The organism is Streptomyces lasalocidi (assembly GCF_005280215.1).
In the GTDB taxonomy this organism is placed as follows: Bacteria; Actinomycetota; Actinomycetes; order Streptomycetales; family Streptomycetaceae; genus Streptomyces; species Streptomyces longwoodensis.
This window is the reverse complement of the sequence record NZ_SZNQ01000001.1, coordinates 288,133-512,054: the sequence shown is the minus strand read 5'-3', so window position 1 is coordinate 512,054 and position 223,922 is coordinate 288,133. Positions and strand designations below refer to the sequence as shown.

Annotated in this window: 210 protein-coding genes and 1 pseudogene (2 of these 211 only partly in view); 108 read left to right on the top strand and 103 right to left on the bottom strand. The window is 72.9% G+C overall.

The genetic code is table 11. The features are described 5' to 3' along the window. On the bottom strand, positions 1-2,189 hold the 5' portion of the coding sequence (locus E4U91_RS02025) for a SpoIIE family protein phosphatase (RefSeq protein WP_241678475.1). The gene continues 262 nt to the left of window position 1, outside the view; 2,189 of the gene's 2,451 nt are visible here — the first part of the coding sequence; it begins with the start codon at positions 2,187-2,189; its stop codon lies off the left edge, out of view. A gap of 278 nt (positions 2,190-2,467) precedes the next feature. On the opposite strand from E4U91_RS02025, the gene E4U91_RS02020 reads away from it, so the two are divergent. The 7 genes from E4U91_RS02020 (at position 2,468) to E4U91_RS01990 (ending at position 7,383) form a co-directional block, all read left to right on the top strand. Beyond that, complete coding sequence (locus tag E4U91_RS02020; RefSeq protein WP_137304919.1) at positions 2,468-3,313, top strand: class I SAM-dependent methyltransferase; 846 nt, start codon at positions 2,468-2,470, stop codon at positions 3,311-3,313. Between the two features lie 69 nt (positions 3,314-3,382). Beyond that, positions 3,383-4,009 (top strand): TOPRIM nucleotidyl transferase/hydrolase domain-containing protein, encoded by a 627-nt coding sequence (locus tag E4U91_RS02015; protein ID WP_137304918.1) that lies wholly within the window; start codon positions 3,383-3,385, stop codon positions 4,007-4,009. A 114-nt stretch (positions 4,010-4,123) separates the two neighbouring features. Further along, positions 4,124-4,927, top strand: a complete 804-nt coding sequence (locus tag E4U91_RS02010; RefSeq protein ID WP_137304917.1) for an alpha/beta fold hydrolase — start codon at positions 4,124-4,126, stop codon at positions 4,925-4,927. Then, positions 4,927-6,213, top strand: a complete 1,287-nt coding sequence (locus tag E4U91_RS02005) for a PP2C family protein-serine/threonine phosphatase (protein WP_137310618.1) — start codon at positions 4,927-4,929, stop codon at positions 6,211-6,213. The genes E4U91_RS02010 and E4U91_RS02005 overlap by 1 nt, the downstream gene beginning before the upstream one ends. Next, the gene (locus E4U91_RS02000; RefSeq protein ID WP_137304916.1) at positions 6,210-6,548 is read left to right on the top strand and encodes an STAS domain-containing protein; all 339 of its coding nucleotides are present in this window, start codon (positions 6,210-6,212) and stop codon (positions 6,546-6,548) included. The genes E4U91_RS02005 and E4U91_RS02000 overlap by 4 nt, the downstream gene beginning before the upstream one ends. Positions 6,549-6,626: 78 nt before the next feature. Beyond that, positions 6,627-6,797, top strand: coding sequence for a hydrophobic protein (locus E4U91_RS01995; RefSeq protein ID WP_067228451.1), 171 nt, complete (start codon positions 6,627-6,629; stop codon positions 6,795-6,797). A 337-nt stretch (positions 6,798-7,134) separates the two neighbouring features. Beyond that, entirely contained in the window at positions 7,135-7,383 is a 249-nt protein-coding gene (locus E4U91_RS01990) for a DUF5133 domain-containing protein (RefSeq protein ID WP_371557723.1), read from the top strand. Between the two features lie 54 nt (positions 7,384-7,437). On the opposite strand, the gene E4U91_RS01985 is transcribed toward E4U91_RS01990, so the two are convergent. Continuing rightward, positions 7,438-7,644: a hypothetical protein gene (locus tag E4U91_RS01985; RefSeq protein ID WP_137304915.1), complete on the bottom strand. Its 207-nt coding sequence runs from the start codon at positions 7,642-7,644 to the stop codon at positions 7,438-7,440. A 357-nt stretch (positions 7,645-8,001) separates the two neighbouring features. Between E4U91_RS01985 and E4U91_RS01980 the strand changes: the two genes are divergently transcribed. The 5 genes from E4U91_RS01980 (at position 8,002) to E4U91_RS01960 (ending at position 10,657) form a co-directional block, all read left to right on the top strand. Further along, positions 8,002-8,373, top strand: a complete 372-nt coding sequence (locus E4U91_RS01980; protein WP_067229004.1) for a phage holin family protein — start codon at positions 8,002-8,004, stop codon at positions 8,371-8,373. Further along, complete coding sequence (locus E4U91_RS01975; protein WP_137304914.1) at positions 8,370-8,948, top strand: DUF3618 domain-containing protein; 579 nt, start codon at positions 8,370-8,372, stop codon at positions 8,946-8,948. The genes E4U91_RS01980 and E4U91_RS01975 overlap by 4 nt, the downstream gene beginning before the upstream one ends. Before the next feature lie 105 nt (positions 8,949-9,053). Continuing rightward, on the top strand, positions 9,054-9,317 hold the full coding sequence (locus tag E4U91_RS01970) for a hypothetical protein (RefSeq protein ID WP_137304913.1): 264 nt from the start codon (positions 9,054-9,056) through the stop codon (positions 9,315-9,317). Positions 9,318-9,513: 196 nt separating this feature from the next. Beyond that, complete coding sequence (locus E4U91_RS01965; protein ID WP_371557727.1) at positions 9,514-10,008, top strand: ATP-binding protein; 495 nt, start codon at positions 9,514-9,516, stop codon at positions 10,006-10,008. A gap of 109 nt (positions 10,009-10,117) precedes the next feature. Beyond that, complete coding sequence (locus tag E4U91_RS01960; RefSeq protein WP_137304912.1) at positions 10,118-10,657, top strand: GNAT family N-acetyltransferase; 540 nt, start codon at positions 10,118-10,120, stop codon at positions 10,655-10,657. Between the two features lie 136 nt (positions 10,658-10,793). Here the strand turns inward: E4U91_RS01960 and E4U91_RS01955 are convergent, their stop codons facing one another. Both E4U91_RS01955 and E4U91_RS37985 read right to left on the bottom strand, forming a co-directional pair. Continuing rightward, on the bottom strand, positions 10,794-11,072 hold the full coding sequence (locus E4U91_RS01955; protein WP_067228461.1) for a GlsB/YeaQ/YmgE family stress response membrane protein: 279 nt from the start codon (positions 11,070-11,072) through the stop codon (positions 10,794-10,796). 136 nt (positions 11,073-11,208) lie between these two features. After that, the gene (locus E4U91_RS37985; RefSeq protein WP_168218055.1) at positions 11,209-11,544 is read right to left on the bottom strand and encodes an STAS domain-containing protein; all 336 of its coding nucleotides are present in this window, start codon (positions 11,542-11,544) and stop codon (positions 11,209-11,211) included. 271 nt (positions 11,545-11,815) lie between these two features. Here E4U91_RS37985 and E4U91_RS01945 point away from each other — a divergent pair, with 271 nt between their 5' ends. Genes E4U91_RS01945 through E4U91_RS01935 form a run of 3 tightly spaced genes read left to right on the top strand, consistent with a single transcriptional unit; the run spans position 11,816 to position 14,963 of the window. Next, positions 11,816-13,483 (top strand): PP2C family protein-serine/threonine phosphatase, encoded by a 1,668-nt coding sequence (locus tag E4U91_RS01945; RefSeq protein ID WP_422070884.1) that lies wholly within the window; start codon positions 11,816-11,818, stop codon positions 13,481-13,483. Continuing rightward, complete coding sequence (locus E4U91_RS01940) at positions 13,480-14,571, top strand: cobalamin B12-binding domain-containing protein (RefSeq protein ID WP_137304909.1); 1,092 nt, start codon at positions 13,480-13,482, stop codon at positions 14,569-14,571. The genes E4U91_RS01945 and E4U91_RS01940 overlap by 4 nt, the downstream gene beginning before the upstream one ends. Further along, on the top strand, positions 14,568-14,963 hold the full coding sequence (locus E4U91_RS01935; RefSeq protein WP_137304908.1) for an STAS domain-containing protein: 396 nt from the start codon (positions 14,568-14,570) through the stop codon (positions 14,961-14,963). The genes E4U91_RS01940 and E4U91_RS01935 overlap by 4 nt, the downstream gene beginning before the upstream one ends. Before the next feature lie 36 nt (positions 14,964-14,999). Here E4U91_RS01935 and E4U91_RS01930 read toward each other — a convergent pair whose 3' ends face one another. Together E4U91_RS01930 and E4U91_RS01925 are read right to left on the bottom strand one after the other, a co-directional pair. Next, positions 15,000-15,431: an ATP-binding protein gene (locus tag E4U91_RS01930; RefSeq protein ID WP_241678474.1), complete on the bottom strand. Its 432-nt coding sequence runs from the start codon at positions 15,429-15,431 to the stop codon at positions 15,000-15,002. An 84-nt stretch (positions 15,432-15,515) separates the two neighbouring features. Then, positions 15,516-15,908 carry an STAS domain-containing protein gene (locus E4U91_RS01925; RefSeq protein ID WP_137310614.1) on the bottom strand — a complete coding sequence of 131 codons (393 nt, stop codon included), beginning with the start codon at positions 15,906-15,908 and terminating at the stop codon, positions 15,516-15,518. A gap of 282 nt (positions 15,909-16,190) precedes the next feature. On the opposite strand from E4U91_RS01925, the gene E4U91_RS01920 reads away from it, so the two are divergent. Further along, positions 16,191-20,363 carry a SpoIIE family protein phosphatase gene (locus tag E4U91_RS01920; RefSeq protein ID WP_137304907.1) on the top strand — a complete coding sequence of 1,391 codons (4,173 nt, stop codon included), beginning with the start codon at positions 16,191-16,193 and terminating at the stop codon, positions 20,361-20,363. Continuing rightward, positions 20,363-20,653: an STAS domain-containing protein gene (locus E4U91_RS01915; RefSeq protein WP_137304906.1), complete on the top strand. Its 291-nt coding sequence runs from the start codon at positions 20,363-20,365 to the stop codon at positions 20,651-20,653. The genes E4U91_RS01920 and E4U91_RS01915 overlap by 1 nt, the downstream gene beginning before the upstream one ends. Positions 20,654-20,842: 189 nt before the next feature. Here E4U91_RS01915 and E4U91_RS01910 read toward each other — a convergent pair whose 3' ends face one another. Then, positions 20,843-21,400 carry a Dps family protein gene (locus E4U91_RS01910; protein WP_137304905.1) on the bottom strand — a complete coding sequence of 186 codons (558 nt, stop codon included), beginning with the start codon at positions 21,398-21,400 and terminating at the stop codon, positions 20,843-20,845. Between the two features lie 263 nt (positions 21,401-21,663). On the opposite strand from E4U91_RS01910, the gene E4U91_RS01905 reads away from it, so the two are divergent. Further along, positions 21,664-23,343 (top strand): SDR family oxidoreductase, encoded by a 1,680-nt coding sequence (locus E4U91_RS01905; protein WP_137304904.1) that lies wholly within the window; start codon positions 21,664-21,666, stop codon positions 23,341-23,343. 43 nt (positions 23,344-23,386) lie between these two features. Here the strand turns inward: E4U91_RS01905 and E4U91_RS01900 are convergent, their stop codons facing one another. Both E4U91_RS01900 and E4U91_RS01895 read right to left on the bottom strand, forming a co-directional pair. After that, the gene (locus E4U91_RS01900; RefSeq protein ID WP_137304903.1) at positions 23,387-24,307 is read right to left on the bottom strand and encodes an NADP-dependent oxidoreductase; all 921 of its coding nucleotides are present in this window, start codon (positions 24,305-24,307) and stop codon (positions 23,387-23,389) included. A gap of 42 nt (positions 24,308-24,349) precedes the next feature. Next, a complete protein-coding gene (locus E4U91_RS01895) occupies positions 24,350-24,988 on the bottom strand; it encodes an HD domain-containing protein (RefSeq protein ID WP_168218054.1) in 639 nt (212 codons plus the stop codon). A 223-nt stretch (positions 24,989-25,211) separates the two neighbouring features. Between E4U91_RS01895 and E4U91_RS01890 the strand changes: the two genes are divergently transcribed. After that, positions 25,212-25,751 carry a hypothetical protein gene (locus E4U91_RS01890; protein ID WP_137304902.1) on the top strand — a complete coding sequence of 180 codons (540 nt, stop codon included), beginning with the start codon at positions 25,212-25,214 and terminating at the stop codon, positions 25,749-25,751. A gap of 156 nt (positions 25,752-25,907) precedes the next feature. On the opposite strand, the gene E4U91_RS01885 is transcribed toward E4U91_RS01890, so the two are convergent. Beyond that, on the bottom strand, positions 25,908-26,315 hold the full coding sequence (locus E4U91_RS01885) for an STAS domain-containing protein (protein WP_137304901.1): 408 nt from the start codon (positions 26,313-26,315) through the stop codon (positions 25,908-25,910). A 252-nt stretch (positions 26,316-26,567) separates the two neighbouring features. On the opposite strand from E4U91_RS01885, the gene E4U91_RS01880 reads away from it, so the two are divergent. The 6 genes from E4U91_RS01880 to E4U91_RS01855 all read left to right on the top strand — a co-directional run bounded on the left by E4U91_RS01880 (position 26,568) and on the right by E4U91_RS01855 (position 31,854). Then, positions 26,568-26,861, top strand: coding sequence for a hypothetical protein (locus E4U91_RS01880; protein ID WP_137304900.1), 294 nt, complete (start codon positions 26,568-26,570; stop codon positions 26,859-26,861). 96 nt (positions 26,862-26,957) lie between these two features. After that, positions 26,958-27,704, top strand: a complete 747-nt coding sequence (locus E4U91_RS01875) for an SOS response-associated peptidase (protein WP_137304899.1) — start codon at positions 26,958-26,960, stop codon at positions 27,702-27,704. 202 nt (positions 27,705-27,906) lie between these two features. Beyond that, entirely contained in the window at positions 27,907-29,079 is a 1,173-nt protein-coding gene (locus tag E4U91_RS01870; protein ID WP_241678811.1) for a PP2C family protein-serine/threonine phosphatase, read from the top strand. Between the two features lie 110 nt (positions 29,080-29,189). Continuing rightward, a complete protein-coding gene (locus tag E4U91_RS01865; RefSeq protein WP_137310612.1) occupies positions 29,190-30,755 on the top strand; it encodes a sensor histidine kinase in 1,566 nt (521 codons plus the stop codon). After that, a complete protein-coding gene (locus tag E4U91_RS01860; protein WP_137304897.1) occupies positions 30,752-31,198 on the top strand; it encodes a response regulator in 447 nt (148 codons plus the stop codon). Before E4U91_RS01865 ends, E4U91_RS01860 begins: the two co-directional genes overlap by 4 nt. A gap of 173 nt (positions 31,199-31,371) precedes the next feature. After that, complete coding sequence (locus tag E4U91_RS01855) at positions 31,372-31,854, top strand: MarR family winged helix-turn-helix transcriptional regulator (protein ID WP_137304896.1); 483 nt, start codon at positions 31,372-31,374, stop codon at positions 31,852-31,854. Between the two features lie 79 nt (positions 31,855-31,933). On the opposite strand, the gene E4U91_RS01850 is transcribed toward E4U91_RS01855, so the two are convergent. Next, complete coding sequence (locus E4U91_RS01850; protein WP_137304895.1) at positions 31,934-33,127, bottom strand: PP2C family protein-serine/threonine phosphatase; 1,194 nt, start codon at positions 33,125-33,127, stop codon at positions 31,934-31,936. A 94-nt stretch (positions 33,128-33,221) separates the two neighbouring features. Continuing rightward, a complete protein-coding gene (locus E4U91_RS01845; RefSeq protein ID WP_137304894.1) occupies positions 33,222-34,370 on the bottom strand; it encodes a PP2C family protein-serine/threonine phosphatase in 1,149 nt (382 codons plus the stop codon). A gap of 176 nt (positions 34,371-34,546) precedes the next feature. Between E4U91_RS01845 and E4U91_RS01840 the strand changes: the two genes are divergently transcribed. Both E4U91_RS01840 and E4U91_RS01835 read left to right on the top strand, forming a co-directional pair. Then, a complete protein-coding gene (locus E4U91_RS01840; RefSeq protein WP_137304893.1) occupies positions 34,547-35,032 on the top strand; it encodes a MarR family transcriptional regulator in 486 nt (161 codons plus the stop codon). Positions 35,033-35,341: 309 nt separating this feature from the next. After that, positions 35,342-36,925 (top strand): FMN-binding glutamate synthase family protein, encoded by a 1,584-nt coding sequence (locus tag E4U91_RS01835; RefSeq protein WP_137304892.1) that lies wholly within the window; start codon positions 35,342-35,344, stop codon positions 36,923-36,925. 50 nt (positions 36,926-36,975) lie between these two features. On the opposite strand, the gene E4U91_RS01830 is transcribed toward E4U91_RS01835, so the two are convergent. Together E4U91_RS01830 and E4U91_RS01825 are read right to left on the bottom strand one after the other, a co-directional pair. Further along, a complete protein-coding gene (locus tag E4U91_RS01830; RefSeq protein ID WP_137304891.1) occupies positions 36,976-37,662 on the bottom strand; it encodes an NUDIX domain-containing protein in 687 nt (228 codons plus the stop codon). Next, positions 37,659-38,042 carry a DUF4406 domain-containing protein gene (locus E4U91_RS01825; protein WP_168218053.1) on the bottom strand — a complete coding sequence of 128 codons (384 nt, stop codon included), beginning with the start codon at positions 38,040-38,042 and terminating at the stop codon, positions 37,659-37,661. Before E4U91_RS01825 ends, E4U91_RS01830 begins: the two co-directional genes overlap by 4 nt. A 49-nt stretch (positions 38,043-38,091) precedes the next feature. On the opposite strand from E4U91_RS01825, the gene E4U91_RS01820 reads away from it, so the two are divergent. From E4U91_RS01820 to E4U91_RS01810, 3 genes are all read left to right on the top strand, one after another. Beyond that, on the top strand, positions 38,092-38,850 hold the full coding sequence (locus E4U91_RS01820) for a DeoR/GlpR family DNA-binding transcription regulator (RefSeq protein WP_137304890.1): 759 nt from the start codon (positions 38,092-38,094) through the stop codon (positions 38,848-38,850). Between the two features lie 767 nt (positions 38,851-39,617). Then, entirely contained in the window at positions 39,618-42,050 is a 2,433-nt protein-coding gene (locus tag E4U91_RS01815) for a molybdopterin-dependent oxidoreductase (protein WP_241678473.1), read from the top strand. A gap of 125 nt (positions 42,051-42,175) precedes the next feature. After that, complete coding sequence (locus tag E4U91_RS01810; protein ID WP_137304889.1) at positions 42,176-42,727, top strand: EF-hand domain-containing protein; 552 nt, start codon at positions 42,176-42,178, stop codon at positions 42,725-42,727. Here the strand turns inward: E4U91_RS01810 and E4U91_RS01805 are convergent. From E4U91_RS01805 to E4U91_RS38830, 6 genes and pseudogenes are all read right to left on the bottom strand, one after another. Next, positions 42,717-43,607 (bottom strand): urease accessory protein UreD, encoded by an 891-nt coding sequence (locus E4U91_RS01805; protein WP_241678472.1) that lies wholly within the window; start codon positions 43,605-43,607, stop codon positions 42,717-42,719. The genes E4U91_RS01810 and E4U91_RS01805 overlap by 11 nt on opposite strands. A gap of 71 nt (positions 43,608-43,678) precedes the next feature. Next, positions 43,679-44,368, bottom strand: coding sequence for an urease accessory protein UreG (gene ureG / locus E4U91_RS01800; RefSeq protein ID WP_137304887.1), 690 nt, complete (start codon positions 44,366-44,368; stop codon positions 43,679-43,681). Between the two features lie 39 nt (positions 44,369-44,407). Further along, positions 44,408-45,082, bottom strand: coding sequence for an urease accessory protein UreF (locus E4U91_RS01795; protein ID WP_137304886.1), 675 nt, complete (start codon positions 45,080-45,082; stop codon positions 44,408-44,410). A gap of 94 nt (positions 45,083-45,176) precedes the next feature. Next, positions 45,177-47,150 (bottom strand): urease subunit alpha, encoded by a 1,974-nt coding sequence (ureC, locus tag E4U91_RS01790; RefSeq protein ID WP_137304885.1) that lies wholly within the window; start codon positions 47,148-47,150, stop codon positions 45,177-45,179. Next, positions 47,147-47,668, bottom strand: coding sequence for an urease subunit beta (locus E4U91_RS38835; protein WP_404767432.1), 522 nt, complete (start codon positions 47,666-47,668; stop codon positions 47,147-47,149). The genes ureC and E4U91_RS38835 overlap by 4 nt, the downstream gene beginning before the upstream one ends. Then, positions 47,645-47,941: pseudogene (locus E4U91_RS38830) on the bottom strand (urease subunit gamma); the annotation flags it as partial. The gene E4U91_RS38835 and the pseudogene E4U91_RS38830, both read right to left, overlap by 24 nt. Positions 47,942-48,413: 472 nt before the next feature. On the opposite strand from E4U91_RS38830, the gene E4U91_RS01780 reads away from it, so the two are divergent. Together E4U91_RS01780 and E4U91_RS37980 are read left to right on the top strand one after the other, a co-directional pair. Then, the gene (locus E4U91_RS01780; RefSeq protein ID WP_137304883.1) at positions 48,414-49,001 is read left to right on the top strand and encodes an isochorismatase family protein; all 588 of its coding nucleotides are present in this window, start codon (positions 48,414-48,416) and stop codon (positions 48,999-49,001) included. A 474-nt stretch (positions 49,002-49,475) separates the two neighbouring features. After that, positions 49,476-49,640 carry a VOC family protein gene (locus E4U91_RS37980; RefSeq protein WP_168218052.1) on the top strand — a complete coding sequence of 55 codons (165 nt, stop codon included), beginning with the start codon at positions 49,476-49,478 and terminating at the stop codon, positions 49,638-49,640. 87 nt (positions 49,641-49,727) lie between these two features. Here E4U91_RS37980 and E4U91_RS01775 read toward each other — a convergent pair whose 3' ends face one another. Further along, positions 49,728-50,792 carry a sodium:calcium antiporter gene (locus E4U91_RS01775; protein WP_137304882.1) on the bottom strand — a complete coding sequence of 355 codons (1,065 nt, stop codon included), beginning with the start codon at positions 50,790-50,792 and terminating at the stop codon, positions 49,728-49,730. Positions 50,793-50,897: 105 nt separating this feature from the next. Continuing rightward, a complete protein-coding gene (locus tag E4U91_RS01770) occupies positions 50,898-51,638 on the bottom strand; it encodes a VOC family protein (RefSeq protein WP_137304881.1) in 741 nt (246 codons plus the stop codon). 160 nt (positions 51,639-51,798) lie between these two features. On the opposite strand from E4U91_RS01770, the gene E4U91_RS01765 reads away from it, so the two are divergent. Beyond that, positions 51,799-52,782 (top strand): alpha/beta hydrolase, encoded by a 984-nt coding sequence (locus E4U91_RS01765; protein WP_137304880.1) that lies wholly within the window; start codon positions 51,799-51,801, stop codon positions 52,780-52,782. A 12-nt stretch (positions 52,783-52,794) separates the two neighbouring features. Here E4U91_RS01765 and E4U91_RS01760 read toward each other — a convergent pair whose 3' ends face one another. The 3 genes from E4U91_RS01760 to E4U91_RS01750 form a co-directional block, all read right to left on the bottom strand. Beyond that, positions 52,795-54,969: an FG-GAP-like repeat-containing protein gene (locus E4U91_RS01760; protein ID WP_137304879.1), complete on the bottom strand. Its 2,175-nt coding sequence runs from the start codon at positions 54,967-54,969 to the stop codon at positions 52,795-52,797. A gap of 117 nt (positions 54,970-55,086) precedes the next feature. Then, positions 55,087-55,617, bottom strand: coding sequence for a hypothetical protein (locus tag E4U91_RS01755; protein WP_241678471.1), 531 nt, complete (start codon positions 55,615-55,617; stop codon positions 55,087-55,089). Between the two features lie 160 nt (positions 55,618-55,777). Further along, on the bottom strand, positions 55,778-56,314 hold the full coding sequence (locus E4U91_RS01750) for a cysteine hydrolase family protein (RefSeq protein ID WP_137304878.1): 537 nt from the start codon (positions 56,312-56,314) through the stop codon (positions 55,778-55,780). A 409-nt stretch (positions 56,315-56,723) separates the two neighbouring features. Between E4U91_RS01750 and E4U91_RS01745 the strand changes: the two genes are divergently transcribed. Beyond that, positions 56,724-58,298, top strand: a complete 1,575-nt coding sequence (locus E4U91_RS01745) for a sodium/solute symporter (protein ID WP_241678470.1) — start codon at positions 56,724-56,726, stop codon at positions 58,296-58,298. Between the two features lie 115 nt (positions 58,299-58,413). Next, positions 58,414-58,797 carry a hypothetical protein gene (locus tag E4U91_RS01740; RefSeq protein ID WP_137304877.1) on the top strand — a complete coding sequence of 128 codons (384 nt, stop codon included), beginning with the start codon at positions 58,414-58,416 and terminating at the stop codon, positions 58,795-58,797. Between the two features lie 34 nt (positions 58,798-58,831). On the opposite strand, the gene E4U91_RS01735 is transcribed toward E4U91_RS01740, so the two are convergent. Continuing rightward, a complete protein-coding gene (locus E4U91_RS01735; protein ID WP_137304876.1) occupies positions 58,832-59,770 on the bottom strand; it encodes an NAD-dependent protein deacetylase in 939 nt (312 codons plus the stop codon). Positions 59,771-59,840: 70 nt separating this feature from the next. Between E4U91_RS01735 and E4U91_RS01730 the strand changes: the two genes are divergently transcribed. Both E4U91_RS01730 and E4U91_RS01725 read left to right on the top strand, forming a co-directional pair. Continuing rightward, positions 59,841-60,407 (top strand): TetR/AcrR family transcriptional regulator, encoded by a 567-nt coding sequence (locus tag E4U91_RS01730; protein ID WP_174867733.1) that lies wholly within the window; start codon positions 59,841-59,843, stop codon positions 60,405-60,407. Between the two features lie 183 nt (positions 60,408-60,590). Next, positions 60,591-62,039 (top strand): DHA2 family efflux MFS transporter permease subunit, encoded by a 1,449-nt coding sequence (locus E4U91_RS01725; protein WP_422070930.1) that lies wholly within the window; start codon positions 60,591-60,593, stop codon positions 62,037-62,039. Between the two features lie 487 nt (positions 62,040-62,526). Here E4U91_RS01725 and E4U91_RS01720 read toward each other — a convergent pair whose 3' ends face one another. Together E4U91_RS01720 and E4U91_RS01715 are read right to left on the bottom strand one after the other, a co-directional pair. Continuing rightward, complete coding sequence (locus E4U91_RS01720; RefSeq protein ID WP_137304874.1) at positions 62,527-64,836, bottom strand: beta-L-arabinofuranosidase domain-containing protein; 2,310 nt, start codon at positions 64,834-64,836, stop codon at positions 62,527-62,529. Positions 64,837-65,247: 411 nt separating this feature from the next. Continuing rightward, entirely contained in the window at positions 65,248-65,652 is a 405-nt protein-coding gene (locus tag E4U91_RS01715) for a winged helix-turn-helix transcriptional regulator (RefSeq protein WP_137304873.1), read from the bottom strand. 144 nt (positions 65,653-65,796) lie between these two features. On the opposite strand from E4U91_RS01715, the gene E4U91_RS01710 reads away from it, so the two are divergent. After that, complete coding sequence (locus tag E4U91_RS01710) at positions 65,797-66,669, top strand: SDR family oxidoreductase (protein WP_137304872.1); 873 nt, start codon at positions 65,797-65,799, stop codon at positions 66,667-66,669. Between the two features lie 93 nt (positions 66,670-66,762). Here E4U91_RS01710 and E4U91_RS01705 read toward each other — a convergent pair whose 3' ends face one another. Continuing rightward, positions 66,763-67,755: a LacI family DNA-binding transcriptional regulator gene (locus tag E4U91_RS01705; RefSeq protein ID WP_137304871.1), complete on the bottom strand. Its 993-nt coding sequence runs from the start codon at positions 67,753-67,755 to the stop codon at positions 66,763-66,765. A gap of 322 nt (positions 67,756-68,077) precedes the next feature. Here E4U91_RS01705 and E4U91_RS01700 point away from each other — a divergent pair, with 322 nt between their 5' ends. From E4U91_RS01700 to E4U91_RS01690, 3 genes are all read left to right on the top strand, one after another. Continuing rightward, complete coding sequence (locus tag E4U91_RS01700) at positions 68,078-69,808, top strand: discoidin domain-containing protein (RefSeq protein ID WP_137304870.1); 1,731 nt, start codon at positions 68,078-68,080, stop codon at positions 69,806-69,808. A gap of 103 nt (positions 69,809-69,911) precedes the next feature. Beyond that, positions 69,912-71,282, top strand: a complete 1,371-nt coding sequence (locus E4U91_RS01695) for a DUF1996 domain-containing protein (protein ID WP_137304869.1) — start codon at positions 69,912-69,914, stop codon at positions 71,280-71,282. Further along, entirely contained in the window at positions 71,258-71,812 is a 555-nt protein-coding gene (locus E4U91_RS01690) for a DUF305 domain-containing protein (protein ID WP_137304868.1), read from the top strand. Before E4U91_RS01695 ends, E4U91_RS01690 begins: the two co-directional genes overlap by 25 nt. Before the next feature lie 44 nt (positions 71,813-71,856). Here E4U91_RS01690 and E4U91_RS01685 read toward each other — a convergent pair whose 3' ends face one another. Beyond that, entirely contained in the window at positions 71,857-72,999 is a 1,143-nt protein-coding gene (locus tag E4U91_RS01685; protein ID WP_137304867.1) for an FAD-dependent oxidoreductase, read from the bottom strand. Positions 73,000-73,132: 133 nt separating this feature from the next. After that, positions 73,133-73,828, bottom strand: coding sequence for a TetR/AcrR family transcriptional regulator (locus tag E4U91_RS01680; RefSeq protein ID WP_137304866.1), 696 nt, complete (start codon positions 73,826-73,828; stop codon positions 73,133-73,135). Positions 73,829-73,971: 143 nt separating this feature from the next. Between E4U91_RS01680 and E4U91_RS01675 the strand changes: the two genes are divergently transcribed. The 6 genes from E4U91_RS01675 to E4U91_RS01650 all read left to right on the top strand — a co-directional run bounded on the left by E4U91_RS01675 (position 73,972) and on the right by E4U91_RS01650 (position 78,347). Continuing rightward, on the top strand, positions 73,972-74,466 hold the full coding sequence (locus E4U91_RS01675; RefSeq protein WP_137304865.1) for an SRPBCC family protein: 495 nt from the start codon (positions 73,972-73,974) through the stop codon (positions 74,464-74,466). Then, positions 74,459-76,078: a phytoene desaturase family protein gene (locus E4U91_RS01670; RefSeq protein ID WP_137304864.1), complete on the top strand. Its 1,620-nt coding sequence runs from the start codon at positions 74,459-74,461 to the stop codon at positions 76,076-76,078. Before E4U91_RS01675 ends, E4U91_RS01670 begins: the two co-directional genes overlap by 8 nt. A gap of 138 nt (positions 76,079-76,216) precedes the next feature. Next, positions 76,217-76,669, top strand: a complete 453-nt coding sequence (locus E4U91_RS01665) for a hypothetical protein (protein WP_137304863.1) — start codon at positions 76,217-76,219, stop codon at positions 76,667-76,669. Between the two features lie 19 nt (positions 76,670-76,688). Beyond that, positions 76,689-77,570 (top strand): SDR family oxidoreductase, encoded by an 882-nt coding sequence (locus tag E4U91_RS01660; RefSeq protein WP_137304862.1) that lies wholly within the window; start codon positions 76,689-76,691, stop codon positions 77,568-77,570. A gap of 44 nt (positions 77,571-77,614) precedes the next feature. Then, positions 77,615-77,851 (top strand): hypervirulence associated TUDOR domain-containing protein, encoded by a 237-nt coding sequence (locus tag E4U91_RS01655; protein WP_137304861.1) that lies wholly within the window; start codon positions 77,615-77,617, stop codon positions 77,849-77,851. A 19-nt stretch (positions 77,852-77,870) separates the two neighbouring features. Further along, positions 77,871-78,347: an MSMEG_6728 family protein gene (locus tag E4U91_RS01650; protein ID WP_067228642.1), complete on the top strand. Its 477-nt coding sequence runs from the start codon at positions 77,871-77,873 to the stop codon at positions 78,345-78,347. Positions 78,348-78,501: 154 nt separating this feature from the next. Here E4U91_RS01650 and E4U91_RS01640 read toward each other — a convergent pair whose 3' ends face one another. The 6 genes from E4U91_RS01640 to E4U91_RS01615 form a co-directional block, all read right to left on the bottom strand. Continuing rightward, positions 78,502-79,215, bottom strand: coding sequence for a GAF domain-containing protein (locus tag E4U91_RS01640; RefSeq protein ID WP_137304860.1), 714 nt, complete (start codon positions 79,213-79,215; stop codon positions 78,502-78,504). 172 nt (positions 79,216-79,387) lie between these two features. Next, positions 79,388-80,473 (bottom strand): sensor histidine kinase, encoded by a 1,086-nt coding sequence (locus tag E4U91_RS01635; RefSeq protein WP_137304859.1) that lies wholly within the window; start codon positions 80,471-80,473, stop codon positions 79,388-79,390. Continuing rightward, on the bottom strand, positions 80,466-81,239 hold the full coding sequence (locus tag E4U91_RS01630) for a response regulator transcription factor (protein WP_241678469.1): 774 nt from the start codon (positions 81,237-81,239) through the stop codon (positions 80,466-80,468). Before E4U91_RS01630 ends, E4U91_RS01635 begins: the two co-directional genes overlap by 8 nt. Before the next feature lie 172 nt (positions 81,240-81,411). Then, complete coding sequence (locus tag E4U91_RS01625; RefSeq protein ID WP_137304858.1) at positions 81,412-82,128, bottom strand: VanZ family protein; 717 nt, start codon at positions 82,126-82,128, stop codon at positions 81,412-81,414. Between the two features lie 94 nt (positions 82,129-82,222). Continuing rightward, positions 82,223-83,164: a M48 family metalloprotease gene (locus tag E4U91_RS01620; RefSeq protein WP_241678468.1), complete on the bottom strand. Its 942-nt coding sequence runs from the start codon at positions 83,162-83,164 to the stop codon at positions 82,223-82,225. Next, a complete protein-coding gene (locus tag E4U91_RS01615; protein WP_137304857.1) occupies positions 83,161-83,529 on the bottom strand; it encodes a BlaI/MecI/CopY family transcriptional regulator in 369 nt (122 codons plus the stop codon). The genes E4U91_RS01620 and E4U91_RS01615 overlap by 4 nt, the downstream gene beginning before the upstream one ends. A gap of 126 nt (positions 83,530-83,655) precedes the next feature. Between E4U91_RS01615 and E4U91_RS01610 the strand changes: the two genes are divergently transcribed. Genes E4U91_RS01610 through E4U91_RS01595 form a run of 4 tightly spaced genes read left to right on the top strand, consistent with a single transcriptional unit; the run spans position 83,656 to position 86,335 of the window. Further along, positions 83,656-84,324 (top strand): DedA family protein, encoded by a 669-nt coding sequence (locus E4U91_RS01610; protein ID WP_137304856.1) that lies wholly within the window; start codon positions 83,656-83,658, stop codon positions 84,322-84,324. Further along, the gene (locus E4U91_RS01605; protein ID WP_137304855.1) at positions 84,321-84,929 is read left to right on the top strand and encodes a phosphatase PAP2 family protein; all 609 of its coding nucleotides are present in this window, start codon (positions 84,321-84,323) and stop codon (positions 84,927-84,929) included. The genes E4U91_RS01610 and E4U91_RS01605 overlap by 4 nt, the downstream gene beginning before the upstream one ends. Before the next feature lie 8 nt (positions 84,930-84,937). After that, the gene (locus E4U91_RS01600; protein WP_137304854.1) at positions 84,938-85,633 is read left to right on the top strand and encodes a phosphatase PAP2 family protein; all 696 of its coding nucleotides are present in this window, start codon (positions 84,938-84,940) and stop codon (positions 85,631-85,633) included. A 45-nt stretch (positions 85,634-85,678) separates the two neighbouring features. After that, positions 85,679-86,335 carry a hypothetical protein gene (locus E4U91_RS01595; protein ID WP_137304853.1) on the top strand — a complete coding sequence of 219 codons (657 nt, stop codon included), beginning with the start codon at positions 85,679-85,681 and terminating at the stop codon, positions 86,333-86,335. A 17-nt stretch (positions 86,336-86,352) separates the two neighbouring features. Here the strand turns inward: E4U91_RS01595 and E4U91_RS01590 are convergent, their stop codons facing one another. The 6 genes from E4U91_RS01590 to E4U91_RS01565 form a co-directional block, all read right to left on the bottom strand. Then, entirely contained in the window at positions 86,353-86,739 is a 387-nt protein-coding gene (locus E4U91_RS01590; RefSeq protein WP_137304852.1) for a VOC family protein, read from the bottom strand. Between the two features lie 156 nt (positions 86,740-86,895). Then, positions 86,896-87,873: an intradiol ring-cleavage dioxygenase gene (locus E4U91_RS01585; RefSeq protein WP_241678467.1), complete on the bottom strand. Its 978-nt coding sequence runs from the start codon at positions 87,871-87,873 to the stop codon at positions 86,896-86,898. Positions 87,874-87,951: 78 nt separating this feature from the next. Then, complete coding sequence (locus E4U91_RS01580) at positions 87,952-89,307, bottom strand: histidine-type phosphatase (protein ID WP_137304851.1); 1,356 nt, start codon at positions 89,305-89,307, stop codon at positions 87,952-87,954. Between the two features lie 157 nt (positions 89,308-89,464). Continuing rightward, positions 89,465-90,073 carry a dihydrofolate reductase family protein gene (locus E4U91_RS01575; RefSeq protein WP_137304850.1) on the bottom strand — a complete coding sequence of 203 codons (609 nt, stop codon included), beginning with the start codon at positions 90,071-90,073 and terminating at the stop codon, positions 89,465-89,467. Then, positions 90,070-90,924 (bottom strand): metalloregulator ArsR/SmtB family transcription factor, encoded by an 855-nt coding sequence (locus tag E4U91_RS01570; protein ID WP_137304849.1) that lies wholly within the window; start codon positions 90,922-90,924, stop codon positions 90,070-90,072. The genes E4U91_RS01575 and E4U91_RS01570 overlap by 4 nt, the downstream gene beginning before the upstream one ends. Positions 90,925-90,956: 32 nt before the next feature. Next, a complete protein-coding gene (locus E4U91_RS01565; protein ID WP_137304848.1) occupies positions 90,957-91,322 on the bottom strand; it encodes a cupin domain-containing protein in 366 nt (121 codons plus the stop codon). A gap of 178 nt (positions 91,323-91,500) precedes the next feature. Here E4U91_RS01565 and E4U91_RS01560 point away from each other — a divergent pair, with 178 nt between their 5' ends. Continuing rightward, a complete protein-coding gene (locus tag E4U91_RS01560) occupies positions 91,501-92,097 on the top strand; it encodes a DUF4383 domain-containing protein (RefSeq protein WP_137304847.1) in 597 nt (198 codons plus the stop codon). Between the two features lie 47 nt (positions 92,098-92,144). Here E4U91_RS01560 and E4U91_RS01555 read toward each other — a convergent pair whose 3' ends face one another. Further along, positions 92,145-92,651 carry a TspO/MBR family protein gene (locus E4U91_RS01555; protein WP_137304846.1) on the bottom strand — a complete coding sequence of 169 codons (507 nt, stop codon included), beginning with the start codon at positions 92,649-92,651 and terminating at the stop codon, positions 92,145-92,147. A 218-nt stretch (positions 92,652-92,869) separates the two neighbouring features. Here E4U91_RS01555 and E4U91_RS01550 point away from each other — a divergent pair, with 218 nt between their 5' ends. The 3 genes from E4U91_RS01550 (at position 92,870) to E4U91_RS01540 (ending at position 94,909) form a co-directional block, all read left to right on the top strand. After that, the gene (locus tag E4U91_RS01550; RefSeq protein ID WP_137304845.1) at positions 92,870-93,193 is read left to right on the top strand and encodes a WhiB family transcriptional regulator; all 324 of its coding nucleotides are present in this window, start codon (positions 92,870-92,872) and stop codon (positions 93,191-93,193) included. 60 nt (positions 93,194-93,253) lie between these two features. Further along, positions 93,254-94,459 (top strand): PP2C family protein-serine/threonine phosphatase, encoded by a 1,206-nt coding sequence (locus tag E4U91_RS01545; RefSeq protein ID WP_137304844.1) that lies wholly within the window; start codon positions 93,254-93,256, stop codon positions 94,457-94,459. A gap of 117 nt (positions 94,460-94,576) precedes the next feature. Next, complete coding sequence (locus E4U91_RS01540) at positions 94,577-94,909, top strand: DUF3140 domain-containing protein (protein WP_137304843.1); 333 nt, start codon at positions 94,577-94,579, stop codon at positions 94,907-94,909. A 42-nt stretch (positions 94,910-94,951) separates the two neighbouring features. On the opposite strand, the gene E4U91_RS01535 is transcribed toward E4U91_RS01540, so the two are convergent. Beyond that, positions 94,952-95,755: an SDR family NAD(P)-dependent oxidoreductase gene (locus E4U91_RS01535; protein WP_137304842.1), complete on the bottom strand. Its 804-nt coding sequence runs from the start codon at positions 95,753-95,755 to the stop codon at positions 94,952-94,954. A gap of 193 nt (positions 95,756-95,948) precedes the next feature. On the opposite strand from E4U91_RS01535, the gene E4U91_RS01530 reads away from it, so the two are divergent. After that, positions 95,949-96,527 carry a dihydrofolate reductase family protein gene (locus E4U91_RS01530; protein ID WP_137304841.1) on the top strand — a complete coding sequence of 193 codons (579 nt, stop codon included), beginning with the start codon at positions 95,949-95,951 and terminating at the stop codon, positions 96,525-96,527. A gap of 39 nt (positions 96,528-96,566) precedes the next feature. On the opposite strand, the gene E4U91_RS01525 is transcribed toward E4U91_RS01530, so the two are convergent. The 5 genes from E4U91_RS01525 to E4U91_RS01505 form a co-directional block, all read right to left on the bottom strand. Next, positions 96,567-97,232: a hypothetical protein gene (locus tag E4U91_RS01525; protein ID WP_137304840.1), complete on the bottom strand. Its 666-nt coding sequence runs from the start codon at positions 97,230-97,232 to the stop codon at positions 96,567-96,569. A 160-nt stretch (positions 97,233-97,392) separates the two neighbouring features. After that, a complete protein-coding gene (locus E4U91_RS01520) occupies positions 97,393-98,250 on the bottom strand; it encodes an alpha/beta fold hydrolase (RefSeq protein WP_137304839.1) in 858 nt (285 codons plus the stop codon). A 27-nt stretch (positions 98,251-98,277) separates the two neighbouring features. Beyond that, positions 98,278-98,856, bottom strand: a complete 579-nt coding sequence (locus E4U91_RS01515; RefSeq protein ID WP_137304838.1) for a DinB family protein — start codon at positions 98,854-98,856, stop codon at positions 98,278-98,280. After that, complete coding sequence (locus E4U91_RS01510; RefSeq protein WP_137304837.1) at positions 98,853-99,818, bottom strand: RNA polymerase subunit sigma-70; 966 nt, start codon at positions 99,816-99,818, stop codon at positions 98,853-98,855. The genes E4U91_RS01515 and E4U91_RS01510 overlap by 4 nt, the downstream gene beginning before the upstream one ends. Next, positions 99,808-101,262 carry an MFS transporter gene (locus E4U91_RS01505; RefSeq protein ID WP_137304836.1) on the bottom strand — a complete coding sequence of 485 codons (1,455 nt, stop codon included), beginning with the start codon at positions 101,260-101,262 and terminating at the stop codon, positions 99,808-99,810. The genes E4U91_RS01510 and E4U91_RS01505 overlap by 11 nt, the downstream gene beginning before the upstream one ends. A gap of 205 nt (positions 101,263-101,467) precedes the next feature. Between E4U91_RS01505 and E4U91_RS01500 the strand changes: the two genes are divergently transcribed. The 3 genes from E4U91_RS01500 (at position 101,468) to E4U91_RS01490 (ending at position 103,134) form a co-directional block, all read left to right on the top strand. Further along, positions 101,468-102,043 carry a dihydrofolate reductase family protein gene (locus E4U91_RS01500; protein ID WP_168218051.1) on the top strand — a complete coding sequence of 192 codons (576 nt, stop codon included), beginning with the start codon at positions 101,468-101,470 and terminating at the stop codon, positions 102,041-102,043. Positions 102,044-102,236: 193 nt separating this feature from the next. Continuing rightward, positions 102,237-102,851 (top strand): ParA family protein, encoded by a 615-nt coding sequence (locus tag E4U91_RS01495; protein ID WP_241678466.1) that lies wholly within the window; start codon positions 102,237-102,239, stop codon positions 102,849-102,851. Positions 102,852-102,873: 22 nt separating this feature from the next. Continuing rightward, a complete protein-coding gene (locus tag E4U91_RS01490; RefSeq protein WP_137304834.1) occupies positions 102,874-103,134 on the top strand; it encodes a hypothetical protein in 261 nt (86 codons plus the stop codon). A 43-nt stretch (positions 103,135-103,177) separates the two neighbouring features. Here E4U91_RS01490 and E4U91_RS01485 read toward each other — a convergent pair whose 3' ends face one another. Further along, a complete protein-coding gene (locus E4U91_RS01485; RefSeq protein WP_137304833.1) occupies positions 103,178-103,723 on the bottom strand; it encodes a CGNR zinc finger domain-containing protein in 546 nt (181 codons plus the stop codon). Between the two features lie 106 nt (positions 103,724-103,829). Here E4U91_RS01485 and E4U91_RS01480 point away from each other — a divergent pair, with 106 nt between their 5' ends. After that, positions 103,830-104,273, top strand: a complete 444-nt coding sequence (locus E4U91_RS01480) for a VOC family protein (protein ID WP_137304832.1) — start codon at positions 103,830-103,832, stop codon at positions 104,271-104,273. A gap of 2 nt (positions 104,274-104,275) precedes the next feature. Further along, positions 104,276-105,172 (top strand): pyridoxamine 5'-phosphate oxidase family protein, encoded by an 897-nt coding sequence (locus tag E4U91_RS01475; protein ID WP_137304831.1) that lies wholly within the window; start codon positions 104,276-104,278, stop codon positions 105,170-105,172. A 33-nt stretch (positions 105,173-105,205) separates the two neighbouring features. On the opposite strand, the gene E4U91_RS01470 is transcribed toward E4U91_RS01475, so the two are convergent. Continuing rightward, positions 105,206-106,399, bottom strand: a complete 1,194-nt coding sequence (locus E4U91_RS01470) for a phospholipase D-like domain-containing protein (RefSeq protein ID WP_137310603.1) — start codon at positions 106,397-106,399, stop codon at positions 105,206-105,208. Positions 106,400-106,643: 244 nt separating this feature from the next. Here E4U91_RS01470 and E4U91_RS01465 point away from each other — a divergent pair, with 244 nt between their 5' ends. Next, positions 106,644-106,967 (top strand): hypothetical protein, encoded by a 324-nt coding sequence (locus E4U91_RS01465; RefSeq protein WP_241678465.1) that lies wholly within the window; start codon positions 106,644-106,646, stop codon positions 106,965-106,967. Between the two features lie 305 nt (positions 106,968-107,272). Continuing rightward, positions 107,273-107,704: a universal stress protein gene (locus E4U91_RS01460; protein ID WP_137304830.1), complete on the top strand. Its 432-nt coding sequence runs from the start codon at positions 107,273-107,275 to the stop codon at positions 107,702-107,704. Between the two features lie 74 nt (positions 107,705-107,778). Here the strand turns inward: E4U91_RS01460 and E4U91_RS01455 are convergent, their stop codons facing one another. Then, on the bottom strand, positions 107,779-109,035 hold the full coding sequence (locus E4U91_RS01455; RefSeq protein ID WP_137304829.1) for an MFS transporter: 1,257 nt from the start codon (positions 109,033-109,035) through the stop codon (positions 107,779-107,781). A 139-nt stretch (positions 109,036-109,174) separates the two neighbouring features. On the opposite strand from E4U91_RS01455, the gene E4U91_RS01450 reads away from it, so the two are divergent. Next, complete coding sequence (locus E4U91_RS01450; RefSeq protein WP_137304828.1) at positions 109,175-110,059, top strand: LysR family transcriptional regulator; 885 nt, start codon at positions 109,175-109,177, stop codon at positions 110,057-110,059. 43 nt (positions 110,060-110,102) lie between these two features. On the opposite strand, the gene E4U91_RS01445 is transcribed toward E4U91_RS01450, so the two are convergent. Beyond that, a complete protein-coding gene (locus E4U91_RS01445; RefSeq protein WP_137304827.1) occupies positions 110,103-112,085 on the bottom strand; it encodes an APC family permease in 1,983 nt (660 codons plus the stop codon). 430 nt (positions 112,086-112,515) lie between these two features. On the opposite strand from E4U91_RS01445, the gene E4U91_RS01440 reads away from it, so the two are divergent. After that, positions 112,516-113,505, top strand: a complete 990-nt coding sequence (locus E4U91_RS01440; RefSeq protein ID WP_137304826.1) for an aldo/keto reductase — start codon at positions 112,516-112,518, stop codon at positions 113,503-113,505. Positions 113,506-113,752: 247 nt separating this feature from the next. Next, positions 113,753-114,226, top strand: a complete 474-nt coding sequence (locus E4U91_RS01430; RefSeq protein WP_137304824.1) for a GNAT family N-acetyltransferase — start codon at positions 113,753-113,755, stop codon at positions 114,224-114,226. Between the two features lie 10 nt (positions 114,227-114,236). Here the strand turns inward: E4U91_RS01430 and E4U91_RS01425 are convergent, their stop codons facing one another. Then, positions 114,237-114,776, bottom strand: coding sequence for a GNAT family N-acetyltransferase (locus E4U91_RS01425; RefSeq protein ID WP_137304823.1), 540 nt, complete (start codon positions 114,774-114,776; stop codon positions 114,237-114,239). A 4-nt stretch (positions 114,777-114,780) separates the two neighbouring features. Further along, entirely contained in the window at positions 114,781-115,719 is a 939-nt protein-coding gene (locus tag E4U91_RS01420) for a LysR family transcriptional regulator (protein ID WP_137304822.1), read from the bottom strand. A 100-nt stretch (positions 115,720-115,819) separates the two neighbouring features. Between E4U91_RS01420 and E4U91_RS01415 the strand changes: the two genes are divergently transcribed. Both E4U91_RS01415 and E4U91_RS01410 read left to right on the top strand, forming a co-directional pair. After that, on the top strand, positions 115,820-116,821 hold the full coding sequence (locus tag E4U91_RS01415; RefSeq protein WP_137304821.1) for an MDR family NADP-dependent oxidoreductase: 1,002 nt from the start codon (positions 115,820-115,822) through the stop codon (positions 116,819-116,821). Between the two features lie 121 nt (positions 116,822-116,942). After that, entirely contained in the window at positions 116,943-117,332 is a 390-nt protein-coding gene (locus E4U91_RS01410; RefSeq protein ID WP_137304820.1) for an STAS domain-containing protein, read from the top strand. Positions 117,333-117,453: 121 nt separating this feature from the next. Here E4U91_RS01410 and E4U91_RS01405 read toward each other — a convergent pair whose 3' ends face one another. Continuing rightward, positions 117,454-118,320 (bottom strand): NAD(P)H-binding protein, encoded by an 867-nt coding sequence (locus E4U91_RS01405; protein WP_137304819.1) that lies wholly within the window; start codon positions 118,318-118,320, stop codon positions 117,454-117,456. 109 nt (positions 118,321-118,429) lie between these two features. On the opposite strand from E4U91_RS01405, the gene E4U91_RS01400 reads away from it, so the two are divergent. Beyond that, the gene (locus E4U91_RS01400) at positions 118,430-119,137 is read left to right on the top strand and encodes a TetR/AcrR family transcriptional regulator (RefSeq protein ID WP_241678464.1); all 708 of its coding nucleotides are present in this window, start codon (positions 118,430-118,432) and stop codon (positions 119,135-119,137) included. Positions 119,138-119,571: 434 nt separating this feature from the next. Next, positions 119,572-120,318, top strand: coding sequence for an SDR family oxidoreductase (locus E4U91_RS01395; RefSeq protein WP_137304817.1), 747 nt, complete (start codon positions 119,572-119,574; stop codon positions 120,316-120,318). A 202-nt stretch (positions 120,319-120,520) separates the two neighbouring features. On the opposite strand, the gene E4U91_RS01390 is transcribed toward E4U91_RS01395, so the two are convergent. Continuing rightward, positions 120,521-121,387, bottom strand: a complete 867-nt coding sequence (locus tag E4U91_RS01390; protein ID WP_137304816.1) for a helix-turn-helix transcriptional regulator — start codon at positions 121,385-121,387, stop codon at positions 120,521-120,523. Positions 121,388-121,502: 115 nt separating this feature from the next. Between E4U91_RS01390 and E4U91_RS01385 the strand changes: the two genes are divergently transcribed. The 3 genes from E4U91_RS01385 to E4U91_RS01375 all read left to right on the top strand — a co-directional run bounded on the left by E4U91_RS01385 (position 121,503) and on the right by E4U91_RS01375 (position 123,899). Further along, on the top strand, positions 121,503-122,201 hold the full coding sequence (locus E4U91_RS01385) for an SDR family NAD(P)-dependent oxidoreductase (RefSeq protein ID WP_137304815.1): 699 nt from the start codon (positions 121,503-121,505) through the stop codon (positions 122,199-122,201). A 179-nt stretch (positions 122,202-122,380) separates the two neighbouring features. Then, positions 122,381-123,292 (top strand): short-chain dehydrogenase/reductase, encoded by a 912-nt coding sequence (locus tag E4U91_RS01380; protein ID WP_137304814.1) that lies wholly within the window; start codon positions 122,381-122,383, stop codon positions 123,290-123,292. Between the two features lie 127 nt (positions 123,293-123,419). Next, positions 123,420-123,899 carry an HIT family protein gene (locus tag E4U91_RS01375; RefSeq protein ID WP_137304813.1) on the top strand — a complete coding sequence of 160 codons (480 nt, stop codon included), beginning with the start codon at positions 123,420-123,422 and terminating at the stop codon, positions 123,897-123,899. A 173-nt stretch (positions 123,900-124,072) separates the two neighbouring features. Here the strand turns inward: E4U91_RS01375 and E4U91_RS01370 are convergent, their stop codons facing one another. From E4U91_RS01370 to E4U91_RS01345, 6 genes are all read right to left on the bottom strand, one after another. Further along, positions 124,073-124,561, bottom strand: coding sequence for a beta-class carbonic anhydrase (locus E4U91_RS01370; RefSeq protein WP_137304812.1), 489 nt, complete (start codon positions 124,559-124,561; stop codon positions 124,073-124,075). A gap of 233 nt (positions 124,562-124,794) precedes the next feature. Beyond that, positions 124,795-125,502, bottom strand: coding sequence for an ABC transporter ATP-binding protein (locus E4U91_RS01365; RefSeq protein WP_137304811.1), 708 nt, complete (start codon positions 125,500-125,502; stop codon positions 124,795-124,797). Further along, positions 125,495-126,406, bottom strand: coding sequence for an ABC transporter ATP-binding protein (locus tag E4U91_RS01360; protein ID WP_404767429.1), 912 nt, complete (start codon positions 126,404-126,406; stop codon positions 125,495-125,497). The genes E4U91_RS01365 and E4U91_RS01360 overlap by 8 nt, the downstream gene beginning before the upstream one ends. Positions 126,407-126,456: 50 nt before the next feature. Beyond that, a complete protein-coding gene (locus tag E4U91_RS01355; protein ID WP_137304809.1) occupies positions 126,457-127,344 on the bottom strand; it encodes an ABC transporter permease in 888 nt (295 codons plus the stop codon). Next, complete coding sequence (locus E4U91_RS01350; RefSeq protein WP_137304808.1) at positions 127,334-128,302, bottom strand: ABC transporter permease; 969 nt, start codon at positions 128,300-128,302, stop codon at positions 127,334-127,336. The genes E4U91_RS01355 and E4U91_RS01350 overlap by 11 nt, the downstream gene beginning before the upstream one ends. A 23-nt stretch (positions 128,303-128,325) precedes the next feature. Next, on the bottom strand, positions 128,326-129,912 hold the full coding sequence (locus E4U91_RS01345) for an ABC transporter substrate-binding protein (RefSeq protein WP_137304807.1): 1,587 nt from the start codon (positions 129,910-129,912) through the stop codon (positions 128,326-128,328). Positions 129,913-130,096: 184 nt separating this feature from the next. On the opposite strand from E4U91_RS01345, the gene E4U91_RS01340 reads away from it, so the two are divergent. The 3 genes from E4U91_RS01340 to E4U91_RS01330 all read left to right on the top strand — a co-directional run bounded on the left by E4U91_RS01340 (position 130,097) and on the right by E4U91_RS01330 (position 134,046). Next, a complete protein-coding gene (locus E4U91_RS01340; RefSeq protein WP_137304806.1) occupies positions 130,097-130,762 on the top strand; it encodes an HAD family hydrolase in 666 nt (221 codons plus the stop codon). A 90-nt stretch (positions 130,763-130,852) separates the two neighbouring features. Beyond that, positions 130,853-133,090 (top strand): transketolase, encoded by a 2,238-nt coding sequence (tkt, locus tag E4U91_RS01335; protein WP_137304805.1) that lies wholly within the window; start codon positions 130,853-130,855, stop codon positions 133,088-133,090. A gap of 161 nt (positions 133,091-133,251) precedes the next feature. Beyond that, positions 133,252-134,046 carry an SDR family NAD(P)-dependent oxidoreductase gene (locus E4U91_RS01330; RefSeq protein WP_137304804.1) on the top strand — a complete coding sequence of 265 codons (795 nt, stop codon included), beginning with the start codon at positions 133,252-133,254 and terminating at the stop codon, positions 134,044-134,046. Positions 134,047-134,139: 93 nt separating this feature from the next. Here E4U91_RS01330 and E4U91_RS01325 read toward each other — a convergent pair whose 3' ends face one another. After that, positions 134,140-134,757, bottom strand: a complete 618-nt coding sequence (locus tag E4U91_RS01325; RefSeq protein WP_137304803.1) for a TetR/AcrR family transcriptional regulator — start codon at positions 134,755-134,757, stop codon at positions 134,140-134,142. Between the two features lie 113 nt (positions 134,758-134,870). Between E4U91_RS01325 and E4U91_RS01320 the strand changes: the two genes are divergently transcribed. Then, the gene (locus tag E4U91_RS01320; RefSeq protein WP_137304802.1) at positions 134,871-135,914 is read left to right on the top strand and encodes an aldo/keto reductase; all 1,044 of its coding nucleotides are present in this window, start codon (positions 134,871-134,873) and stop codon (positions 135,912-135,914) included. A gap of 18 nt (positions 135,915-135,932) precedes the next feature. On the opposite strand, the gene E4U91_RS01315 is transcribed toward E4U91_RS01320, so the two are convergent. From E4U91_RS01315 to E4U91_RS01305, 3 genes are all read right to left on the bottom strand, one after another. Further along, positions 135,933-136,142 carry a hypothetical protein gene (locus E4U91_RS01315; RefSeq protein ID WP_137304801.1) on the bottom strand — a complete coding sequence of 70 codons (210 nt, stop codon included), beginning with the start codon at positions 136,140-136,142 and terminating at the stop codon, positions 135,933-135,935. A gap of 70 nt (positions 136,143-136,212) precedes the next feature. Next, complete coding sequence (locus tag E4U91_RS01310) at positions 136,213-136,542, bottom strand: nuclear transport factor 2 family protein (RefSeq protein WP_137304800.1); 330 nt, start codon at positions 136,540-136,542, stop codon at positions 136,213-136,215. Positions 136,543-136,591: 49 nt separating this feature from the next. Next, entirely contained in the window at positions 136,592-137,602 is a 1,011-nt protein-coding gene (locus E4U91_RS01305; protein WP_137304799.1) for an alcohol dehydrogenase catalytic domain-containing protein, read from the bottom strand. A gap of 300 nt (positions 137,603-137,902) precedes the next feature. Between E4U91_RS01305 and E4U91_RS01300 the strand changes: the two genes are divergently transcribed. The 4 genes from E4U91_RS01300 (at position 137,903) to E4U91_RS01285 (ending at position 141,075) form a co-directional block, all read left to right on the top strand. Continuing rightward, entirely contained in the window at positions 137,903-138,736 is an 834-nt protein-coding gene (locus E4U91_RS01300; protein WP_137304798.1) for a DUF4397 domain-containing protein, read from the top strand. A gap of 197 nt (positions 138,737-138,933) precedes the next feature. Next, positions 138,934-139,704 (top strand): class F sortase, encoded by a 771-nt coding sequence (locus E4U91_RS38825; protein ID WP_241678463.1) that lies wholly within the window; start codon positions 138,934-138,936, stop codon positions 139,702-139,704. 47 nt (positions 139,705-139,751) lie between these two features. Continuing rightward, a complete protein-coding gene (locus E4U91_RS01290) occupies positions 139,752-140,312 on the top strand; it encodes a sigma-70 family RNA polymerase sigma factor (protein WP_241678462.1) in 561 nt (186 codons plus the stop codon). Beyond that, on the top strand, positions 140,299-141,075 hold the full coding sequence (locus E4U91_RS01285) for an anti-sigma factor (protein ID WP_137304796.1): 777 nt from the start codon (positions 140,299-140,301) through the stop codon (positions 141,073-141,075). The genes E4U91_RS01290 and E4U91_RS01285 overlap by 14 nt, the downstream gene beginning before the upstream one ends. A gap of 70 nt (positions 141,076-141,145) precedes the next feature. On the opposite strand, the gene E4U91_RS01280 is transcribed toward E4U91_RS01285, so the two are convergent. Beyond that, the gene (locus E4U91_RS01280) at positions 141,146-142,483 is read right to left on the bottom strand and encodes a glycosyltransferase (RefSeq protein WP_137304795.1); all 1,338 of its coding nucleotides are present in this window, start codon (positions 142,481-142,483) and stop codon (positions 141,146-141,148) included. A gap of 172 nt (positions 142,484-142,655) precedes the next feature. Here E4U91_RS01280 and E4U91_RS01275 point away from each other — a divergent pair, with 172 nt between their 5' ends. Beyond that, positions 142,656-143,777, top strand: coding sequence for a ferrochelatase (locus tag E4U91_RS01275; protein WP_137304794.1), 1,122 nt, complete (start codon positions 142,656-142,658; stop codon positions 143,775-143,777). A 99-nt stretch (positions 143,778-143,876) separates the two neighbouring features. Here the strand turns inward: E4U91_RS01275 and E4U91_RS01270 are convergent, their stop codons facing one another. Then, complete coding sequence (locus E4U91_RS01270; protein ID WP_137304793.1) at positions 143,877-144,917, bottom strand: MerR family transcriptional regulator; 1,041 nt, start codon at positions 144,915-144,917, stop codon at positions 143,877-143,879. Positions 144,918-145,123: 206 nt separating this feature from the next. Beyond that, a complete protein-coding gene (locus E4U91_RS01265) occupies positions 145,124-145,714 on the bottom strand; it encodes an RNA polymerase sigma factor (protein ID WP_137304792.1) in 591 nt (196 codons plus the stop codon). 274 nt (positions 145,715-145,988) lie between these two features. Here E4U91_RS01265 and E4U91_RS01260 point away from each other — a divergent pair, with 274 nt between their 5' ends. Together E4U91_RS01260 and E4U91_RS01255 are read left to right on the top strand one after the other, a co-directional pair. After that, positions 145,989-146,348 carry a MarR family transcriptional regulator gene (locus E4U91_RS01260; protein WP_137304791.1) on the top strand — a complete coding sequence of 120 codons (360 nt, stop codon included), beginning with the start codon at positions 145,989-145,991 and terminating at the stop codon, positions 146,346-146,348. Between the two features lie 408 nt (positions 146,349-146,756). Next, complete coding sequence (locus tag E4U91_RS01255) at positions 146,757-148,568, top strand: glycosyltransferase family 4 protein (protein WP_137304790.1); 1,812 nt, start codon at positions 146,757-146,759, stop codon at positions 148,566-148,568. On the opposite strand, the gene E4U91_RS01250 is transcribed toward E4U91_RS01255, so the two are convergent. Further along, positions 148,555-149,643, bottom strand: coding sequence for an epoxide hydrolase family protein (locus tag E4U91_RS01250; protein ID WP_137304789.1), 1,089 nt, complete (start codon positions 149,641-149,643; stop codon positions 148,555-148,557). The genes E4U91_RS01255 and E4U91_RS01250 overlap by 14 nt on opposite strands. A 120-nt stretch (positions 149,644-149,763) precedes the next feature. Between E4U91_RS01250 and E4U91_RS01245 the strand changes: the two genes are divergently transcribed. Next, the gene (locus E4U91_RS01245; RefSeq protein ID WP_137304788.1) at positions 149,764-150,264 is read left to right on the top strand and encodes a MarR family winged helix-turn-helix transcriptional regulator; all 501 of its coding nucleotides are present in this window, start codon (positions 149,764-149,766) and stop codon (positions 150,262-150,264) included. A 44-nt stretch (positions 150,265-150,308) separates the two neighbouring features. Here the strand turns inward: E4U91_RS01245 and E4U91_RS01240 are convergent, their stop codons facing one another. Further along, positions 150,309-151,172, bottom strand: coding sequence for a LysR family transcriptional regulator (locus tag E4U91_RS01240; protein ID WP_137304787.1), 864 nt, complete (start codon positions 151,170-151,172; stop codon positions 150,309-150,311). A gap of 309 nt (positions 151,173-151,481) precedes the next feature. On the opposite strand from E4U91_RS01240, the gene E4U91_RS01235 reads away from it, so the two are divergent. Then, positions 151,482-152,354: an aldo/keto reductase family oxidoreductase gene (locus E4U91_RS01235; RefSeq protein WP_137304786.1), complete on the top strand. Its 873-nt coding sequence runs from the start codon at positions 151,482-151,484 to the stop codon at positions 152,352-152,354. A 72-nt stretch (positions 152,355-152,426) separates the two neighbouring features. On the opposite strand, the gene E4U91_RS01230 is transcribed toward E4U91_RS01235, so the two are convergent. The 4 genes from E4U91_RS01230 to E4U91_RS01215 all read right to left on the bottom strand — a co-directional run bounded on the left by E4U91_RS01230 (position 152,427) and on the right by E4U91_RS01215 (position 155,162). Beyond that, a complete protein-coding gene (locus E4U91_RS01230; RefSeq protein ID WP_241678461.1) occupies positions 152,427-152,789 on the bottom strand; it encodes a hypothetical protein in 363 nt (120 codons plus the stop codon). Between the two features lie 43 nt (positions 152,790-152,832). Further along, positions 152,833-153,264: an ATP-binding protein gene (locus E4U91_RS01225; RefSeq protein WP_137304785.1), complete on the bottom strand. Its 432-nt coding sequence runs from the start codon at positions 153,262-153,264 to the stop codon at positions 152,833-152,835. A 163-nt stretch (positions 153,265-153,427) separates the two neighbouring features. After that, positions 153,428-154,207, bottom strand: coding sequence for a class I SAM-dependent methyltransferase (locus E4U91_RS01220; protein ID WP_137310600.1), 780 nt, complete (start codon positions 154,205-154,207; stop codon positions 153,428-153,430). A 49-nt stretch (positions 154,208-154,256) separates the two neighbouring features. After that, positions 154,257-155,162, bottom strand: coding sequence for a helix-turn-helix transcriptional regulator (locus tag E4U91_RS01215; RefSeq protein ID WP_137304784.1), 906 nt, complete (start codon positions 155,160-155,162; stop codon positions 154,257-154,259). A gap of 86 nt (positions 155,163-155,248) precedes the next feature. Here E4U91_RS01215 and E4U91_RS01210 point away from each other — a divergent pair, with 86 nt between their 5' ends. After that, positions 155,249-156,031 (top strand): SDR family NAD(P)-dependent oxidoreductase, encoded by a 783-nt coding sequence (locus E4U91_RS01210; RefSeq protein WP_137304783.1) that lies wholly within the window; start codon positions 155,249-155,251, stop codon positions 156,029-156,031. Between the two features lie 52 nt (positions 156,032-156,083). Here E4U91_RS01210 and E4U91_RS01205 read toward each other — a convergent pair whose 3' ends face one another. After that, positions 156,084-156,356, bottom strand: coding sequence for a hypothetical protein (locus E4U91_RS01205; protein ID WP_241678808.1), 273 nt, complete (start codon positions 156,354-156,356; stop codon positions 156,084-156,086). Positions 156,357-156,519: 163 nt separating this feature from the next. On the opposite strand from E4U91_RS01205, the gene E4U91_RS39880 reads away from it, so the two are divergent. From E4U91_RS39880 to E4U91_RS01185, 5 genes are all read left to right on the top strand, one after another. After that, positions 156,520-156,603, top strand: coding sequence for a putative leader peptide (locus E4U91_RS39880; RefSeq protein ID WP_354006245.1), 84 nt, complete (start codon positions 156,520-156,522; stop codon positions 156,601-156,603). 131 nt (positions 156,604-156,734) lie between these two features. Then, positions 156,735-158,120: a sulfite oxidase gene (locus tag E4U91_RS01200; RefSeq protein ID WP_137304781.1), complete on the top strand. Its 1,386-nt coding sequence runs from the start codon at positions 156,735-156,737 to the stop codon at positions 158,118-158,120. Between the two features lie 174 nt (positions 158,121-158,294). Beyond that, entirely contained in the window at positions 158,295-158,648 is a 354-nt protein-coding gene (locus E4U91_RS01195) for a hypothetical protein (protein ID WP_137304780.1), read from the top strand. 264 nt (positions 158,649-158,912) lie between these two features. Further along, entirely contained in the window at positions 158,913-161,897 is a 2,985-nt protein-coding gene (locus E4U91_RS01190) for a carbohydrate binding domain-containing protein (RefSeq protein WP_137304779.1), read from the top strand. Positions 161,898-162,000: 103 nt separating this feature from the next. After that, a complete protein-coding gene (locus E4U91_RS01185; protein ID WP_137304778.1) occupies positions 162,001-162,663 on the top strand; it encodes an alpha/beta fold hydrolase in 663 nt (220 codons plus the stop codon). 16 nt (positions 162,664-162,679) lie between these two features. Here the strand turns inward: E4U91_RS01185 and E4U91_RS01180 are convergent, their stop codons facing one another. Both E4U91_RS01180 and E4U91_RS01175 read right to left on the bottom strand, forming a co-directional pair. Beyond that, positions 162,680-164,326 carry a peptidoglycan-binding protein gene (locus tag E4U91_RS01180; RefSeq protein WP_137304777.1) on the bottom strand — a complete coding sequence of 549 codons (1,647 nt, stop codon included), beginning with the start codon at positions 164,324-164,326 and terminating at the stop codon, positions 162,680-162,682. A gap of 95 nt (positions 164,327-164,421) precedes the next feature. After that, positions 164,422-164,877, bottom strand: a complete 456-nt coding sequence (locus E4U91_RS01175) for a peptidoglycan-binding domain-containing protein (RefSeq protein ID WP_137304776.1) — start codon at positions 164,875-164,877, stop codon at positions 164,422-164,424. A 289-nt stretch (positions 164,878-165,166) separates the two neighbouring features. Between E4U91_RS01175 and E4U91_RS01170 the strand changes: the two genes are divergently transcribed. From E4U91_RS01170 to E4U91_RS01160, 3 genes are all read left to right on the top strand, one after another. Beyond that, positions 165,167-166,006, top strand: a complete 840-nt coding sequence (locus tag E4U91_RS01170) for a peptidoglycan-binding protein (protein ID WP_137304775.1) — start codon at positions 165,167-165,169, stop codon at positions 166,004-166,006. Then, positions 166,003-166,968: a helix-turn-helix domain-containing protein gene (locus E4U91_RS01165; protein WP_137304774.1), complete on the top strand. Its 966-nt coding sequence runs from the start codon at positions 166,003-166,005 to the stop codon at positions 166,966-166,968. The genes E4U91_RS01170 and E4U91_RS01165 overlap by 4 nt, the downstream gene beginning before the upstream one ends. 270 nt (positions 166,969-167,238) lie before the next feature. Continuing rightward, on the top strand, positions 167,239-170,388 hold the full coding sequence (locus E4U91_RS01160) for a TIM-barrel domain-containing protein (protein WP_241678807.1): 3,150 nt from the start codon (positions 167,239-167,241) through the stop codon (positions 170,386-170,388). 77 nt (positions 170,389-170,465) lie between these two features. Here the strand turns inward: E4U91_RS01160 and E4U91_RS01155 are convergent, their stop codons facing one another. Further along, positions 170,466-171,509 carry a saccharopine dehydrogenase family protein gene (locus tag E4U91_RS01155; protein ID WP_137304772.1) on the bottom strand — a complete coding sequence of 348 codons (1,044 nt, stop codon included), beginning with the start codon at positions 171,507-171,509 and terminating at the stop codon, positions 170,466-170,468. A 101-nt stretch (positions 171,510-171,610) separates the two neighbouring features. Here E4U91_RS01155 and E4U91_RS01150 point away from each other — a divergent pair, with 101 nt between their 5' ends. Then, entirely contained in the window at positions 171,611-172,585 is a 975-nt protein-coding gene (locus E4U91_RS01150) for a helix-turn-helix domain-containing protein (protein ID WP_137304771.1), read from the top strand. A 21-nt stretch (positions 172,586-172,606) separates the two neighbouring features. On the opposite strand, the gene E4U91_RS01145 is transcribed toward E4U91_RS01150, so the two are convergent. From E4U91_RS01145 to E4U91_RS01120, 6 genes are all read right to left on the bottom strand, one after another. Further along, a complete protein-coding gene (locus E4U91_RS01145) occupies positions 172,607-173,623 on the bottom strand; it encodes a LacI family DNA-binding transcriptional regulator (RefSeq protein ID WP_137304770.1) in 1,017 nt (338 codons plus the stop codon). Positions 173,624-173,687: 64 nt separating this feature from the next. Then, a complete protein-coding gene (locus tag E4U91_RS01140) occupies positions 173,688-174,713 on the bottom strand; it encodes an ABC transporter permease (RefSeq protein WP_137304769.1) in 1,026 nt (341 codons plus the stop codon). After that, positions 174,710-175,678 (bottom strand): ABC transporter permease, encoded by a 969-nt coding sequence (locus E4U91_RS01135; protein ID WP_137304768.1) that lies wholly within the window; start codon positions 175,676-175,678, stop codon positions 174,710-174,712. The genes E4U91_RS01140 and E4U91_RS01135 overlap by 4 nt, the downstream gene beginning before the upstream one ends. Beyond that, positions 175,675-177,363 (bottom strand): sugar ABC transporter ATP-binding protein, encoded by a 1,689-nt coding sequence (locus tag E4U91_RS01130; RefSeq protein WP_137304767.1) that lies wholly within the window; start codon positions 177,361-177,363, stop codon positions 175,675-175,677. Before E4U91_RS01130 ends, E4U91_RS01135 begins: the two co-directional genes overlap by 4 nt. Positions 177,364-177,441: 78 nt before the next feature. Then, a complete protein-coding gene (locus E4U91_RS01125) occupies positions 177,442-178,521 on the bottom strand; it encodes an ABC transporter substrate-binding protein (RefSeq protein WP_137304766.1) in 1,080 nt (359 codons plus the stop codon). Positions 178,522-178,708: 187 nt separating this feature from the next. Then, entirely contained in the window at positions 178,709-182,014 is a 3,306-nt protein-coding gene (locus tag E4U91_RS01120; RefSeq protein WP_137304765.1) for a LamG-like jellyroll fold domain-containing protein, read from the bottom strand. Between the two features lie 559 nt (positions 182,015-182,573). Here E4U91_RS01120 and E4U91_RS01115 point away from each other — a divergent pair. Continuing rightward, on the top strand, positions 182,574-183,467 hold the full coding sequence (locus E4U91_RS01115) for an AraC family transcriptional regulator (protein ID WP_137304764.1): 894 nt from the start codon (positions 182,574-182,576) through the stop codon (positions 183,465-183,467). A 292-nt stretch (positions 183,468-183,759) separates the two neighbouring features. Here E4U91_RS01115 and E4U91_RS01110 read toward each other — a convergent pair whose 3' ends face one another. After that, on the bottom strand, positions 183,760-184,704 hold the full coding sequence (locus E4U91_RS01110) for an NADP-dependent oxidoreductase (protein ID WP_137304763.1): 945 nt from the start codon (positions 184,702-184,704) through the stop codon (positions 183,760-183,762). Between the two features lie 327 nt (positions 184,705-185,031). On the opposite strand from E4U91_RS01110, the gene E4U91_RS01105 reads away from it, so the two are divergent. From E4U91_RS01105 to E4U91_RS38400, 3 genes are all read left to right on the top strand, one after another. Then, positions 185,032-185,535 (top strand): MarR family winged helix-turn-helix transcriptional regulator, encoded by a 504-nt coding sequence (locus E4U91_RS01105; protein WP_137304762.1) that lies wholly within the window; start codon positions 185,032-185,034, stop codon positions 185,533-185,535. Between the two features lie 328 nt (positions 185,536-185,863). Beyond that, positions 185,864-186,364 (top strand): cupin domain-containing protein, encoded by a 501-nt coding sequence (locus E4U91_RS01100; protein ID WP_137304761.1) that lies wholly within the window; start codon positions 185,864-185,866, stop codon positions 186,362-186,364. Between the two features lie 359 nt (positions 186,365-186,723). Next, positions 186,724-187,038, top strand: a complete 315-nt coding sequence (locus tag E4U91_RS38400) for a hypothetical protein (protein ID WP_174867731.1) — start codon at positions 186,724-186,726, stop codon at positions 187,036-187,038. 280 nt (positions 187,039-187,318) lie between these two features. Here the strand turns inward: E4U91_RS38400 and E4U91_RS01090 are convergent, their stop codons facing one another. Beyond that, a complete protein-coding gene (locus tag E4U91_RS01090; RefSeq protein ID WP_137304760.1) occupies positions 187,319-187,687 on the bottom strand; it encodes a hypothetical protein in 369 nt (122 codons plus the stop codon). A gap of 131 nt (positions 187,688-187,818) precedes the next feature. Next, positions 187,819-188,289 carry a hypothetical protein gene (locus tag E4U91_RS37975; protein WP_168218049.1) on the bottom strand — a complete coding sequence of 157 codons (471 nt, stop codon included), beginning with the start codon at positions 188,287-188,289 and terminating at the stop codon, positions 187,819-187,821. Positions 188,290-188,740: 451 nt separating this feature from the next. Between E4U91_RS37975 and E4U91_RS01080 the strand changes: the two genes are divergently transcribed. From E4U91_RS01080 to E4U91_RS38820, 3 genes are all read left to right on the top strand, one after another. Continuing rightward, complete coding sequence (locus E4U91_RS01080; RefSeq protein WP_137304758.1) at positions 188,741-189,577, top strand: alpha/beta fold hydrolase; 837 nt, start codon at positions 188,741-188,743, stop codon at positions 189,575-189,577. Then, positions 189,570-190,133 (top strand): TetR/AcrR family transcriptional regulator, encoded by a 564-nt coding sequence (locus E4U91_RS01075; RefSeq protein WP_137304757.1) that lies wholly within the window; start codon positions 189,570-189,572, stop codon positions 190,131-190,133. The genes E4U91_RS01080 and E4U91_RS01075 overlap by 8 nt, the downstream gene beginning before the upstream one ends. A gap of 663 nt (positions 190,134-190,796) precedes the next feature. Then, positions 190,797-190,952 (top strand): DUF6131 family protein, encoded by a 156-nt coding sequence (locus E4U91_RS38820; RefSeq protein WP_099054574.1) that lies wholly within the window; start codon positions 190,797-190,799, stop codon positions 190,950-190,952. Positions 190,953-191,107: 155 nt separating this feature from the next. Here the strand turns inward: E4U91_RS38820 and E4U91_RS37970 are convergent, their stop codons facing one another. Continuing rightward, the gene (locus E4U91_RS37970; protein WP_206666900.1) at positions 191,108-191,323 is read right to left on the bottom strand and encodes a hypothetical protein; all 216 of its coding nucleotides are present in this window, start codon (positions 191,321-191,323) and stop codon (positions 191,108-191,110) included. A 457-nt stretch (positions 191,324-191,780) separates the two neighbouring features. On the opposite strand from E4U91_RS37970, the gene E4U91_RS01060 reads away from it, so the two are divergent. Continuing rightward, positions 191,781-192,770 (top strand): S66 peptidase family protein, encoded by a 990-nt coding sequence (locus E4U91_RS01060; RefSeq protein ID WP_137304755.1) that lies wholly within the window; start codon positions 191,781-191,783, stop codon positions 192,768-192,770. Positions 192,771-192,804: 34 nt separating this feature from the next. On the opposite strand, the gene E4U91_RS01055 is transcribed toward E4U91_RS01060, so the two are convergent. The 3 genes from E4U91_RS01055 to E4U91_RS01045 form a co-directional block, all read right to left on the bottom strand. Continuing rightward, positions 192,805-193,263, bottom strand: a complete 459-nt coding sequence (locus tag E4U91_RS01055; RefSeq protein WP_137304754.1) for a DUF4383 domain-containing protein — start codon at positions 193,261-193,263, stop codon at positions 192,805-192,807. 145 nt (positions 193,264-193,408) lie between these two features. Beyond that, positions 193,409-193,978, bottom strand: coding sequence for a hypothetical protein (locus tag E4U91_RS01050; protein ID WP_137304753.1), 570 nt, complete (start codon positions 193,976-193,978; stop codon positions 193,409-193,411). 150 nt (positions 193,979-194,128) lie between these two features. Beyond that, on the bottom strand, positions 194,129-194,875 hold the full coding sequence (locus tag E4U91_RS01045) for an SDR family NAD(P)-dependent oxidoreductase (RefSeq protein ID WP_137304752.1): 747 nt from the start codon (positions 194,873-194,875) through the stop codon (positions 194,129-194,131). Between the two features lie 126 nt (positions 194,876-195,001). On the opposite strand from E4U91_RS01045, the gene E4U91_RS01040 reads away from it, so the two are divergent. Next, positions 195,002-195,634, top strand: a complete 633-nt coding sequence (locus E4U91_RS01040; RefSeq protein WP_241678460.1) for a TetR/AcrR family transcriptional regulator — start codon at positions 195,002-195,004, stop codon at positions 195,632-195,634. Positions 195,635-195,710: 76 nt separating this feature from the next. Here the strand turns inward: E4U91_RS01040 and E4U91_RS01035 are convergent, their stop codons facing one another. Continuing rightward, the gene (locus E4U91_RS01035; RefSeq protein ID WP_137304751.1) at positions 195,711-196,544 is read right to left on the bottom strand and encodes a hypothetical protein; all 834 of its coding nucleotides are present in this window, start codon (positions 196,542-196,544) and stop codon (positions 195,711-195,713) included. A 242-nt stretch (positions 196,545-196,786) separates the two neighbouring features. Between E4U91_RS01035 and E4U91_RS01030 the strand changes: the two genes are divergently transcribed. Further along, entirely contained in the window at positions 196,787-197,002 is a 216-nt protein-coding gene (locus E4U91_RS01030) for a DUF6199 family natural product biosynthesis protein (RefSeq protein WP_137304750.1), read from the top strand. Between the two features lie 77 nt (positions 197,003-197,079). On the opposite strand, the gene E4U91_RS01025 is transcribed toward E4U91_RS01030, so the two are convergent. Beyond that, complete coding sequence (locus E4U91_RS01025; RefSeq protein WP_032492362.1) at positions 197,080-197,805, bottom strand: DUF6193 family natural product biosynthesis protein; 726 nt, start codon at positions 197,803-197,805, stop codon at positions 197,080-197,082. Between the two features lie 79 nt (positions 197,806-197,884). Between E4U91_RS01025 and E4U91_RS01020 the strand changes: the two genes are divergently transcribed. Then, on the top strand, positions 197,885-198,646 hold the full coding sequence (locus E4U91_RS01020; protein WP_137304749.1) for a DUF4097 family beta strand repeat-containing protein: 762 nt from the start codon (positions 197,885-197,887) through the stop codon (positions 198,644-198,646). A gap of 55 nt (positions 198,647-198,701) precedes the next feature. Here E4U91_RS01020 and E4U91_RS01015 read toward each other — a convergent pair whose 3' ends face one another. The 3 genes from E4U91_RS01015 to E4U91_RS01005 all read right to left on the bottom strand — a co-directional run bounded on the left by E4U91_RS01015 (position 198,702) and on the right by E4U91_RS01005 (position 202,260). Beyond that, positions 198,702-199,619, bottom strand: coding sequence for a serine hydrolase domain-containing protein (locus tag E4U91_RS01015; protein ID WP_338326660.1), 918 nt, complete (start codon positions 199,617-199,619; stop codon positions 198,702-198,704). Positions 199,620-199,980: 361 nt separating this feature from the next. Further along, the gene (locus E4U91_RS01010; RefSeq protein WP_137304748.1) at positions 199,981-200,829 is read right to left on the bottom strand and encodes a nuclear transport factor 2 family protein; all 849 of its coding nucleotides are present in this window, start codon (positions 200,827-200,829) and stop codon (positions 199,981-199,983) included. 12 nt (positions 200,830-200,841) lie between these two features. Further along, on the bottom strand, positions 200,842-202,260 hold the full coding sequence (locus E4U91_RS01005) for an FAD-dependent oxidoreductase (protein ID WP_032492358.1): 1,419 nt from the start codon (positions 202,258-202,260) through the stop codon (positions 200,842-200,844). A gap of 194 nt (positions 202,261-202,454) precedes the next feature. Here E4U91_RS01005 and E4U91_RS01000 point away from each other — a divergent pair, with 194 nt between their 5' ends. Further along, positions 202,455-202,823 (top strand): SRPBCC domain-containing protein, encoded by a 369-nt coding sequence (locus tag E4U91_RS01000; RefSeq protein ID WP_137304747.1) that lies wholly within the window; start codon positions 202,455-202,457, stop codon positions 202,821-202,823. 122 nt (positions 202,824-202,945) lie between these two features. Here E4U91_RS01000 and E4U91_RS00995 read toward each other — a convergent pair whose 3' ends face one another. The 4 genes from E4U91_RS00995 to E4U91_RS38810 all read right to left on the bottom strand — a co-directional run. Continuing rightward, positions 202,946-206,836, bottom strand: a complete 3,891-nt coding sequence (locus E4U91_RS00995; protein WP_479681758.1) for a type I polyketide synthase — start codon at positions 206,834-206,836, stop codon at positions 202,946-202,948. Positions 206,837-206,877: 41 nt separating this feature from the next. Beyond that, positions 206,878-212,568 (bottom strand): type I polyketide synthase, encoded by a 5,691-nt coding sequence (locus tag E4U91_RS00990; protein WP_137304745.1) that lies wholly within the window; start codon positions 212,566-212,568, stop codon positions 206,878-206,880. 54 nt (positions 212,569-212,622) lie between these two features. Further along, positions 212,623-223,662, bottom strand: coding sequence for a type I polyketide synthase (locus E4U91_RS38815; RefSeq protein ID WP_241678459.1), 11,040 nt, complete (start codon positions 223,660-223,662; stop codon positions 212,623-212,625). 124 nt (positions 223,663-223,786) lie between these two features. After that, positions 223,787-223,922, bottom strand: the 3' portion of a protein-coding gene (locus E4U91_RS38810; RefSeq protein ID WP_174867730.1) for a hypothetical protein. Its footprint extends 14 nt past the window's final position; the window shows 136 of its 150 coding nt (coding positions 15-150); the start codon falls outside the window, past its right edge — the gene reads right to left on this strand; it ends in the stop codon at positions 223,787-223,789.

The following is a 223,922-nucleotide window of genomic DNA, read 5'->3' as shown; positions in this document are numbered from 1 at the left end:
GTGGCGCCGAGCAGGATGCCCGCCGGGCGCTCGACGGTACGGGCCAGGCCGTCCCGGACCAGCAGGGGCGGCAGGTGGCCCGCCTGGGCCCAGGCGAGGACGCGGTCGGTGGGGCGGTAGCGGGCCACGATCAGGGTGGCCGTGGTGTGCTTGCCGGACGGCGAGTTCAGGTGCATCAGCAGCGCGTTGAGACGGGTGAGCGCGTCCGTGAGGGAGGACCCGGTGACGATCATGCCCTTGGCGGTGAAGCGGAGCTGCGCCATCGTGGCCACCGCGCTGATGCCGTGCCCCATCACGTCACCGATGACGAACAGCGCGTCGCCGTTGGGCAGTTCGATGGCGCTGTACCAGTCGCCGCCCACGCTGATCCCGCGTTCGGCCGGGTGGTACAGGGCGTTGGACCACAGGCCGGCGAGCCGCACCGGACCGGTCGGCAGGGGGAGCAGCGCCTGCTGCAGCCGGGCGGCCACCCGGCGCTCCGCCTGGAGCAGGTCGCGCTGCGCGGAGACCGCGCGTTCGCTGCTGACCAGGGCCAGTTCGGCGTCGCGCAGGCCGGACAGGTCCTGGAAGAAGCCGTGCACCTCCAGCGGTGTGCCGTCCGCGTCGGTCACGGCCTCGGCGACGATCCGCAGGTGACGGACCCCGCCGCTGGTCGTGATGCGGAAGGGCTGGTCGATCGCGGCGCCGTCGCGCAGCAGTCGCTGCGCCGCCGCCGTCAGTTGCGGCAGGTCCTCGGGCAGGACGGACTCGGGCAGGTCCTCCAGCCGCATCGGGCCGAGGGCCTCGTCCCGGTCGAAGATGGTGAACACGTGCGGGGACCAGGTGATGGTGTCGGTCACCAGGTTCCAGTCGGCCCAGCCCAGGTTGCCCAGGCGCTGCACGGCGGCCAGTCGGCGCTCCTGCCGGTCGGCGACGTCGTGGCGGATCCAGGACACCACCAGGTGGTGGCCCAGCCGGGACACCCGCAGCGAGTAGCTGGAGTGGTGCGGGATGCCGGCCACGACCTCCTCGTAGGTGAACGGCCCGCTCGCGAACGGCTTGCCGGTGGCGAGGACCTCCCGGTAGCCCTCCCACAACTCCGTCCCGGCGAAGGTCGGATAGCACTCGAGCACGCGCAGCCCGACCAGCCCGCGCCCCCGGCGGCCCGCGACGTCCACCGACTCGGGCGCCGCCGCCTCGATGCGGAAGTCCTCCAGGGTGCCGTCCGGCCCGTGCAGCGGAGCGAGCAGGATCACCGACCCGGACAGGGCGTCCAGGATCTGCTGCACGCTCTCGACGGACGGGTCGCGGCGCGACGGGGCCGAGTCGAGCGTCGCCATCCGGCCGGCGCACAACTGCACCGCTCCCACGAGCAGTTCGCGCTCCACGGGGGTGAACGGCCGGTCCGTGCCGCGCAGGACGGCGACGACCTCGTCGACCTCGCCCCCTGATTCCACCGGCAGCCAGGCCCGCGCGGGCCAGCGACGTGCGGCGCCGTCGGGCACGTCGTACGCCTCGCGCCCCTCGGGCCCCTCCACCCAGACCGGCTTGTGGCCCCGCCCGGGAGCGCCGGCGGTCCGCCCGCCCACGGCCGGCCCGTCCCAACGGGCCGGTGCGGTCGGCCCGTCCCACCGGGCCGCCTCGACGGCGTCGATCCCGGCGTGGCCGGTCAGCCGCATCCCGTCGTCGCTCGCGGTCCAGACGAGGACGGCCTCGATCCCGGCCCCGCCCCCCAGGTGGTCCAGCAGACAGTGGGCGAGCGCCGGCCGGTCCCGCACCGTCGCCAGCCCCAGGCCCAACCGCCCCAGCAGCAGGGCGGCCTCGCGGGCGGAGCCGGGGGCGGCGGCCGGATCGGCGGGAACCAGGTACTGCTCGGACGCGAACGCCGACCCACCGCTCACCGGCTGCGTACGCCGCCGCCTGCGACCGCGCCGGCCCCGCAGCGGGCGGATGGCCCCCAGGGTCAGCCAGCACTCCTCGACGAGGGTGCGGTCGGCGGTGACGGACCGGTCGAGGAGGAGGTCGTAGGCCTCCTCCGCGGAACAGCCCTCCTGCACCATCACGGCGCCCTTGGCGCGCTCCAGCACCGGCAGCAGCGCGGCGACCCGTTGCAGGTCGACGATCTCGGCCCGCTGGCGGGCCACCACCTTGGCCAGGGCGGGGGACTCGGACCCCGCCTGCGACCGGAGCGGCTCTTCCCGTGGCGTCACGCCTAGAGCATGGCACAGCGAAAGGCGCGGGTCAGCAGGATGTGGACGGGGGAGGGGAGCACCGTGTAAAGGGACATCCGCACGTCCGCGCGCCGGTGCGCCCCGGGGCCGGACCTGCGCGGACCCGGGGATGATCAACGAAGGCCGACGGTGATCGAAGACGATCACCCACGGTCGGGGACCGCTCACAACGGTGCACGACTGGGGAACCCCGCACACCCCTCCTACGCTCGAAGGGTCGGCGACGAACCGCCGCCGGGAACGCCAAGGAGCGTGTCATGACGAACACGACCGACCCCGAAGAGGCCGACCGCGCGCTGAAGGCCCGGCACCGCGCGATGTGGGCCCAGGGCGACTACCCCACCGTGGCCGCCGAGCTCATCCCGGAGCTGGGCGGTGTCCTGGTCGAGGCCTGTGGTGTGCGTCCCGGTGACCGGGTCCTCGACGTGGCCGCCGGCACCGGCAACGTCGCCGTACCGGCCGCGCTGGCCGGCGCCGACGTGGTCGCCTGCGACCTCACCCCCGAGCTGCTGGAGACCGGGCGGGCCCTGGCCGAGCGGCTCGGCGCACGGGTGCGCTGGCAGGAGGCCGACGCCGAGGCCCTGCCCTTCGACGACGCGACGTTCGACACCGTGCTGTCCTGCGTCGGGGTCATGTTCGCCCCGCACCACCAGCGGGCGGCCGACGAACTCGTCCGGGTCTGCCGCCCCGGCGGCACCGTCGGCCTGCTGAGCTGGACGCCCGAGGGCTTCCTCGGCCGGATGCTCGCCACCATGAAGCCCTACGCGCCCCCGCCCCCGCCGGGCGCCCAGCCGCCCCCGCTGTGGGGGGACCCGCAGCACGTAGGGGAGCTGCTCGGGGACCGGGTCACCGCTGTCAGGGCCGAGCGGCGCACGGTCGTGGTGGACCGGTTCGCGACCCCCGAGGAGTTCCGCGGCTACTTCAAGGAGCGCTACGGCCCCACCATCGCGGTCTACCGGTCCCTCGCCGACGACCCCGCACGCGTCGCCGCGCTCGACCGTGACCTGGCGGACCTGGCCCGCGGCCACGGACTGGGGGCGGAGGACGGCCGTACCGCGATGGAGTGGGAGTACCTCCTGTTCACCGCCCGCAGGGCGGAATGAACCGTGCGGCGGCAGCCGGGCGGCGAAAATGCCTGGCGCGGCCGGGGGAGGAGGACGAAGACTCTCCCCATGGCGGACATGGGGGCGTTTCGCGAGGCGGTCACCGCATGGGCGGCCACCGGCTCCGGGGACCGGGGTGACCGGGCGCGGGACCTGGCCGCGCGGCTGCCCGTCCGGTCGGCCGTCCTGCTCGAAGGGCTGAGCGACGCCGCCGCCGTCGACGCGCTCGCGGCGCGCCGCGGCCGGGACCTGGCCGGCGAGGGCGTCTGCGTCCTGCCCATGGGCGGCGCGACGAACGTCGGCCGCTTCGCCCGCCTGCTCGGTCCGGCGGGCCTCGGCCTGCGCCTCACCGGCCTGTGCGACGCGGGGGAGCGCCGGTACTACGACCGTGCCCTGGAGCACGCCGGGCAGACGGGCGGCGGCGTCTTCGTGTGCGCCGCGGACCTGGAGGACGAACTGATCCGCGCCCTCGGCGTGCCCCGGGTGTGCGCCCTCGTCCGGGCCCAGGGCGAGGAACGCCCCCTGCAGACCTTCCTGCACCAGCCCGCCCAGCAGGGCCGCCCCGCCCCGGAGCAGCTGCGGCGCTTCCTGGGCACGAAGTCGGGCCGCAAGATCCACTACGGCCGGGTCCTGGTCGAGGCCCTGGACCCGGACCGCACGCCCGCCCCGCTCGACCACCTCCTCGCCCACGTCTGACGGCGGCCCGGTCAGGGTCGCGCGCCGGCGCCCTCGGACGCGTTACCCTCCGTGAGACCCGTCCTCCCGGACCGGGTGATCGGCACGGAACCTGGTAGCTGAGAGACTGGTGGCATGGACATAGCCCGCAGGAACAACGTCACCATCACCGGCAACCCCGAGGGCCGGACGGTCGTGTTGGCCCACGGCTTCGGATGTGACCAGAACATGTGGCGGCTGACCGTCCCGGCCCTGTCGGACGACTACCGCGTCGTCCTGTTCGACTACGTCGGCTCGGGCCGCGCCGAGCCCTCCGCCTTCTCCGAGCAGCGCTACGCCTCCTTGGACGGCTACGCGCAGGACGTCGTCGACGTCTTCGAGGCACTGGACCTCACCGACGCGGTGTTCGTGGGGCACTCGGTCAGCGCGATGATCGGCGTGCTCGCCGCCGCCCAGGTCCCCGAGCGGATCGGCGCGCTGGTGATGGTCGGCCCCTCCCCGCGGTACATCGACGACCAGGGCTACCGGGGCGGGTTCAGCGCGGCGGACATCGACGAGCTGCTGGACTCCCTGGAGTCGAACTACCTGGGCTGGTCCGCCGTCATGGCCCCGGTGATCATGGGCAACCCGGAGCGGCCGGAACTCGGTGACGAGCTGAAGAACAGCTTCTGCGCCACCGACCCCGACATGGCGCGCGTCTTCGCGCGCACCACCTTCCTGTCGGACTCCCGCGACGACCTCAAGACCGTGTCCGTGCCGACGCTGGTGCTGGAGTGCACCCAGGACGTCATCGCGCCCCGCGAGGTCGGCGCCTTCGTGCACCGCTCGATCCCCGGTTCGACCCTGGTCACCCTGGAGGCGACCGGGCACTGCCCGCACCTGTCCGCGCCCGAGGCCACCAACGCGGCCATCAGGTCCTTCCTGGCGGACCTACGATGATGTGCTCCGCCGGCGAACAACCGGACCCGTACGAGGCCGAGGACGGAGCGGTCTCGCACGCGGCGTTCGCCTCCCTGCTCGAGGACAGCGCCGAGGAACTCTACGAGAGCGCGCCGTGCGGCTACCTGTCCACGCTCATGGACGGCACCGTCGCCAAGGTCAACACCACCCTGCTGACCTGGCTCGACCTGCGGCGCGAGGAGGTCGTGGGCCGGATGCGGTTCAGCGACCTGCTGTCCGTGGGCGGCAAGCTCTACCACGAGACCCACTTCGCGCCGCTGCTGCGGATGCAGGGGGAGATCAGCGGCATCGCCCTGGAGATGCGGCGGTCGGACGGCAGCCGCATCCCCGTCCTGGTGTCGTCGGCGGTCAAGCGCGGCACCACCGGCGAACCCCTGCTGATCCGCACCACCGTCTTCGACGCCCGGGACCGGCGCGCCTACGAGGAGGAGCTCCTGCGGGGCCGCAAGGTCGCCGAGGAGGCCCGCCGCCAGGCCGAGGCCGACCGGGCCCGACTGCAGCACGCGCTCGCCGTGCTCCAGCAGTCGCTGCTGCCGGACACCCTGCCGGCCATCCCCGGCATGGAGGCGGCCACGCACTACCACACGGCGTCGTCCGACCAGCTCGGCGGCGACTTCTACGACGTCTTCCCCGTCGACGGCAAACGGTTCGGCTTCTTCCTCGGTGACGTCTGCGGCAAGGGGCCCGAGGCGGCCGCGGTCACCTCCCTGACCCGCTACACGCTGCGCGCCGCCGCCGTGCACGACCCCGACCCCGTCGCCACCCTCGCCACCCTCAACAAGGTGCTGCACCAGCGCTACACGGGCAGCGGCGACCCCCGCTTCTGCACGGCGGTGTTCGGCACGCTGGAACCCGACGCGGAGACGGGACGGGTGGACGTCCACCTCGGCTCGGGCGGGCACCCGCCGGCGCTCGTCGTGCGCGCCGACGGCACGGTGGACTCCCTGCACACGCCCGGCGGTCTCCTGGTCGGCGTCCTGCCGACGGCCCGGTTCGTCACCACCACGGCCGTGCTCGCCCCCGGCGACACCCTGCTGCTCTACACGGACGGCCTCACCGAGGCCCGTACCGGCAGCGACCGCACCAGCCTGTTCGGGGAGGAGGCCGTGCGCCGCTTCGTGGCCGCGCACGCCGGCCGGTCCCCGGGAGACCTGGTCGAGGCACTGATCCACCTGCTGGACAGTTTCGGCGACGGTCTCGACGACGACACCGCCCTGCTCGCCCTCGGCGTCCCCGCCGACCGCACGACGCCAGACGAACGATGAGCCCACTGAAGATCATCGAGCGTGACGCCGAGACCGGTCCCGTCCTGGAGGTCATCGGCGACCTCGACTTCGCGCACGCCCCCGAACTGCGGGAACGGATCAGCCGGCTCGTCGTCCCGCCGGGCCGGCGCCTGGTGCTGGACCTGGCCGGCCTGGAGTTCTGCGACTCCAGCGGCATCACCGCGCTGATCGCCGCCCACAGCCACGCTGAGGCCGCCCGGGCCGATGTGGTGCTGGCCGCGGTCCCCGCCAATACCCTGCGCGTCCTGCACCTGGTCGGCCTCGACCAGATCTTCACCGTGCAACCGGACAGCGACTCGGCCACCCGGCACTGAACCTTCAGGAACCGGCCACACGGCCGGGCATGAAGGGCCGGACGCAGGGCAGACGGAAGCGCAGGAGGTCAAACAACTATGGTTCCCTTGCTGCTCGTTCTGCTTCTCGCGCTGATCCTGTTCGGCGCCGGTTTCGCCGTGAAGATCCTGTGGTGGATCGCCATCGCCGTCCTGGTGGTGTGGCTCCTCGGCTTCGTCATGCGTTCCACCAGCGCAGGCGGTGGTCGCGGCCGCTGGTACAGGTGGTGACGTCCACCGCACCGACGGCACACAGCGCAGGGCCCGGCCGACTCACGGCCGGGCCCCGCCGTGCGTCCGGACCCCTTGTGGTCCGGGAACCGCGGGGGACTACGACGTAACGCCCGGAAATAGTCGGCGACACGCGCCCGGGGGAGGCGCGGGGCCGCGGGTGGCGGTGCCACCCTTGCACCCGTTCCGTCGTGGGAGACAGGTGTACGCCTGTGAACTCGGGGAACACGTAGGCGTGCCCGGCGCCGCCCGGCGGTCCCGATCGGACGTGCCGGCAGCCCGCTGCTGTCGAGGCGCGGCCGACGGGCGTGGGTGTGTGCGGATGAGAAGAGGGATCATGATGCTGCTTCCGGCGGAGAAGGACCTGCGAGCCGCGCTGGCTCGGTTCGCACAGGTGCGCATCGAACACGACGTACGCCCCACCGGCACGACCAGCCTGGCCCTCGAGGACGTCACCCGGGCGCTGTGCACCCTGACCGGGGCCACCACCGTCGAGGACGCGCTCCGCGAGGCGGACGCGCTGCTCGACCGCTGCCGCACCGCACGCGTGGGCGCGGCCAAGGGGACGGCCCCGCTGGCGGCGTAGCGCCCCCGCGGCGCAGGCCGCCCCTGTCGCGTCAGCCGCCCATCGGTGCGCACCTCAAGCTGCGTCTCGGTGCCGCGCTCCCGCGGCGTGCGCCGCCCGGGAGGCGGTGGCCGACTGCCCGCCATGGAGCAGGCGCAGATGGCGGCGCGCGGCCGCGTGCCGGGGCGCCGTGGACGGCCCGGACATCCAGTTCTCCACCCGGTCCATCAGCAGGAGCGTCAACCCCAGCGCCGGCAGGACCAGGACCGCAATGACCATCACAGCAACGTTCCCTCCTCGGCTCACGACCTCCCCACGGGTGCCCGCATCCCGGGGTGAAGGCCGCCCGGGCGTGTAAGAGTCGTGTGAACGCCGGACCGAGCGTCGCACGGCCCCGTGCCCGGCCGCGCCGCGTGCGGCACCGGATCGGGGGCATCCGTGTCCTGGATCCGCACCTGACCGTGTTCGCGCGCCCTGAACTCGACGGTTCGGGGTACTCGCGCGCTCAGGGGACGGCCGGTCACCAGGAACAGCCTGGCCGGCCACTACGGACAGGGACGGGAGGTGACCGCTGTGTCGAACACGCAGCCGCACTACGCCGAAGCCGGCGACAGCACTGCGCGCTCGGGCCAGGAGCCGGTGGGCGAGCTGGTCCAACGGGCCTCGCAGCAGCTGACGGAGCTGGTGCGCGGCGAGATGAGGCTGGCGCAGGCGGAGATGAAGGAGAAGGGCAAGCGCTACGGCAAGGGCGGTGGCCTGTTCGGCGGCGCCGGAGTCGTGGGCTTCCTGATGCTGCAGGCGCTGGTCGCCACCGCGATCGCGGCGCTGGCGGTGCCGCTGCCGGTGTGGGCCGCGGCGCTGATCGTCACGGCGGTGCTCGGGGTGATCGCCGCGGTGATGGCCCTGAGCGGCAAGAAGCAGATGCAGCAGGCCGCGCCGCCCAAGCCCGAGCAGACGATCGAGAACGTGAAGGCCGACGTGGCCGAGATCAAGGGGAGTGCACACCGATGACCCAACCGCCGCACGACGAGCCCACTGCCGCCAACCCCGAGGAACTGCGGGAGCAGGTCGAGCAGACCAGGGCCGAACTCGGGCAGACGGTCGAGGCGCTGGCGGCCAAGGCCGACGTCAAGGCGCGTACGCAGGAGAAGGCCGCCGAAGTGAAGGAACAGGCCGCAGCGAAGGCCACCGACGTGAAGGAACAGGCCACGGCGAAGGCGGCCGAGGTCAGGGAACAGGCCACGGCGAAGGCGGCCGAGGTCAAGGAGCAGGCGACCGTCAAGGCGGCCGAGCTGAAGGAGCAGACCGCCCTGAAGGCCGGCGAGCTGAAGGCCAAGGCCGCCGAACTGGCGCACCAGGCGCAGGACAAGCTGCCCGACCCGGTCAAGGAGAAGGCGGCCCAGGCCGCCGAGCAGGCCCGGACCAAGGCGGGCCAGGCCGGACAGCTCTGGCAGGACAAGGCACCCGAGCCGGTGCGGCAGAAGACCGCCCAGGGCGCACAGCTGGCACGGGACAACCGCAAGGCGCTGCTGGTGGCCGCGGGCGTGGCCGTGGCGGCGTGGCTGGCCTTCCGCCGCAAGGGCTGACGGGGGTCGGCAGTTCCGCCGAAACGAGGGGAGGGCCGGCGCGTCGGACGACCGCCGGCCTTCGCCCTGCCCCGACCGACATCCGAACGGAGTACCCACGCAGCCATGTCCGACCAGCACGCCGCCTCCGCGGTCACCGCCGCGGCAGCCGTCGCCCTGATCCTGGTGGCCCGGGCCGCGATCCTCCACCAGGGCCGGCGGCACGCCGGCGCCCGGGCCCACGTCCGCCGGGGCGCGACGCGCGCCGCGGTCGCGGTCGCGGCCACCGTCCCGGACGGCGCGGCCGCCGACCCGGCCGTGCGGGAGGCCGAGCGGTACGTCCACCACTGCTGGCAGCAGCTCCGGACACGTACGGATCCGCCCGAGTGACCGTCGTGCGACCGGCGGTACTGCTGCTGACCGACCACAGGAGGGCGTTTAGGCTGGCCGGGGCCGAGGCGCGGGACGACCGAGGTCACCGCTGTCCGGTTCTGGCGCACCCGGGTGGCAATGGCGAACGGTGTGGCATGGGGTGCGAGTTGACGGGTACCGGCGCCCGTGTGAACGGGGAGTGAGGGCGAGGCCAGTGACTACTCCAACCGACGGTGAGGGCCGTCCGGGGCCGGACGAGCAGCTGATGCGGATCGGCCACGCACTGCGCGACGAGAACGGCTGCATCGCGCAGGCGCGCGACCACGCGGCCGCCTTCCTCGACAGCGCCGGCACCGACCACCACGTGCCCGTCTCCGACCGCACGAGGGACCTGACCCAGCTGGTGGTCAGCGAACTGGTCACCAACTCCCGCAAGTACGCGCCGGGGCCGATCCTGATGGAGCTGCGCCTGACCACCCGGGCCGTCGAGGTGGTGGTGTGGGACAGCGACCCGACGGTCCCGGAGGCACGCACCGCCGACCCGGGCCGCATCGGCCAGCACGGCCTGGAGATCGTCAAGGCGATCGCCGAAGGCTTCTTCGTCGAACAGGAGCCGGTGGGCAAGCGCATCACGGCCCGCATCGCCCTGGCCGACCTACCTACGGACACGGACGACCGCCGCGACCCGGGGCCCGTCCGCCTGCCCTAGCCGCGCCGCGGCAAGCGCCCCGTCCGCCCAGCCCAGCCGCTCCGACGCGCCCGCCTGCTGTCGCGATATCGGATTGCCCCGGGCCGGCGGATCACGTTGGCTGGGCGGCATGACCGAACTGCGCACCGATCGCCTCGCACTGCGTCGATGGCGGGACTCCGACCTCGCACCGTGGGCGGCGATGAACGCCGATCCCGAGGTCCGGCGACACCTGGGGGACCTGCTGACCCGCGAGCAGAGCGACGCCTCCGTGGCCCGGTTCCGGGACGAGTTCGAGGAGCGGGGCTACGGGTGGTGGGCCGTCGACGTACGGGCCACGGGTGAGTTCATCGGTTTCGCGGGCCTGGACCGGGTGGAGGACGGCCTGCCGTTCGGCGGAGTGGAGATCGGCTGGCGGCTCGCCCGCCCGGCCTGGGGCAAGGGCTACGCCACCGAGGCCGCGTCGGCGGTCCTGGCCTTCGGCTTCGACACCCTGGGACTCCCCGAGATCCTCGCCGTCACGACGGCCACCAACCTGCGTTCCCAGGCGGTGATGCGCAGGATCGGCATGACCCGGGACCCGGACGGCGACTTCGACGACCCCACCGCACCCGAGGGACCCCTGCGTCCGCAGGTGCTCCACCGCATCGCCCGCGGTACGACGGCCTGACGCCGCCGGGCCCGAACTCGCAATCCCACGTGGCGCGTTGTGCAGGAACGCGCAGGGCCCCGCACACACACCGACGGCTCCCCCTGCTCGGCAGGTGGGAGCCGTCGTGTGGTGTCGCGGTGTCTGCCGCGTCAGGTCAGGCGTGACGGTGCGAGTGCCGGTTGCCCGTGAAGACCCGGTACAGGGCCAGCAGGATGAGCGAGCCCACGATGGCGGCGATCCAGGTGGACAGCTCGAAGAACCCGTCGACGGAGTCGACGCCGAAGATCACCTTGCCCAGCCAGCCACCGAGCAGACCGCCGGCGATGCCGATGAGCATGGTGATGATGATGCCGCCCGGGTCCTTGCCCGGCATGAGGGCCTTGGCGATGGCGCCGGCGAGCAGACCGATGATGATCCACGCGAGGATGCCCATGTGCGTCTCCGTCTCGTCGTATAAAGAATGTGTCAGAACATCGTGTGTACCGAATCCGCGCGTACAAACGTCTCTGATGCATCGCGATCTTGACGAACTTTCGGGCGCCGGACCGGAGCCGTGCTCTGACGTCTCGTCAGGCGCTGCCGGCCGGGCCGGTGACGGGGGCGTCCGGCTCGGTGATGACGCCGTGCAGGCCCAGGCGGATCAGCAAGGCGGACAGGTGGTCGCTCAGACCGGTCACCTTCAGCGAGCCGTCGAGCGGGACCAGGCGCTGGTACCAGGCGATGAGCGCGGTGATGCCGGTCGAGTCGAGGGTCACCACGCGGGAGGCGTCCAGGGTGAGGTGCCGGCAGCCCTCGTCGATCATCCGGTCGCCCACCGCGCGCAGGCCGGGAGTGGAGTCGAGGTCGACGTCCTCTGGCAGCCTCGCGGTGACGTGGTCACCTGCGCGGGCGGTGACGTGCAGCACGGCCGTACCTCCGGATCGCCGGCCGGGCTGTCGCTGGGGCGAACACCTTGGCGAGGGGACACCGGGCCGGGTGACAAGGCTACCGGCGTGCGGGACCGCCTCGGTACCATTCGCCGCGCCGGTCACGATTCGGGTCATTCTGCAAAGTGCGTCACGGTGATACCGGAAGGAGGAGGTTGCAACCGGGAGGGAGATGCGGGACGGTTGCCGTACGACATCTTTTTTCCATCGCAGGAAGGTGGTGAGGTGCGCACGATGCGTGCCTCCATTTGTGGCTGTTTCCCGCGGCATTCCCGCCCGCCCGTCCGACGCCGACCGCACGGTCGGCACGACGTGGTCTGACGCCCCCTGTCCTGTCCTCGTCGCCGACCGCGACGGTGGCCTCGTCCGGATGAACGGCGCGGCCCGCACCCTGCTGCCCGGAGCCGTTGACGGCGAGCCCCTGGACCAGCGGGTCCCGTCCTGGCTCTCCGACGCCCACCGCCGGGTCAGCCAAGGGCTGTACTCCCCGGCCGACGCGCCCCTCGCCGGCAGCATCGAGGACCGCTTCTACGCGGCGCACCCCACGCCCGGCGCCGACGGCGACGTCGTGTGGTGGCTGGTCGAGGAGACCGACCGTCGCACGGCCCAGGCGCTGGACGACGCCCAGGGGCGCTCCCGGATACTCACCGAGGTGTCGAGCACGCTCCTGTCGACGCTGAACGTGGGGCGCTGCATGGAGACCGCCGCCGCCATGGCCGCGGAACACCTCGCCGAGGCCGCCGTCCTCGTCGCCCCGTCGCAGGGGCGGCGGTACCCGCTGACCCACGCCGAGCGCGGCGGACGGGTGAGTCATGTCACGCGGCGGATCGACGTGGCCGCCGTGCCGGGCCTGAACGAGGCCCTTCAGGGCTTCCCGCCCGTGCCGGCCCGCTGGATCAACCCGGACGACCTCCCGGACTGGGTGGTGCCCGACGGGTTCGCCGGACCGGTCGGCTCCGTGATCGTGACTCCGCTGCCCGGTCACGGCGTGCCCGCGGGCGCGCTGATCCTGTTGCGGTCCAGCACCGAGCAGGCCTTCACCGAGGGCGAGGAAGTCTTCGCCCGCCTGTTCGCGGCCAGGGCGGGCGCCGCCCTGTCGGCGGCCCGCCTGTACAGCGAACAGACCCGGATCACCGAGACGTTGATGCAGGAGCTGCTTCCGCCGACGCTGACTTCCGTGCACGGCGTCGACTTCGCCGGGGGCTACCGCGCGGCGAAGGAACAGGACCGGGTGGGGGGCGACTTCTACGACGTCCACCCCGCCGCCCACCCCTCCCAGGAGACCCTGGTGGTCCTGGGCGACGTCGCAGGCAAGGGCCTGGACGCCGCCGTGCTCACCGGGAAGATCCGCAACACGCTGCACGCCCTGCTGCCGCTGGCCGACGACCACGAGCGGCTGCTCAACCTCCTCAACGGCGCACTGCTGACCTCCCGTCACACCCGTTTCGCCACCCTGGTCCTCGCCTCGGTGTCCCGCCGCGGCGGGAAGGTGCACCTGCGGCTGACGAGCGCCGGGCACCTGCCGCCGCTGATCGTCCGCAACGACGGCACGGTCGAGGAAGTGGCCACCCGCGGCACCCTGGTGGGGGCGCTGCCGACCGTCGCGGCCACCACGGTGCGGACCGTGCTGGCGCCCGGTGAGACCTGTCTGCTGTTCACCGACGGCATCACGGAGGCCCGCGGCGGCCCGCTGGGCGACGACCTCTTCGGCGACCACCGGCTGCGCCGGGCCCTGTCGCCGTGCGCGGGCATGCCCGCGGAGGCGGTCGTGGAGCGGGTGCAGATGCTGGCCTCCGAGTGGGTGGGCGCCGGCCGTCACGACGACATGGCCGCAGTCGCCATCAACGCCCCCAGGACCGGACGCCTGACCGTCGTCGACGGTCAGGTGGGGCGCCAGGCGGGGCGGAGGAACGGGTGAGACACGACATACTCGCCGACCGGCTCAGGGACGAGCTGTGGGACGCGGTCGTCGACGGCGAGGAACACCGGGCCGTCGACGTCGTCCACGCGGCTGCGGCCGACGGCGTGGACGAGGAGACGCTGCTGCTGGACGTGATCGCCCGCGTCCAGGAGAAGATCGGCGTCGAATGGGCCGCCGACCGCCTGACCGTTGCCCAGGAGCACGCCGCGACGGCGATCAACGAACGGGTCGTCGCCTCGCTCGCCGACCGCCGCCGGGACGCCCGGCGCGCGGAGGTCCCGCGGGGTCGGGTGACGGTCAGCTGCATCGACGGCGAGTGGCACGCCTTCCCGGCCCGGCTCGTCGCCGAGGTCCTCGCCCTGTACGGGTGGCGCGTGGACTACCTCGGCGCCCAGACCCCCACCCCGCACCTGGTCGCCCACCTGCACCACACCGACCCCGACGCGGTGCTGCTGTCGGGTTCCATCGCCACCCACCTGCCGACCGCGCACGCGGCCGTGACCGCCTGCCAGGCCGTCGGGGTGCCGGTCCTGACCGGCGGCCGCGCCTTCGGCCCCGGGGGCCGGTACGCGCGGGCACTGGGCGCCGACCGGTGGGCACCCGACGCGCGGGGCGCGGTCGAGGTGCTCGCGGCGGGACTCGCCCGGCCCCGTCCGGCGGCCGTGCGGCAGGTCTCCGAGGACCTCCCGCACCTGGTCGACCAGGAGTACACGCTGGTCGTCCAGTCCCGGCCGCAACTGGTCAAGCAGACCCTGGTCGAGCTGGAGGCGCGCTTCCCGGCCGTACGCGACTACAGCGACGTCCAGCGCGAGCGCACCGCCGAGGACCTCGCCCACATCGTCGACTACCTGGCCACCGCCCTGTACGTCGACGACCCCGAGGTCTTCACCGGCTTCCTCGAGTGGACGGCGGGTGTGCTGGAGGCCCGGCACGTGCCCGCGCACTCCCTGGTGGCGGGCCTGGACGCCCTGGCCGGCCAACTCCGCGACTTCCCGCGCACCGTGAGCTTCATCGAACAGGGCAGTGCCGCCGTGCGCGGCCGGCCCGCCCCCCGTCCTGTCCCCGGCACCGACCTTGGCGTATGACCGATCTGCATTTCGACGAGTTCGTCCTCACCGTCCTGCGCGACGCCCGCACGCTGACCGTGCGGGTGTCCGGCGAACTCGACTACGACACCAGCGACGACCTGCTCAGAGCCGTCGTCGAGCAACTGACCGGACCGTGCGGTTTCCGCGACGTCCGGCTGGACTTCCGGGACCTGCGGTACATCGACTCGACGGGACTGTCGGCCCTGTTGATGATCCACCGCAGGACCAGTTCGGCCGGGGCGCGCCTGCACCTGGACCACCGGCCGGACTTCCTGGAACGGATGCTCACGATGACCGACGTGCTGGACCACCTCACCGCCCCGGGGCACCGTGAGGAGGCCGTGGAGGCCGCCCAGGACGACGACGCCACCGGAGCCGGCGTCCCCTGACGGCCCGGGGCACCGGCCCGTACGGGTCCCCCTGCCTCAGCGGGTCCTGTCCAGGACGATCCGGGCCATGACCTGCTTGCCGTCGGCGAGGGCGACGGTGCGCACCTGCTCGCACAGCCGGGTGACCAGGTGCATGCCGTGGCCGCCGACGCGCCCCGCGTCGTGCGGGCGCTGCTCCGGCGCGCTGGACGAGCTGTCGCGGACCGTCACCGTGAGCACTCCGGCGTCGGGCGTCAGTTCCAGCAGCAGGCCGCCGTCGCCGGGCGCGTGCCGGACGGCGTTGGTGACCAGTTCGCTGACCACCAGCTGGGCGTCCTGGCTCGCCCGCTCGTCGGCCGGGTGTCCCGCCCGCGCGAGGAGCGTGCGCACCGCCCGCCGGGCGTCGCCGATCGCCACGCCCGTGCTGTCCCAAACCACGCAGTACCGGACGGGTGCCGGCGTGCCGTGGTCGTTCACTGTCTGTCGCACGAGCGGAATGACGGTCGAGGGGGCCCTGAGGGTTGTACGGGGGAGTCCTGTGTTCACACGAAGTCGCAGTTCTGTCGTTCTCGATCACTCACGGTGGCCGTCCTCCCGGCCGTCGGGGTCGGGACGCCCGTCGCGAGGGGCGGCGGCACGGTCGCGGGGGTCCGCGCCGCTGCCCGTGTCGGCGACCGCGAAGTGCTCCAGCGTGCCGCTGACCGTCAGGAGACGGTGCACCGGGGGCGGCAGCGGGCCCAGCAGGACGAACTCACGGTCGCTGTCCGCGTGGCGGCGCCGCGCGTCGAGGAGGGCGTTGAGGAGCATGCTGTCCGCGAAGGTGATCTGCGAGAGGTCCACCGCCGTGGTCGGCAGGGCCGCCCGGTCGGCAGCCGCCCACGCCTCGACGAAGTCCTCCTCGTCGTCGTGGTCCACTTCGCCGCGCACCGTGATCACGAAGGTGTCCTCGTGGCGGGTGACGTGCACTTTCGTATCGGGGGCCGCGTGCATGGAGCCATCCTCACATCCCGCGGCCGCGCCGGGCCACCCGGTCGGGTATCGGTCCGGTCCCGGGCCGGGGACGCGCTTCCCCCGTCACGGCCCGCGCGGGCGTGCGAGGTGGCCGCCCGGGTACCTGATGGCTGTTCCCCCGGCGGCAGCCCGGGGGCTGTCCTATTCTGACCCCGCCCGATCCGTCCCCGCCTGGTCCGATCCGTCCGCGCACGGCCCGGCGGAGAACCGAGGGGGAACCGAGAGAGAAAGGGACCGGTGACGCCTCCCGACGACGCCGCACCCGGCGCATCGCCCCGCCGCGAGGTCTTCGCCGCCGACGCCGAGGTCGGCCGCCACCTCGCCGCCGTCGACTGGGCCGCGACCCCCCTGGGACCGCCCGAGGACTGGCCGCAAAGCCTGCGCACCGCGGTGAGCATCCTGCTGTCGTCGAAGTTCTCGATGTGGATGGCGTGGGGCCCCGAGCTCACCTTCTTCTGCAACGACGCCTACCGCCGCGACACCCTCGGCCAGAAGTACCCCTGGGCGCTGGGCCGTCCTGCCGGAGAGGTCTGGGCGGAGATCTGGGACGACATCGGCCCGCGCATCGGCACGGTGCTCACCACGGGCAGGGCGACCTGGGACCGGGCGCTGCGGCTGTTCCTGAGGCGCTCCGGCTACGCGGAGGAGACCTACCACACCTTCAGCTACAGCCCGTTGCACGACGACGCGGGCCTGGTCGTCGGCATGCTCTGCGTGGTCAGCGAGGAGACCGACCGCGTCATCGGCGAGCGCCGGATGGCGACCCTGCGCGACCTGGGCTCCGACCCGAGCGTGGTGCGCACCGAACAGGAGATGCTCGACTTCACCGGCGCACAACTCGGCCTCAACCCCCACGACCTGCCGTTCACCCTGACGTACCTGTTCCAGGACGGCGGCGGCGCACGCCTCGCCGCCGCCACCGGCGTACCGGCCGGGCACCCGCTGGCCGTGCCGGCCCTCTCCGCGGACCGCGACGCGCCCTGGCCAGTGGACGAGCCGGCCCGGGGCGAGCCGGTCCTGGTGCCGCTGCACGGCGCCGGGTACCCCGATCCGCCGTCCGGCGCGTGGGCCGAACCGCCCACGCACGCGCTGGCGCTGCCCCTGCTGCGCCAGGGCGGGACGCCGTACGGCTTCATGGTGGCCGGACTCAACCGCTACCGCCCCCTGGACGAGGGTTACCGCAGCTTCCTCGAACTGGTCGCCGGGCACGTGGCCGCCGGGATCGCCGGGGCGCGCAGCTACCGGGCCCAGCAGCGACGGGCCGAGGAACTCGCCGAGCTGGACAGCGCGAAGACCACGTTCTTCTCCAACGTCAGCCACGAGTTCCGCACCCCCCTCGCGCTGATCATGGGACCGGTGGAGGAGCTGACCGCCCGGCTCGCCGCCGCCGATCCGGAGCTGCGGGAGGACCTGGACGTCATCCACCGCAACGGACTGCGGCTGGGCAAACTCGTCAACACACTGCTGGACTTCTCCCGCATCGAGGCCGGCCGGATGGAGGCCCGGTACGAACCGGTGGACCTCGGCGCCGTCACCGCCGAGCTCGCCAGTGTCTTCCGCTCCGCCGTCGAGCGGGCCGGACTGCGCTTCGAGGTCGACTGCCCGTCCCTGCCCGAGCCGGTGTACGTCGACCGGGGCCTGTGGGAGAAGGTTGTCCTCAACCTCCTCAGCAACGCCCTGAAGTTCACCTTCGAGGGATCGGTCGCCGTCGCGGTCCGCGCCGGGCGGGGCGAGGCGGTGGTGACCGTCGAGGACACCGGCATCGGCGTCAGCGCCGGGGAGATGCCCCGGCTGTTCGAGCGCTTCCACCGCATCGAGAACGCACGGTCCCGGTCCCACGAGGGCAGCGGCATCGGCCTGGCCCTGGTGAAGGAACTCGTCACCCTGCACGGCGGCACCATCGACGCGGCCTCCGCCGAGGGCGCGGGCACCCGCTTCACGATCCGGCTGCCCTTCGGGTCCGCGCACCTGCCCGCCGACGCCGTCGTCCCCGCGACGGGCTCCGACGCCCCCTCGGGCACCGCCGACCCCTACGTGCGGGAGGCCCTGCGCTGGCTGCCCGGCGGTGAAGCACCGGCCGGGCCGGGCCCGGTCGCCCTGGCCGGGGACCCGGACGTCGGCGCCCGGACGGCCTCCCCGGCCGACGCCGCGCGCGTCCTGGTCGCCGACGACAACGCCGACATGCGCGAGTACCTCACCCGGCTGCTGCGCGGCGCGGGCTACCGGGTGGACGCTGTGCAGGACGGCCGACGTGCCCTGGACGCCGTCCGCGGGCACGCGCCGGACCTCGTGGTCAGCGACGTGATGATGCCGGGCCTGGACGGCCTGGCCCTGGTCGGCGCGCTGCGGGCCGACCCGCGCACCGCGTCCGTACCCGTCCTGCTGCTGTCCGCACGGGCCGGGCAGGAGGCCTCCATCGAGGGACTGCGGGCCGGCGCCGACGACTACCTCGTCAAGCCGTTCGCGGCCGCCGAACTGCTCGCCCGGGTCCGGGCCGCCATCGAACTGGCCCGGCTGCGCGGCCACCACGCCCGCTGGCGCGCCGCCCTGGTCGACTCCCTGCAGGAGGCCTTCTTCGTCTGCGACGAGGACGGTGCCGTCATCGAGATCAACCGGGCGTTCACCGACATCCTCGGCTACGGCCCCGAAGGACTGCCCTACGAGCCGGTCAAGCCGTGGTGGCCGGACGCCGAGTCCGACCCCGGCGCCCACGCCGAGGCCGACGCCGCCTTCCGCCGGCTCGTCACCGAGACCCGCGGCACGCAGACCCTGCCCGTCCGGCACCGGGACGGCCACCGGCTGTGGATCAGCGCCGCGTTCAGCCGGGTGCGCGACCCCGACACCGGCCGCACCGTCGTCGTGGGCACCTTCCGCGACGTCACGGCCCAGCACTACGCCGTCCAGCGCGACAGCGCCCTCGCCGCCCTGAGCACCCGGCTGTCCCGGGCGACCGGACTGGCCGACGCGCTCGACGGCGCCCTGGACGAGCTGAAGAAGCTCTGGCGGGCCCGGCGGGTCCTGGCCGCGGTCTTCGGCCCGGGCGGCGACGGGGGAGCGGCCACCCTGGTCTCCACCGACGAGTCCCCGACCTGGCAGGAGCTGGAGCCCGAGGAGCGCGCGGCGCTCACCGGCCTGCGACAGCACCCGCTGCTGACCCCGATCGCCGTGGGCAGCGGCGCCGGCACCCTGCTGGAACACCCCGACGGGCCGCTCGCCCTCTGGGTCGACCCGGGCGAGTCCCGGTCCTTCACCGGCGAGGACCAGCTGCTGCTGTCCCTGCTCGCCGGCCACCTCGCCCAGGGACTGGCCCGGGCCCAGCAGATCGACCAGCAGCGCGAGACCGCGATCGCCCTGCAACGCGCCATCCTCGGCCCGTCCCGGCTGCCCAACGGTTTCGCCGTCGCCTACGAACCGGCCACCCGGCCCCTGGAGGTCGGCGGCGACTGGTACGACACCGTCGCGCTGCCCGACGGCCGCATCGGCATCATCGTCGGCGACTGCGTCGGCCGGGGCCTGGAGGCCGCCACCGTCATGGGACAGCTGCGCAGCGCCTGCCGCGCGCTGCTGCTCCAGGACGGCGGTCCCGCGCAGGTCCTGCTCGCCCTGGACCGGTTCGCCGTGGGCGTGCCCGGCGCCCTGTGCACCACCGTCTTCTGCGGCGTCCTCGACCCCGCGACCGGCGAGCTGCGCTACTCCAGCGCCGGGCACCCGCCGGGGATCCTCGCCGGGCCCGACGGCACCGTCACCCTGCTGGAGGACGGCCGCTCCCTGCCGTTGGCGGTCCGCCCCGGCACCCCGCGCCCCGAGGGCACGTGCACGATCCCGCCGCGCGCGACCCTGCTGCTGTACACCGACGGGCTCGTCGAACGCCGCGGCCGTCCGTTGAGCGTCGGCATCGACCTGGCCGGCGCCGCCCTCGTCGCGGCCCGGGACGTCGTGTTCGGCGACCTCGCGGCCCACGTGATGGACCGCATGGCCCCCGAGGGCGGGTACGACGACGACGTCGCCCTGCTGCTGTACCGCCACCCGGCGCCTCTGGAGGTGTCGTTCCCGGCGGAGTCGGCCCGGCTGGCGGCCGTGCGCGGGGCGCTGCGCGACTGGCTCGACCGGTGCGACCTGCCGCCCCGCACCGTGCAGAACGTCCTGGTCGCCGCGGGGGAGGCATGCGCCAACGCCATCGAGCACGGCCACCGCGAAGCCCCCGGCGCCCCGATCACCCTGCGCGCCGAGGCGTTCGCCGACACCCTCCGGCTCACTGTCTCCGACACCGGCCGCTGGAAGACCCCCCACCCGGAGCTGAACCCCCACCGCGGACGGGGCGTGCAACTGATGCGCGCCCTCATGCAGGACGTCACCATCACCCCCGGCCCCGTCGGCACCACCGTCGACATGCACACCAGGATCGTGTGATGACGACACCGCTGACACTGACCCCGGGCCGACGGCCCGACGGCACCGCTCAGCTCACCGCGGTCGGCGAGATCGACATGAGCAACGCCGGGGCGCTGGCCGACTCGCTGCGGGACACGTCCGGACGGATCGTCCTGGACCTCACCCGGGTGCGGTACCTCGACAGCGCGGCCCTCAACGTGCTGTTCCAGCACGCCGAGCGCCTGGAGATCCTGGCCGGCGCCCTGCTCGCGCCCGTGCTGTCGATCTCCGGCATCGCCGACCTGGCGACGGTGCGCACGTCCCCCTGACGGCCGGGCGGGCCGGACGGCCGTCCCCGCGTCCCGGCACGGCCGCGCACATGCCGCGGCGCCGGTCCGGGGGTCCGTGACCGGCGCCGCGCTCGGCTCGGGCTGATCCTCAGCCCGCGTGCTCACTCCTCGTACTTCCGTGTACTTCCGTGCTGCTCGTGCTGCGCGTGCTGTTCATGCTGGTCGCACTCAGCCCTTGGCGGCCTTGGCGGCGCCCTCTTCCGTGGTGGCGCTGGCCGTCGCCAGGGTGCCGCCCGCGCTCTCCAGGTGGGCGCGGACGAACCACTGGAACTGCTCCAGGTCCCGCAGCTGCTCGATGAGGAGGTCCTCCGTGGCCGGGTCGATCTCGCCCACCGTCTTGACCGCGGCGCGGAGGTCCTCGAGCACGCCCGTGTACACCACGTCCAGCGCGCCGAGGTGCGCGATCGCGTCCTCGCGGCCGATGGAGTAGTCGTCCCAGGTGCGCTCCTTGACCAGCGAGCCCGGCGTGCCCTGGGCGACCCCGCCGAGGGCGGCGATGCGCTCGGCCACGTCGTCCGCCATGTCGCGCACCCGGTCGACCTGCGGGTCGATCATCTGGTGCACGGCGATGAAGTGCGGTCCGACGACGTTCCAGTGGATGTGCTTCAGCGTCAGGTGCAGGTCGTTGAGGGCGTGCAGCCGCAGGCGGAGGACGTCGATGAGCCGGCCCGCCGCCTCGCGCTCGATGCCCGGGACGGTGTACTTGGGGGTGAAGTCCTTCGCCATGTCAGCAACTCCTTGGTCTGGGGGGTTGGTAGCCCTACGTGTGACCGGCCTGCGCGATCACATGCCTGTGACCTCAGGCTCAGTGGTTTCCGGTACCGGCGCGAGCGGGCTCGGTCGCACGGTGTGCCGATGTCCTCCGAACGGCCCACCGACGGGTCGCATCCGCGCGGGGACGCCGCAGGGTAGAGACCGCAGACGGAATCCGGCGAAGCGCACGGGACGCAACCGGCCGACGACGCGACGGAACAGGTGACGGCAGACCCATGAACGACGAACCGACGCACACGACCGGCCGGCCGGGCGGCACGGACCGCCCTCGCTCCCTCACCTGCCTGGTCACCGGCGCCACCGGCTACATCGGCGGCCGGCTGGTCCCCGAACTGCTGGACGCCGGCCACCGGGTGCGCTGCCTCGCGCGCACCCCGGACAAGCTGCGCGACCAGCCCTGGGCGGACCGGGTGGAGATCGTCCGGGGTGACGTCACCGACGCGGAGTCGGTCGCCCGGGCGATGGCCGGGGTGGACGTGGCGTACTACCTGGTACACGCCCTGGGCACCGGCCGTGCCTTCGAGGAGACCGACCGCACGGCGGCCCGGATCTTCGGCGAACAGGCCCGGGCGGCCGACGTGGGCCGGATCGTCTACCTCGGCGGGCTGACCCCCGAGGGCGTGCCGGAGGCGGAGCTGTCGCCGCACCTGCGCTCCCGCGCCGAGGTCGGCCGGGTCCTGCTCGCCTCGGGCGTGCCCACCGCCGTCCTGCGGGCCGCCGTCATCATCGGCTCGGGCTCCGCCAGCTTCGAGATGCTGCGCTACCTCACCGAACGCCTGCCGGTGATGGTCACCCCCCGGTGGGTGCACACCCTCATCCAGCCGATCGCCGTCCGTGACGTGCTGCGCATCCTCGTCGGCTGCGCCACGCTCCCGGCGGAGGTGAACCGCACCTTCGACATCGGCGGGCCCGAGGTGCTGACGTACCTGGAGATGATGCAGCGCCACGCCGCCGTCGCCGGACTCCCGCGCCGGCTCATCGTGCCGGTACCGGTGCTGACGCCGGGCCTGTCGAGCCACTGGGTCGGCATCGTCACCCCGGTGCCCGCCTCGATCGCCCGGCCGCTGACGGAGTCGCTGCGCCACGAGGTGGTGTGCCGGGAGCGGGACATCGAGCGGTATGTGCCCAGTCCGCACGGTCACCCGCTGCCCTTCGACCGCGCGGTGGCCCTCGCGCTGCAACGGGTGCGCGACGCCCAGGTCACCACCCGCTGGTCCTCCGCCTCCGTGCCCGGTGCGCCCAGCGACCCCCTGCCCACCGACCCGGACTGGGCCGGCGGCAGCCTGTACACCGACGTGCGCGAACGGGAGACGGACGCGGAGCCGGACGCGCTGTGGCGGGTCATCGAGGGCATCGGCGGCGAGAACGGCTGGTACTCCTTCCCGCTGGCGTGGGCCGTACGTGGCTGGCTGGACCGCCTGGTCGGCGGCGTGGGCCTGCGCCGGGGGCGCCGCGACGCACGACGGCTGCGCGTGGGCGACTCGCTGGACTTCTGGCGGGTGGAGGAGATCGACCGCGGGCGCCTGCTGCGCCTGCGGGCCGAGATGCGCCTGCCGGGGCTGGCCTGGCTGGAGATGTCGGTGGAGACGCCGGAAGAGCCGGGACGGCCGCCGGGGGAGGGCCCGGCGGGGAACGCACCGGTGCTCTACCGGCAGCGGGCGGTGTTCCACCCGCGCGGCCTGCTGGGCCACCTGTACTGGTGGAGCGTCTCGCCCTTCCACGCCGTCGTCTTCGGCGGCATGGCCCGCAACATCGTCCGCGCCGCGGACCGGGCGCCGGGCGGCTCCCCGTCCCGCCCGGGCCCGGCCGGGACGGGGAGCCGCCCGGCGCCCGCGCTCGGAGGGGCGCCCGAGCAGCGCCCCTCCGGCGGCGGTCCCCGCCAGGAGGACGGCTGACCGCCGCTCCGTCCGGCCGTACGACCGTGCGGCGGTCCCCGGCTCAGTCCTGGGCGACGCGGATGATCGTCCGGCCCGGGACGCGCCGGTCCGGGGTGAACGCGGCGGCGGCCTCGGCCAGCGGCCGCACCGCGCCGACCCGCACCTCCAAGCGCCCCTCGCGGACCGGCTGCACCAGGTCCGCGAGGCGGGCGCGGTCGGGCTCCACGACGAAGAAGACCGCCCGCCCGTCGCTGGGCCGTACGGTCGGCGGCTCGGCGATCGTGACCAGCGTGCCGCCGGGACGGACCAGCGCCGCCGACTGCTCCAGCACCTGACCGCCGATCACGTCGAACACCACGTCGGCCTGGCCCGCGGCGTCCAGCGGGTCGGCCTGGAGGTCGACGAACGCGTGCGCGCCGAGGGCCAGGACGGTGTCCCGGTCGGCGGCCCGGCCGGTGCCGATCACCCGGGCCCCCGCCGTGCGGGCGAGCTGCACCGCGATGGAGCCGACCGCCCCGGCGGCGCCGTGGACCAGCACCGTCCGGCCGACGGTGAGCCCGCCGTGGTCGAACAGGCCCTGCCAGGCGGTGAGCCCGGAGACCGGCAGCGCCGCCGCCACTGTGTGGTCGACGTCCGCGGGCAGCGGTGCGAGGTTGCGGGCCTCGACGGCGACGTACTCGCCGAGCGTGCCGTCGCGGGCCCAGTCGGTCAGCCCGAAGACCCGCTGGCCGACGGTCAGGCCCGTGGTGCCGTAGCCGAGGCCCGTGACCACGCCCGAGACCTCGTGTCCGGGGACGCTCGGGGTGCGGTCGCGGCCGGCGCGGTCCGTCCACGTGGCCGGCCAGGCCAGCTCGCCCCGGGTGAACCCGGCGGCGTGGACCCGTACGACGACGTCGTTCTCGGCGGCGTGGGGGTGGGGCAGGTCCGTCAGGGCCAGTCCGTCGGTGCCCGCGTCGCGGTCCGAGACGGTGAGGGCTCGCATGGTGGTGTCCGTCCTTTCCCTGGTCGATTCGCTTGCGTCCGCTCAGCTCGGCCAGGGCGCGCCCGTGACGCGCTCGACCATGCTGGTGCGGCGGAACCCCGGGACGAAGTGCTCCAGCACGTCCGCGTTCACGGTGCCGTAGGTGGTGTCCGGGCGGTCCTTGAGCCCCTCCACGAAAGCCTGGAGGAACTCCTTCTTGAACTCCCCGCGCGGATGGGCGGCGACGATCTCCTCCACCCGGCCCCCGTCCAGCCGGTCGAGGCTCCAGCCGATCGCGTCGGTGAGGACGCCGTAGGTGGTGGCGGCGATCTCCGGGCCCATCCGGCCGGGCAGCCCCGGAGTGGTGTGCACGGCGATGGCGGTCCAGACGACGTCGGCGGCGCTCGCCGGGAAGCCCCGCTCGAGCAGGAACGCGCGGGCGTGGTCGGCGCCGTCCAGCTCGAACCGCTGCTCCGTCGCCGAGAAGGGCGTCAGCAGCCCCACGTCGTGGAACATCGCGGCGAGGTAGAGCAGCTCAGGGTCGGGCGTGAGGCCCAGGGCGCGTGCGTGCAGCGAGCCGAAGAGGAAGACGCGCCGGGAGTGGTGGAACAGCAGGGGAGGGACCCCCTGTTCGAGGAACGAGGTGGCCTCCGCCACGGCTGCGGTCTCGGGGATCTCCACCCCCGCGATGAGGTCGGTCATGGTGCCCGCGCTTTCCGGTGTGGTGTGGTGTCCTTCTGCCCTCCACGGTGCCGACTCCCGTCCCACGGCGCCGCTTCGGTCCGGCCACGATCCACTCGCATGCGGACACGTCCGGGTGCCCGGGCCCGGCCAAGTGGATGGCTTCCCTCCGGTGCACCCCCCGGAATTGCGGGGTAACCGGGAGCGACAGCGAACAGCCGTCGAAGGGAAGGGGATACGTGCCGTGGAGGTCTTGAAGCGCCGGCTCGAACGCAGCCTGGCCGCGCAGTCACTCCTCGCGTTCGTCCTGGCGCTGGGCATCACCGCACTGTTCCGCCGGGACGAGCACCCGGCCGTCTGGGTGGTCCACGCGGCCTTCTACACCGCCGCCTCGGTCGGAGCCGCGACCTGGCAGCGCCGGCGCCTCGCCCGGTCCGTGGGCACGGACACCGCGGGGCTCTCCGACCTCAGCCGCAGGATCCGGCGCCGGGACGTACCCGCGGACCCGCAGGAGCGGGCGGCCATGCGCCGGCTGGTCGCCGAGTGCCTGGGGAAGATGGAGCGGGCGCGCCGCTGGCTGCCGTACTACCTGGCTCTGCTCGGCCTGATCGGCGCCGGGATGCTCGTCCTCGGGGCAATCCAGGGCTCCTGGGTGTGGCCGGTGGTCTTCGCGCTCGGTGTCGCCGGGTTCAGCGCCGGATTCCTCTGGATGCGCCGGCGCTCCAGGGAGCGGCTCCGGTTCATGCGGGACGCGCTGCGGCAGGAGGACGCGCGGGTGTCTTGACGAGGCTCCCGGGGTCCGCACGTCGTGCCCGCACGGTCGGCACGGCGGCGGGCCCGGGTCGTCGGACCGTCGGACCCAAGACCTGGTCGCCGGGCCTCAGGCCTCGCCGTAGGGCATCAGACCTCGCCGTAGGGCATCAGACGTCGCCCTAGGGCCTCAGACCTCGGAAGCGCCCTCGAGGTCCTGGGTGTCCGCGGTGCCTTCGGCCGCCGGCCGCTGCGACGGGCCGCGGCCCACGCGGGCCTGGGCCTCCAGGACCGTGGCGTAGGCGGGGAGGATCTCCTCCAGTCCCAGGATCCACATCATCCGGCGCAGGTGCTCGTTCGCCCCGGCCAGGACCAGTGCGCCCTGCCGTTCCTCCAGGCGGCGCCGCCAGGACAGCATCAGCGAGACGCCGGTGGAGTCGAGGTAGGCGGTGCGCGAGGCGTCAAGCACCAGCCGGCGGCAGCCCTGTCCGAGCAGCCGGTCGATCTCCGCGCGCATGGACTCGGCGGCGAAGAGGTCCACGTCCTCGGGGAGGGCCGCCACCACCAGGTCATCATCACGGTGCGTGACTTCCAGCACTGTTCCCCCCTCCTCGAGGTCGTCCGGGCCTTGTCACGAGTGTCCTGTCCTCAGGACCTGTACCCCGTCATCGGCTCGGCACGGGCGCCGTGCCACAGGTGTGCCCACCACCACACTAACGGGGGTCCGGTCGCGGCCGGGCGGAGTGCGGGTCCAGCTCACCCGGTCCGGTGGTTCTTCCGCGCCCCGGCCACGGTTGGCCGGACGCCCCCTGGTTACTCCGGGACGTGACCGACGGCGGGGGAGAGGACGATGACCGAGCACGAGGCGCAGGGCCCCGCTCCGGCGAGCGGCATGCGCGCGGAACACGACGACCGGGCCACCACGTCCGACGACGCCGGCTGGCCGCGGCGTACCGAGGCCGAGGAGCCCGGGGACCCTGGAGTGTCACCGTCGGAGGACGGCGGGAAAGTCCTGGAGGAGCGGGCCGACGTGCGCCGCGCCGTCGACGACGACACGAGTGTCACCGAGCCGGCCGGGTACGAGCCGGAGGACGAGGATCCGCTCGACCCGGAGTTCCGGGCCCCGACGGACGACGGAGCGTGACCCGTACGGTATGAGACCGTACGGCCCGGCGCGCCGCCGCGGTCCCGGGCCCGGCCACCCGCGGACGTGGCCGACGACGGAGGGGAGACTGGCTGCATGTGCGGCCGTTACGCATCCACCCGCAGCCCGCAGGACCTGGTGCAGCTCTTCGGGGTCACCGACTGGCGCCCCGACGAGACGCTCGAGCCCAGCTGGAACGTCGCCCCCACGGACGACGTGTGGGCGGTCCTCGAACGCGCCCCGCGTGGCGCGCAGGAGGACACCGCGCCGGTGGAACGGCAGCTGCGCCCGCTGCGCTGGGGCCTGGTGCCGTCGTGGGCCAAGGACGTCAAGGTCGGCGCACGGATGATCAACGCGCGCGTGGAGACCGTGCACGAGAAGCCGGCGTTCCGCCGTGCCTTCGCCAAGCGCCGCTGCCTGCTGCCCGCCGACGGCTTCTACGAGTGGGAGCAGGCGAAGGACCCGGCCACCGGCAGGACCCGCAAGCAGCCGTACTTCATCCATCCCGAGGACGACCAGGTCATGGCCCTCGCCGGGCTCTACGAGTACTGGCGCGACCCCGAGGTCCAGCGGGACGACGACCCCGCCGCCTGGCTGCTCACCTGCACCGTCATCACCACCGAGGCCACCGACGCCGCCGGGCGCGTGCACCCCCGGATGCCGCTGGCCCTCACCCCGGACCACTACGACGCCTGGCTCGACCCCCGGCACCAGGACGCCGACCACCTGCGCGCGCTCCTCGGTCGGCCCGCGGACGGCCGGCTCGACGCCCGGCCCGTCTCCACGGCCGTGAACAACGTCCGCAACAACGGGCCGCAACTCCTCGACCCGGTCGCCCCCTGAGAGCGCTCCCACACCCCCTGCGCGGAGGCGGTCCGCCGCCGTACCCGGATGGGGGGAGGAGACGAGTGGCCTATGCGGGGCGGGTATGCTCGCAACCGTTGTCCGGAGACAACAGTAGGGTGTCAAAAGGGCCGGTGAGGAGGGCGGGAGCATGGTGATGCCACAGACGCGACCCGACGGCCTGCCCAGGACCGACGACGGGATGGGTCAGCCGTCGTGGGTGTCCGGCGAACCGGCACTCCTGCTGGTCGAGGACGACGCCGGGGACGCGTTACTGGTCGAGGAACTGGTCGCCGACAGCGCGCTCAAGGTGCGCCTGACGTGGGTCCGCTCGATGGCCGAGGCCGTCGAGGCGCTGGCCACCGAGGTGCCCGACTGCATCCTGCTCGACCTGCACCTGCCCGACGCCCAGGGCCTCGAGGCGGTCTCCCGGGTCCGTGCGAGCGCCGACCAGGCGGCCGTCGTCGTCCTGACCGGCCTCGCCGAGGAGGAGACCGGACTGGCGGCCGTGGCCGCCGGGGCCCAGGACTACCTGGTCAAGGGACGCGTCGAGCCCGAGCTGTTCGTGCGGGCGGTGCGCTACGCGATCCAGCGCAAGCAGTCCGAGCGGGCTGCCGTCGCCCTCCAGGCCAGCCGGCTCCAGGCCCAGGAGAACGCCCGCCTGGAGCGGGGCCTGCTGCCCCGCCCGCTGCTGCGCGGCGAGGGCGTCGAAGTGGTCACCCGGTACCGCCCGGGCCGGGCGCACGCCCTGCTCGGCGGTGACTTCTACGACATCGTGCAGGAAGCCGACGGCACGGTGCACGCGCTGATCGGCGACGTCTCCGGGCACGGTCCCGACGAGGCCGCCCTCGGCGTGGCCCTGCGCATCGCCTGGCGCACCCTGGTCCTCACCGGCGTCACGGGTCCCGACCAGGTGGCGCGCCTGGAGGAGATCCTGGTGGCCGAGCGCACCCGCAGCGAGGTCTTCGCCACGCTCGTCACGCTCAGCGCCGTGCCCGGGCAGCGCACGGTGCGCCTGGTGCGGGCCGGCCACCACGGGCTGCTGCGGCGGACCGGCGGGGGCGTGGAGTGGCTCGAACCCCCGGGCGGACCCGCGCTGGGCGTGGTCCCGGGCGTCGCGCGCTGGCCGGTGGCCGAGATGACCGTGGAGGAGGGTGCCGCGGTCGTGCTGTTCACCGACGGCCTGTTCGAAGGGCACGTCGGGCGCGGACAGGAACGGCTGGGCGAGGACGGCCTGCTGGCCCTCGCCCGCGAGTGCACGGCCCTGCCGGCGGAGGAGTTCGTCGACGCGCTGATCGTGCGCGCCGAGGGCCTCGCCGAACAGCAGGGCGGTCTGGCGGACGACGTGGCCGTGATGCATCTGAGTTGGGACTGACGGAAGTTGACCAGGAAGTGGCGGGGCGAACGGTGAGCGACGTGACGGGCGGAGCGGGCGGCTGGCGACGGCTGACGGTGCAGGGCTGGTTCTTCCTGGCGCTGTCGCTGATGGTGCTGCTCGTGGTCGTCGGCTCGGTCGTCGGGGGGACCCTGCTCGCGCAGACCGCGCGGGTGACCGACGAACTGACCCTGGACATCCAGCCGGCCCGCACCGAGGCGTACCGGCTCCAGGCCGCGCAGGTCAACCAGGAGACCGGCATCCGCGGCTATGCCATCGCCGCCGACCAGCAGTTCCTCACCCCCTACACCCAGGGCAAGCAGGACGAGGCCCGCTCCGTGCGGCGGCTGCGCGAGCTGCTCGACGGCCGGCCCGAGCTGCTCGCGGACCTCGACGCGGTCGAGCGCGAGGCGCAGCAGTGGCGCGAGCAGTTCGCCGAGCCCCTGGCGGCCGCCATCACACCGGGACGGCCGCGCCCCCTCGACCGGCAGTCCGCCGAGCGCGGCAAGGCCGAATTCGACCAGGTCCGCGCCCTGTGGACGAAGCAGAACGACGACCTGACCCGCGCCGTCCAGGACGGACGCGAGCGCATCAGCCACGAGCGCCTGGTGCGCAACACCGTCCTGGCCGCCATGGTGGCCGTCTTCCTGCTGACCGGCATCGCCCTGTCGGTCCTCGTGCGCATGCTGGTCGCCCGCCCCCTGGAATCCCTGCGCACGGCGTCGCGACGCGTCGCGGGCGGTGACTTCTCGTACGTGATCCCCGGGGACGGTCCCGCCGACCTGACCGCGGTGGCCGGCGACGTCGAGGACATGCGCAAGCGGATCGTCGCCGAACTCGAGGCCTCCCGCGAGGTCCAGGACGCGCTGACCCGGCAGGCCGCCGAGCTGGACGCGCAGACGGTGGAACTGCGCCGCTCCAACACCGAGCTGGAGCAGTTCGCCTACGTCGCCTCGCACGACCTCCAGGAGCCGCTGCGCAAGGTCGCCTCGTTCTGCCAGCTGCTGGAGAAGCGCTACGGCGACCAGCTCGACGAGCGCGGCCGGCAGTACATCGACTTCGCCGTGGACGGCGCCAAGCGCATGCAGGTCCTCATCAACGATCTGCTGACCTTCTCCCGGGTGGGCCGCCTCAACGACGCCCGCGAACCCGTCGACCTCGACCAGGCGCTCGACAAGGCACTGCGCAACCTCACCGCGGCCGTCGAGGAGTCCGGGGCGGCCGTCGACCGGCCGGAGGACCTGCCCGAGATCATCGGCGACCCGACCCTGCTGACCATGCTGTGGCAGAACCTCGTGGGCAACGCGCTGAAGTTCCGCCACCCCGACCGCACCCCGCACGTGACCGTCACCTGCGGTGCCGACCCGGAGGACCCCGCGATGTGGCGCCTGAGCGTCACGGACAACGGCATCGGCATCCCCGAGCAGTTCGCGGAGAAGGTGTTCGTGATCTTCCAGCGGTTGCACGGCCGCGACGCCTACGGGGGCACCGGCATCGGTCTGGCCCTGTGCAAGAAGATCGTGGAGCACCACGGCGGCCGGATCTGGATCGACACCGACCACACGGACGGCACCCGCTTCTGCTTCACTCTTCCCACGACCGCTGCTGAAGCCACCGACGCCGTCGACGCCGCCGGCCCCTCGACCGACGCCACCGAAGAGAAGGCCCTGACATGACCACCCCTGACGCCACCCCCGTCGACGTGCTCCTCGTCGAGGACGACCCGGGCGACGAACTGATGACGCGCGAGGCGTTCGAGGACAACAAGATCGGCAACACGCTGCACGTCGTCCGGGACGGCGAGGAGGCCCTGGACTTCCTCTACCGGCGCGGCGAGCACACCGGCGCCCCGCGCCCCGACCTGATCCTGCTGGACCTGAACCTGCCGAAGTACGACGGGCGCCAGGTCCTGGAGAAGATCAAGTCCGACCCGGACCTGTCGCACATCCCGGTCGTCGTGCTGACCACGTCGGCGGCCGAGGAGGACATCCTGCGCAGCTACAAGCTGCACGCCAACGCCTACGTCACCAAGCCGGTCGACCTGGACCAGTTCATCGCCGCGGTGCGCCAGATCGACGACTTCTTCGTCCAGGTGGTCCGCCTCCCCAAGACCCGCTGAACCCCTCTGCGGGCCCGTCGCACGGCCGCTCCACGGGGCCCGCGGAGGGGCCACCGGGGCGAATGACCGGGGGCCGCGGGGGTAGACGCCTGCTTGGCCTTCGCATTCGCGGGTACAGCGACCACATGACCGGAGGATCACCACACTGCCGGCTCCCCTGAGAGCCTCGGCCCATGGCGGAATACGGGGACGCTGATCGAGAGCCGGCGCGGGCCGACGGGCCGGACGCCGTCGCCGGCCGGATCGCCGACGCGGCGGACAGCCTGACCGGGCTGTGGACCGCGGCGGCGAGCCGCGCCTCGGTGCGCCTGTCGCCGCACCAGCTGCGGGCCATGCGGGTTTTGGAGGACCTGCCGGGCACCAATCTGACGGCCCTGGCGGAGCGCCTCGACGCCGGCCTGCCGTCGGTCAGCAGACTCTGCGACCGTCTGGAGGCGGCCGGGCTGGTCGTCCGGGACGCGGCCCCGCACAACCGCCGCGAGGTGGAGCTGCGCCTGACGGCCCACGGGCGGCACGTCCTGGCCGAGGTGGCACGGCTGAGGAACCGTGCCCTGGCCGAGGTCCTGCGGGCCATGGACCCGGACACTTTGGACGCTTTGGACCGGAGCCTGCGGGCGTTCGCCGAGGCGCAGAGGAACCTTCCGCCGCCGAAGTGATCCCGCCGGCACGGCCGCGGCGGCTCGTGTTCCCAGGTCGTGGGCCCGGTCACGAACCCCGTGGCCCTCGCCGTACGGCTCAGTCCTGGGCCGGGGGTCGGCCGTGCCAGTCCAGGCAGATCACGGCGGCGTCCGCGGTGAGGTCGGAGCTGCCGAAGTGCTCGACCAGCCCCGCCACGACCGCCCGTGCCGCCTCGTTCGGGTCCTGCGACCGTGCCGTCCCGAGGGTCTGGCGCAGGGCCTGCTCCCCGAACACGCCGCCCTCCGGGGAGCGCGCCTCGTGCACGCCCGTGCTCACCACGACCAGCCGGTCCCCGGGCCGCACGGTGAAGATCTGCTCCTCGTAGGCGGTCTCCTCGAACATGCCGAGGGGCAGCTGGGCGTCCAGCGCGACGCGCTCGACGGTCTCGCCGCGCAGGCGGTACAGGTGCGGCGAGCCGGCGTCCACGGCCTGCACGGTGCCGGTCGCCAGGTCGAAGCGGAGCAGCAGGGTCGAGGCGTACACCTTGCCGCCGTACTGGGCGTACACCGCCTGGTCGGCCAGGCGGGCCTGGTCGGCGAGCCCGAGGCCGGCCCGGCGGGCGTTGCGCAGGGCGCTCACCGTCAGGTTGGTCAGCAGGGAGGCGTCGATGCCCCGGCCCATGCCGTCGGTGACGGTCAGGGTCAGGTGGTCGCCGTCGGTGGACCAGTCGAAGTTGTCGCCGCCGACGGCGTACGCGGGCTCCAGATGGGCGCCGATGACGAACTCCTGGCGGGCGCAGCCGCGTCCCGGCAGCAGCTGCCACTGCATCTCGGCGGCCAGGGTCAGACGGCGGCTGCGGCGGGCCAGCAGGTACAGGTCGGTGTCGCGTTCCGCGGTGACGACCTCGTGCCCGAGGGCGGTCGCGAAGTCGGCGAGCCGCAGCACCCCGGCCGGGACGGTCTCGTCGGCCGACACGCGCACCGAGAGCACCCCGAGCCGGTCGCCGCGCACGGTGACGGGCAGGTGCACGGTGGCCGTGCCGTCCTCGCCGGGCTGCACCACCGGCGTCTGGCCGGAGAAGGCCTGCCCGGCGGGCCCGTCGTGCGCCGACAGGGGCTCCCCGGTGTACGGCAGCCGGGTGACCGGTTGCAGCACGCGCAGCGCGTAGTCGGCGAGCCACAGGGTGACGTCACGGGCCCCGGCGCGCTCGGCGAGCAGGTTCCGGGCCGTGTCCACCACGGCGTGCGGCGGGGCCGCGCGCAGCGCGCTCTCCGCGCTCCGGACCGGTTCAGACGCGCTCACGGCATTCACCCTTTCGGCATATGACCTTCACACTAGCGTGCCGCGCCCGTGCCCCCGACCCGGCCTGGTGCGGGCGGGACCGGGTGCCGACGGGCCGCGGACCTCACCGGCCCCGCCAGTCCAGGCACACCACCAGCGCGTCGTCCTCCGCGGTGTGATGGCCCCGGTGTCCGGTCAGCTCCCGCAGCACCGCGGCGGGGACCTCCGCCGCGGGCAGCAGCCGCGTGGCCTGGATCGCCCGGGCCAGCGCGGTGTCACCGTACGCCTCGCCCCGGGGCGAGGCCACGGCGTACACCCCGTCGCTGACGAACACCAGCCGGTCGCCGGGCTCGACGTGGAACTCCTGCACGACGTAGTCGGTCTCCTCGAACATGCCGAGCGGCAGCTGCGGTTCGAAGGCGACCCGCTCGACCGCGCCCTGGCGCAGCCGCATCATCCGGGGGGAGCCGGCGTCCACCACCCGGGCCCGCCCCGTGCCGAGCTCGAAGTCGAACATCAGCACCGACAGGTAGCGGTCACCGCCGTAGTGGCCGAAGACCGCCTGGTCGGCGAGGGCGGCCTGGTCGGCCAGGGGGAGCCCGGCCCGGCGGGCGTTGCGCAGGGCGCTGACGGCGAGGCTCGTCAGCAGGGCCGCCTCGGTGCCCTCGCCCATGCCGTTGGCGACGTACAGGACGAGGCCGTCGGCGGTGGCGGACCAGTCGTAGGTGTCGCCGTGGATCGCGTAGGCCGGCTCCAGCTGGGCGCCCAGGTCGAACTCGGGGCGGGAGCAGGAGGTCCCCGGCAGCAGCTGCCACTGCATCTCCGCGGCCAGGGTGAGGCGGTCCTGCCGCCGGGCCCGCAGGAACAGGTCGGTGTCGCGCTCGGCGATCAGCACCTCGTGGCCCAGCACCTCGGCCAGCTCCGCGAGCTCGGCCAGACAGGCGCGGCCCTCCTCCGCGTCGGCGAAGGTCACCGTGAGGACGCCCAGCCGGTCGCCGCGCACGCTCACCGGCAGGTGCGCCCGCACCCGGCCGTCCCCGAGCGTCTCCACGAACGGTTCCTGGGAGGCGAACGCGCGTCCGGCCGGGCTGTTGTGGACGGACACCGGGGGCCGGGTGTGCGGCGGGTCGGTCACGGGCTGCAGCACGGTGAGGCCGTAGTCGACGATGAGCAGGTCCACGGAGGACGCACCGTACTGCCGGCCCAGTTCCCCGCACACGGCGCGGGCCAGGTCCTGGGGGGCCGCCGTGCGCAGCGCCCGCTCGACAGCCATGAATCTGTTCACGATCGTAGATATGCCAATCTCTCACCCGAAGTGACGTGTCGTCCGGTCCTGCGGCGGGCCGTCCGGGGCGCAGACGGCCGCGGACACCCGTCCGTCGATCCCGTCCGGCCCTGTGCGGCGCCCCCGCCTAGTACGCTGAGGGGCGTCCCCGTGCCTGCGAGAGTGTGACCGTGACGTCCATCCACCCCCGCCCCGAACCCGACGAGGTCGCGCGCGTCACTTCCACGGCCGCGGAGCTGCTGGAGGTGCTGTGGGGGCGCGCCTCCACGGCGCCCGCCTCCGCCTCCCAGCTGCGCGTGCTGCTCATCCTCGAACACCACGAGGGCATCAACCTGCGCACGCTGGCCGACCTCCTCGCCTCCACGCCGCCGTCCACCAGCCGGCTCTGCGACCGGCTCCAGGCGGCCGGCTTCGTCGAGCGGGTGGTGAGCCGGGAGGACCGGCGCGAGGTGCGGCTGTACCTCAGCTCCCGGGGCCGGGCGTTCCTCGCCGACCTGCGCGACCGGCGCGAGGACACCTTGCGCGGTGTGCTGGAGAAGATGCCGGCCGGTGCGCGCAACGCGCTGCTCACCGGCCTGGAGGCGTTCTGCGCCGTGGCCGCGGAACAGCTCAACGGGCACGAGGACGAGCCCGGCAGCCGGACGGCCTGACCGGGCGGCCCGGGGGCCGCCGAGGCGGCCGTCGGCCGCGGCTCGCGGCCGACGAGCGGCATGACCTCCGCCGACCGGAACATTCTGATCCTCTCCCTGGCGCGACGACACCGCTACTTTCTTGTCTCGCGGCTATAGTTGTCAAACGGCAAGTGTTGGTCCGAGGGTGCGGAGCACTCGCTCGACATTCACTCGACAGGGGGGACGCCGCACGGATCGCCGTCGGAACGGCTTCTCTTTTGCCATACTTTGCGGCTCTTTTGGCAAAGGCGTGGGACTTGGACGCCGGTGCGCGGCAATGCGGCTGGGGTGAAACGTACGGGAAGCGTCGTCCTGATCCTGGTCGCCGGGCTGGCGGCGGCCGCCGCCGCGGCGATCGTGTCGCCCTGGTGGTGCCTGGCCGCCGTGCCGCTCTGCCTGCTGGGCCTGCTGGGGGTGGCCGACCTCGTCCAGCCCCGGCACTCCGTGCTGCGCAACTACCCCGTCCTGGGGCACGCCCGCTTCCTGCTGGAGCGGATCCGCCCGGAGCTCCAGCAGTACTTCATCGAGCGGAACTTCGACGGCCGCCCCTTCGACCGGGACGTGCGCAACATCGTCTACGAGCGGGCCAAGGGCACGGACGCCGAGCAGCCGTACGGCACCGAACAGGACGTCTACCAGCCCGGTTACGAGTACCTGGTGCCGTCGATGGCCCCCCGCCCGGTGCCCGACACCCCGCCGCGGGTCAGGATCGGCGGCCCCGACTGCCGTCGTCCGTACGACATGGCCCTGCTGAACGTGTCCGCGATGAGCTTCGGCTCCCTGTCGGCCAACGCGATCCTCGCCCTCAACGGCGGTGCGGCGGCCGGGGGCTTCGCCCACGACACCGGCGAGGGCGGGCTGTCCGAGTACCACCTGCGGCCCGGCGGCGACCTTGTCTGGGAGATCGGCACCGGGTACTTCGGCTGCCGCACCCGCGACGGCGACTTCGACCCCGGCGAGTTCGCCGAGAAGGCGGCGCACGAGCACGTCAAGTGCGTGTCCCTGAAGCTCTCCCAGGGCGCCAAGCCGGGCATCGGCGGGGTGCTGCCGGGCGCCAAGGTCAACGCCGAGATCGCGAAGGTGCGGGACGTGCCCGAGGGGCAGACGGTGATCTCGCCGCCGTACCACCGCGTGTTCTCCACGCCCCGCGAACTCGTCCGGTTCATCGCGCACATGCGTGAGCTGGCCGACGGCAAGCCGACCGGGTTCAAGCTGTGCGTGGGCTCGCGCCGGCAGTTCCTCGCCGTGTGCAAGGCAATGGTGGAGGAGGGCACGACGCCGGACTTCATCATCGTCGACGGCGGGGAGGGCGGCACGGGGGCGGCGCCGCTGGAGTTCGCCGACCACGTCGGCGCCCCGCTGACCGAGGGTCTGCACGCCGTGCACAACGCCCTCGTCGGCACGGGGTTGCGCGACCGGATCAGGATCGGCGCGAGCGGCAAGATCGCCACCGGCACCGACCTGGTCAAGCGCCTGGTGCAGGGCGCCGACTACGGCAACGCGGCCCGCGCCATGATGTTCGCGGTCGGCTGCATCCAGGCCCAGCGCTGCCACACCAACACCTGCCCCACCGGTGTCACGACCCAGGACCCTCGGCGCGCCCGGGCCCTCGACGTGCGGGACAAGACGCCCCGGGTGCGGCGCTTCCAGGAGTCGACCGTGGCCAGCGCCCTGCAGATCATGGCCGCCATGGGCGTGTCCGACCCCGCCGAGCTGCGCCCGCACATGCTGCGCCGGCGCATCGACCCGTACACCGAGCGCTCCTACGCCGAGCTGTACGACTGGCTGGAGCCCGGCCAACTGCTGGCCGAGCCGCCCGCCGCGTGGGAGGCCGACTGGAAGGCCGCCGATCCGGACACGTTCACCGTGTGACGCCTGCGTTTCCGCAAGGCCTGTGTGCGGGCCTACTGGGCTGGCCCGGCCTACTGGGCCTGCCCCGCCTGCCGGGACGGGGCGAAGGGGCCGTGCAGCGCGGCCCACTGCAGGAGCATGATCGTCTTGCCGTCGCGGATGCGGCCGTCGCCGGTCATGGCGAGGGCCTCCGCGAAGGGCAGTTCGAGCACCTCGATGTCCTCGCCGTCCTCCTCGAGCCCGCCGCCCCGCGCCGTGCGGTCGGCGGGCGTGTAGGGGCCGGCGTAGAAGTGCAGGCGCTCGGTGACCGAGCCGGGGCTCATGTAGGCGTCCCAGAGGTGGGTGAGCGGGCCGAGGGTGACGCCGAGCTCCTCGGCGGCCTCGCGCCGGATCGCGGCGGGCGGGTCGTCGCCGTCGAGCAGTCCGGCGGCGGCCTCGACGAGCATGCCGTCCGGGTGGTCGTTGACGTAGGCGGGGTAGCGGAACTGCCGGGTGAGCAGGACGCGTCCGCGCGCGGTGTCGTACGGCAGGACGACGGCGCCGTTGCCGCGGTCGTAGGTCTCGCGCTGCTGGGTGACCCAGCGCCCGTCGCGGCGCCGGAAGTCGAAGGTGGTGCGGCGCAGGACGTGCCACCCCTGGGAGGTCAGCTCCACGTCGCGGACCACGACGTCGGGGTTGCGGTCGAGGCCGCGCCCGGCGCGGTCCAGGCCGGTGCGGCCGCGGTGGTCGGGGGTGTCGACGCCGGGACGGGGGGTCATGCGGTCTCCTCGGGGACGCGGCGCGGCAGTTCGTCGACGTGGTGGTACACGGGAAGGCCGCGACGGCGGGCGGTGGCGACGTCCTGGTCGGCCCCGGCGGACTCGCCGGGCAGGCGGAGCACGGCGTCGCAGTGGGCGAGCAGGCGGTCGGCGGTCGGGTACAGCACCTCGTCGGCGAGCGGGTCGGTGGGGCCCGCGCCGGCCGAGCGCAGGACGGGCAGGGCGAGCCACTCGCCGATCACGGGCAGGTGTCCGGCGGCGAAGACGGGCCAGGCGGCCGCCTCCAGGCGGGCCAGGTTCGCGGCCATGGCGTCGGGGTCGCCGCCGGTGCCGGAACGGTAGGGCCCGGCGATCAGGACGAGCATCGGTTTGTCGGTCATGGTGGGCTACGATACATGCAAGAACGTGCAGTAACAGGAAGGAACATGAATGCTGGCCGCTCAACGCCGTGCCCACCTGCTGGATCTGCTCGCCCGGCAGGGCAAGATCGTCGCCAAGGACGTCGCCGCGGAGCTCGGCATCTCCGAGGACAGCGTGCGCCGCGACCTGCGCGACCTCGCCGCCGAAGGGCTGTGCCAGCGGGTGTACGGCGGCGCGCTGCCGGTCTCCCCGGCCGTCGCCGACTACACCGCCCGGCAGGGTGTGACCCCGGAGGGCAAACAGAAGGTCGCCGCCGCGGCGGTGGGACTCGTGCGGCCGGGCAGCGCGCTGATCCTGGACGGCGGCACCACCGCCCTCGCCGTGGCCCACGCCCTGCCCCCGGACCTGGACTGCACGGTCATCACCCACAGCCCGACCATCGCCGCCGCGCTGATCAGCCACCCGCTCGCCGAGGTCTTCCTGCTCGGCGGGCGCCTCTTCAAGCACTCGGCGGTCGCCTGCGGCGCGGCCACCGTCGAGGCCGCGCAGGGCGTCTCCGCGGACCTGTGCCTGCTCGGCGTGACCGGCGTCCACCCGGACGCGGGCCTGACCACCGGCGACGCCGAGGAGGCCGCGATGAAGCGCGCCCTGGCGGCGCGCTCGGCGGAGACGTACGTCCTCGCCTCGTCGGAGAAGATCGGCACGGCCTCGCGCTTCCGGGTGCTGCCCTGGGACGAGGTCACCGGTCTGATCACCGACGCCGACGCCGGACACCCGGTGCTGGAGCGCCTGGCGGGACGGGGCGTGGAGGTGCTGACCGCGGGCTGAGGCGCGGAGCCCCGCGGGAGCGGCGTGCGTGGTGCGGGGGCGGGGCGCGGTGCCCGCGGGCCTCCGTGACGGCCGACGTGGGCGACGACTTCGACAACGTCACGTCCTCCCTGACCGCCTCCAGCCCGGACAGGGAGACGATCGTCAAAGACGGCGACGGTCACAAGGACGGCAAGGGCAACCCATCACCATCGAGCAGGGTGACGTGGACATCCGCGCCAAGCCCCTCCTCGGGCAGACCGATAGGTTTCCCCCGAAGTACGAGCAGATCATGGTCCTGGACTTCACCATGACGATCGACCAGTCCGAGTAGGCGTCCCCTCCGCTTCCCGCCGCCTCGGTGGCCTGGGCGCCGACGGTGTGGCGCCGACTGTCAGGTCCCGACGGCATGGCTCCGCCCGCCGGGCCGCTGTCCTGTCGGGACGCCGGCCTCGGGGCCTGCTCGTCGGGCACCTGCCGGCTGAGGTCCCGCGGTCGGCCGCCTGATGGCCGGCCGCCGAAGCGGCGCGCCGCGCCGGCGCCCGACGGCCGTGACCGTGCCTGCGGCACGCCTTGACCTGCTCCGGATGCCGAACCGCCCGTGAAGGGGGCACTGGAAGCGCGCCGCCGTCGGCCTGAGCTCCCGGGGTGCCTCGGCTCTCCTCGGGCTCGAGTGCCCCCGTCCGCACGCCGCCACCTCGCATGCGCCCTCCGCGACCGGCCTCACCAGCCCGGCGGGCCCCGAGGCTCCGGTTGAGCGGTGTCGGGAGTCGTGCGCACCGTCAGGGTTGGCCGGCATCCGCCAGGGGGAGCCTGTGTCCTGCGGACCGCTGACTGACGCGGAACCCCATGGTGTAGCGGCCGTTGTCCGGGAGCCGGGAAGACATCCGGGATGGAGTTGGTGCACGGTGGAACGACGCGTGCCGGTGGCAACGCACTGGGGCAGTTTCGTAGCCGTGGTCGATTCGGGTCAGCTGGTGCGCATCGAGCCCCCGGGGGATGACCCCGCGCCGTCGCCGATCGGCCCGGGCATGGTGACGGCTGCTGAGGACAGTGCGCGTGTGCTGCGACCCGCGGTACGCAAAGGGTGGCTCGATGGTTTGCCGCGCGCCGGTGAAACGGCCAGAGGTGCGGACGCCTTCGTAGAGGTCAGCTGGGACGACGCGCTCACGCTGGTGAGCGAGGAACTGCGCCGAGTGCGCGCACAGCACGGGGACAGCGCGGTGTTCGGCGGCTCGTACGGCTGGGCCAGTGCGGGCGGCTTCCACAATGCGCAGGGTCAGCTCCAGCGGTTCCTGGCGTTGGACGGGGGCTACACCGACTCCCGCAACACGTACAGCACCGCCGCTCTCGAGGTCATCCTTCCGCATGTGATCGGCGGGGCTCCGTGGAGCTACCAGTCCCGGATGCCGATGTGGGACGAGATCGCCGAGAGCTGTGAGCTCGTGGTGGCGTTCGGGGGGCTGGCCCTGAAGAACAGCCAGGTCAACCCTGGCGGGCTGGCCCGGCACCGGACGCGGGACCTGCAGCGCAAGTGCCGTGAGGCCGGGGTGCGGTTCGTGAACGTCAGCCCGATCCGCAGTGACACCGCCGACTTCCTCGACGCCGAGTGGCTGCCTGTCCTCCCCAACACCGACACCGCCTTGATGCTCGGCATCGCGCACACGATGCTGGTGAACGACTGGCACGACGAGGACTTCCTCACCCGCTGCTGCGAGGGGTTCGACCGCTTCGCCTCCTACCTGACCGGCGACGTGGACGGCGTCGTCAAGGACGCCGACTGGGCCGCGAGGATCACGGGCATCAGCCGCGACAGCGTCCTCGATCTCGCCCGGCGCCTGTCCGCACAGCGTTCGCTCATCATGGTCAACTACGCCATACAGCGGGCGGATCACGGCGAACAGCCGATCTGGATGTCGGTCGTGCTGGCGGCCATGGCGGGTTCGCTGGGCCGCCCCGGCTGCGGCTGGGGTGCGGGCTACGCGACGATGGACGCGACCGGTGTTGCCCCGGGCCGACCGTCGGTGGCGTCGATGCCGCGGGTGGCCAACCCTGTTGCGGACTTCATCCCGGTCGCCCGGATCGCCGACACCCTGCTGGAACCGGGCGCGACCATCGACTACGACGGTCAGCGCCTGACCCTGCCGGACCTGCGCCTGATCTACTGGTGCGGAGGAAACCCCTTCCACCACCACCAGGACCTCCACCGCCTCACCCGAGCCTGGCAGCGTCCGGACACGGTGGTGGTCCATGAAGCCTGGTGGAACACCACGGCGAAGTTCGCCGACATCGTGCTGCCCGTCGCCACCAGCCTGGAGCGCGACGACTTCGCCGCGGGGTTCTCCGACCCTCACCTGATCGCGATGCCGAAGGTCCGCGAGCCGGCCGGCGAGGCCCGCACCGACCACCGGATCTTCGCCGCACTGGCCGCCCGGCTCGGCTATGAGCGCGAGTTCACCCAGTCGCGTTCCGAGATCGACTGGGTCCGGCACCTCTACGACCGGACGCGGGCCAACCTCGGCGACGACGCGGCCCTGCCGGACTTCGACGACTTCTGGCAACGCGCCCGCGGTGTGGAGCTGCCGGCACTCAGCGGTCCGTTCCCGGGCAGCTTCGAAGCGCTGCGCTCCGATCCGCAGCGCTTCCCCCTCGCGACGCCGTCGGGCCGGATCGAGATCTTCTCCGAGACCATCGACTCGTTCGGCTACGACGACTGCACCGGACATCCGGCGTGGTTCGAACCCGTGGAATGGCTTCGCGCCGACCTGGCGGACCGCTTCCCGCTGCACCTGATCTCGAATCAGCCCGCCTCACGCCTGCACAGCCAGTACGACAACGGTGGCCACAGCCTCGCGTCCAAGATTCATGGCCGCGAGCCCGTAACGGTCAACCCGCAGGACGCGGCATCACGCGGTATCGAGAACGGCATGATCGTGCGTGTCTTCAACGACCGTGGCAGCTGCCTCGCGGGCGCGATCCTCTCGGACGCCGTCATGCCCGGCGTGATCCAACTGTCCACCGGAGCGTGGTGGGACCCGGCCCGGCCGGGCCACAGCGGAACCCTGGACCGCCACGGCAACCCCAACACCCTCACCAGGGACCGTGGGTGCTCGCGTCTGTCCCAGGGACCCAGCGCGCACAGTGCTCTCGTCGATGTCGAGGTCTACGACGGGCCGGTCGACGAGGTGCTCGCCTTCACACCACCACACCTCGAACACTGAAACGAAGCCAACTCGACGCATGCCGTGTTCACCCTCGTCGGACGCCAGGTCGGCAGGTCCGACCGGTGCCCAGCCTCCACTCGGGCCTTTGCGACACCGTAACTGCGTGAATACGGTACGCAGTCATGACTGCACTTCAAGACCTCAAGTACCGCCAGTGGTTCAGGGGCGCCGATGACGATGGCGACGGGTTCATCACCCAGCACGACGTCCGCAGGATGAGCGAGCGCTACATCAGCGCCCGCAAGACCGCGCCTGACGGCGAGACCGTCCGCCGGCTCATCGAGGGGATGGACCAGTTCTGGTCGAACGTCATCGCCCCGATGGATCAGGACGGTGACGGGAAGGTCGACGTGCGGGAGATGACCGAAGGCTTCAAGGGCGTCCTGACCGACCGCGCGTTCTACCCGCACCAGATCGCGCCGGTCACCAACTGCTTCTTCGACCTCGTCGACCTCAACGGGGACGGCAGGATCGACCAGGCCGAATTCCAGCAGATGTTCAGCTCGGTCGCCGCCGTCCCCGGCGAGGACTGCGCCGCCGTCTTCGCCGCTCTGGACCTCGATGGTTCCGGCGGACTGAGCCGTGACGAGTTCCACCAGGCACTCGAAGAGTTCTTCTACGGCAACGACCCCGACGCTCCCGCCAACCACATCTTCGGCAAGGTCACCGCCTGACGGTCCCCGGATGGGCCCGCGGCGCCACCCCGGGCACGGCCCCACCAGGCGCCAGCACGCCGAGGTTGTTGTACGGGGACGCCGTGGGCCGTCGCCCGCCTGGGGCGGCGGCCCGTCCGTGCCAGCCGGCGAGGGCCAGGGCGTGTGCCTCGTCGAGCAGTTCCCGCACTGCCGAGGTGGTCGGCGCGACGGCGGTGGCGAGCAGTGCCGGGCCGCCTGCCAGCGGTGCGAGGACGGCACACCCGTCCGTGGCACCGTTGCCGAGCAGTACGGGCTCCCGCAGGGCGTCGAGGCGGGGGTCGACCACCAGGAGTTGGCCGGTGGCGCGGTGCCCGTCCAGGACGGCCGGGCCGTCCCAGCCGGGTTCCGGGGCTCCGTAAGCCGTCTGCTGGTCGAGCAGGGGGCGCCCGGCGAAGCGGACCACGATGCGGGTGACGAGGTGGCCCGGTTCCTCGTCGGCCCGGCCCAGGAGTTGCTCATCTCGCAGGACCAGCCGTGAGGTGGCGGCGAGTTCGACGGTGTACGTCTGGTGCAGGTTGCTGCCGGCGGCGCTGATCAAGGGCTGCGGCCGCCAGCGCAGAGATGCGTGTTCTCCGGCGGTGAGTCGCACGTCGTAGGTGGCCGCTTCGGTGGTGGGGCCGCGCAGGGCGAGCGTGGCAGCGGCGGTGGTGACCTCCAGTTCGGCGCGGTCCTCGGCGGTGATGTCGAGGGTGAGCCGGTCGCCGCCGAGAGGGGCGCTCATCGCGCCGATGATCCCCACCGTGGCGGAGGGGCCGTCGGTGCGCATGCGCCGCAGATGGAAGGGGCCGTCACTGCGCAGTTGCGGGAGGGTGGTGACGCGTCCGTTGTACGCGGCGCGGATCAGAGCCGTGGCACGCACACCGTGCGGATGTCCGGCGGGCTCCCGACCGCCCGCAGGGCGGGCCGGGGCGGCCAGTTGCGGGGAGGGGCTCACGCGGTTGCCTCGGCGCGCCACAGGGCGAGGTGGCCGGTGACCCAGGCCGCGACGTTACGGATGCCGTCGTCGCGGGTCAGGTCGGTGAAGATGACGGGCAGGTCGCCGCGCTGTCGTTTCGCGTCGGTGGCCATGGTGTCCAGGTCGGCGCCGACATACGGGGCGAGGTCGGTCTTGTTGATGACGAGGAGGTCGGCGGTGGTGATGCCGGGGCCGCCCTTGCGCGGAATGTCGTCGCCGCTGGCTACGTCGATGACGAAGATCTGTACGTCGACGAGGCCCTTGGAGAAGGTGGCGGTGAGATTGTCGCCACCGGATTCGACGAGCACGAGGTCGAGGGGGTGAAGGGTCTCCTCCAGGTGCTCGACGGCTTCCAGGTTGGCGGAGATGTCGTCGCGGATCGCGGTGTGCGGGCAGGCGCCGGTCTCCACGGCGGTGATGCGCTCGGGCGGCAGGACGGCTTCGCGCAGCAGGTACTCGGCGTCCTCGCGGGTGTAGATGTCGTTGGTGACGGCGGCGATGCTCCAGCGGTCGCGCAGGGTGCGGCACAGCGCGGCGACGGTCGCGGTCTTGCCGGAGCCGACGGGTCCGCCGAGGCCGACGCGCAGGGCGCGGCGGTTGCCGTCAGGCCTGGTCGCCGAGGCGCTGGGCGCGTGCTGGTGCGGCAGGGACTGGTCGAGGTGCAATGGCGACTCCGTAGGGCGTTGCGGGTGTCCGGGTGGTGGTCAGGAGGCGAAGAGACGGACGCTCCAGGCGGCGTGCTGTTGCCCGGTGATGTCCAGCAGGGGTGCGGAGGCCGACGGCAGGGCGTCGATGCCGTCGGTCATGGCGCGGTCGGCGGCGTCGGCTGCGGCTGTGGCGACGTGGTCGGTTTCGGGGCCGAGGCGCGCCAGCAGTCCGGAGGCGTCGAGCGGGTCGAGGCTCAGCAGGCGCACCGCTGCGCCGGCCGGGCCGCTGAGGTTCTCGTACGCGGCGGCGTAGGCGGCGTCCACCGGGGCGAGTCCGGCGGCGCGGGCGGCGAGGCCCACGACGACGGGCTGGTGCGCACCCTGCGGGCGGGCGGCGGCCAGGTGTTCGAGGTCGGCCGAGGGGAAGGTGGCTCGGGCCGCGCGCATGATCTGCCGGCCGAGCCTGCGGGCGACGGCACGCAGGGCGGGTACGGGGGTGCGCGCGTCGGCGGCGTAATCCAGCAGCAGCGGGTCAAGCCCGGCGGCGGCTGCGGCGGCCAGCCCGGCCGCGACCAGGCCGGTGGTGTGCAGACGGCCGCGGCAGAACGCCTCCAGGCTGTCGGTGTCGTGTACGGCTTTGCGGGCGATGGCGGCCTCGACGCCGCCCGAGTGGGCGTGCCCACCGGCGGGGAAGCGGCCGTCGGCCAGCAGGAGCAGGGCTGCGCGGCTCATGGGTGAGCGGCTGCCTTTCACAGGGTTACAGGGCGGGCGGCCCGGGGGACAGACATCCGGTGCCTGCCCCCGGCCTTCGGTCGGATCTGAGGCGTCAGAAGAGGAAGTACCGCTGGGCCATGGGAACTTCGCTGACGAAGGCGCGCGGAATGGTCACGCCGTCGATCTCGGTGCGGGCGTCGAGCGTCGTCGCGCCGCCGATGGTGACCTCGAAACTGTTGTGGTCGACTTCGAGGCCGGCGGGCAACGCGTCGTTGAGCTTCATGTCGCTCTTGACGATGCTCCGGATCGACTGGCTGATCTCGACGAACCGCTTCTTGAGACCCACCGTCTCCTTCAGCGGGTCCGTCCTGTCCCTGTTGCCGGAGATGTCGAATCGTTCGTTCAGCTGAGCGGCCTGGTCCGGTGCGGCGAAGTTCACCGAGTTGCCGGCCGGGGCGTGGCCGGTGAAGCCCCAGACCGGCCGCGGCAGGTAGGGCTGGGGCGTGGTGATCGAGGCATTGGCATCGCCGCACTGCGCGTAGGCGATCTGGCCACCCTTGATGACCCTGTGCGGCTTGACCCCGAAGAACTTCGGCTCCCACAGCACCAGGTCGGCCATCCTGCCCGGCTCCACGGAACCGACATGCCCGTCGATGCCGTGCGTGATCGCCGGGTTGACCGTGTACTTGGCGACGTACCGGCGCGCCCGGTAGTTGTCGTTCGGGTTCAGCGCGTCCCCGTTGAACGAGTGATCATTGTCTGCCCGGACCGTACGGACCTTCGCGTAGGCCAGGTCTTCGGGCAGCGCGCCGTAGCGCCCCTTCATGACGTGCGCGGTCTGCCAGGTACGCATGACCATCTCGCCGATGCGGCCCATCGCCTGGGCGTCCGAGGACATCATCGAAATGGCCCCCATGTCGTGGAGCAGGTCCTCCGCCGCCATGGTGGACGGCCGGATGCGGGAATCCGCGTAGGCCATGTCCGCCGGAATGTCCGGGTTGAGGTGGTGGCAGACGACCATCATGTCCACGTGCTCCTTGACGGTGTTCACCGTCAAGGGCCGGGTCGGGTTGGTCGAGGCGGGCAGGATGTTGGGCTCCTTGACCAGCTCGATCATATCCGGGGCGTGACCGCCGCCGGCGCCCTCGACATGGAAGATGTGGAGGGAACGCCCACCGATGGCCTCCTTGGTGCTCTCCAGGAAGCCGGACTCGTTGCACGAGTCGGCGTGCAGGGCGAGCTGGATCTTCTTGTCCTCGCAGACCTGCAGCGCGATGTCGATCACCGCGGGGGTGGCGCCCCAGTCCTCGTGCACCTTCAGGCCGATGACACCGGCCTCCACCTGCTCCTCCAGTGCCCGCTTGTTCATCGAGCTGCCCTTGCCGAGCAGGCCGATGTTGACCGGGAACTCGTCCAGGGCCTCGAAGACCCGGGTGATGTGCCACGCGCCGGGGGACACGGTGGTGGCCGTGCTGCCCTCGGCGGGACCGGTGCCGCCGCCGATGAGGGTGGTCACGCCCGAGGCCAGCGCCTCGTGGATCTCTCCGGGGCAGATGAGGTGCACGTGGGTGTCCACGCCGCCTGCGGTGAGGATCCGGCCGTTGCCGGAAATGACCTCGGTGCTCGGACCGACCACGAAGTTCTCCGGATCCCATCGCGGCTTGTCGTCACCCGGCACCACGCCGCGCTCAGGCATCACGAAGTCCGTGATCTCGTCCATCGTTTCGGGGTTGTACGCCTTGCCGATGGCGAGGACTCTGCCGTCCCTGATGCCGACGTCGGCCTTGACCACACCCCACCAGTCAAGGACCAGCGCCCCCGTGATGACCGTGTCCACCGGTTTGGCACCCGCGTCGGTGAGTCCGTCCCGGGGGATGTGGGACATGCCCATCGACTCCCGGATCACCTTCCCGCCACCGAAGATCATCTCGTTGCCGCTGTGCTCCGGGCCGCCGGCCCAGTCGGCTTCGATCTCAAGGGTGAGATCGGTGTCGGCCAGCCGGACACGGTCGTTGGTGGTGGGCCCGTACAGAGTGGTGTACTCGGTCCGCTTCAGCTCGTTGCTGGCCTTCTGGTAACGGCTCATGCGACCGGCTCCTTGCGCAGCCCCCTGATCGCGCTGACAGTGCAGTTCTTGGCTTCGCCCTCGAACTCGACCAGTTCGACGCAGCATTCGTCTCCTGGCTCGAATCGCACGGACGTGGCCGCGGGGATGTTGAGCCGTCGTCCCTTGGCGTCGTCGCACGTCAGGAGGTCCTGGACGGTGGTATCGCCGGAGGAGTCCTGGACCACCTTCAGGCCGGGGTTGACCTCGGCGAAGTGGTAGTGGGAGCCGACCTGGATGGGGCGGTCGGACGTGTTCTTGACCTTGATCTTCTTCTTCTGTGGCTTCCGCGTGGTCTGCTGGTCGTCCTGCAGGTCCCTGTTGAAGAAGATCGACGCGTGCCAGTCCGCGGAGTCCTCGCCCTCGCAGCAGCTCGACGGGTCGTCGGTGCAGTTGACGGGGCAGCCCGGCTTGCGCGGCGGGCGGGGGTGCTCGACCTTGCCCGGGTGGAGCACGGGCTCCTCCGCCGCCTCTGGAATGGGGTTGTGGAGCGTGACCAGCTTGGTGCCGTCCGGGAAGGTCGCCTCCACCTGGACGCTGTCGATCATTTCCGGGACGCCGGCCATCACGTCGTCCCGGGTGAGCAACTGCCGGCCTGAGTCCATGACGTCGCTGACGGTCTTGCCGTCACGTGCCGCCTCGAAGACGTGAGCGGTCAACAAGGCGACGGCTTCCGGGTAGTTGAGGAGCAGTCCCCTGTCGCGGCGCTTCTGCGCCACGTCGGCCGCGACGTGGATCAGTAAGCGCTCCTGCTCATGCGGAGTCAAATGCACGATGGCTCGTCTCTTTCGGTCGGACGGTGCGTGCGGCCGGGCATGCCGAGGTCACGGACGCTGCTCCCCGGACGGCGTCGGGCGCTCTCCGATCATCAGCGAGGAAGGACGGCGAAACGCCTGGACGGGGGCTTACCCACACCATCCGGTGAATCCGTGGCGTAAGCGGTTTTTTCCCCCGCCCCGTCGGGCACGCGGAGCCCGTTCCCGAAGCCGCCGCGAGTCGGGTGTCCGCACGGCACTGAGCGGGATCAGCCCTCGTCCTCACCGGCTTCCGCACCGGCCGCCTGTCTCGGCGACGGTCGCACTCGGCCGTCGCCATCACCCTGTGCTCCCCGTGGGCAGAGGGCGCTGCACCTTGTCGGCGTGCATCCCGCGCACGTTCGGGTGAACGACCGGTGAGCGGTGTGCCCGCCAGCTGGCGGACGGGCAACCATCCGGAAGTGGTCCATCCCAGGGAAGGGGCTTTTCCATGCGTCGTGCACTGATCATCGTCGATGTGCAGAAGGACTTCTGCGAGGGCGGCAGCATTCCGGTGAAGGGCGGCGCGGGCCGGGCCGCAGCCATCGCCGACCTGGTCGAGCGCGCCGACGGGCAGTACGCCTTCGTCGTAGCCACCCGTGACCATCACATCGACCCGGGCGACCACTTCTCCGAGAACCCCGACTTCCAGAACTCGTTCCCCGTTCACTGCGTCGTCGGCAGCGGAGGGGGCGAGTTCCATCCGGCCTTCGCCCCCGCCGTGGACGCCGGGCTCGTCGACGAGGTCGTCTTCAAGGGCGCGCACTCCGCCTCAAAAAGCGGTTTCGAGGGCTTCACCAAAGACGGCACGACGCTCTCCGACTGGCTGAAGGCCCGCGATGTCACCGACCTCGACGTCGTCGGCATCGCGACCGATCACTGCGTGAAGGCCACCGCACTGGACGGAGTCCGCGCGGGCTTCACGGTGCGGGTCCTGCTCGACTACACGGCCGGCGTCGCCGCCGGCACCACGCGCACCGCACTCGACGAGCTGCGCCGGGCCGACGTCGCCCTGAGCGGCGAACCTGTCGTCGCCTGACGGCCAGTTCGGTATCCCGGCCCGTGCGTGCACAGGCGGAGGACCGGATCCGCTCGGCTGGGGTGGCACTCCTGCCGGGCGACAGTCCCCTGGGTGCCGGCGGCGCGCTCCGGGCTGCGGCAGCCGGCCCGCGTTCGACGGGCCGTCCAGGCGGCGTGACCGCGCCTCGGTCCACCAGGAGCACGGGGTTGCGCCGGCGGCCGGGGACCGGGGCGCGCTCAGCCGGTCGCGTGCCGCTGCGCCTCGCCGCCGTCAGCCCGGCGGCGGAGGCCGGGACGGGCATCGCCGACGCCGCGGTGCCGCTCGGCCCGTTCCGGCCCGATCCGAGTCGACGTCGTCCCGTGAGCCACGTGACGTCGGTGGTCCCCGGCACGCACACTGGAGCGCGCTCGGATCGGCGGTGCGGAAGGCGCTCGCCGGGCCGGCGGGCGCGGTGGCGGCCGGTGACGTGGCGCTGATCGTACGGAAGCGGCGGTGAGGCCGAGCTGCACGCTCGCCGCGACGACCCTCGATGCCCCGGACGCCCACGCATTGGCGCGCTTCTACCGGGACCTGCTGGGCCGGCCCGTGCGCAAGGAGGAGCCCGGGTGGCTGGGGCCCCCGTTCTGCCTCTTCACGCGGACGACGGCGGGCGCCTGAGGCGCTGCGGCACGTCGGCGGGCGGCGCAGCGCGGAGGCGTGGCTCAGGTGGCGAGGTGCTGCGGCGTGGCTCAGGTGGCGCGCGGCTCAGGTGGCGATGGTCGCGAGCCCGGCGATGCCGACGAGGTAGATCACGACGGCGGCGATGCTGTCGACGCCCATGCGGGCGTACTGGCGCTGCGGCCGGAAGACGAGGCCGGTCATGTAGACGACGGTGAGGATGATGCCCAGGGCCGTGAGGTAGATGTCCGTGTCGTGGGCCGCGGGGAGGACGGGCTTGCCGGAGATCAGCGCGGCCACGAGGAACAGCACGGGCAGGAAGGCGTTGCCGCCGAAGATGTCGCTGACGGCGAGCTGGTAGTCGCCGAGGCGGGTGGAGGTCAGACCGGTGCTGATCTCGGGCAGGGAGGTGGCCACGGCCAGCACGGTCGCGCCGAACAGCACCCCGCTGAGCCCCTGCCGGGCGAAGAACTCCTCGCCGCTGCGCTCGATGACGACACCGGCGACGAGGGTGGCCAGGGCGGCCCCGCCGAACACGAGCGCGGCGCGGCGGGTGCCGATCCCCTTGTCGGAGGCTGCCTTCTCCTTCTTCCCGCGGGAGTGCCCGCGCGGCTCCGGCTGACTGTCGGGCGCGTCACCGCCCTCGTGCCACGGCAGCCCGCGCCCGGCCCGGTCGAGCAAGATCAGCCCGACCACCCACAGCAGGGCGATGGCCACGGAGGCGGGCGCCAGCCGGGCGGCGTGCAGGTCGGGGGAGAGCTGGGTGCCCATGACGACCACGGCCAGCACGACCACGACCAGCGCGCCCTCCAGGACGAGCTGGAGACTGGCGGCCAGCCGCGTCAACGGCGCCCGCGGCCGCACCCCGGCGGCGTCCAGAACGGCCAGCACGACGGTCTGCACGGCGATCCCGCCGAGGATGTTGCCGACGGCCACGTCGAGCTGGTCGGCCAGCGCGGCACTGACGGTGATCGCGACCTCGGGCAGGTTGGTCGCGATGGCCAGCAGGATCAACCCGCCCAGCGCACTCCCGAGATGCAGCCGCTCGGCCAGCACGTCGGTCGTGTCGGACAACTTGATGCCCGCGTACCAGATGACGCCGGCACTCCCGACGAACAGCAACAACAGCACAGGTGAACTCAGGGATCCCATGGCCGGACGAATACCCGGGGGAGGGGTGGGTACGTCCGGCCCCCCGCCGTCGGACGGGCGTTTTACAGGGCTTTTGCGATCCGGCGGGGCTCGCGCCGCCGCGCGTCAGGGCGACGCCAGCACGCAGAACTCGTGGTCCTCCGGGTCCGTCAGGCACGTCCACGGGGTGGCTCCCTGGCCGACGTCGAGGTCGGTGGCGCCCAGGGCGCGCAGGCGGGCCGTCTCCGCCTCCTGGTCGTCGCCGGGGCGGGGCAGGAGGTCGAGGTGGACGCGGTCGGGGGCCGACTTGGGGTCCGGGGTGCGGACGAACCGCAGGTACGGGCCGGAATTCTCGGGCGAGCGCAACACCGCGTGGTTTTCGGTCACTTCGCGCAGGGGCCAGTCCAACGCCTCGGTCCAGAAGCGGGCCGTGGTCCGCGGGTCGGCGCAGTCGACGACGATCCGCGCGATCGGGCCGGTGTCCCGGTAGGTGTCCCGCGGGTCCAGGACGCAGAACTCGTTGCCCTCGACGTCCGCGAGGACCGTCCAGGGGACCGGGCCCTGGCCCACGTCGACGGGCGTCGCGCCGTGGTGCTCCAAGCGCTGGAGCAACTCCGCCCGGTGGGAGGGGGAGGTGGTGGCCAGGTCCAGGTGGACGCGGTTCTTCGCCGGGGTCTTGGCGTCCGGGACGGGGACCACGTCGATGCCGACGAAGAGGGGGTGCGGCCACACCAGGCCGCCCTCGGGACCGACGTACGTCGTCACGCCGGCGCTGTACGCCGTCCAGCCGAGCGCCTCCGCCCAGAAGCGGCCGACCGCTGCGGCGTCCAGGGCCTTGATGTTCACGTGGGCCGGTCGCAGTGCCATGCGCGTGATCCTAAGGAGTCGGGGGAGCGGGGACTTGCCGGATCGGCAACGTCGCTCGGTCTTCGGGGTGGCGGGTCAGCAGGATCGGTATCACGGCCCGGGGAAAGGCACACGTCGGCCCCCCGGGAGCACGGTTCGCCGACGGTCCTGGAGGAGACGCATGACGCAGCACGCAACGCAGATCACACACCGGTCGGTGACCTCGCCCGCGGGCCGGATCCACCTCGTCGAGCAGGGGAGCGGCCCGCTGGTCCTGCTCGTCCACGGCTTCCCCGAGTCCTGGTACTCCTGGCGCCACCAACTCCCCGCCCTGGCGGCGGCCGGGTACCGGGCGGTCGCCGTCGACGTGCGGGGCTACGGCCGTTCCTCCAGGCCGGCACCGGTCGACGCGTACCGGATGCTCGACCTGGTCGAGGACAACGTCCGCGTCGTGCGGGCCCTCGGCGAGGAGTCGGCCGTGGTCGTCGGCCACGACTGGGGCGCCACCATCGCCGCACACTCGGCCCTGCTCAGGCCCGAGGTCTTCCGGGCGGTGGGACTCCTCAGCGTGCCCTACACCCCGCCGGGCGGCCCCCGGCCCAGCGACGTCTTCACCCGACTCGGCGGAGGGGCCGAGGAGTTCTACGTCGCGTACTTCCAGGAGCCGGGCCGCGCCGAGGCCGAGGTCGAACCGGACGTCCGCGGCTGGCTCGCCGGCTTCTACGCGGCGCTGTCCGCCGACACCATGCCGGCACCCGGCGCCCCGGACCCGCACTTCGTCGCGCGGGGCGGCACGTTGCGGGACCGCTTCCCGCAGGGCCGGCTGCCCGGCTGGCTCAGCGAGGACGATCTGGACGTGTACGCCGGGGAGTTCGAGCGCACCGGCCTGACCGGCGCGCTCAACCGCTACCGCGCCATGGACCGCGACTGGGAGGACCTCGCCGCCCACGCCGGTGCGCCCCTCACCCAGCCGTCACTGTTCGTCGGCGGTAGCCAGGACGCCTCCACCACCTGGCTGGCCGACGCGATCGAGGCCTACCCGGTCACCCTCCCGGGCCTCGTCGCCTCCCACGTGCTGGACGGGTGCGGCCACTGGATCCAGCAGGAGCGGCCCGAGGACGTCAACCGCATCCTCGTCGACTGGCTGGCCGCGGTGACCGCCTGACGACGCGTCCGCTCAGTACAGCGCCCGGTATCCCTGCCACCCGGTGGCGAGGGTGTAGGTCGCGCTGAACGTCCCGTCCCCCCAGCCCTTGTTGCGCAGCAGCTTGCCGTCCGTGGTGCGGGAGACCAGGTCGGGGAAGCCGTCCCCGGTCACGTCGCCGACCGCGACGATCGCGTTGCGGCCGGTGCCCCAGTCGCGGAAGAGCAGCGTCCGCGGCTCGAAGCCGCCCGCGCCGTCGCCGTCGTAGCGCCACAGTTCGCCACCGGAGTCCCGGGCGATGAGGTCGCCGACGCCGTCGCCGGTCACGTCGGCGGCGCCGACGAGGGTGTAGCCCTTCCAGCCGGTGCCGACGCGCACCCCCGGGTCGAAGCGGCCCTGGGCGTTGGCCCTGTACAGGTACAGGTAGCCGGTGGCGGCCTGGCGGGCCAGCAGGTCGGGGCGGTGGTCGCCGGTGAAGTCGTCGGCGGCGACGATCGCGTCGAAGCCGCCCCAGCCCGAGCCGACCAGGGTGCGCTCGGCGTCGGGCGGGAAGGCGCCGGTGCAGCCACCGGAATACCGGTACAGCTTGCCGTCGGTCGTCCGGCCGAGCAGGTCGGAGCAGCCGTGGTCGGTCAGGTCGCCGACGGGGACCAGTCGGGTGGCCGGGTCCCAGGCCGACCAGCCGCGGGCGCCGGCCGGCGCGCCCCCGGAGAAGCGGTGGGCCTCCAGCAGGCCGCCGCTGGTCATCGTGTACAGCTCGCCGTAGCCGTCGGTGTCCGCGTCGCGGAACGCGGAACGGCCCCCGGAGAGCGAGAAACTGCCCGTCGGCAGGGTGCGCACGGCGCCGCCGTCACCCGGGTCCACCGTCATCGTCCAGTGGTACCGGCCGCTGGCCGCCGTGCCGCCCGCGTCGTCCTTGCCGTCCCAGGAGGTGCGGATGGCGGCGCCCTGGTGCGACGTGCCGCTCAGGGTGCGGACGGTGGCGCCGTAGGCGTCCTTGATGGTCAGCTTCCACGCCGCGGCGGGCCGGGTGAGCCGCCAACTGCCCTCCCACGTGCGGTCGCCCGCCTGGCGCAGGTCCACGGCGGAGTCCGAGCGCCAGTCGAACAGGCTGATCCGCGACCGCGGCACCGTCACCGACCGTACGTGGATCAGCTGCTCACTGTCCGCGTAGGCGACGTGACCGCCGTACCGGTCGACGACCAGCCGGCTGATCGAGGCACCCTGGGGGACGGTGAAGAAGGGCGCGGTGGTGGCCGGATGACCGCCGCCGAGGTGGAAGTCGGTGAGCGTCACCGTCCGGTGGTCGGCGGCCTCGTGGACGAGGTACCCGTCCCCGACCTCGGCGCCCGGCGCCCCGGGGACGGGGATGTTCTTGCCGGTGCCGTGGTCCCACACGCCCGCCTTGCCGGCGGCGGAGCAGCGCCAGTACAGCCACCGCCCGACGGCCTGCAGGTCGTCCGGGACGCACCCCGACCCCAGGTTCACGGCCGCCGAGGTCGCCTTGCTGACCAGGTCGTAGGAGGTGACGGTGCCGGCGGTGCCGCCCGGCTTCCACAGCTTCGAGCCCCACAGGGACACCGCGGTGGCCGGCCGCGTGTGGATCTGCCCGGGCCACGGCACGTCCGGGTCGAAGGAGCCGACGCACTGCGTCCCCCGGTCGTCCACGGCCACGTAGGAGCCGCCGGCCGCCACCACGTGGTCCTCCGACTCCCAGGAGAACGGACCGAGTCCCGTCTCGCCCCCGGGCGCCCCGCCGCCGAGGGCGTCCTGTCCGCCGAGCGGCGTCATGAAGGCCACCCGGCCGTCGCCGAGCGGCCAGAGCTCGGAGTAGAAAGCGCTGCACGTGTGCTCGGCGGGGTCGACCCCCTCGCACGGGTAGTCCGTCCAGACGTGCGGGGCGGCGAGCTGCCGTGGCCCCGGCTGCGGGGTGCCGACGGCCGGGAGGTCGTACTCCCACAGGCCGCGCTTGCTCTCGGGGTCGGCGGTGCCCAGCACGCTGAGCTTGCCGCCGCCCAGCGCGAGGCCCTCGACGGCCGCTCTGCTGCCGTCCCGGGTGCCGAGCGGGAACACGATCTCGTCGTCGGCCGCCCGTGGTGCGCCCGGCGCGGCGGCCGCCGTCGCCGGGCCGAGCGCCAGGCCACCGACGGTCAGTACGACCGCCGTGGCGAGGGTGAGCGAGGTGCGTTTGCTGGTGCGAGCAGTCATGTAGATCCCCCTGGTCGACGCGCGTCTCGTCGTCGCTGTGGGTGGTATGACCCGCGGAACGGCCTTTGGGTTGTACGTATGTGAAGGTTCGTCAGGTTCTGCACGGGCCGGCGGGCGTCAGCCGTCGTCGCACGCCTTCGACGTGAACTCCGCCAGGGGAACCGTGACCACTTTCTCGTCCTCGTACGTCACCCGGTCGTAGCGCACCGTCCCCGGGCGGAGCGCGGCCCGGTCGGGCAGGGTGAAGTCGACGCTCGTGGCGGACCAGCTGTTGTCCTTGGTCCAGCCGTAGAAGACGTACGTCGTCCGGGCGGCCAGGGGGCGGAGCGGGATCGTCGTCGTCCAGCCGGCGGACGGGGCGTCCAGGGGCCAGGTGGTGACGCCTTCGGTGAGGGGGTGGGAGGCGGTCCACTCGCCCGCCGTCACCTGGTGGTCGGGGTCTGCGCTGTGGACGTAGAGGGTCGCCCCGTCGATGTGGTGCCCGCAGACCAGCATGACCCCGAGCAGGTGGCCGTCGGCGGTCACCGAGATCCCGGCGACGGCGTCCACGGGCACCGTGCACCCCGTAAGCGCCGTCAGCGTCGCGCCCACCGTGGCGACGCCGACGAGGCGCCGGAGAGCCTTCGCCCGTAGCACTGTCGACCGCACCAGAGCCCCCGCTCCCCGCCTGCTGCGCGGACGCTCTCCCGCGCCCCCGCCCTACGCCGCATGGTAGGCGGGGGCATCGCCGTCAGGTGCCCGGACGATCACTCGTTGCGCCCCCGTTGTGACCTCGTGACCGCGCCGGTCACCGGCCGCCCCGACAAGGTCACCGCCACAGCTCGTCGCTGTCGCACACCTGCGCACCCATGTTCCGTTCCATCATCCGCAGCGCCGCGTCCGCGAGGTCCTGGTGCATGTGGGCGGTGGCATCGCGGGGGATCGTCACGTCGAAGTGGCGGATGTGGGCGTCCAGGCAGGAGTAGAGCACGCACTGCTCGGTCACCTGCCCGCAGAGCACCAGCCGCTCGAAGCCCTGCTGCTGGAGCAGGTAGGTCAGCGGGGTCTCGAAGAAGATCGAGTGGCGGGCCTTGACGACGAAGAGGGACGCGTCATCGGGCCGCAGCGGCTCCACGAGGTCGGCGTGCGGTCCCTGCAGCGCCTTGTCCAGCAGTTCGCCGTGGTGGGAGCGCCACTCGCCGAAGTTGTCGTTGACGTAGATCACCGGGATGTCCCGGGACCGGGCCCGTTGCAGCAGGTCGGCCACCACCGGGACCACCCGCCGGGCGGACGGGAGGAGCAGTTCGGCGTCCTCGTGGTCGTACGTGGTGATCATGTCGATGACGATCAGTGCACTCTTGCTCATGCGAACAAGGGTTTCCCCGTACGGGCCCGACCGCACCCCGAGACGTGCCCCGATCGTCGAGGGACCGTGCCGGGCGGCCCCCTGCCCAGATGCGATGCGAGCGGTCGTCCGGCCCGTGCCCCGGCCGTCCGGCCCGGTTCTCCGGTCTCCCGGCCCGGTGCCCCCTTGTGCGCCCGCACAAGGCCCCGTACGGCCCCGTTGTGCGCCCGCATCCCGCCCGTGCGGCCCGCTGGACGGCACGGCGGGCCGCTGGTGCCATGATCGGCATGTCTCCAGCCACCTCGGTACCGGTACGCCCGGCCGTCCCCGCGCACCCCATGGCCCCGCACCCCACGGCGCCGGCCGACGCGCCCCCGACCGGCACCGCGGCGGGCCGGTGCCCGGCGGCGGACGGCACGAGGGGACGGCCGTGATCTCCGGCAACGGCCAGTCGCTGGCCCTCATGGTCTTCCTCGCCTTCGTCACCGTGTCCCTGCTGCTGTGCGGGCTGGCCGCGGCCGACCTGGACGACCCGGAGCACTTCTACGCGGGCGGCAGCGCGGCCTTCGGCCCGGTCGCCGCCGGACTCGCCATCTGCGGCGACTACGTGTCGGCGGCGACGCTGCTGAGCACCACGGGCGCGGTCGCGCTGGACGGCATGGACGGCATCCTGTTCGCCTGCGCCACGGTCGCCTCGCTGTACCTGGTGATGCGCGTCGTCGGTGAACGCCTGCGCGGTGAGGGCGTGTTCACGCTCGGGGACTTCGTCGCCCGCCGGCTCGGCGACCTGCGCGCGGGGCGTGCGCTGGCCGTCGCCACCCTCGCCGTGCTCGCCCCGCTACTGCTGGTCCAGCTGTCGACGGCCGGACACATCATGGTGGCGATGCTGGGACTGCCGGAGGGCGCGCGCACCGGCTGCACCGTCGCCAGCGGACTGCTGATGGTCTGCTTCGCCGCGCTGGGCGGGATGCGCGGAACCGGGTACGTGCAGATCCTCAAGGTGGGCGTGGTCCTGGCCGCGCTGCTGCTCGTCGCGGGCCTCGTCCTCGCGCGGTACGACTGGTCGCCCACGGCGCTCTTCGGCGCGGCGCGGGACCGCTCGGAGGCGGGCGGCGACTACGCCCTGCCCGGGCTGCACTTCGGTCACTCCGCCGTCGGGACGCTCGACCTGCTCAGCTTCTGCGTCACCCTGCTGCTCGGTGCGGCCTGTCTGCCCCACCTGACCATGCGGCTCCACCCGTTGCGGGACGCCCGCACGGCCCGCAAGGCGGCGGGGTGGGCGGTGGGCCCGATCGCGCTGGTGTGCCTCGCCGTGGTGGTGGCCGGCCTGGGGGCCGGGGCGCTGGTCGGCCGGGAGGCGGTGCGGGCGGCCGACCCCTCCGGGTCGACGGCGCTGCTGATGGTGACGAGCGCGCTCGACCCGGAGACCGGGGGACCGAGGCACAGCATGCTGTTCGCGCTGGTCGCCTGCGCCGTGTTCGCCACGACCCTCGCCGCCGTCGCCGGCATCACCCTGGCAGCCGCGTGCAGCCTGGTCCGGGACTGCGCCCGGCCGTCCGGCGACGCGTCCACGGTGCGCTCGCGGGCCGCCGAGATCCGCCGGGCCCGCGCCGGCGTGCTCCTCGTCGGCGCGATCGCGGTCCTGCTGGCGGTGCTGCTCGAGGACCGGGGCCGGCTGACCCTGATCTCGACGTCCCTCGCGGTCGCCGCGTCCGTCCTCGCGCCGATCCTGCTGTACGCGCTGTTCCTGCCCGGCTTCACCGCGACCGGCGCCCGCTGGACGATACGCGGGACGCTCCCGCTCATCATCGTGCTGATGGCGGCCTCACCGGCGGTCTCGGGCACACCGATCGCCCTGTTCCCGGAGCGCGACTTCCACTGGTTCCCGCTCCAGACCCCGGGCCTCCTCACGATCCCGGTGGGCTTCCTCCTGGGCCTCGTGGGGCGGACACGGGGAACGGAACGCGGGGTCACGTGGACGCCGGAGGAGGCGTCGGTGCGCTGAACGTCGTAGGGCGGTCGACGCCGGTCGACGGCCCGGAACCTGGCGGCTCGGTGCATCCTTCGCCACTGCCGGCCCACGCCGTCGGCGTCCCGCATCGCCTGCGTAGCCTGTCGGCATGCACTCCCACCGGAGCTTCTTCAACCCGCCCGCCCAACCGCACGACGTCGTCGTCGACGTCCTGGAGCGGGCGCTCGGGGACCGGGCACATGAAGGCGCGGCGGCAGACGCCCTGGTCGGGACTGCGCTGCACGACGACGATCGCGAGTTCATCGAGCGCTGCTGCCTCACGGTCGGGACACGCGCCCACTCGGGCAGCCCCCTGCTCGGCCTCGCCGCCCTGTGCCTGGGACACAGCGCGCGTCGCTTCGGCCGGTTGGGGGACGAAGCGCTGGCGTTGGTGCGCTCGCTGGCCGCGCGGGCCGAGGCGGACCCGCAGGACGTCGACGGGCGGGCGCTTGACGGGCTCGACGACGTACGGAGCTTCCTGCACATCTGGTGAGGCCAGTGAGGCACGTGGGATGCCTGCGGGACCCCTACGAGCCCCCGTCCACCCCGCCCCGACCGCCCGCACCGGCAGAGGCCTCCGGCGCCCCCGCGCCCGCCCCCACCCGCTCCGCCACCGCCGTCAACGTCGCCCCCAGCGGCAGCGCGACGCGCGCGACCGCATGCGCGTCCCCCCGTGTCGGTGACAGGTTGACGATCCACACCGGCTTGTCCTCCTGGGCCGCCTGGCGGACGAAGCGGAGGCCGGACATCACCGTCAGGGAGGAGCCGAGGACGAGGAGCGAGGTCGATCGCCGGACCAGGGCGCGGCAGTGCTCGACCCGCCCCGGCGGGACCGCCTCGCCGAAGAAGACCACGTCCGGCTTGAGGACGCCGCCGCACGCCGCGCACGGCACCACGCGGAAGTCGCCGACCTGGTCGTCGGTGAGGTCGGCGTCGCCGTCCGGGTTGATGCCCGCGGCCACCGGTGCGAAGCCCGCGTTGGCCTCCTCCAGGCGCCGGGCGAGTTCGCGGCGGGGGCTGAAGACGCCGCAGGACAGGCACACGACGCGGTCCAGGCTGCCGTGGAGCTCCACGACGTCGTCGCTGCCGGCGGCCTGGTGCAGGCCGTCGACGTTCTGGGTGATCACCCCCGACAGCAGCCCGTGCCGCCCGAACGCGGCCACGGCCCGGTGCCCGGCGTTGGGGCGGGCCCGGCCGAAGGTGCGCCAGCCGAGGTGGCTGCGGGCCCAGTACCGGCGCCGGGCCCGGGCGCTCGCCGTGAACTCCTGGTAGGTCATCGGGGTGTGCCGGCTCAGACTGCCGCCCTCGCCCCGGTAGTCCGGGATGCCGGACTCCGTGGAGAGGCCCGCCCCGCTGAGCACCAGCACACCCCCGGCGCCCAGCGCGTCGGCGACCGGTTCCCAGTCCGTGATGCCCGGCGGCAGGTCCTCGGGCGGGGTCCAGGCCAGGGTGGGACGCATGCGCATGCCACCAGGGTACGGAACCGGCGGACTCCCGCGGTTGACGAAGTTAGTTATTGAGTACTAACTTCGTCGCATGGCCAGGATGAGTGCGCAGGAGCGGCGCGAGAGCGTCATCCGTGCGGCCACCGCCGAGTTCGCCCGGGGTGGCTACCACGGCACGTCCACGGAGGCGATCGCCAAGCGCGTCGGTGTCTCGCAGCCGTACCTCTTCCGGCTCTTCCCCGGGAAGAAGGGGATCTTCCTCGCCGTGGTCGAGCGGTGTCTGCACGACACCACGCGCATCTTCGAGGAGGCGTCCGACGGGCTGAGCGGGGCGGAGGCCCTCCAGGCCATGGCCGATGCGTACAAGCGCCTCATCGCGGAGCGGCCGGAGGCGCTGATGATGCAGATGCAGATGTACGTCGCCGTCGCGGCCGCCGAGCAGGAGGGCGACCACGAGTTCGGCGAGTCCGTACGCCGTGACTGGATGCGGCTGTGGGACACCGTCCGCGCGCCGCTCGGCGGGGACGACGACACGACCGCCTTCATGGCCTCGGGCATGCTGATCAACTGCCTGGTGGCCATGGGTTTCCCAGCCGAACACCGGGTCTGGACGGGATGCTTCCCGGCGGACGCCGGCAAGGTGCGCCCGGGGGAGTGACGTCGACCGGCTCGCGCCGCAGACGTCGTTCCGTCCGCACCATGGCTTTTCTTTTGACCTTCGAAGTTAGTCATCAATAACTAACCAAATCGACCAGCTACCGCCGGCTACCGACTCAGCCACCGATCCCTTGGGGGAGAGATGTCGCAGAACGACCCGGACAGCGCCACGTCCGCACGGTCCATGTGGTGGGCCCTCGTCATCACCAGCGTCGCGGGCTTCATGGCGGCCCTGGACAACCTCGTCGTCACCACCGCCCTGCCCTCGATCCGCGAGGACCTGGGCGGCGCCCTGGACGACCTGGAGTGGACTGTCAGTGCCTACACGCTGACCTTCGCCGTGCTGCTGATGTTCGGCGCGGCCCTCGGCGACCGCTTCGGACGCCGCCGCCTCTTCCTGGTGGGGCTCACCGTCTTCACCGGCGCCTCCGCGGCCGCCGCCATGGCGCCCAGCATCGGCGCGCTGATCGCCGCCCGCGCGGTGCAGGGCGTCGGGGCCGCCGTGCTGATGCCGCTCACCCTGACCCTGCTGACCGCGGCCGTGCCCGCCGCCAAGCGCGGCATGATGTTCGGCATCTGGGGCGCGGTCAACGGACTCGCCGTCGCCGCGGGCCCGCTGATCGGCGGCAGCCTCACCGAACACATCTCGTACCACTGGATCTTCTGGATCAACGTGCCCATCGGCATCGCCCTGCTGCCGCTCGCCCGCCTGCGGCTCGCCGAGTCGTACGGTGCCGGGGCACGGCTCGACGTCCCCGGCACCCTGCTCGCCAGCGGCGGACTCTTCGGCATCGTGTACGGCCTGGTCCGCGGACCGGCCGACGGCTGGACCGACTCCCTCGTGCTCACCTCGCTGTTCGCGGGGGCCGTACTGATCGCCGGGTTCGTGCTCTACAGCTCCCGTGCCGCCGCGCCGATGCTGCCGATGCGGCTGTTCCGCTCCCGGGCCTTCTCCGGCATCAACGCGGCGAGCCTGCTGATGTTCGTCGGCATGTTCGGCTCGATCTTCCTGCTCAGCCAGTACATGCAGGGCGTGCTCGGCTACTCGCCGACCGAGGCGGGCCTGCGGATGCTGCCGTGGACCGGCATGCCGATGCTCGTCGCCCCGATCGCCGGCATCCTCTCCGACCGGATCGGCGGCCGCCCCGTCGTCGCCGCCGGTCTCTTCATCCAGGCCGCGGGACTCGCCTGGCTCGCCGCCGTGGCCACCGCCGACGCCTCCTACGCCTCCCAGCTCCCCGGCCTCGTCCTCAGCGGCATCGGCATGGCCCTGTACTTCGCCCCGGCCGCCAACCTGGTGATGTCCAGCGTGCTCCCGCACGAACAGGGCATCGCCTCCGGCGCGAACAACGCGCTCCGGGAGGTCGGCGGCGCGCTCGGCATCGCGATCATGTCGTCGATCTTCTCCGCGCAGGGTGGCTACGAGAGCGCCCAGAGCTTCGTGGACGGCCTGCGCCCCGCCGTGGTCGCCGGAGCGCTCCTCGTCGTCCTCGGCGCGTTCGCCGCCTTGGTGATACCCGCGCGACAGAGCATCGCCGCAGGCAAGTCGACGGAGCCCGCCGCGTCCGCCGACGAGGCGGAGGCGGACCTGTCCGAGGCATCCGCCCTCCTGCGTCCGTCGGCTCGTGCCTGAGCCGGCGAGCGAGGTCCGTCGAGGGGCAGCACGTATCCTGCGCTCACGCGCATGCGCAACTCGGACCATCGGATCTTTCCGGACCGGTCCCCCACCAGGCCCGGCGTCGCTGGAGTTCCCTCGACGCGTGGGTGAACGGGGGTGGCGTCGTGGGGGACATGACGATTCCGGTCGTGCTCGTACTAGACACAGGGGAACGTGCTCGGCCACCGTGAACCGCTCCACCACCGCCCGTGCCGCCGCCCTGGTCCGTTCCCCCCGCTGGCAGTCCCTCCGCGCTCTCGTCCCCGGCGTCCAGCCACCACCTGCCGAGCCGTCGGGATCCTGAAAGCCACCGCGGCGGCCCCGAGGTCCGCCTCTCCCGGCGGCCAGGCGCACAAGGGCCGAGCACCCCACAGCCGAACGTGACTGACCGTGCCGACGGTGAAGGCCGCGCCGCTCGATCCGGCGGCACGGCCCCGTGCGTCTTCCAGCGCGGGCGCGGGTGTCAGCGCAGGATGCGCCACCGGTTGTCGGGTGTGCCGTCGTCCGGGGCCTGGACCGCGAAGGCGCCGACCGAGGTGGAGCCGTTTTCCACGCCGAGCAGTTTGCCGCTGTTCACGTTGCGGATCTTGAAGGTGCCGTCGCCCTGGTCGAGGAGGATCCAGCGGTGGTCGGCGGTGCCATTGTCCGACCACTGCAGCACGGTCGCGCCGTCCGCCGTCGACATGTCCCGCACGCCGAGCACCTTGCCGCTGTGGGCGTTGCGGAGGCGTACGGCGTCGCCGTCCGGGATCATCTCCCAGTCGTGGTCGGCGGTGCCCGAGTCGCTCCACTGCAGGGCGCGGCCGCCGTCGGCGGTGGACATGTCCTGGATGCCGAGGACGAGGCCGCTGGCGGCGTTGGCGAGGCGGACGGAGGAGGAAGCACCGGTGTTCCAGTAGACGGTGTAGTTGTGGCCCTGGGCGTCGTGGAAGGGGCCCAGGGCGACGGCCGCCCCGTTCGCCGTGGCGGTGAAGGAGAGCGCGGTGGAACTGGTCCGCCGGATCGAGGACGTGTCCAGCGCGGGCAGTGACCCGAGGGCGGTGTCACCGTAGTTGCCGGACAGGACGACGGGACCGTAGGTGACCGCGGCGACGTTCGGGTTGTCGTTGGCCGGCCGCAGGACGGTCCGCATGGGCAGGCGGACGGTGACCGTGTCGCCGGAGGTCCAGGCGCGGGTCAGCGTGGCGTAGCTGCCGGGCGTGGTGGCGATGTTCTGTGCGGCGCCGTTGACGCTGACGGTGGCCCCACTGGTCCAGCCGGGGATGCGGATGCGCATCGCCCACGTACCGCCGACGGAGCCGGTCACGCGCAGGGTCGTCGTGTCGCTCACCGGGTAGGACGTGGTCTGGGTGAGGGTGACGCCGCGCTCGGTCCAGGTGACCACCGACGGCACGAACAGGTTCACCGTCAGGGTGGTGCCGGCGTGGAAGTAGACGGAGTCCATCAGCCGGGTGTGCATCTCCAGACCCGTGCCCTGGCAGCACCAGAAGGTGGTGTAGTCGGTGCTCCAGGTACCGCCGCCCCACGCCGGGCCCACGCCTCGGCGGCCGCCGGGGTTGAGCGGGGTGAAGTAGGTGACATGGCCGTGGGGGTCGGCCGGGTTCTGCTGGCCGATCATCTGGTTCAGCCAGGCCTGCTCGTAGTAGTCGAACAGGGCCGCCCGGTCCGGGGCGAGGGTGAACAACTCCCGGGTGAGTGTCAGCATGTTGACGGTGTTGCAGCTCTCGCAGGTGTCCTGGCGGAGATAGCCGGCGATGGCGTTCGGGGCGCGGAAGTGCTCGGCCTGGCTGTTGCCGCCGATGGCGTAGGTGTGCGCACCGACGCAGATGTTCCAGGCGTTGGCGGCGATGTCCCGGTAACGCGTGGTGCCCGTCGCCTTGTACGCGCGGGCGGCCCCGATCCACTTCGGCACCTGGGTGTTGGCGTGCAGCCCGGCCAGCCTGTCCTGGGCCGCCGCCAGCGGGTCGAACACGGCGGCGTGGTCGAAGCGTTGGGCGGCGGTGAGCCAGCGGGTGTCCCCGGTCTGCCGGAAGAGGTCCGTCAGCACGGCGTTCATTCCGCCGAACTCGGTGCCCAGCACGGCCTGCATTTGCGCCGTGCTCAGCCGCCCGGTGCGCCGGTCGACCCAGTCCGCCAAGGCGAGCAGCACGTCCCGGGCCTGTGTGCTGCCGAGGAGGCGCCATACGTCCAGCAGGCCGGTGAGGGTCTTGTGGATCGTGTAGTACGGCACGTTCCCGTTGGACAGCGTGCCCGCCTCCAGCGCGGCGAAGTCGGACTCCGGGTAACCCGACAGGTACCCGGCGCCGAAACCCGCGGCGCCGTTGTTGGCCTGGCATTTGGCCAACTCCGCGACCATGTACTGGGCCTTGTCCCGGCAGACGGTGTCCCCCGTGACGGCATACGCCTGCGCCCACGCGGTGAGGAAGTGTCCCTGCACATGGCTGCGGAAGGGGAAGTCGGGCGCCTCCCAGCCGCCCACCGGGGCCGCGCCGCCGGTCGGACGGCGGTGGTTGACGCGGAAGGTGTACATCAGCCGGTCGACGTCCACGAACCGGAGGTAGTTCTGGGTGCGGTTCTGGTTGTCCAGCCAGCGGCTCGCGGTCAGCTTCACCTGGCCGAGCTCGAAGGGGGAGGCCAGCACTCCGGTGTCGGGGAGGACCGGCGGTACGGCCGCGTGAGCGGGGGAGCCGCCAAGGAGCGGCCCGACGGCACCGGCGGCGGCGCCGGCCCCGGCGAGCTGGAGGAGGCGGCGTCTGCTGACGAAAGAGGACATGGGGATCCTTTCGGCTCAGGCTCGGCTCACATGCGGGCTCGGACACTCGGCTCGGGCTCGGGTGAGAAGGGAAGAAAGAGCTGTTCCGTATTTCGAACGCCGTTCGCAGAATCGACGAGACCCTAGGGCGCGGGAAGGTACGCGTCAATGCCGCCGACGCGACCGCCCCCCGCTGACAGCTGCCGCCTCCCAGGTATGAGCGACGCTGACGCCCGCCGGCACACGGCCGAACGATCCAACGCGGTGACACGCAAGACGCCCGACGGGGAGATGTACCCGCACGGATCCGGACGGGTCGGCCACAGCCGCAAGGTGGTGTGCCCGTCCGTGCCGGGTGGCTCAGGTGGGTCTGATCGTCGGGCCGGTCTCGGCGAGGCGGCCGTCAGTGACCAGACCGGCGGCCGCCGCTGACTACCTGGTGCGCTCAGTGCGGTCGTCGTACTCTTCGCGGGCGGTGATGACTTCTTCGATGTGCAGCACGGACCACTCCGTGAGCGCCTTCAGCGGTGCCCGTAGCGTCTGGCCGAGCGCGGTCAGCTCATACTCCACGTGCGGCGGCACCTCTGGGTAGACGGTCCGGCTGACCAGCCCGTCGCGTTCGAGGGTGCGCAGCGTCTGGGTGAGCATCTTCTCGCTCACGCCCGCCAGCGCCTGCCGGAGATGACCGAACCGGGAGGTCCCGTTCCGGCCGAGTTCACCCAGCACGAGGACCGCCCACTTGCTGCCGATCTGGTCGAGCAGGTCCCGCGACGGGCAGCCGCGCTCGTACGGATCGAATGACGGCATGGTCCCGGTCACCTTCTCGACAGCAGTCATACGGGTCACCTCGATGCTTTCGCTGAGGTGAGTACCCTACCGAGAAGTGGCTACTACCCAACAGAGAGTGTCCAGGTCATTCTGTGATCCATCCCGCTGCGGACAGGCCGCGGCAGGCGCGCGAAACACGCGCGGAAGGAAGGAATGACCATCATGTCGATCGTCGTCACCGGAGCCACCGGCCAGTTGGGCAGGCTCACCGTCGAGGCACTGCTGCGGCGCGGGATCCCGGCCGCGGACATCATCGCGACCGGCCGGGACATCGCCGGGATCAAGGATTTGACCGACCGGGGCATCACGGTACGCCGCGCAGACTTCGCGGACACCGACGGCCTGGTTGAGGCATTCGCGGGAGCGGACAGGCTGCTGCTGATCTCGGCCTCGGTCCCCGTGGGCGAGCGGGTCGCCAACCACCGCCGCGTCATCGACGCCGCGGCATCCGTGGGCGTGTCGCTGGTGGCGTACACGAGCACGACGCACGCGGACACGGCCACCACCGTCATCGGTGCCACGCACAGCGAGACCGAGGCGTATCTGCGGGACCGCGGGATCCCCAGCGTGCTGCTGCGCAACGGCTGGTACCTGGAGAACTACACCAGCCAACTGCCGCAGATCCTGCAGAACGGCGCGGTCGTCGGCGCCGCGGGCGAGGGGCGGATCAGCGCCGCGTCCCGGGCCGACTACGCCGAGGCCGCAGCGGTCGTCCTCACCACTGAAGGCCACACCGGCGCCGTGTACGAGCTCGGCGGCGACGAATCCTTCACCCTGGCGGAACTCGCCGCCGCGATCTCCGCTGCGGGCGGAAAGCGAGTTACCTACGCTGACCTCCCGGTGGCCGACTTCGCCCAGGTACTGGCCGCCGCGGGCCTACCCGCCGAGCTGGCGGAGGTCCTGGCTGACGCTGACCGCGGTATGAACCGCGGCGAGATGTACACCGACTCCGGCGACTTGCGCCGCCTGATCGGCCGGCCGCCCGTGACCTTGGCCGAGGCACTCGCGGCCGCCCTGCATCACTGAGGCCGAACTCGTGATGTGGCCTGGTTGCTCAGGTGACAAGGTCGAAGGCCGGGCCGCGCACGCGAGGGCAACCGGGCCACCCCGAACGCCCGTTCAGCTCGACTCGCGGACCACGAGTTCGTTCGGCATGATCACCGGCTTCCTCGGGCCGCCCTCGATCAGCGCCAGCAGCAGCCGCACCGTCGCGGTGGCCTGGTCGGCCATGGAACTGCGGACCGAGGTGAGTGCCGGCGTGGTGTAGGCGGCCGCCTCGATGTCGTCGAACCCGACCACGGCCACGTCGTCGGGGACCCGGCGGCCCGCCTGGTGCAGGGTGCGCAACGCCCCGATGGCCATGAGGTCGTTGGCCGCGAACACCGCGTCGAGGTCCGGGTCGTCCTCCAGCAGTTGCCGCATCGCCTCCGCGCCCGACACCCGCGTGAAGTCGCCCAGCGCGACGATGGAACGGCGCCCGGTGTCCCGCAGGGCCGCCCGGTACCCCTCGAGCCGCTCCCGGGACTCGTACAGGTCCAGCGGCCCGGTGATGGTGGCGATCCGGCGCCTGCCCCGCTCCAGCAGGTGCCGTACGGCCAGCGCCGCGCCGCCCGCGTTGTCCAGAGCCACGTACGGGACGTCGGCCGCCGCTGTGCGGTTGAAGGACGCCACGGGCAGGCCCATGCGGGCGAGCGCGGCCGGCAGCGGATCGGCGCCGTGCAGCGCCACGAGCATCACGCCGTCCACGTGACCCCCCGCCACGTACCGCTCCACCCGGGCCCGGCTCTCGTCGGACTCGGCGAGGATCAGCACCACGCGTCGGCCGACGGCCTCCAACTCCCGGCTGACGGTGCGCACCACGGTGGAGAACAGCGGATCGTCGGACACCACGCCCTTGGGCGGGTCGGAGACGACCACGGCGACGGCGTCGGTGCGGCGCGTGACCAGGTTGCGGGCGGCGGCGTTCGGCACGTACCCGAGTTCCCGCACCGCCTGCATGACGACGTCCCGGATCTCCGGCGCGACCGTGGTCTCCCCGTTGACGACCCGGGAGACGCTCGACTTGGACACGCCGGCCCGCGCGGCGACCACCGCGAGCGTGGGTCGTTTCATCGCCTTCCGATCACCGGTGCCCGGTCCTCGACTCCAGGGAGCGTTTTCCCCTCAGGATGACCTCGGCCCGATCTTCATGTCAACGGGCCCTTCCCCGCCCCCTGGTAGGGGAGCCACCCGTCAACTGAGGCCTCCCAGGCGCCTGTCGGCGGGTGGCGTGCGCACCCCCGAAGTGGATCTCAGGAACCGTTCCCCGGAACCGGCCCTGTGGGTCAGGGGTGTTACGGGCCTGTTGCTCAAAGCCTTGACAGTCCATCGGGACCGGCCCATTCTCACCCCTCAGGGAGCGCTCCCTCACCCTTCCCCCACTGAGGAGTCGCCCGTGCATCCCCTGCTCCGCCGCATCGGCTTACCCGCCGTCGTCGCGGCCGTCCTGCTCACGCTCGTCAGCCTGCCCGCGCCCCGGGCCCACGCCGCCGAGACCCTGCTGTCGCAGGGCCGGCCCGTCGTCGCGTCCAGCACCGAGGACCCGTTCGGCGCGCCCGGAGCCGTCGACGGCAACCCGGCGACGCGCTGGTCCAGCGCCTTCTCCGACCCGCAGTGGATCAGGGTCGACCTCGGGGCCCCGGCCCGCATCAGCCGCGTGACCCTCCAGTGGGAGGCGGCCTACGGCAAGGCCTTCCGGATCCAGGTGTCGGACGACGCCGCGACCTGGACCACCGTCCACGAGACGACGGACGGCACCGGCGGCACCCAGAACCTGAACCTGACGGCCACCGGCCGCTACGTCCGCATGTACGGCACCCAGCGCGGCACCGGATACGGCTTCTCTCTCTGGGAGTTCCAGGTCTTCGGGACCGACGGCACCGGCGGCGACCCGGGCGGCGGTGGCGGGGACGCGCTGCTGTCGTACGGGAAGACGGGCGCGGCCTCCTCCTCGCAGAGCGACCAGAACTGCTGGGAGTGCACGCCCGCCCGGGCCTTCGACCGCGACCCCGCCTCCCGCTGGGCGACCAGCTCCACCACCGGCTGGACCGACCCCGGCTGGATCTCCGTCGACCTCGGCGCGACCGCCCGGATCTCCCAGGTCGTCCTGCAGTGGGACCCGGCCTACGCCAAGTCCTTCCAGATCCAGGTCTCCTCCAACGGCACCGACTGGACGCCCATCTACTCGACCACGTCCGGCACCGGCTTCAAACAGACGCTGGCCGTCTCCGGCACCGGACGGTACGTCCGGATGTACGGCACCGAACGCGCCACCCCCTACGGCTACTCCCTGTGGGAGTTCCAGGTGTACGGCACCGGGGGCGCCCCGACCCCGGCGCCGCCGCTGCCGCCAGACCCGGCGCAGCCGCCGCGGCTGGTGTGGAGCGACGACTTCGACGGAGCCGCCGGGAGCAAGCCCGACCCGGCCAAGTGGCGGGCCGACCCCGGCACCGGGCAGAACGGCGAGCTGCAGTACTACACCGACCACCAGAACGCCTCGCTCGACGGCGGCGGCCACCTCGTCATGGAGGCCCGCAAGGAGGCCAGCCCCGGCCGGGCCTGCCCGCCCGACCCGCTGACCGGCAGCACCACCTGCCAGTACACCTCCGCCCGCATGAACACGGGCGCCACCTTCCAGTTCACCTACGGGCGCGTCGAGGCCCGCATCAAGGTGCCCAAGGGCAACGGGCTGTGGCCCGCGTTCTGGATGATGGGCGCCGACTTCCTCACCGGCCGTCCGTGGCCGTACAACGGCGAGGTCGACATCATGGAGGTCCTCGGCAAGGACGTGAAGACGGCCTACTCGACCGTGCACGCCCCCGCCTACAACGGCGGCGGCGGGATCGGCTCGCCGTACCGGCTGCCCTCCGGCGGCGACTTCTCGGACGACTTCCACACCTGGGCCGCGGACTGGAACAGCAAGGGCATCGTGTTCAGCCTCGACGGGCGCACCGTGTTCACGCTGGACAAGGACCAGGTGGAGCGCACGCGCGGTCCCTGGATCTTCGACCACCCGCACTACATGATCCTCAACCTCGCGGTCGGCGGCGACTGGCCCGGCCCGACCGACGCCTCCACGCCGTTCCCGTCCCGGATGCTCGTCGACTACGTGCGCGTGTACCAGTAGCGCGGCCGGCACCGGCCCCCCTTTGTCAGGTCCGGCCCGGACACCTCCGTTCCGGGCCGGACCGCAGCCGCACCACGCCCCACCCCTCCGACGAGGAAGTGACATGCGCAGATACTCCCTTCACCTCTATCCCGTGTTGGTCGGTGCCCTGGCGATCGCCCTGGCCGCCGCCCTCGGAATCACCCTCGGCGCCCCCGCCGCGCGGGCCGCCACGATCACCGTCCAGGCCGAGTCCTACGCGGCACAGTCCGGCGTCGTCCTGGAGACGACCGCCGACCAGGGCGGCGGGCAGAACGCCGCCTACCTCGCCGACGGCGACTGGATGCGGTTCGACCAAGTCGACCTCGGGGCCGCCGGCCGGCTGACGGTGTCGGCGCGCCTGGCCTCCGCCACGGGCACCGGCTCCGTCGAACTGCGCACCGGTTCCCTGACCGGCCCCCTGCTCGCCGTGATCCAGGTCAGCCCCACCGGCGGCTGGCAGACCTGGGCGACCCGCAGCGCCGACGTCACCACCCACCCGACCGGCCCCCAGACCGTGTTCGCGGTGCTGCGCGGCACCACGCCCGGTGACTTCGTCAACATCAACTGGTTCTCGTTCGTCAGCGGCGGCGACGAGCCCGCGCCCGGCTGGGTCGACGTCGACCAAGCCAAGTGGCAGGCCCAGCTGACCCAGTTCCGGGCGATGACCCCGGCGCCGGTGCCCGCCAACGCGGTGCGCGTCCCCGAGTTCAACGCCACCTGCACCTACAGCCACTCCAAGCCGGACGACCCGATCGTCTTCCCCGGTCTGCCGGGCGCGTCCCACATGCACAGCTTCTTCGGCAACAAGGGCACCGACGCCTTCACCACGACCCAGAGCCTGCTGGGCAACACGGGCACGAGCTGCACACCGCCCAAGGACCTCTCCGCCTACTGGATCCCCACGCTCTACGAGCGCGGCAAGGCGGTCGAACCCGACGGGATGATCGTCTACTACGGGTCGCGGCTGCCCGACCCCACGGCGACCGTGCCCTTCCCGCAGGGCTTCCGCATGATCGCGGGCAACGCCAAGCTGCAGGTGGCCACTCCGGCCGGCTCGCCCAACCAGTTCTGGTGCGCCGGACCGGGCGGTGAGACCGGCCGCAGCGCCGACGGCAACTGGCCGCTGTGCGCGCCGACCGCCAAGCTGGTGTACCAACTGGTCTTCCCGGACTGCTGGGACGGCAAGCACCTCGACAGCCCGGACCACAAGTCGCACGTCGCCTTCACCTACGACGGCAAGTGCAGCGGCGCCTACCCGGTGGCCATCCCCTCGGTCTCGTTCGTCATCAGCTACCCGACCAGCGGGAGCGCGGACGGGTTCTCCTTGGCGTCAGGCATGGCCTCGTCCATCCACGGTGACTTCTTCAACGCCTGGGACACCGCGGCCCTCGGGCAGCGCGTGAAGGACTGCATCGTGCAGAGCGCCAAGTGCAACTCCGCCGGAACGTTCTGACCCGGCGGACGGCGGCCGCCCTGTTCCTGGGCCTGGCGGCCGCCGGCTGCACCCCGCAGCCGGCGGCCGACCGGCCCGCGCCCGCCGCCTTCAACGGCACCGACACCGCGTGGATCCAGCTGATGATCCCCATGGACGAACGGGCGTCACTGCTCACCGACTTGGCGCCCGCACGCGCCGGCCGCCCGGCCCTGGCCGCCTGGGCCAAGGAGGCCGGAAGCAGACTTGAGGACGAACTCGTCGACCTGCGCGAGCTGTTGCGGCTCTCGGGCGTCCCCGACACCCGCCCGCACGAGGGCCACACCATGCCCGGCATGGTCGGCCTCGACACGGTGCGCCGGGCGAAGAACGTGACCGGGGACGGCTTCGACCGCCTCCTCACCGAGAGCCTGCGGGCGCATCTCGTCCAGGTCCGCATGCTGTGTGCGAGCGAACGCACCTCGGGCAGCGCCGCGCAGGCGAAGGACCTCGCCGCCACGATCGAGAGGAGTGTGGCCGAGCAGATCACCCGCCTCGACGAGGTGACGTGAGGGCCAGGGGGCGGTCGTGACCCCCGGGCTGGGCGGAGTCGCCGTCACGCGCCGTCCCGCACGGACGTGAAGAACTCGGTCATCCGCTCCAGCCCCTTCTCGCCGAACATCGTCTCCAGGCCGGCGGCGGACTCGGCGGCGGACGCCTCGCTGCGGGGAAAGAGTGCCTCCTCGTACGCCGCGAGGGCCGCCTCCGGGTCGTACGGGCGGGCGGCGACGGCCTCGGCGAGTTCGGCGCCGTCCAGCATCGCCAGGTTGGCGCCCTCCCCGGCGAAGGGGGACATCAGGTGGGCCGCGTCGCCGAGCAGGGTCACGCCGGGGACGCGGTCCCAGCGGTGCCCGACCGGCAAGGCGTGGATGCGCCGCGGCACGAGCGCGCCGTCGGCGTCGGCGACGAGGCCGCGCAGACCCTCGTCCCAGCCGTCGAAGTGGGCGAGGACCGCGGCCTTCGCGGCGGCTGCGTCCCCGAAGTCGACGGTGTCCAGCCAGCTCTCGTCGGCGCGCAGGGCGGTGTAGACGTGCAGGCTGCCGTCGGTCTCCCGGTGGGCGAGGAAGCCCCGCCGCTCACCGAGGCAGAGGAAGAACCCGCCGCCGACCAGGGCCGCGCTGCGCGGGTGCCGGGCCTCGGCGTCGAGGAGGTCGGTCTCGACGAACGAGACACCGGTGTACGCGGGCCGGGCGTCGGACAGCAGGGGCCTGATCCGCGACCAGGCGCCGTCCGCCCCGATGAGCAGGTCGGTGGTGACGGCCGAGCCGTCGGCGAAGGTCACCTCGTGGCGGCCGTCGCCCAGGGGCCGGGCGCCGGTGACCTTCCGGCCCCAGCGGACCGTGCCGTCGGGCAGGGCACCGAGCAGCAGGTCGCGCAGCTCGCCCCGGTCCACCTCCGGCCGCCCGCCCGTGGCGTCGTCCTCCTCGGCGACGCGGACGGCGCCGTCCGGGCCGAGCAGGCGCAGTGCCTGGCCGCCCGGGTGGATGATCCGGCGGAACTCCTCGTACAGCCCGGCGGCGCGCAGGGCTTTCTGGCCGCTGTCCTCGTGGATGTCGAGCATGCCGCCCTGGGTGCGGGCCGAGGCCGACGCCTCCAGGTCGAAGACGGCCGCCTCGACGCCGTGGACGTGCAGGACGCGCGCGGCGGTGAGACCGCCGAGGCCGGCGCCGATGATCGTGACGGGGTGGTGGGTGCTCATCTGGTGCCTCCTGGCGGGACGCGGGGCCTGCGGACACCCATGAGGCTAACGAACATGTTCGTGACGAACAAGTTCGGCACAGTGCTGAAGGTGCCCGCCAGGCGGCCCCGGAACGAGGCGCGCCCGCGCCTGCTCAGTCGGCCCGGCGGGGGAGCGGCGTCCCGGTGATGCCGTTGATCAGTACGTCGAAGCCCCAGGTCAGCCGGTCCTCCACCGGACCGGAGAGCAGGGCCGGCAGATGACCCCTGATCATGGGGTGGGTGGCTGCGTCCACCGTGTGCACGGCCTGCGCCAGGGCGTTCCAGTCGTCCTGAGCGGACGGCGCGCTCTCCTGCGTTCCGTGCTCCGCGGCGACGGCCGTGGCGTGCTGGAGCAGCAGGTCGAGGCCCCAGGCCACCTGGTCGGGCGCGGCACCGCCGCCGGAGAGGAGGGCGAGGACGCGCTCCACGAGGGCGAGGTAATTCTCCCCGCTGGGCCGCGCCACCAGCGCCGAGCGGGCCAGCTGCGGGTGCCGGAACAGGACGTCGGTGTACGACCTGAGCACCGCGAGGAGCTGCTCCCGCCAGCCCGTCCGCGCGTCACCGCCGGTCAGGTCGACCTCGCCGAGCAGTGCGTCCAGCACGGCGGCGTGCAGTTCCGCGGTGTTGGCCACATAGACGTAGAGCGAGGCGGGGCCGGTGTCCAGCTCCTGCGCCAGACGGCGCATGGTCACCTTCGCCAGCCCCTCGGCGCGCAGGATCCGCAGGGCCGTGTCGACGATCCCCGCGCGGGTCAGGGCCGGTTTGGCGGGGCGTTCACGGCGGCTGATCGGGTCTCGCTTCGCATCCATGCGCGGATCGTAACGAACGCGTTCGCCCGGTTCCGGGCCCCGCCCCGTCACCCGGTCGGCGCGGACGCGGGGGACGACGGTTGGAGCCGCCGCTTCCCGGGCACCCGGGGGGCCCGTTGGAGGAAGTGTGCTCGGAGGTGCGCATGGCGGTTCGTCACCGTCTGATCAAGGCAGACCCGTCCGTGGTGTGGGACGTGATCGCCGACGGCAACAGGTACGCCGACTGGGTGGTGGGCACCGGTGCCTCGCGCCCGAGCCGCGGCCGGTGGCCCGAGAAGGGCGCCTCGATCGAGTACGAGGTGCCGCTCGGTCCCTGGCGGCTCAGCAACGAGACGATCGTGCGCCGCGTCGAGGAGGGCCGCCAGCTCGAACTGGAGATCCTGGCCGGACCCCTCGGCACCGCCCGCTTCTCCATCGAGCTCCGCGAGTGGGGCGAGCACTGCCTGGTCATCGCGGACGAACATCCGCTGCAGGGCGCAGGGGGCGCGCTGCACAACTTCGGCGCGGAGGCGGTCATCCAGCTCCGCCACCGCACCATGCTGGCCCGGCTCGCCCACTGCTGCGAGGAACAGGCCGAACAGGGCCACGAGCCGGCCGCCCGCGGCCTCGGCGTGCAGGAGAACCCCGGCCATGCCTGATGCCGTGGTCATCGGCGCGGGCCCCAACGGGCTCGTCGCCGCCAACCTGCTCGCGAGCGCCGGATGGAGCGTGGTGGTCCTGGAGGAACAGCCCGAGCCGGGCGGCGCGGTCCGCCACGACCGCGGCGTCCACCCGGACTACGTCAACGACCTCTTCAGCTCCTTCTACCCGCTGGCCGCCGCCTCGCCCGTCCTCGCCTCACTGCACCTGGAGGACCACGGCCTGCGCTGGAGCCACGCCCCGCACGTGCTGGCCCACCCGCTGACCGACGGACGGTGTGCCGTGCTGGACCGGCAGATCGACGTCACCGCCGACTCCCTGGAGGCGTTCGCCCCCGGGGACGGCGAGGGCTGGCGACGTCTGTGCGGGCTGTGGGACACCCTGCACCGGGACGTGCTGGACGCCCTCATGACCCCGTTCCCGCCGGTCAAGGCGGGAGCCCGGCTGCTGCGGAAGCTGCGGGCGGCCGGCGGTCTGCGCGCCGCCCGCTCCCTCGTACTGCCGGTGCGCCGACTGGGGGAGGAGGAGTTCACCGGCGAGGGCGGACGCCTGCTGCTCGCGGGCAACGCCCTGCACGCCGACCTCGCCCCCGAGGCGGCCGGCAGCGGTGGCTTCGGCTGGCTGATGTCGATGCTCGGACAGACCTACGGCTTCCCGGTCCCCGTCGGCGGTTCCGGCGCCCTGACCGACGCGCTGGTGCGGCGACTGCGGGCGCACGGCGGAGAGCTGCGCTGCGGGGAGCGGGTGGACCGCGTCGTCGTGCGCGGCGGACGTGCCGTGGGCGTGCGGACCTCCTCCGGGGCGGCCGTGCCCGCGAGCCGCGCCGTGCTCGCCGACGTGGCCGTACCCGCCCTGTACGGGGACCTCGTCGGCCCCGAGCACCTTCCCGGCCAGGTCATGGACGACCTGCGGCGCTTCCAGTGGGACTTCGCCACCTTCAAGGTGGACTGGGCCCTGGACGGCCCCGTGCCGTGGCGGGCCGAACAGGCGAGCCGGGCCGGGACCGTCCACCTCGCCGACGGCGTGGACGAGCTGACCCGCTTCGCCGCGCAGATCGCCATGCACCAGGTGCCCGACCGGCCCTTCAGCCTCTTCGGGCAGATGACCACCTCGGACCCGAGCCGCTCCCCGGCCGGCACCGAGTCGGCGTGGGCGTACACCCACGTGCCGCGCGAGATCCGCGAGGACGCGGGCGACGAGGGCATCACCGGCGCCTGGGGCCCGGACGACCAGGAACGCATGGCCGACCGGGTGGAGCGGCAGGTGGAGCGCTTCGCACCCGGGTTCCGCGCGCGCGTGCGGGCCCGCAGGGTGCTCGCCCCGCCCACCCTGGAGTCGCTCGACGCCAACCTCGTGGCCGGCGCCATCAACGGCGGCACGACCGCCCTGCACCAGCAGCTGTTCTTCCGCCCCGTGCCCGGCACCGGACGCCCGGAGACCCCGGTGTCCGGCCTCTACCTCGCCTCGGCCGGCGCCCACCCCGGCGGCGGGGTGCACGGCGCCCCCGGCGCCAACGCGGCCCGCGCCGCCCTGCGCAGCGCCCGCCTGCCCGTCCTGGCCGGCGCCCAGCGCCTCCTCACCCGCCGGGACCGCACCGGACACAAACGCTGACCCCTCCCGCCGCACCCCGCGGAGCCGACGTTCACGCTCCCGGGTGCATCCGGAGCCCGAACAGAAAGGGAACACCCAGATGATCGCCCAACGCATTCGCCCCACGGGCCACGCCCCGCCGCACACCGAGGGAGAACCATGAACCAGCACCACGACGGCCCCGACGCCCGGCACCGCCGCCCCGCGGGTGTCGACGACAAGACCGTCGAGGCCCTCGGATCGCTGTCGAAGGCACTGGAGACCACCGAGCGGGCCCGCGGCCACCTCTACGGCTTCCACCAGCTGACCGGCACCGCCGACCTGGAGCTGGACCGCGCGGTACGACTGCTGCGCGAGGCGGGGCACACCGGCTGGGCGGACAAGGTCGAGACCGAGGTCCTCGGCCGCAACGTCATCCCGGGCCACTGGACGTTCCAGATCGTCGAGGCCTACAACGACACGTACTACGACCCCTTCCGGCGGCTGGAACGCGCCGCGGTGGCCGAACTCGCCGACGGACGCGACCATTTGTACGAGGCGGAGATGAAGGAGGACCGCCGTACGGAGGGCCACCCCGACCACACGGCGCGCCCCCCGGCCACCGACGCCTGAACCGGGGAGGGCCGAACCCGTGCGTACCAGCCCCCTGAAGAACCGGACCGTCGTGGTCACCGGAGCGGCCCGCGGTCTCGGCGCCGCCCTCGCGTACGAGATCGCCGGCCGAGGAGCCCGCGTGGCGCTCCTCGGACACGAGAAGGACCTGCTCGACGAACTCGCCACGCGGCTGCCGACCCCGGCGCTCGCCCTCGAGACCGACGTGACCGACCTGCCCGCGCTGCGGGAGGCCGCCGACCGCACGCGCCGCACCCTCGGACCGCCCTCCGCCGTCGTCGCCAACGCCGGCGTCGCGGACGGTGGCCCGTTCACCGCGACCGACCCCGCCGAATGGCGCCGGGTGATCGACGTCAACCTCACCGGCAGCGCCCAGACCGCACGGGCCTTCCTGCCCGACCTGGACGCGACAGCCGGCTACTACCTGCAGATCGCCTCCCTCGCGGCCCTCGGCGCCGCACCCCTGATGAGCGCCTACTGCGCGTCCAAGGCGGGCGTCGAGGCCTTCACCCACTCCCTGCGCGCCGAAGTGGCGAGCCGCGGCGTCGCCGTGGGCATCGCCTACCTGAACTGGACCGACACCGACATGATCCGCGACGCCGACCGGTACACCGTGCTGCGCGAGCTGCGCGGCCACATGCCGGGCCCCGCCCGGCACGTCTACGGCGTCGACCAGATCGCCCACCGGATCGTCAACGGCCTGGAGCGCCGCCGCACCGCGGTGTACGCGCCGCCCTGGCTGCGGCTCGTACAGCCCGTGCGGGCCGCCCTGCCGCCGGTGGTCCTGCGCGCGGCCCGCCGGGACCTGGCCCGCCTCGAGGCCGAGGGGTCGTTGGAGCCCACGGGACTGCTGGGCGCCGGGGGCGAGGCCGACCGCCTCGCGGAGGGACGCGCGCGCTGAGCCGGGGGACACACCCAGGGGGGTCCGAGGGAAAGGAACGGCCCATGACCGACAAGAAGAAGCAGAGCGACACGTCCCAGGACCTGGGCAAGGGCGACGAGGTGACCTGGAAGAGCCACGGGTCCACCGCAGAGGGCCGGGTCGAGCGCGAGATCACCGAGCGCACCGAGGCCGCCGGGCGCACCGTCGACGCGTCCCCGGACGACCCCCAGTACGAGGTCCGCAGCGAGAAGTCGGGCAAGTCGGCGGTGCACAAGCCGTCGGCCCTGCACAAGAAGTGAACCGCCGAGGACACCCGGCATGCAGACCTTCCTCCCCGACCCGGACTTCCGCCGCAGCGCGGAACTCCTGGACCGCCGCCGCCTGGGCAAACAGCGCGTGGAGGCGCTCCAGGTCCTGCGCGGGCTGACCGTTCCCGGGTACGGCTGGCGCAGACACCCGGCCGTGCGGATGTGGCACGGCTACGAGGAGGCCCTGGTCCGCTACGGACTGGAGGTCTGCCGGGTGTGGCGGGAGCTGGGCCACCAGGACAGCTGCGCCGCCTCGCTGGTCGCCGGGTACGCGGCGGGCCGCCCGCACGCCGCCGTCCGCGATCAGCCCGCCCTCGCCGAGGCCGGGGAGCTGCCGCCCTGGCTCGGCGACGAGGCGTTCCACCTCAGCCACCGGTCCGCGCTGGTGCGCAAGGACCCGGAGACCTACGGGCCGCTGTTCCCCGGCACCCCCGACGACCTGCCCTACCTCTGGCCGTCGTCCGACCGGCAGGCGGCGGTCGCGTAGGGGCGGGCCCCGTCGTCCCCGTCCGGCCCCGCCGGTCTCAGGCGCCGTGGACGCGGCCCAGGTCCGGGACGGGCGCGGTGACCGGGACGTACCCGAGCACGTTCCCGCGGCCCTCGCTGAACAGCGCGTTCACACCGATCGCGTTCGGCGCCGGCTAGGCCGTGTCCTTCGGGTCGTGCAGGACGTCCCGGGTGATGTCGGCGAGCGTGCGGCCGGTGCGGAAGGCCTCGGCGCGCATGAGTGCGAGGGCGTCCTCGCGACTGACACCGCGTCGTTCGGCCAGCGCCCGGGTCGCCTGTGCCGTGTCGAACCAGTGGGCGCGGACGGTGCGCTGCGGCTCCCACGCCGGGGCCGACTGCCCGGTGAGCAGCATGTCCCGGGTGGGCATCAGCGCGGCCGTCACCGCGTCGGCCACGGCGGACGCCTCCTCCAGTTCGTCCGCGCCGAGCGCGTGCGCGCGGAGCGCCAGCAGGTCGACCGAGCCGAGGACGTAGTCGCCGAAGAACAGGGGGAGGGCGTAGATCGAGCCCACCTCCGGCAGCCTCTCGCGCACGGTCGCGCCGAACAGCGGCCAGGGCGTCAGGCCGTCGCGCAGGTCGTGGACGGCCACGGGTTCACCGGTCTGCGCGGCGGTGATGCACGGCCCCTCCAGCACCGTGAACTGGATGTCCTCCAGCAGCAGCGCGGCGTCGCCGGACGCGGCGAGCAGCTGGCGGGAGGGGGTGTCGGTGAGCAGCGACAATGTGACGCCGTCCACCCCGAGCCCGTCGCACACGGCCGCGCACACCCGGCGGGGCACCTCCTCGCCGGGGGCGTCCGCCGCGGCCTCCGCGACCAGCCGCACGGCCTTCCCCACGTCGACCGTCATCCGCACCTCCGCGACCCGGCCCCTGCCACTGCACCACGCACGACACTTCTCCCGATCCCCGCGCACCACGGCGCGGCGCTCCTCCAGGGGGGATCGGGTGCCCCGTGCGACCGGCCGCACGCCGGTCACCGTGGCGCCGGACGCTCGGTCGGGGGCGTCGGTGCCGGGGCGGCTACGGCGTGCCCGGCAGGCGGACCGTGACGACCAGGCCGCCCGAGGGGCGCGGGACCAGGGCGAGGGTTCCTCCGTGGGCGCGGACGACGCTGTGCACGATGGCCAGGCCGAGGCCGACCCCGGCGTGCTCGTCGGTGCGGACGCGTTCCGTGCCGCGCCGGAAGGGCTCGGTCAGGGCCGGTACCAGGTCCGGCGGGACCGGGCGGCCCGTGTTCTCGACGCGCAGCACGCTCGTGCCGCCGTACGACTCGGTGTGGACCGTCACGGTGCCGTCGGCGGGGAGGTTGTGGACGATGCCGTTCTGGACGAGGTTCGTCACCACGCGCAGCAGCAGGTCCGCCGAGCCGCTGGTGCGGGCCGCCGCGCCGGTGACGTCGAGCGTGACGCCGCGCTGCTCGGCGAGCGGCAGCAGCGTCTCGGCGGCCTCCTCGGCCAGGAGGGACAGGTCGACGGGCTCGCGCGGGAACGCCCCGCCGTCGCCGCGGCTGAGCAGCAGGAGGGCGTCGGTCAGGCCGATCGCCCGATCGTTGACGGCGTGCAGGCGTTCGATGAGCTCGCCGCGGTCACGCGTGGGGTCCTTGCGGGCGACGTCGAGGAGCGTGCGCGAGATCGCGAGCGGGGTGCGCAGTTCGTGGGAGGCGTTGGCGGCGAACCTCCGCTGCTCGTCCACGTGCGACTCCAGCCGGTCGAGCATCGAGTCGAACGTGTCGGCGAGCTCGCGGAACTCGTCCCGGCGGTTCGTCATGCGGACGCGGTGGGACAGCGACCCGCTCCCGGCCAGCCGCGCCGCGTCCGTGATCCGGCCCAGCGGCGCGAGCATGCGGCCGGCCAGCCACCAGCCTCCGACCAGGCCGAACACGAGCAGGAAGGCCATCGCCCAGGCCGCGGCCGGGGCGAACGTGTGCACCAGGAGGTAGCGGTTGGGGGAGACCCCGAGCAGGCCCTGGTCGTTGTCGGGCACGTAGCGCAGCAGGTACCACCACACCACGGCGAGCAGCAGGGCACCGGCGACGGCCAGGAACCCGGCGTAGCTGAGGGCGAGCTTCAGCCGGGCACTGAGCCGGAGCCCTGGGCGTCTAGCCATGCCGCCTGCCGGGGCTGCGGAGGCCAGGGCGGGGAGCGGCTTCGGGGGTGCGCGCACGGCCGGGCTCCGGCTCGGGGACGCGGTCACGGCCCAGCTCCGGCCGGTGGCCCGCGTCGATGCGGTAGCCGACCCCCGGCACCGTGGCGATGACCCACGGCTCACCGAGCCGCTTGCGCAGCGCGGAGACGGTGATGCGTACGGCGTTGGTGAGCGGGTCGGCGTTCTCGTCCCAGGCCCGCTCCAGCAGTTCCTCGGCGCTGACGACCCCGCCCTCGGCGGCGACGAGGACCTCCAGCACGGCGAACTGCTTGCGGGTGAGCGCGACGTAGCGCCCGTCGCGGTGGACCTCGCGCCGGAACGGGTCGAGCCGCAGCCCGGCGATCTCGCGCACCGGGGGCCGGGCGTACGCGCGCCGGCGGTCCAGCGCCCGCAGCCGCAGGACGAGTTCCCGCAGGTCGAACGGCTTGGTGAGGTAGTCGTCGGCCCCGAGCTCGAACCCGGACGCCTTGTCGTCGATCCGGTCGGCGGCGGTGAGCATGAGGATCGGGATGCCGCTGCCGGAAGCGACGATGCGCCGGGCGACCTCGTCCCCGGAGGGGCCGGGGACGTCACGGTCGAGGACGGCCAGGTCGTAGGAGTTGACGCTGAGCAGTTCCAGGGCGGTGTTCCCGTCGCCCGCTACGTCGGCGGCGATCGCCTCCAGCCGCAGCCCGTCACGGACGGCCTCGGCGAGGTACGGCTCGTCCTCCACGATCAGTACGCGCATGTCAGAAGCGTAGGGAACACGGCCTATCGCCGCCGTATGCAAGGAGGGGAGCCGGCCGGAGCGTACGTCGGTCCCGCGGCCACGCGCGCGTACGCCGTGACACAGCCGCCACGCGCGCGTACAGCACTCCCGCTGCTCCCACCCCGTGCCGGTCCCGTCGCCGGGAGGCCCGTCACCCCGTCGCCACCGGCGCCGGACGATCCGCCTCCGCCCTCGCCCGCCGCGTGCCGCCCCTCCACCACGGCCGCGACGCCAGTCCGGCGAGCAGCGCGCCGGCCGCGTTGAGGAGCACGTCGTCGACGGACGACACGCGGTCGAGCCGGAACACGGACTGGGAGACCTCCACGAGCACCGAGCAGCCCGCCCCCAGCGCCAGGATGCGCGGCGCGGACGCGAGGGCCCTGAACCGCATCGGGGCGAAGAAGCCGAGAAACGCGAAGACGAGCAGGTTGCCGATGATCCCGAGGGGGCCCATCGTGACGAGGTCCCGCAGCGGCACGAGGCTCACCCGCGCGGGGGCGACGCCCACTCCGGCGCCCGGCATCATGGTCAGCCACAGGAACGGCACCGTCCCGTGCACCATGCCCACCTCGGCCGACGACAGCCGCCCCGCCGCGTCGACGCCGTGACGCCGCCGCCACCAGGTCAGCGCGCACACCAGGAGTGCGGACAGCGGCAGCGCGACCAAGGTCATCAGCACGACCCCGTTGAAGGTGTCGAAGCACCCGTGCCACCGGCCTGCCGCACACCTCGGAGCGGACATCATGAGCGGCCGCCGCACGGCGTACGCGGCACCGGCGACAGCGAGACACACCAGCCCGACGGCCACGCCGGTGCGCGCACGCCGAGTTCGTGTTGACGGGGATGCGGTGCGGGCTACGTCATTCATCCCGCCATTGCAGGGGAGGCGCTGTTGCGAGGGCGTATGCGCTTTTCGATACGCCGGCGACAGGTGCGGGCGCCGTCTCCGCGCCGCCGGGGCCTCAGCCCTCCGCCTCCCCCTGCGCCACCTCGATGTCCTGGTGCACCCGTACCGCGCTCGTCGCCGCCGTCGTGACGGACAGGACGGCGCAGACGGCCAGCAGCGCCGCGATCCACGAGCCCGTGCGGAGCGGGCGGTGGGTGGGGGAGAGGAGGGCGGCGACGCGGCGGGGCACCGGGCCCGTGGTGGCCGCTGGGGTGACCGCGGAGCGGCGGGTGTCCGCCGTGTGGGTGGCCAGGGCGGCGCGGGCGATGGCGCGCGCGGTGAGGCGACGGTCGCCCACACGGCGGGCCGCGGCCTCGTCGGCGGCGCGCTCGGCGGCCAGCCGGATCGCCTCGCGGACCGGGCGCAGCGCGGGGTGGCAGTGGGCGGCGAGTTCGGCCGCGGCCAGGAAGTAGTGGTGGCCGCCCGCGTTGTGGGCGCGCTCGTGGGCGAAGAGCGCCTCGCGCTCGCGCGCGTCGAGGCTGCGCAGCATCGCGGTGGTCACGACGATGCGGTGCGGACGGCCGGGCAGGGCGTACGCGTCGGGCCGCGCCGATTCGACGACGCACAGGTCACCCGCGGCGGGACACCGGCCGGCCTGCGACCGCGCGGTGCGCAGCCCCGTGGTCTGCCGTATGACGGAGCGCCCGAGGGCGAGCGCGGCGAGGGTCAGCAGTCCGGCGGCCAGGACGGCCAGGGGCAGGACGAGCCACTCGGACGGGGTACGCAGGGGGTGGACCAGTTCGCCGAGGGCGGCGAAGGCCGGCACGTGGAGCAGCCCGGTGAGCGCCAGCGTGCCGAGGGTGGCGACGGTGCCGGCCGCCAGGAGCAGGGCCGAGACGGTCAGCGTCCACAGGGCGGCCACCGGCGGGCAGCGGTCCAGGACCCGGCGGGCCAGCAGCGGGGCCACGCAGGGCGCCAGCAGGGGGACCAGGAGGACCGGCAGGAACGAGAACGTCACTGGCCCTCCTGCAGCAGACGGCGCAGCACCTCTTCGTCGTCCGGGCTGAGCTGGGCCACGAACCGCGCCAGGACGCTCTCGCGGTCGTCGCCGCGGTCGAGCTCGCTGTGCATGCGCAGCGCGGTCAGCCCGTGCGGGTCCTGCAGCGGGCGGTAGGCGTAGCCGCGGCCCTGCCGCTCACGCTCGACCGTCCCCTTCTCGTGCAGCCGGGACAGGATCGTCGTCACCGTGGTGCGGGCCAGGCCCGAGTCGAGCTCGGCCTGTACCTGCGCCGGGGTGAGCGGCGCGCCCGCGGCCCACAGCGCGGCCATCACCGCGGCCTCCAGTTCGCCGGCCGGACGGCGTTGGTCCTTCGCATCGGTCATGGGAACGATCCTCACCCCGCGATCGTCTACAGTGTGTAGACCGTCTACAGGATTGTAGTCGGCCAGGTGCCGTGCATCCGCTCGGCGGTCGGATCTCCGTGCGGGTCCGCACGAAAGGACATGCCGATGAACACACCCGTGGCTCTATCGTCGCAGCTCGCCGTGAATCCCCTCGACGCGCGGTCGCTGCTGGCCGCCTTCGGCGTGCTGGGCGTCGGTGTGGTGATGTTCGCCGAGACGGGTCTGCTGATCGGCTTCTTCCTGCCGGGCGACTCCCTGCTGTTCACCGCGGGCCTGCTGTGCACGGGCACGGGACAGCACGGCGTGCAGCTGTCCCTGGGGCCGCTGCTGTGCGCGGCGGCGCTCGGCGCGGTGGCCGGGGCGCAGTGCGGCTACCTGGTGGGGCGCCGCGCGGGCGGTGCCCTGCTGGCCCGCAGCCGCTCGGCCCGGCTGCGGGACGGGGCGCGGCGCGCGGAAGAACTGCTCGAGCGGTACGGGCACGCGAAGGCGATCGTGCTGGCGAGATTCGTACCGGTGGTGCGGACCGTGCTCAACCCGCTGGCGGGGGCGCTGGGCGTGCCCGCGCGCGTGTTCACCGTCTGGCAGGCGGCCGGTGGCCTGGTCTGGAGCATCGGCCTGACCCTCGCCGGGTACGGCCTCGGATCGTCGATCCCCGACGTGGACCGCTACCTGCTGCCGCTGGTCGCCCTGATCGTGGCGCTGTCGCTGGTCCCGCTGGCCGCCGAGCTGTACCGCGGTCGCAGGCGCCCGGAGGAGAAGGAGGCCCGCGGATGATCATCGCGTTCGGCGGGGCGTCGATCGACGGCTCCGCGTACCGGGACGTCACGCAGTGGGCGCAGCGCGCGCCCGGCCGGCTGGACACCGCGGTGACGGTGTGGTCGGCGTACGGCCTGGTGCTGTTCGCCGTGCTCATGGTCCTGGCCTGGTGGCGGGCCCGTCGGCAGGGGGCCGCACAGGCGCTCACGGCCCTGGCCGTGCCCCTGGTGGCGGTCCTGGCGTACGGCGTGGACCTCGTCCTCAAGTCGGCCGTCCAGGAGGACCGGCCGTGCCGGACCCTGCGGGTGACGACCCTGGAGGCGTGTCCCGCGCACGGCGACTGGTCGTTCCCCAGCAACCACGCGGTCATCGCCGTGGCGGCCGCCGTGGCGCTGCTGTTCGTCTCGCGGCGGCTGGGCACACTCGCGTGCGGGGCGGCCGTCGCGATGGCGGTCTCCCGCGTCTGGATCGGCGTCCACTACCCGCACGACGTCCTGGCCGGTGTCCTCGTGGGGATATCGGTGGCCCTGCCCGCCATGCTCGTCGTCCGCCGGTGGTCGTCAGCCCTGGCCCGGCGGGCGACGGCGACGGCACCGCTGCGCACCCTGCTGTCGGCCTCATGAACGGCCCCATGAACCGCAGGGACGCTGCCGACCTCGCCGGGAGCGCCGGAGCCGGCGCCTGGACGGCCTTCGCGGTGCTGACGATGATCGTCGTGGGCGGTGCCGGCGCACCGCTCTGGCTGGACGGCACCTTCCTCAGCCGGTCCGTCGCCCACCGCTCCGACGAACTGGTGGCCCTGGCCCGCGGCGTGACCGCCACCGGCAGCGGCGTCGTCCCGTACGCGCTCGTGGCCCTCGCCGGCGCCCTGGCCGGGCGGACCGCGCGACAGAGACCGGGCGCCATCGCCCTCGCCCTGTCCTGCCTGGCCACGGGCCAGGTCCTGCGCTACGCCACGATGACCCGCGTGCACCGGCCGCGCCCCCCGCGCCCCGACTGGGCGACCCACGCGAGCGGTTGGGCGTTCCCCTCCGGGCACACCACCACCGCGGCCCTGACCGCGGGCATACTCATCGTCGCGCTCGCGCTGCGCGCCCCCCGCGGTGGCAGGCCCCTCCAGATCGCCGTCGCCTGCTGGGGCGTGTCGGTCGGCCTGACCCGCGTCTACCTGGGCGTGCACTGGTTCACCGACGTCATCGGGGGGTGGCTGTTCGCCACGGCCTGGCTGACCACCTGCCTGTGGGCGGCGGCCCGCTGGCTGCCCGGCGCCTTCCTCGCCACGGCCACGCCCCGCCCGGCTCCGCAGCCGACCGAACACGGCCCATGAGCCGAGGACCGGCCTCACCCCGGCCCGGCGCGATACCGTCCTGCCATGTCTCGAACAGCCGAGAGCGGCTCCCACCGGGCACCCGTCACCGCCGATGACCTCGACCTCGCCGTACAACTCGCCGTGACGCTCCTGCGGGAGGCGCCGGACGGGGCGTGGGAGAGCAAGGCCGGTTCGCTGGAGTGGGACTGCTGGGAGACCGTGGAGCACCTCAGCGACGACCTCTTCGCGTACGCCGCGCAGCTCGGGCCGAGGACACCGCCGTCGAACGGCGAGGTGCCGTTCGTGTGGGAGAGCCGTCGGCCCGGCGGGCCCGCGAACGCCGTGCACGCCGACCGGGCCGCCGGACCGGCGGGGCTGCTGCAGGTGCTGGAGGCGTGCGGCGCGCTGCTGGTCGCCATGGTGCGCACGACGCAGTCGCACGTGCGCGCCCACCACGTCCACGGCGCCTCCGACGCCGAGGGCTTCGCCGCGATGGGGATCGTCGAGACCGTGGTCCATACGTACGACCTGGCCCAGGGGCTCGGCCTGCCCTGGGACCCGCCCGCGGACCTGTGCGCGCGGGTGCTCGCCCGGCTGTTCCCGGACGCCCCGACAACGACGGAGCCCTGGGCCACCCTGCTCTGGGCCACCGGGCGCGCCGACCTGCCCGGGCGGCCCCGTCCCACCACGTGGCGCTGGGACGGCACGCCGCGGGACTAGGAATCCCCCGGGCGTTGCTACTTGCTGTGGACGATCTGCACCAGGTTGCCGCAGGTGTCGTCCAGGACGGCGGTGGTGACCGTCCCCATCTCCAGCGGCTCCTGCGTGAACCGGACCCCGAGCGCACGCAGCCGCTCGAACTCCGCCCGTACGTCGTCCACCGCGAACGAGGCGGCCGGGATGCCGTCCGCCACGAGCGCCGCCCGGTACGGCCCCACCGCGGGGTGGCCGGACGGCTCCAGCAGCAGCTCCGTGCCCTCGGGGTCCTGCGGCGAGACCACCGTCAGCCACCGGTCCGCGCCCAGCGGCACGTCGTGCTTCTTCACGAAGCCCAGCACGTCCGTGTAGAAGCGCAGGGCCGTCTCCTGGTCGTCGACGAAGACGTTGGTGAGGTGGATCCTCATGAGGTGCTCTCTGGTGCGTCGGGCCTGGGTCATCGGCTGAGGACGTGATCGTGACGGCGACGCGCGGGATCGGCCGGCACTTTGGACACGTCGTCCGCCACGGCCCCACGATAGGCCGGAACGCGACACCGACGACCCCGACGCGGTCCCATCGGCTCAGACGGACGGTGACGGGGAGGCGGTCGGGGCGGGGCCGCCGGGCGCGCCGCCGCCGTCGTTCGTGGCGTCGGGGTCGACCGCCATGGTGATGTGGCCGACGACGCCGCGCTCGATGTACCGCCGGTCGTAGACGAGTTCGAGCAGTCCACCCGGTGTGCCGGTGCCCGGGTAGAGCGCGTCCTGGTCGAGGGTCACGCGCGTGACGGAGTTCGCCGCGTAGGGCGCGACGCCCACGGTGGCCTTCACCGCGTCCTCGGCGAAGTAGAACTGCCCGGTGTGGCAGGTGCGGCCGCCGGTGTAGCCGTCGGAGCTGCGCGAGCCGCCGGTGTGCACCTTGGTGTGGATGTGGACGGCGCGGCCGGTGTACCAGCCGGGGAAGACGGTCCGGAAGGTGACGAAGCCCTGCTGGTCGGTCATCTGGATGCCGCGCAGCCAGGTCAGGTCGTCGGTCGGGGTCGCGTGACCGCCCGGACCGCCCGGACCACCCGACCCGTCGGGGGGCGCCGTCGGCGTACCGGACGGCGGCGGCCCGGGGGGTGTCCCGCCGCCCCCGCCGTTGCCGACCTGGGTGTAGCCGGAGTAGACGCCCGAGGCGTCGCAGTGCCAGATCTCGACGGCCGAGTTGCGCAGCGGCCGGCAGGTCGCGCTGTCCACGGCGCGCAGCACGAGCAGGAGCGGGATCCCGGTGCGGTCCTCGACCACGTCCTTCCGGAAGAGTTCGTGGTCGAGGTAGTAGGGGCCCTCGATCTGCTCCGTGGTCAGCGCCATGCAGGCGCCGGACGCGGAGGCGGCCGCCTTCACGGCGTCGAGGGTGCCGGGCCCGCCGACGGTCCGGTCGGCGGCCCCGGCCACCGTGCCCGCCCCGCCGAGGGCGGCGGTGGCGCCGGCCGCGCCGCCGAGGACGAGCATGCGGCGCCGGGACACCAGGCGGGAGACGATGGCGTTGTCAGGCTCTTCGGAAGAGAATTTGGACATGTGCACGACAGTAGGGGCGGTGTCTGTGAACTTGGTGTGGGCCTGTCTGTGAACCCGGTATGAAACCCGCCCGCCGGCTCAGCTCGCGCGGCCGAAGCAGCGTTCCAGCTCGTCCAGGTCGTAGAAGACGCTGCCCGGGGACACGGGACGGCAGCCCTGCTTGAAGGCCGTCTCCTTCTCGTTGTAGAGCATGCGCACCAGGTAGGTGTCGCCCTTGCGGAAGACGTCCCACTGGATGTTCGCGGCCATGGGGGCGACGGACGCCCCGCGCCACGTGTTGTCGGCGTAGGTGTACGGCCGGTCGGGCGCCGCCGCCTCGGTGCTGCCCGGCAGGCCCATCAGCGCGGCGAGCGGGATGATCTCCTCGGCGTGCGTGAAGCGCAGTTCCGCGCCCAGCGTGCTGGTGCCGGCCCGCTTGGCCTCGGCCTGCCGGAAGAAGTCGTCGAGCAGGACGTCGGCCATCCGGTAGGTGATGTCGCTGTCCGCGAACCCGGGGCCCTTCTCGTAGAAGTCCTCGGCGTCGCTCAGGTACCCGAACCACGCGGCGTCGCGCGGCGCGATGTAGCGCCCCATGGGCAGGGCGCGGTGGCCGGGCATCTCGGCGCTCATGCTCGGGGCGATCGCATAGAGGTCGTAGACGGCTCGGGCGGCGTCGACGTCGGAGGCCACGGAGGAGAACTCGCCGTCCACGACGCGCTGGACGAACGCGGGCTTGAAGATCCGCTGGAGGACCCGGCGGGCGGCCTGCGCGGTGGCGGGCCGGCCGGTGATGTCCTTCAGGGTGGTGGCCAGCCGCTGGTCGTGGTCGACGTAGTCGCGGTAGGCGGCGCCGCCGGCCGACTTGTGGAAGTAGAGCAGGTCCCTGTCGGACCGGGCGGGCCGGATGAGCGGCGCGAGGGCCGGGTCGTCGGAGGCGAGGGCCCCGGCGAACACGGTGCCGCTGGCGACGGCGCGTGCCTCACCGGAGTTGACGACGTCGATGGGCTCGGCGTTGTCGGCGATCCGCCGGAACAGGTCCGGGAGCCGCTGTTGCAGGCGTGCGGCGGTGTCCCGCAGTTCTTGCTCGCCGCGCCCGCTGAGATTGCCGTACCCGACGGTGGCCATGGCCGCGAGGAGCGTCCGCACGTCGGGCCCGAACTGCCTTCCCACGGGCGTGAGTTGGTCCTCGGCCGCGGCCCGGTCCCACAGCGCGAGCACGAGGTCGCCGTCCTTGCTGCTGGTGGCCGCGCGCGAGCCGTGCCGGGAGACGGTCTCGGTGAAGACGGGCCGGTACCCCCGGGGAGCGCGCTGGTAGCCGTGGGCGTTCTGCTGGGGCGCGTACGACGCCTTGGTCCCGTAACTGGTGAGGGACCCGGAGCCGGTGGCCTGGGCGGGCACCGAGGCGACGAGCAGCGCGGACAGGGTGGCGGCGAGGACTGGGACGACCCGTTTCATGGGAGCAGCTTGATCGTCGCCGGTGAACGGGGGCCGGTGTCGAGGTGGCCGGGGCGGGTAGGCGGGATGGCTCGTGGCCGTCGGCCACCGGCGGCCCGGTGAACGGCGGACGGCGTGGACCCGGGCGCCGCGCGCCGGACGGGCGTCGTGGGCGGTCTCAGCGGACCCGGTCGTAGACCAGGGCCGTCTCGCCCAGTTCGCCGACCTCGTGGTGGGTCAGCTTCCAGCGGGAGTCGGGCAGGCCGTCCTCGAACAGGCGCTGTCCGCCGCCGAGGACCTCGGGGATGACGATCAGGTACAGCCGGTCCAGCAGGTCCGCCGACAGCAGGGCCTTGATGACGCTGGCGCTGCTGTTGACGAGGATCTCCCCCTCGCCGGTGCTCCTGAGGTCGGCGATGACGTCCGCGGCGGGGGCGTTGACCAGGCGCGTGCGTTCCCACGGGGCCTCGGTCAGGGTCGTCGAGAAGACCACCTTCTCCGTGTGGACGAGCCACTTGGCGTAGCCGCGGTCCCGTGGGTCGGCCTCCTCGCTGTCCGCGACGGACGGCCAGAAGCCCAGGAACCCCTCGGCGTTGACCCGGCCGAGCACGGCCGTCGTCGCGTTCTCCCAGATGCGGGTGAGCTGGTCCCGCGCGACCTCGGTGGTGGCGTACGGCACGAACGCGCCGAAGTCGGCTGCTCCGCCGGGGCCGTTGTAGCGCCCGTCGAGGCTGAGGACCAGGTTCGCGGTGACCGTGCGGGCGGCGCGGGCGGTGGAGTCGGTCATGTCGTGCTCCTTCTGCTGGTGCTGTCGGTGTCGCGGGGGTCGGCGGTGAGGGCCGCCGCGAGCTTGTCCAGGCCCTGGCCGAAGCCGATCTCGATGCCCGCGACGAAGTCCGCGGAGTCGACGGTGCTGTCGGTCAGCTGCCAGTGGACGCCGAGGTCGGTGCCGGTGCCGGTCGGCGTCAGGGCGAGGTCGACGTGGGCGGTGAAGGCGGGACTCCCGTCCGGGAGGACCGGGGAGATCCGGTAGGTGAGGCGCTCGCCCGGGCGCGCGTCCTCCACGACCCCCTCGGCGCGTCCGGCGGCCGGCCCCGAGCCGTCGGTGTCCTCTGCGTCGCGGTACTCCTGCACGATCCGCCCGCCCGGCCGCGCCTCGAAGACCAGGTGATGCATGCGGAGGTCGTCGGGCGTCCACCACTGGGCGAGCAGGGCCGGCTCCGTCAGGTGGCGCCAGACCAGGTCGGCCGGCGCCGCCAGCGAGCGGTGGAACCCGAACGAGCGGCCGTCGGCCCAGCCGGGTTCCTGCGCGGCGAGCCGTTCCACGCGCAGGCCGCGCCCGTAGCGCTCGTACGTCGTGCCCGGACCGCCGGACCGGTCCGCGTCGTCGGCGAGCCGCAGGAGCGCGGCGGCCAGGTCCCGCAGGGGGGCTGCGTCCAGTGCGTAGATGCGGCGCTGTCCGCTGCGCTGGGAGGTGACGACCCCGGCCCGCTCGAGGGTCTGGAGGTGCTTGGTGGTCTGCGGCTGGCGCGCCCCGGCGAGCTCGGCGAGGACCCCGACCGCGCGGGGCCGCTCGGCCAGCAGGGTGACCAGCCGCAGGCGGGCCGGGTCGGCCAGTGCGGCGAGGAGTGCGTCCATGTCTTGAGTATTCCTCACCACGAATATTCGTGTCAAGGAATGGATTGGTAACCCGGGACGGAGGGCCAGCGGACGGTCAGCACCACCGACTCCTCCTCCGCGCGCCAGGAGTGGTCGACGCCCCGGCCCCACACGACGTAGTCGCCCTGCCGGGACAGGAGGACGCTGTGGCCGGGCAGTTCCACCCGGAACCGCCCGCTGATCAGGACCAGCAGGGCGGTGCGCTCCTCGCCGGTCACCCACTCGGCCCGCTCGTCGCCCTGGGGGTGGACGCCCCACTTGATCTCCACGGCCTCGCTGTGCCGGGGGTCGGAGGCGTCCTTGAAGTGGCCCAGCAACCACCCCCGGTCCAGTGCCGCGTCACTGCCCGCATGGCCCACGTACACGCTGTCGCTCATGGCCCCGGAAGGTAACAGCGCCCTCCCCGGCAGGGGTGAGGGGGACGCCGTCGCGCGCCGGTGTCCTGCGGTCGGGCCACCGCTGCAACCGAGGCGGGCCCGGGGGCGGAAGAGGTCACGAGCGGGTGCGTGGGAGCCTCCGCCCCCGACACCCGCACCGGCTGTGAAGGGAAGGGTCATGAGACTGCGCGACGAGTTGCCGGTGGACCACCGGCTCGCGACCGTGTACCGCTACGGCGCCGGACTGTGCGGTGTCGTCCTGCTGGTGTTCGGCGTCCTGGGCTTCGCCGATGAGCTGCGCCCGTTCGACACCGACGGGACCAGTGTCGCGGGGATGTCGACCAACGGGCTGCTCAGCCTGGTCTCCGTGGTGTTCGGGCTGCTGCTGGTGGCGGGCGCCGTGATCGGCGGGAACGTCGCCTCCACGCTCAACATCACCGTGGGTTCGCTGTTCCTGCTCAGCGGCTTGGTCCACATCTTCATCCTGGACAAGCCCGCCAACGTCCTCGACTTCGGCATGTCCAACGTCTTCTTCAGCTACGCGATGGGCCTGCTCATCGCGACCTTCGGGATGTACGGGCGCGTCTCCGGAGGGCTGTCGCACGACAATCCCTACTGGCGCCGCCGCCACCCGCGCGAGGCGGCCCGCGAGTCGCTCCACGCCCGGCGCGGACAGCTCCCGCACGCCGCTCTCGCCGCGGTGCCGTCCGGACCGGCCGACGGGACGGGGGTCGAGGGGGAACCCCGCACCCCGGTGCGCCGGGGCCGGCGGTGACGGCACCGCTGACGTCACCTCGCTCCGAGCGCACCAGCGGTCGCCGGTCAGCTGTTGCGCCGTACCAGCGAGGCGTTCAGCGCCGTCGCGAAGCCGCACCAGGCGGCGTACGGCAGCAGGGCCCGCGCGGCCGTGCGGTCGACCTGTGCGGTGCGGCGCAGCAGTTCGGCGTTGGCGACGTCGAGCAGCACGGTGCCCACCAGTCCGGCCCGGGGGCTGCGGCGGGCGAAGAACAGCCAGTTCCAGCCGGCGTTCAGGGCCAGGTCGACCGCGAGGCTCGCGGTGAGCTGCCGGCGCCGGCGGGCGTCCTCGGTGCGGCCGAGGGCGTGTCCGGCGGCGTAGGCGACGGACGCGTACAGCGGGGTCCACACGGCGCCGAAGCTCCACGGCGGCGGCTGCCACGGCGGCTTGCGCAGGGCGCGGTACCAGGCGCTGTCCGCGTCCACCGCGTTCGCGCCCACCGCTGCCGCGGCCGTCACCGCGGCGGCCGCGGCCCCGTAGCGGAGCAGTGCGGGGGAGGGGCCGCCGGCGCGGTCCGTCTGGGTCGGTCTCATGCTCCGCGTGTGCCCCTTCGGCAGCCGCTCTCACGCGGCGGGACCCGCCTGAACTCCCCGGACCACCGCGAACCACGCAAAGGTGCGAATAGGCATGAATATCCACCCTTACCGGTGGGTAAGCTGTCGGTCGCCCCTGCCGGGTGCGCGGCGACGTCACGACACGCGCCGCGTCGTCAGCCTGGGCCGAGTGGCCCGCGAGCCGGCAGGGACGAGCGATGGCCGAACCGTACGGATGCCCGACCACACCACCACCGCACTGGCGCGACCGCGCGGCCTGCGTCGGTGAGGATCCCGAGATCTTCTTCCCGCTGTCCGAAGGCCTCGCCGCGGGCGCGGACGCACGAGCCGCCCTGGCGGTCTGCCGCCGCTGTCCCGTGCTGCTGGACTGCCGCACCTGGGCCGTCGAGCACGGCGAGGACGACGGTATCTGGGGCGCCACCACGGCCGCCCAGCGCCGCGCGCTGCGACGCGCCACCGGGGACCTGCTCAGGGTGCCCGCCCGCCCGCGTGGGGAGGTGGGTGACGTCGAGGAAGGGTGAGGATGTCGTGTATTCCGGGCGGCTCCAGCGGGAACGAGGAGACGGACTGGGAGGTGCGACGTGCAGGGTGAGGAGCCCTTGGGGCTGGACGAGATTCTGAGAGCGGCCGAGGACGCCGCACCGGGGGAATCGGTGGACGTGGTGGCCCGGAACCTGGAGAAGAGGTTCTCGGCGTCGGAGGTGTCGTTCTGGTTCGTCGACGTGCTCGGGCGGGACGCCGTGCGAATTCCGCGGGCCGGCACACCGGATGAGCCGCGCGGCCCGGTCGAGCGGGTGCCGCTGACGGGCAGCGTGTTCGAGCGGGTGCTGCGTTCCCAACGCCTCCACCAGGAGGACGACGGCGAGGGCGGCTGCCGGATGGTCGCCCCGGTGACGAACCGGGGCGACTGCATCGGGGTCCTCGACCTGCTCGTCCCCTACACGGACGACGCCGTCCGGGACGGGGTCGCCCACGCGGCGCACGCCCTCGCGTACATCGTGGTCACCGACCGGCGGTACACCGACCTGTACCACTGGGGCCGGCGCACCACCACGATGAGCCTGGCCTCGGAGATCCAGCACCAGCTGCTGCCCTCGGCCGCCTGCTGCGAGGCCGCCCAGTTCACCCTCGCCTGCGGCCTGGTCCCGGCCGACGACATCGGCGGCGACACCTACGACTACGCCCTCGACCAGGAGACCCTGCACCTGTCGATCACGGATGCCATGGGCCACGACACCGCCTCCGCGCTGCTGGCCACGCTCACGGTCAACGCCCTGCGGGGGGCCCGGCGGGCCGGGGCCGGCATCCTGGACCAGGCCCGGGCCGCCCACGAGGCGATCATCCGCCACGGCCACGGCATGACGACCGGGCAGTTGCTGCGCATCCGCCTGGAAACCGGTGCCTGCGAGCTGGTCAACGCCGGACACCCCTGGCCGTTGCGACTGCGGGACGGCCAGGTGGAGGAACTGCCCCTCCGGATCAACCTGCCCTTCGGCGTCCGTGCCCCGGTCGCCTACCAGGTACAGCACTTGGCCCTGGAGCCGGGTGACCGCGTGGTGCTGCTGACCGACGGCATGCGGGAGCGTGCCGCTGCGGCCGTGGACCTGCGGGCCCTCATCCGTGACACACGGGACGACCACCCGCGCGAGGTGGTCAGGGTGCTCACCGCGGCGGTCCACGAGGCCTGTGAGGGGGCCTTGCCGGACGACGCCACCACCCTGGTGCTGGACTGGCGCGGCGGCGGGGACGTCGAGCGTCACAGCAACGGCGGCTCGAACGCGACGTGACCCCCGGGACCGGCCCACGCGGCCTCCCTCGCGCCCCCTGAGCTGCGGCGCGGACCGAAAGCCCGCACGCTGGAGGTCGGCCGACGCTCGGACCGTGCCGACAGCGAGGGAGAACCGGTGGACGACAACGAGCGGAAAGAGACCTGGGACGACTTCCGCGAGGTGGTCAACATGCAGCCGGGCGCACTGGAGGAGTGGCTGGACACCGACCAGTCGCGCGACGCCGGGCAGCACAAGGACGGCGGCGAGTCGACCGGCCACGCCTCCGGCCGCCGGATCGTGGAGATCCTGCGCGCCAAGAAGGGCGACCTCTCCGACGACGACTACCAGCACATGCGGAAGGTCGTCGGCTACGTCCGGCGGCACCTCGCCCAGCGGCCCTCGGGAGACGTGCGGGACACCCGCTGGCGGTACTCGCTCATGAACTGGGGCCACGACCCACTGGCCTGACCCGCCGAGCGGACGCCGGGCGGGGGCCGCTGAGCCCCCGCGTCAGTTCGTCCCGCGCCGGGCCACCGCGCGGATCGCTCCCTCGGCCGCAGCCAGGCCGTCGATCAGGGACGGGTCGTCGAGTCCCGGCACGCACACCACCCGGCCGGCGTCCAGCGCCGCGAGTGAGGCGTCGAGGACCTGGTCCACCGGCATGCCGCCCTCGTCGTGGACGGCCTGGTCGCGTCCCGGCACCGGCTCGTGGCCGCGGGAACGATGGAACTCGGTGGCGGTCAGCCCCGGGCACAGCACCTGGATCCGCAGCGGAGTGCCGGCCAGCTCGGCAGCGAGGGTGCGGGTGAAGGTGACGACGTAGCCCTTGGTGCCGCCGTACACCGCACGCTCGGGCAGCGGGTGCGGCGGCAGCGAGCCCGCGAAGGCCAGCTGCGAGGCGACGTTGACCACGGTGCCGGCGCCCCGCGCCAGCATGCCCGGGACCGCGGCCCGCGTGAGGGCGGTGACGGCCAGGACGTTGACGTGCAGCACCTTCGCCAGGAGGTCCGGTTCGAGTGCGGCGAACGGGCCGTACCCGTTGATGCCGGCGTTGTTGAGGAGGAACCCGATGTCGTCACCCGCCGCCCGACCCACCACCCGGGCCAGGTCGTCGGGCGCCGACAGGTCGGCCACCAGGGTCTCCACCCCGGTGCCCGTCTCCTCGCGCAGCCGCCGGGCGAGGTCGTCGAGCCGCTGCGCCCTGCGGGCCACCAGGACCGTGTCCCACCCCTGGGCGGCGAGGCGCTCAGCGTAGGCCGCGCCGATGCCGGAGGACGCGCCCGTCACCAGGGCCGTACCGCGTCGTGTGCTCACCTGTGTGCCGCCTTCCAGCCTGCTGACCTGCGGTGTACCCGTACCGCACACCTGTACCGCACACCGTTGTACCAGCCAACCACCGGCGTGCCGGGCACGGGGACCGCGCGCCGCTCGATGAGTTCCCGGCCGCGGACCGGTCTCAACGCCGACACACCATCGACCCGCGCACGCCCCACCCGAGGAGATCGTCATGACCGCCACCTACACGTTCGACGTCTTTTCCAGCCTCGACGGCTTCGGCGCGGCCGGCGGCGACTGGACCGGCTACTGGGGCAAGCAGGGCCCCGAACTGCTCGAGCACCGCCTCGCCCAGTACGGCGAGGAGCAGCGGATGGTGTTCGGGGCCACCACGTACCGGGCGTTCGCGCAGATGCTGGCGTCGAGCACCGAGGACTCCGAGGTGCGTGACCCATGGGTGACCCGGATGCGGAACCTGCCCGCCACGGTCGTGTCGACCACCCTGGAGGAGCCGCTGGACTGGCCGGACGCGACCGTCGCGAAGGGCGACGCCGTCGACGTCGTGGCCCGGCTCAAGGCGGAGTCCGACGTGCCGTTGCGCTCCCACGGCAGCCTGTCCATGAACTGCGCGCTGATGGCGGCCGGACTGGTCGACCGCCTCCAGGTGACGGTCTTCCCCGTGGTCACGGGCCGGACCGGCGCGGACCCGGTGTTCCGGGACGCGGCCGACTTCGACCTCGAACTGATCGCGTCCCGGACGCTCGACGGGCGCATCCAGGAGTTGGTCTACCGGCCCACCCTGCACGGGTGAGCCGGCGCCCTGTTGCCACGGACGGCCCGTGGGTGCGGATCAGGACTGCAGGGCAGGGGCGGGGGCGGGCGTACGTCCGGCCGCGCTGCGGTAGGTGGCGATGCCCATCGCGAGCAGCCAGTAGCTCAGCAGCGCGCCCATCAGGGCCGTGCTGCCCCAGCCGTTCGCGGCGTAGAAGTGCGCGGGCTCGTTGCCGAAGAACAGGGACGGCACGAACGCCAGGTTCACCGCCGCGAGGACGTAGGCGGAGCGGTCGGTCCAGCGGGGGAGCAGGTGCGCGCGGGTGATGCCGTAGCCGACCGCGGTGAGGAACAGCGTGAGCAGCAGGCGGCCGATGGAGCCGTAGAGGATGTACGTGCCGCTGACCGTGATGGTCGGGTCGATCGGGTGGTCGGTGGCGATGACCGCGCCGGCCTCCAGACCGCTGGAGACCAGGGTGACCGTCGCGTAGACCAGGCCGGTGGCGAAGGCGACCGTGCCGACCCATTCGTGGGCGGGGCTCACCTGCTTGACCAGTTCGCGGAAGCCCGTGACGAACAGGATCAGCCCGGCCAGCGCGACGATGCCGATCAGCAGGCGCGTGAGCACATTGGCGTCCGGCGGCGGGCCCGAGTGGAGGAAGTACAGCGGCACTTCGACGATGAAGCAGACCGCCGCCGCGATGCCGGCCAGTCCCGTCAGGCGCCTGGCGAGGATGTCGTTCATGTGGTTCCCCCGAAGTGAGCTGGTCCGGTGCCGAGTCCGGCGTCCGTGTGACGCCGACGAGGAAGACTCTCCCGCGTCCGCCGTGCCGCGTCGCTGGGCCTGGACACCGGACCGGGGTGGGCCTACGGACACTCCCGGAGGGGCTTCCACGGCGACCGGGTCACCGAGCGACGTGATCGGCCAGCCACTCCAGGGCCGTCACCGCGCCGTCCAGCACGGAGAGGTGTCCGTCGTCCGGGCGGAGCCACAGGGCCGCACCCGGGGTGCGTCCGGCCAGCCAACGGGCGTGGGGGCTCGGGGCGATGCGGTCCTGGCCGCCGTGCAGCAGGAGCAGCGGACAGGTGACCGCGCCGGGGTCGGCGCCCCAGGGGCGGACGTAGGCCAGGTCGTCGTCGATCAGGGCGCCGGGGCCGCCGGCCAGGGCCGGGGGCACCACCTCCTCGAACCAGGACCAGTCCCCGGCGAGCGCGGCGTGGTCGGCGGCGGTGAACATCTCCGGGTCGTAGACGGCCTGCGCCTCGTGGCGTTCCTTCGCCGCGCGGCCCGCGGCCGCCGCCGTCAGGGACGCACGGCCGGAGGCGTGCATCCCGGCGAACCAGTCGAGTCCTTCCGCGTCGTACGGCGCCAGTCCCGCCACGCACACCGCGCCGAGCACCCGCTCGGGCAGCAGGGCCGCGCAGGCCAGGGCGTGCGGGCCGCCGCCGGAGTGGCCCATGACGGCGAAGCGCCCGACGCCCAGCGCGTCGGCGACGACGCGGACGTCGTCGGCGGCCGACCCGACGGACCTGCCGGGCAGGGGGGTGGAACCGCCGTAGCCGGGGCGGTCGTAGGAGATCCAGCGGATGCCGAGCCGCCGGGAGGCGGGCAGCAGCGGTGCGGGCGGGCTGCCGATGTTGGGCGTGCCGTGGTGCCAGAACACCGTCAGACGGGCCGGGTCGTCGCCCGCCCCGGTGTCGTAGGCGTGCAGGCGGCGGCCGTCGGGGGTCTCGTGGTCGGTTTCCGAAAAGGTGTTGCTCATGGGGGTGTTGGTCGTCCTGTCGGGTTGTCAGGCGTCGGGTGCGGCGCGTCGGCCGAAGAGGGCCAGCAGTCGGTCGGTGGGGTCGGCGGGGTGGGGCGGCGGCAGGGGAGCGGCGAACAGGTCGGTGCGGTCCACGCCGTCGATGACCAGGGGGGCGAGGGCGAGCAGCGCCTCGACCAGGGTAGGCGGCAGCGGGGTGCGGCACCCGGTGGTCCGGTTGATGTCCCAGGCGTGCAGGGTGAGTTCGTAGCTCGCCGGCAGGGCGATCGCGTGCAGGCGGGCCGCGTCCCGGGGGAGGTCGGGCAACGTGGCCCGCAGGCGGTGCAGTTCGTGCCGGGCCGGCGTGCAACCGGGCGGCGGCGGGGGGCCGGGCGGCAGGCCGGTGAGGAGTTCACGGGTCGCGGCGGTGGAGTCGGCGAGGTGACGCACCAGCGTGGCGAGGTTCCAGCGGGTGCAGGGGGTCGGCGCGCCCGGGTCGGTGAGGGCGGCGCGCCGCAGGCTGTCCAGCGCGGCACCGGTCGCCTGCGCGAGCAAGTCCAACGGGTCGGCCCCGGGCGGTTGTTGTGCTCCGTGCTCCAGCGGTCGCGGAGGACGCCCGGGGTTCATGCGGTCGCTCCCGTCAGCACGTCCGGGACGCCGAAGTGCGCGAACAGTTCGGGGTGCAGGAAGACGACGACCCGTGAGACCAGACCGCCCTCCGTCTCCAGCACCTCGACGGCGTGCGCCCGCATCTCCCCGTGGGCGTCCTCCATGTAGACGGCCATCGCCGGACAGCCGTTGGCCCATAGGGGCAGGGCGCGGCGCGGCTTGCTGAAGACGCGGCGCTTCCAGTGGTCGCGCACGGCGTCCCGGCCGCGGAACCAGGTGGCGATCGGCGGCATCTCGTACGTGACATCGCCGCGCAGCAGTTCGGCAAGCCGCCGGGTGTCGGCGGCCTCGAACGCCTCCAGGTAGCGGCGCAGCACCTCCTCGTCCACCTCGGGCCCCGGGCGGACCTCGTCCTCGGCGGGCGGGTCGGCGGCCAGTGCGGCACGGGCGCGTTGCAGCAGGCTGCGGCAGGCGTTGACGGAGGTGCCGAGGAACTCGGCGGCCTCCGCGATCCGGAAGCCGACCACGTCGACGAGCAGCAGCACGGCCCGCTGCCGGGCGGGCAGCCGCTGGAAGGCGGCCACCAGGGCGAGCCGGGTACTGGCGCGCAACACCGTGACGTCCGAGGGGTCCTGCGCCGGCGCCGTGCGCCCGGGCGTCGGCAGCGGCGTGAGCCACGCGACCTCGTCGGCGTGCACGAGGTCCGTTCCCCCGTCCTCCGCGGCCGTGCCGAGCCCCGAGGGCAGCACCCTGCGGTGCGTGCTGGCGAGCGCCGACAGACAGGCGTTGGTGGCGATCCGGTACAGCCAGGTGCGCAGCGAGGAGCGGCCGTCGAAACGGTCGTAGCCGCGCCAGCCGCGCAGCAGTGTCTCCTGGACCAGGTCCTCGGCGTCGTGCACCGAGCCGAGCATCCGGTAGCAGTGGGCGAGCAGTTCCTGCCGGTAGGGCGCGGCGAGGGCGTCGAAGTCGTCAGTGGGCACCGAGTTCCTCCTGTACGGCGTGGCCCGTGCCGTCGTCGGCCGGGTCGTCCGGAACCGCCGCGCGGCGACGGCCGGGTGCGAGCAGCCCGAACGCGGCGCCGACGAGGGCCAGGGCGCCGGCGGCGGTCACGGCTGCGGAGAAGCCGTCCGTGAAGGCGGCGGGGGACGCCTCGCCGCCGACCGAGCCGAAGACCGCCGCCATGACCGCGATGCCCAGGGCCCCGCCGAGCTGGCGGACGGTGGTGAAGGTGCCCGCGGCCTTGCCCATCAGGGCCGGGGGAGCGGCGGTCATGACGGTCGTCTGCTGGGCCGGCATGGCCATCGAGGTTCCCGCCCCGGACAGGACGAGTGCCGCGACGGAGGCGCCGTAGCCCTGGTGCTGGTGGGCGTTGGCGCCGATCCACAGCATCCCCGCGCCCTGGAGGAGCAGCCCGGCGCAGATCAGGGCGCGCGGGCCGATCCGGTCCTGCAGCCGGCCCGCGACCGGGGCGATGAGGAACAGGGTCGCCGTCCACGGCAGGAACCGCAGTCCCGCGCCCAGCGGCGAGTGGCCGAGGGCGACCTGGAGGTACTGGGCCAGGAAGAAGACGGTGCCGAAGAGGGAGGCGGTCAGCAGCAGGGCCGACAGGTTGCCCGCGGCGAAGGCGGGCTGCCGCAGCAGACGGGTGGGCAGCATGGGGTGCGCGGCCGTCGCCTGGCGCACGGCGAATGCCGCGAGGGCGACCCCGCCGGCCACCAGCGTGCCCAGCACCTCCGCGCTTCCCCAGCCCGCGGACCCGGACCGCACCAGCGCCCAGACGAGCGCGAACATCGAGGTGGCCGCCAGCGCGATGCCGGGGACGTCGGGAGGGGTGGGCCGGCCGGTGTGTTCCGTGAGCACCGCGCGGGCGAGCGGCACCACGACGGCGATCACCGGGACGTTGATCCAGAAGATCCACTGCCAGGCGAGCCCTTGGGCCACCGCGCCGCCGACCAGCGGGCCGCCCACCACGGCGAGTCCCGTGACGGCCGCGTAGACGCCCATGACGGCTCCCCGCCGCCGCGGCGGGGTGGCCTCGGTGAGCAGTGCCAGCGCGGCCGGTGACAGCAGGGCGGCCGCGGCTCCCTGCACGGCGCGGGCGCCGATCAGGACGCCGGTCGTGGGGGCGAGGGCGCACCCCGCGGAGGCGGCGGCGAACAGCAGCAGACCTGACAGGTAGGCCCGCTTGCGTCCGATCCGGTCGCCGAGCTCGGCCGCCGGGATGAGCAGCGCGGCGAACCCGAGCCCGAACGCGTTCACGGTCCACTCCAGGTCGGCCATCGAAGCGCCCAGGTCCCGCCGGATCGTGTCGAGCGCGGTGGCGACGACGAGCTGGTCCAGGGCGACGACGAGTCCGGCCACCGCGGTGAGGGCCAGCACCCAGCGCAGGGCGGGCGGCCGGCCGGTGGCGGCGGATGGGGTCATGAGGTGTCCTTCCGATTGCGGTGTCACGGGTATGGACCCGACGACGGGGCGAATCGCATCGGTCGGCTCCGCGGGCGGTGGCCGGTGTGCGGTTCGCACGGGCCGGACCTGCCACCGGTGACCGTGTGCGGTTCGCACGGGCCGGACCTGCCACCGGTGACCGATGCATCGCGGACCCGCCGGGAGTCCTCACCTCATGAACGCCATGACCGACAGTTCCCGGCGGCTCGTGCAGACCGCCCTCGTGTCCCTGAACGGTGTGATCGGAGAGCCGCTGCGCTGGGCCGGGCCCTACTTCGGGCCCGGCAGCGCGCAGCACTCCCTGGAGGTCCTGCGGCGCAGCGGGGCGATGCTGATGGGCCGAGGGACCTACGAGCTCTTCTCCGGCCAGTGGCCCGCCGCGACCGGGCCGTACGCCGAGCACATCAACGCGATGAAGAAGTACGTGTTCTCCTCCACCCTCCAGGAGGCGGACTGGAGCAACACGAGCGTGGTCGCGGACGATCCGGCTCAGGCCGTGGCCGCACTCAAGAACACCCCCGGAGGTGACCTGATCGTCTACGGGCACGGCCGGTTCGGCCAGACCCTGTGGGACGCCGGCCTCGTCGACGAGCTGACGCTGACCGTCGTCCCCGTCGTCGTCGACGGCGCCCCGTACCACCGGCCCGGCGCCCTGCCCCGCTCCTGGGAGCTGGTCGGCGTCGGCCCGGGCCACGACCCCGGCCTCGCCGTCCTGACGTACCGCCCGGTGAGGCCCGAGAGGGTCGGGAGCGGGTCCTGACCGGGTACCTGCCACCCGACGAGGAAGCCCCCCGTCGACGGGCCCTCCAGCCCTCCCGGACTGACCTAGGAGCCCCGGACCGGCCCGCCCCGACCGGCCGCCGGGTGAACCCGAGCGGCCTCCCCGCGCGGCGGGCCGCGCCCCCCGGCCCGTGGCCCCTACGGTGTCGGACGTGCTGCTGAGCTGTGCATTCGTGAATCTGAAACCCGGCGTGGGCAAGACCACCAGCGCGGTGTGGCTGGCCCACGCCCTCTGTGCGCTGGACGTGCCGCCGCTGCTCGTCGACAGTGACCCCGCCGGTTCGGCGCTGCGCTGGAGCGAACTCGCCGGCGGTTTCCCCTTCCCCGTGGTCGCCCTCCCCGTGGGCGACGTCCACCGCCGCATCGACGACTTCCTCGGCGGGCGGCAGGCCGTGGTGCTGGACGCGCCGCAGTTGGAGGACCACGCCCGCATCGCCCGCGGCGTGATGCGCCACGCCGACGAGTGGATCGTGCCGGTCACCCCCGCGCCCATCGAGCTGGACCGGATGGCGCCCATCCAGGCCGAGATGGGTGAGGTGCAGTCGCTGCGCGCCGAACCGGCCCGCACGGCGGTGCTGCTCAACCGCACCAACCGCCGGGAGTCGACCCGGACCGGCCCGGACGCCGACGCGCGCGAGGTGCTCGCCGAGCGGGGCTTCGACGTGCTGGACACGCAGATCGCCCGCCTCGACCTGTACTCCCAGTCCTTCGGGGGTCCGGTCCAGGTGGAGGACACGGCCTACATGGACCTCGCCCGCGAACTCCTCAAGCGCCGGGAAGGCGCATGACCCCCGAGCGTCAGGACGGCGTATGAACCAGCGCAAGGACAACTACCGCGCGGCCCTGCGGCGCGACCCGGTCGAACCGCAGCCGTCCGCGCCGCGCGTCACCACGCTGAGCAACCGGTACGTGCGGGTCACCATCGAACTGGACGCGGACGTGCAGCGCCGACTGGACCGGTGGGTGACTCCGGCGGCCGCCTTGGTGACGGGTACGGCGAGGACCGCGCTAGGGGTGGTCACGGCGCTCACCGACCGGGTGCCGCCGTCGGGCACCGCGACCCGTACCTGATCCGTGGGGGAGGGGGCGGGCGGCGGGCCCGCTCCCTTCGGCCTCAGCCCTTCGATCGGGCGTAGTGCCGGGACGCCTTGGCCCGGTTGCCGCAGGCCGCCATGGAGCACCAGCGGCGGGTGCCGTTGCGTGAGGTGTCGAAGAAGTGCAGGATGCACGCCTCGTGGGCGCAGCCGCGGATGCGGTCCGGGGCGGTGGCCAGCAGTTCCAGGTAGTTGCGCGCGGCCAGCCAGGCCGGACCCCAGGCGGGGTCGCTGAACTCCGGTACCTCGCCCGGCCCTTCGGCGGTGAGCGTGGCCCGGATCCGGCCATGCCCGAGGACCGCGTCGACCGCGGCCCGGCCCTCCTGGTCGCCGGTGCCGTCCACCAGCCGCAGCAGGGCGTCACGCGTCCCGATCAGGTGGCGCAGGGTCGCCGTGTCCGTGGGGAACCGGCCCTCGCCGAGCCCGTTCGCGTCGAGCCAGAGCGCGAGCCCGTCCAGGTCGCCGAGCAGGTCCTGGACGACGCCGTCGCTGTTCCAGCGGGTGTTGAGCAGGTCCAGCGCGAGCGGTTCGCCGGTCAGGGGGCGCGGGTCGTGGACGGGGGACATGGCGGACTCCTTCCGGGCTAACCCCTCAAGTCTACGTGACTGGTTGACTCTCCTTGGATCTAACCGCTAACGTGTCGCTCAACGGTTACATCTGCGAGGGAGAGCCATGACCATGCGTACCGGCCACATCGGCCTCAACGTCACCGACCTCGACCGCTCGCTCGCCTTCTACCGCGACGTCCTGGACTTCGTGCTGGTGGGGGAGGGCAAGGAGGAGGGCAGGCGGTACGCGTTCCTCGGCGATGGCGAGAGCCTTGTCCTCACGCTGTGGGAGCAGGCGGGCGACGCGTACGACCCCGGCCGGTCCGGGCTGCACCACCTCGCCTTCGAGGTCGATTCGATCGAGCGGGTCACGGCGTACGAGCAGGCCCTGCGCAGGCGGGGCGTCGACTTCGCCCACGACGGTGTCGTGGCCCATCGCGAGGGGGCCGCGTCCGGCGGCATCTTCTTCCACGACCCCGACGGCATACGGCTGGAGATCTTCGCGCCGTCCGGCGCCGAAGGGGCCCGCGTGCCGCACGAGTCCGCTCCGACCTGCGGTTTCTTCTAGCCATGGGCGCCCCGGGCATCTACCACGAGGGCTCGCGCGCCGTGCAGGACCGGGCCGGGGTGCGTGACCTCGCCGATCACGTCGGCCGGGCGGTCGGCGACGGCATCAAACCGGTGGCGGCGGCCTTCCTCGAACTCCAGCCGCTGCTGGTGGTCGGCGCGGCCGCCCCGGACACCGGGCGGGTCTGGGCGTCGGCGCTGGCCGGACGGCCCGGCTTCGTCCGAGCGACCGGCCCCCACCGGATGTCCGTGACCGGCCGGCTCCGGCCGGGGGACCCGCTCGAAGGGGCCCTCGCCACCGACGGCACCCCGGTCGCGACCATCGCCCTGGACCCGCGCACCCGCCGCCGCATGCGCCTCAACGGCGAACTCCGGCCCACGGAAGCGGGCTTCGCGGTGACGGCGGAGCGCGTCTTCGCCAACTGCCCCAAGTACATCCAGCGCAGGGAGTCCTACGAGCTGTTGACCGAGCGGTCCGCCGGGAGCCCACGTCACGGGCACGAACTGACCGAAGCGCAGCGGGCGTTCGTCGCCTCGGCGGACACGTTCTTCCTCGCCACCGCGCACGACGGCCATGCGGAGGTGAGCCACCGGGGCGGACTCCCGGGCTTCGTGCGGGCCGACTCGGCGCGCGCCTTGAGCTGGCAGGACTACGTCGGCAACGCCATGTTCCTCACCCTGGGCAACCTCGCCGTGGACCCCCGCGCCGGTCTGCTGTTCCTTAACTGGACGACGGGCACCACCCTCCAGGTGACCGGCGAGGGGCGCACGGAGTTCACGGCGGACGGGGAGCGCCGGGTGCGCTTCACGGTGTCCGAGGTGACCGAGACGGCCGGCGCGGTGCCGCTGCGCTGGTCGGCACCGGAGCCCTCGCCCGCCAACCCGCCGGTCAGGACGTAGCGTTCGCGACCACGGGACCCTGAATGCGGACCGTCACAGGAAGCGCCGGATCGGGATGACGGCGGCCTCCTTGGCGCGCTGCCGCACCGGCCGGCGCTTCCACCGTTCGAGGTCCATGTCTACGCTGCGCTCCACGTCGGCGTCGTAGTCGGCGTCCAGCACGGCGGTGAACTCCTCGTCCAGGACCGCGAGCATGACCTCCTCGTCGTGGTCCATCGACCGGCGGTTGAAGTTGGTGGAGCCGATGAGCGAGGCCACCGAGTCCACGGTGATGATCTTGGCGTGCATCATCGTCGGCTGGAACTGGCGGATGTGCACCCCCGCCTCCAGCAGACGCCGGTAGTAGTGCTGGCCGGCGAGCCGGCAGGCCCGCTGGTCGGTGTACGGGCCGGGCAGCAGGATCTCCACCCGCACACCCCGGCGAGCGGTGCGGCACAGCAGGTCGACGAAGTACGGGTCCGGCGCGAAGTAGGCCGTGGCGAGGCGGAAGCGCTCCTCGGCGGAGGTCAGCATGACCCGGATCAGGGTCTGCATGTCCTGCCAGCCGAGGCTCGCCGAGCCGCGCACCACCTGGACCACCGACGAGCCGGGCTGCGGGTGCTCGGTGAACCGGTCGCGGTCGTCGAAGAGTTCGTCGTGGCACTCGGCCCAGTTCTGGGCGAAGGCCGCGGCGACGCCGTCCACCGCCGGACCCCGCACCTGGACGTGGGTGTCCCGCCACTCGTCCGGGTTGCGGGCGTTGCCGCACCACTCCTCGGCGATGCCGACCCCGCCGGTGAACGCCGTGTGCTCGTCGACGATCAGCGCCTTGCGGTGGCAGCGGTGGTTCTGCTTGAACGGCGACAGCCAGACGGGCTTGCGGAACCAGGCGACCTGCACCCCGGCCTCGTCCATCAGGTCCAGCAGGTCCGGCTCGATCTCCTTGGCGCCGAACCCGTCGAGCAGCAGCCGCACCCGCACGCCCGCCCGGGCGCGGTCCGCCAGGGCGGCGGCGAAGTCGCGGGCGATCTGGCCGCGCCAGTACACGAACGTCATCATGTCGATCGTGTGGCGGGCGTCCCGGATCGCCGCGAGCATCGCGGGGAAGATCTCGTCGCCGTTGCGCAGGGGGAGCAGTTCGTTGCCCTCGGTGGCGGCCACGCCGATCAGCCGCTCGAGGCGGCGACGCAGGCGTTGCTTACGGGCCTCCGCGTCGAGATCGCCACGCGGGGCGGCGGACGCGGGCATGCCGTCGAGGATCACGCGGACTCTCCTGGCGGGTCGGAGGAACAGACAGCGAGCCCGGCCAGCGGCCGGACCCAGAGAAGCTGATGCCCACCAACCGCGGCCTCACGCCGCCGACTCCCTTTCCGTGCCGCCGACGCGTCGCCGAACTCCCCGTCCGCGACGACCGCACGACGCCCGGCCCGCACCCCCGGCCACGAGGACAAAGACCGGGCCCCACCAGGGGCGCTTCGGCTAGCCTCCGCTCATGCAGCAGGACTACCCCCTCGTGCGGCACCTCTTCCCCGACCTCGTCACGGAGCTGATCGCTCTCCTGGAGGCGGAAGGGGAACGGGAGTTGGCCGTGTGCGCGTGGGACCTCCGCCTGGTCGAGGAGTGCGCGTGCGGTGACGGCTTCTGCCAGAGCTTCCGCACGGCTGCCCACCCGAGCGGACAGCCCTACGGCATCGGCCACCGGTGCGTTCCGCTCCTGCCCGCGCAGGGGCTGATGTGCCTGGACGTCGTCGACGGCCGCATCATGTACGTGGAGATCATCGACCGGCCGCCGCTGCACCGCCGAACCGCCCCGTGACACCCCTCCGGCTTCCCGCGGCGCGCGAGGCGCCCGCGGGACGTCTACCGGCCTGCCGTGCCGCGTACCGCCCTGCTCTTGGCGGGCGAGTCGTCGGTCTGCTGGTGGACGGCGCGATCCGGGTAGGTCCGGCGCCAACGGCCCTGAGTGGGTCGGACCTGCACGGCGGAGTGCATGACGAGGCGTCACCCTGACCCGGCAGGAACAGATCGGCGGCGGCGGGTTGTTCAGGGGGTGTTGATCATGCTCGGCGAGGGGTCTTCGCTCGGCGGGCGCCCTGTGTACCGAGACTGAGGAAGTACCCCATGTTCCAGCGCATTCTCCTCGCCGTCGACTCCGGTCCCGCCGGCCGGCCCGTCGTACGCCTGGCCGGTGACCTGGCCCGGCTGACCGGGGCCCGGGCCCGGGTCGTGCACGTCGCCGCGTCGTCCGCGACGCTCGCCGCCGTCGTGCCCCTGGAGGACGACGCGGAGGCGAAGCTCGTGCTCGACGAGGCCGTGACGTCGCTGCGGGACGCGGGTGTCGAGGCCGACGGTGTCGTCGCGCGTGCCCTGACGACGCAGATAGCCGCCGCCGTGTCCGCCGCCGCCGAGGAGTGGAACGCCGACCTGATCGTCCTCAGCCCCCACCACCGCGGCGCGCTGGAGGCCCTCATCAGCCCCCGCGTCAGCGACGCCGTCGCGCACAGCACCCGGGCGGCCGTACTCCTCGCCCCCGAGGACACCGCCGGTCACTGATCCGAGCACGAACGCGTACGGCACGCGGCCCGCGGTGTGCGGGACGCGTGCCGTACGGGCTCGCGGGGCGTACGTCAGCCGGCGTCGGCCGGCCGGCGGCGGGCCAGGGCGGCGACCGTGGCGAGCAGGACCAGCAGCGCGGCGGCGAACCAGGTCATCACCGTGACCGCGGAGAAGGAGCGGGTGGCCACGCCGATGCCGACGGCGGGCAGGGTGAGGCCCAGGTAGGAGATCAGGAAGAGTCCGGCGAGGGCCTCACTGCGCCGCGCCGGAGCCGCGAGCGCGGCCACCGTGCCGACGGACGCCTTGAACAGGACGCCCGCGCCGACGCCCGCGACGACACCGCCCACGAGGAAGGCGGTGAGGTCGCCGGTGCGCATCCCGGCGACGAGCGTCACGACGCCGACCAGCTGGGCCACCAGACCCAGGGTGCGCTTGGCGGCGGTGCTCAGCCGGGCCGTCAGGCTCTGTGCGGTGGCCGCGGCACCGAACACCACGAAGACGATGAGCCCGGCGAGGGCGCGGGACGGGTGGTGCAGCGCCCCGGCGACGAACCCGGGGGCCACCGAGGTGAACAGGCCGAAGACGGCGAAGGACGCGAACCCCGCGGCCGCGGCGGCGGTGAAGCCCGCCCGGTCGCCGTGGTCGACCGAGATGCGCCGGGGCCGGTAGGCCGGCCGGGTGCGGGGCGTCTCGACCGTTTCCGGGGTGAGGACGACCGCGACGGCGCTCGCCAGCAGCAGCGCCGCGAACACGAGGTACGGGGTGCGCAACGGCCCGGTGACCCACTGGGCGAGGACTCCCGCGACGAGCGGGCCGACGCCCAGGCCGCCGATGTTGGCCGCGGTGGAGACCAGCTCGAAGCGCTGGGTGGAGGCACCGGGCCGGTGGGCGGTGTGCAGGTCGTGCAGGTGGGCCGTCGCGGTGGCGGTGACCAGGCCGACGCCCAGGCCCGTGACGAGCCGGGCGACGAGCAGCACGGGCAGCGAGGTGCTCGTCAGGAAGAGCACCGCGGCGACCAGCTCGAAGCCGATCGCGGGAAGGAGGAGCTTCTTGCGGCCGAACTGGTCCGAGAGGTGGCCGGCCAGCACGAGACTGATGATCACGCCGACGGCGTAAGTGGCGAAGACGACGGTGACCATGAAGGTGGAGAACCCGTCCTCGGCCATGTACAGCGGGTACAGCGGCGTGGGCACGGTGGAGAACGCCATCGCCGTCAGGAACGCGAAGGCGATCAGCGCGAACCCGATGCCGTGCCGTCGGCCGCCGGTGGGCGTCGCCGTGGGGCTGGGCTGGTGGACCTGGTGGAGTGCGGACACCGACTGCGCCATGACGGGCTCCCGATCTGGGGCGAGCGACTTGCTGGAACTGCTCGGACACCCCCAGCGTGGACCGCGGCAGCCATCTCGTCCAACGACAGTTCGAGAGCGTTGCCATCTCTTTGAGAGATGGTTGGGGGATACTCGGGCGATGGAACTGCGTCAGCTCGAGTGTTTCGTCGCCGTGGCCGACGAGGCGAACTTCACCCGCGCCGCAGCCCGGCTGCACGTCGTGCAGTCGGCCGTGTCCAGCACGATCAAGAGCCTCGAACGCGAACTCGGCACGCCGCTGCTGGACCGCACCTCCAAGCGCGTCTTCCTCACGGACGCCGGGGCCGCCCTGCTGCCCCGCGCCCGCGCCACCCTCCACGCCGCCCGGGAAGCGGCGGACGCGGTGGCCGAGGTCCGCGGCGGACTGCGCGGCACCCTGCGGCTGGGCACGCTGACCTCGGTACGGCTGCTCGACCTCGCGGCGCTGCTCGGTGAGTTCCACCGCCGCCACCCGGGCGTCGTCCTCCAGACCAGCGCGCTGCCCTCCGGCTCCCAGGGGCTGGTCGAGGCCCTCCTGGAACGGCGGCTCGACCTGGCCTTCGTCTCGCTGCCCGGCCCCCGCCCCGCGGGCATCGAGCTGATCGACCTCACCAGCTCGGTCCTCGACCTCGTCGTACCGGCCGGGCATCCGCTGGCGCGGCGGGAGCGGGTCTCGATCGGAGACCTGGCCGGGCTCGACTTCGTCGACTCCCCGGTGGGCTACGGCAACCGGGCCGTGGCCGACCGGGCCTTCGCCGCCGCCTCCGTGACCCGCCGCGTCGCCGTCGAGATCACCGACATCGGCACCGGGGCGGACTTCGTCCGCCACGGCCTGGGCGTGGCCCTGCTGCCCCGCTTCGCCCTGCGACCGGCGGCGGACATCACCATCCGCACGGTCCATGACGCCGACCTGGACTGGCCGTTGTCCCTCGCGGTCCCGGACGACCACCGCCCGGGCGCGGCGGCCCGGGCCATGATCGCCCTCGCCCACGAGTTCGTGAGCTGACGCGAGGGGGCTGGGCCCGGGCCGGTCCCCGGGCGCCCGGCGCTCAGCCGCCCACGTGGATGCCCGGCCGGCGCTGCGGGTCGGGCTCGTTGCTGCGCACGATCTCGCGGGTGACCGGGGCGGTGTCGCCGCGGCCGAGGAGGAAGTAGCGGAACATGTGCACCAGCGGGCTGCCCTCGGCCCAGGAGAAGTAGCAGTGGGGGAGTACGCCCGTGGCGTCCCGCAGGGCCAGCAGGACCGCCGCGATGGCGTTGGGCGCGGCCGGCGCCTCGGCGCGCAGCACCCGGTAGTCGCCGACCTGGACGCCGTGGATGGTGAGCGTCTCGCTGAAGTCCGAGGGGTCGACCACGTCGATCTCCAGGAACAGCACGTCGGCCCGCCCCGGCACGTGGTTCACCCCGCGCTGTTCGCGCTCCTTGGCGCGGTACTCGGCCTCGTCACCGGTGTCGCGGCGGTTCGCGATGATGTTGATGGCGTCGTCGTGGGCGAGCGTGTCGGAGACGAAGCGGCGGGCGGCGTCGTCGAACACGATGCGGTCCGCGCGCAGTTCGGTGGTCCGCGCCACCCGGGAGACCAGTGAGACGACCACGATGCCGATGATGAAGAACCCGGAGATGGCGATGCCGTCGGGCTTGTCGACGATGTTCGCGGCCAGGGCGTAGAACAGCACCGCGGTGAGGGCCGCGAAGCCCACCGTGGCGAGCCGGCGACGCCCGCGCGTGACGGACACGGTGACGGCGAAGGCGCCGGACACCATCATCGCCAGGATGCCGGTGGCGTACGCGCCGGCCTGGGCGTCGACGTCGGCGTCGAAGGAGATCGTGATCAGCACGCACAGGGCCGTGTACACGAGGACGACCGGCCGCACCGCGCGCCCCCACTCGGGGGCCATGCCGTAGTCGGGCAGGTAGCGCGGCACGATGTTGATCAGCCCCGCCATGGCGGACGCGCCCGCGAACCACAGGATGAGGATGGTGCTGATGTCGTACGCCGTGCCGAACGCCTCACCGATCTGCTCGTGGGCCAGCCAGGCCAACGCCCGCCCGTTGGCGGCCCCGCCGGGCTTGAACTCGTCCTTCGGGATGAGGACGGTGGTCACGAAGCTCGCGGCCAGCAGGTAGACGCTCATGATGGCGGCGGCGGTGGTGAGCAGCCGGCGGGCGTTGCGGACGCGGGCGCGCAGCCGCTGTTCGGGGTCGTCGCCCTTGGCCTTGATCAGCGGCATCATGCTGACGCCGGTCTCGAACCCGGACAGGCCCAGCACGAGCAGCGGGAAGGCCAGCACGGCGGGGCCGATGAGATCACCGAAGCCGCCTCCGGTGTCGGCGAGCGCGTCCGTCCACCCCGACAGGGCGCCGGCGGTCGTGAAGACGTGGACCAGGCCGACGGCGATGACGATCGCGTTCAGCAGCAGGAAGACCGCGACGAGCGGGATGGCGACGGTGACCGCCTCGCTGAACCCGAGCAGGAACACCCCGCCCAGGAGCAGCAACAACGCCACCGTCAGGCCGACCTGGTGACCGTGCAGCGCGGCCGGGAAGAAGGGGTTCTCCATCACGTGGACCGTGGCGTCCGCCGTGGACAGGGTGATGGTGATGATCCACGACGTGGCCACGAACCCGAGCAGCACCAGGACGAACAGCTTGCCCCACCAGAACGGCAGGAGGTCCTCCAGCATGGCGACCGACCCCGCGCCGTTCGGGCTCTCCTTGGCCACCCTGCGGTACATGGGCAGCATGCCCAGCAGCGTCAGCGCCACGATCAGCAGCGTCGCGAGCGGTGACACGGCCCCGGCGGCCGTCGCGGCGATGGCGGGGACGTACGCGAGGCTGGAGAAGTAGTCGACACCGGTCAGGCACATCACCTTCCACCACGGCTGCGACTCGGCGTGGCTCTCGCCCGCGGCGGGGCCCACCGGCTGCACCTTGTGCCGCAAAAGCCACCGCGCGGCTGTGCCGTTCGGCGGCGTGCGCAGCGCCGGACTGTCCACCGTCTCCGGCATGCTCGGCCGGCCCCCGTCGCTCATGTCCTGTCTGCCCTTTCCACCCGGTCACCGACAACGGTCGCCGCCGGATCCGGCCGCGACGATCACTGAGTATGGGGCCTTACGGCCCCGTACCCGCACGGACACCTCCGGACCCGGCCCCGTCCACCGGGCCCGTGGCCCCCACCGGCCCGGCCTGCACCGACACGCGGGCGCCGCGCTCGACGCGTCTTCCCCGCGCGCAACCCCGCATGCCTGGCGGGCCGGCCGCTGCGACCAGGCGCTCGCCCGCGCCGCCCGACGCGCGCTTGCGCTGGAGCGCACTCCAGGTCGTAGCGTCGTGAGCGACGGGGCAGGACCCGTGGCACCGGTTCGGGATGCCGGTCGGCGCTTCCTGTCGCTTGATGGACGAGTGGCTCCCGCACCGCCGGGACGAGACGCACACACACGCAGGGAAGGACCGGGACACGTCATGCAGAAGCGCAGTCTGAGGGACCTCGAGGTGTCGGCCATCGGCCTGGGATGCATGGGCATGTCCGCGTTCTACGGCACCGCCGACGAGGACGAGGGCATCGCCACCATCCGGCGCGCCCTCGACCTGGGCATCACCTTCCTCGACACGGCCCAGATGTACGGCCCTCTCACCAACGAGTCGCTGGTCGGCGAGGCGATCCGGGGCCACCGCGACGAGTACGTGATCGCGACCAAGTTCAACTACCGGATGGACGACGCCGTACCCGGCGACATCAGCACCGTGGGCCCGCAGGACGGCTCGGCCGAGCACGTGCGCAGCTCGGTCCACGGCTCCCTGCAGCGCCTGGGCACCGACCACATCGACCTGTACTACCAGCACCGGGTCGACCCCAAGGTGCCGATCGAGGAGACCGTAGGCGCGCTGGGCGAGCTGGTGGCCGAGGGCAAGGTGCGGTACATCGGGCTGAGCGAGGCGAGCGCGGAGACCATCCGGCGGGCCCACGCCGTGCACGCGGTCACCGCCGTGCAGAGCGAGTACTCGCTGTGGTCGCGGGACGTGGAGGCCGAGGTGCTGCCCGCCTGCCGGGAGCTGGGGATCGGCTTCGTGCCGTACTCGCCGCTCGGGCGGGGCTTCCTCGCCGGGCGGTTCTCCACGCCGGACGAGCTCGACGCGAACGACTGGCGCCGCCAGAACCCGCGCTTCCAGGACGCCAACCTGGAGGCCAACCTGCGGCTGGCGGCCAAGGTGAAGGAGATCGCCGCCGAGAAGGACGTGACCCCCGCCCAGCTGGCCATCGCCTGGGTGCTGGCCCAGGGCGAGCACCTGGTGCCGATCCCCGGCACCAAGCGCCGCACCTACCTGGAGCAGAACGCCGGCGCGGTCGGCATCGAGCTGACCGCGGACGACCTGGCGCGCATCGCCGCCGAGCTGCCGGAGGCGGCGGGGGAGCGCTACGACGAGGCGGGGATGCGGTCGGTCAACCGCTAGGGGGTGTCGTTTGCATCATTCCGGCGTCGCAGGCTCTGGCACGCGCATCTGCGGCGTTGTCGTCGGTTTCCCCCACTCTCGGCTTCGCTCGAGCGGGAGGGGCCCCCATCGCTCCGCGTCGCCGCCCTCCTCCGCCTTGCAGCTGCACGCACCGGACCCCGCTCGGGTCGGCGACAAGGCGCCGTGGGCCGGGCCGGACTGATCCACACGACAGGCCCTGGCCGCACGGCCACACCGCGGCCGGGGCATGATCCTCACCATGGGGACACACATCGCACCGGCCGCGGTGGCCGACTTCCACCAGGTCGTCACCGATCACTCCCGGTACTGGGGCGAGCGCGACCTTCGGTCGCTCCACCTCCTCGCCCTGGTGCAGGAGTTCGGCTCCACCTGCCTGGTCGCGCGGGCCGAGGACGGGATCCGCGGGTACGTCTTCGGGTTCGTCACGCCCGACGGCACCGGGTACGTGCACCTGATCGCCACCCGGGACGACGCGCGGGGCACCGGCCTCGGGCGTCGTCTGTACGCGGCGTTCGCCGAGGCGGCCCGACGGCACGGCGCACGCAGGCTGAAGGCGATCACGTCGGTCGGCAACACCGGCTCGGTCGCCTTCCACCGCCGTCTCGGCTTCGACGCGAGGACCGTCGAGGACTACGACGGCGCCGGCCGCCCCATGGTCGTCTTCCACCGGGAGCTGCCGCTCGACGGCCCGCGGTCCTGACCCGCCGCCGTCACCCGGCGCCGACGTACTGGTCCGAGGACAGCGCGAACACCCGTACCGGGCGGCCCAGGGCGGGGTGGACGGTGTCGAGGACCGGACGCATCCCCAGCTTGGCCATGACCCGTTGGGAGGCGTCGTTGCCCACTTGGGCGATGCTGACGATCCGTTCCAGCCCGCACTCCTCGAACCCGAACCGCACGGCGGCCGCGGCGGCCTCGGTGGCCAGCCCCCGCCCCCAGTGCGGCCGTCCCAGCCGCCAGCCGACCTCGACGGCGGGCAGCACCTCCGGGAGGTACTCGGGCACCGAAAGCCCGGTGAACCCGGCCACTTCGCCGGTGGACCGTACCTCCACGGCGAACAGGCCGAAGCCCCGGGACTCCCACTCGCCCTCCCACGCCCGGATCCTGGCGCGGGTCTGCCGTTCGTCGAGGACACCGCCGTCCCGGATCCACCGCATGACCTCGGGGTCGCCGTTGACGGCGGCCATCGGGCCGACGTCCTCCTCGCGCCAGCGACGCAGGATCAGACGGGGAGTCTCGAGCCGGACCATCGCATCATTCTGGATCACCGGCGGGCCCCTCGCCATCCTCTCCCGGCAGGTCCACCACGCGCCCCAGCGCGCGCAGTTCCCGCACCACGGCGCGCACCACGGCCGACCCGGCCAGCTCGGGGGTGGTCACATAACCGACCTGCCGGGTCGGGCGGCGGGGACCGAGCGGGGTGATGCCGACCGAGGCCGGTGCCCCGGCCAGGGACAGGGCGGGCATGATCGCCATTCCGTGTCCGGCGCCCACCAGGGACAGCACCGCCCCGTCGTCCTCGGCCTCCACGGTCGCCGCGGGGATCCAGTCCTGCGCGGCCCACCACGTGCGGGTGCGCGCACCGCAGCTCTCCGCCCAGTCGACCAACGGCAGGGAGCGCGGGGAGGCATGGCCCACCGGGTGCGCCAGCGCGTACGGCTCCTCGAACAGGCCCCTCGCCACCAGTCCCGGAGCGAGCGGCGCCGAACCACCGAGCGTGGCGATGGCCAGGTCGGCCCTTCCGTCGCTCACCTCACCCGCCGTGCCGCGCCCTACCTCCCGGACGATCCGCACCCGGGGCTCGATACCGGGACAGCGGGCACGCAACCGCTCCAGGACGGGCGGCAGCAGGTGCAGGGCCGCGCTGCGGAACGCCGCGATCCGCAGCGGCCCCTCCCACACGTCGGACCGGGACGCCCCACGTGCCTCGACCACCAGCACGTCCAGCAGCCGCAGCACACGGCGTGCGTGCGCCACCGCCGCCTCCCCGGCCGGCGTGGGCCGCGCACCGGAACGGCCGCGCTCGAACAGCACGGCACCGATCTTCCGCTCGCTGCCCCGCACCGAGTGCGACACGGCCGACTGCGTGAGACCCAGCGTCCCGGCCGCCGCGGAGAAGCCGCCGGTGTCGGCGACCGCCACCAGGACGCGCAGTTCCCGCGGGGCCAGATCGGAGTCGGTCGTGCGGGTCACCGGGCGCCTGCCTCACCGTATGAGTGCTGCTCATGGAACGACGTCTCGCATGACCCCAACCGCCTGCCCAGCAGGGGCATTCCCGCCCTACGGTCCGCTCATGACCGACACCGCGCTCACCGTCCACCAGACCGCCCGCCCCCACGGCTTCCCCACCGCCCGGCACTTCGCCTTCGTCGAGTCGGCGCTGCCCGAACCCCCGGCCGGCGGCGCCCTGGTGCAGAACCTGTACTGGTCCGTCGACCCGTACCACCGCGAGATGATGGACGACGTGCCCGGCGGCTTCACGCTGGGCGCCCCCCTCGAAGGCCGCGCGATCGGACGGGTCGTCGCCTCGCGCACGCCCCGAGTGGCCGAGGGCGAGGTCGTCTTCCACCGGCGGGGCTGGCGCACGCACGCGGTGGTCGTGCCCGAGGAGATCCGCCGGCTGCCCCACCACGACGGGGTGCCGCTGTCCGCGTACCTGAGCGTCCTCGGCGGCACCGGCCTGACCGCCTACGTGGGGCTGACCCGGATCGCCCGGCTGGAGGAGGGCGAGGACCTGTTCGTGTCGGCCGCGGCGGGCGGGGTCGGCACGGCGACCGCACGCTTCGCGCGGCTGCTCGGCGCCGGACGCCTCGTGGGCAGCACCGGGTCGGCCGCCAAGGCCGGCCACCTCGCGCGGGTGGTCGGCTACGACGCCGCCTTCGACTACCACGACGGACCGGCCGCCGACCTGCTCGCCGCGGCCGCGCCGGACGGGATCGACGTCTTCGTCGACAACGTCGGCGGTGAGCAACTGGCAGCGGCGGTCGGGGCATTGCGCCCGCACGGCCGCATCGTGCGCGTCGGCACCGTCAGCCAGTACAACACCCCCGGCGTGACCCTGCCGCGCTTCGACCACGCGGACGTCGTGGAGAAGAGCCTGCGCATGGAGGGCTTCCTGGTCCGCGACCACACCGACCTCCAGGAGGAGTTGTACGACTTCGCCGTACCCCACCTGCGCAGTGGCCGCCTCACCCCCGACGAGACGGTGGTGGACGGCTTCGAGCACATCGTGGACGCCTTCCTGGACATGCTGCACGGCCGCACCACGGGGAAGACCGTCGTCCGGTCACGGTGAAGGGCCGCCCCGCACGGGTCCGTCACCCGGAGGCCGGTGTGTTCGAAGTGATACAGGAGTTCGCTCGGAAACAGTGGTGCGGGAGTTCGTTCCGAAACACTGGTGTGCAAGTATCACCGGCATGGCAGAGGAACCACTGGTGGGAACCCAGCACACCGAGCCGGCCCAGTCGCCGGGCGGCCTGTCCGTCCTGACCGCCGTCACCGGCGACGTGCACGTGGTGACGCCGGCCGGGGAGATCGACCACCACACCGGCGACGACCTGAAGCGAGCCCTCGACGAGGTCATCGGCGCGGCACGTCCCCGCGTCGTGCTCGACATGCGGCAGATCGGGTTCATGGACTCCAGCGGCATCAACCTCCTCCTCACCGCCCACCGCGCCGCCACCGAAGCCGGCGGCTGGCTGCGCCTGGCCGCCCTCACCGAGGCGGTCCTGCGCACCCTGCAACTCGTGGGCGTCGACACGGTGATCGACTGCCACCCCACCGTCGACCAGGCACTCACCGGCTGACCCGACGGTCGTGGCTCCCGGAGCGCGACCACTGCCCGTCTAACGCGGTGACCGGGCCGTGGGGCGGGTCCCGCCGCACCAGGGTCACCGGTCCCGCTCGGTGTGACCCACCGCTCCTCGTTCAGCGGGAGCCCGGGACTACACCCTCCAGAAACGCCGGGAGGGCCGTGGCGGGGTGTCCGAGCAGGTCCTCCAGGGTGGTTCCCGTGGTGGCGAACTCGCCGCGTCGGGAGGCGTGGAACATGCCGAGGAGCAGGTCGGCCTGCTCGGCGGGCATGCCGTGCCCGACGAGTCCGGCCGTCCATTCCTCGTCCTCGACGACCACGCGGCGGACCGTGCGCCCACCGAGCCGGGTGAGGATACCGGCCACGTCGTCGAGGTCGTACGCCCGTGCCGCGGTCAGGGGCGGGGTCGGGCCCTCGTAGCGGCCCTCGTCGGTGAGGAGGACGGCGGCCGCCTCGGCGAGGTCGTCGTGCGTGGTCCAGGACACGGGCCCGTCGGCCGGCGCCCGTAGCTCGCCGGTCTCCAGCGCGCCGCCCAGGAGGAGCGGCACGGTCCCGGCGTAGAAGCCGTTGCGCAGTGACGTGAACGGCGCGCCGGTGGTGGACAGGTACCGCTCCGTGGCCGCGTGGTCGGGCATGGGTGCGAAGAGCGAGTCGGCGCCGGCGCCCTGGTGGCTGGTGTAGAGGATCCGCTCCGCCCCGGCCGCGCGGGCCGCGTCGATCGCTGCCCTGTGCTGGGCGACCGCCGCGTCGCCGGTGTCGTTGACGGAGACGACGAGGACCTGTGAGGCGCCCTTGAACGCCTCGGCGAGCGAGGCCGGGTCCGTGTAGTCGCCGCGCCGCACCTCCACGCCCTCGGCGTGGAGGCCGGCCGCCCGCTCGGGGTCACGCACGCAGGCGACGACCTGGTCCGCCGGTACCCGGGTGAGGAGCCGACGGACCATCCGGGAGCCGAGCTGACCGGTGGCGCCGGTGATGACGAACATGCTGTACCTCCATGGCTGGGGTGCCGTTGCGATCGACGTTATCACCGTTATCGATGAAACGGTATCGTTGTTAATAACGGCGATACCGAGCATGCGTTATCGTCGGACCGTGACAGATGCCACCAAGCCCCTGGACGGTCGGTCCGCGACGCGGACGAACCTCGTGGAGGTCGCTGCGCGCCTCCTGCGCGAACACGGCCCCAGCGGGGTCACCACCCGGGCGGTCGCCCAGGCGGCAGGCGTGCAGGCACCCGCCATCTACCGGCTCTTCGGTGACAAGGACGGCCTGCTGGACTCGGTCGCCGAGCACGTCCTGGCGACCTACGTCGCAGGGAAGCGCTCCGAGCACAGCGATCCGGTGGCGGACCTGCGGGCCGGGTGGGACACGCACATCGGCTTCGGCCTCGCCAACCCGGCGGTGTTCGGCCTCCTCGCGGACCCCGACCGCGCGCTGCGCTCACCGGCCACGGTCGCCGGCCTGGACGTCCTGCGCGCCCGCGTGCACCGCCTCGCCGCGGCCGGACGCCTGCGCGTGCCCGAACGACGCGCGGTGGAGCTGATCCACGCCGCCGGGACCGGTGCCGTGCTCGCCCTGCTCGCGGTGCCGCCCGAGCGGCGTGACCTCGGCCTCGCCGACGCGATGTACGACGCGGTCACCCGGGCGGTCCTCACGGACGTACCGGCCGTGGACGCGAACGACACCGCTGCCGCGGCCGTCGCGTTCCGTGCCGTCGTACCGGAGCTGCCGATGCTCAGCGGCGCCGAGCGCGCCCTGCTGGCGGAGTGGTTGGACCGGCCGACGGACTCGCCGGCCTGAACGCCGCTGCGGCCGCGCATCCGGTAGTCGTCACCCGTCCGGCGGGCCGGCTCCCGTCGGTCCTCTGCCGTCGCCTCGGTGCCGCGCGCGGTCGGGGGGCGTGCTCAGCGGTTCAGGAGCAGGACCAGGACGATCGTCGCCACCGCGCTGATGAGCAGGGAACCGAGGCAGCCGACGCGGTTGCTGAAGAAGAACATGGCCCCCGGTTACCCCTTTCTCAGGCCCGCGCACTTGCGGAAGGGCTCTGATCGGCGGTGTTCGGCGGTAACCGTGGCCGTTCGCCGTTCGCCGTTCGCCGTAGGCCGTTCCGCGCGAGGCCCGACCGGGCGCGGGAGGCGGAACCGCCCTGTGAGGCGGATCACGCCCCCGGATGTCACGATCGAAACCGCCCCGCTGTCCTCATTACGTACAGCGCCTAGCGGATGGGAGTGGACATGAAGATCGCGGTTGCCGGTGGTACCGGAGTGGCCGGGCGGTACGTCGTGGAGGCGCTGCGCGCCCGCGGCCACGAGCCGGTGGTGCTGTCGCGTGCGAAGGGAGTGGACCTGCTCGACGGGACGGGACTGGAGGCCGCGCTCGCCGGGGCGGAGGGCGTCGTGGACGTCGCCAACGTCACCACCATGCGCAAGTCGGTGGCGGTGGACTTCTTCGACCGGGCGGGACGCAACCTGGTCGCGGCGGCCGAGCGGGCCGGGGTCCGGCACCTGGTGACGCTGTCCATCGTGGGCGTCGACCGGGTCAGGAACCCGTACTACGCGGGCAAGCTGCGCCAGGAGGAGATCGCCCGGGGCGGGGCGGTGCCGTGGACGATCCTGCGGGCGACGCAGTTCCACGAGTTCGCGGGTCAGGTGCTGAGTGGTGTGCCCGGGCCGATCGCGGCGGTGCCGAAGGCACCCGTGCAGCCCATCGCCGTACGGGAGGTGGGTGAGGCCCTGGCCGACCTCGTGGCCGGACAACCGCAGGGCATGGCCGGCGAACTGGCCGGCCCGCGGGTCGAGTCGCTGGTCGACATGGCGCGGGCCCTGATCGCCGCGGGCGGGGCGCGTCGGCGCCCGGTGCTGCCCATGTACTTCCCCGGGGGCATGAGCTCCGGTGGCCTGCTGCCCACCGGGCCGGGGGCCCGTGGCACCCAGACGTTCGCCGACTGGCTCGGTCAGCAGAAGGTGACGACGCCTGCGTGACGCTGTGCGGCGCCCGGACCTTCGGCGAGCGAGCGAACGAACGCGGATGGGCCGCTGACCTGCCGCGGTGACCGGGTCCGGGGGGCCGGCGCCCGGCGGCCGTCGTCCTCACACTGGGGCCGCCGGGCCCCCATCGCCGCCTCCGCCGCCCCGTGGCCGTCTTCCTCGTCGCCCGCCGGTGCATCGACGCGCGCGGGAGCGCTCAGGCGGGCGCGGTGGCCGGTGGGCCGGTGACGGCGGCGAGCTGCACCTTGCTCTCGTCCTCGCTGCCCGGCGCGGCGGTCAGGATGACGATCTTGAGGTCGGAGTCGCCGTCGGTGAGCACGTCGCAGTCCACCTCGACCGGTCCCACCGTCGGATGGTCGATGCTCTTGTGGTCCTCGCGGTGGGCGGCCACCTCGCCGGTCGCCCAGAGGGCGGCGAACCGCTCGTTGCCCGCGAGGAGCCGGCGGATGAGCCGGGCCAGGCGCTCGTCCTGCGGGAAACGGCCGGTGGCGCGGCGCAGGTCGGAGACGACGGCGGCGTCGGTGGCGTCCCGGTCCGTCTCGGTGACCGGCCACAGCGCGAGGCAGGGAGGGGCGCCGTCGACGGGGAAGCGGTCGCGGGCGAAGTTGCGCAGCCGGGGCGGCGCGGGGGATGGGTCGCCCAGCAGGGCGGCCCAGCTGCGGTTCCACCACAGCAGGCTCCAGTCGGCCGCGAACACGGCGACCGGCACGTCCGCGAGGCGGGTGAGCACCCGCTGCACACCGGGCGGGAGGTGGTCGGGGATGACGCCGGGCGCGGGGGGTGCGAGGCGGGCTAGCCGGTACAGGTGGTCGCGCTCGGCGGTGGACAGGTGCAGGGCGCGTGCCAGGGCGGCCACCACCGAGGGGGAGGGGGTCGTGGCCCGCCCCTGTTCGAGGCGTACGACGTAGTCGACCGACACCCCGGCCAGCTCGGCGAGTTCCTCGCGCCGGAGCCCGGTCGCCCGGCGCCCGCGGGCCACGGGCAGCCCGGCGGCCGACGGGGGCAGCCGGTCGCGCCAGGTGCGGATCATGGTGCCCAGTCCGGTTCCGGGTGTCGTCGGCATGCCTTCCATGCTCCCGCATCGCGGGCGGCGCGCGTCGGCGCGAGGGTGGTACGGCTCGTCCTACCGTCACGGCGTCCCTGGCCCCGCCCTCCCGGCCGGGCCCAGGATCGACGGCATGACGATCACCTTCATCACCGGAGCCAACAAGGGACTCGGCCGCGAGACCGCCCGCCGCCTGATCGGACTCGGCCACACCGTGCTGCTGGGGGCCCGCGACCCCGAGCTGGGCCGGGTGGCCGCCGCCGCGCTCGGCGCCCGTTACGTCCCCCTCGACGTCACCGACGACGCGTCCGTGGCGGCGGCCGCGGCGGACGTGGCCGCGCACGAGGGCAGGGTCGACGTCCTGATCAACAACGCGGGTGTGCACGGCCCCGTGGGCGACCCGAGTGACCTCACGGCCGCCGACGCCCTCGCCGTCCTCGACGTCAACCTCATCGGTGTCATCCGTACGACCACCGCCTTCCTGCCGCTGCTGCGGCGCTCGGACGACCCCGCGATCATCAACGTCAGCAGCGGCATGGGTTCCCTCGCCCTCACCCATGACCCCGACCGTCCCGAGTCAGGCGTCATCGCCCCGCTCTACACGTCGTCCAAGGCCGCCCTGACGATGCTGACCACGCAGTACGCCAAGGCGCTCAAGGACATCCGCGTCAACGCCGCCGACCCCGGCTACACCGCGACCGACCTCAACGGCCACAGCGGCCCCCAGACGGTCACGGAGGGCACGGACGCGATCGTGTCCCTCGCCACGGAGCTCCCCGGTGCGGGCACCGGCCGCTTCGTCTCCCGGCACGGGGAGATGGCCTGGTCCTGAACTCGGCCGTGCGCCGGGGCGCGTTCCTCCTCTCGGAACACGGTCCCAGGGCCGCGTTGCCCAGGCCGCGATGCCGTCACCCTTGTGGCTCGCGGCGGCGGGCGGTCCCGGCGGTGGCGTGGTCGACTGGCCGGGTGCGCGGTGCGGCGCGGGTCGCAAGGGCGGGCCTGGAGGCGGTCATGGTCGAGGGTGCACCGTATGGGCGGATCGCGGTGGTCACCGGGGCGGCGCGCGGCGTGGGAGCGGCGGTGGCACGCCGGCTGGCCCTGCGGGGCATGCGGGTGGCACTGCTGGGCCGGGAACTCGACTCCTTGCGCCAGGTCGCGGCCGGGTTGCCGACCGAGGCGCACTGCTTCGAGGTCGACGTCACCGACGAGGCGGCGCTCCAGGGCGCGGCCCTCAGCGTCGGCGCACGCCTTGGGCCCGCGTCGGTGGTGATCGCCAACGCGGGGATCGCCGCCGCGGGCCCGTTCGCCGCGTGCGAGGCGTCGCTGTTCGACCGGGTGGTCGAGGTCAACCTGATCGGCAGCGCGAACACCGCCCGCGTCTTCCTGCCGCAACTCGCGCGCACCAGGGGGTACTTCCTCCAGGTGGCGTCCACCGCCGCGTTCGGCTCGGCGCCGCTGATGAGCGCCTACTGCGCGTCGAAAGCGGGCGTGGAGTCGTTCGCCCAGGCCCTGCGTACCGAGGTGCGTCCGGCGGGAGTGGGGGTGGGCATCGCGTACCTGCACTGGACCGGCACCGACATGATCGCGGCCCTCGACGACCATCCGGTGCTGCGGGCCCTGCGTTCCCATCAGCCCGCACCCGCCCGCCGCGTGCACAGTCCCGAGCAGGTCGCCGGATGGCTGGTGCGCGGGGTCGAGCGGCGCGCGGTCAGCATCTACGCGCCACCGTGGCTGCGTCTGGTGCAGCCGCTGCGCCCGGTGCTGCCGCTGGTGGTGTCGGTGGTGGCACGGCGGTCGTTGTCGGCGCTGCCGGCCGAGGAGTTGGAGCGGACCACCGGGGTGCTCGGCGCGGGCGGTGCCGCCGACCTGCGGGCGCGCGGCGCGGTACCGCCGGTGCCGCCGGTGACCCCGCCCCAGACCTGAGCAGGGGAGGGGCGGGGCGGGTGGCTCGCAGGACTCCGCTGCGGAGGGCGTGACTTCGTGCTCCGGGACAGCACGGTGGCCGCATGTGATACGACCACGCTCGGTCGCGGTCAGGTAGGTTCTGGCCATGGCTTGTGACTGGCGGACGGACCGGATCGGTAGTGCTCTGCGCGGTGAGAACCCGGCTGTGCTGCGCCGCTTGGAAGCGGGGTTCGCAGTGATCGGCGATGTGCAGTTCCTGCCGGGCTACTCGGTGCTCCTGGTGGACGACCCGAACGTGGAGAGACTCTCGGATCTGCCCAGGGCCAGACGGATGTCGTTCCTGTCCGACATGGACCAGCTCGGCGAGGCAGTCGAGCGAGTGTCCCGTCGCATGGACACAGCCTTCCGGCGAGTCAATCTTGAAATCCTGGGCAACACCGATGGGTTCCTGCATGCGCACATATGGCCGCGCTTCGGCTGGGAGCCGACCGACTTGGTTGGCAAGCTTGTATGGCTCTACCCCCACGACAGATGGACCGACGAGCAGTTCGCACTCGGTCCGCAGCACGACCCGCTGCGCAAGGCGATCGAGGATGAGCTGGACCAGCTTCGCTCGGTGCGTTGAAGACGGGCCGGCGTGTGAGTACGAGGGCCTCCTCACGGGCGAGGAGGCCGCATCGCTCTGGCCGAGGGATTGCTGTGCACCGCAAGGCTCTCCGGGCGGATCGGTGTCGGCCGTGATCGGCGGCCGGTACCGATCCACCACGGAGTGTGCGACGACTGCAAGTGTGGCTGCGGTCAGCGGACTTCCGTGAGCCTGCCCGTGGCCACGTCGAAGACGAAACCGCGGACGCGGTCCTTGTGGACGACGAACGGGTCGGCCTTGATGCGCGCGACGGACTGCCGTACGTCGTCCTCCAGGTCGGGGAACGCCTCCGCCGCCCAGGGCGGACGGATCCCGGTGTCCTTCTGGACCTCGTCCTTGAACCCGTCGTCGGTGAAGGTCAGCATGCCGCAGTCGGTGTGGTGGATGAGGATGATCTCCTCGGTGCCGAGGAGGCGTTGGCTGATGGCGAGCGAGCGGATCTCGTCCTGGGTCACCACTCCGCCGGCGTTGCGGATGACGTGCGCCTCGCCCTCGTTGAGGCCGAGGATCGCGTAGACGTTCAGCCGGGCGTCCATGCAGGCCACGACGGCCAGTTGGCGGGAGGGCGGCAACGGGAGCGGGCCGGAGAAGGTCTCGGCGTAGCGGGCGTTGTTGGCGAGCAGTTCATCGGTGACGGACATGACGGACCTCGGTTCTCTCGTACGGGGAAGGGCGCGGACGGGGTGATGGCGCGGAGCGGGATCACGAGGCCCGGCTACAGAATCCGTCGAAGAGGTAGACACGACGCGAGGGCCAGAAGCCCGTCAATGTCGTGACCAAGGTCGGCATCCCACCAGTGAACTCCTCAACGCAACAGCAGACAAGAGAATGCATGTTCGGCGCCGGGGCCGCTCCGTGGATGGTTCGGGTGCCGTCACGCGCGTGACCTGCTCGGCGGTGCTGTGTCCCCCGCCCGACGGTTCGGTGTCGAGGTGAGGTCGGTCCAGTGGAGGGTGCGGTCGCACCAGCGGTGCAGGAGTACCTGGTCGTGACCGACGGCGAGCAGTCCGGCGCCCGTGTCGGCGCGGTAGGCCTCGACGGCTGCCACCAGGGCGGCGGTGGTGGAGGCGTCCAGCATGGCGGTCATCTCGTCGCAGACGAGCCAGCGGGGGCGCAGGACGAGGGCCCGGGCGAGGCAGGCGCGTTGGAGCTGGCCGTCACTGACCTCGTGGGGTCGGCGGTCCAGGAGGTCGGGTGTCAGGCCGACGGCCGGGGTCAGTTCGACCAGGCGCTGGGGGATCTCGTCTCGGCGGTTCGTGGCGCGCAGGGGCTCGGCGATCAGGTCGGTGAGCCGCAGCCGCGGGTCGGCGGAGAGGCGGGGCTGCTGGAACACCACGCCGACGGCGGTGCGCTGGGTGCGTGGGGCGCGGTGGCGCCAGCCGCGTACGGGTGTGCCGTCGAGCGTCACGGTGCCGGCGTCGGGGCGGTGCAGCAGGGCGGCGACCCGGGCGAGGGTGGACTTGCCGCAGCCGCTGGGTCCCAGGAGCCCGACGCTCTCGCCGGGCGCGAGGGCCAGGCGGGCGTCGCGCACGACGGGGGCGGCCGGGTCGTATCCGGCGGTGATGTCGTGCAGTTCAAGCACGGTGGTCCTCCGGGGAGTGCGGGTGGTGGCAGGCGGTGCCGTCGACGGGCTGGGGGAGGGCGGTGCAGGCGTCGGTGGCCCGGTCGCAGCGGGGGGCGAAGGCGCAGCCCCGAGGGAGGTTGCCGAGTTCTGGCGGCATGCCGGGTATCGCGGTGAAGGCGCGGTCGGGGAGGGCCCGCAGGAGACCCCGGCTGTAGGGGTGGCGGGGGCCCGGCGTGCCGAAGAAGGCCTGCGCGTCGGTGAGTTCGACGATCCGGCCCGCGTACATCACGGCCACGCGGTCGGCGATGCGCCGGGCGGCGGCGAGGTCGTGCGTGATCACGAGCAGGCTCCGACGGCCGGTGTCGACGTGGCGGCGCAGCTCGTCCACGGTGTGGCCGACCAGGTCGCGGTCGAGGCCGGTCGTGGGTTCGTCGGCCAGGAGCAGGGGCGCGTCGCCGACGAGGGCGAGGGCGGTGGCTGCGCGCTGGGCGAGGCCGCCGGAGAGTTCGTGCGGGTGGCGGTCGAGGTGGCCGGCGGGGAAGGCGGCGCGCTCCGCGGCTGCTTCGGCCGCCGCACGCAGGGCTGCCCGTCCTCGCGTGTCCGTCAGGGCGGCCACGGTTTCCTGCAGGTGGGAGCGGACCGTGCGCACGGGCGTGAGGTGCGCGGCGGGACTCTGCGGGATGAGGCCGACCAGGCGGCCCCGCACCGTCCGGGCCAGTGTCCGTTCGTCGGCGGCGAGCAGGTCCAGGTCGCCGAGCCGCGCCTCGCCCGCCGTCCGGGCGTTGGCGGGCAGCAGGCCGAGCAGGGCGGAGGCGAGGACCGACTTGCCGCAGCCGCTCTCACCGATCAGGGCGAGGCACTCGCCGGCCGCCACGTCGAAGTGCGCGTCGGTGACGGCGGCGATCCGCCGCCCGCCCGGCATCAGGAAGCGCACGGACAGTCCGCGTACCGACAGGACCGTTGACTGGTCGCTCACAGCATCAGCTCCGATCGGCGGCGCGGGTTGATCCGTTCCCGCCAGGCGCCGGCGAGGCCGGCGACGGCGAGCGTGGGGACGATGATGAACAGGCCCGGGAAGAGGGTCGGCCACCACTGCCCGGCGAGCAGCGATCCCCGCGCGGCCTGGATGAGATTGCCGAGACTGGCCAGGTGGGTGGGCAGGCCGAGCCCCAGGAAGGACAGCGCCGATTCGTGCCACATGGCGTGCGGCACCATCAGGACGGCGGCCAGTGCGGCCTGCGGCACGACGGCGGGCAGCAGGTGCCGTACCGTCACCCGCCACCGGGACGCGCCACCGGAGACGGCGGCGTCGATGTACGGGCGGGCGCGCAGGGACAGCACCTCGGCGCGCACGATCCGGGCGGTGGACAGCCAGTGGGTCAGCGCGACGGAGACGATCACCGGCCCCACCCCGGGCCGGAACATGGCCACGATGAAGATGCCCAGCAGCAGGTGCGGCACGGAGGAGAACGTGTCGACGACCCGCATGAGACCGCGGTCGGCCCAGCCGCCCAGCGCTCCGGCGGTCGCGCCGACGGCGGTGCCGATCAAGGTGGCCGTGAGGGCCGCCGCGACCCCGACCAGCAGGGAGACGCGCAGGCCGTAGACACAGCGCAGGAGGAGGTCGCGGCCGAGGTCGTCGGTGCCGAAGGGGTGGGACCAGCTCGGCGGCAGCAGTCTGGAGGACAGGTCGACGGCCTGCTGGTCGAGCCGCACCAGGGGCGGGACGAGGAGCACGGCCAGCACGGTCGCGGCCACCAGGACGACGCAGACGCGTACGCGTACCGCCCGGGTGGAGCGGCGCTCGGTGCCGTGGGACCGCCAGGCGGGTTCGGCCGTGGTCACGGGTTCACATGTCATCGAGATCCACCCTCGGGTCGAACAGGCCGTAGAGGAGGTCGGCGAGGAGGTTGCCGGCGAGCACCGCGGCGGTGGCGAGCGTGGTGAGGGCGGCGAGCAGCGGGAAGTCGACGGCGGTGGCCGCCTGCACGGTGGCCGCCGCGATACCGGGCCAGCTGAAGACGCTCTCCACCAGCAGTGCTCCGGTGATGAGTTCAGGCACCCGGGAGCCGACCAGGGTGAGGACCGGCAGCAAGCCGGAGCGCAAGGCGTGGTCGAGCAGCACCGTCCGCTCGCTCACCCCCCGAGCGCGGGCTCCGCGCACGGGGTCCTCGGCGAGGGCGTCGGCGACACCCTGACGGACGTACAGGGTGAACCACGGCAGCTGGGAGACGGCGAGGACTGCGGCCGGCAGCACGAGGTGACGGGTCACTTGAGCGGCCGTGACCTGCTCGCTCGCGGTGTCGGTGAGTCCGCCGGCCGGGAGCACCCCCAGCCGCAGTGCGAACAGCCAGACGGCCAGCAGGGCCAGCCAGAAGACCGGCGCCGCCTCCAGCGAGTACGCCAGCGACGTCACGGCCCGGTCGAGCAGCGATCCCGGGCGCCGGGCCGCCAGCACGCCCAGGACGGTGCCCGCCAGCACGGCCACCGCGAACGCGACCGCGCACAACAGGGTGGACCAGGTGAGGCGTTCGCCGATGACCTGGGCGACCGGCTGCCGCATCACGCCGGACTGCCCGAAGTCGCCGGTGACGGCCGCGGTCAGCCAGTGCCACCAGCGGGAGGTGAACGGCTGGTCCACGCCCAGGTTCTCCCGCAGCCGCGCCAGTGTCTCCGCGTCCGCGCCGAGGGCGGCCGTGCCGGCGTACGCCTTGACGGGGTCGAAGGGGGAGGCGGCGGCGATCGCGAAGACGCCGAAGGTGACGACGAGCAGGATCGGGGCGGCGAACAGCAGCCGTCGCCCCGCCAGTCGGGCCATCGCCGCCAAGGGAAGGGAGTTCGTCACTTCTTCGGCCACCACGCTTGGAGGTTCCACCACGGACCGGAGGAGAAGCCGTGTTCGTGTGGTTCGACCTGGGTGGTCAGGGCCTGCCAGCGGTCGGCGAGGACGTACACGTGGTCGATGTGGGTGAGGAAGGTGTAGCCGGGGTTCTCGACCAGTTCGCGCTGGAGGCCGTCGTAGGCGGCCCGGCGGGTCGTCTCGTCGGAGGTGCGGCGGCCGGTGTCGAGGGCCTTGTCCACGACCGGGTCGTCGTAGCGCGCCATGTTGTTGAAGCCGTCACCGGCGAGGGAGGAGTGCAGCAGGGTGTAGAGACCGTAGTCGGGGTCGCCGCTGCTGCCGAAGCCGGCCAGGACCGCGTCCGTCTTCATCCGCGGCTCGATGACCTCCCAGGTGGCGCTCTCCACCTTCACCTCGATCCCGGCTTTCTTGGCGTCGGAGGCGTACGCGAGGGCGTGGTCCTGGCGGACCTTGTCGCCGGAGGGGTACAGCAGGGTGAACGACGCCCGCCGCCCGTCCCTGGCGCGGATGCCCCCCTCGCTGCTCCTCCAGCCGGCCTGGTCCAGGATGCGCCTCGCCTCGGCGAGGTCTTGCTCGCGCTGGATGCCCTGGGCGAACCACGGGTCGTCGAGGGGCAGCGGCCCGTACGCCGGACGCCCGGCACCGTCGAGGATCTCGTCGACCATGGCCCGCCGGTCCACGGCCGCGTCCAGGGCCTGGCGGACGGCGCGGTCACCGGTGACCTCGTTCGCCTGGGGGAGGGTGACCGCGCGGAAGTCGTACGTCGTCGCGTCGTACGTCTTCTTCGCCCCGTCGTCCTTGAAGGTGGCGGCGAGGTTGGGCGGCAGGACCGCCCCGTCGAGGTCGCCGGAGCGCAGCCGGGTGGCCCGCACGTCGTCGTCCTTGACGATCGCCATGGTCACCTTGCCGACCTTCGGCGCACCGCCCCAGTAGCCGGGGTTGGCCTTGAAGGTCAGCTTCTCGCCCTTGCTCCAGGAGGCGAGCAGATAGGGGCCGGTGCCGATCGGCTCGGTGTTGAAGGAGCCGGTGTTGGGGTCCTGCCCGCCCGCCACGTGGGCGGGGACGATGGGCAGCACCGTTCGCCCGGCGAAGGGCGCGTACGGGTACTTGAGGGTGAAGACCACCTTGTCGCTGCCGTCCGCCCGCACGTCCTCGATGGCGTCCAGTTCGCTGCGGTAGGTGTTGTTGGTCTTCGCGTCGAGGATCGTGTCGTACGTGAAGACGACGTCGGCGGGGGTCAGCGGCTCGCCGTCGCTGAACTTCACGCCCTCGCGCAGGGTGTAGGTGTAGGTCAGGCCGTCGGCGGCGACCTCGGGCAGGGCCTTCGCCAGGGCCGGTTGCAGCTTCAGGCCGGCGTCGCGGGCGAGCAGGCCGTCGAAGATCTTCGAGTTGCCGTCCTTGCCGTAGCCGAGCAGCGGGCTGAGCGTGTCCGGCTCGGAGGCCACCCCGATCACGACGGAATCGGCGCCGTTGCCGCCGTCCGTGCCGCTGCCGGGGGCCGAGCACGCTGTGGCACCCGTGAGGAGCGCCGCCGTGGCAGCGGCTGTCCGTATCCGTGGAACCGTCATGAACTCCCACCCTTATTGATGATCATAAGCTGTTGCATAATATGTGCAACAAGGGCTGTGCGGGTCGGTCGAATGACCGTTCGACGAGGAAGTTCGGGCCCGGGGAGCGGGAACCGGGCCGAGGTCCGCCTTGTCGGTCTCGCGGACTTCGTGTGGGTACCGGGCTGGCGGGTAGCCGGTGGGCGTGACCGACTCTGCTATCGCCGTCCTCGACATCGACGGGACGCTCATCGATTCCAATTACCATCACGCGCTCGCGTGGTACCGGGCCCTGCGCTCGGTGGGCGAGATCCATCCGGTGTGGCGGCTGCACCGTCTGATCGGAATGGGCGGGGACCAGGTGCTCACTGCCCTCGGCGGCGAGGAACTGGAGCGCCGGGTCGGCGACCGGGCCCGCGAGCGGCAGGGCAAGGAGGTCGACGCGCTCCTGGAGGAGATGGCGCCGTTGCCCGGCGCCCGCGACCTGCTCGTGGCCATAAAGGAGCGTGGCCACCGGCTGGTGCTGGCCAGCTCCGGTCAGCAGCGCCACGTGGACGCCTTCCTGGACATGCTGGACGCCCGCGACATCGTCGACGACTGGACCACCAGCGCCGACGTCGAAGCGTCCAAACCGGCGCCGGACCTGCTGCAGGTGGCGCTCAAGAAATTGGGCGCGTCGCCCGATGCGCCGAGTGTGATGGTCGGTGACTCGGTGTGGGACGTCGAGGCGGCGAAGAGAGCGGGAATGCCGGCGATCGTCGTCCGTTCCGGCGGCTTCGGGGACGACGAACTGCGCGAAGCCGGTGCCGTCGCCCTCTACGACACCCCCGGCGACCTCGCCAAGGCGCTCGACGACACCCCGCTCGCCTGACCCCGTCCGACCGGAGGCCGGATGGCGCGCGCCGGTTCGGCCAAGCAGCCCGAACGTCCACCCCCCACCCACGAGGGAGCACCGCGACCGATGACCGCCAATGAGAAAGACTCCGCCACGGGGACGGAGAGCACCCGTCCCGAGGCGCCCGCCGAGGCCGCGAGCGACGCGCCCACCGGCAGTCCCTTCCAGCCGCACCCCACCCTGCCCGAGGGAATGGGTGACCTCGACCGGCGCGCGATCGACACCGTGCGGGTGCTGGCCATGGACGCCGTGCAGAAGACCGGCAACGGCCACCCCGGTACCGCGATGAGCATGGCCCCCACGGCCTACCTGCTGTTCCAGAAGTGGCTGCGTCACGACCCGGGCGATCCGAACTGGATCGGCCGTGACCGCTTCGTGCTGTCGATGGGGCACTCGAGCCTCACCCTGTACATCCAGCTCTTCCTCTCCGGCTACGGCCTGGAGCTCTCCGATCTGGAGGCGCTGCGCACCTGGGGCTCCCTGACCCCGGGCCACCCCGAGGTCAACCACACACCGGGCGTGGAGACGACCACCGGCCCGCTGGGCCAGGGCGTCGGCAACGCCGTCGGCATGGCGATGGCGGCCCGCCGGGAGCGCGGCCTGCTGGACCCGGCCGCCCCCGAGGGCGACAGCGTGTTCGACCACACGATCTGGGCGTTCGCCTCCGACGGCGACCTCGAAGAAGGCGTCAGCGGCGAGGCGTCGTCACTGGCCGGCACCCAGGAACTGGGCAACCTGGTCCTGGTCTACGACGCCAACCGCATCTCGATCGAGGACGACACCGACATCGCGTTCACCGAGGACGTCGGCAAGCGGTACGAGGCCTACGGCTGGCACGTGCAGCACGTGGACGACGGCGAGGACCTGGCCGCGGTCGACCGCGCGCTGGCCGCCGCCCGCGACGAGACCGGCCGCCCGTCACTGATCGTGCTGCACACGATCATCGGCTGGCCCGCGCCGAACAAGCAGAACACCGGCGCGGCCCACGGGTCGGCGCTGGGCGAGGACGAGGTCCGGGCGACCAAGGAGATCCTCGGCTTCGACCCCGACAAGACGTTCGAGGTCGCCCCCGAGGTGCTCACCCACGCCCGCCGGGTCGCCGAGCGCGGCGCACAGGCGCATGCCACCTGGCAGCAGCGCTTCGACGCCTGGCAGGCCGGCAACCCCGACGGCGCCGCGCTGCTGGAGCGGATGTCCGAGCGCCGGCTGCCGCAGGGCTGGGCGGAGGCCCTGCCGACCTGGGACGCCGATCCGAAGGGCGTGGCGACCCGGAAGGCCTCCGGTGAGGTCCTCACCGCCCTGTACCCGGTCCTGCCGGAGCTGTGGGGTGGTTCGGCCGACCTCGCGGAGAGCAACAACACCGCGGTCAAGGGGGAGGCGTCGTTCCTGCCCGCGGACCGGCAGACCAAGATGTGGTCGGGCGGCCCCTATGGGCGCACGTTGCACTTCGGCGTCCGTGAGCACGGCATGGGCGCGATCATGAACGGCATCGCACTGCACGGCGGGACCCGCGTCTACGGGGGTACGTTCCTCACCTTCTCCGACTACATGCGCGGTGCGGTACGGCTGGCCGCGCTCATGCAGCTGCCGGTCACCTACGTGTGGACGCACGACTCCATCGGGCTGGGTGAGGACGGTCCCACCCACCAGCCGGTCGAGCACTACGCGGCGCTGCGGGCCATCCCCGGCCTGGACTTCGTCCGCCCGGCCGACGCCAACGAGACCGCGGTGGCCTGGCGGACCATCCTCGAGCACAACGACCGCCCTGCCGGTCTGGCGCTGTCACGGCAGAACCTGCCCGTCTTCGACCGCACCGAGTTCGCGTCGGCCGAGGGCGTCGCCAAGGGCGGCTACGTACTGGCCGAAGCCTCCGGCGGCACCCCCGAGGTCATCCTGATGGGCACCGGCTCCGAAGTGCAGATCGCCGTCGCCGCCCGCGAGGAACTGGAGGCCGACGGCATTCCGACCAGGGTCGTGTCGCTGCCCTGCTGGGAGTGGTTCGCCGCCCAGGACCGGGCCTACCGCGAGCAGGTGCTGCCGCCCACCGTGCGTGCCCGGGTGAGCGTCGAGGCGGGCGTCCCCATGGGCTGGCGGGACTTCGTCGGCGACGCAGGCCGGACCGTCGGCCTGGACCACTACGGCGCCAGCGCCGCCTACACCGTGCTGTACGAGCAGTTCGGCCTGACCGCCGACGCGGTCGTCGCCGCGGCCCGGGAAAGCCTGGCCGCCGTCAAGGCGGCACCGGTCGCCCCCACCGGCCCGGACGCCGCCGGCGTGCTGCACGCCCCCACCGGCGATCGCTGACCCGTCGGGTCGCCCCTCACCCGGACGGAGAACGCGGCGACCGCCTCGTTGACACATCAGGCCGCGGATCGTGGTGCCCGGCTCGGCAGCCAGTCGGCCGAGCCGGGCCCGCGCGCACGTGCTTCCGGTAGGGCGGCCCCGCACGGGGAACCTGTCTTGCCATGCACATCGATCTGACTGGACGCACTGCCCTCGTCACCGGTTCGACGCAGGGCATCGGTGCCGCCATCGCCGCCGGTCTCGCCCGCGCCGGCGCCCGGGTGGCGATCAACGGACGCAGTGAGGAGAGCGTGTCGGCCGCGGTCGCCACGCTGGCCCGGGAGGTGCCCGGTGCCGACCTGGTGCCGGCGGCCGCTGACGTGGCGGACGAGGAGGGCGCCGACCGGGTGGCCCGGTTGCTGCCGCGGGTCGACATCCTCGTGAACAACCTCGGCATCTTCGGCTCCGCCGACCCGCTGGAGATCACCGACGCCGAATGGCGGCGGTACTTCGACGTCAACGTCCTGGCCGCCGTACGGCTGACCCGGACCTACCTGCCCGGGATGACCGAGCGCGGCTGGGGGCGGATCCAGTACATCGCCAGCGACTCCGCCGTCGTCGTCCCCGCCGAGATGATCCACTACGGGATGTCCAAGACGGCGCTGCTCGCGGTGAGCCGCGGATTCGCCAAGAAGGCGGCGGGCACCGGCGTGACGGTGAACTCCGTCATCGCCGGGCCCACCCACACCGGCGGGGTCGAGGACTTCGTGTACGAACTCGTCGACCGGTCCTTGCCCTGGGACGAGGCCCAGCGGGCCTTCATGCGCGAGCACCGCCCGCAGTCCCTGCTGCAACGCCTGATCGAGCCGGAGGAGATCGCCCACATGGTGGTCTACCTCAGCTCCGAGCAGGCATCGGCCACCACCGGGGGAGCGCTGCGCGTCGACGGCGGGTACGTCGACGCGATCCTGCCCTGACCGTCACCCCCGCCCTCCCCGGGGCACCGGCAGGACGCCGTGCTTCCCGTACGCATCTCGTGCGGGAAGCCCACGCCCGCCAGGCGAGACGGCTCATGTCCGCCTCGCGTACACCCCCGCCCGTGCCGCGGCCGCCGCCGCCTCCGCGGATCGGTCCGCCGTTGCCTCGTCCAGGCGGTCGTCCGTGGTCAGGAAGCGGTAGTAGAGGGGCGCCGAGACGGCGCGGATCACCTCGTGGGGGTCCGTGTCCTCGGGCAACTCGCCCCGCGCAACAGCCTGTTGCACGCAAGGGGCCCACTCCTCGACCCGGGTCTCGTAGAAGCGGTGCAGGGCCTGGGCCGTCCTGGTGTCGCACGTGGCGGCCGCGATCACCGCCTTGAACAGCGCCCCTTGCCGCGGATCGGTCAAGGTCCGTTGCACCAGGCGGGCGTTGGCCTTCAGGTCGTCGAGCAGGGAACCGGTCTCCGTGCGCGGCAGCGACTGCTCCGCCATGTCCGTCAACAGGTCGGCCACCAGACCGGTCACCGAGCCCCAGCGGCGGTAGACCGTCGTCCTGCCCACCTCCGCGCGGCGCGCGACGTCCGCGAGGTCCAGGTGGGCGAAGCCGCCCTCCGCCATGGCGTCCCCCGCCGCCCGCAGCACCGCCGCCCGCACGCGTGCCGTACGCCCCCCGGGGCGGACCGTCCCCGGATCGGCACCCTCGTACTCCATAACGGGACTCCTGTTCCATTTGCTGACCCGCGCCTGCTATCGTAAGCCCCATCACTAATGGGACTGTGGACCCGTTAAGGCTTGGGTTTCGCAGGCAGGGGAAAGGCTGCGGCATGGAGTACAGGCGACTCGGCGCGTCCGGACTGATGGTCCCCGCGCTCAGTTTCGGCGCCGGCACCTTCGGCGGGCAGGGGCCGCTCTTCGGGGCGTGGGGCAGCAGCGACGCGCGGGAGGCGCGCCGCCTCGTGGACATCTGCATCGACGCCGGGATCACGATGTTCGACACGGCCGACGTCTACTCCGGCGGCGCGTCCGAGGAGGTGCTGGGACAGGCGGTCAAGGGCCGCAGGGACCGCGTGCTGCTCTCCACCAAGACCAGCCTGCCGACCGGCGACGGGCCGGGCGACGCCGGCTCCTCCCGCTCCCGGCTGATCGCCGCGTGCGACGCGGCCCTGCGGCGCCTGGACACCGACCACATCGACCTGTTCCAGCTCCACGCCTTCGACGCGGGCACACCCGTCGAGGAGGTGCTGTCCACGCTCGACGACCTGGTGCGGGCGGGGAAGGTCCGCTACCTCGGCATCTCCAACTTCTCCGGCTGGCAGGCGATGAAGTCGCTCGCCCTCGCGGAGAAGCACGGCCGCACGCGCTACGTCGCGCACCAGGTCTACTACTCCCTCGTCGGCCGGGACTACGAGTGGGAGTTGATGCCGCTCGGACTCGACCAGGGCCTCGGCGCCGTCGTCTGGAGCCCGCTGGGCTGGGGTCGGCTCACCGGGAAGATCCGCCGCGGCCGGCCCCTGCCCGCCCGGAGCCGACTGCACGAGACGGCGGACTTCGGCCCCCCGGTCGAGGACGAACTGCTCTACCGCGTCGTCGACGTGCTGGACGAGATCGCGGAGGAGACCGGCAGGGCGGTCCCGCAGATCGCCCTCAACTGGCTGCTGCAGCGGCCGACCGTCTCCTCCGTCATCATCGGCGCCCGCACCGAGGAACAACTCCGCCAGAACCTGGGCGCCGTCGGTTGGTCCCTCACCCCCGAGCAGACGGCGAGGCTCGACGCGGCCAGCAGCAGGACGGCCCCCTACCCCTACTTCCCGTACCAGCGCCAGGAGGGATTCGCACGGCTCAACCCGCCCGTCCTGGCCCGCGGTTGAGCGCCAGGGGCCGGCTGGTCAGCCGGTCGGCCGTCCGGCGGTGTCCGAGCGCTCGCGCCTGCGGCGCCGCAGTGGCGCGGTCGCCCACACCGTCAGGCCGATCAGCGAGACGAGCACGGTGCCGCCGACGACGACCGGGACGGCCGCCGCGAGCGCGAAGCCCAGGAGGAGCTCCGCCCAGGAGGGTTCCTCGCCCATCGTGCTGCCGCCCTGTGCCATGTAGGTCATGACGCGCACGGGGAGCGATCAGTTCCGGGTACGGCGGCCCGCCGCACCGCTCGCACCGGACCGCCGGGCGTCAGCCGATGCGCAGGTCCGCGATCCGGCCGTCGCGCAGGCGGAAGGTCATCGGGCCGGTGCCGTTGTAGCGGTGGCTGGTCACCTTGAGCGTGACGACGTACGTGTCCTCCTCGCCGCCCGCGGTCGCGTCGACCAGTTCGAAGTGCGCCTGGACGCCGATGTTGTCGGTGCCGTTCCAGTCCCGCACGCCGTCGTGGCCGTGGAACTCGCGCCCGTAGTCGTACAGATGGGCGTCGTCGGTGAACGCGTCGACGAAGGCGTCGTCGTCGGCACGGTTGGTGGCGTCGATGAAGGCCTTGACGGCGGCGGGGACTTCGGCTCCGGACACGGTGTCTCCCAGCGGGATGGCGGGTCGGGACGGGAACGGCGGACGGTGGTCAGGAGAAGGCGATGACCCGGCGGCCGTGGGCCGTGCCGGCGGCCATGGCGTCGAGGGCCGAGGGTGCCTCGTCGAGCGTGATCGGGGTGATGTCGGGCAGGATGCCGTGCGCGGCGGAGAAGGCGAGCGTGTCGCGCAGGTCGTGTGGTGATCCGGAAGGGCTGGCCGCGACGTGCAGGCGGTTGAGCACCATCGGCTGGGTCGGCAGCACGAGCGGCTCGCTGCCGTAGCCGCACAACAGCAGGGTGCCGTCGGGAGCGAGGCCGCCGAGGGTGGCCGTGGCCGCCTCGGTCGACGGCGCCGCGTTGAGGATCAGGTCGGCACCACCGCCCCAGGCCTTCAGGGCCTCGGCCGGATCGGACTCGGACGTGGCGACGAACAACTCGGCGCCCAGCGCCCCGGCCTGTTCCCTGCCGCGCGGCGAGCGGCCGACCACCGCGACCCGCGCGCCCATGGCGACGGCGTACCGGACGGCGAGGGCACCGATGCCGCCCGCGCCGATGACGGCGATCCGGGCTCCGGTCCGCGCCCCGCCCTGGCGCAGTCCGTTGAACGCGGTCAGCCCCGCGCACATCAGCGGAGCGGCGGCGACCGGGTCCAGGCCGGCCGGTAGCGGAGTGACGTAACCGGCCTTGAGCAGGACGTACTCGGCGTACCCGCCGTCGACCGAGACGCCGGTGATCCGCTTGCGCGGGCACAGGATCTGGTCGCCGCGCACGCAATAGTCGCAGTGCCCGTCGGAGTCGTACAGGAACTGCGCGCCCACGGCCGCGCCGGTCTCGGGGAAGGTGACCCCGTCGCCGACGGCGGTGACGACGCCGGTGATCTCATGCCCGGGAGTGACGGGGAACCGGGCGAAGGGGTAGTGGCCGAGCAGCAGGTTCAGGTCGGAGAAGCACACGCCGCACGCGGTGACGTCGACGAGGATCTCGCCCGGACCGGGTTCGGGCACGTCCCTGTCGCCGAGGGTGAGCGGGGTGTGCGCCGCGGTGGCTGTGGCTGCGCGCATGGTGGTCTCCGGAATGTGGAGCTCTGGTCCTACGGCGTCGGGCAACGCGACGGCTCGCGCCGAGGTCTGGACGGGGGCGCCATTTCAGCCTCGCACGGGTCACCGCGGCCCCGCATCCGGATCACGAGGGGCCCCGGGGCACTTCCCTTCAGCGGGACGGGACTTGCCGGACACCGCCCACCGCGCCCGCGACGCCCGGACGAGAAATCCCCGCCACAGGTGAAACCGCCCGCGCACAGGCGGCGGAATGCCTTCTCACAGATTCACGATCCGAGACACGCTCGATCGAAGGGAACCGCCATGACCGCACGAGCCGTGGGTGCCACCCTCGCCGCCGGTGTCGCCGTCGCCCTGTCCGCCACCGCCGCCGCCCCCGCTCTCGCCCAGCCGGGCGCCGCGGGCGAGCAGGCATCCGTCTCCGTGCTGCACGCCGTACCGGGCCTGACGGTCGACGTGTACGCGGGCGACGACGAGTTGATCCCCGACTTCAAGCCGGGCACCCTCACCGACCCGATGAAACTCGACGCCGGGTCCTACGACATCAAGATCTTCAAGGAGGGCGAAGGACCCGACGGGACGCCCGCCATCGAGAAGAAGGTCGACGTGCCCGCGGGCGCCGACGCCACCCTGGTCGCGCACCTGACGGCCGACGGCAAGCCCGCGCTGGACGCGTACGTCAACGACGTGTCGAAGGTGCCGGCCGGTAAGGCCCGGCTCACCGTGCGCCACGTCGCCGCGGCACCCGCCGTCGACGTCCGCGCCGACGGCACACCGCTGTTCAAGGGCCTCGTCAACCCCAAGGAGGCCAAGGGCGAGGTGGCGGCGGGCACGGTCAGCGCCGACGTCGTGCTCGCGGGCACCGACACCGTGGCGATCGGCCCCGCCGACCTGGACCTCGGCGAAGGCACGAACACCGTCGTCTACGCCTGGGGCAGCGCCGCGGACAAGAACCTGGCGCTGAAGACCCAGACCCTGACCGGCATGCACTCCGCGCCGGGCGGGGTGGACGCCGGCGAGAGCGGACAGGCCGCCGCGCACAACGAGCGCCTGCCGCTGGGCGCGCTGTCCCTGGGCGCCGTGTCCTTCCTGGCGGCCGCCGGTGTGCTGTACCGGCTGCGCACGACCTCGCGCTGACGCGTGGCCCCGGACGCGGGGCCCGGGACCCGGTCCGGTCCGCCGGTCCGCGCATCTCCCGCCGACGTGGTGTGCCGCGAGCGTCGGTGCGGCACACCACGCCGCGCTGCACCACGTTCCGACCCCCTACGTCGTCGCCGCACCACGTCCCGCCCCACCAGGCCCCACCAGGCCCCACCGTGAGGAGGAACCGCCGTATGAACTGGCTCCGGTCCCGGCGCGGGCTGCTGACCGTCCTCGTCGTCGCGCTCTGCGGCCTCGCCGTGTCCGCGGCGCTCGTGGTGCGTGCCGCCACCGGAACCGCACCGGGCGGCCCCGCCGACTTCGGCGCCGAGCCGGTCACGGGGGCGGCGTCCACGGGACCCGGCACCGGCCCGGTCACCGGGGCGCCGGACACGGCCACCGCCGCCGGGCCGGACGCGGCGTCCACGGCTCCGGGCGCCGCCGGCACGTCCACGGGAGCCGATACGGCCACCGGCACCGAGGCGTCCCGCTCCCCGGCCGCCCGCGCGTCGCTCGCCGCCCCCACCCGGCTGCTGCTGCCGCGCCTCGACCTGAGCGCGGCCGTGGACCCGGTCGGTGTGGCGGACGACGGCCGGGTCGCCGTGCCGCCCGACCCGCGCCGGGTGGGCTGGTACCGCTTCTCCCCGCGGCCCGGCGCGTCCGGCGGGTCCTCCGTGATCGTCGGGCACGTCGACTCCGACGACCGCGGCCTCGGCGTCCTCGTCGCGCTCGCCGAGGTGCGTGCGGGGGACCGGGTGACCGTCGAGCGGGCGGACGGCAGCCGGGTGGACTACCGGGTCGTGTCGCGCCGTACGGTCGCCAAGGAGGCGCTTGCGGCGTCCGGCGCCTTCCGCTCGGAGGGGCCCGCCGTCCTGACGCTGGTCACCTGCACGGGACCGTACCTGCCGGACCGCGGGGGCTACCGGAACAACCTCGTCGTGACGGCCGTGGAGGCGTCGAAGTGACCTCCGCATGGGGTGGCTCGCAGGTGCTGGCGGCTAGTGTGTCCCGCGTGACCTCCGTTCCCGACGAGCACCTCGGCCTCGGCTTCGCCGACGGCGACGAAGCGTGCCTGAACGAGGCCTACCGCCGCTGGGGCGCGCTGGTGTTCACGGTGGCGGCCCGTCGGCTGGGCGACACCGAGGAGGCCAAGGACGTCACCCAGCAGGTGTTCGTCGGCGCGTGGCGCGGCCGCACGGGGTACGACCCGCGGCGCGGGTCGCTGAAGACCTGGATCATGGGCATCACGCACAGGAAGGTGGCCGACGCCCTCACGCGCCGGTCACGGCAGGTGCGCGACGTGGAGGCCGTGGCCGTGGTGACCGTGCCCGACCACGGGCAGCGGCAGACCTCCCCGTCGGACTCCGTGGTGGACTGCGTCCTGGTGACCGACGAGCTGGAGCGGCTGTCGGAGGAGCAGCAGACGGTGCTCCGGCTGGCCTTCTACGAGGACCTCACCCAGACGCAGATCGCCGAACGGACCGGGCTGCCCCTGGGCACGGTGAAGACCCACACCCGGCGCGGGCTGATGCGCCTGAAGAAGAGGCTGGAGGTGGACGGTGAAGCACGCTGACGACGAGAGCCTAGCACTGATGGCGATGGGGGAGACCCCGTCCCCGGACGCCGCGGACCACCTGCGCCACTGCGCCCGCTGCACCAGGGAACTCGAAGCGCTCCGCCACGTGGTCGCCACGGCCCGCACGCCCCTGCCCCGGGAGGACGAGCTGCTGGCCCCGCCCGCCGACCTCTGGGACGCCATCGCAGGTGAGCTGGGGCTCGCCCCCGGCACAGGGACGCCCGCCGAGGAACCGTCGCCACAGCCCGCGGCGGACGCCCGCACGGGGGGCACGGACGGCACCGGTCCGCAGACGCCCCGGCGCTCCGTGCCAAGACCGCGCCGCCTCGCCCGCTTCTCCGTCGTGCTCGCCGCGTGCGCCGCACTGCTCGGCGCCGGCGCGGGCAGCGCGGTCACCTGGTGGGTCACCCACGACGACACGTCGAGCACGGCGGCCGACGACGGCAGGCGACTGGACTCCCTGCAGCCCCGCTCGGCCGGGTACGCCCGCCTCGGCGGCAGCAATGTCCGCCGCACCCTCGACATCACCGTGAAGGGACTGCCGAAGACCTCGGGATACTTCGAGGTCTGGCTGATGGACCGCTCCCACACCAAGCTCGTGTCCATGGGCGTCCTGGGCCCGGACGGCCACGCCGTCCTGCCGGTCCCGGACACCATCGACCTGAAGGAGTACTCCGTCGTCGACGTCTCGGTGCAGCCCTACAACGGCAAGCCGGACCACTCGGGCGAAAGCGTCGTACGCGGCCCCTACGCCGGCTGACCCGACCCGCACCGACCTGCACCGAGCCACTGCGAGGGCCCACCCGGTACGGCACCGGTCCCGTCGCAGGTCAGCGCCCTGCCGTCCGGTCACCCATGACCTCCAGCAGCCGCCGCGCCCCCCACCCGGGGCCCCGCCCGCTCACCTCGGACGCCCAGTGGGCGCTCCGGGAGAAGGCCGACTCGCCCAGGGCGTCCAGGGCCTTCGCCACATCCGCGGGCAACAGCCCGTTGGGGTCCAGGACCTGGCCGACCCCCATCCGCTCGGCGTCGCGCGCCACGGCGAACTGGTCGCTGGACATCGGCAGGACCAGCGCGGGCACCCCCGCCCGCAGGCACTCGGTGAACGAGTTGCCGCCACCGTGGTGCACCATCGCGTCGACGTACGGGAGCACCTCCTGCTGCGGGACCGTCGGTGCGATGACCACCCGTTCCCCGGCGAGGTCGGCGAGGGCCTCCGCACGGCTGCCCGCGGCCACGACCACGGCCGTGTCCCCGGCCGCGTCCAGCAGTCCGGACACCACCGTGCGCAGCACGTCGTCACGCGCCGACAGGAACGTACCGAACGCCACGAGCACCACCCGGTCGGCCCGGTCGCGGAACCGGTCGAGACGCCGGAGCCACGCGGCCCCCGGCGACTGCACGGGCCGCGTCATGTGCCCCGTGAACAGGTGCGCGGGGCCGCCCGGCGGCTCGGGCAGCCAGGGCAGCGACGGGTAGGAGTACAGGACCGCGTGCGGTGACGTGAGCCCGAACGCCCTTCCGGGCGAGGGCACTTCGGGTGCGGTGCGGCGGGCGAAGTCGGTGAACAGCGCGGAGAACAACCGGTCGTTCTCGCCGGCGACGGCCCGCAGCCGGGCCGCGTCGGCGGGATCGGGGCGCAGCGCCTCGGGCCAGTCGTAAGGGACGCCGAACAAGGCGTCGGGACCCGACAGCACATACGTCGGGTGGCCCGGGCAGAACGTGGCGTACGGCGCTCCCAGGCAGTGCAGGGCGAGGGTGACCGTGTAGCTGAGCTGGTCGACCACGTACCAGTCCGGGCGCAGCCGCTCGTCCACGGCGCGCAGGGCGGCGTGCACCCCCTCGGGGTCGGCCAGCATGTCCGCACGCCGGTGGCGCGCCTGCGTGACCAGGGTCTCGACGGCTCCGGCGCGGGTGGCGTCCACGAACTCGGCCAGCCGGGCCGCCTCCGCCGCCGCCTGGTCGGTGGTCTGGGCGACGCCGGTGTTCGCGTTCCAGGTCACGGTCAACGGCAGGAAGGCGACCCCCGCCCGGGCGGCCAGTTCCTCGAACGCCGGAGCACACGCGAAGTACACCTCGGCGCCCCGTCGGCGCAGGGCGGACGCGAGCACGGACAAGGGGACGGCGTGCGAGGCGAACGGCGGGCTGACGACGACGATGCGCGGCATACCGGGTCTTCCGCCGCAGGCGCCCTGCCGGATGCGGCGCCGACCCGGCCCGGGCCCGTGCGCACGCGAGGGACGGGAGCTCGTCGCCGTGCGGTGCATCCCGGGGCGGCACGGCGGCCGAAGGAAGGGACGACGCAAGACGACCCGCCCGCACCCGGAAAGGCCACACCCAGTGACACCGGCTCCTGAGCCCTACGACGCCCTGCTCCTGCTCTCGTTCGGTGGCCCGGAGGGCCCGGACGACGTGGTGCCGTTCCTGGAGAACGTCACGCGTGGGCGGGGCATCCCCAAGGAACGGCTGAAGGAGGTCGGACAGCACTACTTCCTGTTCGGCGGGGTCAGCCCGATCAACGACCAGAACCGTGCCCTGCTGGACGCGCTGCGCAAGGACTTCGCCGGACACGGCCTGGACCTGCCGGTGTACTGGGGCAACCGCAACTGGGCCCCGTACCTGACCGACACCCTGCGCGAGATGGCCGCCGACGGCCGCCGCCGCGTCCTGGTGCTGGCCACGAGCGCGTACGCCTCCTACTCGGGCTGCCGGCAGTACCGCGAGAACCTCGCCGACGCCCTCGCCGCCCTGGAGGCGGAGGGTCTGGCGGTGCCGAGGGTGGACAAGCTGCGCCACTACTTCAACCACCCGGGTTTCGTGGAGCCCATGGCCGACGGCGTCGTCGCCTCGCTGGCCGAGCTGCCCGAGGACGTGCGTGAGGGCGCGCACATCGCGTTCACGACGCACTCCATCCCGACCGCCTCCGCGGACACCTCCGGCCCGGCAGAGGAGCACGGCGACGGTGGTGCGTACGTGCGCCAGCACCTGGAGGTGGCCCGGCTGGTCGCCGACGCGGTGCGCGAGCGCACCGGCACGGAGCACCCCTGGCAGCTGGTCTACCAGTCGCGCTCCGGTGCCCCGCACATCCCGTGGCTGGAGCCGGACATCTGCGACCACCTCGAGGAGCGGCACGCGGCCGGCGTCCCGGCGGTCGTCATGGCGCCGATCGGTTTCGTCTCCGACCACATGGAGGTCCTGTACGACCTCGACACCGAGGCCACCGCCCGGGCGCGCGAGCTGGGCCTGCCGGTGCGCCGCTCGGCCACGGTCGGCGCCGATGCGCGTTTCGCCGCGGCGGTCCGGGACCTGGTCGTGGAGCGCGCGGCCGTCGAACGCGGCCAGGACGTCACCCCCTGCGCCCTGGGCGCCCTGGGGCCCAGCCACCAGGTCTGCCCCGTCGGCTGCTGCCCCGCCCGCGCCCCCCGGCCCGCCGCCGCGGGCGCCGACAGCCCCTACGCGTGAAGGAGGGCGCGGCGACCGGGTGCCGGCAGTCAGCAATGAGCGCCGTACCCACCGGTCACGGCGCTCACAGCGGCTACGGCGCTCACGGCCGGCGCTCGCTCACCGGGAGGTGCGCTCCCGCCGGAGCCCGGTGAGTGTGCGCACCGCGTCGTGCAGGCTCGTCACGTACGTCAGCCCGGGCGGCTCCGCCGCGTCCGTCACCTGGTGCCAGCCGGGGCCGCACAGGAGTACCGGGGTCTGCGTCCGCGCGCCCCGGACACCCCATCGCGCCCCGGCGACCCGGCGGGCGAGGGCCAGGTCCGCCGTGTCGCCGGTCTGGGCCCACAGGACCACCGCGAGGGACGCGACGCGCCGCACCGCAGTGATCAACGCGTCGGCCGGTACCGAGCCACCCAGCATCAGGACCGCCAGCCCCTCGTCGCCGAGGACCGCGGTGAGCACGTCGAGCGGGAGCGTGTGCTGTTCCCCGGGGAGACAGGACAGCAGGACGGGGGCCCCGGTCGCGGCGCGGCGGGGGCGTGCGGCGTCGAGGTAGTAGTGGCGCAGGGCGGCGGAGATGTGCCAGGACAGCAGGTGCTCCACCTCGACGTACTGTTCGCCCTGTTCACCCCGTTCTCCCGAGGACTGCCACTTGCGTCCGACCGCCTGGAGCGCGGGTGACATGACCTCCTCCCACGCCACCGCGGGCCCGTGGTGGGCGACGGCCCGCCGCAACAGCTCCCGCACCTCTTCCGCGTCGAGGCGTACGGCGGCACGGGCGAGTCCCCGGCACTCGGACCGGACGCGCCCGAGCGGCAGCCCGCTGCCGGCGCGCGGCGCGCTCCCCTCGGCCCGGTCCGACGGGACCGGGGGCCACTCGTCCGGTCCGTCCGGGCCGGCCGAGCCACGCGCGCGGAGCCGCGCGGTGCGTGCCGCCTCGGCCGGGGGTGTGCCCGAAGCAGTGAGCCGGCACATCTCCCGCGCCATGGCCACGTCGTCGGGTGACCAGCGCCGGTGGCGTCCGTCGGCCCGGGACGCCGGTCCGAAGCCGTAGCGGCGGTCCCACGACCGCAGGGTCGTCGGGGAGACACCGAGCAGACGGGCGAGCTGGCCGGTGGTCAGCCCCGCGACGGGCAGTTCGTCACGCTGGGGGGTCGCCATGCCCGCTCTTCCGGTGTGGGAGGACCCGCGGATGCGGGAGGACCGACGCCGTCCGGCAGAGGAGGGGCGTCCGCGTGCCGACAGACGGTCCCGACCGCTGCTTGCATCGTTACCGCAACGGTGGTCGCCCGAGGTGGGCATCATGGCGGATGCGCGGTCGGGCGAGTGCCGCCCGGACGACGGTGGACCGGCCACGAGCCGGCACCTCAGCGGTGGCTCAGGCAGTCGCCGAGACGTCGCAGCCCCCGGCGCGTGTGGCTCTTGACGGTGCCCAGGGGCCAGCCGGTGACCTGGGCGATCTGCGTCTGCGTGAGGTCCCTGAAGAAGGCCAGTTCGATCACCGTCCGCTGCTGCGCGCTCAGTTCGGCCAGTGACTGGCTGATCAGGACGCGGTCGAGCGCCGCCTGCGGGTCCGCGGCCCCCTGCCCTGCGCCGACGGTGAGCAGGGAGCCGGCGGTGGCGACCAGGGCGGCGCGGCGGCTGCGCGCCTCCAGGGCGTCGGCGATCTTGCGGCGGGTGATGCCCACCAGCCAGGCGGAGAGCGCACCACGCTCGGGGCGGAACCCGGCGCGACCCCGCCAGGCCGCGAGGAAGACCGTCTGCGTCACGTCCTCGGCCTCGTGCACGTCGCCCAGGGTGCGGCGGCACATGCCCTGCACCATGACGCCCCAATTCCGGTACGCCTCGGCGAGCGCGGACTCGTCACCGGCGGCGAACCGGGCGGCGAGGTCGGACGCGTCGGACCCGTCGTGGTGCACGGAGGACGTCGTCGGAGAACCCGTCTGTGTGGTTGTCATGATCGACCACTCCCGTTTCCGAGGCTGTGCGGGTCCCACGACCGTGGGACCGCTGTCCTCACGCACACCTGAGGACCGTGCGCCCAGCCTCCGTGCGGTCGTCGTTGAAAACAACTCGCAGCGATCGTGCATCGGATTTGCCGCTCGCGGGAGAACTCCGCATCCGGGCGCTGGGCCCGGGCGGAAGAGAAGGTGAGTTCCCCGTCTCGTGACCTCCTCTGACGGAGACGGGGAGCTCGCCCCCGCCGGTAGCTGACGAAGGGCAGGTCTCCCGGTGAACCCGACGGTCCGAGCACGGGCGTTCCTCACGGCGCACGCCCGGGTCCTGCTGGCCATCGCCCGGGACCCCGCCTGCCGTGTACGGGACATCGCCCTGGCGTGTCACATCACCGAACGGGCCACGTCGAACGTCGTCCGTGACCTGGAGACCGCCGGGTATCTCACCCGGCGGCGCGTGGGCCGGAACACCCGGTACACGATCGACGCGGACCGCGCCCTGCACCACCCGTCGGAGGCGCACCTGAGCGTGGGGCGGCTCCTGACCCTCGCGACCCCCGTGCCGCAGGCGGGAGAACGCGCGACGCCCGTGACAAGAGCGGAGGGAAGGGGCTCCGGGCCGACAGCACCATGGTGACCCAAAGGGGCCCGCCCCTGAGCCGGACCCCCGAGACGGTGGACCGGGCGCTCCCCGTTTCCGTGTCCCTGCATCCGGCCCCCGCATCGCTGACTAACACCCCTCGCACGACCACTCAAGGGAGCCACCGTGTCCCGCGCCCACCCACATGACCCGGCCCGACGACTGCCTCGTGCCGCCCTCCTGCGCCGACGGCGATCCGCTGGTCGCCGCCCGCCGCGCCTTCTTCACCCGCTCCCCGGTCGTACGGTGGCGGCCCGGGCCGTCCCCGGCGGGTGGTGACGACCTCGCCCTGCTGCTGGAGGCCGAGTACGGGCTCATGCCCCGAGGCGCGGCGCACGGCCGCGCGGCCGGACTCGGCCGTGAGGACGTCGCGGTGGCTCCCTCCGGCAGGCGGCCCGGCTCGGCGTGCCGCTCACGCCCGAAGCGCTGCTCGCCCACACAGGGGAGGGACCGCGGACCGCGGCGGTGCTCGCCGACCTGTGGCCGGGCACCGTCCGCGCGCACGGCCCGGAGTGGGGCCGTGACGCGCTGCGCCACGCACTCCTGCGGCTCGCGCCCGGCTCGGCACACGCGGCGGAGCTGCTGGACCTTGCCACGACGACCGGGCTGTGGCCCCTCGGCCCCGAGGAGGCGGCGCGCCTCGCCGGGAACGGGCGGCGCGCCACCCGGCACGCCCTCTGGCGCCATCTGCACAGCCATCCCGAAGGCGGCCGGCTGCTGCCGCCGGTCACCGAGGCGGCCGACCCGTACGAGGCCCTGCTGCTGAGTCGGGACCTCACCCTGCCGGACGGGCCGGGCCGGGGACCCGGTCCGCTGGTGGCGCAGAACATGCTGCTGGGCGGCTTCGACACCCCGGGGCAGGGGGCCAGTGGCGGCTTGTCCGTGCTGCTGGGCGCCCTCGGTGACGCCCTCGCGGACCTCGGCTCCCTCGCGGGCGTCCTCACGATCGTCACCGCCGGGCACGCCGAACTGGCGTCGGGTGACGGCCTGCTGAGCGAGCGGCACGCGGGGCACTGGGTGCTCCGGCTGCCGGTGGACTCCGACGGGCCGCCCCCGCAGCACCGGTTGGCGGAGCACCGGCCGGCGCTGGCCTGGTGGGCCACCCGGCTGCTCGGCCTGCTCGGGCGGCCCGTGGACGTCCTGCACGTGCGCTACGCGGACGAGGGCAGCCTGGCCCTCGCCCAGGCCGCCGACGGCGTCGACGCCCGGCTGGTGTTCACCGCGACGCCCGATCCGCACCGCCGCCTCGTGGAGAGCCACCGGCAGGCGGACCCGCGCGACCCGGGGCGGGCCCATCGCCTCCGCGACGACCTGCACCGGGTCTACCTCGCCGACCGCCTCGTCGACCGCGCCGCCACCGTGGTGGCGATCCCTGGTCCGAGCGGCACCCGTGACCTCGTGCGGCACTTCCCGCTGCTGGCCGCCCGCCACGGTCCCGCCGGCCCGCCCGCACCCCCGGAGGGCATCGCCCCCTACCGACCGGCCCAGGACGAGGAGGCGGCTCGACGTGACCTGCTCGCCGAACTGTTCTCCGGCGGGCACCGCCCGGACGGACTCGCGCCCACCGACCGGGACCTGCCGCTGCTGCTGTGCGTGGGGCGCCTGCACCCCGTCAAGCAGCAGGACGTGCTGCTGCGCGCCTGGCTCGCCGCCGGCCTGTGGCGCACCAGCACGCTGGTGCTCGTGGGCGGTGCGGCCGAGCTCCCCACCGCGGAGGAGGAGCACATGCGGAAGGCCCTGTGGTCCCTCGTCGTCGGCCGTCCCGAGGCGGCCCGGCGGCTGGCGGTACGCCCCGCCCTGCCCAACGAGGCGGTACGGCGCCTGGAACACGCCCTGGGCGACCCGGCGCACGGGCTGCGCGCCTGGTACGTGTGCCCGAGTGCCAAGGAGGAGTTCGGCCTCGCCGTCCTCGAGGCGATGGAGGCGGGGCTGCCCGCCGCCGGCCCGCGCCGCGGGGGAGTGGCCCACTACCTGCGCGACGGCGTCAACGGCGTGCTCCTGGACACCGCGTCCGCGGCCACCCTGGCCGAGGACCTGGGGCGGCTGGTCGCCCTGCCCGAGTCGCAGCGCTCCCGCCTGGCCCGCGCCGGGCGGGACACGGTGAACGCCCGCTTCCCGGTCTCGGGCATGGCCGAGGCGCTGGCAGAGCTCTACCGGGAGACCGGGACGGCAGGGACGGCAGGGATGGCAGGGACGAGGGTCCCTAGTCCCGCTTGAGGCCGGAGAGGAAGAAGTCCCGCACGTCCCCGGTGAACAGCTCGGGCACCTCCATCGCGGCGAAGTGGCCCCCTCGGTCGAACTCCGACCAGTGCCTGATGTCGTACAGGCGCTCGGCGAGCGGTCGTACCGACTGGGTGATGTCGTGCGCGAACACGGCCACGCCCACCGGGACCGGGCAGGGCGGGGCCTGCCGCTGCGACTCGCGGGCGAGGCGAGCCGAGGAGGCAGCGGTGGCGGTGAGCCAGTACAGCGAGACGTCGGTGAGCATCCGCTCGTCGTCCACGGGCGTGCCCGGGTCGGTCCACTGCGCGAAGCGCTCGGCGATCCAGGCCAGTTGGCCGACCGGTGAGTCGGTCAGGGCGTAGCCGAGGGTCTGCGGGGTGGTGGCCTGGAGCGCCTGGTACGGCGGGCGGTGGGCCATGAGCTGCCTGACCTTGTCCAGCCGGGCCTCGTCCGTGGGGGGCAGGACGACGTCGGCGTGCGGGTCCGGCCGGGTCGGCAGGTAGTTGACGTGCACGCCGACAACCTGCTCGGGTGCCACCGCGCCGAGCGCCAGGGAGATGCCCGAGCCGAAGTCGCCGCCCTGTGCCCCGTAGCGCTCGTATCCGAGACGGCGCATGAGTTCCGCCCAGGCCCGCGCGACCCGCAGGACGTCCCAACCTCGCTCGTGGGTGGGGCCGGAGAAGCCGAAACCCGGGATGGACGGGATCACCAGGTGGAAGTCGCGCGACAACGGCTCGACGACGTCCAGGAATTCGAGGAAGGAACCGGGCCAGCCGTGCGTGAGGACCAGCGCGAGCGCGTCCGGCCTCGTGGACCGGACGTGGACGAAGTGCACGGTCTGGCCGTCGATCTCGGTGGTGAAGTGTGGCAGTTCGTTGAGCCGGGCCTCGTGCGCGCGCCAGTCGTACCCGGTGCGCCAGTGCTCGGCGAGTTCCCTCAGCCGGGCCAGCGGAAAGCCGTAGTCCCACCCGGCGTCGGCGACCTCGTCGGGCCAGCGGGTGCGGAAGAGCCGGTCGGTCAGGTCGTCGAGGTCGGCCTGCGGGATGTCGATGCGGAACGGCTCGATCATGGGTGCGCTCCATAGTCGTTGATGGCGTAAACGTTTAGGTAACGAACGTTCGTCGCGCTAACGAAGGTAGACTGTTAGTGGCACTAACACAAGAGGCGTCAGAGGCGGAGGCCCCACCCCATGAGCTCGACCCCCGAAGCCACCCCGGCCCGGACCCCGGAAGCCACTCCGGCCCGGCTGCGCGTCATCCCCAGTCGCCTGCTCGCCGGTGCCGCGGCCGTCGGCGAGCGGCTCGTCGGGGACCGCCTGGCCCCCGAGGGCGCTCACAAGTGGCACTTCGCCGTCCTGGTCGCGCTCGACGAGGCCGGCGCCGCCAGCCAGGCGGAACTGAGCCGCCGTACCGGCATCTACCGCAGTGACATGGTCGCGGTGCTCAACCAGCTGTCCGACGCCGGCTGCATCCGCCGCGACCCCGACCCGGCCGACCGCCGCCGCAACGTCATCACCCTGACCCCCGCCGGCCGGCGCCGCCTGGAACGCCTCGACGCCCTCATCGCCGATGCCCAGCGGGAACTCCTCGCCCCGCTCACGCCGGAACAACAGGACGAACTCACCAGTCTCCTCGGCATCCTGACGGACCATCACCGGCCACAGCACCCGGGCCGGGCGGACGAGGAGTAGCCCACCCGCCCGGCCCGGGAGTCACCGGGTGTGCGGGGACCGGCTCACAGCCGGGTGGCCGTGCGGATCAGGGCCGCCAGGGCGAGGGAGCGGCTGTGCGCCGGCCAGGCGATGTGGGTGACCACCGGTGGCGCGTCCGTGAGCGGAACGGCGGTGTGCTCGGCCCACAGCCAGGCGCGCGCGGACTCGGGGAAGACGGCCACGGTGCGGCCGAGGGCGATCAGCTGGGCCAGCTGCGTCTGGTCCCGGATCTCCGGGCCGGGCCCGGGCGGATACGCGCCGTCCCGTGCCCAGCGGGCGAGCGGGAGGTCGGGGACGTCGGTGACCTCGGCCACGGTCAGTGACCCGCGTGCGGCGAGGGGGTGTCCGGCCGGCAGGATCGCGATCTGCCCCTCGGTCACCAGCTCCTCGCTGTCGAACCCGGCGAGGGAGTTGAACGGCGCGTGCATGAGCGCCACGTCGGCGCGGCCGTCGCGCAGCATCTCGCCCTGCTCGCAGGTGCCGCTCGGCAGCACCTCGACCTCGGCGGCGCCGGGTTCGGCGGCATAGGCGTCCAGAATCTTGTGCAGCAATTCGTGCGACGAGCCGGCCTTCACCGCGAGCACCAGGCGGTTGCGGGAACTCCCCGTCCCGTCCGCGCCGCCGGCCCGGCGGGTGCGGCGGACGGCGGCGGTGGCCGCGTCGAGCGCCGCCCGGCCCTCCTGCAGCAGCATCTCCCCGGCGCCGGTCAGGGCGACCCCGCGCCGGTCCCGCTCCAGCAGACGCACGCCGAGACGCCGTTCGAGCTGCTGGATCGCCCGCGACAGGGGCGGCTGGGCCATCCCGAGGCGTTCGGCGGCGCGGCCGAAGTGCAGCTCCTCGGCCACGGCGACGAAGTACCTCAGCTCGCGGGTCTCCAGGGCGTCCACGGCTCCAGCCTACGCCTGTGATACCTCCCGGGTATCACAGGCCACCGGGCCGGTATTGGATGCGTCCGGCACCCGCGGGTGACCATCGACGGCAGGGACAGGGGGCCGTCCGCGCCGGTCACCGCGAGGGCGCCATCCGCGCCGGTTACCGGGGTGCGGCACGCGACCGTGGTCTCCGCGCGGGCGGCCTTCGCGCGGGCGGCCTTCGCGCGGGCGGAGACCGGCGAGCACCGCGCACGCCCGACACCCGATCCACCCGACAGGCGGCTCTTCGGCACGCCTCGCCCACAGAAGGACGCAGACACCACCATGAACACGCCCTCCACCCCACTGCCCGGCGGCACCTGGACCCTCGGCGACCTGACCGTCAGCCGCTTCGGCTACGGCGCCATGCAGCTCGCCGGCCCCGGGGTCATGGGACCGCCCGCCGACCACGACGGCGCGCTCGCCGTCCTGCGCGAGGCCGTCCGCCTCGGGATCACCCACATCGACACCGCCGGCGCCTACGGACCCCGTGTCACCAACCGGCTGATCCGGGAAGCGCTCCACCCGTACCCCGACGCCCTGCACATCGTGACCAAGGTCGGCGCCGTCCGCGACGAGCAGGGCGGCTGGCCCCCGGCCCGGCGGCCGGAGGACCTGCGCCGTGCCGTCGAGGAGAACCTGGAGGACCTCGGCCTCGACGCCCTCGACGTGGTCAACCTCCGGGTCGGCAACGCCCTGGGCCCCCTGCCCGGCTCCCTCGCCGAACCCTTCGAGACCCTCGTCGAACTCCAGCAACGGGGTCTGATCCGGCACCTAGGGGTGAGCAACGCGACCGCGGACCAGGTCGACGAGGCGCGGCGCATCGCACCGATCGTGTGCGTGCAGAACCTGTACAACCTGGCCCACCGCCAGGACGACGACCTGATCGACGACCTCGCCGCGCAGGACATCGCCTACGTGCCGTTCTTCCCGCTCGGCGGCTTCAGCCCCCTGCAGTCCACGGCCCTGTCCGCCGTGGCCGAGCGGCTCGACACGACGCCGATGTCGGTCGCGCTGGCCTGGCTCCTCCAGCGCTCGCCCAACATCCTGCTCATCCCCGGCACTTCGTCGGTGGCGCACCTGCGCGAGAACGTCGCCAGTGCGGGACTGGCCTTGCCGGAGGACGCGTTGGCCGAGCTGGACAAGATCGGCGGCTAGGAGGGGGATGGGATTGGGGCGGCCTGATGAACGCCCCCTCAGAACCACTCCGACCGGGACCACTGACCGGGACTATTGCGGCGCAGGGGTGCGCCGCGCCGTGCGGAAGTCGTAACAGGCCCACCCGACGACCGTCGCGGCGCCCGCGAGGCCGGCCACGACGATCCGCAGGGGCCCGCTGGTCAGGGCGACGGCCAGACCGACGACCAGCGCTCCGCCCAGCATGATCAGACGGCTGACGTACCGCTGCCGGGGCGACTGCGGGTCCTCGCGGTCCTTGAGGTCGTGCACGGCGTCACGGGCGGGGTGCGCCGACCCACGGCGCACCCGGGCGCGGTACGTCAGCCCGTAGGTGATCACCGCGTACAGCGCAACGGCGGCCAGGGTCCACAGCCAGGTGTTGGGGTCGTCACTCGATCCTCGTGCCAGAAGCATGACGCCTGTCCTCCACAGGGAACTTCACCGGTGCGCCGAACGCTCAACTGCCGCTTGCCTGCGCCTGGGCGGCGGCAGCGGGGCCGGCGGGACGGAAGCACGCCGTCACCGTCTTGCCGTGCCGCTGGCACTTCGTTCCCCACTCGTCGGCGAGTTCGCGCACGATGGCCACGCCGCGTCCGGAGACCGCGCCCGGCTCGGGATCGCGCGGCCGGGGCAGCGACGGGTCCTCGTCGTGGACGCTGACCTGGAGGCAGTCGCCGTCCCAGGTGAGGACCAGCTGGGCGTCGCTGTGCGCATGGACGTGCGCGTTCGTGATCAGCTCGGACACCGCCAGCACGATGGCGTCCACCGTGTCCGGTTCGGCGGCCGTCCACGGCAGGGACTCCAGCCGCCCGCGCGTCCACTCCCGGCCGGCGCGCACTCCCTGGGACATGGGGAACGAGTGCGCCCACCCCTTCGCCTTCACCGCCACGGTCCGTCTCCCTTTCCTCGGTCCACCGAGCAACGCTTGCACGCGCTGCGTGTACCCGGCCGCGGACCTGACAGGCATGACGTCACCCTTCCGTGAGAGGGGGGCGGCATCAGGGGCTGGGACCGGTCACCTCGGTGATCGGCGGGGCGCGGTGCACGTCCGGTCAGCGGTCTCGTGGGAGCCGGTAGACCGAGACGTGGGAGCGCGAGTCGGCCGTGAAGTCCGAGCCGGACCAGTCCGCGTGCCTGGTCTCCAGTTCGAAACCGGCGAGCTGGGCCATCAGGTCCAGCTCCGCGGGCCAGATGTAGCGGTGGGGGCTGCGCCCCAGCTCCGCCTTCCTCGTCCCGTCGAAGCGGAAGTGGTGGGACACGACGAGCTGGTTCAGTACGTCGTAGGTGTCCAGACCGATGTACCCGGGCTCGCACGCCCACACGGTGGCGGCCTGCCCGGGTGGCAGCTTGCGCAGCTCCGGCACCCAGAGTTCGATCACGAACCGGCCCCCGGGCCCGAGATGCCGGGCCGCGTTGCGGAAGCAGTCGACCTGGGCGGACTGGCTGAGCAGATTCGAGAGGGTGTTGTAGACGAGGTAGACCAGGCTGTACGTGCCGGGAGCGGTGGCCGTCGCCATGTCGCCCATGACGACCGGGATCGTCGCCTCGTCCGCCTTGGTGCGCAGCCGCTCCACCATCGGCCTCGACAACTCGATGCCGGTGACGGGCACTCCGCGCTCGGCGAGGGGGACCGCCACCCGGCCGGTTCCGACGGCGAACTCCAGCGCCGCTCCGCCGTCGGCGAGCTGGGCGAGTCGCTCGACGGCCGGTCCCAGCACCTCGGGCGCGAACATGCCGGAGCCGGGTGTGTCGTAGCGCTGGGCGGTGTCGGTGTCCCAGATGTTCCCCGCGTCCGCGCCCTCCGCGCCCTCCGCGCCCTTCACGTCCTTCATGTCGTCCACGCCATCCACGCCATCCACGCCATTCACGTCGCTCATGGCATCAACGCTCGATGCCGACGTGTCGGGTGTCCATCGAATATCGCTGAGAGCAGGACCGCTGCCGGTAGTTGCCGGCCTCCGTGCCCAGCACGTCCAGCAGGGCCAGTGCCTCGGCGCTGGGGGACCCGGGCGGGGCGCTGTAGAGCACGAGGTGCTGGTCGCGTTCGGTGAGGGCGAGCGTGTCGCAGTCCACCGTGATCTCCCCGACGGCCGGGTGGCGGAAGGTCTTCGTGAGCATCGGCGCGGCGTGCACGTCGTGCCGCTCCCACAGCCGGGCGAACTCCCGGCTTCCCTCGCGCAGTTCGTCGACGAGTCCGGTCACGTCGGGGTCCGCCGGGTAGCGCGCGAGGGTGGAGCGCAGCTGCCTGACCGCGTGGTGGCGGAACTCGGCGGCGTCGGAGATGCCGTAGAGCGGCGCCCCGTCGGTCCTCGGTCCGAGGAAGACCCGGCGGGCGAGGTTGCGGTCCGCCGGCGTGAGGGGCCCGAAGTCCTCCATGAGCGCGGCTGCCAGGTCGTTCCAGGCGAGCACCTCGAACACGGCGGACGTCACGAAGGCTGCCGTCCTGGGGAGCCGTTCGAGCAGCGCGAGGATGCTCGGGCGCACGTCGCGCCGGTGCATCCGGGCACGGGTGGGCGCGGTCCCCGCGAGGACGTGCAGGTGGTCGGTCTCGGCGTCGGTCAGTCGCAGCGCGCCCGCGATCCCGGCGAGCACCTCACCCGACGGCCTGGGCGCCCTGCCCTGTTCCAGCCGGACGTAGTACTCGGTGGAGATGTGCGCGAGCACCGCTGCCTCCTCGCGGCGCAGGCCCGGCGTGCGCCGGCGCGGTCCGGAGGGCAGACCCACGTCCTCCGGCCGCAGCCGCTCACGGCGGCTGCGGAGGAACGCTCCGAGCTCCTGTTTGTCCATACCCCAAGTCTGCATGCCGCCCGGCCACGGATCCTGGTACAGCCTGTGCCTCCATCCGGCCCGGCGGCCGATCCCAGACTGGGGCCATGACGAACACCACCGACATCGCACCCATCGGCCTGCTGACCGGCAAGGTCGTCTTCATCACCGGCGCCAGCCGCGGCATCGGGGAGGCCGCGGCCCGGCTCTTCGCCGCCGAGGGCGCGGCCGTCGTGCTGGCCGCCCGCAGCGCGGAGGCCCTCGACCGGCTCGTCGGCGAGATCCGCACCGACGGCGGCACCGCCGACGCCGTCACCCTCGACCTGGCCGACCGGGCCGGCATCCGCGCGGCGGTCGACCGGGTCGGGGAGCTGCACGGGCGGCTCGACGGCGCCTTCAACAACGGCGCGGCGATCCAGCAGCCCGGTCCGCTCGACACCACGAGCGACGAGGACATCGACACCCAGTTCGCCGTGAACTTCCGCTCGCACTGGACCGCCATGACCGCCGAGGCCGACCTCATGCGCCGCAACGGCGGCGGCGCGATCGTCAACACCTCCAGCATCGGCAGCCGCCGCGCGAACCCCGCGCTGCCCGCCTACGGCGCGATGAAGCGCGCGCTGAACAGCCTCACCGAAACCGCCGCCGTGACCTGGGGCCGCGAGGGGATCCGGGTGAACGGCATCACGCCCGGCGGGACCGCCACGGCGATGATCGACGAGTGGGAGGCGGTCTCCCCGGGCATCATCGCGCGCAACACGGCGGCCACCCCGCTCGGCCGCATGGCCGAACCCCGCGAGGTGGCCGAGGCGGCGGCGTGGCTGCTCAGTGACCGTGCGTCGATGGTGACCGGTGCGATCGTGCCGGTGGACGGGGGCGCGGGCGCCTGAGCGCCACCCGGGCGGGGGAGCGGCGGCCCGCACTCGTGCCTCTGCCCCTGCTTCAGGTGAGAGCTTGGTAGGCGGGGGACGGGTGGGCCAGCTCCGGGTGCTCCGACGCGTACCGTTCGCCGTGGATCGCCTGCATCGCCCAGTGCCACGCCTCGTCGTGGAAGACGAGCGTGCGGTACGGGTCGTCCTCTGCTTCGTACGGGTTCTGCTCCGCAGCGGCTCGGTGGGCCTCCGCCGGCGTCAGCCCACCGTGATACTGCATCACCCACGCGTAACCGCGCCGTTCGGCCCGCAGGTACTCGAGGTACTCCGCCTCACTCACCATCACGGCTCCATGCTAGGCGGCCCACCGACCGTCCTCAGGTCATCAGCATGGGGGAGGTCTTCGGGCGGGTCGTGCTGACGCCCTTACGATTGGTGCACAGGGAGTTTCCCCCAGCAGAGCTGACTCCGTTGACACCCCGCCCCCGCCGTGCTTGCATCCCGCCATGCCGTTCCCGACCCCCCTGACGCGCCGCCGTGCCGTGGACCTCGTCCGTGTGGCTGCCGCGCTGTGTCGGGTGAACGTCTGATCTCGCGCGCCCTCTGAGCAACGTCCAATGTGCCCGCCTCTGGGCCTTGTTGGCGTGTTCTCGCCCGGTACCACCCATGTCGGCCGGGCCCTTGCCACGCTCCAACGCCGCCCCCACCCCGAGGACCCGCCATGCCCTCTCCCGCCCACCCCGGTGACCGTCACGAGACCGACTACGACCGCCGCAGGCTGCGCCAGTGGCTCGCGGGGGAGGCCAAGGCCGACGGTGTCAGCCGTCGACGGCTGCTCACCCTGCTCGCGGCGACCGCCACAGCTACCGCTGCGGGGACGGGACTAGGTGTCCCCAAGTCCGCCTCTGCTGCGGAGACTTCACTCGGTACCCCCAAGTCCGTCTCCGCCGCGGCGACGGCACTCGGCACGCCCACGTCCGCCTCCGCCACGGAAACCGCGGTCGGCGTCGCGGACCGGACGATTCTCAAGCCGCTGCCGCCCGAGTGGTTCATCGAGCGCGGCACCAACGCCGAGACCCGCTGGGAAGCGCTGCGCGGAACCGGTCACCACACCCCCAACGAGCTGTTCTTCGTCCGCAACCACACGGCCACGCCGGTGCTCGACGCCGGCGACTGGCGCCTGCGGCTGTGGGGGAGTGGGCTGCGCGGGGCGCCCGGTGAGGACCGTCCGGTGGAGTTCGGATACGACGACCTGCGGGCCCTGCCGGCCGTCACCCGCACCGCGTTCGTCGAGTGTGCGGGCAACGGCCGCTCCTACTACACCACCCAGCAGGGCGAGGCGGTCGCCGGCACCGCGTGGACGCTGGGGGCGATCGGGGTGGCGCGCTGGCGTGGGGTGCGCCTGTCCGACGTCCTGCGCCGGGCCGGGCTGTCGTGCCACGCCGTCGACGTGCAACCGCGCGGGTTGGACGCCGAATACGTCAGCGGCGGCGAGAGCCTAGGGAGGGTCCGCCGGCCGCTGCCGCTGGCCAAGGCGCTCGACGACGTGCTGCTGGCGTACGAGATGAACGGTGAGCCGCTGCCGCACGACCACGGCCACCCCGTGCGGGTGGTGGTGCCCTCCTGGGTCGGGATCGCCTCCATCAAGTGGGTCGGCGACATCGAGGTGTCCGCACAGCCGCTGTTCTCGCCCTGGAACACCACCTTCTACCGGTTGTTCGGTCCCGCCCATCCCGAGGGCGGCAGTGCGCCGTTGACGCGGCAGACCATCAAGAGCGCCTTCGAGCTGGCGAGCGGGGCGACCTTCGCGGCGGGGCGCAGGTACGTGCTGCACGGGCGGTCGTGGTCCGGCGCGGGTGCCGTCGCCCGGGTCGAGGTCAGCACGGACGGCGGAGCGACGTGGCGGCCCGCCCGTCTGCACGACCACCCGCGCGCCGACACCTGGACCCGGTGGTCCCTCGACTGGCGGCCCGATGCCCCGGGCGCGACCCACCTCCTGGCCCGTGCCACGGACACGGCCGGCCGCACGCAGCCGGACCGCGCCGTACCCAACACCCAGGGTTACCTGTTCGACGGGGTGGTCCGGCATCCGGTGAGCGTCGTGTGACGCGCGGTCCACTCGCCGATCTCTTCCGCCCGTTGTGAGTGCTGTGCCGTCATCGCTGGTCATGCGGCTGGGCCGGGGTGCGGAAACCGTGTGGCCGCCGCGTGCACCGTGCCGGTATCGTCCGGGTACCCGACCCGCCGCCGCACCGGCGGCCGCCTCCAGAGAGTGACGCACATGACCAGCCGGCGAGCGACGACGACCTTGTGGCGCCCCACCGGCCCCAAGGAGCTGGATCTGGTGCGGGAGTCGAACTGGCGCGCTTGGCCGCCCCGGCTGCCCGAGCAGCCGATCTTCTACCCGGTCCTCAACGAGGACTACGCGATCAGGATCGCCCGCGACTGGAACGTGCCGCACGACGGCGTCGGTTACGTCACGCGTTTCGACGTCGAGTCGGCGTACCTGAGCCGGTACCCCGTCCAGCAGGTCGGCGGGCGGACGATCCTCGAACTCTGGGTCCCGGCCGAGGAGCTGGACGAGTTCAACGCCCACATCGTCGGCGAGATCCAGGTGGTCCACGAGTTCCGCTGAGGCACCCTTGGCCGGGGCCCGTACCTGCCGGGTCACCCGGAACCCCGTCGCGCCCCCTCGCATTCCTGCGCGAACCCTTTACGCCCCCCGTGCCCACGAGTAATCTCCCCACGCCTGCAAGCAGTTGCTGGAAATTGCAGCAATGCGATGCAGCGCAGGTACACCGTGCAACCGGGCACCGCACGACCCGAGACGGACCCCGAGCAGGTCGGGGTCCGTCGGTGTCCGCTCTCCCTGGCCCCTCCCCACCCCACCAGGAGCCGCATGAGACGCCAACGCTCCCTCGCCCAGCCCTGGGCGGCCGGAGCCCTCGCCGCAGCGACGCTCGTCCTGCCCCTCACCCTCCCCACCACCCCCGCGGCCGCCACCACCTCCGCGAACGCGGCCGCGACCGGCACCACGGCCACCGTCTTCTACTACACGAAGACCAAGAACTGGACGGACCACTACCTCCACTACGCCCCCGACGGCGGGTCCTGGACCACCGTGCCCGGGACGCGCATGCAGGCCGCGTGCACCGACTGGGTGAAGCTCACGGTCGACCTGGGCTCGGCCGCCGGGCTCCAGGCCACGTTCAACAACGGGAAGGGTGTCTGGGACAACAACGGCGGCCGCAACTACGCCCTCGGCACCGGGGACATCACCGTCAAGGACGGCGTGGTGGCCCACAGCGACCCGTGCGCCGGCTCCGGCGGGACCGGCACCGGGGCCGGCAACCAGGCCACCGTCTACTACTCGACCGAGACCCTCGGCTGGACCACCGCCAACCTCCACTACGCCCCGGCCGGGGGCGCCTGGACCACCGTACCGGGCGTGGGCATGGAGGCGGCCTGCGCCGGCTGGTGGAAGAAGACCGTCGACCTCGGCACCGCGACCTCGCTCAAGGCCGCCTTCAACAACGGCAACGGCGTCTGGGACAACAACAACAGCGCGGACTACGCCCTCGGGACGGGGACGAGCACGGTGAAGAACACCACCGTGACCGCGAACGCCAAGGACCCGTGTGCGGCCGCCGGGCCGGACACCAGGGCACCCAGCGTCCCGGCCAACGTCCGGGCGAGCGCGACGAACACCTCCGTGGTGGTGTCCTGGGACGCCGCCACCGACGACACCGGCGTGACGAAGTACCAGGTCACCCGGACCGGCGGCACCCGAGGCACATCGGTCGTCGACGCCGGTTCCACGGTCTGGTCCGACACCGGCCTGGAGGAGGACACCACCTACGCCTACACGGTGAAGGCGGTGGACGCCGCGGGCAACACCTCCGCCGCCTCGGCCACGGTCACCGCGACCACCGGCAAGAAGCCGGCCACCCCCGCCGCCGGCAGCCCCCTGGGCACGGACCCGCGCAAGGACACCATCTACTTCGTCCTGACCGCCCGCTTCTACGACGGCGACAGCACCAACAACCGCGGCGGCAGCCAGCACGCCAAGTCCGGCAACGCGGCGAACAACGACCCCATGTTCCGCGGCGACTTCAAGGGCCTGGTCGAACGCCTCGACTACATCAAGGCCCTCGGCTTCTCGGCCGTGTGGATCACCCCGGTCGTGCTCAACCGCTCCGACTACGACTACCACGGCTACCACGGCTACGACTTCTACAAGGTCGACCCGCGGCTGGAGTCCACCGGCGCCTCCTACCAGGACCTGATCAACGCCGCCCACGCCAAGGGCATGAAGATCTACCAGGACGTCGTCTACAACCACAGTTCCCGCTGGGGCGCCAAGGGCCTGTTCACTCCCACCGTCTACGGCGTCCGGGACAGCCAGTGGAGCTGGTACTACGACGAGAAGAACGAGGGCTTCGAGTACGACGGCCTCACCGTCGAGCCCAAGTCCGGCAAGGCGTACTACAACGGCGACTTCTGGTCGACCGCCGAGCCCTCCGGCAACACCTGCCTCAACTGGGGCAAGCCCACCGGCGGGAGGAGCGCGGAGGGCTACACCCTCTACAACTGCCAGTGGCCGAGCCCCACGTCCGGCATGTTCCCCAAGGCGTACTACCACCAGTGCTGGATCGGCAACTGGGAGGGCGAGGACTCCCGTTCCTGCTGGCTGCACGAGGACCTGGCCGACTTCAACACCGAGAACATGCAGGTGCAGAACTACCTCATCGGGGCCTACGACAAGTACATCGACATGGGCGTCGACGGCTTCCGCGTCGACACGGCCGTCCACATCCCCCGGGTCACCTGGAACCGCCGTTTCCTGCCCGCCGTCCAGGAACGCGTCACCCAGCGCTTCGGCGCCGAGGCGGCGAAGAACTTCTTCGTCTTCGGCGAGGTGGCGGCGTTCGTGAACGACAAGTGGAACCGCGGCTCGGTCAACCACTCCGCCCAGTTCTACACCTGGAAGGAACGCAAGGAGTACAGCGCCGACGACACGGCCGCCGCGCTGGAGCAGTACACCTACGAGAACGACCTGGGCACCGCCAACCAGCCGACGTCCACCAACGCCTTCCTCGAGGGCAACGCGTACCACACCCCGGACCACAGCAGGTTCTCCGGGATGAACATCATCGACATGCGCATGCACATGAACTTCGGTGACGCGCACAACGCGTTCAGCAACGGCAAGGACTCCGACGACAGCGTCAACGACGCCACGTACAACGTCGTCTACGTCGACAGCCACGACTACGGTCCCAACAAGTCGAGCACCCGCTACGCCGGAGGCACCGACGCCTGGGCCGAGAACATGTCGCTGATGTGGACCTTCCGCGGCATCCCGACCCTGTACTACGGCTCGGAGATCGAGTTCCAGAAGGGCAAGCAGATCGACTGCGGCCCCACCTGCCCGCTCGCCACGACCGGACGCGCCTACTACGGCGACCACCTCGCCGGCACGGTCACCGCCTCCGACTTCGGCACCGTGGCCTCCGCGAGCGGCGAGGTCGCCACCACCCTCGCCCAGCCGCTGGTGAAGCACCTGCAACGGCTGAACCAGATCCGCAGGGCCGTCCCCGCGCTCCAGGCGGGGCAGTACTCCACCGAGGGCATCTCGGGCGGCATGGCGTACAAACGGCGCTACACCAGCGGGAGCACCGACAGCTTCGCGCTGGTCACCGTCACCGACGCGGCCGCCTACTCCGGCATCCCCAATGGCACGTACCGGGACGCCGTGACCGGCGACGTGAAGACCGTCACCAACGGCTCCCTGAGCGTCGCGGCCCCCGGCAAGGGCAACCTGCGGGTGTACGTCCTCAACGGCCCCGGGAAGATCGGCGCGGACGGCCCGTACCTCAAGTAGGGACACCGGCCGACGGCCCCACGGCCACCGGCGCGCCGGGCGGGACACCGTGTCCCGCCCGGCTGCCGGACGCACACTGGGGTGCGGAGGAGAGGAGAAGCCCATGGCGACGTTCGTCCTCGTGCCCGGTGGCTGGCACGGCGCATGGTCGTTCGAGCAGGTGGTCCCGCTGCTGGAGCGAGCCGGTCACACCGTGCACGCCCTCACCCTGACCGGGCTGCGGCCCGAGGACGACGAGGCGACGGTCGCGGCCGCCAACCTCGACACCCACGCCGACGACGTCCTGCGCCTCCTCGACGAGGCGCGCCTCACCGGGGTGACGCTGGTCGGCCACAGCTACGGCGGCATGGTGATCTCCGTCGCGGCCGACCGTGCCCGCGGCCGCGTCGAACGCCTCGTGCACCTCGACGCCTATGTGCCGCGGGACGGCGACTCGTGCTGGTCGTCCACCACCGAGGCCTACCGGCAGGCGTTCCTCGCCGGGGCCGCGAGCACCGGATACTCCGTGCTGCCGCCGGCCGGCGGCGATCCCCGCCGCCGGCCGCACCCGCTCGCCTCGTTCGTGCAGACGGCCCGGCTGACCGGCGCCGTCGACGAGGTGCCGCTGCGCGAGTTCGTCTACTGCTCCGGCTGGGAGGACCGCACTCCCTTCACGGACCTGCGGTCCCGGCTCCGGGCCGACCCCCGCTGGCGGGTGAGCGAGCTGCCCACCGGCCACAACGCGATGCGGGAGGACCCGGACGCCGTCGCCGCGCTCCTGGCGTGACCCACGCCGCGGTCGCTCAGCGGACCCGGATGAAGACCACGTCGTAACCGCTGTTCGTGGAACGGTTCTTGACGTAGACGCCGTCGCTGCCCCCGTTGGGGTTGCTGGTGTTGCCCTCGACGGTGGTGAACGACGAGCCGCCGGACACCGTGCGCACGATGCCGATGTGCTCGTTGCCGCCGGTGAAGTCGCTCCCGCCGTCCCAGTCGAAGGCCACGATGTCACCGGGCTGGGGGTTGGTGGTCACCGACAGGTGGTAGTTGCCGGCCCGGGCCTGCCTGACCCAGCCCTCCACGTAGGAGTTCCGGTAGGAGCTGGCGCCGGTCTGCTTGGCCACCCAGCTCACGAACGTCGCGCACCAGGCGTAGTTGCTCGTGGACAACGACAGCCCCACGGACGCCCCGTAGCTGTTCGCGCGGGCGCTGCCCTCGACCGTGCCGACCTCGGCCGCCGCCACGTCGAGGATCTTGGCGTAGCCGCCACCCGGGGCGGGCGACGACGGCGGGGTGACCGCGCCGTACAGGGCGGCCTTCGTGTTCGGGCCCACGTGGCCGTCGACCGCGAGACCCTTCTCGGCCTGGAAGTCCCGGACGGCGCTGTCGGTGAGCGGACCGAAGTCACCGTCGACGGCGAGATCGGCACCGTGGTGGTTGAGCAGGCTCTGCAACTCCGTGACGCAGCCGCTGCGCTGGCCCTGCACGATCTCGTTCGGGCAGGAGGCGGAGGTGAGGTTGACCGGCGCCGGGGCGCCGTTGCCGCCGCCACCGCCGATGTTCGCGTACAGGGCGGCCTTGGTGTTCGGACCGACCTGACCGTCGGCGGACAGGCCGCTCGCGGACTGGAACGCCTTCACGGCCGTCAGGGTCTGCGGGCCGAAGCTGCCGTCGACGCCGACGCTCTGGCCCTTGCCGTTCAGCAGGGACTGCAGCGTGGCCACGCACCCGCCGCTCTGCCCCTCCACGATGTTCTCCGGGCAGGACGCCGACCGCAGGTCCAGGCCCGTGGACGGGGACTCGTCGGTGTCGTACAGCGCCCGCTTGGTGTTCGTGCCGACCTGACCGTCGGCCGTCAGCCCGTGGGAGGACTGGAAGCTGCGGACGGCGCTCGCCGTGCCGGCGCCGAAGTCACCGTCGACGTCGACCGCGTAGCCGTGGTGGACGAGCAGCCGCTGGAGCTCGGTGACGCAACCCCCCTTGGCTCCCTGGACGATGTTCGCCGGGCAGGAGGAGGAGTTGAGGTTGACGGGGGCCGGCGCCGAGCCGCCGGTCGCGTACAGCTTGCCCTTCGTCGCGGGCCCCACCCGGCCGTCCACGGCGATGGCGGTGGCGGCCTGGTACTCACGGACGGCGTACAGCGTGGCCGCTCCGAACTGCCCGTCCACCGTCAGACCGGCGCCGTGCGCGTTGAGCAGGTTCTGCAACTCGGTGACGCAGCCGCTGGTCTGGCCCTGCACGATCTCGTTGGGGCAGGACGCGGAGGTCAGCCTGACCGGCGCCGGAGCGGCGGCCGCCGGGTGCGCGCCGAGCACGAGTCCGGCCGAGACCATGGCCGCGGTGGCGGCGAAGGCCCCGACGCGGATCCGCCAGCCGGTTGCGGCACGGCGCGTGGCCGGCTGGGGTGAGTGTCCGTCTTCGGTACGGACGAGGGGGGCGGGTCTACCCATGACGGCCGGGTTCTCCTTCAGTTGGGGGGTAACGAGCGCCGCGGCCCGTCCTTGCGGATCAAGGACGGGCCGCGGTCGTGTTCGGGGTGACTGGCTCAGGCGGCGAAGCGCTTGAACGCCGCCCGGGTGCCCGAGCCGGCGATGCCGTCGATGTCACCGGTGTAGCCGTAGTCGGCCTTCAGCAGGCGCTGCAGGGCCTTGATGGTGTTGGGGCCGGGGTCCCCGTCGATCTCACCGGTGTAGCCCCAGTACCTGGCGAGGCACCGCTGGAAGGCCTTCCAGCTGTTGGTGCCCAGCTGCCCGTCGATGGAGCCCGTGTAGCCCCAGTAGTCCGCGAGGAACTCCTGGACGTTCTTCGCCTCGGCCGTGCTCAGGCCGAAGTTCTGCGTCGCGGCCAGGGCAGCGGCCTGCGCGGCCGTCGCCGTCTGGGCGGTGGGCACGGTCGCCGCGGGGGCCGCGAAGCTGGTGCCCGCGGTCGCCACGGTGCCGGCGGCGAGGCCGGCAACGGCCACGAGGCCGGCGATGGTCCTGCCCAGAGCGTTCGGTCGCATGCGTTCCTCTTTCGGTCGTGGGGTGTGCGCGCCGCTCCCGTCTCTCCCGCCCGACGGGAGTGGCGGCGAGACCAAAGGTGCCGGGCCCGCGGACCCGACGGCCATACCCACGGGCCAGTTGACGGCCGAACGGGACGACCACCAACCTGACCTGCGACGACACCGTCCGGTGGGACGGCTCGGCGGGACGGCCCGTGGATCCCCTGTGACAGATGTGGCGGGCTCATGCAGAATGCGCAGCAGCGGAAGGGGGGCCGCCGACCACGCTCGTGACCGCTCTGGGGGAAACATGCCGCGCTCCAAGGCGCTGCCCGCCGAACTAGACCCTCATGCTCAGCAGTTGGTGACCGGCTTACGCCGACTGAAGGACCGCGACGAGCTGACCCTTCGTCACCTCGCGGCCAAGACCGGCTACAGCGCCAAGTCCTGGGAGCGGTACCTGGGCGGTACGTCCCTGCCGCCCCGCGAGGCGGTGGAGGCCCTGGCCCGGATCACCGGCGCCGACCCGGCCCCCCTGCTCGCATTGCAGGAGATAGCCGCCGACTCCTGGGACAGCCGCCGTGGTCGGCCCTCGGGAGAAGCCCCGCCCGCGGAGCAGGACGCAGAAGGTGAAGCAGCGGAGCCAGGGGCAGCCGACGGAACGGAGGCAGTAAGGGAAGGGGAGCAGGAATCACCGGGCCGGCCTACGGCACCTCCTCCCGCCGTCCCCGCCCGCTTCCCGCACCTGGCGATCACGGCGGGCCTGGCCGTCCTGGTCGTGGCCCTCGGGACCGCGCTGCTGCTCGTGCTGCTCCTCGATGACGACGCCGCTCCCCGCCACGTCGCCACGGCGCCGTCCAGCACCGCGGCGTCGACACCGCCCGCCTACACCTGTCACCTCGCCCGCGTCGACGGCCGGTGGGCGGCCGGGCTCAACCAGGGCCGTGACACCGAGATCGGTTACGGCGCCACGGGCGCCGACGTCGCCGAGGCGCAGTGCCTGCTGCGCCGGGCGGGCATCTCACCCGGCGGCATCGACGGCATGTTCGGCCCGCTGACGCTGCGGGCGGTCAAAACGTTCCAGGCGCGGGCGGGCCTGGTCGCCGACGGCATGCTCGGACCGCGCTCGTGGAAGGCGCTGCGCGGATGACGCGGAGCGCACCCTCGCCGCCGGGCGCCCGACTGGCGGCCGTGCTGCGGAAGTTGAAGACCCGCACCGGCCTGAGCCTGGCCCAGCTCGCGGACGCGACCACCTTCAGCAAGTCGTCCTGGCAGCGGTACCTGAACGGCGGGAGCCTGCCACCGCGCAGCGCGGTCGTCGAACTGTGCCGTCTCGCGGGCGAACTCGCGGACCACCCGCTGGCCCTCCTGGACATCGCCCGCACGGACCGGACGTCCCACGGCACGGAGCCGCCCGCGGCGGAGCCACCGGTCCCACCGGGGGTTCCCACCGGACAGGGCGCCGGTGGCCGGGCGGAGATCTCGACCGCGTCCCCGGCCACCGCCCCGGCCGGCACCACCGCGAGCGACACAGCACCGACCGCCCCCGATCCGGCCGACCCCGTCCCCGACCAGCCCGCCCCGCCCCCGCACCGCCGCACCACCCTCCTCACCGCCCTCGCCGCGCTGCTCGCCCTGGTCCTCGGCGGACTCGTCCTCCTGCACCTCCCCGCACAGCAGCCCGAGCAGGCGCAACCCGCCCCCACGCCCACCGCCTCCACCACCGGCCCGCTCTGCCGGCACCGCTCCTGTCAGGGCGAGGACCCGCTCACGACGCGCTGCGGCGCCGACCCGCTGACGCTCGCCGAGCACGAGACCGCCACGGGCGCCTGGATCCAGATCCGCTACAACCCCGTGTGCGGGGCGAGTTGGGCCCGGATGTGGGGCGCGGCGATGGGTGACCGGGTCGAGTTCCGGGCGGGCGGCGCCCCTGGCCAGGTCCACGGCGCCCGGGTCACCAACCGCGCCGAAGCGGACACCTACGTCCACACCCTCATGAGCGTGGTGGACCTTCGTACATCGTTGCAAGCCTGCTTCATCCCGGCGGCGGGCGGCCCGAAGGAGTGCTTCGGGGCCGTCGCCGGCGTCGCGACGGCCGGAACGGCCCGCTGACCGGCGGGGATCCATCACCCGCTGCAACGAAGCCCGTTGAAGGTGTGGACAGAGGGAAACGCGCGTGATCTCATGCGCTCGGACCGTCATGACAACGTTGTAAATGGCCCCAGGGAGCATGCTGTGCGACCAACGCCTTCGAGATGGCCCCGGAAGTGGCGCCCCCCTCTGATCGCCCCCCTCGCGGCCGGCCTGGCGGCGGGGCTCCTGCTGACCGCCCCCGGGCCCGCGGCCGCGGACAGCCCCGGCGCGCCGAAGCGCACCGGGACGGTGTCCGTGTCGGACGCCCGGTTCCAGGTCCTGTCACCGACCCTGATCCGGACCGAGTACGCGGGTGACGGCCGCTTCGAGGACCGTTCCACCTTCAACGCGATCGGCCGGGGCTCCTTCACCCCGCCCCCCTACACCTCGTCGGTCCGCGACGGCGTCCTCACCATCGCCACCAGCGCGGTGACCCTGCGGTACCGCGTCGGCTCCGGCCCCTTCACCGCGGACAACCTGACCGTGGGCCTCAAGGCGGGGCAGCAGCCGGTCGTGGCGGCTCCCTGGCAGTACCGCGTGTGTGCGCCCGGTGCCCTGTGCGAGGCGGAGGACCAGCGCTACGACGGGCCCGGACTCGCCGCGGACCACGGCGGGTTCACCGGCAAGGGCTTCCTGGCCGGGTTCGAGGTCGACAACAACTCCCTGTCCACCGACGTGCGGACGACATCTGCGGGCACGTACGACTTCGCCGTGCGCTACGCCAACTCCGCCGGCGGCGACGGCCGTCACGAGACCCGGACGCTCAGCCTGAGCGTGGACGGCGGCGCGGACCGGACGTTCAGCCTCCCCGAGACGAAGGACTGGAACACGTGGGGAGTGGCCCGGCTGCCGCTGTCCCTCGGCGCCGGTCCCCACACGGTCACCCTGCACCGCACGGCGGCCGACTCCGGCAGCGTCAACGTCGACAGCGTGGCCCTCCTCGGATCCGGGGCCGCGTACCCGTCCCGGGCCGACAGCGCCCTGCCCGGCTGCCGGTTCGGCACGAGCTGCGAGGCCGAGGACGCCCTCCTGTCGGGCTCCGCGGGCGTCGCCACCGACCACAAGGGCCACGCCGGCTACGGCTTCACCGCCGAGCTCAACCAGGGAGCCGGCCTCACCGACCGGATCGCGGGCGTCCCCGCGGACGGCACCTACCTGCTGCACGTGCGTTACGCCAACGGCACCGGCGGCGACGGCCTGCACCAGGCACGCACCGTGCGGGTCACCACCCAGGGCGGCACCGACGCCACCCTGTCGCTGCCCCCGACGGACAACTGGGACTCCTGGGCGACGGCTTCACTGCCCGTGCAGCTGAAGTCGGGCACGGACAGCGTCACCCTGGGCTGCCCCGACGCCACCAGCTGCCACGTCAACGTCGACAGCCTGGCGCTCGCCGACCGGCAGGCGCCCGCACCCGCACCGCACCTCCCCCTCGGCGGCTACCGGCGCAGCCTCGACGGACTCAACGGCGACAGCGAGCCCGTGCCCTGGACCACGCCCGGCCTGCTGCACCGCGACGGCTGGTACCTGCTCGACGACACCGCGTCGGCCGTCCACGACCCCGCCACTAGGAAGACGTCCACCCGGCCCACCCACGGCGGGCAGCCCTACCAGGACGGCTACCTCTTCGGCTACGGCCACGACTACCAGCGGGGCCTGTCCGACCTCGCCACTCTGACCGGGCCACCGCAGCTGCTGCCCCGGTGGGCGTACGGCGTCTGGTACTCCGAGTACATCGACCGCACGGCGAGCGACTACCAGAACACCGTCCTGCCCGCCTTCCGGGCCGCGGGCGTGCCCCTCGACGTGCTCGTCACCGACACCGACTTCAAGGCACCCAACACCTGGTCCGGCTGGACCTTCGACCCGGCCAAGTTCCCCGACCCGAAGGGCTTCTTCGACTGGTCCTCCGGTCAGGGCCTGCACAACACCCTCAACGTGCACCCCAGCATCCTGGGCGACGACCCGCAGTTCGCCAAGGCGCAGGCCACGGCCAAGGGCAAGCTGCGCAAGGGCGGTTGCGGATCGGCGGGCGGCGCGGACTGCTACACCTTCGACTTCGGCGACCCCGACCAACTGGCCGCCTACCTCGACCTGCACCGGCCGATGGACCGGGCGGGCAACGACTTCTGGTGGCTGGACTGGTGCTGCGACACCTCACGGTCCTCGCGGGCCGGCGTGACCCCGGACGCGTGGATCAACCAGCAGTACGCCGACCTCACCGCCGAGACCAGCGAGCGGGGCTTCGTCCTCTCCCGGGCCTACGGCTCCCTCCAGGCCGGCGGCTACAGCGGGGGAGTGGGCCTGCCCACCGGGCCGTGGGCCGACAAGCGGAGCACGCTGCACTTCACGGGCGACACCACCTCAAACTGGGGCACCCTGCGCGCCGAGGTCGGCTACACGCCGGGTGAGTCCGCCGCCACCGGCATGGCCGCCGTCAGCCATGACATCGGCGGCCACAACGACGGCTACGGCATCCCCGGGGCGGAGACGTACACCTCCGGCGGGCAGACCCACCGCACCACCAAGCTGCCCGACGACCTGTACGCACGCTGGGTGCAGTTCGGCACGTTCCAGCCGGTCGACCGCCTCCACAGCAACCACAGCGACCGGCTGCCCTGGCAGTACGGCCCGGAGGCGAAGGCGTCCGCCGAGAAGTTCCTGCGGCTCCGCGAGGCGCTGGTGCCCTACACCTACACCCTCGCCCAGCAGGCCGCCGCCACCGGAGTCCCGATCGTGCGGCCGCTGTACCTGCAGTACCCGGAGGAGGAGGGCGCCTACAGCAAGGCGGGCACCGAGTACCTGTACGGCCCCGACATGCTGGTCGCGCCGGTCACCACGCCCGGCACCAGCACGACGACGTCGGTCTGGTTCCCGCCGGGGCAGTGGACGGACTACTTCACCGGACGCACCTACACGGCACCCGCGGGCGGCGCCAGCCACGACGTCACCACGACCCTGGACACCATGCCGGTCTTCGTCCGGGCCGGCTCCGTCGTCACCACGCGCGCCGAGAACGTGACCAGTGACGCCCAGCACCCGCTGGACAAGGTCGCCGTCACCGTCACGGAGGGGGCCTCCGGCTCCTTCTCGCTCTACGAGGACGACGGCGTCAGCCCCGTCTCGAAACGGGCGGCGACCACGCGCCTGCGGTACACCGAGCACCACGGCACCCACCTGCTGACGATCGGCCCCGCCAAGGGCTCCTTCAAGGGCCAGGTGAGCCGGCGCGCGTGGACGGTGTCCTTCCGCGGCGTGGAGGCGAAGCCGGACCGCGTGACCCTGAGCGGTACCTCGACGGCAGCGACCGCCTGGCAGTGGAACGCCGACACGCACACGGTCAGCGTGACGCTGCCGGCGCGCAGCGTCCGCACGGCGACGACGGTCATGTACCGCTAGCCAGGACCTCGGAGGGCGGGGTGCCCCGGTCCGGACTCCCGGGCCGGGGCACCCTTTTGCCGTGCCGACACGTACCTCTACGATCCGGTGGCCGGGAGCCGCTCCCACACGATGTGGGGTGCCAGTGCGTCGAGGAAGTCGGGGGCGTCGAAGAGCGCGCCCGCCGAGGCGACGCCGGTCGTGCGGGTGCGGCCGGTGAGGACGCGGTCGACCGCTTCCACGGCGAGGGGCGCGGTGACGGCGTAGATGTCCTGGCCGCGGGCGACGGCGCGGCGTTCGGCGGTGCCGCGGCGTACGACGACGTCGACGACGAACGTCTGGGCGGAGCGGCCGCGTTCGTCGACCGGGGTGGGGGCCGGGGTGTCCGGGCTCGCCACGCCGCCGGCCGCCTCGGTCGTCATGTAGGTGCGCACCTCCGGAACGGTCAGGTGGCTGGGGAGGGTGACGACGTCGGCCATGGTGAACTCGCTGACCACGGGCCGGGAGCCCAGGGGCTCCGGGAAGGGCCACACCACCGTCGACAACTCGTCGTCGTGGTACCGGAGTCGGCCACCCGTGAAGCGCACGCGGCGGCCGCCACGCCGCTCAGCCGAGACCCTGCCCGCGACGCGCGTGCCCCGCGTGGGCTCCCAGCCGCTGAGGCCGTAGGCGATGTGCGCCTCGTCGGCGGCGGTCCAGTCGCCCATCGCGGCGGTCGCCAGGAGGTCGCCGAGTCCGCCGTAGAAGGCCATCGCGGGAACGACGACGGCTCCCGCCCGACGCGCCTGATCCGCGTAGCGCGTGAACGTGTCGTCGTTCGCCTCGATCTCCGCCGCCACGTCCACGTACGGGATCCGCGCGCGCAGGGCGGCCTCGACCACCGGGGCCGCCGTGGCGGCGAACGGGCCCGCACAGTTGACGACGGCCGCCGCGCCGGCGAGGGCGTCGTCCAGGGCGGCCGGGTCGTCGACCGCGGCGGGACGGACCTCCGGCCCGGGGTGCCCGGCCGCCAGGGCCTCCAGCCGGCCGGCGTCACGTCCGGCGAGGACCGGCACGAACCCCCGTTCGCGCAGGTGCGCCACTACGAACCGCCCGGTGTGCCCGTACGCCCCGTACACCGTCACCGTCTGTCCCGCTGCCATGTCCGCTCCCGTGCCTCGCGCCGATCAACGGGACACATCCTGGCCGGGGGAGTCCGTCCGCCGTGAGTGTCAGGAACGACACGCCCCGTACAATTACGGACATGACCTCGGTAGCGCTGGCCGTCACGGACGGCATGCTGCACTTCGAACTGGGCGTGGCCCAGGAGGTGTTCGGGGCCGCTCCGGCGGCCGTCACCGGTCCCTGGTACGACGTCGCGGTCTGCGGCCCCCACCCGGTGCGCGTCGGCCGCTTCCGCGTGGAGCCCGACCGCGGTCTCGACGCGCTCCCGGCTGCGGACACCGTGATCGTCCCCGGGTGGGCGGACGTGGACGCCGACCCGCCCGGTGACCTCGTCGAGGCGGTGCGCGCGGCCCACGACGCGGGCGCCCGGGTGGTCTCGCTGTGCACGGGCGCGTTCGTCCTGGCCGCGGCGGGCCTGCTCGACGGCAGGCGCGCCACCACCCACTGGGCCCACACCGACGTGCTGGCGGCGCGGTACCCCCGGGTGGAGGTCGACCCGGGCGTCCTGTACGTGGACGGCGGCACGGTCCTCACCTCGGCGGGCAAGGCGGCGTCGCTCGACCTGTGCCTGCACCTGGTCCGCCTCGACCACGGATCCGCCGTGGCCAACACGGTCGCCCGCAACCTGGTCGTCCCGCCGCACCGGTCCGGTGGCCAGGCGCAGTTCGTCACCCGGCCCGTGCCCGACCACGACGCCCACCCGCTCACCGCCCTCATCCCCTGGGTCGTCGAGCGCCTCGACCAGCCCCTGACGGTGGAGGACCTGGCCCGCCGGGCCGGCATGAGCTCGCGCCACCTCACCCGCCACTTCCGGGCGGCCACCGGCACCACACCGCTGCAGTGGCTGCTCGCCCAGCGCATCCGCCACGCCCAGGAGCTCCTGGAGAAGACCGACGACGGCATCGACGGCATCGCCGCCGCCACGGGCATGGGGACCGCGACGACCCTGCGCCGCCACTTCAACCGCGTCGTCGGCGTCCCCCCGGACACCTACCGCCGCACCTTCCGCGCCCGGACCGGGCCGGCTCCCCGGGCCGTTCCGGCACCCGAGTGACCGGGCGGGGCGGGGCCACGGCTACTGGTGGCGGCCCAGGGTCGACTCGCGTACCACCAGGTCGTGGCCCGGGCGCAGCCGCCGTGGCTCGGCCTCGGCCGCGTCGGTCAGGCGGGAGATGACGCAGTTGACCGCCTGACGGGCGATGGCTTGCTTGTCGGGGGCGACCGTGGTCAGGGTGATGGCCCCGAAGCGGCTCTCCTCGATGTCGTCGAACCCCACCACCGCGACGTCCTGCGGGACGCGCAGCCCGCGCTCGCCGAGCACCCGCATGGCGCCGATGGCCTGGAGGTCGTTGTAGGCGAAGACCGCGTCGGGCCGCACACCCCGGTCCAGGAGCGTGGCCATGGCCTGGGCGCCGTCGGCCCGGCCGTAGCCGTCGGTGGGGGCCACCAGCGAGTCGTCGTGCGGCAGTCCGGCCGCGGACAACTCCTCCCGCCAGCCGCGCAGGCGCAGGTGGGCCGGCTGGCGGGCGCTCTCCGCGCGGGCGCCGAGGAACGCGATGCGCTGCCGCCCGATCGCGATCAGGTGGCGCACCGCGCTGCGCGCCGCGGCCACGTTGTCGATCGCGATGTGGTCGTAGGGGGCGTCGTACTCGCGCTCGCCGAGCAGGACGAGCGGCGAGGTGTCGGTGCGGCCGTGCAGGTCCTGGTTCTCCAGCTCGATCGGGGACAGGATCAGACCGTCGATCACATGGGTCTGGAAGCCCTGGCAGACGAGCATCTCCTTCTCCCGCATGCCGGCGGTGTGGTCCAGCAGCACCGTGTAGTGGTGGCGGGCCGCCGCGTCGATGACCGCGCTGGCCAGCTCCGCGAAGTAGGGGTTGCCGAGCTCCGGGACGGCCAGCGCGATGATCCCGGTCCGGCCCTTGCGCAGGTGGCGCGCGGTGAGGTTGGGGCGATAGCCGAGCTCGTCGATCGCCTGTTGGACGCGGGCCCGCATCGCGGGGGTGACGTGCGGATAGTCGTTGACGACGTTCGAGACGGTCTTGACCGAGACTCCCGCTCGTTGCGCGACGTCTTTGAGGCTGACGCCCACGGCGTTCCCTCCTTGTCGGGCCGGGCACAGGACCGCGACGGGCCCTGCGCTGCGGCGTGTGTCATCAGGTGCGGCGTGCCCGGGCAAGGTACCGCTGGGCCACGACCACCACGATGAGGAAGCCGCCGCTGACCACGGACTGGTAGGACGAGTTGAGCGAGCCTATCTGGTTGATCAGGTTCTGGATGACCGCCAGCAGCAGCACCCCCCACAGGGTCCCGCTCACCGAGCCGGCCCCGCCGGTCAGCAGCGTGCCGCCGATGACGACCGCGGCGATCGCGTCCAGCTCCATGCCCGAGCCGATGATCGTCACCCCGGAGGAGAGCCGGGCGGCGTTGAGCGCGCCGGCGAAGCCGGCCAGCAGACCGCTGAGCAGGTAGACCAGCACCCGGGTGCGGGCCACCGGCAGGCCCATCAGGGTCGCGGCGTCGGCGCTGCCGCCCACCGCGAACAGCGACTGCCCGAACGAGGTGCGCTGCAGCACCACCCCGCCCACGGCGAACAGCGCCAGCGCGACGAGCACGGGGTACCCGAAGCCGCCGAGCGTGCCCTGGCCGAGCTCGGCGAAGGCCGAGTCCCGCGGCACCAGGTAGGTGGTGGCGCCCTCGTGGGTGAGGGCGAGCAGCAGGCCCCGGGCGCCCAGCAGGGTGGCCAGGGTGACGATGAACGGGGCCATGCCGGCGCGGGCGATCAGCAGGCCGTTGAGGGTGCCGATGGCCCCGCAGACGACGAGCGGCAGCAGCAGCGCGGCCCAGAAGCCGTACTGCGAGGCCCAGGCGGCCAGGACGCCGCCGAGCGCGAACACCGAGCCGACCGACAGGTCGATGCCGCCGGTGATGATGACCAGCGTCATGCCCAGCGCGACGACGGCGATGAAGGACGCCTGTACGGCGACGTTCTGGGCGTTGTCGAGGGTGCCGAAGGACGGGAAGACGAACGTGGAGACCAGGACGAGGGCCACCAGCACGGCGAAGGCGCCGTGCCGTTGCAGCAGCGAGGCGATCCGTTCCCGGCCGGTTGCAGAGGGGGCGGGGGCCTGCGTGGGGCGGGGCGGCGCCGGCAGGTTCGGGGCAGTGGTGAGTGACTTCATCGGGACCGACGCTCCCGGGCGACGTAGACGGCGATGAGGATGATGGCGGCCTGGGCCATCTGCGCGGTGGAGTCCGGCAGGTCATGCTTGACCAGCGTGGCCCGCAGCAGCTGCATCAGCAGCGCTCCGGTGACGGTGCCCAGTACCCGTACCGAGCCGCCGGTCAGGGGGGTGCCGCCGACCACCACCGCGGTGATCGCGGACAGCTCCATGAGGTTGCCGAGCGCGGAGGGGTCGCTCGCGGTGAGCCGGGCCGTGGCGAGCACGCCGGCGAGGGCCGCGAGGACGCCGCACAGGACGTAGACGCCGATGAGGACGCGCTTGACGGGCAGTCCGGCGAGCCGGGCGGCGGCCCGGTTGCCGCCCACCGCGACCAGCTGCCGGCCGAAGGTGGTGCGGTGGACGACCCCGGCCACCACCAGGGCCAGTACACCGGCGATCAGCACCACGTCGGGGATGCCCAGCACCTCCCCGCTGCCCAGCGCCAGCAGGTCCGCGTTCTCGATCTGCTTGAGCTGTCCGTCGGCCATCACCAGGGCGAGCCCCCGGCCGCCGACGAACAGCGCCAGGGTCGCCACGATGGGTTGCAGGCCCACCACCGCGACCAGGGTGCCGTTGACCGCGCCGACCACGACACCGGCCACCAGCGCCACGAGCAGGGCCGGGACGATGCCGTAGCCGAGGTAGAGCGGCAGTAGCGCCGCGGCCAGCGCCATCGTGGAGCCCACCGACAAGTCCACGCCCTCGGTGCCGATGACCAGCGCCATGCCGAGCGCCACGATGACGACCGGGGCGACCTGCACCAGCTGGGTGCGCAGGTTGGCGGCGGTCAGGAAGTGGTCGGTGAACGCGGCGTTGTAGACGAGCAGCGCCGCCACCGCGGTGTAGACGCCGTACTTCTGGAACCAGGCCGGCGCGGCGAGCCGGACCGCGCGGCGTCCCAGTGCCGGGGACAGCTGCGTCATCGCTGCTCCTTGTCTGTGTGCGGTGCCGACGGCGGCGCGTCGGCGGACGGCCCGGAAGCGGGTGGCTCGGGGGCGGATGGCTCGGAGGCGGGCGGTTCGGCGCCGGGGGCGGGCGGCTCGGGCGGGTGGGCGGCCAGGGCGTCGAGCAGGTCGGCCTCGTTGACGAGGTCGCCGCTCAGCTCACCGGCCACCGCGCCGCCGCGCAGCACCACCAGCCGGTCGGCGCCCTCCACCAGCTCCTCGACGTCGGAGGAGATCAGCAGGACGGCCAGCCCCTCCTGCGCCAGTTCGTCGATGAGGGTCTGCACCTCGGCCTTGGCGCCGACGTCGATGCCACGGGTGGGCTCGTCCAGCAGCAGCACCTTGGGCTCCAGGCACAGCCACCGGGCCAGCAGCACCTTCTGCTGGTTGCCGCCGGAGAGCTCCTCCACCTTCTGCTCGGGCCCGGCCGCCTTGATCCGCAGGCGCTCCATGAAGATCTGCACGATGCGGTCCTGCTGCTTGCGGGAGACGACACCGGCCCGGGACAGGCGGGGCATCGCGGCCAGCACGATGTTCTCCCGCACCGACAGACCGGGCACGATGCCCTCGGCCTTGCGGTCCTCGCTCAGCAGGCTGATGCCGGCGCGGATCGCCGCGGCGGGCGACGGGCGGCGCAGCTCCCGGCCCCCCACCGTCACCGTGCCGGAGTCCAGCGGCAGGGCACCGGCCAGGGCCTTGGCGGTCTCCGTGCGCCCGGAGCCCAACAGGCCGCCGAGACCGAGCACTTCGCCCGGCCGCAGCTGCAGGGACACCTCCTCCAGGAGGTGACGGCGGCTCAATTTTGATGCGGTGAGCACCGGTTCGCGGTCGGCGTCGTGCCCGGCGCCGAACTGGGTGACGCCGTGCCGCCGCACCTCGGACACCTCCCGTCCGAGCATCATCGAGACCAACTGTGTACGGTCCAGCCCGGCGAGGTCGCCGGTGTGCACCAGCCGCCCGTCGCGCAGCACGGTGACCCGCTCGCAGATCCGGTACAGCTCGTCCATGCGGTGGCTGACGTAGAGGATGGCGATGTCCCGGCCGTGCAGGTCCTCGATGACCCGGAACAGGGTCTCCACCTCGCGCGGTTCGAGCGCGGACGTCGGCTCGTCCATCACCACCACCCGCGCCTGCACCGAGACCGCCCGGGCCAGGGCCACCATCTGCTGGGTGCCCACGCCCAGGGTGTTCAGGGGACGGCGGACGTCCGCCGTGACACCGAAGTCGGCCAGCAGGTCGGCCGCCTCGCGGTGCATGCGGGGGAAGTCGATCAGGCGCAGGCGGTTCCTGGGCTCGCGGCCCAGGAAGATGTTCCGCGCCACGCTCATCATCGGGACGAGGTTGACCTCCTGGTAGATGGTGGACACACCCGCCTGCTGCGCCTCGTGCGGCCGGGCGAACGACACCGGCTCCCCGCCCAGGCGCAACTCGCCGGCGTCGGGGCGGTGCACGCCGGTGAGGACCTTGATCAAGGTGGACTTGCCCGCGCCGTTCTCGCCGACCAGGGCGTGGATCTCACCGCGGCGCAGGGTCAGGGAGACGTCGTCGAGCGCGACCACGCCCGCGAAGCGTTTGCCGACGCCGACGGCCTCCAGGACGGCGGGCGGCGCGGCGCCGTCGGCGCCCGGGTGCGGTGTGGCGATGGCCGCTTCGGATGGTGCCATGGGTTCGACCTTCCCTCGGTCGGTCAGCGGGGAGCGGGCCGCCCCGGTCGTGGGGCGGCCCGGCAGCCTGAGGGCTCGTCAGTAGGCTCCGGCCACGGAGCTCTTGGCGTTGGACGCGTCGTAGGCGCGGTCGGAGATGATGACGTCCTCCGGGATGGCCCCGCCGTCGAAGAACTTCTGCGCGGTGGCGAAGGCGAGCGGCCCGAACCGGGGGTTGGACTCGATCACCCCGTTGTACTGCCCGTTGGCCAGGGCCTGGACGGCGTTCCGGGTCCCGTCGATGGAGATGATCTTGACGTCCTTGCCGGGCTCCTTGCCGGCCCCCTTGAGGGCCGTGACGGCACCCAGGCCCATCTCGTCGTTCTCCGCGTACACGGCGGTGATGTCCGGCTTGGACTGGATCAGCTGCTCCATCACCTGCTGGCCCTTGTCCCGGGCGAACTCGCCGGTCTGCTGGGCCACGATCTGCAGGCCGGGGGCCTTCGCCTTGAGCTGGTCGACGAACCCCTTCGTGCGGTCGGTGGTCACGTTGTTGCCCGAGGAGCCGAGCAGGATCGCGACCTTGCCCTTGCCGCCGGTCACCTTGATCATCGCGTCCGCCGCGCGCTTGCCCTGCTCGACGAAGTCGGAGCCCAGGAAGGCCACGTAGTCCTTGCACGCGGTGGCGTTGAGCTTGCGGTCGATGGTGATCACGGGCACGTGCTTGGCCGCGGCCGCCTGCAGCGCGGGCTCCAGGCCGTCGGAGTTCAGCGGCGCCACGATGAGCAGCTGCGCGCCCTGGGCCAGCATGTCCTGGATGTCGCTGATCTGCTTGGGCAGCTGGGACTGCGCGTTGGTGGTGAGCAGCTTCTTGACGCCCAGCTTGGCGGCCTCGTCCTTGATGGACTGCGTCTCGGCGATGCGGAAGGGGTTGGCCTCCTTCTCGGACTGCGAGAAGCCGACGACCGCGTTCTTCAGGTCGATCTTCGTGGCGCCGTACGTCTTGAGGGTGCAGCCCGTGCCCGGGTCGGCGGACGGGGTCTGCACCACCTGGGCGCCCTGGCCGGTGTCGGAGGAAGCCTTGTCGTCGCCCTCCTCCTTGGCGCAGCCGGCGGCGAGGACGACGGTGGCGGCGAGGCAGGCGGCGGTGACGAGACGGGATCTGCGCGAGGTGGTCATGGTGGTGCGCTCCTAGCGTGGGTGGGGCGACTGGGGGGTGGCGGGACCGACGGCGCGGCGACGCCGTACGGGAGGCCGCGGGGGCCGCGGTGCGGGATGCGGAGTGACGGGCTGCGGCGTGACGGGCTGCCGGGGAGGCGGGGCGGAGGGGAGGCCCCGGGGGTGGACCCGGAGGCCTCCCCCCAGGTCACCGCTTGAGAGCGGTGGGTGCGGTGGGCTCGTGGGCGGCCAGGGAGGCCACCTCGGCCGCGCTCAGGGCACGGTCGTAGGCGTGGACGTCGGCGAGCGCGCCGGCCCAGTGGTCGACCGGGGCGCCGTTGTACTTGCCGCGCCCGATCACCAGGTTCCCGGCGGGCACCTCCGCGTTGCAGGCGCGGGTGGAGCCCGCCTCGGTGCCGTCCACGTAGACCCGCAGGGTGCCGTCGCGGTGGCTGTAACTGCCCACCAGGTGGTACCACTTGCCGGTCTGCGGCTCGCCGATGCTGTTGGCCAGCGCCCGGCTGCCCGCGAAGCTGAACGCGAACCGCTTGTCGGCCTGCGAGTACTGCAGGAAGAAGACGCTGCTGCGGTCGCCGTCCAGGGACACCGCGGTGCTGAAGTGGCCCTTGTCGTCGAGCCGGACCCGGGCGGACACCGAGTAGTCGCCCTTCTCGGTGTCCAGGACGGGAGCGCCGGCGTCGACGTAACCGGTGCTGCCGTCCAGCTGGACCGCGCCGCCGTTCGGGCCGGTGGTCCACGTCGCACCGCCCTCGAGGGTGCCGTCGTGTCCGCCGGTGACGTCGTCGGCGACCGTGCCGGACTGCTGGTGCAGCGGCCACCAGGACACCCCGGACAGGCCCGGGGTGCCCGGCGGGACGTCCGTGCCGCCCGCCGCGGCGCCGGCCGCGATCACCTGCTGGTTGACCTCCCGGACCGGGCCGGGCAGCACCTTGACCACCTTGCGGTCGTAGGTCAGCAAGCCGTTGAGCTCGCCCTCCACGTCCGTGATCTGGGTGTAGACCGAACCGGAGAGCCCGCAGGAGGCACGCTGGATCAGCTTCCGGGTGTTCTCCACGTACGCCTTGGTCAACTCCTCGGTGCTGGTGGCGGCGTCACCGTAGTCCTGGCCGCCGGCGGTGCCGAGGATGTGGCCGGGAACGACGTACGAGTAGCCGCCGTGCTCCCCGTCGACCGAGGCCCGGGTGGCGTCGGGAGCGGGGTTGGCCGGGCCGTGGTAGTCGTGCCAGTCGATGACGTCACCGCGGCCCGAGTCGCCCTTGGAGGCGCAGCAGTTGACGCCGGAGTGGGCGTCCACCAGCCGGGACGGGTCCTGCTTCTTGACCGCGTCGGCCAGTTCACCGGTGGCGGCCTTGCTCCACTCGCCCCAGCCCTCGTTCATGATCGTCCACATGACGATCGACGGGGTGCTGAGGTGCTGGTCGACGATCTCGTGGGCCTGGTCGATCCAGGTCTGCGTCTCCGGTGTGCCCGCCGCGGCCGTCATGCGGCTCGGCATGTCCTGCCACACCATCAGACCGAGCCGGTCGGCCCAGTAGTACCAGCGCGCGGGCTCCACCTTGATGTGCTTGCGCACCGCGTTGAAGCCGAGCTTCTTGTGTGCCACCAGGTCGGACTTCAGGGCCTCGTCGGTGGGCGCGGTGTACAGGCCGTCCGGCCAGAACCCCTGGTCCAGGGTGGACATCACGAAGGTGGGCTTGCCGTTGAGGAGGATCTTGTTCACGCCGCCCACCGGGGCCACCTTGATCGACCTCATGCCGAAGTAGGAACCGACCCGGTCCTTCCCGGCCCGTCCGCCGTCGAGGGTCACCTTCAGGTCGTACAGGTAGGGGTCGTCCGGGCTCCACAGGTGCGGCTTGCCGACCGGGAGGCGCAGCGCGGCACCGGCCCGCCCGGTGACCGACCCCACGCGCCGCTTCCCGGCGTAGGCGGTGACAGTGACCTTCGCGGACGACGGAGTGGTGGCGGTGGGGCGCACGGTGACGGCGAGCGAGTCGTCCGTCAGGTCCGGGGTGAGGACCAGTGAGTCGACGCTCGCCTCGGGCACCGGCTCCATCCAGACGGTCTGCCAGATGCCGCTGGTCGGCGTGTACCAGATGCCGCTCGGGTTGGCCGACTGCTTGCCCACGGCGTACTTGTCGTCCGTGGTGTCCTTCACCTTCACCAGCAGCGTCTGCTGCCCGCGCCGGGACAGGGCGTCGGTGACGTCGGCGCTGAACTCCTCGTAGCCGCCGACGTGGTGGGCGACCTGCTTGCCGTTGACGTAGATCCACGTCTCGTGGTCCACGGCGCCGAAGTTGAGCCGCAGCCGGTTGCCCGACCCCACCTTCCAGCCGTGGGGCACGGAGAAGGTGCGCTGGTACAGCGACCAGTCGTGGTGCCGGGCCACACCGGACAGACCCGACTCCATCGGGTACGGCACCAGGATCTTCCCGGTGAGCTTGCCGGTGGGCAGCGCGGCGTCCTCGGCGGTCGCCTGGAACTGCCAGGTGCCGTTCAGGTTCTGCCAGTTGTTCCGGGTCAGCTGCGGCCTCGGGTACTCGGGCAGCGCGTTGTCGGCGGAGACGTCCTTGGCCCACGGGGTGGCGAAGTACCAGGTGGAGTCGTTCTGCGCGACGACGGAGAACGGTCCGAGGTCGCCCTGGGCGGTGGTGACGCCGCCCTTGCCGTCGTAGCTGATCCGCACGTCGGCGTTCAGCGAGACGGGGGTGTCGTCCTTGCCGGCGGTGACCACGAGGGCGGCGGGGTTCTTGGCGTCCTTGGCCACCGTGGGGTGCCACAGGGTGCCCCCGGACAGCACGGCGAGGTGCTTGGCGGCGTCAGCGGGCACGGACCTGAGGGCGGAGGGCAGTTCGACGGTGGCGGTCCGCCCGGTCCTGCCGACCGTCGCCTTGGCGTCGGCCGGGGCGAAGCCGGCCGGCAGGTGCAGCGCCGAGTCCGACAGCGGCCGGCGGGCGAAGCCGGGGCCCGACCACTCGGTGTGCAGGTAGGCGCCGCCGTTGCCCTGGTTGTAGTCGACCACCAGGTCGTGCAGTCCGGCGGTCAGGGTGATCGCCTCGGAGGTGGTCTGGACGTCCCAGTCGGTGGTCCAGTGGTTGATGACACTGGTCCCGTCGAGGGACATCCGGAAGCCGTTGTCGCCCTTGATGTAGAAGGTGTAGGCGCCGTCCGCGGGCACCTCGAGCCGGCCGGTCCAGCGCACGGCGACGTTGTCGGTGGTGCCGGCGTACGTGCGCAGGGTGGGCAACAGGTCGTCGACGTGCAGGGAGTTGTCGATGCGGGTGCCGGTGTACGAGGCGAAGTCCAGCGCCGTGCCGCTGGACATCCGGTAGTAGTCGCCGCGCAGTCCGAGGCCGTCGGCGGCGGCCGGGGCCGGGGAGGCCGCAGTCGGTGCGGCACCGGCCGGGGCCGGCGTCAGCAACGCGGCCCCCAGCAACAGCGGCAGCAGCACGACGAGTCGGCCGAAGAGGGGTATTCGGGTCCTGCCTGGGCTCATGCTCACCCTTTCCGCGACGGGAAACGCTCACGCCTGAACCTGGTGCGCCGGACGGGGCTCCACAGCAGACAGGACCGCCGGAAGCACCGGGAGCTGGCTTGTATAACGTTGGAAAAATCGGCGCGGGCAGCATGAAAGCAGGGGGCCGGGAGCCTGTCCAGACCCTGTGCACGGGGAAGTTGGTGGCGCTGCGGAGGGTGTTCAGCCCTTCGGAGGGGTGCGGACTGCATGGATCTGGACACGGCGGCGCGAGGCGTGCTGTCATGAAGCCCGTCGTGATTTTCAACGTTGTAGAGCGGGGGATGTCGTGTCTGTCCAGGGCGTCGGCAGTTCTGCCCGTGTCACCGGTCTTTGCGCGCGGAGTCCGATGAGGCACTGCTGACGGCTTGCTGCCTTCCCGTGTGCACCGGTGTGCACCCGTGTGCTCCCGGGTGTCGGCGGGCGCGGCCGGGCCGGAACCGGTCCGCGGTGCCCACGCCACCCGACCGGAGCGGGCACAGGATGTCGGGTGCGGCCGCCTCGCCCCCTCCTAAGGTGAGGGGGAAAGAGGAGGTCAGGGGTGCTGGACCGGCTGAACGTGGCCATGGAGCACATCGAGCGTCACCTCGACCGGCACGTCGACGTGTCCGAGCTGGCGCGGATCACGCTCACGTCGGAGTACCACTTCCGGCGGCTCTTCTCGGCACTGGCCGGGATGCCGCTCTCGGAGTACGTCCGGCGTCGGCGGCTCACCGTGGCGGCGGCGGACGTACTGGACGGCGAGGAGACCCTGCTGGAGGTCGCGCTCCGCCACGGCTACGGCTCGGCGGAGGCGTTCGCCCGGGCGTTCCGCGCCGTGCACGGGGTCGGCCCCGGCGAGGCGCGGCGGACCGGTGCCCCGCTCACCGCGCAACCCCGGCTGTCCTTCCGCCTCACTGTCGAAGGGAACAGCTCCATGCGCTACCGCATCGTGACGAAGGAAGCCTTCCGGGTCGTAGGGAAGAAGGCCCGCGTCCCGCTGGTGTACGAGGGGGTCAACCCGCACATCGCCGAGTTCCTGCGCGGCATCCCGCCGGAGACGACACGGCGGATCGCCGGCCTCTCGGACCAGGAGCCCGAGGGGGTGGTGTCGGCGACCGTGCGGCTGTCGGACGACTTCGAGGAGGGCAGCGCACTGGAGCACTACCACGCCGTGGTGACGGGGGCGGACGACGTGCCCGCGGACCTCGACGTGCTGGACTGCCCGGCCGGCACCTGGGCCGTGTTCGAGAACACCGGGCCCTTCCCGCAGGCACTGCAACAGATGTGGGCCGACGTGGCCGCCCACTGGATCCCCTCCAACCCCTACGAGTACCGGCCGGGGCCGGAGATCCTGCGCGTCCGGCTGTGCCGGGACGACCCGGCCCGGTCCGACGCGCACCTGTGGATCCCCGTGACCCGCACCGCGACCCCCTCGGAGGTCGGATCGACCTGAACACCCGGACGCGGTGGGCGAGGGCGCGCCGGGCCGACGGAGGCGGGCGGCCGACCGGTCGCGTCCTCGAGCCGGGCCGGAGCCCCGGTCGCCGGGGCGTCGGGCCCGCCCGCGGCCCCAGAGCAGGGCCGGCCGGGCGGTGCGGCTGTCGTCGTATGACCACAGCGGACAGGGCGCGATGTGCGGGCCCGGCGGCGGGGTGGGGGAGGGGGGTTCGGGAGCCCGGCGGTACTCACCCGACAGCACCGGCACGCCGCTGGGTGCCACGGCCCGGTCCTTTCGGTGGGGGGCGTCAGGCCGCGGACGGGACGACGACGACCTTGCCGTGCACGGCGCCCTCGGCGGCCCGTGCGTGCAGCGCGGGCAGCTCGGCGAGCGGCACCCGCTCGGCGACGTCGACGCGCAGCTCGCCGCGGTCGACCGATGCCACGAGCTCGGCGAGCCGGCCGGCGTCGCTGCGGACGAACAGGTCGATGCCGCGCACGTCGCGTTCCTCGTCACTGGGGGCGGGCATCCACACCGTGGTGTTCACGAGGACCCCGCCGGGCTTGACCAGGGTGAGCAGCGCGGCCAGTTCGGCCGGGTCGACGGGGGCGAGGTTGAGCGCGAGGTCCACCGGTTCGGTCACCGCCGCGGTCAGGCCCGTGGTGGTGTGGTCGACGACCTCGTCGGCGCCGGCGGAGCGGACCGCGTCGCCGCTGCGCGCACTGGCCGTGGCGATCACGTGGGCGCCGGCGTTCTTGGCCATCTGCACCGCGTAGCCGCCCACCGCGCCGCCGGCGCCGTTGACCAGCACCCGCTGCCCGGCCGCCAGCCCGCCGTGCTCGAATAGGGCCTGGTGCGCGGTCAGGCCCACCAGGGGCAGGGCGGCGGCGTCGGCCAGGCGGAGGCTCTTGGGCGCCGGGGTCAGCGCCTCGGCCGGTGCGAGGGCGTACTCGGCGGCGGCGCCGGGGCCGTCCATCGGCAGGAAGCCGACGACGTCGTCGCCGACCGCGAGGCCCTCGACGCCCTCACCGAGCGCGTCGACCGTGCCGGCGAGGTCGATGCCGGGGGTGTGGGGCAGCACCACCGGGATGGGGCCCTGCATGAAGCCGGCGCGGATGTTGCCGTCGACGGGGTTGAACGAGGTCGCCGCAACGCGGACGCGGACCTGTCCGGGGCCGGGGACGGGCTGCTCCACGTCCTCGTGGACCAGGACATCGGGGTCGCCGTACTCGTGGAAACGCACTGCCTTCATGGCGGTTCACCTTCACTGCGGTGGAGTGGGGTCGTGCTGCGGTCGCAATTACTTCGAATTCGAAGCAACTGATGAGGAGACTACCTCTGCTTCGAATTCGAAGCAAGTGGGGGTGGGTGGGTCATCGACGGTGCGCGGGGGGATGCCCATGACCGGTCGGGATGTGCGGGCGGCGGCGCCGTCCTCCTTCCCTCACCCTGCGGCGCGGCGCTGCCCGGTCTCCACGCGGCGCGGTGCCCAGTCGGGCTCAACGCTGCTCACGAAGGTGGGGCGCGGGGCTGCGCACGGAACTACGTCCCTTCGAATTCGAAGCAGTAGGATCCGGCCATGTCTGATGCGACGCCGTCCCTCGACCCCGTGCAGCTCGGTGCCTACTTCGACCTCATCGAGGTGACCAGCCTGCTCCGCCACGCCGTCGAGCAGCAGCTGCGCGAGAGCGGCGACCTCAGCTACGTGCAGTTCCAGCTGCTGGCCCGCCTCGGAGACTCGCCGACGGGCAGCCACCGCATGACCGACCTGGCCGACGGGGTGGTCTACAGCCGTAGCGGACTGACGTACCAGGTGGGTCTGCTCGAGAAGGAGGGCCTGGTCGCCCGCGCTCCCGCGCCGGACGACGAGCGGAGCGTCACCGTCACCCTCACCGGTGCCGGGCGTGAACTGCTCGCGAAGGTGCTGCCCGGGCACGTCGAGGTGGTCAGCGGCCTCCTGTTCGCACCGCTCTCGCACGACGAGGTCAGGTCCCTCGCAGGCCTGCTGGCGCCGGTGCGCGACCACATGCGTGCTACGCCGCCCCGCTCGGCCGCGTCACGACGCCGCAAGAGTGGGGCGTAGGGGCGTAGGGGTGTCGGTGGCGTGGTGCGGGAGCGGTCAGTGCCGTGGCCGCCTCCTCCAGCCTCCGGCGGCGAGGCGGGCGTCGGCCAGGTATGAAGTAGGTGCCGGTCGGCACGTGGGCGTCGCCGCCCTGGTCGTGCGGGTCCTCCGAGGTCAACGCGTCACGCAGCCCGACGTACAGCCTGATGTGGTCGTGCTCGTGCGTACCGAGAGCCCGGGTACTCCCATCTGGTGTCGCAAACGTACCTTCATTCTCCGTACGGCCGTTCCTACGCTTGGCGTACTTCCACCCGAACGATCTTCCCCTGCCCGTGAGAAGAGGACCGCGATGCTTCCCGACGACGACCTGTCCCGATCGCTGACCGTGGCCGACCCGGACGACCCCGGCACGACGTACGTCTCCCTCGTGGGCAACACGTACGCCATGCTGGTCACCGGCGAGCAGACCAACGGCCGGTACTGCCTGATCGACATGCGCGTGCCTGACGGCGGCGGCCCGCCGCCGCACCGGCACGACTTCGAGGAGATGTTCACCCTCCTCGAGGGCGAGATCGAGTTCACCTTCCGCGGGGAGAAGCACACCGTGCGCGCCGGGTCCACGATCAACGTCCCGGCCAACGCGCCGCACCACTTCCGCAACGTGTCCGGGGCGCCGGCCCGCATGCTGTGCATGTGCACCCCCGCCGGACAGGACGAGTACTTCCTGCGCATCGGCGACGTCGTCGAGGGCAAGGACGCGCCGCCGCCGCAGCTGTCGGACGACGAGCTCGCCGAACGCCGCCGCCGCGCGGCCGAGTTGGCCTCGGCCTACCGAAGCGAGTTCCTGTAATCCGCGGCGTCAGCGCGTTCGACCCGCCTTCCCCGGCACCGGTCCCGCCGGAGGCGCGCGGATCGGCGGCTGTGGGGGTGCCGGGCCGGTCGGCCGCGGCCCCGTCCGACGCGGGTGGGTCGGCAGGGGTGGGGCTCGCGGGTCGGCCGGCCGCGGGCGGGTCGGCAGCGGTGGGGCTCGCCGGTCGGCTGGCCGCGGCGCGTGCCGGCGTACTGGGGGGAGGGAGACCGAGCGGGCGGTGCTCGACCGGATGTTGTCGGGCGAGGCGGACGCTCCGCTCGTCACCTGACTGCACGGCCCCGGCGTGCACCGAACCCGGAACGCTGCTGCTCATCGACACGTTCGAGCAGTGCCGGCCCTTGGAGGCGTGGCTGCGCGAGACCTTCCTGCCGCGGCTCGCCGGCCACGCGCTCGTCATCCTGGCCGGCCGGGTCGCCCCCGACGCCGAATGGACGCTGGACCCCGGCTGGGCGCACCTGTGCACCGCGCTGGCCGTACGGCCGCTCGACGCCGACCGGCGGTCCCCCGTGCTGCTCGCCGCCCGCGGCGTCCCCGCCGAGCAGCGCGGCGCCGACGCCGCCTTCGCCGGCGGCAGGCCGCTGGCCTCTCGCTGGCCGCCTCCGTGCCCGCGGCGGCACCCGGCGCACCGTGGGAACCGACCGGTCACGTCCTGACGAAGCTGGTCGAACGGCTCGTGGGCGACCTGCCCAGTGCGGTCCATCGGCGTGCCCTCGAAGTCGTCGCCCAGACCTACGTCACCTGCGAGCCCTTGCTGCACGCCGCCGGCCGGCCTCCCCGGCGGCGGCCGTGTTCGCGACCTTCGGGTCGGTGGTGTCAGCGGAGGCCAACGTCAGGGCACCAGGCCCCCCGACCGGTCGCGGGCAATATCTGCGCCACAGCCGCCTCTCCTGGCCGAGGGCCTGTGCTCCAAACCGCTGGACGAGCCCTACCCCGCTACGTCGGCCCGCACCCGGTCGCCCAGACGGTGTCGCCGTTGACGGTCACGGCGGAGCACACCACGGACAGGTTGTAGACGACATAGGGGCGCGGCGGACCCGAGAGCACCGACGCATTGCTCGTCGCCTTGTCGACCGTGAAGTAGTACAGGGGGCCGTTGTCGACGAAACCACACGCGGACTGCGAGACGAAGAGGTTGGGGAAGAGGAAGCCGCTGCCGGACGGCAGCAGGGCGATGGACGTGGACGTCGCGCAATGGGTAGTGGTCGTTGCCTGAGCGGCTTGCGCCGGGGCGCCGACGGTTATGGCGGCCGCGGCCAGAGCTGTCGCGCACGCCGCGGCCACGCGGCGTAAGGGCTGTCCCATCACATCTCCTCCGGACGGTCGGGGGTGCGCTGCAGTGCGCCGGGTCAGCCTCGCCGCACGGCGGTGTCCGGGACAGTCCGGAACAGGCCAGTCCGGCGTGCCGGCCCCGGTTCTTCATCGGCTGCGCGAACTCACCAAGTGATGCGGCATCGAAGTGCGGGTGGCTGGTGGGGCGGACCTCGGGCCCCACTGTGCTGTTGACCGAACCAGATGACGCGTATTCGCAGGTCAGATGAGGTTTCTGCGAGCTTCCGGACATGGTTGAAGCGGGTGGTACCGCGCGGGATCTGGCGGGCTTCGTCTTGCCTGAGGTGGGCCAGTTGACGGCGACGGCGGACCCGGGTCGGCCGTACATGCTGCTGGATGCGGACGGCCGGCGAGAACGAGGCGATGTCCGTAACCAGCGACCAGAACCGGCCGATCAGTGAGGTCGCGAACTCGATCGCCCGCGAGGAGCAGTACGGCGACTCCGTCAGATTCCAGTCCAGCCAGTCGTCCAGCTCCGGCGGCAGCATCGGCGTCGCGTTCTTCGGCCTCGGCGCCGGCGGCAACTGGAGCGAGTCGTCGAGCACGGGCATCGCGATGTCGGTGTCCCGCTCCACGGGCGTGAAATCGGTCGCGGCGGAGGCGACGCAGCGGCGGCCTCGCCACCATGAGCCAAGTGCTCACCAAGGGCATCGAAGCCGCCGCCACCAACGACAAGGCGGCGGGCGAGCGGTCCGAGGAGGCCCTGAAGACCGCCACCGAGCACCTCCAGAAGATGACCCGGATGCGGTCGGCGCCGCCAGCAAGGCGGTACCTGCCGTCACCGGCGGGGGAGGCCACCTCAGCGCCCTCGGCGGCATGCTCAACCAGGGCGGCAAGACCGACCCGCCCAAGCCCACCCCCGCCTCCGGTTCCTCCCCCGCCTCCGGTACCTGTCCGAGTACGTGCGGGCACCCCGTCACCGGGCCGGTTGTCGACTCCACTGTTGACCCCACTGGCTAATTACACTAGCTTCTAGCTAACGAGCTTAGCCAGACGGCTTAACTGGTTACCTACATAGGAGATGCCATGACCGAGTACCTTGCCGTCGACGCCGGCACGATCGCCTACGAGGTGGAGGGGGCCGGCCCGCTGGTCGTTCTCGCGCATGGCATGGGTGACCACCGCGCCGCCTACCGCGCCCTGATCCCGCGGCTGATCGCGGCGGGCTACCGGGTCGCCGCTGTCGACCTGCGCGGCTGCGGTGAGTCAAGCACCGACTGGGCGGACTGGAGCCGCACCGCCATCGCCGGCGACCTGCTCGCGGTGATCCGTCGCCTGGGCGGTCCGGCGGTGCTCGTGGGCCACTCGATCTCCGGCGGAGCCGCCACCATTGCCGCGGCACAGGAGCCGGAGCTGATCACCGCGCTGGTTGAGCTGGGACCCTTCACCCGCAAGCAGTCGATGGGCTTGGGCGACCTGCGCAGCAAGCGCCTGCGACAGGGTCTTCTGCGGCTGATGAAGGCGACCGTGCTCGGCAGTGTGCCGGCGTGGCGCTCCTACCTGGAGGTGGCCTACCCCGGGGTGAAGCCGACCGATTTCGCCGAGCGGCTCGACCGCGTCGAGGCGATGCTGCGCGAGCCGGGCCGGATGAAGGCCCTTCAGGGCATGGGCCGCAGCACCCCCGTCGACGCCGGCGCACAGCTCGGCCATGTGCGCTGCCCGGTCCTCGTCGTGATGGGCACCGACGACCCCGACTGGGCCGACCCGCGCGCCGAGGGTTCGGCGATCGTCGAAGCCCTCCCCATGGGCCTCGGCCGCCTCGAGATGATCGAGGGCGCCGGGCACTACCCGCACGACCAGTACCCTGACCAGGTGCTTTCCCTGATGCTCTCCTTCCTTCGAACGGACGCTGCCCATGCCTAGGGTCGGCCTGGATTCCGCCGCCGTAGTCGCGGCCGGAGCCGACCTCGCCGATGAGGTGGGCCTGGCCCGGCTGACCATGGGACTGCTGGCCGAGCGCCTGGGCGTGCGCACCCCGTCCTTGTACAAGCACGTCAGCGGCCAGGAGGACCTCTTGCGGCGTATCGCGGCGCTGGCTGCGGTCCAGGCCGCCGACGCTGTCGGCACCGCCGTCCAGGGCCTGGCGGGCCGCGACGCCCTGGCCGCCGCACTGCACGCCTTCCGCACCTTCGTGATCAACCACCCAGGCCGCTACGCTGCCACGACCGGCTTGGAACCCACCGGCCCGGACGACCCGATGACCCATGCCACCCAGCGGCTGTTCGATGTGTTCCGGGCCGTCCTGCGCGGCTACGGGCTCGCAGAGTCCGACATGGACCACGCCTTGCGCATGTTCCGCAGCTTGTGCCACGGCTTCGCCACACTGGAAGCGGCGAGCGCCTTTCGCTGGAGCACCGACATCGACAAGAGCTTCGAGTGGCTGATCGCCTTCACCGACCGGGGCCTGCGGACCATGTAACAACGTTGCCGCCGTCGACGGTGGCACTCCAGCTCACCCACTCGGCGAACTGAAGCACACCTCCGGGAAGCGCGGCACTGGTAGGGGCTGTTCACGATGTGCCGGTTGCGGCGGACTTCCCATCGGGGGCGGAACGGGCTGCGGTCCAGCTCTGCGGCAGAGCCAATGGCCGCGCTCGACCTGCTCGGCTTCCAAACCGGAATTGACACCGGCTCGGCAACGACTGCGAGCAGCGATCAGCGCGCGGCGGATTCGAATGCGACCGTTGGCGTGCTACAGCCGGGCCCTCCGCCCGGGCCTGCGCGATGCCGTCGCTTCGGGCGAGCCGGCCGACGGCACCGGCGGACGCCTCCTCCCGTCGGATACGGGGAGGCGGCGTCGGTCGGTCGCCTCCTGCACAGCGCCACGAAGCCGTCCATGGATCCCCGTACCAGCCCGGTGCCTCCCGCGGCGGTCTGCGACAACCTCTCCCATGATCGCAACGTACTAGCGGCATTCAGGCCGCTCCCGATCGGCGGCGCGTGCTGTCGTTGCTTGCTGCTTCCGGGTTTCCCTCTCGCGGCAGGCCAGGTGCCGACCCTGGAATATGTGGACGCCGGCACTTCCCCAGCACGGCGCTCCGGTCCACAGTGGAAACAGCACTACTTCCCACCGGAGGCGGTCATGCTCCTCCTCGGCATCATCCTGCTGGTCGTCGGGTTCGTCACCGGCATATCGATCCTGTGGACGATCGGGATCATTCTCGCGGTCATCGGCGCGGTCTTGTGGATCATGGGATCCATGGGACACGCGGTCGCGGGCCGCCGTCACTACTGGTGACCTTGCCCCTGTACCAGGCACAACTGCACCGCCGGTTGTCCACTGCACCGACCGCACGGTGCGCCGGATTGCGGTGGTCTTCACCGCGGCAGCCTCCTTGGCGGTCCCATTCGGCATGAGGCCCGAAGGCAAGACGAAGACGGCTTCAGCGCACCTCACGGCCCCGCCTGCTCACGGGCCATCCACGGGTGGGTGCGCGCCGACGCGCCCACGTCATCGCCCAGGTCCGCCGCCGCGGACCCGGTGATCGCGACGGTCTGGGACCTCGTGGAGACGGCCGCGCCCCTCGGTCCGGGCGAGCACCTGGGCATCCGCCGCTTCGCGGTGCAGCCCGGCGGGCACCAGCGGCCCTTGCCCCAGATGGAGCTCATCAGCCGGCGCACCATCGGCGAGGAGATGCCCGCCCACGGACGCGCGGTGACCTTCACCGTCTTCGAGGACGCCGACCGCTGGGGACGCCACCTCGCCGACGCCGGGATGCCGCGGCTCGCGGCCGTCGATGTCGGCGGGCGGCGCCAGTACGTTCGCCCGACCCGGCCGCGGACCTGCGCAACGGCGTCCTCACCGCCCTCGACGCGATCCAGACCGACCCGCGGGCGTCAGGGCCCACGAGGCCCTCACCGCCACCTGCATCACGGCCTCCCGCACCCACAGGAGCGCCGCCCACCGCCTGGGCGTGCCCTGCGGCACCTACCGCCGCCACCTGGCCCTGGCGAAGGAACGGCTCGTCGGGCGGCTGCTGCGCGGGTGAAGGATCGGGTGGGACGGAATTTCGGCGGCGCGGACCTTGTTGCTCGCCAGTGATGATCAACAAGTAGGAGGAGAGTCATGCCTGCGGTTCTTCGGCCCCGTGCCCTGCGTTCCGGCGATCTGGTGGTCGTGACCGCGCTCTCGGGTCAGCTCGAGCCGGGGGAGGAGCCGCTGCTCGCCCGTGGCGTGGCGATCCTCGAACGGATGGGGTTCCGGGTGCGGGTCAGTCCGCTGGTCGACCCGGCGCGGCCCCGCTGGTGGGCGGCGGGAACGCCCGCGGAGCAGGCCGCCGAGCTCAACGCCCTGCTGCGGGACCCGGAGGTACGGGCCGTCGTTGCGCACACCGGCGGGCAGGCGACCATCGGTTACCTCGACCTGATCGACCTGGACGCGATCCGCGCCGACCCGAAACCGATCATCGGCTACAGCGACATCTCGCTGCTGCACATGGCCCTGCACGCGCAGACCGGCCTCGTCGGCTTCCACGCGGACATCGCCACCCACGGCTTCGGCAGCGACTGGTACACACTGGTCGACGAGGCCCGCCGCTCCGAGCTCGTCGACCTCTACACCCGTGTCCTCACCAGGGCCGAGGCCCCGGGCGCGCTGCCGGCGAACGGCCCCTGGGAGACCTGGCGGCCGGGCCGCGCGCAGGGTCGCCTGTTCGGCGGCCTGCTGAACCGCCTGGTCCTGCTCCAGGCGACGCCGTTCGCGCCGCCCGCCGAACTCTTCGACGGCGCCGTCCTGTTCTGGGAGGAGCTGCAGCGGCCGGTCTCCCGGATCTGGAACGACCTGCACACCCTGCGGCTGTCCGGGGTGCTGGACCGGATCGCGGGGATGGTCGTCGGCATCCCCACCGAGGTCACGCCCCACGACGGCGGCGGCCGGCACGTGGACCTGCGGGACGTGGTGCTCGACGTCCTGGGGCAGCGTGACATCCCGGTCCTCGCCCAGGTCGATTTCGGCCACACCTCACCGAACCTGCCGCTGCCCATCGGCGTCCGCGCGGACGTGGACGCCGATGGGCGGACGCTGACCCTGCTCGAGCCGGCGGTGGCACGGGGCTGAGCGCCGTGGTCGGACCCCGGAGGGCCCGACCCCGTCACGCGGCCGCGTGCGTCGTGCTGCGTCCGCGGGTGAGCAGCGCGCCCAGGGCGATCATCCCCAGGCCGAGCAGGAAGTGGAGCCAGTTGTCGGCCGTGTTGACCGGCACGAAGTTCGCCCCGCTGTCCCGGTCGATGAGCAGGCCGTACAGCCACAGCACCAGGTAGACCGCGCCCCCGACGAGCAGGTAGCTCCGCGCCTGGGCCGCCGTGCGCGACAGGGCCAGTCCGGCGATGCCGAAGGCGAGGTGCACGAGGTTGTGCAGGACGGACACCTGGAAGATGCCCAGGAGTTCGGCCTCGGAGTGGTGGGCGGCGAACTCCATCGTGCCGTAGTGCGTGGTGACGCCCGGGATGAACCCGAGCACGCCCACCAGCAGGAAGACGGCCCCCACGATCAGGGCGGCCTGCTGGACGGGCGTGCGGGCGGTGTGCGGAGCACGTGCTTGCGCGGACATGGGACTCCCTGTGCAGCGCTGGAGGGGGCCCGGTGGCCCGTTCCTAGCCGTCCGCGAGTGCCCCTCCGCGTCACAGACATGCCGGGGGCCGCACGGACGGGTGGGCGGACGCCGGGGCCGTGCCGATGGACGGGGTGGGGGACCCCTACCCCCCGAAGTGGGTCGCGGACATGGCCCGCTCCCACATGCCGGGGACCTGCTGGCTGGGACGCTGCTGCTCGCCGTGCAGGGCGTTGAGGACCACCAGGCACCCGGTCAGCGCCGGCACCGCCCACTGCGCGCAGGCCAGCTGCCGCCGCGCCTTGTGCAGGTCCACGGGGTGCTGCCGCGCCTTCTCGAGGTCGTCGGGGTCGGTCGAGGAGGCCAGCTCCACCTTCTTGCCGAGGACGCGGGCGTAGGCGGTGGCGGCCAGGGCCGCGGCGGTGACGACGGTCTTGGCCACGGTGGAGGCGGCCACGCCCTGCTGGGTGGCGACGCGCTGCGCGTTCACCGCGAGCAGCCCGCCGCCGCCGAACAGGTGCGCGCCGATCGCGGCGGCGTTGACCGGCGTCCACTTGGCCCAGCCGGCCGACGAGATGCGGTCGGTGGTGGTCTCCGTGCCGCCCTCGTCCTTGGCCGCGCCGTTGAGGCCGACCGCGCCCATCAGCGATCCGCCGAACCAGGCCGCCAGGCCCAGGTCGTGCAGGCTGCGGATGGCGGTGTTGCGTTCGGACATGGCGGCGCTCCTTCAGTGGGGGGAGGGGGAGGCACGGACGGGCGGACCCGTCCGGCACCCTCCAATGTCACCGACGCCGGGCCGTTCCGCCATCAGAGGTGAGCCGGACGAGGGGCTCGCGCCCCCCGCGCGGGGCGCCCACGCCCGCGGTCAGATCTGGCTGGCACCGCCGTCGACGTAGATCTCCGCGCCGGTCATGTAGCTGCTGGCGTCGCTCGCGAGGAACAGCACGGTGTCGGCGATCTCCTCGGGGCGGCCGAGCCGCTTCATGGGGACCCCGGCGGCCAGCCCCTGCAGCAGCTGCTCGGCCGCCTCGGGTCCGTCGGCCAGGCCGCTGAGGCCCGGCGTCTCGACCGGCCCGGGGGCGATGGCGTTGACGCGGATGCCGCGGGTGACGAGTTCCGCGGCCCAGCTCCGGGTCAGGGACCGCAGGGCGGCCTTGGTGGCGGCGTAGACGCTGAACGACGCGGCGCCCCTGGTGTCGATGTTGGAGCTGGTCAGGATGATCGAGGAGCCCTCCGTGAGCAGGGGGAGCGCCTTCTGGACGGTGAACAGGGTGCCGCCGACATTGGTGTGGAACGTGTCGGCGTAGTGGTCCCAGGTGATGTCGGGCAGGGCCGCGAACTCCCCGCCGCCGGCGTTGGCGAACACGATGTCGAGACGACCGTGCTGCCGGACGGCGGCGAAGAGACGGTCCAGGTCGTCGAGGTTCGCGACGTCGGCGCGCACGCCGGTCGCGCGTGCGCCGATCGAGACGACCGCTTCGTCCAGCGCCTCCTGCCGACGGCCGGTGAGGAAGACGTGGGCGCCCTCCGCGGCGAGCCGGCGGGCGGCTGCCAGGCCGATGCCGGAGGTGGCGCCGGTGACGAGGGCGGTCCTGCCGTCGAGCTGTCCCATGACGGTGCTCTCCTTTTCTGTACCGTTCGGTACCGAAGTCGATGGTGGGAGAACCCCGTCGGTCCCCGCCCTATTCCGTACCGCTCGGTTAAAATTCGAGGTGGTGTCGAGGGGCATCGAGGGGCGATGGCGGGACCGAGGGAGGCGGCGGGGATGGCGGTACGCGGCAGACCCCGTGGCTTCGACGCCGACGCCGCGCTCGACCGGGCGGTGGAGGTCTTCTGGCGCCAGGGCTACGAGGGCGCGTCGCTGACCGACCTCACCGACGCCATGGGCATCAACCGGACCAGCATGTACGCGGCGTTCGGCAACAAGGAGGAACTCTTCCACCGTGCCGTCGCCCGCTACGCCGAGGCGGACATGGCGTACGCCCGCGCAGCCCTCGCGCAGCCCACCGCCCACGCGGTCGTCGAGACCTTCCTGCGCGCCAACGCCGACGCGCTCACCCGGGCCGACCGCCCCTCGGGATGCCTGTCCGTGCAGGGCGGCCTGGCCGAGGGCGGCGAAGGCGGCCGCGTCGCCGCGTTCCTCGCGGACAGCCGCCTGGCGGGCGAACGGGCCCTCGCCCAGCGCCTGGCCAGCGCCGTCGAGGAGGGCGACCTGCCCGCGGACACCGACCCGGACGCGCTCGCCCGCTACGTCATGGTCGTCAGCGAGGGCAACGCCGTCCACGCGGCGGGCGGCGCGAACCGGGAGGCACTGCACGCGACGGTCGACATCGCGCTGCGGGCCCTGCCCCGGGCCGACGCGGAGGCCTGACGTCGGCGGAGAGGGGCGACGGTGGTTGCCGACACCACGCCGGGGCCTCCTGTGCAGGCCCCTTGGTGTCCGGCGGTCAGCCCGCGGAAGGGGCGCGGTCCCGTGCCTCCTCGTGACGTGCCTGCATGCGTGCGATGACGCGCTGCTGCCCCAGCCTCCTGGCCTGGCGGAGCTTGGCCTCGGCCACGAGCAGCGGGATCCACAACAGCCAGCCCCACATGCTGAAGCGCAGCACCCCGCTCCACACCAGCGCCTTGTTCAAGGTGAACGACGCGAGGAACGTCAGGACGTACGCACCGACGCGATGTGCGAGGAGCAGGCGCAGGGGAGCGTTGCGGGGCCCCTGCAACAGCTCGACCGCCGCGGCGAGTTCGGCGGCGTGCAGGTCCTCCCCGGTGTCCTCGCGGACCTCGCCGCGAGCGGCTCGCCGCAGCGCGTCGGTGACCAGCACGCTCTGCTCGGCGAGGACCTCCTGCTCGGCCTGTCCCCGGGCCGCGCTCGCCACCACGTCGTCCCAGTAGCCCCGCCCGGCCCAGCCGACCGCGGCATCGACGCGCCCGCGCTCGGGCGACCCCGGTGGAGCCAACTCCTCGATCCTCTGCTGCAAGGTCACGGCCCGCTTCGCCCGGTGCGGGTGGTCGAAGGAGTCCGAGCGCAGGCAGAGCTCCCAGTACGACACCAGGAGCCCGAGATCGTCCGCTGCGAGGGCGAGGCCCTGACGGTAGGCGGCTTCGGCTGCGCGGTCGTGGTCGTCCTCGTCCTCCGCGGCGTGCGCCTGACCTAGCCAGCGCAGGAGGACCGGGTCCGGCCCGCACTCCTCGATCCCCGCCCGGGCCGCCTTCCGCACCGCGGCGTAGCCGCCCACCGCGAAAAGCTCCGAGCATTGCTCCGCATACTGCTGCTGTTCCACGTCCCCACCCCGGTCGTCCGAGCAAGCACTTTCCGCTGCGCCCGGTGCCGCTGTCAATCACTTCTTGATCACGGCCGCGGCTCTCGACGGTGCACCGGTCGGCACCCTCCTGCTTGGTCGACGTGTCCCGGGGCACAGGGTTGGACGGGAGGTGTCTTCGTGAGTGCGTTGCGCCGAGGGTACGACGTGCCGAACTGGACGCGTCCGGGAGCTCGTTGCTCAGTTCCGACAAGGGGGATCAGATGGTCGTCGTGCTGCTGTGCGTGTTCATCGTGATGGGACTCGTCCAGGTGTTCAGGCCCCAGTTGCTGTGGAGGGCCAACCGCCCGCTCCAGCGCCCGTTCGTGAAGGACTACGACGCCACGGAACCCACGAAGGCGGGCTACACGGTGGCCAGGGTCGGGGGCGTGGTCTTCCTCGTCGTGGCGACATGGATGCTCATCAGGCACCTCACCTGACGGGGGCCACCGAGCGGGACGGAACCCCGGGGCTCGTCACGACGGGCCCTGGGATACGCCCCGTCCCGCACGCGTCATCAACCGTCCTCAGCCGTTCCCGCGACAGCCGGCCCCAGGCCCGCGGGCAGCCGGGACGCCGCGAACGCGACGGCTTCCCCGGCCGTGGCGGCCTCACCGATCGCCGTCCGGTGCGGGCGCTGCATCACGCGGTACGGGCTCCCGCCGAGCGCTGGAGCGATGGCCACCTCGGTGCGGAACGGGTATCCGGTGCACGAGCTGAAGCCGAGCGTCCAGTGGCTGGAGAACACGTACAGCTGTCTCAACCGTGGTTCGGCGTGGGCCGCTGTCACGAGGTCGCCGAACCCGGGGACGTCCGGTGCGCCGGCCGCCCGTCTCCGCAGCGTTCGCCACTGCAACGCGACCACCGCGGCCGGTCCGTGCTCGGCGGCCTTCGCACGCTCACCGACGCGCAGGAAGGGGAACCGGGCCTCCAACTCCCGTAGTGGAGTGCCCTGTCCCCATGCCGCACCGGCCAGGACCACCTCCGCCGGATCGGGCGTGCCTCCGGTGACGCTCTCGATGCCTTCACTCCAGCCCGAGACGAGGAAGAAGCGCTCCTCGGCCGCGATGTGGACCGACAGCGGACCTCGTTCGCGGACCGACGAGGCGATCCCCGCCGACCGGGACGTGCGCCCTTCCTGCGGGACGACGGTGAACTCGACACCGAGGCCGGCCGCCAGCTGTTCCAGCGCCGCGCCCAGGCCTCCCGCGGCGACCAGGTCGGGGTAGAGATCGGGGTTCATCTCCCCAGTCTGCCGCGTCAGGGACGCCAGGAGTGGGATGGACGGTCATGGTGGGGCTGAGCCGGGGAAAGCGGGGTGCATGACTGCGAACCCCGGAACTCGCCTGCGCCGTCTGACCGTTGCCCTGGCTGTGCTGCCCCTGGCCGTGGCCTGCCACGGCGGGGACGGTGGCTCCGGAGGCCCGCGGGCCGACGGGATGCTCGGCGCCGTGGACTCCGGCAGCACGGTCGTCATCACCACCGACAACGGGGTCAGGCTGCGCCCCGCCGACGGACGGAGCGTCTCCGTCGACGGCGATGTCGGCGCGCACTGGTCGCACCACGACGACATGGAGGTGCTGGACCTCTCCTGCGACGAACAGGACCGCGAGGGCCGCCCGTGCCCACGCATGCCCACGGTGGAGGTTCCGGACGACGTACGCGTCACGGTCACCGCACGCAACGCGGGCGTCGACGTCGTCGGCATCGCGGCCGCGCTGGACGTGACCACCGTCAACGGCGATGTCACGGTGGCCCGTTCCGGCCGGGACGACGCGGCCGTCAAACTGACCACCCGCAACGGCTCGGTGCGCGTCACCGCGGTCGCCGCCGACCGCCTGTACGCCGTGACGTCCAACGGGGACGTCGTCCTCGCCTGCGCCACGGCCGCGAGCCGCGTCACCGGGCGCACCACCAACGGCTCGGTCGACGTCACCGTGCCGGACGACGCCCCCGCCTACCGGGTCACGGCCACCACCCGCAACGGCCAACCGCGCATCACCGTACCGACCCTCACTGCCGGCGACGGCCCCGCGATGACACTGAGCACGGTCAACGGCGACGTGGCGGCCCACCGGGAGTGAACGGACCGGCCCCGCCGGGCCACCCGGCCACAGCCCTCCGCTCACAGCGGCCCCGTCACTTGCAGAACGCCGTGTCCACGGCCGCCATGACGGCCTTCGCGGCCTCGTCGGCGTCACCGAAGGTCCCCGGCAGGGCGGTCACCGCGAGTCCGACCGAGCGGCCGTCGTCCGTGGCGCCGCCACGGGTCTCGAAGCCGTCGATGTCGCCGCCGTGCCCCCAGTACACGCCGCCGCAACTCAACGGAACGCTGAACAGGCCGAGTCCGTACCGCCACCCCGGCAGCAGCGGCGCGTCGACCGTCTTGCGCATCTCCGCCAACTGGGCGGGCGGCAGCAGCCGTCCGTCGAGCAACGCACGGGCGAACGCCGCCAGATCGCTCGGGGTCGAGATCAGCTGGCCGGCCGCCCCGCCCCAGGACGGGTCCATGACGGTGGCGTCGATGACGTTGCCCTTCTCCAGGTTGCCGGTCGTGTATCCGTGCGGGTGCGGTCCCCGTAGGGTCTGGTCACCGGGCTGCGGCCAGTACGTGTGGCGCAGCCCGGCCTTCCTGATCACGCGCTGGGTTATCTCCTCCTGCACCGGCCGCCCGGTGACCCGCTCGATCAGCAGGCCCGCCACCAGGTAATTGGTGTTGCTGTACTCCCACCGCGAGCCGGGCGGGAAGTGCGCGGGATGGGCCAGGGCGGCGGACAGCAGGTCGTGCGGCTGGAAGAACCTGTGCTGCAGTCCCTCGAAGTTCTCCATGCCGATGTATTCGGTGTAGTTGGGAAGTCCGCTGGTGTGCTGAAGGAGCTGCCGTACGGTGATCCGGTGGCCGTCGATGCCCTTTCCGCGCACCAGTTGGGGCAGGTAGGTCTCGATGGGCGCGTCGAGCCGGACCTTGCCCTCGGCCACGAGCTGCAGCACCACGGTCGCCGTGAAGCTCTTCGTGTTGCTGCCCGCCCTGACCTGGCCGTCGTGGGGGACCGGCACCTGCCGGTGCAACTCGGAGGAGCCGGCGACCAGCGACGTCGCCCGGCCGTTTCTTGCTGGTCCAGGCGAACGCGGCCGGGAACTTCTCCTCCTTCACGAGCGAGACGAGACTCTTCTGCAGCGCCGGATCCCTCCGCGGCGGCTCCGCGACCGCCGCACCCGTCACGGCGGTACTCAGCAAGCCTGCCGCCGCCAGCACCAGAAGACCCTTGCGTACCTTGGACGTGAATGCGTTCTGCACCGGTACTCCCTCTCGTTTCCGAATGGCATCCGAAACGATGCCGTGGTGCGAGAGGAAGAGCAGTGGTGCACGGACCCGAACAGGAGGTGGACGTAGCACCACCGGGGACCGTTCGTGTCGCTAGGCGGCAGGATCGAGCAGGGAGACGTCCGTTGCCCCCCAGTAGGCGCGCATCTCGTCGATGAGGCCGTCGGCATCGACGCCGATCACCATCACGTACTCGATGCCGATGAGGGCCCGGTGCGGATCGGCGGGGGCCGGGAGCGTCATGAGGTGGTGGCGGGCCAACAGGGGCCCCGAGGGCAGGTAGTCCATCGTCGCGGAGACCGTGACGGCCGCGTGCCGTCCGTCCTGACCGGCGACCGTCAGCCCGGCCGTCTCCCGCACGTTGCTGCCCACCGCCATCGTCGCGTGGGCCCGCAGCGCCTCCAGGCCGGTGCGGGTCCAGGAGCCGACGGGGTCCTCGAAGCGGATGCGGGGCGAGTACAGCTTGAGCAGACCGTCCACGTCACCGTCGTTGATGCGCAGGCAGTGCTCGCGGGCCAGCTCCTTGCGGCGTTCCTCGTCGGGGGCGGGACGGGCGGTCCACGACGAGTCCGTGACCCCCCACATGACGCGCATCTCCCGGATCAGGCCGTCCTCGCCCACCTCGATGACGCCCATCACCCGGGTCCGTCCCCGCCGCTGCGGCGGAGCGCCCGGGGCGCCGACCGTGACGGTCGCCGGCAGCACGACGGAGGTGCCGTCATGAGCCGCGTACGGGCGCCCCGGCTCCTCGTGCACGGCTCCGCGCAACGCCGGGGCCAGCCGGGCGGCGAGGGCGGCGCGGCCGACGACCGGCTCGGTGCCCAGCGGGTCCACCAGCCGCGCGTCCGGCGCGAACAGCTGGAGCACGCCCTCCAGTTCACCGGCGTTGACCCTGCGGCAGTACTCCAGGGCCACTTCCTTGCGCACCGTCTCCGCAGGCATCTCCCCGCCCCCTCAGGCCGTCACACCGGCGCCGGACACCAGCCGGGCGACCTCGTCGGGCCGCAACGGCGGTTCGGTCGGCGCCGGCACCTCGGGGCCGCGCCGGACCGCCGCCATGACCGCGGGGTCCTGCATGCTCGCCATGCCCGCCGACAGGGTGTTGAGGGCCACGGCGGCCCGGTTGACCACCTGGTTGCGGGTCGCGGTGAGTCCCACCAGGTCGGTGACGCGCTGCCGTTCCCCGGCGTGGCGGGTCAGCCGCGGGTCCCTGGTCTGGGTCCGGCACCCCGGGTAGCCGATGTCGTGCGAGGTGGCCAGCACCCAGGCGTCGTCCACCGCCACGGCGATCGCCCGCTGCGCCGCGCGCGCCAGACCGGGCTGGAAGGCGCGCTGCCCGAGCTGGGACCGGAGTGCCAGCACACTGTGCGCCGCCGCGCTCATCCCGTGCCCGTACACGGGGTTGAAGGCGGCCACGGCGTCGCCCAGCACCACCAGGCCCTCCGGCCAGGTGGCCAACCGGTCGTAATGCAGCCGGCGGTTGACCGTCGAGCGGGACCGCTCCACCGAAGTGAGCGGCTGCGCCTTGGCGATGAGTTCGCCGACCAGCGGATGGCGGACGCCGTCCCGAGCGAACCGTGCGAACCCCTCGTCGTCGGCGGGCGGTTCACCCCCGCGTGTCCCGGAGACCGTGACGATCCAGCGGCCGTCCTCGATCGGCATCAGCACCGCGTTGCAGCCCGGCCGGCCCGCACGGTGGTCGGCGTGCACGCTCACCAGCGGGAAGTTCGTCGCAGCCGCCTCGGGCGCCCGGAAGAGCCGCGTCGCGTACACCATCCCCGAGTCGACGAACTCCTCCTCGGGTGCCGGCAATCCCAGCTCCGCCAGCAGCCGCTTCGACGGTGACCCCCGGCCGGTGGTGTCGACCACGAGATCGGCCGGCACCTCCCGCTCCTCGCCGGACTCCTGGTCCCGCACCCGTACCCCCGTGACCCGGCCCGCGTCACCCAGCAGCGCCAGCACCTCCGTCTTCTCGACCAGGGCGATGCGCTCCTCCCGCAGGGTCTCCTCGCGCACCGTCCAGTCCAGCAGCGCACGACTGCAGGCGATCATGAACTGGGCCTCCGGGAAACGATGTTGCCACCCGTAGGCGGTGTACGACACCTGCCCGTCGGGGATGCCGATACGGTGCGCGCCGGCACCCAGCAGCCGGTCCGTGGTCCCGGGCAGCAGCTCCTCGACGATCCGGGCGCCGCCCGACCAGAGGATGTGGGCGTGCCGGGCCTGCGGAACCCCCTTGCGCAGGTCCGGACCCGCCGGGAACGCGTCCCGGTCGATCACGGTCACCGAGCCGACGTGACGGGCCAGCATCGAGGAGACGAGCATTCCGGCCATACCGCCGCCCAAAACAACGGCGCTCCGGGTATTGGTCATCGGTTCACGCGATCCTTTCCCGCGGTGAGGAAACGCCCCACACCGTACTCCCGGACCTGGTGCGGTGAAGAGGGGAATTCCTCCGGCCGCACGCGAATAGGGGAGGGTAGGGGTGCCGGTAAGGGTTACTGCGCCCGGTCCCGGCTCAGTAGCGTGTGAGCGCAGCGACCTGTTGCCCGATTGGGAGGAATCGCATGAGTGACACGCGGGAAATGATCATCTCGGCTCCGGTGGAGCGCGTGTGGGCCGTCCTCACCGAGGACAAGTACCTGAGCCAGTGGTTCGGCGAGGCCGACACCGAGATGGATCTGCGTCCCGGCGGAAAGATGATCTTCCGCTTCAAGAACGGCGGCGTGTTCTCCGCCACGATCGAGCGGATCGAGCCCCACCAGTATTTCTCCTACCGCGTGCTGACGGTGCCGACCGAGGCGGAGCCCGACGACACGAACTCCCGGCTCATCGAATTCACCCTGACTCCCGAAGGATCGGACAGCACGCGGCTGGGGCTCGCGGAAAGCAACTCCCACCTCGACGGAATCAAGCGGGTCGCCGAATCCATCTGACCGGTCCGTTGCGGTACTGAAGGCCGCCCGAGGTGCTCGGGCGGCCTTTCTGCTGTTCCTCTGCTCAATTTCCCGACGTCTTTCTCGCCCTGTCCTTTCCTGCTGCGCCCGTCCCCACGCGCCTATCCCAGAGTGGCGAGCCAGCCCTCCACCGCCCTGGCGCATGCCTGGGCATGGGCGCTGTCCAGCATCGAGAAGTGGTTCCCCGGCACCTCGACGACCGTGGTGCCTGGCCGCCACTCGGCGCGCCAGCCGGCGTCCGCGGCGGAACCGGCCAGCGGTTCGGCCGGCCGCAGCAGCAGGGTCCGCACATCCCGTGGCGCGATCGCGAAGTCCAGGCTGAAGTACTTGGCCCGCGCGGTGACCCAGGCGTCACCCGCGTCGCTGTCCTCCGCACCCGCAGCCGCACCGCGCGCCAGCAGCATCTCGTTGATCACCGGAAGCCACTCCTGCGACCCCAGCCCGCCCGCGGAACCCCACCACGGCGTGTCGACCAGCACCAGCCCGGCGGGCGCCTCGCCCGCCTCCTCCAGCTGTGCCGCCACCGCCGCCGCCACATAGCCCCCCGACGAGTGACCGAGCAGAACACACCGCCGCCCACCGGCGACCCGGCGCACCACGGCCGCCAGCGCCCGCGCCAGCGCCTCCGCCGAAGCGGGCAACGGCTCCCCGGGCCGGAACCCGGGCAGCCCCGACACCGCGACGTCCCGGTCCTCGGTCAACTCCCGGGCCAGCGACAGGTACTGCTGGAAGTCGGGCTTCCAGACGAACGACGGGAAGCACACCACGGCCGGCGACGCCGTACCTCGACGAAGCGGTACGACGTCCGGCGACCGCGCCCCGTCCAGCTCGCCCGCGAAGGTGGGCCGGTACTCGGCGAGCCCCAGCGCGAGACGGTGGGCCTCGGCGAACTCCCCCCGTCCACACGCCCGGACGAAGAGATCCGAGAGCGAGTCCACCGCGGCGGTCGCCCGAACGCCGGAAGGCGCACCCGAAGCGCCGTCCGGCGTCGCTCCCGGAGGCGCGGACATCGCCTCGATCAGGTACTCGGCGAGGTCGTGGGTGGTCGGATGCTCGAACACGACCACGGCGGGGATCTCCAGGCCGGTGTACCCGCCCAGCCGCCTGCGCAGTTCCACCGCCGTCAGTGAGTCGATGCCCAGCTTGATGAACGGCGTGGACACGTCCACGTCCTCCGGGTCGGCGAACCCCAGGACGACAGCGACCGTCTCACGGACCAACTCCTCAGCCATGGAGGTCCGTTCGCCCGCGCCCAGTCCCTCGAACCGATCAGCGAGCGTGGGCGGTGCGTCGGCGGCCTCCACCGGCACCGACGGGCGGACGGAGGTGGCGGAGGTTCCGGGCGCCGCGTCCAGCCAGTAGTGCTGGTGGTCGAAGGCGTAGGTCGGCAGATCCACGCGCCGGTCGGTCGAGTGAGGCCAAGCCACCGGAACGCCGTGGACCCACAGCTCGGCGAGCGCCGTACGCAGGGCCTGCGGCTCGGACGAGTTCCTGCGCAGGACGGCGGTGGCGTGGGCGTCGGCGAGCATGGCGAGGGTGGCATCGGGACCGAGTTCGAGGAAGGTCGTCACACCCTGCTGGGTGAGGTGGTGGAGGCTGTCGGTGAAGCGGACGGGGCGGCGGATGTGTTGGGTCCAGTAGTCGGGGGATGTGAGGTTTTCGGCGGGCTGTCCGGTGGTGTTGGAGATGACGGGGATGCGGGCGGGGTGGTAGTCGAGGGTGGCGGCGATCTGCCGGAAGTCGTCGAGGACGGGGTCCATGTGGGGGGAGTGGAAGGCGTGGGAGACCTTCAGTCGGCTGGTCTTGCGGCCGAGGGCGCGGAAGCGGTCCGCGATGGCTTCTGCCTCGGCGGTGTCACCCGATATGACTGTGCTGCTGGGGGAGTTGAGGGCGGCGATAGCCACCCCGGGGGTCAGGTGTTCGGTGATTTCGTCTTCCGTGGCTTGGATGGCGATCATGGTTCCGCCGGTGGGTGCGGTTTGCATGAGGTGTCCGCGGGCGGTGACCAGGCGTGCGGCGTCGGGCAGGGTGAGGACGCCGGCGGCGTGGGCGGCGGTGAGTTCTCCGATGGAGTGGCCGAGGAGGTAGTCGGGGCGCAGGCCGTAGGTGTCGGTGAGGAGCCGGTACAGGGCGGTCTCGACGGCGAACAGCGCGGGTTGTGCGTACTGGGTTTGCTGCAGTAGCTCGGGGTCGTCGCCGAAGATGATGTCGCGCAGTGGCTGTGGCAGGTGTGGGTCCAGTGCTGCGAAGGCTTCTTCCAGTGCTGCGGCGAAGGCGGGTTCGGTGTCGTAGAGCTCGTGGCCCATGCCGAGGCGTTGGGAGCCCTGGCCGGTGAACATGAACGCCAGCCGCCCCGACCGCACGCTCCCGGTGGTCACTCCGCTCGCGGGCCTGCCGGACGCCAGTGCGTGCAGGCGTCGTGAGAATTCGACACGGTCCGAGGCCAGGACGACGGCCCGGTGGTCGAGGGCGGCACGCGTGCCGAGCAGCGCGGAGGACACGGCGGCGACGGAGACGTCCGGGGTCTCCTCGGTGAAGGTGAGCAACCGGGCCGCCTGGGACTGGAGGGCCTTCCTGGTCCTGGCGGAGAGGACCCACGGCACCGGTCCGGCCGCCCGCTCCGGCTCGTCATCGGCGGGCGGGGTCTCCGGCGGGGCGGCTTCAAGGATGACGTGGGCGTTGGTGCCGCTGATGCCGAAGGAGGACACACCGGCCCGGCGCGGCCGGTCCGTCCCCGGCCACTTCAGTTCCTCGGTGAGGAGGGAGACGTGGCCCGACGCCCAGTCGATGTGGGGTGAGGGCGCGTCGACGTGCAGTGTCTGTGGCAGTACCTCGTGGCGCAGCGCCATGACCATCTTGATGACGCCCGCGACACCGGCGGCGGCCTGGGTGTGGCCGATGTTGGACTTCACCGAGCCGAGCCACAGCGGCTGGTCCTCCGTGCGGTTCTGCCCGTAGGTGGCGAGGAGGGCTTGGGCTTCGATGGGGTCGCCGAGCGTGGTTCCGGTGCCGTGCGCCTCGACGGCGTCGACGTCGGCGGGGGTGAGGCGGGCGTTGGCGAGGGCCTGGCGGATCACGCGTTGCTGCGAAGGGCCGTTGGGTGCGGTGAGGCCGTTGCTGGCGCCGTCCTGGTTGACGGCGGAGCCGCGGACGACGGCGAGCACCTGGTGGCCGTTGCGGCGGGCGTCAGACAGCCGCTCCACCAGCAGGACGCCCACGCCTTCGGAGAAGCCCGTGCCGTCGGCCGCCGCGGCGAAGGCCTTGCAGCGGCCGTCGGGTGCGAGGCCCCGCTGCCTGCTGAACTCGGTGAACAGACCCGGTACGGCCATGACCGTCACGCCACCGGCCAGCGCGAGTGAGCACTCGCCGTTGCGCAGGGCCTGGCAGGCCAGGTGCAGGGCGACCAGGGAGGAGGAGCAGGCGGTGTCGACGGTGACGGCAGGGCCCTCGAGACCGAAGGCGTAGGAGATCCGCCCGGACAGCACGCTCGCCGACGTGCCGGTGCCGACGTACCCCTGGACACCCTCGGGGAACTCCGGCAGACCGATCGCGTAGCCGGAGGCGATGGCGCCGGCGAACACACCGGTCCGGGTCCCGCCGAGCGAACTCGGGTCGATGCCGGCGCGTTCGAACACCTCCCAGGAGGTCTCCAGCAGCAGCCGCTGCTGGGGGTCCATCGCCAGGGCCTCGCGGGGCGAGATGCCGAACAGCAGCGGGTCGAACTGCCCCGCGTCGTACAGGAATCCGCCCTGGCTCGTGTACGACGTCCCCGGGTGGTCGGGATCCGGGTCGTAGAGGGAGTCCAGGTCCCAGCCGCGGTCGCTCGGGAAGTCCGCGACGGCGTCCCGGCCCTCGGTCAGCAGCCGCCACAGCTGCTCGGGGCTCTCCACCCCGCCGGGGAACCGGCAGGCCATGCCGACGATGGCCACCGGCTCCCGGGACGCCGTGGTGAGCTGCTGGTTCTGGCGTCGCAGCCGCTCGTTCTCCGACAGCGATGCACGCAGCGCCTCGACGATCTTCTCTGGCGATGTGGTCATTTGCGGAACTCCGTCTCGGGGGTGTCGAGCGCGAGCTGCACGAGATCGTCGACGTCCATCGTGGCGATCGACAGCGTCTCCTCCTCCGCCTCGCTCCCGGTGCCGGCCATGGCGTCGTCGCCCCCGGCGAGGCTCAGCAGCACGTCGACCAGTCCGGCCTCGCGCAACTGCTGCAAGGACAGCGAGGCCAGCGCCTCCCTCACGGCGGCCTCCTCCGGGTCGACGTGCGGTACGGCGCCGATCTCCGGTTCCAGGCCGGCGCGCAGGTGCTCGGCGAGGCGGGTCGGGGTCGGGTAGTCGAAGACGAGGCTGGGCGGCAGCCGCAGCCCGGTGGCGGCGTTGAGCAGGTTGCGCAGCTCGACGGCCGTGAGCGAGTCGAAGCCGAGCTCGTTGAAGGCGTGGTCGGGGTCGATGGAGGCGGAAGAGGCGTGGCCGAGGACGTTCGCCGCCTGCGTGCGCACGAGGTCGAGGAGTTCGCGGTGGCGGTCCGCCTCGGCCAGACCGGCGAGCCGCCGGACCAGCACCGCACCGCCGTCACCGCCGCCCTGGTCCGCGGCCCGCCGCGCCGTGGCGCGGACCAGGCCGCGCAGGACGCCGGGCAGCACCCCGGCATCGGCCAGACCGCGCAGGGCCGGCGGGTCGAGCTGGACCGGGGCCACACAGGGCTCGTCCAGAGCGCAGGCCGCGTCGAAGAGGGCCAGCCCGTGCTCGGCCGACAGCGGCACCACACCGCTTCGGGACATCCGCCGTCGTTCGCCCTCGTCGAGGTGCCCTGTCATGCCGGTCGCGTCGGCCCACAGACCCCAGGCGAGGGACAGCGCCGGCAGACCCTGTGCGTGGCGGTGCCGGGCCAGCGCGTCCGTGAACACGTTCGCTGCCGCGTAGTTGGCCTGACCGGGGTTGCCGAACAGCCCGGCGATCGAGGAGAACAGCACGAACGCCGTCAGGTCCTGCTCCCGCGTCAGTTCGTGGAGGTGGACGGCGGCGTCCGTCTTGGGCCGCATGACCCAGTCGATCCGCTCCGGGGTCATGGTGCCGATCACACCGTCGTCCAGCACACCCGCCGTGTGCACGACCGCCCGCAGCGGGTGGTCGGGGTCGATGCCCGCCAGCACGCCGGCCAGCGCCCCACGGTCGGCCACGTCGCACGCGACCACCTCGGCCGCCGCCCCCGACTCGGCCAGCTCCGCGACCAGTTCGGACGCCCCGGGAGCCTCCGCGCCGCGACGGCTGGTCAGCAGCAGGTGCCGCACGCCGTACCGCGTTACCAGATGCCGGGCGAAGAGGGCACCGAGGGTGCCCGTACCGCCGGTGATCAGCACGGTGCCGGAAGGGTCCCAGTCCGGGACCACAGGCTGCGCCGGTCCGTCCGTCCGGGCGAGCCGCGGCACGACCACCACCCCGTCACGCAGGGCGACCTGCGGCTCGTTCACGGCGAGCGCGGTGGCCACCGCGCCCGGCAGCGTCGCGTGAGAGGCAGGACGGTCGTCCAGGTCGACCACCGTGAAGCGTGCGGGGTTCTCGGACTGCGCCGACCGCAGCAGCCCCCACACCGGAGCCTGCACCAGGTCGGTGACCTCGGCCTCCGCACCAGTGGTGACCGCGCCTCGCGTGACCACGACCAACTGCGACGACTCCAGCCGGGAGTCGGACAGCCAGGTCTGCACCTCGCTCAACACCGCGGACGTGCAGGCACGGGCGTCCGCGGCCACGTCACCGGTGGCCACCGGATCGCAGAACAGCAAGGCCACGGCCGGCACGGCCCCACCCGCGTCCAGAGCCGCCAACAGGTCTACGACGTCACCGTGGACCGCCGTCCGTACGCCCGTCGCCGAGACGGCCGCGACCAAGGGGCCCGTGTCCGCCCCGAGGACGACCCAGTCCGTGTCCGGATCCGGCGCGGCACCCGAAGCCCGCACCGGCTCCCAGACCTGGCTGAACAAGTCCCGCTCCGACTGTCGGGCGGCGGGCAGCTGCTCGGGCGAGACAGGACGCGACACCATGGACCCGACGGACGCGACCTGGCGGCCTGTCGCGTCCGCCAACTGCAGTGCCACCGCGTCCGTGTCGGCCGGCGACAGCCGCACCCGCAAGGTCCGGGCGCCCACGGCATGGAGGGACACGTCGCTCCATGCGAACGGCAGCCGCACCCGCTCGGTGTCGGCGAAGAAGTCCCCTACACCGATGGCGTGCATCGAGGCGTCGAGCAGCGCCGGATGCAGCCCGAACTTCCCCGCCTCGTCCCCGACCTCTTCCGGCAGGGCCACCTCCGCGTAGACGTCCGGCCCCAGCCGCCAGGCCGCGCGCAGCCCACGGAACACCGGCCCGTAGCCGTGTCCCACCTCGGCCAGACCCTCGTAGAAGCCGTCCAGATCGACCGGTTCGGCGTCCGCGGGCGGCCACACCGCGAACTCGAACGGCGTCACGTCGGCCTGCTTGGCCAGCACACCGCTCGCGTGCCGCGTCCACGGACCTGACTCATCGGTCTCGTCCTCGGGGGAGGAGTACACGTGCAGCGACCGGCACCCGGTCCCGTCGGCCTCGCCGATCACCACCTGCGTGCGCACCGCGCCGCGCTCCGGCAGGACCAGCGGCGTCTCGAGGGTGAGTTCCTCCAGGCACTCGCACCCGACCTCGTCGCCCGCCCGCAACGCCAGTTCCACGAAAGCGGCACCCGGCAGCAGTACGGTGCCCAATGCCACGTGGTCCGCCAGCCAGGGGTGCGTGCGCAGGGACAGCCGCCCGGTGAGGACCAACGGGTCACCTCCGGCGGGTCGCACCATGGCACCGAGCAGCGGATGTCCGGGAGAGGCGAGTCCCGCCGCTTCGACGTCCGCGGGACCGCCGTGCCCCTCCTCCAGCCAGTACCGTTCGCGCTGGAACGCGTAGGTCGGCAGCGCCACGGGCCGGGCGGATCGGAACGCGGGCAGCGACGCCCAGTCGACGGGGAGACCGTGGGTCCAGGCGGTGGCGAGGGCGGTGTGGAGTTGGGTGAGGTCGCCGTGGTCGCGGCGGAGGGTGCCGGTGATGGTCGGGTCGGTGGTGGTGGCCTGAGCCGTCTCCTCGAGGGCGAGGGTGAGGACGGGGTGGGCGGTGGTCTCGATGAAGTGGCGGTGGCCGTGGCTGAGGAGGGTGCGGACCGTCTCCTCGAAGCGGACGGTGTGGCGGAGGTTGGTGTACCAGTAGTCGGCGTCGAGGCGTGTGCCGTCGATGGGTTGGCCGGTGACCGTCGAGTAGAGGGGGATGGTGGTCGGCTGTGGGTTGATGCCGGTGGCTGCTTGGAAGACGGTGTCGCGGATGCTTTCGACTTGGGCGGAGTGGGAGGCGTAGTCGACGGGGATGCGGCGGGCCCGAACTCCTTGGGTGCCGCAGGTGGTGTGGAGTTGGTCGAGGGCGTGGGTGGTGCCGGAGACGACGGTGGAGTGGGGTCCGTTGACGGAGGCGATGGACAGGTCTTGGCCCCAGGGCTGGATGAGGTTGAGGGCTTGGTCGTGGGGGAGGGCGAGGGAGGTCATGCCGCCGAGGCCGGCGAGGGGGAGGAGGGCTTGGGAGCGTAGGGCGACGATGCGGGCGGCGTCGTTGAGGGTGAGGGCTCCGGCGATGTGGGCGGCGGCGATTTCGCCTTGGGAGTGGCCGATGACGGCGTCGGGGTGGATGCCGTGGTGTTGCCAGAGGCGGGCGAGGCTGACCATGACGGCGAAGAGGGCGGGCTGGACGACGTCGACGCGGTCGTAGCCGGGGGCTCCTTCGGTGCCGCGCAGGACGTCGGTGAGCGACCAGTCCACGAAGTCGCTGAGCGCGGCATCGCACTCGGCAATGTACGCGGCGAACTCGGGCGAGCTGTCGAGGAGTTCGCGTCCCATGCCGGTCCACTGCGAACCCTGACCCGGGAACACGAACACCACCCCGGACCCCGGATGTGCGGAGCCGGACACGACTCCCGGCGCGGGCTCACCTGACGCCAGCGCGTCCAGCCCCTGGACGGCGTCGGTGAGGTCCGTCGCCAGGATCACCCCACGGTGTTCCAGCGCAGCGCGCGTCGTCGCCAGGGACAGGCCGAGGTCGGCGACCGGAGCGGGGGACGCCACCACGTGCGCACGCAGGCGTGCGGCCTGGGCACGCAGGGCCTCGGGACTCTTGCCGGACAGGACCCAGGGGACGGGCGCCGACCCGTCCTCCTGGCGAGCGGGCCCGTCAGCGGCGTCGTCGGCGTCGTCGGCGGTGGAGGGCTGCGGGGCCTCCTCGAGAATCACGTGGGCGTTGGTGCCGCTCATGCCGAAGGAGGAGACACCGGCCCGGCGCGGACGGTCCGACGCGGGCCAGGCCGTCTGCTCGGTGAGCAGGGAGACGCGGCCTGAGGTCCAGTCGACGTGAGGGGTGGGTTCCTCGAGGTGCAGGGTGCGGGGCATCACCCCGTGCCGCATCGCGAGGACGGTCTTGATGAGCCCGGCCATGCCCGCGGCCGCCTGGGTGTGCCCGATGTTGGACTTCACGGACCCCAGCCGCAGCGGGCGGTCCTGCGGGCGGTCCTGGCCGTACGTCGCCAGCAACGCCTGCGCCTCGATCGGGTCGCCGAGCGCGGTGCCGGTGCCGTGGGCCTCCACCATGTCGATGTCGCCGGGCGTGAGGCGGGCGTTGGTGAGGGCCTGGCGGATCACCCGCTGCTGGGAGGGGCCGTTGGGTGCGGTGAGGCCGTTGCTGGCGCCGTCCTGGTTCACGGCCGAGCCGCGGATCACCGCCAGGACCTCGCGGCCCTCGCGGCGCGCGTCCGTCAGGCGTTGCACGAGCAGGGCGCCCACGCCCTCCGCGAAACCGAAGCCGTCGGCCGCCGCCGAGAAGGGCTTGCAGCGGCCGTCGGCGGCGAGTCCGCGCTGCCGGCTGAACTCGATGAACGCCAGCGGGGACGGCAGCACCGTCACCCCGGCGACGATCGCCAGCGAGCACTCGCGGGCCCGCAGGGCCTGCTCGGCCCAGTGCAGCGCCACCAGCGAGGAGGAACAGGCGGTGTCGACGGTGACCGCCGGGCCTTCCAGCCCCAGGGTGTAGGCGACGCGGCCCGAGGCGACACTGGCGGAGGTGCCGGTACCCAGGTACCCCTCCACCCCGTCGGGAGCGTCCGTGACGTGTGCGCCGTATCCGGAGGCCACATGGCCGACGAAGACGCCGGTACGACTGCCGCGCAGCGACTGGGGGTTGATACCGGCCCGCTCCAGTGCCTCCCAGGATGCCTCGAGGACGAGCCGCTGCTGCGGGTCCATCGCGAGGGCCTCACGGGGTGAGATCCCGAAGAGGGCCGCGTCGAAGTGACCGGCGTCGGGCAGGAAGCCGCCCTCGCGTGCGTACGACGTCCCGGCGTGGCTGGGGTCGTCGTCGTAGAGGGCGTCCAGGTCCCAGCCGCGATCGGTGGGCATCCCCGATATCGCGTCACGGCCCTCGGCGATCAACTCCCAGAAGGTATCCGGGGAGTCGGCGCCGCCGGGGAACCGGCACGCCATCCCCACGATCGCGATCGGTTCGCTCTGGGCGTCCTGGACCTCGCGCAGCCGGCGGCGCGTGTCGTGCAGGTCGGTGGTGACCCACTTCAGGTAGTCGCGGAGCCTCTCCTCGTTCGAGAGCGCACCCTCGCGCACGGCCGACCTCACGTTCGGCTCGTGGGAGTCCTGCGGCTCGTTCGGCTCATTCGACATCGGAACCCCTTTGCACACGTGGAAGACGGGCGGCGGACACAGACGCGAGGACCCTCATGGGCGGCCGAACTCCTCACGGATGAAGTCGAAGAGATCGTCGTCCGACGCGCTGTTGACCCTCTCGGCGACGGACTCGACCACCGACGGACCGTTCGCGCCCTGCGGCCCACGGATGTCGTTCCACCGGGCCAGCAGGTCCTGGAGCCGGTCGGCGATGACCCGGTGGTCCACGTCGTCGGTGTCGAGGGCGAACAGGCCCGCCTCGACACGGTCGAGATCGGTCGTGAGGACGGTGAACGCGTCGGCCTCGCCCAACGCCATCTCCGTACGCAGCAGTTCGACGACCGACGACGGTGTCGGGTGGTCGAAGACGAGGGTGGCGGGCAAGGACAGGCCCGTCGCCGAGGTCATCCGGTTACGGAACTCGACCGCGGTCAGGGAGTCGAAGCCCAGCTCCTTGAAGGCCAGGGCACCCCCGATCGCGTCGGCCGAGCCGAGCCCCAGCACCGCGGCCGCGTGCGTGCGCACGAGTTCCGACAGCACCCGGTCGCCCTCCGCCCGCGGCAGCGCGGCGATCCTCTCCCGCAGCGCGGCGGACGTGGCCTCGTTCTCAGCCGTCTCGCCCGTGCCCGGGCGGGCCACGGCGTCCGCCGCCTCCGGTATCCCGTCGAACAGCCGGCTGGGCCGGTTCGCCGTGTAGACCCGGGCGAAGCGCCGCCAGTCGACGTCGGCGACCGCGAGACGGTGCTCGCCCCGGTCGAGGGCGTGCCGCACCGCGAGGAACGGCAACTCGGCCGCGTCCTGGAAGGGTTGGCCTGTCGTGCCGTCCCAGGACACGTGCAGCGCCGTCCGGCCCTCCGCACGCAGGTTGTGGGCGTGGGCGTCGAGATGGGCGTTCGTCACGGCGTCAGTTGCGCGTCCGGTGGCACCGACCGTTCCCGTGAACGACGAGAAGAAGACGAACGTCGTGTCGTCGGCGAGCGGCAGCGAGGCGACCAGTCGGTCCCAGTCCGATCCGCTGGGCCGTCCGGCGAGACCCTCGGCCGGGAGCTTGCCCAGCGGGACGTCACTGCCCGTAGCCGAAAGGTGCACCACGGTCCGGACGGGAGCGCCGGTCGCGGCGAGGTCTTCCCACCCGGCAGGCCTCCACGCCGACCCCTCCGCCTGTTCATCGTCCGTCGTGGCGTCCACGACACGGTCGGCACCCTCGCGCACCAGCCACTCGGTGATCTGCCCGGCCAAGGAGCCGGAGGTGCCGGTGATGACGGCGACCCCGCGGGCGTTCCAGGTCCCCGACGGCTCACCGTCGGTCGGCGCGGCGCGCACCAGACGCCGGGCGAAGACCCCCGAGGCGCGGATCGCCACCTGGTCCTCGCCCGCCGGGTCCGCGAGAACGGCGAGGAGCGACCGGGCGAGGTGGTCCTCCGCCGTCGCCTCCCCGACCCGCGGCAGGTCGATCAACCCGCCCCAGATCTCAGCCCTTTCCAGTGCTGCCACCCGGCCCAGACCCCACACCCGGGCCCCGTCGGCGTCGATGACGTCGTCGGGTGCGGAAGCGGTGACGGAGACGGCCCCGCGGGTGACACCCCACACCGGCAGCGCCGGGACACCGGGATCACCCAGGGCCCGCACCAGGTCGAGGCTGCCTTCGGCAGGAAGGAAGGAGAGTATCCCCTGGGCGTCCGCCCCCTCGCCGATCACGGTGATGAGGCGCGCCGCCAGTTCCTCCCTCTTCCCCGGGCCGGCGGCCACGACGATCACCTTGGCGCCCTGCGCGGTCAGTCCGTCGAGGAGCGAGCGCGTCCGGGAGTCCTCTCCTCGGGTCTCGTCGAGGACCGCGATCCAGGTCCCCGGCGCGGCTCCTGCCGCGACTGCCGACCGCAGCGGAACAGGGCGCCAGGCGACGGTGTAGCGCAGGCCGTCCACCGCGGAACGCTCACGCTGCCTCCTGCGCCAGGCGGAGAGCCCGGGAAGCACCGCGTTCCAGCGGTCCGCTTCCTCGTTCCTGCTCCCGTTCCACTCCAGCGTGGTCGCCAGTGCCTCCAGATCCTCCCGCTCGACCGCTTCCCAGAACCGGCTCTCCGGCACGTCCTCGACGCTGTCGGCGGCGAGCTGTCCGACCCTCGACGTCAGCCAGAAGTGCTGGTGGTCGAAGGGGTAGGTGGGCAGGTCGATGTGCCGGTCGGCGGGGTGCGGCCAGGTGACGGGCGTGCCGTGCACCCAGAGCGCGGCGAGGGCGGTGTGGAGGGCCTGCGGCTCGGGGGTGCTCTTGTGGAGGACGGCGGTGGCGTGGGTGTCGTCGAGGGTGGTGCGGGTGAGGGCGGTGAGGGTGGCGTCGGGGCCGAGTTCGAGGAAGGTGGTCACACCTTGGTGGGTGAGGTGGTGGAGGCTGTCGGTGAAGCGGACGGGGCGGCGGATGTGTTGGGTCCAGTAGTCGGGGGATGTGAGGTTTTCGGCGGGTTGGCCGGTGGTGTTGGAGATGACGGGGATGCGGGCGGGGTGGTAGTCGAGGGTGGCGGCGATCTGCCGGAAGTCGTCGAGGACGGGGTCCATGTGGGGGGAGTGGAAGGCGTGGGAGACCTTCAGTCGGGTGGTTTTGCGGCCGAGGGTGCGGAAGTGGTCCGCGATGGCTTCTGCTTCTGTGGCGTCACCCGATATCACGGTAGAGCTGGGGGAGTTGAGGGCGGCGATGTCGACCCCGGGGGTCAGGTGTTCGGTGATTTCGTCTTCCGTGGCTTGGATGGCGATCATGGTTCCGCCGGTGGGTGCGGTTTGCATGAGGTGTCCGCGGGCGGTGACCAGGCGTGCGGCGTCGGGCAGGGTGAGGACGCCGGCGGCGTGGGCGGCGGTGAGTTCTCCGATGGAGTGGCCGAGGAGGTAGTCGGGGCGCAGGCCGTAGGTGTCGGTGAGGAGCCGGTAGAGGGCGGTCTCGACTGCGAAGAGTGCGGGTTGTGCGTACTGGGTCTGCTGCAACAGCTCGGGGTCGTCGCCGAAGATGATGTCGCGCAAGGGTCGTGGGAGGTGTGGGTCCAGTGCCGCGAAGGTTTCGTCGAGGGCTGTGGTGAAGGCGGGTTCGGTGTCGTAGAGCTCGTGGCCCATGCCGAGGCGTTGGGAGCCCTGGCCGGTGAACATGAACGCCAGCCGCCCCGACCGCACGCTCCCCGTCACGACCCGGGGGCTGTCCTGTTCGTCGGCCAGTGCGTGCAGGCCTTCCAGGAGCTGGTCGCGGTCCGGGCCCAGGACCACCGCACGGTGCTCCAGGGCTGAACGTCCCCGGATGAGTACCGACCCCACGGCCGCCACGTCGACGGCTTCTCGCGACGCGGCGAAGGAGTGCAGTTGCAGTGCTTGGGCGCGGAGGGCCTGGGGTGTCTTGGCCGAGACGATCCAGGGCACCTGGTGTGAGGAGTCGGCTCGTCGCACGGGCTCGGGGGCCGGAGCGGCCTCCAGGATGACGTGGGCGTTGGTGCCGCTGATGCCGAAGGACGAGACGGCGGCCCGGCGCGGGCGTCGGCCCTCCGGCCACTGCCGCGCGTCGGTGAGCAGCTCCATCTGTCCGGCGGTCCAGTCCACGTGCGGGGACGGGTCGTCGACGTGCAAGGTGCTGGGCAGGACGCCGTGCCGCATCGCCATGACCATCTTGATGACGCCCGCGACACCCGCGGCGCACTGCGTGTGGCCGATGTTGGACTTCACCGAGCCGAGCCACAGCGGCTGGTCCTCCGTGCGGTTCTGCCCGTAGGTGGCGAGGAGGGCTTGGGCTTCGATGGGGTCGCCGAGCGTGGTGCCGGTGCCGTGCGCCTCGACGGCGTCGACGTCGGCGGGGGTGAGGCGGGCGTTGGCGAGGGCCTGGCGGATCACCCGTTGCTGGGAGGGGCCGTTGGGTGCGGTGAGGCCGTTGCTGGCGCCGTCCTGGTTGACGGCGGAGCCGCGGACGACGGCGAGCACCTGGTGGCCGTTGCGGCGGGCGTCGGACAGGCGCTCCACCAGCAGCACGCCCACGCCCTCGGAGAAACCGGTGCCGTCGGCCGCCGCGGCGAAGGCCTTGCAGCGGCCGTCCGCCGCGAGGCCCCGCTGCCTGCTGAACTCCGTGAACACCTGCGGGGTCGCCATCACCGTGACACCGCACGCCAGCGCGAGTGAGCAGTCGCCGTTGCGCAGGGCCTGGCAGGCCAGGTGCAGGGCGACCAGGGAGGAGGAGCACGCGGTGTCCAGCGTCACCGCGGGGCCCTCCAGGCCGAAGGTGTACGCGACACGGCCGGAGATGACGCTGGTGGCCGCACCGGTCATCGCGTACCCCTCGGCCCCCTCCGTGGCCTCCTGGGCCCCACTGCCGTAACCCGACGCGGAGGCGCCGGCGAAGACTCCGGTGTCAGTGCCACGCAGGGCGGCCGGATCGATGCCGGCGCGTTCGAGGACTTCCCAGGAGGTCTCCAGCAGCAGGCGCTGCTGGGGGTCCATCGCCAGGGCCTCGCGGGGCGAGATGCCGAACAGCAGCGGGTCGAACTGCCCCGCGTCGTACAGGAATCCGCCCTGGCTCGTGTACGACGTCCCGGCCTGACCGGGGTCCGGGTCGTAGAGGCGGGACAGGTCCCAGCCCCGGTCGTCGGGGAAGCCGGAGACCACGTCGAGTCCGTCCGCCACCACGCGCCACAGGTCCTCCGGGGAGCGGACCCCGCCCGGGAAGCGGCAGGCCATGCTGACGATGGCTAGGGGTTCGTCGGGGGCGGGGGCGGTGGTGGGTGGTGTGGTGATCGGCGTGGTGTGGGTGGTGCCGGTGGTTTGTTGGTGGAGGTGGTGGGTGAGGGCGTGGGGGGTGGGGTGGTCGAAGGTGAGGGTGGCGGGGAGTTTGAGGCCGGTGGCGGTGGTGAGGCGGTTGCGGAGTTCGACGCTGGTGAGGGAGTCGAAGCCGAGGTCTTTGAAGGGCTGGTCGGGGTTGATGGTGTCGGGGGTGGTGTGGCCGAGGACGGTGGCGATGTGGGTGCGGACGAGGTCGAGGAGGATCGCCTTCTGTTCGGTGGTGGAACGGCCGGCCAGTGTCCGCGCCAGCGCCGACTGCTCTCCTCGACCCCCCGACTGGGCGGTGCGCCGGACGACTCCGCCCACCAATTGCCGGAGCAGGGGCGGAAGCAGGCCGGTGCGGCTGCTCTGCCGACGCAGCGCACCCGTGTCCAGCGCCAGGGGGATCAGCAGCGGTTCGTCCGCCATACGCGCCGTGTCGAAGAGTGACAGTCCCTGGTCCGTGGACATGGGCACCAGACCCGTGCGGCTCATCCGCGCCAGGTCTTCCGCCGCGAGACCGCCCGTCATGCCGCTGGCCTGCTGCCACTGGCCCCAGGCGAGGCTGGTGGCGGGGAGGCCGTGGGCGTGGCGGTGGTGGGCGAGGGCGTCGAGGAAGGCATTGGCGGCGGCGTAGTTGGCCTGACCGGGGCCGCCGAGGATGCCTGCGGCGGAGGAGAAGAGGACGAAGGCCGACAGGTCGAGGTGCCGGGTGAGGTCATGGAGGTGCCAGGCCGCGTCGACCTTGGGTCGCAGGACGTGGTCGAGTTGGTCCTGGCCGAGGGTGGTGAGGAGTGCGTCGTCGAGGGTGCCGGCGCAGTGGATGACGGCGGTGAGGGGGTGCTCGGCCGGAATCGAGTCCAGCAGGTGGGTCAGTGCGGTGCGGTCGGCGGTGTCGCAGGCAGCGATGGTGACGTGCGCGCCCAGGTCCCGCAGCTCGTCTGCGAGTTGGGTGGCGCCGGGTGCTGCCATGCCCTGGCGGCTGGTGAGGAGGAGGTGGCGGGTGTTGTGGGTGGTGGCGAGGTGGCGGGCGGTGAGGGCGCCGAGGGTGCCGGTGCCGCCGGTGATCAGGACGGTGCCGTGTGGGTCGAGGGGCTGGGGTATGCGCAGGACGATTTTTCCGGTGTGGCGGGCCTGGCTCATGTGCCGGAAGGTCTGGGGGGCTTGGCGGATGTCGCGTGTGTCGAGGGGGAGGTGGGTGAGTGTGCCGGTCTGGAGGAGCTGGACGATGTCGGTGAGCATGTCGCCGAGGCGTTGGGGTCCGGCTTCCATGAGGTCGAAGGCGTGGTAGGACACGTCGGGTGGAGTGGGGCGGATGTCGGTCTTGCCCATTTCGATGAAGCGGCCGCCGTTGCGCAGGAGGTGCAGGGAGGCGTCGATGTATGCGCCGGTGAGGGAGTTGAGGACGACGTCGACTTCGGTGAACTGGTCGCGGAAGTCGAGGGTGCGGGAGGAGGCGATGTGGTCGTCGTCCAGGCCGAGGGCGTGCAGGGTGTCCCATTTGTGGGGGCTGGCGGTGGCGTGGACGGTGGCGCCCCAGTGGCGGGCGAGTTGGACGGCGGCCATGCCGACGCCGCCCGCCGCGGCGTGGATGAGGACCGACTCCCCGGCTCGCAGGCCGGCGAGGTCGCGGAGGCCGTAGTAGGCGGTCAGGAAGGCGATCGGCACGGCGGCGGCCTGCTCGAACGACCAGCCGTCGGGTATGCGGACGAGGACACGGTGATCGACCACGGAGACCGTGCCGAACGAGGCGGGAAGCATGCCCATGACCCGGTCGCCCACCGCGAAGTCCGCGACGCCGGGCCCGACTTCGGAGATGACTCCAGCGCCTTCGCTGCCCATGACGCCCGAGCCGGGGTACATGCCCAGGGCCAGCAGGACGTCGCGGAAGTTCAGCCCGGCGGCGCGGACCGAGACGCGGACCTGACCTGGGCCGACGGGTTCCAGAACCTCGGGGTGCGGCACGGCTGTCAGGTCGTCCACGGTGCCGGTGCCCGGCGTGTCGAGACGCCATGCGGGCGCGTCGCCCGGCACGCGGACCGTGCCGGCCCAGTCGTGCGCCAGCAGGCGCGGCGCGAAGAGCTCACCGCCGCGTACGGCCATCTGGGCCACGTCCGAGTCCTGGAGCGCGGTGATCGCGTCGGGCAGCACCGCGTACCCCGCGTCCACGTCCGCGTCGGCGCCCGCGCCGTTGTCCCTGCCTGTGCCGACGTCGATCAGCGCGAACCGGCCGGGGTTCTCGCTCTGCGCCGACCGCAGCAGCCCCCAGACAGCCGACTGTCCCAAGCCGGTGACGGGCTCCGTGCCCCTCACTCCGACCGCTCCATGGGTCAGCACCACCAGGCAGGACGGGCCGTCGACCAAGTCCCGCGCCAACCAGGCCTGAGCCGCCTCCAGAGCCGTGCGGGCGAGGGCGTGTGCCGCACCGGCTGTGTCGTCGGCCTCGGCAGACCGGGGGAGGACGTACAGGACGGTGTCCGCGACGGTGCTGCCGGACTCCACTGCCGTGTGCAGGGCGTCGAGGTCCGCGAACGCCGTCACCGTGCCGTCCTCGCCATCGGTGTCCCCGAGCGCGGCGAGCAGCTGGGGGGACGGTTCGCCGAGCACCGCGTACGACTGCGGGAGGCGCTCGGTACGGCCTTCCACCGGCTGCCACCCCAACCGGTACATGGAGTCGTCCGTGGCCGGCGCACCCGACGCACCGGGCAGATGTTCCGCCGACACGGGCCGGGTGACAATGGACCCGGCCTCTAGCACCGTACGCCCCGAAGCGTCGACGACGGTGAGCGCCAGCGCCGCGTCCCGCCCTGCGGAGACCTGACTGCGCGCGATCCTCACGCGCAGGTCGGACGCGCCGACGGCGTGGAGTTCCACCCCGTTCCAGGCGAACGGCATGCGGAGCCGCTCGCCTTCGTCGTAGAAGTCGCCGAAACCCGCCGCGTGCAGCGCGGCGTCGAGGAGCGCCGGGTGGAGGCCGTACCGGCCCGCCTCATCACGGAGCTGCTCGGGCAGCGACACCTCGGCCCAGATCTCCTCCCCGACCCGCCATGCGGCCCGCAGGCCCTGGAACGCGGGCCCGTAGCCGTAACCGGTGTCGGCGGCGTCCGCGTAGAAGTCCGTCACGTCGACGGGCTCGGCACCGACCGGCGGCCAGGAAGCCGCTCCCGCCACCCCGACACCCGCTCCGGCGTCCTGCCGACGACCTGCCGGCGCGAGCGCGCCGCTCGCGTGCCGCGTCCAGGGCGCGGACTCCTGGCCCGCCGGGCGGGCGTGCACGGTCAGCAGACGGCGGCCCTCGTCATCGGGAGCTCCCACACCGATCTGGAGATCCGTCGCGCCCGAGTGGGGCAGGACCAACGGCAGTTCGAGGGTGAGTTCCTCCAGCCGACCGCAGCCGACCTCGTCGCCCGCACGCAGCGCCAGCTCGACGAACGCCGTGCCCGGGAGGATGACGGCCCCCGCCACCGCGTGGTCCGCCAGCCACGGAACCGCGTCACCGGAGATGCGCCCCGTCAGCAACGCCCCGTCCTCGCCGGCCAGGCTGAGGGCCGCACCCAGCAGGGGATGCCCGACGGCCTCCAGCCCCACCGACGAGACGTCGGTGGCCGTGCCCCGGGGAGTGATCCAGTAGCGCTGGTGGTCGAAGGGGTAGGTGGGCAGGTCGATGTGCCGGTCGGCGGGGTGCGGCCAGGTGACGGGGGTGCCGTGGACCCAGAGCTCGGCGAGGGCTGTGCGCAGGGCGTCCGTGTCGGTGCGGTCCTTGCGCAGGACGGCGGTGGCGTGGGTGTCGTCGAGGGTGGTGCGGGTGAGGGCGGTGAGGGTGGCGTCGGGTCCGAGTTCGAGGAAGGTCGTCACACCCTGGTGGGTGAGGTGGTGGAGGCTGTCGGTGAAGCGGACGGGGCGGCGGATGTGCTGGGTCCAGTAGTCGGGGGATGTGAGGTTTTCGGCGGGCTGTCCGGTGGTGTTGGAGATGACGGGGATGCGGGCGGGGTGGTAGTCGAGGGTGGCGGCGATCTGCCGGAAGTCGTCGAGGACGGGGTCCATGTGGGGGGAGTGGAAGGCGTGGGAGACCTTCAACCGGGTGGTCTTGCGGCCGAGGGTGCGGAAATGGTCCGCGATGGCTTCTGCTTCTGTGGCGTCGCCCGATATGACTGTGGAGGTGGGGGAGTTGAGGGCGGCGATGTCGACCCCGGGGGTCAGGTGTTCGGTGATTTCGTCTTCCGTGGCTTGGATGGCGATCATGGTTCCGCCGGTGGGTGCGGTTTGCATGAGGTGTCCGCGGGCGGTGACCAGGCGTGCGGCGTCGGGCAGGGTGAGGACGCCGGCGGCGTGGGCGGCGGTGAGTTCTCCGATGGAGTGGCCGAGGAGGTAGTCGGGGCGCAGGCCGTAGGTGTCGGTGAGGAGCCGGTACAGGGCGGTCTCGACTGCGAACAGTGCGGGTTGTGCGTACTGGGTCTGCTGCAACAGCTCGGGGTCGTCGCCGAAGATGATGTCGCGCAGTGGCCGTGGCAGGTGTGGGTCCAGTGCCGCGAAGGCTTCTTCCAGTGCTGTGGTGAAGGCGGGTTCGGTGTCGTAGAGCTCGTGGCCCATGCCGAGGCGTTGGGAGCCCTGGCCGGTGAACATGAACGCCAGCCGCCCCGACCGCACGCTCCCCGTCACGACCCGGGGGTGCGGCGCACCGGTGCTCAGCGCGTCCAGAGCCTGCGCGAGGCTGTCGCGATCGTCGTCGAGCAGCACCGCACGCTGCTCCAAGGCCGCCCGGGAGGTCAGCAACGTCGTGGCGACGGCGGCCGTGTCGACGTCCTCGTGCCCGCGGACGAACGCGCCGACGCGCTCCGCCTGGGCGTGCAGCGCTGCTCCCGACTTCGCCGACAGCACCCACGGGACCGGGGTGTGCTCCGTGGCCGTGGCGTCCGGCAGCGGCTGTCCGTCGGCCTGTTCCAGGATGACGTGGGCGTTGGTGCCACTCACGCCGAAGGAGGAGACGCCGGCCCGGCGCGGGCGGCCCGTCTCGGGCCACGGCATCTGTTCGGTGAGCAGGGAGACGAGGCCCGACGCCCAGTCGACGTGCGGGGTCGGCTCGTCGATGTGGAGGCTGCGGGGCAGGACGCCGTGCCGCATCGCCATCACCATCTTGATCACCCCGGCCACACCCGCGGCCGGCCCCGCGTGACCGATGTTGGATTTAAGGGAGCCCACGCGCAGGGGGCGGTGCGCCGGGCGCTCGTGACCGTAGGCGGCGAGCAGGGCCTGCGCCTCGATCGGGTCACCCAGGGTGGTGCCCGTGCCGTGCGCCTCGACCGCGTCGACGTCGCTCGCGGTGAGACCGGCGTTGTCCAGCGCCGAGCGGATCACGCGTTCCTGGGCGAGGTCGTTGGGGGCCGACAGCCCGTTGCTGGCCCCGTCCTGGTTGATCGCGGTGCCGCGCACCACGGCGAGCACCCGGTGCCCGTTGCGCCGGGCGTCCGACAGGCGCTCGACGACGAGGACCGCCACGCCCTCCGCCCAGTTGGTGCCGTCGGCGGCGGCCGCGAAAGACTTGCAGCGGCCGTCGGGGGCCAGTCCGCGCTGTCGGCTGAACTCGGTGAACGCCGTCGGAGTCGGCATCACCGTGACGCCGCCGGCCAGCGCCGTCGTGCACTCGCCCTGACGCAGTGACTGGCAGGCCAGGTGCAGGGCCACGAGGGACGAGGAGCAAGCCGTGTCGATCGTGACCGCGGGCCCCTGCAGGCCCAGCGTGTAGGAGATGCGTCCCGAGGTCACCGCGGTCATGTTGCCGGTGATGGCGAACCCCTCGGCGCCCTCGGGCACTTCGGCGGCGGGCGACACGTAGCCGGTGGCGGTCGCGCCGACGAACACACCGGTCGCGGTTCCCCTTTGCCGCGCCGGGTCCAGGCCGGCACGCTCGAACGCCTCCCACGAGGCCTCCAGCATCAGCCGTTGCTGGGGGTCCATGGCGAGGGCCTCGCGCGGCGAGATGCCGAAGAGCGCGGCGTCGAAGTCCCCGGCCACGTCCATGAAACCGCCGCTGCCGGTGTACGAGGTACCCGGCCGGTCGGGGTCGGCGTCGCGGAGGGCGTCGAGGTCCCAGCCGCGGTCCGCCGGGAACGACGAGACGGCGTCCCGCCCCTCGGCCACCAGGTCCCACAACTCCTCCGGGGAGCTGACGTCGCCGGGGAAACGGCAGCCCATGCCCACGATGGCGACGGGTTCCCACTCCTTGGCCTCGACGGCCTTCAGGCGGCCGCGCGTCTGGCGCAGGTCGGCCGTGACCCGGTTCAGGTAGTCGCGCAGCTTCTTCTCGTCGTTCGGCATCGTGGAACCCTCCGTGAGACACGTGCAGTCGGAGTGGGGCTGAAGGCTGGGGGACGGGACGGGGCCGTGCGAGGCGGGGCCGGAGCCGCTCGAGGACGAGCGGGCCGAGCCCCGTCCGGCCGGGTCAGGCCGATCCGAGCTCCCTGTCGATGAGCTCGAACATCTCGTCATCGGAGACGGCCGCGAGGTCCGCGGCGTCGACCGGGTCCGGTGCATCGGCTTCCGAGCGCGTCCACTCCCACAGGAGGGACTCCAGGCGC

Excerpts from the sequence above, each read along its gene's own strand:
- E4U91_RS02020 (WP_137304919.1), top strand. The coding sequence starts at position 2,468 with ATGACGAACACGACCGACCCCGAAGAGGCCGACCGCGCGCTGAAGGCC.
- E4U91_RS02015 (WP_137304918.1), top strand. The coding sequence starts at position 3,383 with ATGGCGGACATGGGGGCGTTTCGCGAGGCGGTCACCGCATGGGCGGCC.
- E4U91_RS02010 (WP_137304917.1), top strand. The coding sequence starts at position 4,124 with ATGGACATAGCCCGCAGGAACAACGTCACCATCACCGGCAACCCCGAG.
- E4U91_RS02005 (WP_137310618.1), top strand. The coding sequence starts at position 4,927 with ATGTGCTCCGCCGGCGAACAACCGGACCCGTACGAGGCCGAGGACGGA.
- E4U91_RS02000 (WP_137304916.1), top strand. The coding sequence starts at position 6,210 with ATGAGCCCACTGAAGATCATCGAGCGTGACGCCGAGACCGGTCCCGTC.
- E4U91_RS01995 (WP_067228451.1), top strand. The coding sequence starts at position 6,627 with ATGGTTCCCTTGCTGCTCGTTCTGCTTCTCGCGCTGATCCTGTTCGGC.
- E4U91_RS01990 (WP_371557723.1), top strand. The coding sequence starts at position 7,135 with ATGATGCTGCTTCCGGCGGAGAAGGACCTGCGAGCCGCGCTGGCTCGG.
- E4U91_RS01975 (WP_137304914.1), top strand. The coding sequence starts at position 8,370 with ATGACCCAACCGCCGCACGACGAGCCCACTGCCGCCAACCCCGAGGAA.
- E4U91_RS01970 (WP_137304913.1), top strand. The coding sequence starts at position 9,054 with ATGTCCGACCAGCACGCCGCCTCCGCGGTCACCGCCGCGGCAGCCGTC.
- E4U91_RS01960 (WP_137304912.1), top strand. The coding sequence starts at position 10,118 with ATGACCGAACTGCGCACCGATCGCCTCGCACTGCGTCGATGGCGGGAC.
- E4U91_RS01955 (WP_067228461.1), bottom strand. The coding sequence starts at position 11,072 with ATGGGCATCCTCGCGTGGATCATCATCGGTCTGCTCGCCGGCGCCATC.
- E4U91_RS01935 (WP_137304908.1), top strand. The coding sequence starts at position 14,568 with ATGACCGATCTGCATTTCGACGAGTTCGTCCTCACCGTCCTGCGCGAC.
- E4U91_RS01915 (WP_137304906.1), top strand. The coding sequence starts at position 20,363 with ATGACGACACCGCTGACACTGACCCCGGGCCGACGGCCCGACGGCACC.
- E4U91_RS01910 (WP_137304905.1), bottom strand. The coding sequence starts at position 21,400 with ATGGCGAAGGACTTCACCCCCAAGTACACCGTCCCGGGCATCGAGCGC.
- E4U91_RS01905 (WP_137304904.1), top strand. The coding sequence starts at position 21,664 with ATGAACGACGAACCGACGCACACGACCGGCCGGCCGGGCGGCACGGAC.
- E4U91_RS01900 (WP_137304903.1), bottom strand. The coding sequence starts at position 24,307 with ATGCGAGCCCTCACCGTCTCGGACCGCGACGCGGGCACCGACGGACTG.
- E4U91_RS01895 (WP_168218054.1), bottom strand. The coding sequence starts at position 24,988 with ATGACCGACCTCATCGCGGGGGTGGAGATCCCCGAGACCGCAGCCGTG.
- E4U91_RS01880 (WP_137304900.1), top strand. The coding sequence starts at position 26,568 with ATGACCGAGCACGAGGCGCAGGGCCCCGCTCCGGCGAGCGGCATGCGC.
- E4U91_RS01875 (WP_137304899.1), top strand. The coding sequence starts at position 26,958 with ATGTGCGGCCGTTACGCATCCACCCGCAGCCCGCAGGACCTGGTGCAG.
- E4U91_RS01870 (WP_241678811.1), top strand. The coding sequence starts at position 27,907 with ATGGGTCAGCCGTCGTGGGTGTCCGGCGAACCGGCACTCCTGCTGGTC.
- E4U91_RS01865 (WP_137310612.1), top strand. The coding sequence starts at position 29,190 with ATGGTGCTGCTCGTGGTCGTCGGCTCGGTCGTCGGGGGGACCCTGCTC.
- E4U91_RS01860 (WP_137304897.1), top strand. The coding sequence starts at position 30,752 with ATGACCACCCCTGACGCCACCCCCGTCGACGTGCTCCTCGTCGAGGAC.
- E4U91_RS01855 (WP_137304896.1), top strand. The coding sequence starts at position 31,372 with ATGGCGGAATACGGGGACGCTGATCGAGAGCCGGCGCGGGCCGACGGG.
- E4U91_RS01845 (WP_137304894.1), bottom strand. The coding sequence starts at position 34,370 with ATGGCTGTCGAGCGGGCGCTGCGCACGGCGGCCCCCCAGGACCTGGCC.
- E4U91_RS01830 (WP_137304891.1), bottom strand. The coding sequence starts at position 37,662 with ATGACCCCCCGTCCCGGCGTCGACACCCCCGACCACCGCGGCCGCACC.
- E4U91_RS01825 (WP_168218053.1), bottom strand. The coding sequence starts at position 38,042 with ATGACCGACAAACCGATGCTCGTCCTGATCGCCGGGCCCTACCGTTCC.
- E4U91_RS01820 (WP_137304890.1), top strand. The coding sequence starts at position 38,092 with ATGCTGGCCGCTCAACGCCGTGCCCACCTGCTGGATCTGCTCGCCCGG.
- E4U91_RS01810 (WP_137304889.1), top strand. The coding sequence starts at position 42,176 with ATGACTGCACTTCAAGACCTCAAGTACCGCCAGTGGTTCAGGGGCGCC.
- E4U91_RS01795 (WP_137304886.1), bottom strand. The coding sequence starts at position 45,082 with ATGAGCCGCGCAGCCCTGCTCCTGCTGGCCGACGGCCGCTTCCCCGCC.
- ureC (WP_137304885.1), bottom strand. The coding sequence starts at position 47,150 with ATGAGCCGTTACCAGAAGGCCAGCAACGAGCTGAAGCGGACCGAGTAC.
- E4U91_RS01780 (WP_137304883.1), top strand. The coding sequence starts at position 48,414 with ATGCGTCGTGCACTGATCATCGTCGATGTGCAGAAGGACTTCTGCGAG.
- E4U91_RS01775 (WP_137304882.1), bottom strand. The coding sequence starts at position 50,792 with ATGGGATCCCTGAGTTCACCTGTGCTGTTGTTGCTGTTCGTCGGGAGT.
- E4U91_RS01770 (WP_137304881.1), bottom strand. The coding sequence starts at position 51,638 with ATGGCACTGCGACCGGCCCACGTGAACATCAAGGCCCTGGACGCCGCA.
- E4U91_RS01765 (WP_137304880.1), top strand. The coding sequence starts at position 51,799 with ATGACGCAGCACGCAACGCAGATCACACACCGGTCGGTGACCTCGCCC.
- E4U91_RS01760 (WP_137304879.1), bottom strand. The coding sequence starts at position 54,969 with ATGACTGCTCGCACCAGCAAACGCACCTCGCTCACCCTCGCCACGGCG.
- E4U91_RS01750 (WP_137304878.1), bottom strand. The coding sequence starts at position 56,314 with ATGAGCAAGAGTGCACTGATCGTCATCGACATGATCACCACGTACGAC.
- E4U91_RS01740 (WP_137304877.1), top strand. The coding sequence starts at position 58,414 with ATGCACTCCCACCGGAGCTTCTTCAACCCGCCCGCCCAACCGCACGAC.
- E4U91_RS01735 (WP_137304876.1), bottom strand. The coding sequence starts at position 59,770 with ATGCGCATGCGTCCCACCCTGGCCTGGACCCCGCCCGAGGACCTGCCG.
- E4U91_RS01730 (WP_174867733.1), top strand. The coding sequence starts at position 59,841 with ATGGCCAGGATGAGTGCGCAGGAGCGGCGCGAGAGCGTCATCCGTGCG.
- E4U91_RS01725 (WP_422070930.1), top strand. The coding sequence starts at position 60,591 with ATGTGGTGGGCCCTCGTCATCACCAGCGTCGCGGGCTTCATGGCGGCC.
- E4U91_RS01720 (WP_137304874.1), bottom strand. The coding sequence starts at position 64,836 with ATGTCCTCTTTCGTCAGCAGACGCCGCCTCCTCCAGCTCGCCGGGGCC.
- E4U91_RS01715 (WP_137304873.1), bottom strand. The coding sequence starts at position 65,652 with ATGACTGCTGTCGAGAAGGTGACCGGGACCATGCCGTCATTCGATCCG.
- E4U91_RS01710 (WP_137304872.1), top strand. The coding sequence starts at position 65,797 with ATGACCATCATGTCGATCGTCGTCACCGGAGCCACCGGCCAGTTGGGC.
- E4U91_RS01705 (WP_137304871.1), bottom strand. The coding sequence starts at position 67,755 with ATGAAACGACCCACGCTCGCGGTGGTCGCCGCGCGGGCCGGCGTGTCC.
- E4U91_RS01695 (WP_137304869.1), top strand. The coding sequence starts at position 69,912 with ATGCGCAGATACTCCCTTCACCTCTATCCCGTGTTGGTCGGTGCCCTG.
- E4U91_RS01685 (WP_137304867.1), bottom strand. The coding sequence starts at position 72,999 with ATGAGCACCCACCACCCCGTCACGATCATCGGCGCCGGCCTCGGCGGT.
- E4U91_RS01680 (WP_137304866.1), bottom strand. The coding sequence starts at position 73,828 with ATGGATGCGAAGCGAGACCCGATCAGCCGCCGTGAACGCCCCGCCAAA.
- E4U91_RS01675 (WP_137304865.1), top strand. The coding sequence starts at position 73,972 with ATGGCGGTTCGTCACCGTCTGATCAAGGCAGACCCGTCCGTGGTGTGG.
- E4U91_RS01670 (WP_137304864.1), top strand. The coding sequence starts at position 74,459 with ATGCCTGATGCCGTGGTCATCGGCGCGGGCCCCAACGGGCTCGTCGCC.
- E4U91_RS01665 (WP_137304863.1), top strand. The coding sequence starts at position 76,217 with ATGAACCAGCACCACGACGGCCCCGACGCCCGGCACCGCCGCCCCGCG.
- E4U91_RS01655 (WP_137304861.1), top strand. The coding sequence starts at position 77,615 with ATGACCGACAAGAAGAAGCAGAGCGACACGTCCCAGGACCTGGGCAAG.
- E4U91_RS01650 (WP_067228642.1), top strand. The coding sequence starts at position 77,871 with ATGCAGACCTTCCTCCCCGACCCGGACTTCCGCCGCAGCGCGGAACTC.
- E4U91_RS01640 (WP_137304860.1), bottom strand. The coding sequence starts at position 79,215 with ATGACGGTCGACGTGGGGAAGGCCGTGCGGCTGGTCGCGGAGGCCGCG.
- E4U91_RS01635 (WP_137304859.1), bottom strand. The coding sequence starts at position 80,473 with ATGGCTAGACGCCCAGGGCTCCGGCTCAGTGCCCGGCTGAAGCTCGCC.
- E4U91_RS01630 (WP_241678469.1), bottom strand. The coding sequence starts at position 81,239 with ATGCGCGTACTGATCGTGGAGGACGAGCCGTACCTCGCCGAGGCCGTC.
- E4U91_RS01625 (WP_137304858.1), bottom strand. The coding sequence starts at position 82,128 with ATGAATGACGTAGCCCGCACCGCATCCCCGTCAACACGAACTCGGCGT.
- E4U91_RS01615 (WP_137304857.1), bottom strand. The coding sequence starts at position 83,529 with ATGACCGATGCGAAGGACCAACGCCGTCCGGCCGGCGAACTGGAGGCC.
- E4U91_RS01610 (WP_137304856.1), top strand. The coding sequence starts at position 83,656 with ATGAACACACCCGTGGCTCTATCGTCGCAGCTCGCCGTGAATCCCCTC.
- E4U91_RS01605 (WP_137304855.1), top strand. The coding sequence starts at position 84,321 with ATGATCATCGCGTTCGGCGGGGCGTCGATCGACGGCTCCGCGTACCGG.
- E4U91_RS01600 (WP_137304854.1), top strand. The coding sequence starts at position 84,938 with ATGAACCGCAGGGACGCTGCCGACCTCGCCGGGAGCGCCGGAGCCGGC.
- E4U91_RS01595 (WP_137304853.1), top strand. The coding sequence starts at position 85,679 with ATGTCTCGAACAGCCGAGAGCGGCTCCCACCGGGCACCCGTCACCGCC.
- E4U91_RS01590 (WP_137304852.1), bottom strand. The coding sequence starts at position 86,739 with ATGAGGATCCACCTCACCAACGTCTTCGTCGACGACCAGGAGACGGCC.
- E4U91_RS01585 (WP_241678467.1), bottom strand. The coding sequence starts at position 87,873 with ATGTCCAAATTCTCTTCCGAAGAGCCTGACAACGCCATCGTCTCCCGC.
- E4U91_RS01580 (WP_137304851.1), bottom strand. The coding sequence starts at position 89,307 with ATGAAACGGGTCGTCCCAGTCCTCGCCGCCACCCTGTCCGCGCTGCTC.
- E4U91_RS01575 (WP_137304850.1), bottom strand. The coding sequence starts at position 90,073 with ATGACCGACTCCACCGCCCGCGCCGCCCGCACGGTCACCGCGAACCTG.
- E4U91_RS01570 (WP_137304849.1), bottom strand. The coding sequence starts at position 90,924 with ATGGACGCACTCCTCGCCGCACTGGCCGACCCGGCCCGCCTGCGGCTG.
- E4U91_RS01565 (WP_137304848.1), bottom strand. The coding sequence starts at position 91,322 with ATGAGCGACAGCGTGTACGTGGGCCATGCGGGCAGTGACGCGGCACTG.
- E4U91_RS01560 (WP_137304847.1), top strand. The coding sequence starts at position 91,501 with ATGAGACTGCGCGACGAGTTGCCGGTGGACCACCGGCTCGCGACCGTG.
- E4U91_RS01555 (WP_137304846.1), bottom strand. The coding sequence starts at position 92,651 with ATGAGACCGACCCAGACGGACCGCGCCGGCGGCCCCTCCCCCGCACTG.
- E4U91_RS01550 (WP_137304845.1), top strand. The coding sequence starts at position 92,870 with ATGGCCGAACCGTACGGATGCCCGACCACACCACCACCGCACTGGCGC.
- E4U91_RS01530 (WP_137304841.1), top strand. The coding sequence starts at position 95,949 with ATGACCGCCACCTACACGTTCGACGTCTTTTCCAGCCTCGACGGCTTC.
- E4U91_RS01525 (WP_137304840.1), bottom strand. The coding sequence starts at position 97,232 with ATGAACGACATCCTCGCCAGGCGCCTGACGGGACTGGCCGGCATCGCG.
- E4U91_RS01520 (WP_137304839.1), bottom strand. The coding sequence starts at position 98,250 with ATGAGCAACACCTTTTCGGAAACCGACCACGAGACCCCCGACGGCCGC.
- E4U91_RS01515 (WP_137304838.1), bottom strand. The coding sequence starts at position 98,856 with ATGAACCCCGGGCGTCCTCCGCGACCGCTGGAGCACGGAGCACAACAA.
- E4U91_RS01505 (WP_137304836.1), bottom strand. The coding sequence starts at position 101,262 with ATGACCCCATCCGCCGCCACCGGCCGGCCGCCCGCCCTGCGCTGGGTG.
- E4U91_RS01500 (WP_168218051.1), top strand. The coding sequence starts at position 101,468 with ATGACCGACAGTTCCCGGCGGCTCGTGCAGACCGCCCTCGTGTCCCTG.
- E4U91_RS01490 (WP_137304834.1), top strand. The coding sequence starts at position 102,874 with ATGAACCAGCGCAAGGACAACTACCGCGCGGCCCTGCGGCGCGACCCG.
- E4U91_RS01485 (WP_137304833.1), bottom strand. The coding sequence starts at position 103,723 with ATGTCCCCCGTCCACGACCCGCGCCCCCTGACCGGCGAACCGCTCGCG.
- E4U91_RS01480 (WP_137304832.1), top strand. The coding sequence starts at position 103,830 with ATGACCATGCGTACCGGCCACATCGGCCTCAACGTCACCGACCTCGAC.
- E4U91_RS01475 (WP_137304831.1), top strand. The coding sequence starts at position 104,276 with ATGGGCGCCCCGGGCATCTACCACGAGGGCTCGCGCGCCGTGCAGGAC.
- E4U91_RS01470 (WP_137310603.1), bottom strand. The coding sequence starts at position 106,399 with ATGCCCGCGTCCGCCGCCCCGCGTGGCGATCTCGACGCGGAGGCCCGT.
- E4U91_RS01465 (WP_241678465.1), top strand. The coding sequence starts at position 106,644 with ATGCAGCAGGACTACCCCCTCGTGCGGCACCTCTTCCCCGACCTCGTC.
- E4U91_RS01460 (WP_137304830.1), top strand. The coding sequence starts at position 107,273 with ATGTTCCAGCGCATTCTCCTCGCCGTCGACTCCGGTCCCGCCGGCCGG.
- E4U91_RS01455 (WP_137304829.1), bottom strand. The coding sequence starts at position 109,035 with ATGGCGCAGTCGGTGTCCGCACTCCACCAGGTCCACCAGCCCAGCCCC.
- E4U91_RS01450 (WP_137304828.1), top strand. The coding sequence starts at position 109,175 with ATGGAACTGCGTCAGCTCGAGTGTTTCGTCGCCGTGGCCGACGAGGCG.
- E4U91_RS01445 (WP_137304827.1), bottom strand. The coding sequence starts at position 112,085 with ATGAGCGACGGGGGCCGGCCGAGCATGCCGGAGACGGTGGACAGTCCG.
- E4U91_RS01440 (WP_137304826.1), top strand. The coding sequence starts at position 112,516 with ATGCAGAAGCGCAGTCTGAGGGACCTCGAGGTGTCGGCCATCGGCCTG.
- E4U91_RS01430 (WP_137304824.1), top strand. The coding sequence starts at position 113,753 with ATGATCCTCACCATGGGGACACACATCGCACCGGCCGCGGTGGCCGAC.
- E4U91_RS01425 (WP_137304823.1), bottom strand. The coding sequence starts at position 114,776 with ATGGTCCGGCTCGAGACTCCCCGTCTGATCCTGCGTCGCTGGCGCGAG.
- E4U91_RS01415 (WP_137304821.1), top strand. The coding sequence starts at position 115,820 with ATGACCGACACCGCGCTCACCGTCCACCAGACCGCCCGCCCCCACGGC.
- E4U91_RS01410 (WP_137304820.1), top strand. The coding sequence starts at position 116,943 with ATGGCAGAGGAACCACTGGTGGGAACCCAGCACACCGAGCCGGCCCAG.
- E4U91_RS01405 (WP_137304819.1), bottom strand. The coding sequence starts at position 118,320 with ATGTTCGTCATCACCGGCGCCACCGGTCAGCTCGGCTCCCGGATGGTC.
- E4U91_RS01395 (WP_137304817.1), top strand. The coding sequence starts at position 119,572 with ATGAAGATCGCGGTTGCCGGTGGTACCGGAGTGGCCGGGCGGTACGTC.
- E4U91_RS01390 (WP_137304816.1), bottom strand. The coding sequence starts at position 121,387 with ATGCCGACGACACCCGGAACCGGACTGGGCACCATGATCCGCACCTGG.
- E4U91_RS01385 (WP_137304815.1), top strand. The coding sequence starts at position 121,503 with ATGACGATCACCTTCATCACCGGAGCCAACAAGGGACTCGGCCGCGAG.
- E4U91_RS01380 (WP_137304814.1), top strand. The coding sequence starts at position 122,381 with ATGGTCGAGGGTGCACCGTATGGGCGGATCGCGGTGGTCACCGGGGCG.
- E4U91_RS01375 (WP_137304813.1), top strand. The coding sequence starts at position 123,420 with ATGGCTTGTGACTGGCGGACGGACCGGATCGGTAGTGCTCTGCGCGGT.
- E4U91_RS01370 (WP_137304812.1), bottom strand. The coding sequence starts at position 124,561 with ATGTCCGTCACCGATGAACTGCTCGCCAACAACGCCCGCTACGCCGAG.
- E4U91_RS01360 (WP_404767429.1), bottom strand. The coding sequence starts at position 126,406 with ATGCCGGGCGGGCGGCGGATCGCCGCCGTCACCGACGCGCACTTCGAC.
- E4U91_RS01355 (WP_137304809.1), bottom strand. The coding sequence starts at position 127,344 with ATGACATGTGAACCCGTGACCACGGCCGAACCCGCCTGGCGGTCCCAC.
- E4U91_RS01350 (WP_137304808.1), bottom strand. The coding sequence starts at position 128,302 with ATGGCCCGACTGGCGGGGCGACGGCTGCTGTTCGCCGCCCCGATCCTG.
- E4U91_RS01345 (WP_137304807.1), bottom strand. The coding sequence starts at position 129,912 with ATGACGGTTCCACGGATACGGACAGCCGCTGCCACGGCGGCGCTCCTC.
- tkt (WP_137304805.1), top strand. The coding sequence starts at position 130,853 with ATGACCGCCAATGAGAAAGACTCCGCCACGGGGACGGAGAGCACCCGT.
- E4U91_RS01330 (WP_137304804.1), top strand. The coding sequence starts at position 133,252 with ATGCACATCGATCTGACTGGACGCACTGCCCTCGTCACCGGTTCGACG.
- E4U91_RS01325 (WP_137304803.1), bottom strand. The coding sequence starts at position 134,757 with ATGGAGTACGAGGGTGCCGATCCGGGGACGGTCCGCCCCGGGGGGCGT.
- E4U91_RS01320 (WP_137304802.1), top strand. The coding sequence starts at position 134,871 with ATGGAGTACAGGCGACTCGGCGCGTCCGGACTGATGGTCCCCGCGCTC.
- E4U91_RS01315 (WP_137304801.1), bottom strand. The coding sequence starts at position 136,142 with ATGACCTACATGGCACAGGGCGGCAGCACGATGGGCGAGGAACCCTCC.
- E4U91_RS01305 (WP_137304799.1), bottom strand. The coding sequence starts at position 137,602 with ATGCGCGCAGCCACAGCCACCGCGGCGCACACCCCGCTCACCCTCGGC.
- E4U91_RS01300 (WP_137304798.1), top strand. The coding sequence starts at position 137,903 with ATGACCGCACGAGCCGTGGGTGCCACCCTCGCCGCCGGTGTCGCCGTC.
- E4U91_RS38825 (WP_241678463.1), top strand. The coding sequence starts at position 138,934 with ATGAACTGGCTCCGGTCCCGGCGCGGGCTGCTGACCGTCCTCGTCGTC.
- E4U91_RS01280 (WP_137304795.1), bottom strand. The coding sequence starts at position 142,483 with ATGCCGCGCATCGTCGTCGTCAGCCCGCCGTTCGCCTCGCACGCCGTC.
- E4U91_RS01270 (WP_137304793.1), bottom strand. The coding sequence starts at position 144,917 with ATGGCGACCCCCCAGCGTGACGAACTGCCCGTCGCGGGGCTGACCACC.
- E4U91_RS01265 (WP_137304792.1), bottom strand. The coding sequence starts at position 145,714 with ATGACAACCACACAGACGGGTTCTCCGACGACGTCCTCCGTGCACCAC.
- E4U91_RS01250 (WP_137304789.1), bottom strand. The coding sequence starts at position 149,643 with ATGATCGAGCCGTTCCGCATCGACATCCCGCAGGCCGACCTCGACGAC.
- E4U91_RS01245 (WP_137304788.1), top strand. The coding sequence starts at position 149,764 with ATGAGCTCGACCCCCGAAGCCACCCCGGCCCGGACCCCGGAAGCCACT.
- E4U91_RS01235 (WP_137304786.1), top strand. The coding sequence starts at position 151,482 with ATGAACACGCCCTCCACCCCACTGCCCGGCGGCACCTGGACCCTCGGC.
- E4U91_RS01230 (WP_241678461.1), bottom strand. The coding sequence starts at position 152,789 with ATGCTTCTGGCACGAGGATCGAGTGACGACCCCAACACCTGGCTGTGG.
- E4U91_RS01220 (WP_137310600.1), bottom strand. The coding sequence starts at position 154,207 with ATGAAGGACGTGAAGGGCGCGGAGGGCGCGGAGGGCGCGGACGCGGGG.
- E4U91_RS01215 (WP_137304784.1), bottom strand. The coding sequence starts at position 155,162 with ATGGACAAACAGGAGCTCGGAGCGTTCCTCCGCAGCCGCCGTGAGCGG.
- E4U91_RS01210 (WP_137304783.1), top strand. The coding sequence starts at position 155,249 with ATGACGAACACCACCGACATCGCACCCATCGGCCTGCTGACCGGCAAG.
- E4U91_RS01205 (WP_241678808.1), bottom strand. The coding sequence starts at position 156,356 with ATGGTGAGTGAGGCGGAGTACCTCGAGTACCTGCGGGCCGAACGGCGC.
- E4U91_RS39880 (WP_354006245.1), top strand. The coding sequence starts at position 156,520 with ATGCCGTTCCCGACCCCCCTGACGCGCCGCCGTGCCGTGGACCTCGTC.
- E4U91_RS01200 (WP_137304781.1), top strand. The coding sequence starts at position 156,735 with ATGCCCTCTCCCGCCCACCCCGGTGACCGTCACGAGACCGACTACGAC.
- E4U91_RS01195 (WP_137304780.1), top strand. The coding sequence starts at position 158,295 with ATGACCAGCCGGCGAGCGACGACGACCTTGTGGCGCCCCACCGGCCCC.
- E4U91_RS01190 (WP_137304779.1), top strand. The coding sequence starts at position 158,913 with ATGAGACGCCAACGCTCCCTCGCCCAGCCCTGGGCGGCCGGAGCCCTC.
- E4U91_RS01185 (WP_137304778.1), top strand. The coding sequence starts at position 162,001 with ATGGCGACGTTCGTCCTCGTGCCCGGTGGCTGGCACGGCGCATGGTCG.
- E4U91_RS01180 (WP_137304777.1), bottom strand. The coding sequence starts at position 164,326 with ATGGGTAGACCCGCCCCCCTCGTCCGTACCGAAGACGGACACTCACCC.
- E4U91_RS01175 (WP_137304776.1), bottom strand. The coding sequence starts at position 164,877 with ATGCGACCGAACGCTCTGGGCAGGACCATCGCCGGCCTCGTGGCCGTT.
- E4U91_RS01170 (WP_137304775.1), top strand. The coding sequence starts at position 165,167 with ATGCCGCGCTCCAAGGCGCTGCCCGCCGAACTAGACCCTCATGCTCAG.
- E4U91_RS01165 (WP_137304774.1), top strand. The coding sequence starts at position 166,003 with ATGACGCGGAGCGCACCCTCGCCGCCGGGCGCCCGACTGGCGGCCGTG.
- E4U91_RS01155 (WP_137304772.1), bottom strand. The coding sequence starts at position 171,509 with ATGGCAGCGGGACAGACGGTGACGGTGTACGGGGCGTACGGGCACACC.
- E4U91_RS01150 (WP_137304771.1), top strand. The coding sequence starts at position 171,611 with ATGACCTCGGTAGCGCTGGCCGTCACGGACGGCATGCTGCACTTCGAA.
- E4U91_RS01140 (WP_137304769.1), bottom strand. The coding sequence starts at position 174,713 with ATGAAGTCACTCACCACTGCCCCGAACCTGCCGGCGCCGCCCCGCCCC.
- E4U91_RS01135 (WP_137304768.1), bottom strand. The coding sequence starts at position 175,678 with ATGACGCAGCTGTCCCCGGCACTGGGACGCCGCGCGGTCCGGCTCGCC.
- E4U91_RS01130 (WP_137304767.1), bottom strand. The coding sequence starts at position 177,363 with ATGGCACCATCCGAAGCGGCCATCGCCACACCGCACCCGGGCGCCGAC.
- E4U91_RS01125 (WP_137304766.1), bottom strand. The coding sequence starts at position 178,521 with ATGACCACCTCGCGCAGATCCCGTCTCGTCACCGCCGCCTGCCTCGCC.
- E4U91_RS01120 (WP_137304765.1), bottom strand. The coding sequence starts at position 182,014 with ATGAGCCCAGGCAGGACCCGAATACCCCTCTTCGGCCGACTCGTCGTG.
- E4U91_RS01110 (WP_137304763.1), bottom strand. The coding sequence starts at position 184,704 with ATGAAGGCAGTGCGTTTCCACGAGTACGGCGACCCCGATGTCCTGGTC.
- E4U91_RS01105 (WP_137304762.1), top strand. The coding sequence starts at position 185,032 with ATGTCTGATGCGACGCCGTCCCTCGACCCCGTGCAGCTCGGTGCCTAC.
- E4U91_RS01100 (WP_137304761.1), top strand. The coding sequence starts at position 185,864 with ATGCTTCCCGACGACGACCTGTCCCGATCGCTGACCGTGGCCGACCCG.
- E4U91_RS01090 (WP_137304760.1), bottom strand. The coding sequence starts at position 187,687 with ATGGGACAGCCCTTACGCCGCGTGGCCGCGGCGTGCGCGACAGCTCTG.
- E4U91_RS01080 (WP_137304758.1), top strand. The coding sequence starts at position 188,741 with ATGACCGAGTACCTTGCCGTCGACGCCGGCACGATCGCCTACGAGGTG.
- E4U91_RS01075 (WP_137304757.1), top strand. The coding sequence starts at position 189,570 with ATGCCTAGGGTCGGCCTGGATTCCGCCGCCGTAGTCGCGGCCGGAGCC.
- E4U91_RS38820 (WP_099054574.1), top strand. The coding sequence starts at position 190,797 with ATGCTCCTCCTCGGCATCATCCTGCTGGTCGTCGGGTTCGTCACCGGC.
- E4U91_RS37970 (WP_206666900.1), bottom strand. The coding sequence starts at position 191,323 with ATGAGCTCCATCTGGGGCAAGGGCCGCTGGTGCCCGCCGGGCTGCACC.
- E4U91_RS01060 (WP_137304755.1), top strand. The coding sequence starts at position 191,781 with ATGCCTGCGGTTCTTCGGCCCCGTGCCCTGCGTTCCGGCGATCTGGTG.
- E4U91_RS01055 (WP_137304754.1), bottom strand. The coding sequence starts at position 193,263 with ATGTCCGCGCAAGCACGTGCTCCGCACACCGCCCGCACGCCCGTCCAG.
- E4U91_RS01050 (WP_137304753.1), bottom strand. The coding sequence starts at position 193,978 with ATGTCCGAACGCAACACCGCCATCCGCAGCCTGCACGACCTGGGCCTG.
- E4U91_RS01045 (WP_137304752.1), bottom strand. The coding sequence starts at position 194,875 with ATGGGACAGCTCGACGGCAGGACCGCCCTCGTCACCGGCGCCACCTCC.
- E4U91_RS01040 (WP_241678460.1), top strand. The coding sequence starts at position 195,002 with ATGGCGGGACCGAGGGAGGCGGCGGGGATGGCGGTACGCGGCAGACCC.
- E4U91_RS01030 (WP_137304750.1), top strand. The coding sequence starts at position 196,787 with ATGGTCGTCGTGCTGCTGTGCGTGTTCATCGTGATGGGACTCGTCCAG.
- E4U91_RS01025 (WP_032492362.1), bottom strand. The coding sequence starts at position 197,805 with ATGAACCCCGATCTCTACCCCGACCTGGTCGCCGCGGGAGGCCTGGGC.
- E4U91_RS01020 (WP_137304749.1), top strand. The coding sequence starts at position 197,885 with ATGACTGCGAACCCCGGAACTCGCCTGCGCCGTCTGACCGTTGCCCTG.
- E4U91_RS01010 (WP_137304748.1), bottom strand. The coding sequence starts at position 200,829 with ATGCCTGCGGAGACGGTGCGCAAGGAAGTGGCCCTGGAGTACTGCCGC.
- E4U91_RS01005 (WP_032492358.1), bottom strand. The coding sequence starts at position 202,260 with ATGACCAATACCCGGAGCGCCGTTGTTTTGGGCGGCGGTATGGCCGGA.
- E4U91_RS01000 (WP_137304747.1), top strand. The coding sequence starts at position 202,455 with ATGAGTGACACGCGGGAAATGATCATCTCGGCTCCGGTGGAGCGCGTG.
- E4U91_RS00990 (WP_137304745.1), bottom strand. The coding sequence starts at position 212,568 with ATGTCGAATGAGCCGAACGAGCCGCAGGACTCCCACGAGCCGAACGTG.
- E4U91_RS38815 (WP_241678459.1), bottom strand. The coding sequence starts at position 223,662 with ATGCCGAACGACGAGAAGAAGCTGCGCGACTACCTGAACCGGGTCACG.